This is a genomic window from Actinoplanes auranticolor, from assembly GCF_018332655.1.
Lineage (GTDB): Bacteria > Actinomycetota > Actinomycetes > Mycobacteriales > Micromonosporaceae > Actinoplanes > Actinoplanes auranticolor.
Map to the genome: position 1 here is coordinate 56,647 of NZ_BOQL01000018.1, position 226,056 is coordinate 282,702.

Sequence of the window (226,056 nt, forward strand, 5' to 3'; positions counted from 1 at the left end):
GCCGCCGCAATCGCCGCCTGCTACGACACGACAGCCGGGAGCTGACCGCGCCGGTCACCACCCATCCGAGCAGCCGCCGCCTGAATGACAGTCCGGGCACCGCCGGATAATCTCCGGGCACGGGTCAGTTCCTGGCACTCTTCCACGGCGCGGCCGACGAGGGCGGCAAGTCCGGACTCACCGAGCAGCAGCAGACGGAGTTCATCCGGGCCTGGGCGGCATGGGCGCAGGCCAACGAGAAGGCTCTCGTCGACCCCGACGCTCCGCTGAACGCGAAGAAGCGGGCCACGGCGCAGAAACTCGATCGCTGTCCTGGAGTGTCCGCTCCCGCCCGAAGGTGGTTGAGACAGCGCCGGCCGTTCAGCCCACCGGAACCCGCGGCGGCGCCGAGGTGGTCGTTCCCGGGCGCCACCAGTTCCAGCGGCCGAGCAGGGACATCGTCGCCGGTAGCAGCAGGCCGCGCACCACCGTGACGTCCAGCAGGACCGCTACCGCCATCCCGACGCCGATCTCCTTCACCGCGACCAGGCCGCCGAGCACGAATCCTCCGAAGACGAGGCCGATCGCCAGGGCGGCCGTGGTGACCACCGGACCGGTGGCGGTGATCCCGGCCAGGACGGCGCGGTCGTTGGCCGCGCGGTCGGTGGCCCTCCGCCGGTCCCATTCCTCTTTGATCCGCGCCAGCAGGAACACCTCGTAGTCCATCGAGAGGCCGAAGGCGAAGACGAACAGCAGCAGCGGGGTGGTCAGGTCGAGCGCACCCCACGGGGTGAAGCCGAGAACGCCGGACCCCCAGCCCCATTGGAAGACCGCGACCAGCACCCCCATGGTCGCCAGCAGCGTCAGCAGGTTCATCACGATGGCTTTGACCGGTACGACCACCGAGCGCGTGAGGGCGAACAGGAGCGCGCCGGTGGCCACGACGATGATCGCCAGCGCGAGGGGCAGACGCCCCGCCACCGACCGCTTCGCGTCGACCAGCTCCGCGGCGGGGCCGGCCACCAGTACGGGAGCGGGCGCGTCGAGTGCCCGCAGGCCCGCGACCAGGCTCTGGGCCTGACGGCCGTCCGCGGCCCCGGCCGGCACCACGTCGGCGATGCTCACCCCGGGCGGCAGCTCCGACCGGACGTACAGGTCGGACACCCCCGGCAGGCCCCGCATCGTGTCGAACAGTTCCTTCATGCCGGGCTGCGCCGGATCCGCCTCGACCACCACGGTCAGCGGTTGCTTCGGCGGGTCGGCGAACTTCTCCTGCACCGCCTCGTACGTCTGTCGTGCCTCACTGCTCTGCGGCAGCGCGCGGACGTCGGAGTTGGCGAACTCCACGAAGAGCAGCGGAGCGCTCAGCACCAGCAGGCCGGCCGTCGCGGCCAGAGCCACCGGGCCCGGCCGGCGCTGCGCGAACGCGGCCAGACGGGCCAGCAGGCCGGGGCCTCGCGGTCGCCCGGAGCCCCGCCCCGGCCGGCGCCACCCGGTCGCCGGGATACGACGGTGGGCGACCGCGATCAACGCCGGTACGAGCGTCAGCCCGGTCGCCGTCGCCAGCACGACGACCAGCGCACCGCCCATGGCCATCGCGGCCAGCAGCGGCTCGCCGAAGGCGAACAGCCCGACCAGCGCCGCGGTGACGGCCGAGCCGGACACCAGGACCGCCCGGCCCGCGGTGGCCACCGTACGGGCCAGCAACTCGGCCAGCGGCGCGCGCGGATCGGCCGCCCGTTCCTGCTTGAACCGGGCGATCATCAGCAGGCTGTAGTCGACGGCCAGCCCGATGCCGAGCAGGGTGACCACGTTGACCGCGTACTCGCTGACCGGCAGCAGGCGGGCCAGTCCGGTCAGCGCCAGCAGCGTGGCGGTGACCGCGCCCAGCGCGGCCGCCAACGGCAACAGGCCGGCGACCAGGCCGCCCAGCACCAGGATCAGCAGGAGCCCCACGCAGACCAGGGCGACGGACTCGCCGACGGCCGCGTCCCGGACGGCCTGGTCGCCGAACTCCCGCTCGGCCAGCAACTCGCCACCGACGAGGATCTCCGGGGCGTCGATACGCAGCAGCGCGGCCTTGACCCCGTCGGCCGCCCGCAACGCCTCGTCGTCACTCAACCCGGGCTTCAGCTCGACCGTGACCAGGGAGCTGCGGTTGTCCCGCGAGATCGTCCGCGTCCCCGTGGTGTAGGAATCCTCGACCTCGGCCACCCCGGGGATGGCCCGGATCTCGAACGCGATCCGGGTGACGCTGTCGATCAGCGCGATGGCGCCGACATCACGCCCGGAGATCACAGCGACCAGTCGCTCACCCTCGGGCGACAGCGCGTCGAGACGATCCTGCGCGACAGTGGCCGGAGCCCCGGCGGGCAGGGTGTCGATCGACTGCGTGCGATCGTAGACGGAGCCACCGAACACGGCACCGGCCAGCGCGACCACCGTCCACACCGCGATGACCGCGAGGCGCCGCAGGTAGACCGTACGACCTAGCGCAGCGAGCATGACGACCTCCTGACCGGCGTCAGGGGGACAGCCGCGGCCCATGCAATCACCGAAAAGCCGCACCGCGCAACCGCCGGCCGGTCCGGCTCGGTCCGGGCCGGTCTCCGGCTGACCTATGTCCGACCCGCCGGAGCGTTGCGCCGGTGCTCGCCCGGGAGGAAAGTCGGTGACTCCAGGCTGCGGGAGGTCACCATGCACGCAGGACGATCCATGGCATCGGCCCTGACAGCCGTGACAGTGTTGCTGGTCGCCGGCGCGCCCGCTGCGGCCGGACCGCCGGGCCGGCTCAGCTTGGTCTCCGTCGCGCGGGACGGTGGTCCGGCGGACGGTTCCTCGACGCCGGGCACCGGCGTCTCGGCGCACGGCCGCTACGTCGTCTTCGCCTCGGCCGCGACGAATCTGGTCGCCGGGGACACCAACGACCAGGTCGACGTGTTCGTCCGGGACACCGTCGCCCGGCGTACGGTGCTCGTCTCCCAGGGCAACGGCGGCGTGGCCGGCGACGGCGAGAGCCGGCCCGGCAACATCTCCGCGGACGGTCGCTACGTCGTGTTCGAGTCGGCGGCGACCACGTTCGCCCCCGGCGACGACAACGGCACCTACGACGTCTTCGTCCGTGACCTCGTACGCAAGACCACCACCCTGGTCTCCGCCGGGCCGGACGGGCCCGCCGAGCTCGGAGCGCTGCGACCCGACATCTCGGCCGACGGCCGCTACGTCGCCTTCGACTCGGCCTCACCGGATCTGATCGCCGGCGACACGAACGACACCTCCGACGTCTTCGTCCGCGACCTGGTGGCGGCTCGCACCGAGCGGGTGTCGGTGACCCCGGACGGAGGGCAGAGCCCGTACGTCAGCTCCGACCCGTCGATCTCCGCTCACGGCACGGTGATCGCCTTCACCTCCGGCGATGCCCTGGTGCCCGGCCCGCCGCCGGCCTTGTCGACCGACAGGCTCGTCTATGCCCGCGACCGGCAGCGCCGCACGACCGTCGTGCTGTCGCGCGACGTACCCGTCGACCCCCGGTCCTTCGTCGCCACCAGCGGTGAGCCGGCGATCTCCGACAACGGGCGCTACGTCGTCTTCAACCACGACGGTTGGCTGGGCGTAGGGGTGGACCCCGTCCCCAACGTGTGGCTGCGCGACCTGCGGACCGGCCGGCTCGAGCTGATCTCGGCCGACCACCGCGGCGAGCCGTCCACCGCGCTGAACCATCCGAGCAGCGGCGACGTGTCGGCCGACGGGCGCATGGTCGCGTTCACCACGCGGGCCCCGGTGTTCCGTTCGGACACCGAAGGCCTCAGCGACGCCTTCGTCCGGGACCGGCGGACCGGAATCGTCACCTGGATCACCCGCAGCCGGCACCGTCCGGATCCGGACTCCGGCAACGGCGCCTACGGCCCCGCGATCTCGGCCGACGGCCGCCACGTGTCGTTCGCCTCAGACCTCGACCTCCTGCGCGAGGGCCCGCTCCCCGGGGGCGGTGCGGACCGCGTCTACACCTGGGACAGGGACGCCCGCCGCACGTCCTAGATCCCCCAGCTCGCCTGCTCGGCCGCGTCCAGCAGGGGCAGGGCCAGCCGGAAACAGGCGCCCGCGCCGGACGACGTCTCCAGCTCGACCTCGCCGCCGTGGGCCCGGGCGAGCGAGCGGGCGATCGCCAGTCCCAGCCCGGCGTTCGCGCCGCCCAGCCGGTTGCGGGAGCGGTCGGTGCGGTAGAAGCGGTCGAAGACCCGGCCGGCCTGGTCAGCCGTCATCCCCGGGCCCCGGTCGGCGATCTCCAGCACGGCGCGGCCGTCGAGCGTGCCCACGCCGATGCGGACGCCGGTGCCCGGCGGGGTGTGCGCGACCGCGTTGCCCACCAGGTTGGTGATGACCTGCCGCAGGCGCGCCTCGTCGGCGTCGACCGGGGCCGGGCCGGGCGGGCCGGTCCCGCCGGGGCCGGTGAGCTCGACCGGCCGGGTCGCGTCCAGGGCGTGCAGGTCGTGCCGGGCATCGGTGGCCAGGGTCCGCAGGTCCATCGGGGCGCGGTCGAGCTGGGCCTCGGGCGCGTCGTCCAGTTCGGCCAGCAGCAGCAGGTCCTCGGTGAGCCGGGTGAGCCGGGTCGCCTCGCTGTCGATGCGCCGCATGGCCGCGTCGACGTCGGCCGGGCCGGCCAGCGCACCCATCCGGTGCAGGTCGGTCGAGCCCTTGATGACGAACAGCGGGGTCCGCAGCTCGTGGCTGACGTCCGAGACGAAGGTGCGCATCCGGGCCTCCGAGGCGGCCCGGTCGGCGAAGGCCCGTTCCAGCTGGCCGAGCATCAGGTTGAGGGACGCCGCGAGGTGACCGATCTCGGTGCCCGGGGCGGCCAGGGCGGGCACCCGCCGGCTCAGGTCACCGGCGGCGATCGCGGCTGCCGTTTGTTCGATGCGGCGCAGCGGGCGCAGTCCCCGGCCCAGCGCGAACCAGCCCACCGCGGTCAACGCCACCAGCAGCACGAGGCCGCTGACCAGGCTGGTCGTGCGCAGCTGGGCCACGGTGGCGTCGGCCGCGGTCATCGGCGCGGCGGCGATCACCGTGCCGTTCCAGCCGGTGGTCCGGCGGGCGACGGCCCGCCAGCGGCCCGAGTCGTCGGCGGCGGGCAGGAAGACCGCCGAACCGTCGGTGGGGATGGTCCGCAGCTGCGCCTCCGGCGGCAGGCTGGCGGTGCTCAGCCGCGAGGTGAGCAGGCCGTCGGCGATCTCGCCGTTCGCGTCCAGGTAGACCAGGTAAGGAGCGCCGACCAGGTTGAGGGCGGAGTCGAGCAGATCGGTACGGGCCCCCGCGGCACCCGGATCGCGCGGCCCGCTGACCGGCAGGCGGGAGATCAGGGCGGTGAGCGAGCCGAGCTGACTGTCCAGCCGGTCGACCTGGTAGTGCTCCAGGCGATCGGAGACGACCGTGCCCACCAGGGCCAGCCCGGTCAGCAGCAGGCCCGCGGTGAGCAGCAGCAGCCGTACGCGCAGGCTCACTTGCGTGGCTCCCTCAGCACGTAACCCACGCCGTGGACGGTGTGGATCAGCTTCGGTTCCTCGCTGTCGACCTTGCGCCGCAGGTACGAGATGTACGTGTCCACGATGCTGGCGTCGCCGCCGAAGTCGTAGTGCCACACCCGGTCGAGGATCTGCGCCTTGGACACCACCCGCCCGGCGTTCTCCATGAGGTGGCGCAGCAGCCGGAACTCGGTGGCGGACACCCGCACCGGCCGGCCGTCCCGGGTCACCTGGTGTCCCTCCACGTCCAGGGCCAGCGGGCCGACGGTCACGACCCCGTCGTGGTGCCCGGCGGTGCGGCGCAGGATGGCCCGGATGCGGGCGATCAGCTCCTCCAGGTCGAACGGCTTGGTCACGTAGTCGTCGGCGCCCAGCGACAGCCCGGTGATCTTGTCGGCCTGCCGGTCGCGGGCGGTGAGGAACAGCACCGGCGTGCGGTGCTCGCGCAGTTGCCGGACCACCTCGAAGCCGTCCATGTCGGGCAGCATGACGTCGAGCAGCACCAGGTCGGGCGGGTTCTCGGTAGCCGAGGCGATCGCCTCGCCGGCCGTGGCGGCCGAGGTCACCCGGAAGCCGGCGAACCGCAGGGTCGCGGCGAGCAGTTCCCGGACGGTGGCCTCGTCGTCCACCACCAGCAGTCGCTCAGCCTCTTCCCGGACGCTCATGTCCGCCAGCCTACGGAGGTCGGGCGCCGGACGGCGTCAACCAGCAGGCTCCCGGTGAAGCCGGCGACGGCACCGGCGCCGAGCCCGGCCCCCAGTGCCACCCACGGGTTCGCGGCCAGCCGCACGTCGAGGACCGGGACGGCGACGATGAACGCCTGAACGCCCAGTTCCACCGAGACCCGCGACAGCAGCGCCAGGACGGTGAGCCCGGCAGCCATCACCGGAGCGAGCCACGCGGCCAGAACGGCCGCCCGGCGCAGCGGGCCACCGGCCCGGTCCCGGCCGGTACGCGCGGCGACGGCGACGCCGCACGCGAGCACCACGGCACCGGACAGGACCACGAGCGCACCGCGTCCGGGCGAGGACCAACCGCCGTCCACGACGCAGGAGAGCACGCCGTCCGCACTGAAGGACCAGGGCACGCCCAGCCCGAGCAGCAGCACACCGCCGACCACGAGCGGCAGCGTGAGCAGCACACCCCCGGCCGCGGCGGGACCGCCGAGCGCCCACGCCCCGAGCACGCACACGGCGGCCGTACCGGCGACCGGCCACCGCGCGGCGCGCAGCGCGCCCCCGACGGCCGGGAACCGGACGGCCAGCCAGCACAGCCCGACGACGGCCAGCGCCCCCACCGCCGCGCCGGCCACCGTGCGCCCGGTGGCCACGGCGAAGCCGGCCTCGAGCTTGTCGAGGGAGGCACCGGCGAAGGGCGTACGGGTGCCCGAAGCGCACGCCCCCGCCCCGCCGCCCGCCGCCCCGGCGCCCCCGGCCGGCAGCGTCAGCGTTCCGCGGGCCGCCGCTGCCACCGCGCCGAGCCCGGCCGTGCCGGCGACGGCCGCTGTCATGCCGCGCACCAGCAGCCCGGGACGGCCGCGGCGCAGCAGCAGTGTCCCGAGGACGACCGCGCCCACCAGCGACACGCCCAGGGGGATCACCTGGATCCGGCCCTGCACGGTGATCGGCAGGCGACCGGCCGGGTCGATGCCCACGTCGGCCGGGCCGCCGGCCGCCATCGCGACGACCGCCGCGGTCAGCCGACCGATCGGGCCGCCCCCGGCTCCGCCGGCTGATAGTCCAGGCTCGGGTAGCGGCACGACGTCCAGCAGGAGCAGACCGGCCGCCGCGGCGGCGGCCATGGCGAGCAGTGCGCCACCCGCCGCGACCAGCCCCCGGCCGATGTCCCGGGCCACCATCACACGTCACGGCGCCGCAGGAGCACGAACGCGACGGCGAGCACCCCGGCGACCCCGAGGCCCAGGCCGGCCAGGTTCCACCACGGGTGGGGGAAGTCGGGGTTCGGGACCGTCGCGAGCGCCGCCGCCCCGCCGATCGTCGGCCAGAAGTCGAGCATGCCCTTCATCCAGGACGGGAAGAGGCCGGCCAGGGCGGGCACCAGGAAGATGATGCCGACCAGGGTGACCAGGGCGCCCGCGGTGGCCCGCATGATGGTGCCGAGCCCGACGGCCAGCAGCGCGATGAGGGCGAGGTAGAGACCACCGGCGAGCACCGCGCGGAGCACGCCGGGATCGCCGAGTCCCGCGTTCGGCACCCCCTGCCGGTCGATCAGCGGCTGTCCGATCAGGAACGCGGCGACCATCAGCACCTGGCCGGCCACCACCGCGACGGCTGCGGCGATCGCCACCTTGGCCGCCAGCACGCGGTGCCGCCGGGGCGTGACGGTCAGCGTCGTCCGCATCAGGCCGGTGGCGAACTCCGACGTCACGACCAGGGTGCCGAGCACCCCGATGATCAGCTGGGCGACGATGTACGCGGTCAGGCTGTGCGCCGTCGGGTCCCAGCCGGCCCCGGCGTCGGCGTACGCCTCCCGGGCCGAGTTCGAGGCCAGGGTGGTGATCCCCAGACCGACGACGAACAGGCAGGCCAGCGTGTACCAGGTGGAGCGCAGGCTGCGCAGTTTGATCCATTCGGCGACGATCGCGCGACTCATGCTGCCACCCCCTGGAATTCGACGCTGTCCTTGGTCAGGGCCATGAAGGCGTCCTCCAGCGACGCCCGCTGCGGGGCGAGCTCACTGAGCACCAGGCCGTGGTACGCGGCCAGCTTGCCGACGTCCCCGGCGGTCATGCCGGAGACCACGAGAACCGACTCCAGCCCCTCCCGTACGGTCGCTCCGGCGGCCGAGAGCCGCAGGGCCAGCGTTCCCGGATCGTTCACCCGGACGTGTACCGTGCCGCCGCCCGCGGCGTTCATGAGCTCACTCACCGACGTGTCGGCGATGAGCCGCCCCCGGCCGACCACGACCAGATGATCCGCGGTCTGGGCCATCTCGCTCATCAGGTGGCTGGAGACCAGCACGGCGCGGCCCTCCGCGGCCAGCGAGCGCATGAGCTCCCGGACCCAACGGATGCCCTCGGGGTCGAGCCCGTTCACCGGCTCGTCGAAGATCAGCACTCGGGGGTCGCCCAGCAGTGCCGCCGCGATGCCGAGCCGTTGCCGCATACCGAGCGAGAACTCGCCGGCCCGCTTGCCCGCGGCCGCCGACATCCCGGTCCGGGCGAGCACCTCACCGACCCGGCTGCGGGGCAGGCCGTTGCTCGCCGCCAGCGCGAGGAGGTGGTCGTACGCCTTGCGCCCGCCGTGCACCGCGCCGGCGTCGAGCAGCGCGCCCACCTCGGTCAGCGGCACCGGGAAGTCGGCGTAGCGGCGGCCGTGGATCTTGACGGAACCCCCGTCCGGCGTGGCCAGGCCGACGATCATGCGCATGGTGGTGGTCTTGCCGGCGCCGTTCGGGCCGAGGAAGCCGGTGACCTGCCCGGCCTCGACGGTGAACGACAGGTCGTCGACCACGGTGTCGGGCCCGTACCGCTTGGTCAGGCCGCTTACCTCAATCATCGTCATGGCGGCGATGCTGGCCGACCCGGCTGGCCGCTTTCGCAGAGCTTCTGGGAGAACTCTGAGAGATCCGCCGGTCGCACCGGCCCGGCGCCCGTTGTTCACAGAGAACTTCCGGACCGCGGTGGCTGGTCGTGGGCGCCCGCACGGAGCGGACTACCCTCGCCGGTATGTCCGGATCCCGCCTGCTGCGCATCGGTACCCGCAACTCACCCATGGCCCTCGCCCAGGCCGAACGGGTCCGCGCGATGATCACCGACCGCCATCGTGATGTCACCGTGGAGGTGGTGTCGATGTCGACCAGCGGGGACCGGTGGCTCGGCGACCTGGCCGCGCTGGGCGGCAAGGGGGCGTTCACCAAGGAGGTCGACGCCGCCCTGCTGGCCGGGGACGTGGACCTGGCGGTGCACTGCGTCAAGGACGTCCCCGGGGACCGGCCCGCTCCGGCCGGCACGGTGATGGCCGCCTACCTGGCCCGGGACGATGTCCGCGACTGTCTCGTGCATCCGGGTGGGCTGCGGATCGAGCAGCTGCCGGCCGGCACCCGGATCGGCACCTCCGCGGTACGGCGGGTCGCGCAACTGGCCCTGCACTGGCCGCACCTCGTGCCGGTGGCCATCCGGGGCAACGCGAACAGCCGGCTCGCCAAGCTCGACGCCGGTGACAAGTACGACGCGCTGCTGCTCGCGGTCTCCGGGCTGACCCGGATCGGGCAGGCGGCCCGGATCACCCACCCCGTCGACCCCGACCTGATGGTCCCGGCCGTCGGCTCCGGCACCCTGGTCCTGCAGTGCCGGGAGGACGACACCGGCACCCGTGACCTGGCGGTCAGCCTCGGCGACCCCCGGGCCCGGGAGGAGACCGTCGCCGAACGGACGATGCTGCACATCCTGCAGGGCAACTGCCACTCCCCCATCGCCGCGCTCGCCCGCACCGAGCCCGACGGGCGCCTCGGCCTGCGAGCCCGGGTGCTCAGCCTGGACGGCAAGACCGTGCTCGACGTGCACGAATGGGCGGCGGATCCGATCACCCTGGGGACCTCGGTCGCCGCGGCTCTGCTCCGGCAGGGCGCCCGCGACCTGCTCGGCCTGCCGGCCCACGGTCCGGCCTGACCGGCCCCGACGTACGGCGGCCGCGCCCGCAGATCCCGGCCGGCCTCTTCTTGTATTGACATCGATCGGCCTCTATCCTCCTCAGGAAAGCGCTTACCTAACGATTCCTCCCCCACGAAGGTGAGACACCTGATGAGAAGACCAGTCGCTCTGCGATGGATAGCCGGCGGAGCCACGGTCGTCGCGAGCGCGGCGATCATGCTCGCGCTCCCGATGTCCCCGGCTTCGGCCGCCGACAACCTGAGCCTCAACGCCGGGGCTGACGGCTCCAGCAAGGCCAGTGGCAGCAGCTACGGCAACGTCAAGGACGGCAACACCGGCACCTACTGGGCGCCGGGCAGCACCACCGGCTACGTCTCGGTCAAGTGGGGCAGCGCCACGGCGGTCTCCTCGGCCGTCATCAAGCCGGCCTCAGGCGGCGGCTCGATCAGCGCTTGGCGCCTGCTCAACGCCGACAACGGCGCCGTCCTGGCCAGCGGCAGCGGCAGCCCGAGCACCATCTCCTTCTCGTCGACGTCGCTGAAGAAGCTCACCTTCGACATCACCAGCGCGTCGGGCGCACCGCGGATCGCCGAGTTCGAGACCTATTCCAGCGGCGGCTCCACCCCGACCACCAGCCCCACGACACCACCCACGACCAGTCCGACACCGGGCCCGACCGGCAACCCGGGCGCCCCGACCGGCTCGTGGCCGGCCTCGGCCGGCTCGGAGCGGATCTCCGGCACGGTCACCGTCTCGGGGACCTTCGACGGCGGCATGAAGACGTACTGCTGCATCGGGGACGGCTCGCAGAGCGAGTCCCAGGACCCGATGTTCAAGATCGCCAACGGCGGCACCCTGCAGAACGTCATCCTCGGCTCCCCCGCCGGTGACGGCGTGCACTGCGAGGGCACCTGCACCATCCGCAACGTGTGGTGGAACGACATCGGCGAGGACGCCGCGACCTTCAAGGGCACCGGCGGCGGCACCAGCTACGTCATCGGCGGCGGCGCGCGGTCCGGCAGCGACAAGACGTTCCAGCACAACGGCAACGGCACCGTCAGTATCTCGGGCTTCTACCTCAGCGGCTCCGGCAAGCTGTACCGCGGCTGCGGTAACTGCACCAACTCGTACCAGCGGCACGTCAAGATCGACAACGTGCTGCTGAACGACATCGACATGATCGCCGGCATCAACAGCAACTGGGGTGACACCGCCACCATCACCCGGGTGACGGTCAGCAACAGCTCCAGCGTCGTGGCCTGCGGCAAGTACAAGGGCGTGGCCAAGGGCAGCGAGCCGACCTACCTCGGCGCGGGCTGGAACGACGCCAACTGCAAGGTCAGCCAGAGCGACATCACCTACCGGTAGACACCAGGCAGAGAAGGACTCTCCGGACCGGAGAGTCCCTCTCCGTCCCGGCCTACTTGATCTTCTTCGGTACGACACCGGCCGCGGCGGCCATCCGGTCGATGGCGTCCTGGTGGACGTGCAGACCGGCACCGACCGCGAGGACCTGCTCGCGGCTCAGCGGGACGTCGACCTGGATGGTCGCGTACACCTCGGGCGAGACCGCGACGACCAGCTGCTGCGTCCCCACCCCGATGGGATGCAGGACCGCCGGCTTACCGGCCACGGTGAGCTTGTCCCCGGCGAGCTCGCCGCGGTACTCCTTCAGCTCCAGGTAGATGCCGATCTTGCCGGTGAGGATCTGCGGGTCGTACAGCTCCCCGGCCCGCGTCGACGGCAGGATGCCGGCCGGGCGGTGCCGGGCCGCCTCCGGGGCGATGGTGAGGCCGCCGTAGTAGTCGTGCTGGATGAAGAAGCCCTCGGGGACCGTGTCGATCGTGAACCAGCGGGACTGGGTGCCGCGGTAGTCGACCAGCTTCAAGCCGCCGGCGGCCACGCTCGAGGCCACAGCCGGTGCGGGCGCCGCGCCGGGGTCCGCCGCCGGACCGGTGCCGGTCGCGGCGAAGGAGAAGGCGGCCACGATCGCGGCCACGCCGAAGGCCGACCCGGCGGTCGCCTGGACGGTCCGGCGACGCCGCACCGCGCGGCGGCCCCGGGCGAGGTCGGCCAGGATGGCGTCCTCCGAGGCCACCTCGATCGGGCCGCCGAGCTGTTCGATCCGGGTACGCAGTTCATTCATCGGCCTGCTCCTTGCTGCTGGAGTGCGGGAAAGATCGGGGTGACGGGCCGCTGCAGTGAAGCCCGCAGCTTGTCGAGGGCCCGTGCGGTCTGGCTCTTGACCGTGCCGGCCGAGCAGCCGAGCGCCTCCGCCGTCTGGGCGACGTCGAGCTCGTACACGAACCGGAAGATCACGGCGGCGCGCATCCTCGGCGGCAGGGCCAGCAACGCCCTCGACAGCTCGGGGTCGCCGTCGTCGGTTGGGCGGTAGGGCGCGGACGGCTCCGGGACCTCAGCCACCGGGCGGCCGAACCGCCAGAACCGCCGGCGCTCGTCGGTCAAGGCGTTGACCAGCGTCCGGCGCACGTACCCCTCGGGGTTGTCCGCCCGCCGGTACGCCGCCCACGACACGTACAGCTTGGTCAGCGCCGTCTGCACGAGGTCCTCGGCCAGATGGGCGTCACCGGCGGTCAGCAACCGCGCGGTGTAGAGCATGGCGCCCCGCCTCGCAGCCACGAAGGCGTGGAACTCTGCGTCGCGCTCGGGTCCTCCCGAGCTGTCTCGTTGTCTCACGTTCACCATGACCGGCGGAGGAAGGGCGGGGGTTGCACCAAGCTACGCCCAAGTTGCCGCCGGTCCGGACTTCTTACCGAGTGCTTACGTGGCCGTCGCCGACCCGTCCGCCGCTTCGTACCCGCCGTATCTGCGGGTGCGACTCCGCACCGGAGCCGCACCGGCACCAAGAGGCTACGAGGAGTGAAGCGTGCGAACCACACCACGCCCGGCAGGGCGAATGCACACCCGGACGGCACGGGTCGCCATGGCCGTGGCCGCCGTCGTCGCGTCCGGGGCTCTGACCGCCACGTTCGTCTCCAGCGGCGGCAAGGGCAGCGCGGACGCGGCCACGGAACTGAACCAGTACGTCCCCATCGAGCAGGTGCGGCCCACGGTGAAGGACCCCGCGCCGGGCGCCCGGGCGTCGAAGGGCTCCTTCACCGTGGACTGCGGCACCAACGGCAACGGCAAGTTCAGCCCGGACAACCCCGTCGCACAGCCGGGCATCAGGAACGGCGCAGAGCACGTCCACGACTTCGTCGGCAACCTCGCCATCACCGCGAACTCATCCAACGCCGATCTCGACGCCTCCGGCACCACCTGCCGCAACGGCGACAAGTCCTCGTACTTCTGGCCCGTGGTGCGCATCGACAAGTCCGTCCGGTCGGGGGCGGAGGCCCAGCGCGCCCTGGCCGCCACAACCCCGAGGGTGACCTGCCCCAGCGTGCGGGACCGGCTGCCCGCCGTACCCGCGAAGGCCAAGCGCGCCGTCGACCTCCGGCTGGCCGAGCTGGACCGCGGGTACGCCGCGGCCAACGAACGGATGGCGGCCGGCAAGGGCCGCATCGACGCCCGCCTCAACACCGCCGTCCTGGCCGACCTGCGCCAGCAGCGCGCCCGCCTGATCAAGGGCATCAGCGGCAGCATCGCCGCGGCCGGTGGCGGCCGCACGTCGGGCATGGTCTCGCTCGTGGAGTGCGACACCGACTACGACGGCATGCACGCCGCCATGCGCCACACCGCGGCGAGCGTGAAAGCCGGCCTGGCCGCCAACCCCCAGGTCCGGTGCCCGGCGGTCCGCGACAAGCTGCCCGGCGTGCCCGCCCAGGCCCTCGACGAGGTCAACCGCAACCTCGCCGAGCTGGACCGGCAGGTCTCCGAGGCCAACGAACGCCTGATCACCACGCGCGGACAGGGCGGGAAGAACTTCGTCGACAACGCCATCCTCGGGCCGCTGAAGGCCAAGCGGACCGCGGTCCTGGACCGCATCGCCATCGCCATCTCCCGTAACGCCGCCCGCCCGCAGGGCCTCGAAGTGCTCGCCGGCTGCACCGTGACCGGCCAGGCCCCGCCCCAGAGCGGCGCCACCCCGGCCCCCAGCGCTCCCGCCGCCCTGCCGGACCCCCAGGGCCCGAATCTCGAACTGCCGAACAACACCGGCGGCATCGTGCGGCCCGCGTCGGTCCTGATCGAGTACCGCGGCAACGCCACCAGCAAGGTCGTCGCCATGCCCAAGTTCCTGCGTGCGCTCACCGGTGACGCCAAGCCGACCAGCCGCGGCCCGGCCAACGCCCGCGCCACCTGGTCCTGCTCCGGGTTCGCCGACCGTCTGGCCGACAAGTACCCGATCTGCCCGCCCGGCAGCCAGGTGCAGCGCGTCCAGGACTTCCCCGGCTGCTGGGACGGCAGGAACATCGACAGCACCAACCACCGCGACCACCTGGCCTTCGCCGACCCCGGCACCGGCGCCTGCAAGCAGGGCTTCGTGGCCATTCCCCAGCTGCGCATCACCGTCTCGTACGACCTCTCCCGCGACGTGCAGACCAGGGGCCAGTACGCGCTGGACTCCTTCCCCGAGGAGGACCACAACCCGTTCTCCGACCACAACGACTTCGTCAACGTCAACTCCGACCGCCAGATGCAGAAGATCGCCGCCTGCATCAACAAGGGAAAGAGCTGCCGCTGACGGATCGCCGGATGCGGCGGGGTCAGCGCACCTGTTCGGCCTTGAACTGCATGCGTGGTGTCGCGTAGAACTCCTGCGCCGCCACCAGCTGCAGCTCGCGCTGGCCGGACCGGTACGTGGTCTCGATCAGGTCGAAGATGCTGGAGGCCGTACGCTCCAGCGACACCGCCGCATCCTTGGTCGTGACGTAGTGAGCCGTGAACAGCGCGGCCGTGACGTCGCCGGATCCGTTGGCCTTGAACGGCAGGTGCGGGGTGCTCACCAGCCAGGCACCGGCGGCGTCCACGACCAGCATCTCGATCGTGCCCTCGGCCCGGTCGGGGCGTTCCACGCTGGTGACCAGCACGGTCGAGGGGCCCATCTCCCTGGCGAGGTCGACGGCGGCGAGGGTCGACTCGATGCTCGCCGGCTCGGTGCCGGTCAGGAAGCCCAGCTCGAACTGGTTCGGGGTGATGATGTCGGCCACCGGCACGACCCGGTCGCGCAGCAGGACGGGAATCTCCGGGGCGACGAAGCATCCGGACTTGGCGTTGCCCATGACCGGGTCGCACGCGTACAGCGCCGCCGGGTTCGCGGCCTTCACCCGGCGGACGGCGTCGACGATGACATCGCCGATGCCCACGCCGCCCTGATAGCCGGACAGCACCGCGTCGATCTGCGGGAAGACCCCGCGCTCCTCCACGCCCAGAAGGATCTCCGCCACGTCCGACGGCGGGATGAGCGGCCCCCGCCAGGCTCCGTAGCCCGTGTGGTTGGAGAAGTTCACCGTGGGGACCGGGACGACCTCGACCCCGAGACGCTGCAACGGGAACACGGCCGCGGAGTTGCCGACGTGGCCGTAGGCGACCGCCGACTGGATGGACAGAACCTTCATGCCCCCAGCCTAGAGACCCCCGGCGGCAGCCTCGCGCTGGATCCGCTCGAACTGCTCGGCCATCGCGGCGGCCAGGGCCTGGGCGGCGGACAGCGGGCGCACCATGACCGTGAACTCGTCGATCAGGCCGTTCTCGTTCAGATGCAGGAAGTCGCAGCCCTCGACGGCGACGTCGCCGATCCGCGCCTCGAACACCAGCGCGTGGTCACGGCCGCCGTCGCCGCCCAGCTCACGGACGTACCGGAAGTCCTCGAAGACCCGCAGCACGCCGCGCAGGATCGCCGCGGTGAGGGCCTTGCCCGGGTAGGGCCTGAACGCCACCGGGCTCCGGAACACCACGTCGTCGGCCAGGGTGGCCGCGATGGCGTCGGGGTCCCGGGCTTCCACCGCACTGCGAAAGTCGATCATCGCGCCAGCGTACGGGGGTCTCGTCCCGGCGCGGCAGACCCTATGTAGAAAAACTGGTGAGGGTCCGCTACGGTGCCGGCATGACATCTCCTCTCCGGGTCACCGCGGCCGTGTCCAAGGTGCTGGCCGCGTTCCTGGAAGATCCGGCGGTCGACCGTTACGGCCTGGACCTCATGCGGGCCAGCGGTCATCCGAGCGGCACGCTCTATCCGATCCTGCTGCGCCTGCAGAACGCCGGCTGGGTGGAGGCGTACTGGGAGGACATCGACCCGGTCCAGGCCGGTCGCCCGGCCCGCCGCTACTACCGGCTCACCCCGGACGGTCAGGCCTCGGCGTACGCGGAGATCGCGGCCCTGCAGGCCCAGCTGAGCCGGGGCCTCGGCGCGGCGAAGCCGGCCACGAAGCCAGCGACGGCATGAGGCCGGTGGACCGCTTCGCCCGCTGGTGCCTGGCCCGGGCCGCCCGGCGCTGGCCGGCCGCGCTGCGCGCGGAGATGCACGCGGAGTGGCTGGCCGAGCTGGCCGCCCTGGAGGCCGGCCGGGCCACGGCCCGGGAGCGACTGAGGTACGCGTTCAGCCTGGTCGCCGCGCCGCCGATCCGGGACGCGAGCGGAGCACCGCGCGGCTGGGGCGAGTCGCTGGCCCCCGGCGCACCCGCCCTCGCCCTGCTGATCGCCGCGCTCATCACCCTGTCCGTGTCCGAATACTCGGGCAGCCTCGCCTTCCGGCTGCTCGAACAGGCCGGCGTGGAGCCGGTCTCCGCCGCCTCCGAGTGGCTGACCTCCGTGGTCGCGGCGGTCATCACGCTGGCCTGGTGCCTGCCCGCCGGACGGTGGCTGGGCCGGCGCCGGCCGTACTCGCGCTCCGGCCGGTTCGGTGACGCCGGCCCGGCCGTGCTCGCGCCGGTCACCTTCGCACCGGTGATCCTGCTCGGCGCGGTCCCGGACGGCGACCTGCCGTACGCGTCCGGTGTGCTGGCCGGCCTGCTGATCTGGGCGACCGGCATCGGGGCGATCGGGGCCGCCGCGGTACGGGCCGCCGGCCGGATCAGGGCCGCAGCGCTGATGCTGATCGGCGTGCCGCTGGTCTGCGCGCTCGCCGCGGTGGCGTCGGCCGTTCCGTTCGCGCTGGGCAGCCGCGACTGGCCGGCCACGATGCTGGCCTCGGTGACCATGGGCGGGGCGCCCCCGGAGTTCCAGGAGCTCGTCGACGGGGTCACCGGCCGCACGTTCTACTACCAGGGCCCCTGGGCGCTGCCGCTGGCCTGTTTCGCGGCCTTCACCCTGGCATACGGCTTCGGCGCGCTCCGGCCCCGTCGCGACGGGATCGCGGCCCCGGCGCGGGAGCCGGTCGCGCCTGCGGTTTCGAAGCCGATGCCGGTGGCCGTGGTGGTCGCCGGGGCGGGCGCGCTCGCCGTGGCGGTGATCGGCTGGGCGTACACCTTGACCATCCTCACGCCCGGGATGCAGGACGTGTCCCGGTCCGCGCCGATGCCCGGCGGCGACGGTGAGCTGGCCATGTGGACCGCGGAGCTGCGGGTCACCGCGATCCTGCTGGCCGTGCTGGCCACGCTGGTCGCCACCGCCGACCGCCGCTTCGGCCTGACCGCGACGCTGCTGGTCGGGGCCGGGTTGACGCTGGCCAACGCGGTGCTGCACCGGATGGACGTCACCGGAGTGGGCGGTCTGCGGCTCGCGTTGCTGGCCGGTGTGGTGCCGGTGGTCGCCGGCTGGCTGGTCTGCGGCCGCACGGTGCCCGGCACCGCGCGGCGCCGCGTCACCGTCGGGGTGCTGCTGGCCGCGGGCGTGCTGCCCCTGATCATGCTGCAGGGCACGCCGGGGGTGAACCACCCGTACCTGCCGATCGGGCTGAAGGTCACGACGATCGGGCTGGCGGTGACCGGGATACTGCTCGCGGTCGTCCCGGCGCTGGCTCTCAGCCGCCGTCCGGTGCCCACCTGGGCCGCGTTGCTGCTGCTCGGATCCCCGGTCGCGGTGACCGTCGGCGCCGGGCTGATCCCGCCGCCGATGTCCGATGACGACACCGGAGCGGCCCTGTACGCCGCCTTCGCCGCGCTGCCCCTCGCCGTCGTGTGCCTGGCGCTGCTACGCCGGCACCGGACGCGCAACCGCGGCCGGACCGCCGCCGTGTGGACCGCGCTGGCCGTGGCCGCGGTGCCCGGCACGGTCCCCGCTGTCGTGGTCGGCGGGTTGCTCCTGGCCTTCGTGCCGAATCTCGTCTTCGACATCGACGGCAGCGGCTACTCCTTCGACGGGCTGTCGTACGTGCCCGGCACGGCGACGCTGTTGCTGCCGCTGGCCGCGCTGGCCGCGATCCGCATCGACGGCGCGCCCGGCCCGGCTCAGCCGCGCGATCCCGCACCCGGCCCGGTGCCCCGCGCGGAATCAGCGAGGACGCCTGTCGCCGGCCGGCACTAGATCGGGAACCGGCCCTGCCGCCAGCGCCAATGACGCCCGGCCTTCAGGTGGTCGACGATCGCGCGCTGTAGCGTGGTGCGGCGCGGCAACTTCTCGAGCGGCGTGCTGAGGGTACGGAACACGAACCGCAGCGCCTCCACGTCGGCGTCCAGCCCCTCCGGCTCCGCGTAGGGCTCCAGCTCGAACCGGCGCTGGAACCGGACGATGTTGGAGTCCTCGGGCAGATACTCCCGCAGCTGCGGGTCGAGCAGCCACGAGCCGCAGGAGAACGCCGTGTAACGCTCCTCGGGAAAGTGTCGGGGGAAGAACGCACGGGCATCGTCGAGCGACGCCGTGACCGCCTCCGGGGTCAGCGGGCCGGCCTCGGGAATGTGCAGGCCGATGGCGGTGTCACCGCGCTGGTACTGCAGCCGGCCCAGCTCGTAGAGGCTGCCGCGCGCGTGCAACGTCAGCCAGCTCTGCATGACCGGCCAGCCCTCGCCGTGCATCCGCCGGTCGATGGCGAGGTTGCGGCCCAGATCAGCGAGGGTGACCCGGGACACGGCTTCCGGGATCCCGTGCTCACGGTGGCAAGCCGTCACCACGTCCACCAGGGCCAGGTACGCGTACACGTAGAGATGCCGCCAGGCGGGGCCACGCTCGCGCGGCAGCACCGGGCCGGGCGCCAGCCAGCCGTGGCCCCCGAGGTCGGCGCGGACCAGCGCGATCGAGCGGTCGAGCAGCCACCGCAGCTCCGGCGTCCAGTGCGGAGAATCCGCGTCGGGCCAGCCCGCCATGATCTCGGCGGCGTCGTCGGGCCGTACCGCCAGCCGGTCGAGGATCGCGGGCGCGTCCGCCTTGGCGGGCAGCGGAGCCGACGGCCGGTCTCCGGCGAGCCGGAGCACACGATCGACGTCCTCGACCGGCACGGCGAGCCGGGAAGCGGTGTCGTCCAGATCCACGCGCCCGACCCTACCGCCGCCGGATAGGTACGCCTTGCCGACGCGAGCGGCGCCGCGGCGGACCACCGCGAAGAAGAGCGCGATGACGAAGGCGGACCGTTCCGCGAGCCGGCTGCGCTGCGGCAACAGAGCGATCAGCCAGGCCAGGGCCAGCGCGTAGAGCCCGATGGAGACGGTGGACTTGAACGGCTTCAGCCAGATCGCGGCGCCGGTGACCACCCGGTCGACGGCGAGCAGACCGACCGCTGTGACGACGGTGAGCACTGCCATGGCTGCCGCCGGCACCATCATGGGCCGGCTCCGGGAGCCCACGCTCGCCCGTACCGCCGTGCCGCCCGGTCGTCCGCGCGTCGCCGGATCCGCTGTGTCGTTCCCAGGAAGTGCCATGGCCCGAGCCTGACCGGCGGCCCGAGGCGAAGCGTCCGTAGGAGTTGCCTATTTCGTCGCGCGGGCCGGGCCAGGGGGTACAAACTGGCCCCGGCAACCGGCTGCGACCGTCACTACCGTTGCCGGACATGGATTTCCCTGTGGTCGCACGACTCATCGACGCCATCAACGCGCACGACCTGGACGCGCTCACCGCGACCTTCGCGGACGACTTCACCAGCACGTGGCCCGCTCATCCGGCCCGCGCGTTCAGCGGCCCCCAGCAGGTGCGCCGGAACTGGGAAGGCGTCTTCCGGCAGTTCCCGGACATCCACGTCTCGGTGACCGGAACGGCCGGAACGGCCGACGAGTTCTGGGGTGAGTTCCACTACGTGCGCCCGGGCGCCGCGGACATGCGCGGCGTGATCGTCATCAAGGTACGTGCGGACGAGATCGTCCAGTCGCGGTTCTACATGGAAGAAGTCGAGGAGACCGCCGTCGCACACCCCATGCCGGGCGTCACGGCCGGAAACTGACCCCGCTGGCACAATGACCGGGTGCCCTGGGACAGCTTCGCGACCGCTCTGCGCGGAATGCGTGAACGCGTCTCCCCCGAGTCCGCCGGCATCGCGCCCTCCCTGCCCCGCCCCCGCCGGGTCCCGGGCCTGCGCCGGGACGAGCTGGCCGGCCGGGCCGGGATCTCCGAGGAACACATTCGGCGCATGGAACAGGGCCGCCGCCGGCCGTCGCCGACCGTCGTCGACGCGCTGGCGGCGGCCCTGCGGCTGAGCGCCGACGAGCACCACCACCTGCGTACGCTCGCCGGATTCGCCCCGCCGGCGGGGCGCGCCGGCCTGGTGCCGCGGGAGATCACCCCCGCGGCGCGCCGGATGCTCGACCGGCTGACCGAGGTGCCGGCCTGCGTCTGCGACGCCACCTGGTCGGTGCTGGCCGGCAATGAGCGCTGGGACGCGTACGCGTGCCCGGCCGGCGCGGCCCAGGGCCGCGACCGCAACATGGCCTGGCGGGTCTTCACCGAGGCGTCCTCCGACGTCTTCCGTACGCCCGAGCACGTCGCCGCCGTCCGCACGTCGATGGTCGCGGGCCTGCGCACCGCCGCGCAGCGCTATCCGGCCGACCCGGAGCTGCGGTCCCTGATCAGCGACCTGTACGCCCGCGGCGGCGCGTTCACCCGGCTCTGGGACGGCCCGCCCGACCAGCCGGACGGCCTCGACCGGCTGGACGTCCCCGACGGGCACGGCGGACGGACGTCGTTCGACAAGGACGTGCTGACCCTGGCACCGGGTGACCTTCGACTCGTCGTCTTCACCCGGCCCTGAGCGACGCATGCTGGGTACGCTGTTGACCCATGAGCACCCTGGCCGGCCGCACGATCGCGGCCCTGCGCAACGAGCACGACACCCTCGCGGGCACCGTTGCCGCTCTCTCCGCCGAGCAGCTCACCGGCCCGTCCGGCGCCGCCGAATGGACCATCGCCGACGTCCTGTCCCACCTGGGCAGCGGCGCGGAGATCACGCTCGCTGCTCTCCGCGCGGCGCTGGGCGACGCGGAGGCGCCCGGCCCCGACTTCAACCAGAGCGTCTGGGACCGGTGGAACGCCATGAGCCCGCAGGACCAGGCCGCCGGCTGGGCCGGGTCCGACGCCGCGCTGCTCACGGCCCTCGAGGCCGTACCGCAGGATCGGCACGAGGACATCAGGGTGCCGATGGGCTTCCTGCCCGAGCCACTTCCGCTGGCGTCGTTCACTGCGATGCGGCTGAGTGAGGTGACCGCGCACGTGTGGGATGTCCGCGCCGGTGCCGACCCGGCGGCAACGCTGCCCGAGAGCTCCGCCGAGCTGCTGGCCGAGCACCTCAGCGGGGGGCTGAGCTTCCTGCTGGGCTTCATCGGCAAGCCCGCGGCGGCCCGCGAGCCCGCCGTCGTCGAGGTCGGCGGGACCCCGTACCGCATCGTCCTGGACGACAAGGTCCAGCTCACCACCGAGGCCCTGGCCCCGACCGCGACGTTCATCGGGCCGCTGGAGGCGGCGGTGCGACTGCTCTACGGGCGGTTGACCCCGGCGTTCACACCGGCCGGTATCGAGGTGAAGGGCAACACCACGCTCGACGAGCTGCGAGCCGCCTTCCCCGGCTTCTGAGCGTCGACCTGCTCACCGCGGTCGCCGACGACGAGCAACACACCCAATGGCCGGTCCGGGCGAGTGGCAGGGCGGTCAGTGGCGGCGGCTCGTGGTCAGCGCCGCCCACAATGCATCGACGACGATGACGATCGTCCAGATCCGGCCGGCGCCGTAGAGCCAGGACGGGCCGGCGCCGCTGTCGCCGTCGCGGTGGCCGGTCATCAGGTCGACGCCGCCGGTGGCCAGGTCGAGCAGCCAGGACTGATCGAGCAGCAGCAGTCCGACCTGGACCACCGCGTAGAGCGCCGCGTGCTCACCCAAGCGCCGCCAGGAAGATCTGGCGGGCTCCGGAGATCCGGCCGGCTCCGGAGGAAGGTCGGGCTCCGCCCTGGAGCCGAGCGCGGGCGCCGCGTCGTCCGAAGCGGCGGCGGGAAACGCCGGCGCGGGCCGCGCGGGTGGATGGCCGGGCCCCGCAGACGGCGCAGGCTCGTGGCCGGAATCAGCAGCCGCAGACGGCGCGTCGCCCGGCCCGGCAGCCGACGCGGGCGCAGCGCCCGGCCCGGGCGGCAGCGCGGAAGCGGGATCCGGGACCGGAGCCGGCGGGCGGTCGGCTACGCCCACTGCGCGCACCGACCACGGCACCAGCACCGCCCCGGACAGGATCACCCCGGCCGCCAGCAGGCAGGCCAGCGCCCACGGGCCCACGTCGAACAGCACGCCCGCCGCGAGCGCCCCCACCAGACCGCCGAGCAGCACCGCCGCCTCGTACGCCCCCATCCCGCGACCGACCCGCGCCCCGGACGCCTCGGCGATCACCGCCTGCTGGATCGGGATCACCGCGGCCCAGGCCGTCCCGCTCAGCACCCACAGGCCCGCGATCACCCACGGGTTCGGCGCCCAGGCCAGGCCGGCCGCGAAGGCGGCCGACGACACCGACGCGACGGCCAGCACGCGGGTGCGGCCGAACCGGACGACGAAGCGGTGCAGGTACTCCGGGAGCAGGCCCATCACGACGGCGCCGGGCAGGAAGACGTACGCGATCTGCATGATCCCGAGGTCGAAGTCGCGTTGCAGGTGCAGCAGGAGCAGCAGGGCCACGGCCGACTCGGCGGCCATCGTGAGCGCCACCGCCAGCAGCATCGGCCGGAGCCGGCGCAGCACGCTGCCGGGCAGCGGCGGAGCGGGCGGCACCGCACGGGCGGGTGCGGCCAGCAGCACCGCGGCCGCGATCACGCAGGCCGCGGCGCAGGCCAGGAAGACTGCCCGGAAGCCGGTCGCCGCGAGCACGGACAGGCCGGCGACGAACGCCACCCATGCGCCGGTCTCCTCGGCCGCGGTCAGGCGCGGGTACACCGCGCTGTCCTCGGTGAGGCGCTCGCCGGCCATGGCGCGTACCGCGACCCACAGCAGCGCTCCGCCCACGCCGCCGATCGCCGCGGCCGCGTACGCGATCGCGAGGCCGCCCGCCAGGGCGTAACCGGCGCAGGAGAGCGCGTAGAGCAGGGCGCCGGCGGCCGCGACCCGGCGCCGGTCGTACGCGTCGGCCAGGTGGCCCGCGACCGGCCGGGCCACCACGGAGACCGCCAGTTCGACCGCGACCAGCACACCGACCTGGGTCGCGCTCGCGCCGAGGGCCGCGCCCGCCCACAGCGGCAGCAGGAAGTCGAGCAGTTCGCGCGGGCCGTTGGCGAGCGCGGCGGACAGCATGGTCCGTGATTCGCGTACCCGCGCGGATGTGGTCTGCGGGTTGCCGGAGACGACCATGCGCAGGACGTTACGGACGCGCGGCGGGCTCGTCGTCGGCCAAAGGATGTAGCAGGCCGGATTCGCGGGCGAGGATCGCCGCCTGGACGCGGCTGCGCAGGCCGAGCTTGGTGAGGATCCGGCTCACGTGGGTCTTGGTGGTGGCCGCCGCCATGTTCAGGCGGTCGGCGATCTCGCGGTTCGACCGGCCGCGGCCGATCTCGGCGAGCACCTGGCGTTCCCGGTCCGTGAGGTCGCCGAGCGGCGTGGTGGCGGGCGCCGTCGGCGGGGCGAACGCGGTGATCACCCGGCGGGTCACCTCGGGCGCGATCAGGCCCTCGCCGCGGGCGACGACCCGGACGGCGTTGATCAGCGACTCCGCGTCGGTGTTCTTGAGCAGGAAACCGGCGGCTCCGGCGCGCAGTGCCCCGTACACGTACTCGTCGAGGTCGAACGTGGTCAGCACGAGCACGTCGGCCACGCCGGCCAGCGCGCGGGTCGCGGCGATTCCGTCCATCCTGGGCATCCGTACGTCCATCAGGACCACGTCGGGGCGCAGGTCGCGGACCATGCCGACGGCTTCCCGGCCGTCGGCCGCCTGGCCGACCACCTCCAGGTCGGGCGCGGATTCCAGGATCAGGACGAGACCGCCGCGCACCGCCTCGTTGTCGTCCACCACCAGCACCGTCGTCACGGGACCTCCCTCGCCGCGGGCAGGCTCACCCGTACCCGGAAATGCCCGTCGTCGGCGCCGGCGGCGAAGGTCCCGCCGAGCAGCGACGCGCGTTCCCGCATGCCGACCAGGCCGGCGCCCGAGCCTTCGGCCGGGTGGACCTCGGGCGCGCCGACCGGGTTGGTCACGGTGAGCAGCAGATCGTCCGCACCGTACGCGATCTCGAGCGTGACCTCGTCGCCGCCGTGCTTCACCGCGTTGGTCAGGCTCTCCTGCACGATCCGGTACGCGGCCATGTCCACCGCGATCGGCAGGTTCCGCGGCTCGCCGTCGACCACCGTCCGCACGTCCAGGCCGGTCTGCCCGATCCGTTCGGCCAGCGCGGGCACCCCGTCCAGGCCGACGTCGACGCCGGGCCGGGCGGTGTCGTCCATCCGCAGCACCCGGATCGACTCGCGCAGCTCGGCGAGCCCGCGCACGGCGTGCTCGCGGATCACACTGAGCGCCTGTTCGCGCCGCGCGTGGTCGTCCGCCGGGAGGGCGAGCGCCCCGGTGGCGTGGATGGCGACGACGCTGAGATGGTTGGCGACGACGTCGTGCAGCTCGCGGGCCATCCGGGTGCGCTCGGCGGCGACCGCCTGCCGGTCGTCGAGGGCGGCGAGCCGGGCGACCTGCTCGGCATGCCGGCGATCGGCGGCGCTGCGGTCGCGCCACTCGCGGACCGACAGCCCGGTGATCACCGGCACGATCAGGATCAGGGCCACCAGCACGCCGTTGACCGCGGCCGGCGCGGCGCCCCGCTCCAGCAGCAGCAGCACGGTCACCGCGACGGTGGCCATCGCGCCGCACCAGAGCAGGATGCGCGGCAGCCGGCGCGACCCGTACACGCCGGCGTCGTACAGCACCTGGGTGTAGATCAGCACGGTGGCCAGTGACGGCCCGAGCACCTGGTCGGTGAGTGCGGCGGCGGTGCCCAGCAGCACCCCGCCGACCGGCCGGGCCCGGGTGATCCCGGCGGCCACGGACGCGACGACCGCGGCCCCGAAGAGCTGCCACCGCAGCTCGGTGGGCCCGTCGTGCGCGCCCAGCGTGAGCACCGCGGCGCCGGCGATCGACGCCACGATGATCAGCAGATCACGCCTCATGACCACCCATTGCATCATCCGACGGCGACAGCTCACCACCGGCGGCGGGCCCGCCGTCATTGTCAGGATCGCCGGCGTACTGCCACCGGCACGAAGATCATGCCGGCTCCCAGCGCGATCAGAGCCGCGCCCCACCACGGCAGCGCCGGGATCAACAGCAGAGCGAAGAACACGAGGGGTACGAAGACGAGCGAGTCCAGCAGGACGTGGCGGGCTGACCACTGCCGCAGACGGGAGAAGGACAACGCGGCGACGCCGAAGATCAAGCCGTAGACGACGAACGCCAGCAGTCCCAGCCCCAGCCCGCGGCGGTCGGCCATCGTGGCGCCCAGCACCGCGGCGATCACGAGGGCACCGCTGACGCGGGCGACTTTCGCGACAGGGCCGGCCACGCCGACAGCATGTCAGGGCGATCACCCCCCGTCGAGCCGCCGGCTAAGGTGCCGGGTCGGCGACGGCCGCCTCGGAGAATGCCAGCCGTCCTGCCGGAGCCCCTCCCCCACGCCGGTCAGCGACACAGCGGCGACACCGATGACGATGCCGCCGCTGTGCGAAGAGGATCTCTAGCTGACGAAGGTGCGCCGCCGGCGGGCCCACCAGGCCAGGGCCGCACCCGCGACGATCAGCGCGAGGGCGAGCGCGAGCAGCGCGGGCACCGGGACGCTGTCGCCGGTGATCGGCAGGCCGCCGTCGTCGTCGCCACCCTGACCGCCGGCCTGCGGGTCCGCGGAGTCGTCGTCCGCCGGGGGCTTGGCTGCGCCGCTGGAGAAGTCGACGCCGCCCATCGTGTAGATGTAGACCTGCCCGTCGGTCAGCTGGTTCTCGTCCCAGAACTTCTTGCCCGGGTCGGTCCTGGGGTTCGGCCAGCAGCAGGCCTTCGCGGACTGGTCCCGCAAGACCGGACAGACGTGGGACTTCACTGTGGACTCCCTGGACCGCCTGGAGCAGCTGCTGCGGGCCCGGTTCACCGGCTGGGACGACCTGCCCGCGGCCGAGGAGCCCGCGGTCATGGTGCCCGGGTGGTATCTCGGCGAGGTGCTCAACCGCGCGTACGGCACTGCGTGGCACCGCAACCCGGTCGAGCCGGCCCGTCCCGACCGGCCGCGGACCCCGTTCGTCCAGCTCCCGCCGGATCCCGCGGCCGACGACGAGGACCGGGACGAGGACGACGCCCCACCGGTCTGCAACCCGTTCACCGAGATCCGCGGCCTGCTGGTCCGCGGACCGGACGACCACTTGCGGGACGCTGTCACCCGGTACGAACGGTAGGCGGCCCGGCCGCTTTCCTTCGAGTCCGGAGAAAGCCGAGACGACGGTTGCGCTGCGGTAAATCTCCGCTTTACCACATGGCATTGGATTGCGCCGAGGTCCCGGCTTAGCCTCGTCAGCGTGGCGGTTTCAGCCGCGCGACGTGCAGCCAAGGAGCTCATCGTGTTCTTCGAGATTCGTCGTGAAAAGGCGGCACCGGGCCGCGGCCAGGAATTGGCCCGGTGGATGGACGAGCAGGTCATTCCCGTGCACGAGGCCGGCGGAATGACAGTCGTCGGCGCTTTCACCGATACCGCGGACGAAGACGCTTTCGTCTGGATCCGTCAATTCCGCGACGAGGAAGAACGGGAAGAAGTCATCGCCCGGGTGCACCGGGATCCCGTCTTCGGATCCGAGATCAGGCCCCGGCTCGGGGAGATGCTGGCCGGTGCGGCGGAGACCGTCCGGCTGGTGCCGACTGCCCACTCCAAGCTCGCATGAGCCTGTCCATCGACACCGGTGTCGCCGTGCCGATGCGCGACGGCGTCGCCCTGGCGACCGACCTGTGGCGACCCGGCGGTACCGGTCCGTGGCCGGTCCTGCTCGCGCGCACGCCGTACGGCAGGACCTCGACCGCCCACCTCGGCAACCCGAAGCTGCCCGACATCCGGGTCCTCGTCGAGAACGGTTACCTGGTGGTCGTCCAGGATGTGCGGGGCACCGCGGATTCTCCGGGCCTGCTCGAACCGCACCGCTTCGACGGCAGCGACACCGTCGACACCCTAGCCTGGATCGCCGGGCAGCCGTGGTGCGACGGGACCGTGGGAATGTGGGGCGCCTCGTACATGGGCTTCGCGCAGTGGCAGGCGGCAGCGCAGGCGCCGCCGGTGCTGCGCGCGATCGCTCCCCTGATGACCACGGCCGACCCGTACGCGGCCTGGCACTCGGCCCAGGGTGCGGTGGCGCAGAGCACGTTGCTCAACTGGTCGGCCCGCATGGCACTGGCCAATCTGGCGCGCCCGGAGAGCACCGGCCCGTCGGACGCCCAGGACGCAGCGGAGATCCGGGCCGCGCTGGACGACGTCGACAAGCTGATCAGCGGTCACAGCGCCATCGTCCGGGGCCTGCCCTGGCTCGGTGAGATGCTCGCCCATCCCGACTACGACGTGTACTGGAGGCAACTGTCCGCATTGGACCGGAGCGCGGCGATCACCGTCCCGGCGTTCAACCTGACCGGCTGGTACGACGTGTTCGCGCGAGAGGTTGTCCGGTCGTACACCACCATGCGCCGTAGCGGTGGCAGTTCGGCGGCCCGGGAGGGACAGCGACTGGTCATCGGCCCGTGGGGGCACGGCGACGGTGCCGACCTCGGAGTCTTCCCGGACCGTTCGTTCGGGCTCGCCGGATCCGTCAAGGCGGCGGCGGTCACGAGCGCGCATCTGCGGTTCTTCGACCGGTACGTGAAAGGCCACGACGACGTCGACACCGGGGCGCGGGTCCGCATCTTCGTCATGGGCCTCGATCAGTGGCGCGACGAGGACGACTGGCCCCTGCCCGACACCCGGTACGAGGACCACTTCCTGCACAGCGCCGGACGGGCCAACGGTTCGCAGGGCGACGGACGGCTGCACCCGGCCCCGGCAGCCGACGAGTTCAGCGACTCGTTCTCCTACGATCCGCTGCGCCCGGTCCCGACCGTGGGCGGAGCGACCCTCGGCGCCGGCGGACTCGCCGGCCCGGCCGACCAGGCGGACGTCGAACGTCGGGACGACGTGCTCTGCTACACCAGCGAATCGCTCGAGACGCCGCTGGAGGTCACCGGCCACGTCGCCCTCACCGTGCACGTGTCCTCGACCGCGGTCGACACCGACGTCACCGGCAAGCTTGTCGACGTCTTCCCCGACGGCCGCGCGATCATCCTCTGCGAGGGCAGCTGCCGGATGCGGTACCGGAGCTCGTTGAGCCGGCCGCAGCCGCTGGTGCCCGGCGAGATCGCCGAGGCGACAGTCGAGCTGGGCGTGACCTCCAACGTCTTCCTCCCCGGGCACCGCATCCGGCTCGAGGTCTCCAGCAGCGACTTCCCGCGATACGACCGCAACCTCACCACCGGGGTCGAGGTCGCGGTCAACCGGATCTTCCACGGACCGGAGCATCCCAGCCGGCTGACGTTGCCGGTGATCGCGAGGAACCCGTGAGCCCGCAGCGCGTCGAGGCGGACCTGCTGATCCCCGGCCGTGGTGACCCCGTCCACGACGGTGTCGTCGTGATGGACGGCCCGGTCATCACCTACGCGGGTCCGCGCGACGGTGCTCCGGCCGATGCCCCGGGGACCGAGCCGGTCCGGGCCCGTACGGTCATGCCGGGGATGTGGGATTGCCACACCCATCTCAACGGCGGCCGCCCGGGCACCTTCGATTTCGCCCAGCTGGTGCAGGAGCATCCCGCGACCCGCGCGGCCCGGGGTGCACAGAGCCTGCGCCGCGCCCTCGACGCGGGCGTCACGAGCATCCGGGAGCTCGGCGGGATGGGGTTGCATCTGGCCCCGGTGGTCAGCGAGGGGTTCGTGCCGGGCCCGGCGATCTACGCGGCGGGCTCGGTGCTGTCCGCCACCGGCGGCCACGGCGACATCCATACCCTGCCTACGGCATGGGTGCACGACTGCGGCCGCGCGGGCGCCGGCTTCCGGCTGGCGGACGGCGAGGCCGAGTGCGCCAAAGCGGTACGCGAGCAGCTGCGCCACAACGCCCGGATCATCAAGGTGTGCGCGTCCGGCGGCGTGCTCAGCGTCATCGACGACCCGATCCATCAGGAGCTGACGGTCCGGGAGCTGCGCACCGTCGTGGAGGTGGCCGGGCTGGCCGAACGCAGCGTCGCCGCGCACTGCCACGGCAAACCCGGGATCATGGCCGCGCTGGAGGCCGGCGTGCTGACCATCGAGCACGGCAGTTACCTCGACGACGAGGCCTGCGAGGCGATGACGGAGGCCGGGGCGATTCTCGTGCCCACCCTGACGATCGTGCAGGAGTTGCTGGACAGCGAGCAGCTCCCCCCGTACGCGCTCCGCAAGCTGCGGGGAATCGCCCGGCTCCACCGGGACAACATCGCCCGGGCCCACCGGGCCGGGGTACGGATCGCGCTGGGCTCGGACATCCAGAGCACCGGAGACGCTCCCGCCGCCTGGGGACGCCACGGGCGCGAAGCGGCGCTGCTCCACGAGATCGGCATGGAGCCGCTGGAGGTGATCGAGGCCGCCACCGCCAACGGCCCGGCCACCCTGGGCCGGCAGGCACCCCGCTCCGGACAGCTGCGGCCCGGCTACGACGCCGACGTCGTGATCGTCGACGGCAATCCGCTGCGCGACATCTCCCTGCTCGCCGACCCGTCCAGGATCACGGCGGTCTGGCGGGCCGGCATCCTGGTGAAGGGCCGACCGACAAAGTGGATCCCGAACGCATCCTGCTGCTGATCGTCGCCGGCGTGCTCGCGGGCGGGGTGAACGCACTGGCCGGCGGCGGCTCGCTCATCACGTTCCCTGCTCTGCTCATGACCGGCCTGCCCCCGGTCGAGGCGAACGTCACGAACTCCGTCTCGGTCTTTCCCGGCTACCTGTCCAGCGTGCTGGGCAGCCGGGCCGATCTGGCCGGTCAGCGGCACCGGATCCCGTGGGTGCTGCCCGCGTGCGTCGCCGGCTCCGCCGCCGGCTGTGCGCTGCTGCTGCTCACGCCCGCCCGCGCGTTCGAGCTCATCGTGCCGTTCCTGGTGCTGGCCGCGGCCGCGGCGCTGTTCTTCCAGGACCGGCTGCGCGGCATGGTCGGTCATCCGCGCTCGCTCGGCCCGCGCCGCCAGGCGATCACCCTGCAGATCGTCGTCTTCGCCGGCGCGGTCTACGGCGGTTACTTCGGCGCCGCGATGGGCGTCATGTACGTGGCCGCCCTCGCCCTGGTCCTCGACGAGACACTGAACCGCCTCAACGCCGGAAAGAACGTCCTCTCCGCCACCGTGGGCGCGGTCACCCTGCTGACGTTCGCGCTCTTCGGCCCGGTCGACTGGCTGGTCGTCCTGATTCTGGCGCCGTCGACGGTCATCGGCGGCTACGCGGGTGCGCTGCTGGCCCGGCGCCTGCCCACGCGCATTCTGAAGGCACTCATCGTCACTTTCGGCACCGCCATCGGCCTGGTCCTGCTGGCCCGGGCCCTCACCTGATCGATTGCGTCGCGGTAAATCATTGCTTCACCATTTCGCATTGGCTATTGCCCGGCATGTTTCTTAGCGTATTCACACGATGAACATCACGCCGCTGGAGTACCTGCACATTGCCGGAGTCGTCGCCGCTCTGGCCCACGCCCAGGACGACAAGGACTGGGCCCGTTTCCGGGAACTGTTCGCCGACCGGGTGACGCTGGATCAGTCCGGGCAGTCCGGCGCACCGGCCGAGGACCTGACGGCCGGTGAGCTGACCGCGAAGGCCCGCACCGTGCTGGAGGGATTCGCCAGCACGCACCATGCGAGCTCCAACCTGCTCGTGGACGCGACGAGCGCGGGCGTGACCTGCCGGGCGCACATGGTCGCGTATCACCACCTGCCGGTGCCGGGCGTCGACTTCTGCGTCATGCGGGGTTACTGGCGCCTGGAAATGATCCGGACGCCGCAGCAGCGGTGGCTGATCCGGCGCTGGGCCGTGGTGCGCACCGCGCCCTGGGAGGGCAACCCCGATCTGTACCGCATAGCCAGCAAGGGAAAGCACCGCGTCGTACCAGAGAATGCGAAGGGATCGACCACATGAGGGCAATCATCGCCGGCGGCGGAATCGTCGGGCTCACCAGCGCGATCGTGCTGCGGGCGGCGGGAATCGACGCCGTGGTGCACGAGCAGGCACCCGAGATCCGCGCCGCGGGCGCCGGGCTCGGGTTGTGGGCCAACGCGCTGGCCGTCTTCGACGAGCTCGGGCTCGGCGAGCAGCTCGCCGCCATCGGCCGGCCGGCCGAGATGTACTTCCGGGATCCGGCCGGCCGGCTCATCGACCCGCCCGGGTTCTCCGCCGACGACCACCGCTACCTGCTGGTGAACCGCCCGAAGCTCAACGCGTTGCTCGCCGACGCGGTGGGCCACGACAACATCCGTCTGAACTCGCGCCTCGCCGGCTACGACGAGACCGACGCCGGCGTGACGGCCCACTTCGACGACCGGACCTCCGCCGAGGCGGACCTGCTCATCGGGGCCGACGGCGCCTACTCGGTCGTCCGGTCCCTGCTGGTGCCCGGCAGCGACGCGATCGAGCACAAGGGACACCACGCCTGGCGTTCGGTCGTCCCACCGCCGCCCGGGGTCACCATCGACGGCAGCGTCATCGTGCTGGGCGAGCAGCGCACCCGTGGCGGGTACGTGCCCACCGCCGACGGCACCGTGTACTGGCTGGTCAATCAGTTCGACGCGGATCCGCTGGAGGGTACGCCGAAGCAACAGGCCCTGGAGCGGGCCCGGTTCCTCGATACGACGGGCTGGAACCCGGCCATGCTCGCCCTGATCGAGTCGAGCCCGGACGCCAAGATCCTGCACAACCAGATCATGCTCGTGCCACCGTTGTCCCAGTGGGTCTCGCGCCGTGTCGCCCTGGTCGGCGATGCCGCACACGCGCTGTCTCCGCACATCACCGCCGGTGCGTCGCTGGGCGTGGAGGACCCGCTGGTGCTCGCCCGGTTGCTCACCTCGGCCCCGTCGGTGCCGGAGGCGCTCGCCGCGTACCAGCGGGACCGGCTGCCGCATTACGCCCGGGTCAACGAGCTGTCCAGCAAGGTGGAGAACGCGGCGACCCCGGACGAGTTCGCCACCGGCTACGTGGCCTTCACCCACTGGATGCTCAACCGGTAGCGGCCGGCACCCGGCAGATCTCCACCAGGGCGGCCCGGACCTGCTCGCGGAGCCAGGCGTGGGCGGCGTCCGAGTCGTTACGCTGGTGCCAGGTGCAGTTGATCGGGGCCGCCGGCACCGGCAGCGGCAGCGGCCGCGTGATCAGACCGAGGCTGTCGACGATCGGCCGGCTGATGAGCGCGGTGGTGGTGACCAGCATGTCGCTGCAGCCGGCTATCCGCAGGGCCATCGTGAGACTCGCGACGGTGGCGACGACCCGGCGGCGCAGCCCTTCGGCGGCGAGCAGGTCGTCGATCGGGTCGGTCAGCCGGCCCCGCCGGGAGACGAGCACGTGCTGCTCGGCCGCGTACGAGAACAGGTCGAGGCTCTTGCCGCACGGATGATCCGGCCGCATCGCCACAGTCAGGGAGTCGTGGCCGAGCGTCTCGGAGCGGAACTCGGACAGGCTCGGGCGGCCGGTGCCGAGTTCCAGGTCCACGTGGCCCTGCCGCAGACCGCCGGTGTCGACGGTGCTCTCGCCCAGGATCCGCAGCCGTACGTGGGGCGCCTGGGCGTGGATCCCGGCGACCAGCACGGGCGCCAGCGAGGTGGCCAGCGCGTCGTTGCACTGGATGGTGAAGATCCGGTCCAGGGTCGCCGGTTCCACCTCGCGGCGGGGGATCAGCACGTCATGGGCCTGGCGGATCAGCCGGCGCACGTCGTCGCGGATCGCCAGCGCGTACGGCGTGGGCGTCATCGAGCGGCCGGTGCGCACCAGGATGTCGTCGCCGGTGAGCTTGCGGAGCCGGCCGAGCGTCCGGCTGACCGCCGGTGAGGACAGGTGCAGCCGCTCCGCCGCGCCCATCACGCTGCGCTCGGAGAGCAGGGCGTCCAGCGAGGTGAGCAGATTCAGATCTACGGGCATGCCCCGACGCTAAGACAGTCCCGTGATTATCACGAATGCATCTTTGGTATCGAGCCATTCCACCTGTGATAATCCGACGATGGAAATGCTGGACATGAACCTGATGGTGGCGCTCGACGCGCTCCTGACGGAGAACAGCGTCACCGCCGCCGCGGCCCGGCTGCACACCTCACCGCCGGCCATGAGCAGGTCCCTGGCCCGGCTGCGCCGCCTGCTGGGCGACCCCCTGCTGGTCCGCGCCGGGCGCGACATGGTGCCCACCCGCCGCGCGCTCGAACTGCGCGGTGAGGTGCACGACGTGATGCGGCGGGCCAGGATGGTCTTCGAGCCCTCGCCGACGTCCGATCCGGCGCACACGGTGCGCGTCTTCGACCTGCGCATGTCCGACATCTTCTCGATGAGTGTGACCGCGCAGCTCATCACCGACGTCCGGGCGCAGGCACCGGGCATCACCCTGCGGCTGCGTCCGGAGGGCAGCGATGACACCGGGATGCGCGACGGCCTGATCGACCTCGACGTCGGCATCCTCGGCCGGCACGACCCCGAGGTGCACAGCGAGCCGTTGTTCACCGAGACGCTGGTCGGGGTCGTCCGGCCGGAGCATCCGTTGGCCCGCAAGGCGAAGGTGACCGTCAGGCAGTTCGCCGCGGCCGACCACGTCGGCGTCTCCCGCCGGGGCCGGCGTCGCGGACCGATCGACGACCGCCTCGACGAGCTCGGGCTCACCCGCGACGTCGTGGCCGTGGTGCCGACCTACGCGGCGTCGCTGTTCCTGGCCCGGGCCACTGACGTCGTCTGCATCGCGCCCGCGCGCGCCGGGCGCGACACCGTCACCGCGCTCGGGCTGCACACCTTCGAACTGCCGCTGAGCCTGCCGACTCCGACGATCGGGATGGCCTGGCATCCCCGCAACGACAGCGACCGTACCCACCAGTGGCTCCGCGACCGCATCCGCCGGGTCATCGCTCCGGGACGTCCGTGACTGCGTTGCGGCGCATGTGCAGGCGGCGGATCAGCTCGATCGCACCGGACAGGATGAGCGCCAGCCCCAGTCCCACCCCGAAGGCCAGCAGTGCGTTGTCCTGGAAGAGAACGCCGCCGACGTAGCCGGTCAGCACGGTGTAGGCACTCCAGGCGGTGCCCCCGATGATCGTGAACAGGACGTAGTTCCGGTAGTTGTACCGGACCGTTCCCGAGGTGATGGTCACGAGGTAGCGCCCGACCGGGATGAACCTGGTGCTCACGAGGATGAACCCGCCGCGGGTGTGCAGGTGCCGGCTGATCCAGTTGTGCGTGGCCCGCCGTTTGGAGCCCGGCGGCAGGCGCTTCTCCAGCACGAAACTCAACCGCCGGCCGAACGCGTACGGGATCTGGTCGCCCAGAAAGGCGCCGAGGGCGGTGGCGGCGATGACCAGCGCCAGGTTGGTGACTCCCGTGGCGGCGAACACGCCGGCGATGATGATGACCGGTTCGCTGGGGATCAGCGGCAGGAACGAGTCGAGCAGCGACACCGAGATCAGAATCAGATACAGCCAGTGGGACGCTGCCAGCGACTCGGTGAGTCCGACCCAGTCGATCACGGCGTTCTCCCTCATCCGGCGTGGATTTCCACCTCGCCGTCTGAAGGTAGGAAGGAACTGCCGTTATCACCAGTGCATAGATGGTAGGGAGTCATTGCGCCTGCCGGAATCCGAACTGCTCGGGAAAGGTCCAGCCGAAGCGCAGGGCGGCCGGCCGAACAGTCCCATGACGACCGCGAGCCGGCGAGCCCGATCACGATGACGCCGAGCACGTCGATGCGGCGATGCCTCTCCCCCGCCGCGAACAGGGCGCCCTGCAGGCCGCCGAGTCCCGCGGCGAGGAGTTCGATCCACAGCGCCACCGGGAAAGACGTGACGGACACGCGGTCACCCTCCGGGCAGCTCGACAGGCCGGCTCACGAGGCGTTCTGCGCGGCGGTGACGATCACGTCGGCGACGACGCCGGCCCGGGTCACGTACAGGGCGTGGCTGGCCGGGACGTCGGTGATCTGCGCGCCGGCCCGCTTGGCCATGTGCTGCAACATGGCCCGGTCGAACGACTTGTCGTCCGTGGCGATGACCGCCCAGGTCGGCTTGTCGCGCCAGGCGCATACTGGGCACAATATGTTGCATGCCGATTCCCTCGGGTGGCCCCGCCGTCGACCGCTCACTGCTGCGCGACGATGTCTTGTGGCGCCTGCGCGACGCCATCGTCGACGGCACCTTCACCCCCGGCGAGCAGCTCAAAGACGGCGAGCTGGCGGAATGGCTGGGAGTGAGCCGGACGCCGGTGCGCGAAGCGCTGCTGCGCCTCGGGAGCAGCGGTCTGGTGGTGGCCCTGCCGGGCCGATCGACCCGGGTCAGCACCATCGACGCGCCGGCCGTGCGGGATGCCCGCGACGTCATCGCGGCGATGCACGAGCTGGCCGTGCGCCAGACGACGGGCCGGCTCGGCGCGGAAGACATCAACCGCATGCGGGACGCCAACCGCCGCTTCGCCGAGGCGGTGGAGGCCGGTGACATCGGCGCGGCCCTGGACGCCGACGAGGAGATCCACCGGATCCCGGTCACCGCGCTGGGCAATCACGCTGTCGAGACCGTGCTCGACCAGTTCGATCCCCTCGTACGCCGGGCCGAGCGGTTGCGCTTCAGCGGCGACGGGCACGCGTCCGTCGAACTGCACTCGCAGCTGATCGAACTGATCGCGGCCGGAGACGTGCAGGCAGCCGCGTCCGTGGCCTTCGACATGTGGCACACCCTGCCGGCCGAGGACGGTACCGACGCGGATCCCGCCCGCCCCCCGCTATGAGACCGTGGCCGGACCCCGGCGGACGCCGAGGACACCGGGCAGGCCGGCCACCTCTGCTTCCAGGCCGGAGAACACTCCGGGGCTGGAGATGTCCACCTGCCAGAAGTACGGCAACGACACGCCGGCACCGTCGGCCAGGCGACCCCCGGCGCAGTACGCGTCGCCGTACTCCGGAGCAGTGGGGTCGTAGTAGAAGTTGAACGCCGACGTCCCCCACACGCGCGCGATCGCCGCCTGAACGATGTTGCGCTGGTCGGGCGTGGTGTCCTGCCGGATGAAGACGTGAACCGTCATGGCCAGGCGGGTCTGATCGGCCGGCAGCTCCGCCGGCACCCCGGACGGCCGGCACTCCGCCGGGCCGGGCGGCGACGCGGGGCCCCGGTGCGACCAGAGCACCCCGGCGGCGCCGGCCAGCACGACCGCCAGGGTCGCTGCGGTCGTCCGGCCGCTGAGGCGCGGACCGCTCAGCGCCGCGATCGCCAGCGACGGCAACGCGGCGATGCCGGCGTACCCGGCCGGGCCGACCAGGCGGAACAGGGTGACGAACAGGGTTTCGCTCCACGGCCGGTCCGGCTGGATCGACCACATCGCCAGGATCAGCACCACCAGCGGGACCAGCAGAACCACCGGCCACGCCAGCGTCCCGGCGGCGAAGGCCATAGCGCTGCGCGGAGCTGTCCGGCGGCTCGCCCACCCCACCAGGAGCCAGCCGCCGAGGGCACCGAGCAGCCCACCGGCCACGGTGAGCGCCCAGAGCCAGGCCGGCGCGGCGCGCGTCAGGGTGAAGCTGGCCGCGCCGTCGTTGTCCCAGGCCGCACGGTTGCTCCAGACCGTGTTCCGGAAGGCCAGCACGAGGCCGTCGTGGCTGGCCAGGAAGGCCGTGGAGCGCGTCGGCGTGATCGCGTCGGGCTCCGAGTCGGTCGCCGTGACGTCGCCGTGCAGGCGCCAGCCGGCCGCCAGGAGCCGGTCGCGGGCGGCGGCCGTGAACACGTCGAGGTCGCGGGTGGCCGCGGTGTGCTCGACCCAGTAGTCGGCGAAACCGAAGCGGATGTTCTCCCCGTCGGACGAGTCGACGATCAGGGGCGCGTCCCCGCCGCCGTACGCGGTCATCCCGGGAAACACGGTCCTCTTCAGTGCGTCGGCCTGCGCGCCGCCGGGCAGGGCGGGCACCCATTGCCAGCCCACCCGGGCGGCGACGGCCGCACCGGCCAGTCCCCCGATCAGGGCCACCAGGGTGGCGAGCACCACGACCGCCCGGCCACCGGGACGGCCGAGCCGGGCCCGCAGGCCGTGGCGCAGCAGGTTGACCACCTCTCGCGGGGCCGGGCGGGCGCGGCCGGGCGGGGCACACTCCAGCAGCGTGTCGATGAGCTCCTGACGGCGTGGCCCCGGCGGGTAGGCCCCCGCCCAGCGCCGATACCGCCGTTCCAGCGGCGACGTCACGGCAACGCCGGACGGGCAGTGACCGGTCCCGGCGCCGGGGGCACGGGGAGTATCCGGGAGGTGGGTCCGCGCATCCATGCCGCCATGGACAGCAATATAGAGATGATCTGAGTATGGGCGCAAGATGACCGTGGTGGCGGTCGCGGGGTCAGCGCGCCGTTTCCCGCAGGCTCGCGCCGTACCGGTCGGACGCCCGGTGCACGACCTGCGGCCGTTGCTCCTCGTCCGCCCAGACCTGGATGAGGTAGTGCTCCACCGGCATGTCCGCCGTTCCGTCCACCCGGGTGTCCCGGCCCCGGGCGTGCACGCGACACCGGTACCAGGAGCGTGCGCGGCCGGTGAGCGCCGGCAGTCCGGGCGCCTCGTCCTCGAAGGAGCGGACGCTCAGAGCGGCGCGCAGGCCGGGCGTGATCCCCTCAGAGCTGACCGAGATCGACCTCGACGTGGAACGGCACGGCCACCTTCACGACGCCGGTGAAGACTTCGTTGTCCCGGTAGCGGCCAGTCGCCGGGTCGAGAACGTACGTGTAGACGATCGGTGCGCCGGTGGGGGCCTGCTCGACGCGCCAGTAGAACTGAATGCCGGCCTTCGCGTACTGATCGGCTTTGACGATCCGGTCGGTCGTCTCCGACCCGGGTGAGACCACCTCGATCACCAGGAGCACATGCTCAGGTCGAGTCGGCGTGATATCGATGGTTTCCGCCCGGTACACCGTCACGTCGGGACGACGGTTGTTCAGGGGCACGTCCTGGAGCCGCACATCGAAGTCGGTGTCAGCGTTCCAGTCCGGTCCCGCGGCACCATCCAAGGCGTTCGCCAGCAGCCGGGCCAGGCGGTTATGCCGCTTGGACGCACTCGGACTCACCAGGACCATCCCATCCACGATCTCGATGCCCGCACACTGCTCTGCTGTCCATTCCGCGTACTGCTCGGCCGTGACCTGCTCATGCATCCAGGCCGGCGCGACCATCTCGGCAGTCATACACACCTCCTGGAACGGGCTGGGCTACCGGATTCAAGATACCGTGACCCTGGCGACAAGCAGCCCGTCGGAGCCCGCCCGGCGTCGCCGGAGACCCGTACCGCCGACGACGAGGATCGTGATGACCCGTACCGATGACGATGTTGCCCTCGATGCGGCGCTGGACCCGCTGGTTCTCGCGCTGGACATCGGGTCCACCGCCACCCGGGGCGGTGTGCACGACGCGTCGGGCCGGCGGGTTCACGGCCTGCAGCACAAGGTGGAGCACGCCTTCACGGTCGCCCCCGACGGCACCTCGGTCATCGACCCGGACCAGGTGACCGCCGAGGTCGAGCAGGTTCTCGACGCGGTCACCGGCGATCCCCGGCTGGGGACCCGCATCACCGGCGTCGCGATGGACACCTTCGCCGCCTCGCTGATCGCCGTCGACGCGGCCGGACGCGCGCTCACCCCGTGCCTGACCTACGCCGACTCCCGCAGCGCCGACGCGGTCACGGCGCTGCGCGAGGAGCTCGACGAGCACGCGCTGCAGCAGCGCACCGGCACCCGCCTGCACACCAGCTACCACGCCCCGCGCCTGCGCCGGTTCGCGGCCACGGACCCGCGCGTCGCCGCCGGAGCCGCGGCCTGGTGGTCCCTGGGCGAGTACGTCCTGGCCCGGCTGATCGGGCTCCCGCTGGCCGGGACCTCCACGGTGGCGTGGACCGGCCTGCTGGACCGGCGCACCGGCGAGCTCGACCCCGAGTTGCTGCGCGCCGTGGGTGCGAGCCCCGAGCAGTTCTCACCGCCCCGGGACATGACCGAGCCGGTGCCTGCGGCCGCCCCGGTGCGCCGGCCCGCCCTCGCCCGCGCCGTGTGGTTTCCGGTCATCACCGACGGCTTCGCCAGCAACATCGGGTCGGGGGCGACCGACGCGACCGTGCTCACCGCGGCTACCGCCACCAGCGGGGCGCTGCGGGTGCTAGTCGACGGCCCGGCCGATCCTCTGCCGTTCGGGCTGTGGAATTACCGGGTCGACGCGGGACGGACACTGCTCGGCGGGGCGATCAACGACGTCGGGCGCGCCGTCAGCTGGGCGCAGAGCACGTTGCGCCTCAGCCCGGAGCTCGCAGCCGGCCTGACCGCGCCACCGAGCGATGCCACGCCGCTGGTGCTGCCGTACCTCACCGGTGAGCGCGCGCCCGGCTGGGTCGGCGGCGCACGCGCCGTGTTCGGCGGGGTGTCGGCGGCCACGGACGCCGACACCGTCTTCCGCGGGATCGTCGAGGGCGTGGCCATGACGTACGCGCGCGTCGCCGACGAGCTGCACCCGGCCGCGCCGCGGGTCCTGGAGGTGGCGGCGGCCGGCCGGGTCAGCAACGACCAGCCCGCGTGGCTGCAGATCCTCGCCGACGTCCTCGGCCGGCCGGTCACGCACGTGACCCGGCGGCGCGCCACTCAGCGCGGCACGGCGCTGCTCGCCCTCGACGTGCTGGCTCCGGACGTCCCGCGCGCGCCCCGGGCCACCGGCGCGACGTACGAGCCCCGGCCCGCGCACGTCGAGCACTACGCGCAACGCCGCGCGCGGTTCGCCGAGGTGTACGACGCCCTCGTGCGCGGCTGATCCACGACGTGAGTCAGCCGCGGACCGCCCGGGCCAGCTCGGCCGCGCCGGCGCGCAGCTGGGACTCCGCCATCTGCGAATAGCCCAGGATCAGGGTCGGTGGGTAGCGGCCGGCGGACCGGTAGTCGGCCATGGAGGCCAGGGCGATGCCGCGGGCCCGGGCCGCGGCGGTGACCCGGGCCTCGTCGGCGGACGGCGGCAGTTCGACGGTGACGTGCAGGCCCGCGGCGATCCCCCGGATGGTTGCTTCCGGCAGCGCCGAGGCCAGGGCCGCCACCAGGGCGTCGCGGCGCCGGCGGTAGCGCAGCCGCATTCTGCGCAGATGCCGGTCCAGGTGGCCGCGCTCCAGGAAGTGGGCGAAGGCGAGCTGTTCGATACGCGCGGTGCCCTGGTCGTGCAGCAGCCTCTCCTCACGGACGGTGTCCAGCAGGGACGGCGGGAGGACCATCCAGCCCAGGCGCAGCGCGGGCGCCAGGACCTTGCTGGCCGTTCCGGCGTACACCACATGGTTCTGATCGAGGCCCTGCAGCGCTCCCACCGCGGGCCGGTCGTAGCGGTACTCGGCGTCGTAGTCGTCCTCGACGGCGATCGCGCCGCGGGCGCGGAGCCAGGCGACCAGGGCGGTCCGGCGGTCCGGGGCCAGCACGACGCCGGTCGGGTGCTGGTGCGCCGGGGTCAGGACGACCGCGTCGACGTCCGCCGCCGGGAGCAGATCAACCCGGAGCCCCAGACCGTCCACCGGTACGCGCACAGCCTCCAGCCCCGCCCGCGCGGCGATCTGCCCCTCCTCGGCGCTGCTGGGATCCTCCAGGGCGATCCGCCGGGCACCGCGCGCCGCCAGGGCCCGGCAGATCATCCCGAGACCGTGCAGGTAGCCGTTCGTGACGACGATCCGGTCGCCCCCGGCCACCACACCCCGCACCCGCCCCAGGTAGCCGGCCAGGCCGTCGCGCAGCTCGGTCATCCCGAAGGCGTCGCCGTATCCCAGGTCGGCGGCGGTGATGTCGGAGACCGCGTCGCGCAGGCATCGGGCCCACTCCACGCGGGGGAACGACGAGACGTCCGGCCGGGCCGGCATGAAGTCGAACCGCGGTGGCGCCGCCCCGGACACCGCCGGCGGCGCGCAGACCGACGACGGGAAGGGCCCGTCGGCCACCCGCGGCCGGGCGCCCTGCCGCAGCGCCAGGTAACCCTCGGCCGCCAGCTGGGCGTACGCGTCCACGGCGACCTTGCGGGAGACACCGAGCTGGGCGGCCAGTTCGCGGGTGGACGGTACGGGGGTGCCGGCGCGCAGGCTGCCCTCCCGGACGGCGTTCCGGAAGCCGCTCTGGATCTGCGCGCTCAGGGTGCCCGGCCGGTCCCTGGCTACGGTCAGCAGAAAGTCCACTGGTCCCCTTTTCCGCGGCAGCACTGGCTCTGTTGTTTGTACCAGTGCCGGACGACCGTGGACGCATGCTCTTCTCCACGTCGGTGATCGCCCGCCTCCCGCTCGCCGCCTTCAGCATCGGGATGCTCGTGCACGTCGAGCACCTGACCGGGTCGTACGCCTCGGCCGGCGCCGCTGCCGGCGCTCTCGCCGTCGCCCAGGGGGCCGGTGGCCCGCTGCTCGGCCGGCTCGTCGACCGCCGCGGCCAGACGGTGGTGCTGCTCGGCTCGGCCCTGACCTGCGGGGCCGCCCTGGCCGGCGTCGCCGCCGCACCGGCCGGTACGCCGCTGCCGCTGCTGATCGTCCTGGCCGCGGTCGTCGGCTTCGCCACGCCGCCGATCGGCGCCTGCATGCGCACCCTCATACCGTCGCTCCGGGCGGACTCCCGGCGGGCGTACGCGGTGGACGCCGCCGCCACCGAGCTGACCTGGGTCGCCGGGCCACCGCTGGCGCTGGGGACGGGCGCCCTCTTCGGCACCGGTACGGCCCTGCTCGCCGCCGGCGCCGTACTCGCCGGAGCAACCGTTCTCTTCGCCTTCTCCCCCGCCTCCCGCAGGTGGCGCCCGGCCGGCACCCGCCGCTCCACGGGCAGCGCGCTCGCCGCCCCGGCCCTGCGCACGTTGGTGGTCGTGCTCGCCGGAGTGGGCGTCCTGTTCGGGGCTACCGAGGTGGCGGTCGCCGCCTCGGCCGGGCCGGCCGCTGGTCTGCTGCTGGGTCTGTGGGGCGTCGGATCGCTGACCGGTGGGGTCGTCGCGGCCCGGCTCGGCGGCGGCGCGAGCACCGGCCGCGGCCTGGCCCTGCTGATCGCCGCATCAGGTCTGAGCCACCTGGTACTGGTCACGGTGGCGGCACATCCGGCCGGGGCCGCTGTCGCGATCGTCGTGGCGGGCTCGACGATCGCGCCGATCCTGGCCAGCTGCTACGCCATGGTCGACGACGCGGCCCCGGCCGGCACGGTGACCGAGGCGTTCGCCTGGCTGGCCACCGCCACCGCGGTCGGCACCGCGATCGGCGCCGCGACCGGTGGTCTGCTGGCCGACACCGCCGGTCCCGCCTCCGGTTTCATCCTGGCCGGTGCCGCCGCCCTGGCCGCCTCGGCCGTCGCGCTCCTCCTGACCGGAGGCCGTCATGTCCCCCGTGCCGATCTCCAGCAGCCTGACGCCGCGATGGTCAGCTGAGCAGCTCCCATTCGGCCAGCTGGGTCTCGGCCGCGCCGTGGTTGGCCGTGATCTGCAAGCGGTAGCGGGGGTAGGCGGTGGTGTTGGCGATGACGAAGGCCCGGGTCTGCCGCCGGTCGCTGAAGTCCAGGTTGCTGCGGGTGTCCAGCGTGGTCCAGGTGGTGCCGTCCGTGGAACCCTGCAGCGTCCAGCTCTTCGGGTCGCGTTGCGGGCTGTCGTCGGCCGAGGTCAGTGTGTACTGCCGGACCGCCGCTGTGCCGGTGCCGGCGAAGCGGTATTCCAGGGTGGCGGTGTTCTGGAAGGTCAGCCACTTGGTCAGGGAGGTGTCGTCGACCAGGCTGGCCCGGCCCTCGGCGGTGCCGTTCTCGCCGCTGGCGGTGAGCGTGCCGCCGGTGGCCTTGTCGGTCAGCGGCCGCGGCACCGCGCTGCCGGTCGTGATCGAGGCCGGGATGTCGTTCGCCCCGGTGCCCCACGACGACGGGTTCGGCCCCATGGTGAAGCTCAGCGTGCCGCCGGCCGTGAGATCCGCGTGGGTCAGGTAGTTCTTCGGGTAGGCCACTCCGTTGAGGGTGGCGCTCTGGATGTAGCGGTTGGTGTCGCTCACGCCGGGCGCCGTGACGGTGAACGTCTTGCCGCCCTCCAGCGTGACGGTCGCCTTCGGGTGCAGCGGCGCCCCGATGGTGTAGTCGGTGCTGCCCATCCGGGCCGGGTAGAAGCCGAGGGCGCTGAACACGTACCAGGCGGACATCTGGCCGTTGTCCTCGTCGCCGAGGTAGCCGTTGCCCGTGCCGGCGCCCGAGTCGTACAGCTTGGTGAGCACGTCGCGGACGCGGGTCTGGGTCTTCGCCGGGGTGCCGGCGTAGTTGTACATGTAGAGCATGTGGTGGATCGGCTCGTTGGAGTGCGCGTACTGGCCCATGTTGGTGTCGTAGGCCTCGGTCATCTCGTGGATCGTGCCGCCGTAGCAGCCGGGCAGGAAGTCACGGGAGGCCGCGAAGACCGAGTCGATCTTGCTGGAGAGCTGGGCCCGGCCACCGTAGAGGTTGGCCATGCCCTGCGGGTCCTGCGGGGCCGGGGTGGCGTAGTGCCAGGGCGCGCCCTCGGTGAACTCGCAGCCCCACTCGTGCGGCCTGAACGCCGAGTCGGCGGTCCGCCAGGCGCCCGACTTCTGCTTGCCCCGGTAGAAGCCGACCGACGAGGAGTACAGGTTGGCGTAGTCCAGCGCGCGGTTCTGGAAGTAGTCGGCGTCCTCGGTGAAGCCCAGCGCCCGGCCGAGCTGCGCGATGCCGTAGTTGTTGGTGGCGTCCTCCAGGGTCCAGGAGGCCGCCTCCCCGCGGACGTCGGTGGGCACGTACCGCTTGAAGGTCGAGACCTCGATGCCCTTGCGGCCCCGGGAGCCGGAGGCGGAGTAGACGCTGGCGTTCTTCACCATCGAGGCGTACGCGGCCCGGTAGTCGAAGTTGCGCACCCCCTTGGCGTACGCGTCGGCGAAGGCCAGGTCCTGGTTGGTGCCGACCATGATGTCGATGTAGCCGGGCCCGGTCCAGCGCGGCGTCCAGCCCCCGTTCTTGTACGCGTTGACCACCCCGTCGAGCATCTCGCCCGTCCGCGTCGGCGTCAGCAGCGAGTACAGCGGCCAGACCGCGCGGGCGGTGTCCCAGAAGCCGTTGTTGACGTACATCTGCCCGTCGTGCACCGCGTTGTCGTAGGGGCTGTGGTACCGGCGGACACCGCCGACCATCTCGGAGCGGTTGTTCGGATACATGAACGCCCGGTACAGGTTGGAGTAGAAGGTGACCATCCGGTCGTCGGTCGCCCCCTCGATGCGGGCCCGGCTGAGCGCCGTGTCCCAGGTGGCCGCGGCTTCCTCGCGTACGGTGTCGAAGGTCTTGCCGCCGATCTCCTGGCTCAGGTTGCTCGCGGCCTGGGCCACGCTGATGAAGGAGGTCGCCATCCGGAGGTTGACCTTCTCGCCGGCCGTGGTCGCGAAGCGGATCCAGGTGGTCGCGCCCTGCCCGCTGACCGTGCCGGTGGCCGCGATCGCCTTGTCCACGGCGCCGGAGAAGTACATCCGCTGACCCTTGTGGTCGACGTGGCCGGAGACGACGCGGGCGGCGGCGTCGACATTGATCGAGCCGCCGGCGCTGTCGACGGTGTCGAACAGGATCACCGACTCGGCGGCGGCCGGGTAGGTGAACCGCAGCGCGCCGGCATGGTCGGTCGGCGCGATCTCCGCGGTGATCCCGTACGTGTCCAGCTGCGTCTTGTAGTAGTGCGCCTTGGCCACCTCGTTGCTGTGCTTGAAGGTGGACTTGCGCGCGTCCGGAGTGGACTTCACGCCGCCGGTCATGGGCATCACCTGCAGCTGGCCGTAGTCACCGATCCACGGGCTCGGCTCGTGACTGATCCCGAAGCCCTGCACGGTGGTGGACTTGTACTCGTAGAGCCAGCTGTCGCTGTTGCCGTTGGTGATCGGGGTCCAGAAGTTGAAGCCGTTCGGGACGGTGGTGCCGGGGAAGGTGTTGCCGCGCGAGTAGCTGCCGGTGGAGTTCGATCCGCGCCGGGTGTCGACCAGGTCGGACAGGCGGGCCGGGGCACCGCCGGCCTGGATCGAGATGTCGTCGAGGTAGCCGCGGAAGGTACCGGTGTTGAGCGGCTGGTCGTAGGCGATCAGGATGCGGTCGACGGTCCGGCCGGCGACGTTGTCCCCGATCCGCGAGGTGACCAGGTTCCACTGGTTGAAGGCCAGGCCGGAGCCGCTGCCCTGGAAGGCCGGGTGCACCCGGATCCCGCGCTGGTCGACGGCCCCGGAGTCGCGCAGCGTGCTGCCGTCGGTGAAGACGAGGTCGACCGCGACGTCCAGGTGCCCGCCGGACTGTGGATAGACCCAGTAGGACAGGGTGGTGGCCGCGGTGACCGGCAGATCGACATCGAAGATGCGGTTGTACGAGTACGACGAGGTCGTGCTGGTGTCGGTGCCCGAGTACATCAGCGCCGCCGAGCCGGTGTGCGCGGTCTCGGTACGCGGCGCGCTCTCCATACCGGTGAGCCCACAGCAGTAGCCGCCGATCCCGGCGGTGCTCTCCACACTGTTCTGCCAGGTCGGCTGGGGATCGCCGGCCTCGAACCCGGTGACGAAGTCGCCCGGCGCGGCCGAGGCCGGCAGCGCGGTGGCGACGAGCCCACCCGCGATCAGGACCGCAGTGGTCAGCCAGGCGAGGGGTCTCTGCTTCATGCTCATGGCGACCTGCATTCCAGTCAGGCGGGAAGTCCTGCCCCAGATATTGACTCATTTAACTTCGTGTGACAACGATGTCACCATCTTTTTCCGCCGTTGACCCGGAGGCACCCCTCGTGGCATCGCGACTCCCCCGGCTGGCTGCCGCCGCCCTGCTGACCGCCGCCACGCTGGTCGCCGGCGGCACTGCCGCCGAGGCCGCCGTCGAGCCGGTCGATCTGGTGCGGCCGTTCGTCGGCACGCAGAACTTCGGCAACACCTTCCCGGGGGCCAGTGCGCCGTTCGGCATGGTGCAGGTCAGCCCGGACACCGGCGGCCAGGGCGGCTACGACTACCTGCAGAACACCATCTACGGCTTCAGCCAGACCCACCTGTCCGGTGTCGGCTGCGGCGTCGCCGGCGAGCTGCCGATCATGCCGACCACCGGCGCGGTGAGCAGCGTCGACCCGAACGCCTACCGCTCGGCGTACAGCCATGCCGACGAACAGGCCACCCCGGGCTACTACCGGGTCGGCCTGTCGAAGTACGGCGTGAACGCCGAACTCACCGCGACCGCGCGCACCGGCTGGCAGAAGTACACCTTCCCCGCCACCGGCGCCGCCAACGTCCTGTTCAACACCGGCAAGGCCAACCAGACCGTCTTCGACTCCGAGATCCACGTCGTCGGCGACCGGACCGTCGAGGGCCGGGTCCGCGCCGGCAACTTCTGTGCCGGCAAGGACGACCACACCGTCTACTTCACGGCCAGCTTCGACCGGCCCTTCGCCTCCTACGGCACCTGGCGCGACTCCACCCGCAGCCAGGGCAGCCGGGATGCGGCGGGCGCCGGTGGCAACGGCGCCTGGGTCACCTTCGACGCCACCACCGACCGCGACGTCGTGGTGAAGGTGGGCCTGTCCTACACCGGCGTGGAAGGCGCCCGGAAGAACCTCACGGCCGAGACCGGGGGTTCGTACGACTTCGCCGCGACCCGGACCGCTCTGCGCGCGGCCTGGGCGCAACAGCTCGACGCCGTACGGATCACCGGCGGGACGGCCGACCGGCAGAGTGCCTTCTACACCGCGCTGTACCACTCACTGCTGCACCCCAACGTCGCCGGCGATGTGGACGGCCGGTACATGGGCTTCGACGACAGGGTGCACCCGGCGAGCGGCTACACGCCGTACCAGAACTTCTCGCTGTGGGACACCTACCGCCCGCAGAACCAGCTGCTGGAGATGCTGACACCGCAGGTCGCCCGGGACGTGGCGCTGTCGGTGCTGGCGGTCGGGCGCGACGGTGGGTGGCTGCCGCGCTGGGCGCTGGCCAACAGCGAGACCAACATCATGACCGGTGACCCGGTCACCCCGTTCCTGGTCGAGGCCTGGTCCAAGGGCCTGCTGGCCGGGTACGAGCAGGAGGCGTACACCCTGCTGCGGACCAACGCGCTGGGACGGCCGCCGGCCGGCTCGCCGTACAACGGGCGCAGCGGGAACGGGTACTACAGCGACCGCGGCTACGTCCCCTCGGGACTGGCGCTGGGCACCGACTGCGCGCACCAGGGCGGCGACAACGACTGCGTCCATCCCGCCTCGGCCACCCTGGAGTACGCAGCCGCGGACGCCTCGCTGGCGTTGATGGCCACCGCCCTGGGCCGCACCGACGACGCCCGGACGTTCACCACGCGCGGCCAGTGGTACCACAACCTGTGGGACGCCTCGATCAAGCACTTCCGGCCCCGTACCACCTCGGGGGCCTGGGTCACGCCGTACAACCCGGTCGACGCCGGCCACCAGTTCCATGAGGGCGGGGCGTACCAGTACCAGTGGCTGGTGCCGCAGGACCCGGCCGGGCTGGTGTCGCTGATGGGCGGGCGGGCGGCCACCGAGAAGCGGCTGGACGACTTCTTCGCGTACCCGAAACTGCTGAACGACCCGGCCGGCACCGCGCGGACCGACTGGATCACGGCGCCGTACGACTACTACGGCAAGGCGACCTACAACCCCAACAACGAGCCGGATCTGCTGGCCCCGTACATGTATCACTGGGCCGGCGCCCCGGCCAAGACCGCCACCGTGGTCCGCGCCGCGATGACCTTGTTCACCACCGGCCCGGACGGCATGACCGGCAACGACGACCTGGGCACGATGAGCGCCTGGTACGTCTTCTCCTCCCTGGGCCTCTATCCGACCATGAGCGGCGCGAACTTCCTGACCGTGAGCAGCCCGCAGTTCCCGTCCGCCACCGTGCGGATCGGCGGGCACACCAACCAGGGCGGCACGCTGGCCATCACCGCGCCGGACGTCAGCGACGCCCGCCGCTACGTGCAGTCCGTCCAGGTCAACGGCCGGGCGCAGACCGCGAACTGGCTCACCTGGCAGACCGTCGCCCGCGGTGGCACCATCGCGCACACCGTCGGCACCGCACCGTCGGGCTGGGGCACGGCCGCGGGTGACCAACCGCCGTCGGTGAACAGTGCGGCGTGCCTCGTGACGTCCGGCACGCAGTGCGGCATCGACCTCTCCGCGGCCCGCACCACGGACGGCACCGCCACCACCGCGGCGAGCGGGGAAGGCAACTTCGACGGCGGCGGCTGGAGCTACGACGCGGCCCTGCTGCCGCCGGCCGGCACGGTGAGCTGGGCCGGCGTGACCTACAGCGCGCCGCCGCCGGGCGGCACGGCCAGGAACTTCGTCCAGGCCGGACGGCAGACCCTGCCGCTGCCCGCCGTACGGCGCAGCACCCTGCGGCTCGTCACCGCGGCCCACCACGGTCCGGTGTCCGGCACGGTGACCGTCCGCTACACCGACGGCAGCACCGCCGCGACCGCCGTGACCGTCCCGGACTGGTGTGCCACCGGTCCGGCCGTGCTGGCCATGCCGCACCGCATCAAGGCCGGCCAGGGCACCGACGGGCCGGCGGTCAACCTGTTCGGGATCTCGGTGGCCCTGGACCCGGGCAAGGATCTGCGCTCGGTCACCCTGCCCGACGACACCCGGATCCAGCTGTACGCCGCGACCCTGCAGTGACCCCGCGACCCGGTCTCACGGCCGGGGGTCGCCGCGCAGCAGGCTGTAGACGACCATGTCGTGCCAGGTCCCCTTGCGGAACTGGGCGTGCCGGGCGACGCCCTCGCGCTGGAACCCGGCCTTCTCCAGACCACGCTGCGCGGCGACGTTCCCGACATCGGTCTCGGCCTGCAACCGCTCGACCGTCGTGGTGTCGAACAGGTAGGTCGCCAGCAGGGCCAGCGCGGGGACACCGATACCGCGGCTGCGGAAGTCGGGATGCAGCCGCATTCCGACGTTCAGCGCGCGGGAGGGTGGATTCGGTCCGTGGGGCACCGGAAGCCACGAGGCCTTGCCGGCCACCGCGCCGTCGGCATCCTCGATCACCAGGGTCCCGCTGTCGTAGCCGAGCAGCCCGTCGGCGGCGAAGGCCCGCTCCAGCGCGTTCGTGGCGACGAAGCCGAAGGTGTCGATCGGATCGGCCGCGTGGTCGACGGCCAGCAACGGCAGATCCTCGCGCCGGACAGCTCGTAGCTTGACTCCAGACATTCGTCGATCATGCGGACCCGGCCGCGCCGCCCGCCACACCGCGGCCCGAAGGCACCAGGTCTTCTGCCCGATCGTCAGTCGCTGACGTGGGCGGTGTTGTCGAGCCTGGTGCGTCAGCGGCTCAGTTGGGCCGCGAGCCCGTCGAGGATGACGCCGAGCTGCCTTTCGAACCTCGGGTCCCCGTCGTCGCGCTGGTGTCCGGCCGCCTTGACCAGCTCGGCGCCGTCGCCCAGCCAGGCGTCGCGCCCGGCGAGCGAGTAGCGGTCCGGGTCGGCGCCGGCCGCCGGGGCCCGTTCCTGTTCCTCGATGACGAAGCCGACCACGAACGCGGTGACCAGGTCGACGGCGTCGTCCGCCTGGGTGAGCGTGAATCCGGCCGCGGTCACGCGCGCGAGCCAGGGCTCCTTCGCCTTCACCACGTCGGGATCGGCGATGCGCGTGCCGCTGAAGATGCGGGCGCCGTCCCGGTGGAGCAGGTACTCCGAGCGCAGCATGCGGGCGTAGGCGGCCACGTCCTCGCGCCAGCCGGTGCCGGGCGGGATCGCCGAGACGGCGTCGGTGACCCGGCGCATGACGAACGTGGCCATCTCGTCGAGCAGTTCCTGCTTGTTGCGGACGTGCCAGTACAGAGCGGGCGCTCCCACCCCGAGCCGGGACGCGAGCGCCCGGACGGTCAGAGCGTCCATGCCCTGGTCGTTCAGGAGCTCGAGTGCCGCCGCCACGATCCGTTGCCGCGTGATGCCCTTCGCCACGCTTGACACCTTAACAAAGTTCAGGCACGGTGACGTCCACCGTAATTGAACTTAGTTCAGGAGGCTTGAGATGCGTGCTGCGGTTGTCACCGGCCCCGATTCCGCCCCGGTCTGCGCGGAGTTCCCCGACCCCGATCAGCGGCCCGACCGGCCGCCGCTGCGCCTGGTGGGCGCGGGTCTCCACCATGTCGTCCGCGGGCTGGCCTCGGGCCGTCACTACGGCAGCGACCACGCCTATCCCCTCGTGCCGGGCATCGACGCGGTGGCCCGGACCGACGACGGGCGCCTGGTCTACACCGGCCTACCCCGCGCGCCGTGGGGCACGATGGCCGAGCGGATGGTCACGCCGTTCGACGTGGCGGTGCCGGCCGGGGCCGATCCGCTCGCCGTCGCCGCCGGGATGAACCCCGCCATGTCGGGCTGGATGGCGCTGGCCGCCCGGCGCGAGGAGGCCGGTGAGCTCACCACCGTGCTGGTGCTGGGCGCGACCGGCATGTCGGGCAGCCTGGCCGTGCGAGCGGCACTGTCCCTCGGCGCGAAGCAGGTCGTCGCGGCCGGTCGCGACCGGGCGGCCCTGGAACGGCTGAGCGACCTGGGCGCCGTCACCGTGGCGCTCGCCCCCGCCACCCCGGACACCTGGGCAGACGCCCTCAGCGCCACCGTCGCCGACATCCAGCCCGCACTCGTGCTCGACTTCGTATGGGGTCCCGCTGCCGAGGCCGCCTTCACCGCACTGGGCCGGGCCCGCGCCGACGAGGACGGTGCGCCGGTCGACTACGTGCAGATCGGCTCGCTCGGCGGAACCGAGGCGGCGCTGCCCGCGGCGCTGCTGCGCAGCAGGCGGATCCGGATCAGCGGCAGCGGCGTGGGATCAGTGTCGAAAGCGCGGATGATCGCCGAGCTTCCCGCCGTCCTCGCCCGGTTCGCCGACGGCACCTTCGACGCGCCGTACACCGCCTACCCGCTCAGCCGCGTCGGCGAGGCCTGGGCGCACCAGGGCCGCACCCGGGCCGTCGTCGTCCCGGACTGACCGGTCGCGCCGCGCCGGCCGGGATCAGGCCGCGGGTGGCAGCACGACCACCCGGTTGCGGCCGGCGTCCTTGGCGGAGTACAGCATCCGGTCCGCGTCGGCGAGCAGGGTGGACGGTGCGTCATGGCCCTGCGTCGTGGTGGCCCCGATGCTGACCGTCACCGGCAGGTCACCGGTCACCGGTTGCCACGGGTGCCGGTCGACCGCCTCGCGCAGCGTCTCCAGCCGGCCGGCGGCCTGTCCGGCACCGAGGCCGGGCAGGACCACGAGGAACTCCTCACCACCCATCCGGGCGACGAAGCCGGTGTCGGCCACCGTCTGCTGCACCGAGCGCAGCAGCTGGGCCACGGCGACCAGGACCTCGTCGCCCGCCTCGTGCGACAGGGTGTCGTTGATGCGCTTGAAGTGGTCGATGTCCACGACGGCGATCGTCAGCGGTGATCGTGTCTCGGCCGCCAGAGCCACGGCAGCCGGCAGGTGGTCGTCCACGTAGCGCCGGTTGCGCAGGCCGGTGAGGGGATCCCGGAGCGCCTGCTCGCGGTACCGTGCGGCGTCGTTGCGGGCCTGCGCGGTCTCGAACATCGCCTGCCGGGTGTGGGCCCGGGCCTCCTGCTGGGCCGACCGGAGCTGTTCCCGGGCGGCGTCGTACCGCTTGTACTCGAAGAACGCCTGCTCGTACGCGCCGGTCGCCGCGTACAGCTCGGCCTGCTCGGCCATGACCGCCACCCGGATCCCGGTGAGCTCGCGCTCCTCGCCGAGGGTACGGCTGCGATCGAGGCTCTGCTGGGCCCGGTCGAGCGCGCCGAGACAGCGCTGGGCCCGGGCCAGGGTGAGCGTGGCTTCCGCCAGGTCGTGCACCTCGTACCAGAGCGGCGAGTCCAGCACCGAGAGCAGCGTCTGCTCGGCATCCGCGTACTCACCGAGCCCGATCTGGATGCTGGCGACGGTGTCGCGTTCGATGATCAGGAACTCCCGGCCCAGGGCGGCCGCCACCACGCGCATCCGCTCGACCACCGTCGCGGCGGCGGCCAGCTCACCGGCCTGGAACTCGGTGTACGCGCGGTTGTTGAGCACCATCAGCCGCCGGGTCAGGTCGTTGATGGCGATCGCCAGCTGCTCGGCCTGCAGGTAGCGTTCCCGCGCCGCGCCGATGGAGCCGACGTCGCCCAGGGAGTTGGCCAGCCGGTTCAGGTACATCAGCCGCAGTCCCGGGGAGGCGTGCTCCTCGAGCACCTCGACGGCGCTGATCGCGTTCTCCAGACTCGCCGCGTGGTCGCCGAGGTAGTTGTAGATCAGCGCCAGATGGAAGTGGCTGCGGGCCACCAGCTCCGGCGATCCCAGTTCCTGCGCCTGCCGGTGGATCTGGAGGAACACCTGCGCGGCGCCACTGCGGTCACCGTTGCGTTGCGCCATGTCGGCCTGCACCAGCCGGGCCCGCAGTTGCAGGACGGTCTCGCCGCACTCGCGGGCCGCCCGCTCGATCGCCGCCGCGGATGCCAGGTTCGCGGCGATGTCGCGGCCCTGATAGGTCTCCAGATCGTCCAGCAGCCGGGCCAGCTCCGGCGCCGGCGACATGCGTCGCCGATCAGCGCCCGGATCGCTGGTGCCCGTTGTGCTCACGGCAGCCGTATCGACAACCGGCGGGCCGTCGGCAGGGGAACCGGATTGCGCTTCGGGTGCTTTTCCGCCGTACGGCGAAAGCGGACGGTGGGTGCCCGCCGCACGGACACCCACCGTCCCACCAGGGGGCGCGGTACTGCTCAGGACATCCAGCCCTTGTCGCCGGCGGTGAGCCAGCCGGTCGAGGACCAGGTCGCTCCGCTCCAGTTCGGTGCCGTACCGCCGCTGCCGGACCACGCCTTGCCGGACCAGGTCTGCCCCGACCAGGCCAGGTCGGACCAGGCCTTGCCCGACCACGCCTTGCCCGACCACGCCTTGCCGGACCAGTTGCCCTGCCCGTCGGTGGGGCTGGACCAGCCGGTGCCCGTCCACGGGCGGCCCATCCAGGCCCCGCCGCTCCAGGCGGTCCGGGCGGCGCTCGCGGCGGCCCAGGCCGAGGAGCTCAACGGCCCGAAGATGTCCCGCTCCCCGGTCAGCGCGACACCGTCACCCATGGTCACCTGCGACGAGCCGCGGTCCCGCTGGATGCTGCCCGTACCGGTGATGGTGCTCCCGCTCTGGCTGCAACCGGTCAGCGTGGACCTGATCGCCGTCTGCAGGTTGATCTGCGGGGCGTAGGAGCCGGTGACCGGCGTGCCGGTGGCCCGCAGGTAACACATGACCTGCATGGGAGACAGGGCCGGGTACTTCTGCAGCAGGACGGCCGTGGCGCCGCTGACCACCGCCGCGGCCTGGGAGGTGCCGCTGCCCTTGAAGAACCGGTCCCCGACCCGCGCCGACGCGTAGTGCACGTCGGCGTAGCTGCCGGGGTCACGCAGCGAGACGATCGACCGGCCCGGGGCCAGCACGTCGGGCGCGTTGTCCTTGGTGGTGCCCATGCTGCTGAACGCGGCGACCGTGTCGTCGGCGGTGCCGGTGGTGCCCCGGGGGTCGGTCGCACCGACGGTGACGATGTACGGGTTGGAGCCCGGGTTCAGGATGTTGCCGCCGGTGTTCCCGGAGGCGACGATCACGCTGATGCCGGCCAGGTACGCGTTCTCCACGGCCTCGCTGAGCGGGCTGCTGACCCAGCTCTGCGTGCTGTCCGTGCCGTACGACAGGTTCAGCACCTTGATCGGGTTGGCCGGATCGTCGTTGCGGTGCGCCACCACCCAGTCGATCGCGGCCATCACCTGGGTGACGTCGACCGCGCCGTTGGCCGCGCCCACCTTGAGGGAGATCAGCTTGGCGTCGGGGGCCACGCCCTTGAAGGTGCCGCCCACGGCGTCGCGCCCGGCGATGATGCCGGCCAGGTGGGTGCCGTGACCGTACGTGTCCCGGCGGAGCAGGCCCGGCACCTGCGACTCCAGCGACAGGTCGGGCCCGTTGGCCACGTTGCCGCTGGTGAGTCCGGCCACCGGTACGACGCCGGTGTCGATGAGGGCGATCCCGACACCCTTGCCGGTGTAGCCGGCGGCCGCCGCCACGTCGTCCCGGATGATGCGGCGTACGTCGGGCAGCGTCGTGGCCGTGGCGGGGTAGGCGTAGTCGGTGAAGGAGGCCGTCGTGACGGCGGCCTCCGCGGTGCTGGGATACAGCAGGGCGGCCGCTGTGACGACAGCCGCCCCGGCGGCCCTGAGGCGGACTGTCTTCCTCAACTGCTGCTCCTTCGACGTTCCGGCGATGTGATCCGAGTGCTCGGCAGGATCACGCCGGTTGTGAACGAGTTGCGGCAAACATGGCCGATCGGTCGCGGGGATCGGCCGATCGGCCGGGGCCGGAATATGGAGCGGCTGAGGGGGCAATCCGGCGTCGTGACGCTCCTGTACACCGCCCTGGGTGACTCCATGTCCATCGACGTCTACGCCGGTGGGCCCGGCCGGGGCGCGACGAGTCTGCTGCACCGCAACCGCGACGCCGATTTCCCGGACTGGGCCGGGCGGGACCTCGGCACCCGCGGCTACGACCTGCTGGACCTGACCTATGACGGGGCCACGACTTCCGGCGTCCTGGGGCAGCAGCTGCCCCGGCTCGACCGGCGTCCCGACCTGGTCACGATCACCATCGGCGGCAACGACCTCATGGGCGCGTACGGCGACACCGCGGCGGCCGAGGCCGTCATCGCCCTGGTAGCCGAGCGGGCCGAGCGGATCCTGGCCCACCTGGCCGCCGGGCCCGGCGATGCTCCCCGCACGGTCGTGACCACCGTGTACGACCCCAGCGACGGGACGGGCGCCGTACCGGGCGGAGGTCTGCCGCCCTGGCCGGACGGTCCGCGGCTGGTGGTCGCCCTGAACGACGCCCTCAAAGGGCTGGCCGGCCGCCACGGGGCCCGGGTCGCCGACGTGCACGCACACTTCCTGGGCCACGGCGCGCAGGCGGGCGATCCGGGCCGGCCCGACCCGCGGCCGGCGAACCGGGACCTGTGGTACTGCGGCGTCATCGAGCCGAACGCCTGGGGCGCCCACGAGATCCGCCGCACCTGGTGGCACACCCTGCACCGGGCCGGATGGTTACCGTGAGAGCGCGTCAGTGATGCGGGTTTCCGGCGGTCAGCCGGATGGTGAAGCCGTCGCTGTGCCGGTGCAGGGCGACGTGGCTGCAGGACTGGTGGGCGATCCACAGGCCGAGGCCGCCGGCACGTGCCCGGCCGTATTGTCCCGGCTCACGTGCCGGACACCGCGGCAGTGGTCATCGGCCGGCAGTGGCGAGCCGATCCCCCGGCGACGACCGGCCGCCGGGTCAGGAACGCTGGAAGGCCGACACCGGGGTGCCCAGCTCCACGGTGCGGCTGACGGTGCACAGCCGGTCATGGGACTGCCGGATCAGCCGAGGCACCGCCTCCCGCGCCCGGTCGCCGTCCGCGCCTGCCGCGAACTCGACATCGAACTCGACCTCGAGGTTCTCCATCCGGTTGGCCCCGGCCTCGTCCCGGACCTTGTCGCCGCGTACCCGGACCACGAACCGGGTCGGCTCCGCGCGCCGGCCGGCCACGAGATCCACGTCGATCCCGGTGCAGCCGCCCAGCGCGGCGAGCAGCAACTCCACCGGCGTGAACCGGTCGTCGTCCCCCGTACCCAGCGCTATGGTCCCACCCCGTACGTTGCGCACGTCGTACCGGCCGGCGCCGGTCCGCTCGATCTCCACCGACCGCAAGCTCTCATCCGTCATGCTCAGCGACGCTACGCGCCACCGCCTTCCACCGACTGCCCGAGAGGACCGCGATGACGACGAGGAACGCCGGATTCGGGCCGCACGGAGACCTCGTGGCGCGATTCCTCGAAGAGGTACGGACGAAGCAGATCGACTGGGCCGCCCACGCGAGGCGGATCGACAACCCGGGGGTCTCGCCCGCGATGACGGCGATCGTCTCGCTGAGCTGGCCGCGTACGGTGCTGGACGCGGTGGACCGGGCCGGGCTGCAGGCGTTCGCCTCGCTCGGGTTGTCACGCGCGGACTTCGCCGACCCGCTGTCCCTGGGTGAGGTGAAGGTGAGCCTCATGTCCGCGGTGAAGGCGATCGCAGCCGGCGACCAGCTCGCGTTCGAGCATCGGCAGGCGCTGCTCGAACCGTTCGCGACAGCCGGGTTCGAGTCGGCCGCCGCCGCGCTGGCTGCCCCCGGCGCGCTCGTCGCGCAGTTCCTGACGGAGGTACGGGACGCCTCCGTCGAGGACTGGCGCCGGTATCTGCAGGCCGTCTCGGGGCAGCCGCGGGGCTCACGGCGTGCGGTCTTCCGGACTCTGGAGCTCGGGCTCGACCCTGCCGTCGAGACCGCGATCGACCGCGCCGCGGACGACGCCTATCGCAGCTTGCGGTTGTCCGGGGACCAGTTCCCCGGACAGGAGGCACGGTTCGTCGCGCTGCAGACGGATGTGATCGCGGCGGCGCAGGTCATCGCCGCCGGTGATGCGGTGCGTTCCGAGCCGCGGCAGGTGCTGCTGCAGCCGTTCGCCGACGCCGGGTTCGAGGCCGCAGGGGAAGCGCTGAGCACCGGCTGAGACAACCACGTCAGATCATGCCTGTCCGGCGCGCTGGGCTCCGGTCACGGCGGAGGCGCCGAGATCGGGCTGCGGCAGCGCCCGGCCGGCGGCAGCGGCGGCGGACCAGGTCGCGGTGTCGGCGACGGCGGCGAAGTTCGAGTTGAACAAGGTCATCAGTGTGGTGTGGACCGTCTTCGCGTCGGCCGCGCCGGCGTCGTTGGCGATGTTGATCGCACCGGTGGCGTCGGAGAGGACCTCGGCGGTCAGGCCGTGGGTCTCGGCTTCGGCGGCCGAGGCCAGCACGCAGTTGTTGGTCATGTAGCCGACGAGGGTGACGGTGGTGATGTCGCGCTCCTGCAGCCAGGACAGCAGGTCGGTGCCGGCGAACACGGTCCCGTACTGCTTGACGACCGACTTCCAGGCACCGGTACGGCGGCTCTCGACCTCCGGGTGCAGCTGGAAGCCGGGCTGGGTGGGGTTGAACAGGGGCGCGCTGTCGCCCATCGTGTGCTGCACCGCCACCACGGGGATGCCCGCGGCGGTGGCCGCATCGATCGCCCGCGTGATCTGCGGTAGCGAGTCGGCGTGCGGCGGGTACTGGATCTCCAGCGGCCCGCCGAAGTAGTCCTGCTGCACGTCGATGACGACGAGGGCGCGGTGCGGTGCGGTGGTCATGGCGGTGCACTCCTTGCTGTCGGTGCCGCCGATCGGGGGCGGCCCCTCGAGTCTGCGCCCGCCGGACCGCGTGGGCCATTGGCACAGGTGCAGCGTTACGATGAAATCGTGCCAGCCTCCGGGGACCCCCTGCGCATCGCGGTCTACGCCTTCGACGGCGTCACGATGTTCCACCTGTCCGTGCCGCAGCTGGTCTTCGACGAGGTCACCCGGCAGGGCCTGGGCGACTGGACGACGGTCCTCTTCGCCGACCGCGCCGGGTCGATCCGCACCGCCGAGGGCTACCCGATCGGCGAGGTGCGTGGTCTCTCCGCAGCCCGGGAGGCCGACATCGTGGTCGTCCCGTCCTGGTTCGAGGACGGCCGCGCTGCCGGTCCGGCACTGCGGCGGACGCTGACGAGCGCTCACGGCCGCGGCGCGACCATCGCCGGGCTGTGCCTCGGCGCCGTCGCCGTCGCCGACGCCGGGCTGCTGTCGCGGCGTACGGCGGTCACCCACTGGCAGGCCGTCGACATGCTCGCCGCCCGCCACCGCGACGTCGGCATCGACGCCTCCGTGCTCTACATCGACCACGGCGACGTGCTGACCTCCGCCGGCACCGCCTCGGCGATCGACGCGTGCCTGCATCTGGTCCGCAGCAGGCTCGGCGCCGCGGCAGCCAACCGGGTGGCCCGCAGCCTGGTAGTGGCCCCGCACCGCGAGGGCGGGCAGGCGCAGTACATCGAACGGCCGCTCCCGCCGTACCCGGCGAACGATCCGATCGCCGGAGTGCTCGACTGGGCGTTGCGGCACCTCACGGAGTCGCTGACGGTCGAGCGGCTCGCCGACGCCGCCCACCTGAGCCGGCGCACCTTCATCCGGGCGTTCCAGGCGTCCACCGGGGTCACCCCCGCGGTCTGGGTCCGGCGTCAGCGCCTCGACGAGGCCCGCCGGCTGCTGGAGTCGACGGACCTGCCGATCGACCAGGTCGCCGCGGCCTGCGGCTTCGGCAGCACGGTCACCATGCGGCAGTGCTTCGCCGCGGCCTTCGACACCTCACCGTCGGAATACCGCCGGCGCTTCGACGCCCGCACCGCGCAGCTCGCGTCCCGGGCCGGCACTCCACGGAGTGACAAGTAGTCCCCCTTCGGAGTGACAGGGCGACAAATCGCCCCGGCGTCGCGTCATGACCGGCCGGGCCGGCGCTCTCACCAGCATGGCAATGTTTCCGAACTTCCTCCGCAAGGCGGCGATGGTCGGCCTGGCCGTCTCCGCGATCTCAGTACCCGTGCTCGGCGGGTCCGCCTCGGCGGCACCCGTCAGCCCGGCCGCTCCGGCGGCTGTCGTCAAGGCTCCGACCCTGAGCCCGGCGGCCAAGATGCTCATGCGCCGTGACCGCAACACCGTGTGTGTCAACGCGCACGTGCAGAACATCGGCTGGCAGGGCTGGCGGTGCTCCAGCAACCGCCGCGCCGCGCTGGCCGGCACCGTGGGCCGGTCGCTGCGGCTCGAGGCGCTGTCGATCTCGACCCGTCGTACCGGTGGCATCTGCGCCCAGGCGCACGTGCAGAACATCGGCTGGCAGCGCACCCGCTGCACCGGCCGGCACGACACGGTGACCGTCGGCACCGAGGGCCAGTCCCTGCGACTCGAGGCACTGCGCCTGAGCACCCGTACGGGCATCTGCGCCCAGGGTCACGTGCAGAACATCGGCTGGCAGAACTGGCAGTGCACCCGCCGCAGCGGGCAGGTCCAGATCGGCACCGTCGGCCGTTCGCTGAGCCTCGAGGCGCTGCGCGTCCGGGTCTGACCTTCTCCCCCATACGGATACGCCCGCGGAAGCCCTCCGACTTCCGCGGGCGTATCCGCGTGTCCGCCCGTACTGCGGATCAAGGTTGCAGGGACACGCAGTCGCCGTGCTCGCGCAGGTGCAGCAAGGCGGCCAGCCCTGCCTCGTCGAACGCCGTGACGAGGTCCGGCGCGCCTTCCGAGAAGTGCGTCCAGCCGTCGTAGTGCGCCGGGATCACGATCCCCGCGCCGAGGACGGCGGCGGCCGCGGCGGTCCGGCGGCTGTCCATCGTCAGTGGACGGCCGCGGAACTTCGCGGGAACCCGGGCGGCTCCGGCGAAGAGCACGGCCACGTCGATTTCCGGTACGCGCCGCGATATCTCGGCCACCGCACGCCAGCTTCTCGTGGAGCTCCAGCACCCTGCGTTCCCGCAGCCCGTCCGGCATGCCTCGACCTTCGCAACAGCTGTCAGGCACAGGACGCTCGCGCAGCGCCCGGGTCCCGCAGCCTGATCACCCGTTCCGCGGGCGTTCGCGGACGCGTTCGGCGATCGCGTGACCCAGCTCGGCTGTCGTACCGGTGCCGTGCAGGTCGGGGGTCAACGGCGCGTCCCGCGGCCCGTACGCCAGGACGTCCTCGATCGCTCCGAGCAGCTGGGCCGCCGCTTCGGGATGGCCCAGGTGCTCGAGCATCATCGAACCGCACCAGATCTGGCCGATCGGGTTGGCGATGCCCTGCCCGGCGATGTCCGGGGCGGAGCCGTGCACCGGCTCGAACAGGCTCGGGTGGTCGCGCTCGGGGTTGATGTTGGCGCTCGGGGCGATGCCGAGCGTGCCGGTGCAGGCCGGGCCGAGGTCGGACAGGATGTCGCCGAACAGGTTGCTGGCGACCACGACGTCGAACCAGTCGGGGTGCAGCACGAACTGCGCCGCCAGCGCATCGATGTGGAACTTGTCGAGCCGTACGTCCGGGAACAGCTCCCCCATCCCGGCCACCCGCTCGTCCCAGTACGGCATGGAGATGGAGATGCCGTTGCTCTTGGTGGCGGACGTCAGGTGCCGCTTCGGGCGGCGGCGGGCCTGCTCGAAGGCGAAGCGCAGCACCCGGTCGACGCCGATGCGGGTCATCACCGTCTCCTGGAGCACGGTCTCGCGCTCGGTGCCCTCGAAGATGCGCCCGCCCACACTGGAGTATTCACCCTCGGTGTTCTCCCGGACCACGACGAAGTCGATGTCACCGGGTTCCCGGCCGGCCAGGGGGCTGCGGACGCCGGGCATGAGCCGGCACGGGCGCAGGTTCACGTACTGGTCGAAGACCCGGCGGAACTGCAGCAGGCTGCCCCAGAGGGACACGTGGTCGGGGACGACCGACGGCCAGCCGACCGCGCCGAAATAGATGGCGTCGAAGCCGCGCAGCGTCTCCTCCCAGCCGGGCGGCAGCATCGTCCCGTGCCGCTGCCAGTAGCCGGCGCTGGCGAAGTCGAACTGCTCGAAGTCGAGCTGCAGGCCGTGGCGGTCGGCGGTGGCCCGGAGCGCTTCGATCCCGGCCGGGACGACCTCCTGGCCGATCCCGTCGCCGGGGATGACGGCGATGCGGTGCGCGGTCACTGGGCCTGCCTCAGCGCCGCGAGGCCGCCCTGCGAGTCCTCGAGGGCGATGCGCTCCGCGGTGGCGGAGTCACCGGCGCGCAGCGCCCGGACCAGGGCGCGGTGGCTCGTGTACCGCTCCAGGCCGAAGGTCTGGTCCTCGGCCACCCGCCGCAGCAGCAGCTCCCGGCGCTGCGGCCGGGAGAACACCCGGCTCTGCTCGAGCATCCGGATGAGCACGGGGTTGTGGGCGCAGGCGTCCACGGCGTCGTTGAAGTCCTGCATGGTGTCGAGCAGCGCGGTGAGATGCCGTTCCGACGGCTGTCCCGGCGCACCGCGCTCCTTGAGCAGGATCAGCAGGTCGTCGGCGCGGTCGAGGATCGCGTCCAGGGCGTCGAGCTGGGCGGCGGTGGCGTGCCGGGCGGCGAAGCGGGCGACCAGGCCGCGCAGGCCGACCTCCACCTCGGCCAGGTCGTCGATGGCGGCGTCGCGGATCGCGGCGACCAGCACCGTACGCGGGCCGATCCGCTCGATGAGCCCGTCGAGCTCCAGCCGGCGCAGCGCCTCGCGGACCGGGGTGGGGCTGATCGCCAGCCGCTCGGCCATGCCGCGCTCGGTCACCTTGTCTCCCGGAGCGAGGTCACCGGTGGCGATCGCGCTGCGAAGCTGACGGTACGCCTGGTCGGAGAGCGTTGGGGTGGCAGTCATGCCTGCACTTTACCGCCTGCCATGGCAAGTTTCTATGCAACTGTTGACGGCTTTGCCATAGCAAATTAACGTGACGCCGGACACGTGGAGGCGACATGGCCGTAACGATCAGGGACAGCACGGTGTCCCACCGGAAGATCACGTTCTTCATCGCGCTCACGCTCTTCGCGCAGGAGTCGACCTGGAACTTCTACGACAACCAGGTGCCCGTACTGCTGCGGGAGCACGTCACGAGCGCGGCGGTCGTCGGCCTGCTGATGGGCATGGACAACCTGCTGGGCATCTTCATCCAGCCCTGGATCGGCAACCGGTCGGACAACACCCGGACCCGGTGGGGACGGCGGGTGCCGTACCTGGCGGTGGGCATGCCGCTGGCCGCGGTGCTCTTCGCGTTCCTGCCGTGGACCACGTCGCTGGCCACGCTGGTCGCCGTGATGGTCCTGTACGCGCTGGTCGTCAACACCATCCGGCCGCTGGCCGAGTCGATGATCCCGGACTTCCTGCCGCCGGAGCGGCGCAGCCGGGCCAACGCCGCCGTGAAGATAGCGGCCGCGCTGACCATCATCGTGGCCTCGCTGATCAGCCTGTTCGTCATCGACGAGCATCCCCGGGGCGCGTTCGTCATCCCCGCGGTGATCCTGCTGGCCGTCACGGTGGTGCTGATCCTGAAGGTCCGCGACAGCCGGTCGGCCGCGTACCAGGCGGCGCTGGCCGAGGACGCGGACGCCCCGCACGACCAGGCGCGGGTGCCGTTCCACCGGGTCATCACCGAACTCGTCACCGACAGCGACCGCCGCCGGCTCCTGCTGCTGCTGACCGTCCTGCTCTTCGGCGGCGCCTGGTTCGCCTCCCGGTCGCTGGTCACCCCGTACGGCATGGAGGCCCTGGGCCTGACCCGCGGCGAGGCCGGCGGGCTCACCCTGCCCAGCGGCATCGCCTTCCTGCTGGCGGCCTATCCGGCCGCGCTGTGCGCCGAGCGCTTCGGGCGGCTGCGCACCATGGGCGTGGGCATCATCATCTTCTCGGCGTCGATGGCGGCCGGCGCGGCCGTCCAGACCGCCACCGGTACGGTCGTCGCCTTCTGTTTCGCGGCCGTCGGCGCCGCGGCCTTCATGATCAACGCGGCGGTCGCCCTGTGGAACCTGGCCCCGTCCAGCCGGGTGCTCGGTGCCTACACCGGCCTGTACGCGGTCACCTGGTACCTGGGCGGCTTCGGCGGCCCCGCACTCATCGGCGCCGTCGTCGACCTCACCGGCTGGAACTGGATGCTGCTGGACATCGCGATCCTCGCCGCTCTCGCCGTCCTCGTGGTCGTCGGCCTCGGTCGCCTGCACCGGCACCGCACCACACCCATCCTCACCTGACACGGAGTCCGATGCCCACCGTTCTGATCACCACCGACTATCTCGTCCCGGGCGACGAGGTGGACACGTACCTCCTCCAGCAGGGGTGCACGACCCGGCACGACCCGATGCGGGGACCGCGCCGGCCCGAGCAGCTGATCGCGGCGCTGGCCGGCGTCGAGGGCGCGCTGATCGCCAACGAACCGATGTCGGAGCGGGTGCTGCGGGAGGCCCCCGGCCTGCGCGCCGTCGTACGCACCGGCGTCGGCTACGACTCCGTCGACGTCGAAGCCGCCACCCGCCTCGGCATCAGCGTGAGCAACCTGCCCGGCATCAACAGCAACGCGGTGGCCGAGTACACCATCGCGCTGCTGCTCGCCCAGGCGCGGCACCTGGTGCCGATGGCCACCGGGGTCGCCGCCGGCACCTGGCCCCGCCGTGACGGCCACGAGCTGCGCGGCAAGATCCTCGGGCTGATCGGCCGGGGCCCGGTGGCGCGTCGCGTGGTGCCGCTGGCCCGGGCGTTCGGCATGACGGTGCTGGGCACCGGCGAGCTGCCCGCGCCCGCCGGCCTCGTCCCGCTCGACGAGCTGCTCGAACGCTCCGACTTCGTCTCCATCCACACCGCGCTGACGCCGCGCACCCGGCATCTCGTCGACGCTGCCGCGCTGGGCCGGATGAAGCCGGGTGCCCACCTGATCAATACCGCGCGCGGACCGATCGTCGACACCGCGGCGCTGGCCGAGGCGGTCCGCTCCGGGCGCCTCGCGGGCGCGGCCCTCGACGTCGTGGACGTCGAACCGCTGCCGGCCGACAGCGTCCTGCGCGGCGTGGACGGCATCACCGTCTACTCGCACATGGCCGGGCAGACCGCCGAGGCCCGCCTGGCCGCGGGGATGGAGGGCGCCCGGGAACTCTTCGCCGCCCTCGCCGGCCACCCCCGGTCAGCCGTCAACCCCGTGACTCCGAGATGAGGAAGACCATGACCGAAACCCGTGATTCCGTACGCGTGCTCGCGCCCAGCGGCATGCTCGGCGGCGGCTTCCCGCCCGAGACCATCACCCGCGGTCTCGACCTCGGCGCCGACGTCATCACCGTCGACGGCGGCTCCACCGACTCCGGCCCGTACTACCTCGGCTCCGGCACCGCCAAGACCGCCGCCGCGGCCGTCGCCCGCGACCTGCGGCTGCTGCTGCGCGCGGCGGCGACCGCCGGCATCCCGCTGATCGTCGGCTCCTGCGGCACCAGCGGCACCGACTCCGGCGTCGACTGGGTCGCCGGCATCACCCGCGACATCCTGGCCGAGGAGGGACTCGATCTGCGGGTGGCCACCGTCTACAGCGAGCAGCAGGCCGCCGACCTCAAGGAGCACCTCGACGCCGGCCGGGTGCACCCGCTGCCGCCGGCCGGCGACCTGGACCCGGCGACCCTCGAGAGCTGCCGGCACATCGTCGGGATGATGGGTCACGAGCCGATCGTCGAGGCGCTGGCCGCCGGGGCCGACGTCGTCCTGGCCGGGCGGGCCACCGACACCGCGGTCGCCGCCGCCTATCCGCTCATGGTGGGCATGCCGGCCGGTCCCACCTGGCACGCCGCCAAGATCGTCGAATGCGGCGGGCAGTGCACCACCAACCCGCGCTCCGGCGGCGTGCTGGCCACCATCGACGCCACCGGTTTCACCATCGAACCGCTCGACCCGGCGGTCGCCTGCACACCCACCTCGGTGTCGGCGCACATGCTCTACGAGACGGTGAACCCGTACTCCATGCGGGAGCCGGCCGGCACCATCAACGTCGCCGAAGCCACCTACCGGGCCCTGGACGACCGGCGCGTCCGGGTCGAGGGTTCCCGCTTCGAACTCGCCGAGCAGCACACCATCAAGCTGGAGGGCGCACGGGTCACCGGGTACGAGACGATGTCGTTCACCGCCGTCCGGGACCCGCACATCCTCGGCCAGATCACCACCTGGGCCGCGCTGCTGCGCCGGATGATCACCGAGTGGGTCACGCAGACCCTCTCACTCAGCGAGGACGAGTACGCCTTCGACATCCGCCTCTACGGCTACGACGCCGTCCTGGACGCCCTCGACCCGGACACCCGGCCACCCCGCGAGGTCGGCGTGATGCTCCTGGTCCACGCGGCCGACCAGCAGACCGCCACGGCCGTCGCGAAGATCGCCAACCCGCTGCTGCTGCACCTGCCCACCCCGGACATGGACTACCTGCCCAGCCTGGCCTTCGCCACCTCACCGGCCGAGACCGAGCGCGGGGCGGCGTACGAGTTCGTCCTCAACCACGTCGTCGACGTGGACTCCCCCACCAGCCTGTTCCGCATCAACCCGCCGGAGGACCGCGATGTCTGAGCCCGACCGCCCCCGGACGATCGCCGATCTGGCCCGGGAGGTCCGTTCCAAGAACGCCGGACCGTTCTGGGTCACCATGGAGTTGTTCATGCGCGACGCCGCCGGCTACGCCACGGTGGCCGATCCCGCCTACCTGGACGCGCCGGTCATCGCCCGCCTCTACGACGTCGCGGCGGACACCATCCAGATCTTCCGGATCCCCGAGCTGAACGTCGTGAAGATCTCCTTCCCCCGACCGGTGGTACAGGGCAGCCTGCGCGACCGCGACATCCACGCCGGCCAGCACCACGTACCCCTGGCGCTGTTTCCGCTGCCGGTCGCGTGACCGGGAGCCCGCAACGCCGTGTTCGCCGCGCCCTGGAGCTGCCCGAGCGATGAGGCGCGGCCTCGCCGTTTACATCACGTTCTCAGCTGCGCTCCTACCGTCGCGGCATGAAAAGGCGATGGTTATCCACGATTGCGCTCGGCACGATGCTGGCCGTGACGGCGGGCTGCACCGCCGACGACCCCGGGCTGGACCGTCCGACCGGCACGGCGAACCCGCAGTGTGACGGGAAGCTGGACGCGGCCTTCGGCGCGTGGGCGCGGGCCGGGTTCAGCGGCGCCGTCGCCGTGTCGACCGGTGGCCGGTTCGAGTGCCTCGCCGGTTACGGTACGGCCGACGACGCCACCGGCTCCCGGAACACCGCCGACACCGTCTACAGCATCGGATCGGTCAGTAAGGCGTTCACCGCCACCGCGATTCTCCGGCTCGCCGAGGCCGGAAAGTTGTCCCTGGACGACCGGGTCGGAAAACTGGTGCCGGCGGTCGTCGGGCCCGTGGCCAGGGCGACCGTACGCCAGGTGCTCCTGCACACCAGCGGGATCGGCGGTTCGATCGGTGCCGACGACCAGCCGGTCGACCGGGCCGGTGCGATCGCCGCGATCAACAAGCTCAGGCTCGCGTTCCCACCCGGCACCGATGACGCCTACTCCAACGCCGGCTACACGCTGCTGGCACTCATCATCGACACCGTCTCGGGTACGTCGTACCGCGACTACACCCGCACACACGTGCTCGCCCTGCCGGGCGGCGCGGTCACCGGCGGCTTCTGGCACGGACGGCCGGCTGCCACCGGACCCGTCGCCGCCGGGTACCTCGACAAGGGCGAACCCGGGCGGCGGCCGACGGACTTCGCCGGTCCGTACTGGGCGACCGAAGGCAACGGCTCGCTGGCCATGACCACCAGGGAACTGGCCACCTGGGCCCGCGCGCTGTTCCGCGGCACGCTGGCCGGGCCGGAGCCGGCCCGGCTGGCCGGCGATCCGGGCTTCCCGGTCGGCGACGGCCGGTCGCACACGCTGGGCGGCTGGATGGCGTTCGACGCCGAGGTGTACGGCAAGCCGATCGTGGCGATCGCCGGCGGTGGCGGCGACGTCGGCCACAACGTGGCGGTCCTCTGGATCCCCGAGCGCGACCAGGTGATCGTTCTGTCGTCCAACCGATCGGTGCTCACCGCCGAAAAGCTGCTGGCCGCGACGGTTCCGTCGCTGGTGGCCGGGAATCCGTTGCCGACGCCGACCGCGCCGGCCGGCGGTGGGGACCCGGCCGCGATCGCCGGGACGTACCGGCTGGACCCGGAAGGATCGTTCGAGGTGACCGTGGAGGGAAACCGGCCGAGGATCTCCGCCGCCGGTGCCGGCGCGGTGCATGCGCTGTTCCCGCCGCGCGGCCGATACTCCGCCGACGACCTGCGCGAGCACGAGAAGCGCGTCCTCGCCGTGCTGGCCGGCCGGACCGAGGAGGGCCGCGAGGAGCGGCAAGGTATAGAAGCCGAGCACGGGCCGATCTCCGCGGTGACCGCCGGCGGCACCGTGGTCGCCGAAGGCGAGATGCGTACGTACGTCACACTGACCACCCGCGACGGTCCGCGCCTCGGCTGGTACGCGGTCGACGAGCACAGCACCATCGCGGGGGCGGAGCTGCCGACCGGGCCGCCCGCCCTGACACTGGTGCCGGTCGGGACGACCAGGTACCGCCCGGACGACCCGACCGGGACCGGCCCGGACGTGACGCTGGACTTCGCCGGCGGGAAGGTGACCGTCTCCGGGCCGGCCGGGACGACGAACGCGCGGCGATCGGGCTGACATCGCCACGCCGCAGGGGGAAGGAGAGCGGGCCATGCGCGTCCTGCTGGTCGAGGACGATCCGGACCTCGCCGAGATCGTCGCGCTGGGCCTGCGCAACGAGGCGTACGCGGTGGACGTGGCCGGGACCTACGCGGCCGCGGAAGAACTGCTCGGCACCACGACGTACGACGTGGTGTGCCTGGACCTGGGGCTGCCCGACGGGGACGGGCTCGCTCTCATCCGGCGCGCCTCGGACGACCCGGCGCTGCGCCGCCCCCGGCGTCATCTCGTGCTGACCGCCCGCGACGCGGTGGCCGACCGCGTCGCCGGGCTCGACGCGGGCGCCGACGACTACCTGGTCAAGCCGTTCCACTTCGCCGAGCTGCTGGCGCGGCTGCGGGCGCTGGGCCGCCGCGAGGACAGCGCCGGATCGACCTTGCGGGTGGGTGAGCTGACCCTCGACCTCGCCACCCACCGGGCCTGGCGGGCCACGACGCCGCTGGACCTCACCGCGCGGGAGTACTCGTTGCTGCGGTACTTCATGCACCACCCGGGCGAGGTCCTGTCGGCCGAGACGCTGCTGGAACACGTCTGGGACGCCAACGCCAACCCGTTCACCTCCTCGGTACGGGTGATCCTCAGCCGCCTCCGCCGCAAGCTCGGCGAACCGGCGCTGATCGTCACGGTCACCAACACCGGCTACCGGTTGCAGGTGCCGTGATGCGCCCGGTCCTGCGGTCACTGCGCACCCGGTTCGCGGTGCTCGGGTTCCTGGCCGGCTACGTTCCCGTGCTGCTCCTGTTCGGTGTGGTCGTGGTGAGCGACGTCGAGGCCGAGGCGGCCGGCGGCGGCCTGGTCACCAGCACCTCCGCAGACCGGTCGGCCTGGGTGACCTGGGCGGTGCTCGCCCTGGCGCCCGTGGCCGCCGCGCTCGCCTGGTTCCTGGCCGGACGGGCGGTGCGCGACATCGACCGGGTCCGGACCGTCGCCGAGGACATCGGGGCCGCCGATCTGAGCCGGCGGGTCCGGCTCGACCGGGGTCCGAGCGAGGTCGTCCGGCTCGCGGCGAGCATCGACGACATGCTCGCCCGGCTGGAGCAGGCGGCCGAGACCCAGCGCCGGCTGATCGAGGAGACCAGCCACGAGCTGCGGACGCCACTGTCGGTGCTGATGGCCAACGCCGAGGTGCTGCTCGCCCATCCCGACCCGTCGATCGAGGTCTACCGGCGCGGGCTGCGGAACACCGCGGCGGCGGCCGGGCGCCTCCAGGCCACCATCGACGAGCTGCTGGTGGACGCCCGGGGCCGGGCGCGCACGATCGCGCGGCGCCCGGCCGACCTGATGACCGTGGTCCGCGCCGTCGCCGAGGACGTCGGCGTGCTCGCCGCGACGAAGGCGATCGACCTGTCCGTCACCGGCCCGGAGGCGGCGGAGTGCGCCTTCGACGAGCCGACCGTGCGGCGGGCGGTGACGAATCTGGTCGACAACGCCGTCCGGTACGCCCCGGCGGGCAGTACGGTCGAGATCAGCGTGGAGGCGGCGGCGTACGAGGTCGCCGTGGTGGTGACCGACCACGGTGCCGGCATCCCGGCCGCCGAGCAGGAGGGCGTCTTCCAGCGTTTCTGGCGCAGCCGCACGGACGTCGCGGGCACCGGTCTCGGCCTGCCGATCGCCCGTCAGGTGGCGCTGGCGCACGGCGGCGAGCTCACCCTCGTGTCACCCGGTCCGGCCGGCGACGGCTGCGCGTTCCGGCTCACGCTGCGCCGCTGACCGCCCGGGGCCACCGGCTGAGGTGGCCCCGGCGGTGCCGGTCAGGTGCCGGCGGGTGTCCACATCGGATCGCGGCCGAGGTAGCGCAGCAGGGCGGCCGCGGGGCCGTCGCCAGCCTGAGCGGGCAGGGCCGGGGCGTAGGCGAAACCACGCAGCGGCTCGGCCGTCGCCTGCGCGGCCGGCCTCAGCTCCCCGGCCAGGGCGTCGGTCAACGGTGTCGGCTGGCCGGTCGCCACCGCGACATCCCAGGCGTGGACGGCCGCGTCGAGCGCGCAGGCGGCGGCCGCGATGGCCGGCGTCAGCTCCGGTACGGGCGGCAGCGGGGTACGCACCGACGACGATGCCGGGTCGACACCGGCCCAGGCACCGGTGGCCGCCTCGATCGCCTTGGCCATCGTGTCCTGGACGCCGCCGTCGAGCCGGCGGGGCGGATCGAACGGGTTGTAGGACGGCAGGGAGCCGGCTCCGACCACGGACGCCCAGGCGTGCTGGTCCCCGGCGGCGTGGAACAGCACCTGGGCCACTGTCCAGTCCGAGCACGGGGTCGGATCGTCGAGCCGGTCGGTGTCGACGGCCACGGTGGTGACGTGGCCCAGGGCGTCAAGAGCGGTGGTGAGTACGGTGAAAGTCACGGATGGTCCCCCTCGATGGTTGCTTCCCGGCCCCCCGGCCGGACGGTCAGGTGAGTGCCGCGAAGAACTGGCGGATGTCCTCGATGAGCAGGTCCGGTGCGTCGTGCGTGGCCCAGTGCCCGCCGCGGTCGTAGGTGTTCCAGGAGACGATGCTGCGGTGGTCGCGTTCGGCGAATCTGCGCACGGCGCGGAAGTCGAAGGCGAAGGCGGCCAGGCCGATCGGCACGGACGTGGGCCCGGCGGGATCGGCGGCGCGGTGGTTCTCGTAGTAGAAGCGGGCTGCCGAGGCGGCGGTGTTGGTGAACCAGTACAGCGCCACGTTGGTCAGGACGTCCTCGGAACTCAGCGAGGTGCCGAACAGCTGGCCGCTCCAGGCCAGCTGCCCGGCCGGCGAGTCGGCCAGAGCGTGCGCCAGGGTCTGCGGCTGGGCCTGCTGGGACCGGTCGTGGATGGCGTGCTCGGAGAACGCCTGACCGAACCGCAGTGCACCGAAGTCCTCCTCGGTCAGCCCCTCGAACTCGCCTGCGTCGCCGCGCGGGAAGGAGAAGATCTGCGTGACGTGCACACCGATGACGTGCTCGCGGTCCAGCTCACCCAGCAGCGGCGAGACGATCGCGCCGGCGTCGTTGCCGTGCGCGCCGTAGCGGTCGTAGCCCAGCCGCCGCATCAGCTCGGCCCAGGCGGCGGCGGTCCGTCCTGCGCTCCAGCCGTGCTCCTTGGTGGGGCCGGAGAAGGTGAAGCCGGGCAGCGAGGGGATGACCACGTGGAAGGCCGGGGCTTCCGGACGGCCGTGCGCGGCCGGATCGGTCAACGGGCCCACGAGCGGAAGGTACTCCACGAAGCTGTTGGGCCAACCGTGCGTCAGGATGAGCGGGACGGCGTCCGGCTGGGCCGAGCGCACGTGGACGAAGTGGATGCGCTGCCCGTCGATCTCGGTCGTGAACTGCGGGTACTCGTTCAGCTCGGCCTCGCGCGCCCGCCAGTCGAACGAGGTGCGCCAGCGTTCGACCAGGTCCCGGACGTAGGAGCCGGGGACTCCGTACTCCCATCCGGCCGGCACGGGTGCGCCCGCGCCACCGGCGAGGACCTCCTTGGAGGGCAGTTCCTCGGCCCAGCGGGTCCGGGCCAGCCGGTCGGCCAGGTCGTCGAGGCTCGCCTGCGGTATCGCGATGCGGAACGGGGTGATGCTGGGATCGGGCACGGCGACCGCCTCTCTGTGTACGCCGTGGAAAGCGCGAAGCGTACGTGCGCCCCCTTTCGCCGCGCTGACGTCACGCTCACGCGGGCGGGCCGGGCGCCGCGATGAAATAGCGCCGGGGTGACAGACATGTAGGGAGTGCCGGGCAGGATCTGACCGGCATCACCTACCGAGGGAGCCGCCTTGGCCCGCGCATCCGATGCCGCCGACTTCGAACGCCTCTACCGGGCGTGTTATGAGGACCTGCTGCGGTACGCCCTGCGCCGCACCGCTCAGCCGGAGACGGCCGCCGACGTGGTGGCGGACACCTTCCTGGTCGCGTGGCGGCGGTTCGACGACCTGCCACCCGGCAACGGCCGCGCCTGGCTGTTCGGCGTGGCCCGCAACGTCCTGGCCAACCAGTACCGCGCGGAACGCCGCAGTGCCGACCTGGCCGCCCGGCTGCGCCACGAGCTCGGCGGTGCCATCGTCACCGCGCCCGAGGCGCCTCCGGAGATCTCCTCGGCCTTCGCCACCCTCAACGCCGCCGACCAGGAGCTGCTGCGCCTGGTCGCCTGGGAGGGACTGTCCGCCGAGGAACTGGGCGTGGCGCTCGGCTGTTCCGCGAACGCCGCCCGCATCCGCCTGCACCGGGCCCGTACCCGCTTCGCCGAGGCGCTGCGGTCACCGTCGATCACGAAGTAGAGGACCCGCCATGACCGAACCCGATCGCCTGATCCAGCTCCTGTCCCCGGACCTCGACATCCCGCACACCGCGGCCGACCCGACCGGCCCGGCCGCCGACGACCTGCTGCGTCGCGTGATGTCCACGCCGCCCGCGGCGCACCGCCGCCCGTGGGGTCTGCGCCTGGCCATCGGCGGCTCGCTGGTGACGGGCCTGGCCGCCGCTGTGGTGGCCGCCAGCCTGTGGCTGCCCGAGTCGAGCCCGACCGGACCCTCCCCCGCACGGGCCGCCGCCCTCAGGATCACCTCGGCCGACCGGTACCTCGAGATCCGGATCCAGGACCCGGCCGCCGACCCGCAGCGGTACCGGGAGGAACTCGCGGCGCACGGACTCGACATCGAACTCTCGCTGGCCGCCGCCGAGCCGGACCGGGTCGGCCGGGTCGTGTTCCAGGAGGACGACGTCCGCGGGATCGAGCCGGTGGAGGACCCCGGGAACTGCACCGCCAACGGCAACTGCGCCGTCGGCGTCCGGGTCCCGGTCTCCTACCGCGGGCACGCCCGGATCGTCTTCGGCCGCACTCCCCTGCCCGGCGAATCCGTCGAAGGTGACGAGCCCGTGCTCACCCCCACCGAGAAGGCGTCGCTGCACGCACTGGTCGGCCGGCGGGTGTCCGAGGCGCGCCGGCTACTGAGTGCGAGGGGGCAGACCGCCAGTTACCGGGTGGGCCCGAAGTCGCTGGAGGCTCCGGCGTCCGAGGTGCCGGGGACGTGGATCATCTTCGACACGGCACCGCTGCCCGGCAACGTCGTGGTGATCTGGGCGTCGCCGGACGGCAGGGAGCCGGACTACGACGACGACGTCCCGGTCGAGCCGAAGCCGACCCGCTAGACCGGCCGACCCGTGCGCCGGTGCCAGGTCAGCTGTTCCCCGCGCTCCGCCAGCGGGCGGCGAGGTCGGCCTGGCGCGCGGGACGGCCGGGCAGCGGCGCCTCGGCCGGGGCGTGCAGTGCTTGCAGGAGGAGGGCGAGGTAGCGATGACGCAGGGCGGCACCACCGTCGGCGCCGGGGAGCTCGATGACGGCGATCATCTCCAGCAGCAGCGTGACGTCGGCTTCGGAGATGTCGTCGCGGAGCTCGCCGGAACGACGGACCCGGTCGAAGAGGGTCTCGGCCAGACTGCCGGCCCGCATGGCGAGAGCCGTCAGTTCCGGTGTCGGGGTGAACCTTCCCGCCAGCCGCTGGGCCAGGGCCTGACTCTGACCGTCCACGACGCGCTCCAGGCAGGCGACGTAGGTGTCCCAGGGTCCGTCGGTGGACGCCAGCGCTGTCTCGAGATCGGCGATGTAGCGGTTGAGGCCGTCCTCGGCCAGCGCCCGCAGGAGATGATCCTTGCTGGGATAGCGCCGGTACAGCGCGCTGATCCCGACACCGGCGTGCACACCGACCTTCGCGATCGGAGCTTCCGGATCGGCCAGGAAGACCGCACGCGCGGCGTCGAGGATTCGCCCGTTGTTGCGCTGCGCCTCTGCCCGCCGGCCGCTCAAGGAGCTGCGGTTCTCTTCCTCGGCCATCAGCCGAGGCTAGCAGTGGATCAAGTTGCGCCGCCCTGCTAGCCTCCTAAGGGATTAATATGTTCCGTTCCGTTCGGCACCAACGGGGGTTCGAGATGCTGACCGACACCGATCTGGTCCACCTGCGACGTTCGGTCGAGCTCGCGCGCGAGGCACTCGCCGCGGGCGACGAGCCCTTCGGATCCGTGCTGGTCGGACCCGACGGAGGCGTGCTGCGGGAGGAACGCAACCGCACCGGCGGCGGGGACGAGACCAGACACCCGGAGCTGGAGCTGGCCCGGTGGGCGGCCCGCGAGGTGCCCGCCACGACCCGGCCCGGATGCACCGTCTACACCTCGGGTGAGCACTGCCCGATGTGCGCGGCGGCCCACGCGTGGGTCGGGCTCGGCCGCATCGTCTACGCGGTCTCCGCGGCTCAGCTCACCGAGTGGCGGGCCGGCTGGGGACTCGCTCCCGGACCCGTCCGCGTGCTGGCGATCGAGGCGGTCACGGTCGGCGTCCCGGTCTCCGGACCCGCCGACGAACTGGCCGGTGTCATGCGCGATCTGCACCATCAGGCCGCGGTGCGGAGTTCCGCGGCATGACGGTCCGCCAGCTCCGCCTCGTGGTCCACGCGGCCGACTACGACCGGGCGGTGGCGTTCTTCCGCGACGCCCTCGCGATGCCGGTCGCGGAGTCCTACTCCAGCGAAGGGGGCGCCGAGGTGACCGTCCTCGACGCGGGCCGGGCCACCCTCGAGCTGTCCAACACCGCGCAGATCGAACTCATCGACCGCGTCGAGGTCGGGCGACGGGTCGCACCCCGGTTCCGCCTCGCCCTCGAGGTCGAGGACTGCGAGGCGGCCACCCGGACGGCCCTCGCGGCCGGGGCCACGCCGGTCGCGCCGCCCACGCGTACGCCCTGGGAGTCGGTCAATGCCCGGCTGGACGCGCCCGGAACCATCCACCTGACCCTGTTCGAGGAACCGACGGACCCGGGTCCCGCCTGAGGGGGGCCGGTGACGGCTGCCATTCGATTCCGCGTTCTGGGTGACCTGGAGGTACGGCGCGACGGCGCGCTCGTCGTCATCTCCGCCGCGAAGCTCCGGATCATCCTGGCGTCCCTGGTGCTGCGCGCGGGCCGGGTCGTGCCGGTGAGCGTCCTGACCGACCGGTTGTGGGATCACGAGCCGCCGGCCGAGGCGCGCGCGGCCCTGCAGACGTACGTCGCGCGGCTGCGCCGGCTGCTGGGCGCCGACGCTGCCATCCACTCGCGCAACGGCGGGTACGTCATCGAACTGCCGGCCCGCTCCTGCGACCTGCAGGAGCTCGACGAGCTGCTGGAGGGCACCCGCCTCGCCCAGGATCGTGGCGACCGGGCGGCCGCGCTCGAGTCGTTGCGGGCGGCGACCGCACTGTGGCGGGGGCCGATCCTGTTCGATGTGGATTCGGCGGCGTTGCATCGCGACGAGGTGCCCCAGGTGCAGGAGCGGTGCCTCGAGGCGGCCGAGCGCCGGTTCGCCCTGGAGCTGGCGCTGGGTCATCACCAGGCGGTGGTCGAGGAGCTGCGGGCACTCACCACGGCGTACCCGTTCCAGGAGGGGCTGCGGGCGCACCTGATGCGCGCGCTCTACCGGTCGGGACGGCAGACCGAGGCGCTGCAGGTCTACCGCGACGCCGCTGCGGTGCTGCGCACCGACCTGGGCCTGGACCCGGGGCCCGAGCTGCGCGCCGCGCACCAGGCGATCCTGCTCGGTGAGACGGTCGACGACGAGGCCCGCGCCGGCGCGTCACCGAGCGCGCCGGCGCTGTGCCAGCTGCCGCCGGCCATCGGTGACTTCGTCGGCCGGGCGGACCAGGTGGCCACCGTCGCCGGCTCGCTGGTCGCCGGGGGCGAGCCGGCCCGGCTACCCATCGTCGTGGTGAGCGGGGTGGCCGGTGTGGGCAAGTCCGCGCTCGCCGGTCATGTCGCGCACCGCGTCCGGGACCGTTTCCCGGACGGCCAGCTCTACGTCCATCTGGGCGGTGGCGGTCCGGCCCCGCGGGACGTCGGAGAAGTCCTCGGCGAGCTGCTGTACGCGCTGGGTGTGCTCCCGGCCGCGCAGCCGCGCTCGGTGCAGGCGCGGGCGGCGACGTTCCGCGCGCGGGTGGCCGACCGCCGGGTCCTGATCGTGCTCGACGATGCCGCCGACGCCGGACAGGTGACACCGCTGCTGCCCGGTACGGCCGGTTCTGCCGTCCTCATCACCAGCAGGCGGTCACTGGACGAGCTGCCCGCCGCCGATCATCACCGCCTGCAGCCGTTCTCCGTCGCGGAGGGGCTGGCGCTGCTCGGCCGGATCATCGATCCGGCCCGTGTCGCCGGCGAGCGGCCGGCCGCGGAGGAGCTGGTGGAGCTGTGCGGCCGTCTCCCCCTGGCGGTACGCATCATCGGTGCCCGGCTCCAGCCCCGGCCCACCCTGCACCTGCGCACGCTGGCCGATCGCCTGCGCGACGAGCAGCGGCGCCTCGACGAGCTGGCCGTGGGCGACCTGGCGGTCCGCTCGGAGCTGGCGGTCGGCTACGGCGGGCTGGCCGGCCCCGTCCAGCTGGCCCTGCGCCGGATGGGTCTGCTGCCGGCCGAATCCTTCGCCGCCTGGACGCTCGGCGCCGTCACCGGCGGCAGTGACGGCGAACGCGCCGTCGAGCAGCTCATGACCGCCGGGCTGCTGGAGCCGGCCGGTGTCGACCTGACCGGCCAGCTGCGGTACCGGCCGCACGACCTGGTCGCGCTGTTCGCCCGCGAGCTGGCCGGCGGCGAGGACGACGAGGTGACCCGGGCCGCGTACCGGTGCCTGCTGGACACGTTCCTCGTCCTGGCGCACCACGTGCACCTGCGGGTGGACCGCAAGGACGGGCTCCCGCCCGATCCGCTGCCGGACGGCATCGCCGCCGGGCCGGTGGACATCGCGGGCCTGACCGCCGACCCGGGTGCCTGGCTGCAGACCGAGCGGGCCCAGCTGCTGTACGCCATCACGCAGGCGTGCCGGCTGGGCAGCTACGACAAGGCGGCCCTGCTGGCGGACCTGACCATTCCGTCGCTGTCCATCCGCGGTGGCTACGACCAGATCGTGCGGGTCCGCGCGGCCGTCCGGGACGCCGCCCGCGCGGCCGGGGACGAGCGGGTCGCCAGCCGGCAGGCCAGCAGCCGGGCAGATGTCCTGCTCTCCCTCGACCTGGACCGGGCCGCCGCGGAGTTCGAGGAATCGGTCGCCGTGTTCCGCCGTCTCGGGCTCAGCCACGAACTCGTGCACAGCCTCACCGGCCTCGCCTTCGCCCGGATGTTCCAGGGGCGGCCGGCACTCCCGCATGCGCGGGAGGCGACCGAGATCGCGTACGCGACCGGCGATCCGGAGAACATCGTGCTGGCGCTGCGCACCCACGCCGACACGCTGGTCCTGCAGGACCGGCCGGCCGAGGCACTGCCGCTGCTGGATCGGGCGCTGGCCCACACTCAGGCCCTCTGGAACACCGACAGCCACCGCGCCCTGCTGGTCCGCAAGCTGGACTGCGCCATCTCGCTCGGCGAGCTGGACCTGGCCGACAAGACGTACGCGCAGGCCCGCGAGGTGACGGACGCGGTCAACAACGCCCACGGGCTGGGCTGGCTGCTGGTCCATCACAGCCGGTTGCGGCGCGCACGTGGCGACCTGCCGGCCGCGATGGCCGACGCGCGTGAGGCGTTGCGGCGCATGGTCGAGGCGGGCGACCCCCGCGGGGTGTTCATCGCGAATCTGCGCCTGGCCGAAGCGCTGCTGGCGGGCGGCGACTCCCCCGGCGCCGCCGCCCTCCTGCGCGCTCTGATGTCCACCTCGGACGTCGCGTCCGTACCGCTGCTCAAGGACAAAGCCGAGGCCCTGCTCAGCCGAGCCGTCCCCGGATGAGCGAGGCCCGTCACTGCACCTGCGCCTTCTTGTAGAAGCCGCTGTCGATCAGGACCTTCTGGTAGTTGGTCTTGTTGACGATCGCCGTGTCGAGCAACGTCGACGGCACGACCTTGACCCCGTTGTCATAGTCCTTGTTGTTGTTCGTGGTCGGCTTCTGACCCTTGAGGACGGCGTCGGCCATCTGTGCGCTGGTCCGGGCCAGTTCCCGGTAGTCCTTGAAGATGGTCGAGTACTGCTCCCCCGCGATGATCGACTTCACCGAGGCCGCTTCCGCGTCCTGCCCGGTCACGACCGGGTACGGCTGACCGGCCGTGCCGTAGCCGTTGCTCTTGAGCGCGGAGATGATGCCGATCGAGAGCCCGTCGTACGGCGACAGCACACCGTCCACCGTCAGCCCGGAGCGGTACGTCGAGGTCAGCAGGTTCTCCATCCGGTCCTGGGCGACCGCCGGCTTCCACCGCAGGATCGCGATCGTCTTGAACTCGGTCTGCTTGCTGGGCACCTTCAGCGTGCCGTCGTCCAGGTACGGCTTGAGCACCGACATCGCCCCGTTGTAGAAGAACGTCGCGTTGTTGTCGTCGGCCGAGCCGGCGAACAACTCGACGTTGAACGGGCCCTTCGCGGCGCCTTCGGACCCGTCGGCGTTGAGCACCTTGAGACCGGTCAGCAGAGAGGTCGCCTGCTGCACGCCGACCCGGAAGTTGTCGAAGGTCGCGTAGTAGTCCACGTTCGGCGAGTCGCGGACCAGCCGGTCGTAGGCGATCACCGGGATCTTGTTGTCCGCCGCGCTCTGCAACTGGGTGCTGATCGCGGTGCCGTCGATGGACGCGATGATCAACAGCTTGGCGCCCTTGGTGATCTGGTTGTCGAGCTGGTTGACCTGGGTGGGGATGTCGTCCTCGGCGAACTGCAGGTCGACCTTGTAGCCTAGGGCCTCGAGTTCCTTCTTGACGTTCTCGCCGTCGCCGTTCCAGCGCTCCGAGGACCGGGTGGGCATGGTGACGCCGATCAGCGCGCCGGCGTTGCCGGTGCCGGCCGCGGGCTTCTTGTCCGCCGTCTTCTCGCTGGAACCACAGGCGGCCAGGGGAAAGGCCAGGACGACGGCCGATGCCGCCGCGATGACGCGGGTGGATCGCATGCACGAACTCCTCAATGCTGCACGGTCGGTGCGCCGGCGGGACGATCCCGACCGTAGGCAGCGCGGCGTTGTTCGGGTTCGGCCCCGGCGGCTGAACAACCAACGCTGGACACGGGCGAGGACAATGACCGCGACGAATGGAGGGCCGGTGCCCCGACAGGAACGTCCGCTGGAGTCCGAGGAGACTCCCCTGCTGCGGTTCGCCGGGGACCTGCGGCGTCTGCGGCGGCGGGCCGGCCTGCCCTCGTACCGGGAGCTGGGCAAGCGGACGAGCTACTCGGCCGCGGCACTGTCCGAAGCCCTGTCCGGCCGCCGCCTGCCCAGCCTGGCCGTCACCACGGCGATCGTCCGGGCCTGCGGCGGCGACACCGGCGAGTGGACCGGGCGGTGGCGGCAGCTGGCGGCCGCGCAGCCCGGCGCGGACAGCGGCGTGCCCCCGCCGTACGTGGGCCTGGCCCCCTACCAGGTCGACGACGCCGACCGGTTCTTCGGCCGCGAGGCGCTGACCGACACCCTGCTGACGCCGGTCGCCGAACGGCCGTTCGTCGGGATCTTCGGCTCCTCCGGCGCGGGCAAGTCGTCGTTGCTGCGGGCCGGCCTGGTCGCCCGCAGTGCGCGCACCGCGATCGTGGTACGCCGGGAGCCGATCCGATCACCGAGCTGGCGGTGCCCGTGGCGAACCTCGCCGACGAGCCCGCCGACCGGGTCCGCGCCGACCTCGCCGCCGACCCGCAGGCCCTGCGCGGCTGGCTGGCCAAAGCCGCCGACGATCTGCTGCTGGTGGTGGATCAGTTCGAAGAGGTTTTCACGCTCTGCGACGAAGCCGCCCGGCTCTGGCTGATCCGGGCGTTGACCACCGCCGCGGGACCGCACAGCCGGGTGGTCATCAGCGTGCGCGCCGACTTCTACGGTCGCTGCGCGCGCCACCCGGAGCTGGTGACCGCGTTGCACAGAGCGCAGGTCCTGGTCGGCCCCATGTCCACCGAGGAGCTGCGGTCGGCGATCACCGGACCGGCCGCCCACGCGGGCGCCACGATCGAGACGGCGCTGCTGGCCCGGCTCGTCGCGGACGTCAGCGGGCAGCCCGCCGTGCTGCCGCTGGTGTCGCACACGCTCGCCGAGACCTGGCAGCGGCGGCGCGGCGTGGTTCTCACCCTGGCCGGCTACGAGGACGCCGGCGGCATCGAACACGCTCTCGCGCGTACCGCCGAGCACACCTTCGACCACCTCACCGAGGACGATCGTGGCAGGGCCCGGCTGCTGTTCCTGCGCCTGGTGGTTCCCGGCGACGGCACCGAGGACAGCCGGCGGCGGGTCCGGCGGGCCGACCTGGACGTCCCCGATGCCCTGCTCGACCGGCTCGCCGCGGCCCGGCTGATCACCATCGACCGCGACAGCGTCACCCTGACCCACGAGGCGTTGCTGCGAGCGTGGCCGCGGCTGGCCGGCTGGATCGCCGACGACCGCGACGACCTGCGGGCCCAGCACCGGCTCACCGAGGCCACCGCCGTCTGGGCAGCCCACGGGCACGACCCCGACACCCTCTACCGCGGCGCCCGCCTCGACCGGGCGGCTCGGCTACGGGACCGGCTCAACCCCGGCGAGCGGGCCTTTCTCGACGCCGGCCTCGCCGCCGAACACGCCCGGAGGCGCGCCGGCCAGCGCACCACCCGCCGGTTGCGCCGGTTCGCCGCCGGGCTGGCGGTGCTGGCCGTCCTCCTGGCCGGCACCGCGATCGTGGCTGCGACCGCCCAGCACAAGGCCGCCCGGCAGCGCAACGAGGCACTGTCCCTGCGCGCTGCCGATGCCGCCCGGGACCTGATCGCCTCCCGGCCCACCGACGCCGCCGCCCTGGCCCTGGCCGCATACCGGCTCGCACCCACGGCCGAGGCCCGCGACGTGCTGCTCCTGGCGCACGCCGCCGCGGGTGCCACCACCCTCGGTCGCGGCTACCTCAGCCCACCCGGCCGGTTCGCGGCCACCTACGACACCCGCACGTCCGGGGAACAGCTCTGGCGGCGGGACGGTACGACGTGGCGGCCGGCGGGCCGTCTGGCCACCGCCGACAGCTACCTGCACGCGAGCAGCCTCGACGAGCGCCGGGCCATCTACTGGACCGCGAACACCCGTTCCCACCTCTGGGACCTGACCGACCTGGACCGTCCGCGCCGCATCAATGTGCCGGCCGGGCTGGGAATGATGCAGAGTCTGGACCGGACCGGTTCGCTGCTGAGTGCTCTGGGCACGGACAGCACGGCCCGGGTGTGGCGCGTCGGCGACCGGTCGGTCCGCACCTTGCCCGCCGGTGACGTCGTCGGGACCGCGGTGCTCGCCGACGGCACCGGCGTCGTGCTCAGCCGGCGCACCGGTGACCAGGACGCCATCGAACGCTGGACCCTCGACGGTCGCCGGACCGGCACCCTGCTGCACGTGCCGCACCCCGCGGTCGTCCAGGCCGGACCGGCCGGGCTGATCGCCGTCACGTCCTACCTGGGCGACTCGACCACGACCGTCCTGGACACCGCCGGCCCCCGTGCCCCGCGCATCGTCGCTCGCGTCAGCGGCCTCGACGAGACAGCCAACCCGGCCTTCGACCCCGCCGGCCGGACCGTGGCGGTCATCGACGGTGCCGGCGCCCGGATCTGGGACGCGGCGACCGGCCGGAGCCTGCTCCGCCTGCACACTCAGGGCCTGCGCCTGAACTCCCCCCGTCTCAGTGGCACCGACCTGGCGGTGCTGGACGGGAAGTCGGCGATGTGGCGCATCAACGCCGATCTCACCGCCGTGATCCAGCAGACGTGCGCGCGGCCGGTCACCGTGGACTGGCACCGGTATTTCCCCGGCACCACCCGTGAGCGGCTGTGCCCGTCCCGGTGAACCCGCTCAGTACTTGAACTGGCTGACCAGGGTGTGCAGCGTCGCGCTCATCGTGGCCAGCTCGTTCACCGCCGTCTGCGAGCCGGCGATCGCGGTGGACGTCTCCGTCGCCGCGCTGGCTACCGCCGTCAGGCTGCCGGAGATGTCGCGGCTGCTGCCGGAGGCGTCGGAGATGTTGCGGGCCATCTCCGAGGTGGTCGCCGTCTGCTCCTCGACCGCCGAGGCGATGGTGGTCTGGTAGTCGTTGACCTGCAGGATGATCTGGCTCATCCGGTCGATGGCGGCCGTGGTGGCCGTGGCGCTCGTCTGGATGTCGGTCACCCGGCGGCCGATGTCGCCGGTCGCCCGCGCGGTCTCCTGAGCGAGGTCCTTGACCTCGGAGGCCACCACGGCGAAGCCCTTGCCCATCTCGCCGGCCCGGGCCGCCTCGATGGTGGCGTTGAGCGCGAGCAGGTTGGTCTGCTCGGCGATCGCCGTGATCAGCTTGATGACGTCGTCGATCTCCGCGGACGAGGTGCCGAGCTCCTTGACGGTCCGGGTGGCCTCGCCGGCCACGTCGACGGCCTCGGCGCCGGCCCGGCTGGCGTCCGCGGCGTTCGACGCGATCTCGCGGATCGAGGCCCCCATCTCCTCGGCGCCCGCGGCGACCGTGCTCAGCGCCCCGCTCATCGACTCGGTCGCGTCCGCGACCCCACCGACCTGGCGGGACGTGTCGGCGGCCGAACCGGAGATCTGCTGGGAGTTGGCCGAGAGCTGCTCGGAGGCGGCGGCCAGCGAGGTGGCCTGGTCGCCGATCTGCCGGATGGTACCGGCGATCTTGGCGACGAACCGGTTGAACGCGGCGGCCAGCGGACCGAACTCGTCCTTGCGGTTCTCGTCGACCCGGCGGGTGAGGTCACCCTCGCCGTCCGCGATCTCGGACAGCCGCTCGGTCAACGCGGTCAATGGACGCAGGATGCTGCGGGAGAGCAGGAACGCCAGGACCAGCACCAGCAGCGCGGCGGCGACGATGCCGATCAGGACGGCGACCCGGGCCCGGTCGGCGGTCTCGGTCGTCTCCGTCGCCCGGGTGGCCAGCAGGCTCGTCTCGGCGTCGGTCAGTTCTGCGATGACGGTGCGGATCTGGTCCATGACCGCCTTGCCCTTGTCGGTGAGCACGACGGCCTGCGCGGCGGCGAAGCCGTCGGTGCGGCGCAGCTCGATGGTGTCGGCGAGTTCGGCGAACTTGCTGTCCACCAGCGGGCGCAGACGGGCGATCCGCGCCTGCTGTTCGGCATTGTCGCTGGTCAGATCGGCCACGGCGGTGATGGCTCCGTCGATCGACTGCTTGGCGCTGTCATAGGGCGCGAGATACCGGTCCTCACCGGTGATCAGATAACCGCGCTGCCCGGTCTCGGCGTCCTTGAGCGTCGAGGTGACCGCGGCCAGCGCCTCGATCACCTGATAGGTGTGTGACACCTTGCCGCTGTTGTCCTCCAGGGTGGTGGTGCTGTGGTAGGCCACCGCACCGACGACGCACAGCACCAGCAGGGGAACCGCGAAGGCTGCGATCAAGCGGTATTTGATGCGGTGCAACCAACCCATGATGACCTGTCCCCTTTGAACGGCGGCCGTGACTCGGCATGGGCCCTGCCCGGTGCAGAGTCCTACTCCCAAGATCGTCAGCTGCTCCGCATAACTGAGGTCAGAGCCGCCTCCACCGAGACATCTGATTTTTACCCCGATGAAGCTGACCAGAGATCACCCGTAGACACACAAGGTCGTGGACGCCTATAAATACATCAGATGTCTGCGGCCCGTTGCGGCCAGGATCTGGGCGCGGGCCACCACAGAGCAGGAGCCTTGGTGACTGAGCGCATCTCGTCCGTCGACACCTTCGACATCCGCTTCCCGACCTCGCGGCACCGCGACGGATCCGACGCCATGAACCCGTTCCCGGACTACTCCGCCGCGTACCTCGTGCTGCGCAGCACCGCGGGCGCCGAGGGCCACGGGTTCGTCTTCACCGTCGGCCGCGGCACGGAGATCGAGGTCGCCGCCATCCGGTCGCTGGCCCCGATGGTCGTCGGACAGCCGGTCGACGCACTCGTGGCCGACCCCGGGGCGCTCGCCCGGCAGCTCATCGGCGACAGCCAGATCCGCTGGCTGGGACCGGAGAAGGGGGTGGTCCACATGGCCGCGGGCGCCCTGGTCAACGCGGTCTGGGACCTGGCCGCCCGGCGCGCGGGCCGGCCGCTGTGGAGCCTGCTGGCCGCGCTGACCCCCGAGCAGATCGTCGCCCAGATCGACTGGCGCTACCTGCGCGACGCACTGACCGAGGACGAGGCGCTGACCATCCTGCGTGACGCCGCGCCGGGCAAGGCCGAGCGCGAGCGGACCCTGCTGGACGAGGGGTATCCGGCGTACACGACCACGCCGGGCTGGCTCGGCTACGACGACGAGAAGCTGGCCCGGCTGTGCCGGCAGGCCGTCTCCGACGGCTACCGGCTGATCAAGCTGAAGGTCGGAGCGGACCTCGGGGACGACGTCCGGCGGCTGGCGATCGCCCGGCGCGCGGTGGGCCCGGACGTGGGCATCGCCGTCGACGCCAACCAGGTCTGGGGCGTGCCCGACGCGATCGGCTGGATGCGGGAGCTGGCGCCGTTCGACCCGTACTGGATCGAGGAACCGACCTCTCCGGACGACGTCCTCGGGCACGCCGCGATCCGATCGGCGCTGGCGCCGATCCGGATCGCCACCGGCGAGCACATGCACAACGCCGTCATGTTCAAACAGTTGCTGCAGGCCGGCGCGGCCGACGTGGTCCAGATCGACGCCTGCCGGGTCGGCGGCGTCAACGAGAACCTCGCGATCCTGCTGCTCGCGGCGAAGTTCGGCGTCCCCGTCTGCCCGCACGCGGGCGGCGTGGGCCTCTGCGAGCTCGTGCAGCACCTGGCCATGTTCGACTTCGTCGCGGTCAGCGGTACGGCCGAGAGCCGGGCCATCGAGTACGTCGACCACCTGCACGAGCATTTCACCGCCCCGGTACGCATCGCGAACGGCCGCTACGTGGCCCCCCGGACCGCCGGGATGAGCGCGCAGATGCTGCCGGCGACCCTGGCGGCGTACCGGTATCCCGACGGCCCCCGGTGGGCCGGCGCCGATCCATCAGATGGAGGACAGCGATGAACCGAAGAATGGTGCTCGGTCTGGCGGTCGTCACGACGGTCGGCGTCACGTCGTCCATGGCGGGCTGCAACCGCGACTCGCCGTCGGCCGGCGGCAGCGGTGCCACAGCCCCGATCGTCGGCGTCGACTACCCGAGGTCGGACACCGACTTCTGGAACTCCTACATCCGGTACGTGCCCGAGTCCGCGAAGGCGCTCGGCGTCGAGCTCAAGACGACGAACTCGCAGAACGACGTGGCCACCCTGATCTCGAACGTGCAGACGTTCGTCAGCCAGGGCGTCAAGGGCGTGGTGATGGCCCCGCAGGACACCGCCGCCATCGCGCCCACCCTCGAGCAGCTCGCGGCCAGGAAGATCCCGGTCGTCACCATCGACACCCGGCCCGACACCGGATCGGTGGCCATGGTGGTGCGGGCCGACAACCGCGCCTACGGCACCAAGGCGTGCCGGTTCCTGGGCACCAAGCTCGGCGGCAAGGGCAAGGTCGTGATGCTGCAGGGTGATCTCGCCTCGATCAACGGCCGCGACCGCACCGAGGCCTTCCACGACTGCATGAAGAAGGACTTCCCCGGCATCAAGGTCTTCGGCGAGATCACCGACTGGAAGGGCGACGTCGCGGCGTCCAAGCTGCAGACCCGGCTGGCGTCCGACCCCGACGTCAAGGGCGTCTACATGCAGTCGTCGTTCGCGCTCTCCGGCACCAAGCAGGTGCTCAAGCAGAAGGGCCTGCTCGTGCCCCCGAGCGACCCGGAGCACGTCTTCATCGTCTCCAACGACGGGATCCCCGAGGAGCTCAAGGACATCAAGGCCGGCCTCATCGACGCGACGGTCAGCCAGCCCGCCGACCTGTACGCGAAGTACGGGCTCTTCTACGCCAAGGCCGCCATCGACGGCAGGACGTTCCAGCCCGGTCCGACCGATCACGACAGCACCATCATCAAGGTGCGCGACGGTCTGCTCGAGGATCAGCTCTCTGCGCCGCTGGTCACCGCGGACGGCGCGACGATCGGCGGTGAGAAGACGGCGAAGTACGACGACACGTCGCTGTGGGGCAACTCATGACCGGTCAGGAGCCGGTCGTCGAGGCCGTCGACATCGGCAAACGCTACGGGTCCACGGTCGCGCTCGACCGGGCCGCCATCACGGTACGGCCCGGCGAGACGCACGCCCTGGTCGGCCGCAACGGCGCCGGGAAGTCGACGATGGTCGCCATGCTGACCGGGCTCCAGGCGCCGGACACCGGCCGGATCACCTTCGGCGGGCGGCCCGCCCCGCCGCTCGGCGACCGGGACGCGTGGCGCCGGCAGGTGGCCTGCGTCTACCAGAAGTCGACGATCATCCCGGCCCTCACCGTCGCGGAGAACCTGTTCCTCAACCGGCACGACCGCGGCCCCGGCGGCCTCATCCGCTGGGGTGCGCTGCGCCGCTCGGCGCGCGAGCTGCTGGCCACCTGGTCGGTCGACGTGGACGTGGACCAGCCGGCGTCGGCCCTCACCGTCGAGCAGCGGCAGTTCGTGGAGATCGCCCGCGCGTTGTCGTTCGGGGCCCGGTTCATCATCCTGGACGAGCCGACCGCCCAGCTCGACGGCGCCGGCATCACCCGGCTCTTCGCCCGCATCGCCGCCCTGCGCGCCCAGGGCGTCACCTTCCTGTTCATCAGCCACCACCTGCAGGAGATCTACGAGATCTGCGACGTGGTGACCATCTTCCGCGACGCCCGGCACATCCGCACCACCGCGGTGGCCGGGCTCGACCGCGCGGACCTGGTGGCGGCGATGACCGGCGAGGACGTCAGCCTGGCCGGCGACCCGCACCGGCGGCCACCCGCCGCCGACGCCGAGGTCCGTGTCGTCGTCCGTGACCTGGTGACGGCCTCGGGCGCCGAGGCGTCGTTCGAGGCCCGGGCGGGCGAGGTGATCGGGCTGGCCGGCGGGGGCGGCAGCGGCAAGTTCGAGGTGGCCGAGGCCCTGGTGGGACTGGCGCGGCCGGTCGGGGGCACGGTCGCCGTCGACGGCCGTACGCTGCGGCGGGGCAGCGTGCCGGACGCGCTCGCGGCCGGTGTCGGCCTCGTCCCGCAGGACCGGCACCGGCAGGGTCTGGTGCCGCTGCTGTCGGTCGCCGAGAACGTCACCATGACCGTGCCCGAGCGGGTCACCCGGCGCGGTCTCATCTCCCCGGCCCGGCGCGACGCCTTCGCCCGCAGGTTCATCACCGATCTGGCCATCAAGGCGTCCGGTCCGCACGTATCCGTCTCCGACCTCTCCGGAGGCAACCAGCAGAAGGTGGTCATGGGCCGCGCCCTGGCCGGCGACCCCAAGCTGCTGGTCCTGATCACCCCGACCGCCGGCGTGGACGTGCGCTCCAAACAGACCCTGCTCGGCGTGGTCGAGCAGGTGCGCCGGCGCGGCACCGTCGTGCTGGTCGTCTCCGACGAGCTCGACGATCTGCGCGTCTGCGACCGGGTCCTGGTGCTGCTCCGGGGCCGGATCGTGCGGGACCTGCCGGCCGGGTGGCGGGACAACGACCTGGTAGCCGCCATGGAAGGGGTCGATCTCGGCCATGTCTGACACGCTGCCGAGCACCACTGCTGCCCCGGCCGCTCCGCCGCCCCCGGCCGCGCGCCGGACCGTCGCGCTGGCCCGGCTGCGTGACCTCGCGCTGGTGCCGGCCATCATCGCCGTCGCCATCGTCGGTTTCATCGTCAGCCCGGTGTTCCTGCAACCGGACAACATCATCAACGTGCTGCAGAGCATGTCCGAGATCGCCATCGTCGTGCTCGCCCAGACCCTGGTGCTGATCGCCGGGAAGATGGACCTGTCGCTGGAGTCGACCTTCGGCCTGGCCCCGGGCGTCGCGGCCTGGCTGATCGTCGACCCGGCGGTGACGCACGGCCTCGGCTTGCACGCCCTTCCCGGCGCCCTCGCCGTCCCGCTGGTGCTCCTGACCGGCGCGCTGATCGGCGCCTTCAACGGCCTGCTGATCGTGCGCTTCGGGCTCAACGGCTTCATCGTGACGCTCGGCATGCTCATCGTCCTGCGCGGCCTGCTGACCGGCATCTCCGGCGGGAAGACCTTCTTCGCTCTGCCGGAGTCCATGACCTACCTCGGCTCCACGTCGTGGCTGGGTGTGCCCGCGTCGATCTGGATCACCCTGGCCCTGTTCGCCGTGGCCATGGTGGTCCTCGGCTACACCCGGGCCGGGCGTTCGCTGTACGCGATCGGCGGCAACGTCGACGCCGCCCGGGCGGCCGGCATCCGGACGGACCGGGTCGTGTGGCTGACCCTGATCGTCGCCGGCATGCTGGCCGCCCTGGCCGGCCTGCTCATCAGCGGCCGGCTCGCCTCAGTCACAGCGGCCCAGGGCGACGGGGCGATCTTCCAGGTCTTCGCCGCGGCCGTCATCGGCGGCGTCAGCCTCAACGGCGGCAAGGGAACCGTCTTCGGAGCCTTCACCGGCGTGCTGCTGCTCTTCATGATCATCAACGTGCTGACGCTGGCCGGTGTGCCCGCGCAGTGGACCAACTTCCTCAACGGCGCGGTCATCCTCGTCGCGCTGGTCGTCTCCCGGATCACCGGCGGCAAGGCCCAGACCTGACGGGGCGCTATCTGTGCTGCCGCGGTGCGGCGGCCAATACCGTACGCAGCCACGACTCCGACGTGTTCACGTGGATCAGCGCGCTCGCCTGGGCCAGCAGCTGGTCCCGGGCACGCAGGGCCAGGTAGATCGCCTCGTGCTCGTTGAGCGTGACGTGCGCCGAGCCACCTTCGATCAGCCCGCGCCACACCCGCGCCCGCAGGGTCTGCCCCGAGAGCCCGTCGAGCAGGGAGGTCAGGGTCTCGTTGCCGGTCACCGCGATGACCGTGCGGTGGAACGCGGCGTCGTACCGGATGAGCTGCTCGGCGTCGTCCGCCGCCCCGCGCATGTCCTCGAGGATCCCGCCCAGCCGATCGACGTCGGCGTCGGTGATCCGCAGGGCGGCGACGCCGGTGGCCACCGGCTCCAGCATCCGGCGCACCTCCATCACCTCCAGCAGGGTGTCGTCGCGCAGCAGCTCGACGGCGACACCCAGCCCCTCCAGCAGCAGCCGGGGCGCCAGGCTCGTCACGTAGGTGCCGTCGCCGCGGCGCACGTCGAGCACGCGGGCCGCTTCGAGCACCTTCACGGCCTCGCGGACGCCGCTGCGGGACAGGCCCAGCTGGTGCGACAACTGCTGCTCGGTGGGCAACCGGGCGCCCGGCGGCAGCTCCCCCGACTGGATCAGCCCACGGATCCTCGTGATGGCCTCGTCGGTCAGCGCCACCGGATCCCCCTGCCAGCCATGAGGCCCATCATCGCATCGTCGTCCGGTCTGAGCGTCAAGGCGCGTACGCGGTCACCGTCGATCCGGTCCTGCCGTACAGCCGGCCGTTCGCCACCATCGGCGCGCCCTGCAGTCCCGAGATCCTGGCGTCGAGCTTGATCGGCTTTCCGGTGCGCGTCTCGAAGGCCGCCAGCGGCTGACCTTTGCTCCGCCAGCCGTAGACCACGCCGCCGCCGACCGTGGCCATGATGGGAGCGTTCTCGCTGAAGGTGGCCTTCCAGACCCTGCGGCCGTCGTTCGCGTTGACGGCGATCAGTTCGCCGGAGTAGGTGTGCAGGTAGATCCGCTCACCGTCAGTGGCGAATCCGAACGTCCCGCCGTGGCTCGGGAAGGTCCGCAGCACCGCTCCGGTGGCCGCGCTGACGCTGCGGATCCGCTCGTCCGGCCCGCATCGCAGGTAGAACGCCGCGCCGTCGGGGGACGCGCCGATCGGGGTGAAGCAACCCGCGCCGGCCGGCCACACCGCCTTGCCCGTCGTGACGTCGACCGCGGTCGTCGAGTCGTCGCCGACCACCAGGATCCGGCCGCCGGCGGCCACCGTCTCCCCGGCGATCGACCCCTGCCGCGCCCATACCCGCGAGCCGTCGCTGATGCGGTACGCCCGGATGCCGTACTTGCTGATCGGCGCGTCCCACACACTGCCGACCACGATGCCCTTGTCGACGAGTACGCCGTACATGGTCTCCGGGATCTGCTTGCGGTAGAGGACCTTGCCGGTGGTCACGTCGTGGGCACTCAGGAACGTCTTGCCGGACCGGCAGTCCCGGAACTGGGCGACGAGCCTGGTGCCCTCGATCGCCGCCAGGCTGATGCTGGTCTTCCTGGTGGTGGCGGGCGTCCGCCAGGCCAGTGCGCCCGTGGTCGCGTCGTAACCGCTGATCCGGTACGACGCGGCGGTGACCAGCCGGTTCCCGCCGACCAGGGGCACGGCCGGGACAGCGCACTTCGCGGTGGCCAGCGGGACCTTCCAGCGCGGTTCGAGCCTGGCGGCGGCAGCGGGGGTCAGGCGGGTCTCTCCCGGGTTGTAGTGGTCGCCGGTCGCGTGGGCCGCGGCCTGCCCCCAGGCGTCGGGGTTCGTCGCCGCGGCCGGAGCCGCGACGGGGACCTGGGCGGCGGTCGCGCTGATCGCGGCGATCACGGCGACCGCCAGGCAACGACGTTTCACGGCATCTCCTTGCAAACGGTGACGGGAAGATCACCGTATGGAGGAAAGTCCGGCTCGGATCCACGGCGGGCCGAGCGCTCACCCGGTCGAGCTACCTTCCGCGAATTCCGGAAGTTTCGGTACCTCAAGATCGCTCATCGCGCACTGCGATTGACAGCTGCCGATATTTGACTGAGGCTTACCGGGTCGAAACAAGGAGGAAACCTCATGAGAAGCTTACTGGGAAATGCCGGAAGGCGCCCGAAACTTGCGGCGATGGGCGCGGCGGTTCTGCTGGCCGGCGGCGTCGTGACCGTGCAGTCCACCGGCACCGCTGAAGCAGCCGCCACCACCCTGCGGGCCGCCGCCGCCCAGGCCGGCCTGTTCTTCGGCGCCGCCGCGGGTCCCGGCCGGGTGAACGCCTTCTTCTCCAGCGAGTTCGGCCAGCTCACTCCCGAGAACGACATGAAGCCGGACGCGATCGCCAACGCGAACGGCACGCTGCGCAACACCGGCAACGCGGACACGCTGGTCAACTTCGCGCAGTCCAACAACATGCTGGTACGCGGCCACACCATGGTCTGGTACTCGCAGGCGGGGCAGTTGCAGGGCGCCAACCAGTCGACGCTGAACACCTACATCGGCAACGCGCTGCTGCGCTGGGGCAACAAGGTCGCCTACTGGGACGTCGTGAACGAGGCCCTGGCCGACAACAACGCCGGAACGCGCCGCAGCCAGTGGCCGCACACCCTGGACCGCGACGCCAACGGCGACGGCGACTACTTCGACGCGACCGACACCGACTACATCCGGGACTCCTTCACCCGGGCCAAGCAGGTCGTCCAGCAGAACGGGCTAAGCACGAAGCTCTGCATCAACGACTACGACGTCGAGGGCCTGACGGTGCAGGGCGGCGGCCGGAACAGGAAGGCCGACGCGCTGTACGACATCGTCAGGGCGTACGGCCAGGGGTCGAACAGGCTGATCGACTGCGTCGGGTTCCAGAGCCACTTCAACGACAACCCGAACAGCATCATCACCGACGACCTGCAGGCCAACATCCAGCGCTTCGCCGACCTCGGCGTCGAGGTGCAGCTCACCGAGCTGGACATCGACGACGACCTCAGCAACAACGACATCGGCCAGGGCCAGGCGGAGAACTACCGCAAGGTCGTCCGGGCCTGCCTGAACGTCACGCGGTGCACCGGCATCACGGTCTGGGGCATCGCCGACAGTGAGTCGTGGCGCGCCTCCGAGCGTGGCCTGCTGTTCACCGGAAGCAACGGCAACTACCAGAAGAAGGCCGCCTACACGGCCGTCCTCGAAGAGCTCAACAAGGGCCGCGGGACCACCACCCCGCCGACGTCGCCGCCGGTCTCCTCACCGCCGGTCTCCCCGTCGGTGCCCCCGGTCTCACCGTCGGCCTCGGCCAGCTCGCCCCCGGTCCCGGCCGGCTGCGCGGCCTCGGTGTCGCTCAACGCGTGGAACGGCGGATTCGTCGCCACCGTCCGCGTCACCGCCGGGTCCGCACCGGTCAACGGCTGGACCGTCGGCCTGACCCTGCCCAGCGGCGCCACCGTGACCAGCCGCTGGAACGCCAACGGCTCCGGCACCACCGGCGCCGTGCAGTTCTCCAACGTCAGCTACAACGGGCAGATCGCCGCCGGACAATCGGTGGAGTTCGGCTTCCAGGGCACCGGCAGCGCCACCGGCGTCTCGCCCACCTGCACCGCCACCTGAGCTGACCCGAACGCCCGGGCCGCCTCAGGGCCGGCCCGGGCGTCGGCACGTCTAGCGCAGGACGCGCAGCACGCGGCCCACGACGTCGGACAGCGGCACGAAGCCCCACGATCGAGAGTCGACACTGTCCGTGTTGTCACCCAGCACGACGCACTGTCCCACCGGCACAACCTCAACACCCACCGTTGCGCGCACGCTCGCCGGCACCGGATCGCCGGGCCGCGCGGCCAGCCGCTTGATCAGGTAGGCACTCGCCCCCGGCGACTCGGAGAGCCTCCGGTGGCGCAGGACGATCACCTGGCCGCGCGCCGGGGCGGCGGAGCGCACCGCGAGCAGGCGTGAGCCGCCCGCGTAGGTGGGTTCCATGCTGGCGCCGTGGACGTCGACGACGATCAGCGACCGCCGTACCGCGACGGCTCCGAGGGCGGCCAGACCCACTACGGCAAACAACGCGCGACACGAGGGCTCCATATTGAGAACGGTAACAATGAAGTCTTGACAGGCCTTTCGGCCGACGGTCTACTGTGGCGGTATCGCAACGTAGCGGGTGAGTAACCCTACGCAACGTGTGCCGCGGGGGCTCCCCTCACTTCAAGCCGACCATGGACCGGGGGCAGGGCCGTGCTCGTTCTTTCCGTCGCCGTGCTCACGATCGCCGGGGTCCTGGCCGTCTCGCTGGTGTCGAAAGTGCGCTCGGCCACCGCCTTCCGCCGGTTCCGCGACGGCGTCGGTGACCTGGGCATCCCGGCCCGGCTCGGCACCACCGCGGCGGTGGCGGCGGTACTGGGCGAATCCGTGACACTCGGGCTGGTCGTCGTCCCGGCGACCGCCGCGATCGGGCTGTTCGCCGCCGGCTCGCTCTTCGCGATCCTCGCGCTCGTGCTGTGGCGTGCCGTCGCGCGGGGCACGGCGGCGAGCTGCCACTGCTTCGGGTCCACAAAGGACACCGTGGCGGCCCGTCACGTCGCCCGGACCGGCGCGCTGGCCGTGCTCGCGTACGCCGCCGGCGTGCTCGACGCGGCCGCGTACCCCTCGTATCTGTCATCCGATCCCCCGGCGGCGATCGTCGCCGTCGCCGTTTCCGGAGTGGCCGTGGCGGCGGTCGTCTACCTGGACGAACTGATGTGGCTCTTCGGCGGCTCCCCGCGTTGACCGCCCCTTCCGGAAGGACGACTCGATGGTTCTCACCACGGCGGTCATCGTGCTGGCCGTCCTTGTCCTGCTCGACCTGCTGCTGAGCGTCGCGATCGTCCGGCGGCTGCGCGACCACGAGGCCCAGCTCGCCGACGTGCTGCCGGCCACCGAGCCGGGCCTGCGCACCGGTACGCCGATGCCCGACTTCACCAGCGCGGACGGCTCCTTCACCCGCGCCGGCGTGCTCGGCACCCCCGTACTGCTCGGATTCTTCTCCACCGGGTGCCGTTTCTGCCCCGCCCAGGCCGAGCAGCTCGCCCATCGCGCCACCGGGATCGCCGCCCGGAGCATCCGGGTGGTCAGCGTGCTGACCGTCACCGACGAGGCCGTCCCCGACGACCTCACGCCGGTGCTGGAGAAATCCGGAACGGTGGTCACCGAGCACGGACCGGGTGGTCTCATGGCGACGTTCTCGATCAGTGGCACGCCCAGCTTCCTGTTGTTCGACGGCGAGGGCACGCTCATCGGCAAGGGGCACACCGTCGACGAGCCGCTCGAACGGTGGATCCCGTGAAAGTGCTCGGCCAGGCGATCGTGCTCTGCGCGCGGGCCGCTCCGCTGGCCAGCGCGATCTCGCTCGGCGTGATGCTCGTCAACGGGGTGACCCCGGTTGCGCTCGCCTGGTCGACCAAGCTGCTGGTGGACGGCCTGTCCGAGCACGACGCGGGGCAGCTGCGGCTCGGCGTCGCCGGTCTGGTCGTGACGGGCCTGCTGACGCCGCTGGTCTCGCAGGTACGGCGTTACTACGACCAGGAGATGTCGCGGCGCATCACGCTGCGCACCCAGGTCGACCTCTTCACCGCGGTGTCGCAGCACGACGGGCTCGCCGAGATCGAGAACAGCGGGTTCCACGACCGGCTGCGGATCGCCCGCGAGGCCAGCTGTTTCGCGCCGATGCAGATCACGTCGTCGCTGCTGACGATGACGTCGTCGGTGATCACCCTGGCCGGCTTCGGGTACACGCTGCTGCGCTGGAACGGGTGGCTGGCCGTGCTCGTCCTGCTCTCCGCGCTGCCGACGCTCTATGCCCAGGTGTGGCTGGCCCGGCGGCGCGGCGAGATGATCGTCCGCACCAGCCCGTACTGGCGGCGGCAGGCGTTCTATGCCGCGCTGCTGCTCGACCAGCGCGCCGCGAAGGAGATCCGGCTGTTCGGGCTGGCGCCCTTCTTCCGGACGCGGATGACCCGGGAGCTGCGGGCGGGACAGCGCGAGGAGCGGACACAGGACCGGTACGCGTTCGTCGTCGACCTGGCGCTGTCCGCGATGACCGGGATCGTGGCCGGTGCGGCCCTCGCGTACTTCGCGACCCGTATCTTCGCCGGGCACGGCACCGCCGGCGACCTGATGGTGCTCATCGCCGCGCTCGCGTCCGTGCAGATGGCGCTCACCACCGTGGTCATGGACGTCGCGACGATGGGCCAGCTGCTGATGACCTTCGGGCACTACATCGACATAACCGGCATCATCCGTACGCGGCCGCGCCGTTACCCGGTGACGGCACTGCCCCCGCTGGCCTCGGGCATCGAGTTCCGCGACGTGTGGTTCCGCTACGCGCCCGACCACGACTGGACGCTGCGCGGGCTCAACCTGGCGATCCCCCGGGGCACCTCGATGGCGCTGGTCGGGGCCAACGGCGCCGGCAAGTCGACCATCGTCAAGCTGATCTGCGGCTTCTACCCGGTGACCAGGGGCGCCATCACCTGGGACGGCGTCGACATCGGCGACATCGCCCCGGCCGAGCTGCGCCGGCGGATCCGGGCCACGTTCCAGGACTTCATGACCTACGAGCTCGCGGCGGCCGACAACATCGCGGCCGGCGACATCACGGCCCAGGCCGACCGGCCGGCCCTGGAGGCTGCCGCGACCTGGGCGGGCATCGACCGGACGCTGACGGCCCTGCCGAACGGGTACGACACGATGCTGAGCCGCACGTTCAGCGACGGCGCGGACCGGGCGGATCCGGCCGGAGTGCTGCTGTCCGGCGGGCAGTGGCAGCGGCTGGCGCTGGCCCGTGCGGTGCTGCGCCGCTCCGCCGACCTGCTCATCCTGGACGAGCCGTCGTCGGGCCTCGACGCGCACGCCGAGCACGAGGTGCACCACCGGCTGGCCGAGCTGCGCCGGGGCCGTACGTCGCTGCTCATCTCGCACCGCCTCAACACCGTGCGCGACGCCGACGTCATCGTGGTCCTGGCGGCCGGCGCGGTCGTCGAGCAGGGCGACCACGACAGCCTGATGGCCGCCGGCGGACCGTACGCGGAGATGTTCCGGCTCCAGGCGGCCGGCTTCGCCGAGGTCGTGCCGTGAGCGTCGAGGTGTCGCTGCTCGGACCGCTGCAGATGACGGCGGGCGGCGGCGAGGTCCGGCTCGGCGGTCAGGGCCGGCGCACCGTGGTGGCCATGCTCGCGCTGCACGCCGGCCTGGTGGTCAGCACCGACTCGCTGATCGACGCCCTGTGGGGCGACCAGCCGCCGGTGACGGCCATGACCAAGCTGCAAGGGCACATCTGCGGCCTGCGGCGCGAACTGAACCGGCTGGGGTGCGACGCCGCCACGGTCCTGCGCACGGCGGCTCCCGGCTACCTGCTCTGCGACCACCAGGTCCACACCGACCTGGCGGAGTTCGAGCGGTTGACCCGCGCCGCCGCGCTGGCGCCGGACGCGCCCGCCATCGTCGCCCTGCTCGAGCCGGCGCTGCTGCTCTGGCGGGGCACCACCTGCTCGGATGTGCGCAGCGCGCGGATCGCGGCGGCCGCGGCCACCGTCGACGACCGGCGGGCCCGCGCCCGGGAGAGCCTCGCCGAGGCCCGGCTCGCGCTGGGCCAGGTGAACGTGGCCCTGGACGACATGAACCGGCTCGTCCTCGACCAGCCCTTCCGCGAACGGGCCTGGGAGATGGTGATCCGCTGCCACATCGCCCGGCGCGACACGGCGGCGGCGCTGGCGACGTACCACCGGGTGTCGCGGTTGCTGTCCGCCGAGCTCGGCGTGCAGCCCGGCCGGCAGTTGCGCACGATCGCGGCCCGGCTGGCCGAACCGTTAGCGACGCGTTAGCGGGCTCCGGCACCGTGAACCTCACTGACAATGAGGGAGGCACGTGTGACAACCCTGCTCATGACGGTCGGCGACCGCCTGCTCGCCAAGGTGGCCCCGAAGCGCCGCGCTGCGGCCTGCTCGTACCCGTCGTACTGCGCCTACCAGTTCACCGGCTGCGGCGGCGGCCAGTGCTTCTACTACTACCAGTGGGGCCAGTACTGCTACGTCGGTCAGGTCCCGCTGACCGGATGCACGAATTACTTCCGCAGGTACCAAGGCTGCTGCTGAGCGCGTCGACAGCCCTGCTCCTCAGGCGGCCGGCAGGCGTCGCGCTCGGCCCATGCCGCCTCCTCAGGAGCGGGGACGGCTCCTCAGTTCCTCGAAGATCCGGGCGGTGTCGAGATTTCCGTGACCGGCGGCGATCTGACGGCGGACGAGATCGTGCACCGGCTGCAGCACCTCGGTCGATACGCCCTGACCGGTGCTCGCCCGCAACAGAGCGGCCAGAGCCGCATCGGTGAACCGCAGACTCTGGCCCTCCCCGGCGTAGTCTCCCGCGTCGACCACCGCCGCGTACCCGGCCAAGCTGCCGGTCATGGCAGCCAGGAACGGCGCCTGCCACCGCGCGAACTCCGCCGCCGGGACACCCTCGGCGGCGAGCATCGCCGCACCGTGCAGGAAACCGGCGATCATCGTGTACATCCCGGTCAGCATCGCCATGTCGTAGACCGGGGCGAGACCGGCGTCGGCACCGAAGAACGTGCTCTCGCCCCACCGGTCCAGCACAGCACGGTGCCCGGCGAAGACCGCCGCCGAGCCACTGTAGAAGATCACCGATCCCGGACCGCCGATCATGTCGGGCACGGCCAGGATCGCGCCGTCGAGGTAGGCGATGCCGTGACCGGCGGCCCAGCCGGCCAGCTCCCGCGACTCGGCGGGCGTCGTCGTGGTCAGATTGATCACGGTACGGCCGGCCAGCGCGCCGACGACCGGATCCAGCACGTCGTGGACCGAGCGGTGATCGAACAGGCACACGATGACCGGCCCGTCACCGGCGACGGCCTTCTCGACAGTGTCGGCGACCAGCGCGCCGCGACCGGCCAAGCGCTGCGCCCGCCGCGGATCACGGTTCCACACGACCGCGGGAAGGCCCGCGTCCAGCAGCGTCGCGGCCAGAGCCGTACCCATCGCCCCCGTACCCAGAAATGTCGTCATGGGTCACCATGCTTGCCCCGGTACAGTGGGTGCAGCAAGTACCCACTATCTAGTTCGGTACTTACCTTCAGGTAAGGGTGGAGGCGTGATGGCAGCCGGCGCGAGGCGAGGCCCGTACATCTGCGGCATCGACGCCGGGATGGACGTGGTGACCGGCAAGTGGAAATCGCTGATCCTCTGGGAGCTCACCAACTACGGCACCCGGCGCTTCGGTGAGCTGCGGCGGGGCCTGCCCGGCGTGAGCGAGAAGATGCTCGTCCAGCACCTGCGCGAGATGGAGGAGGACGGGCTCGTCCACCGGGAGATCTACCGCGAGGTGCCACCCCGGGTGGAGTACTCGCTGACCCCGGACGGCGCCTCCCTCAACGAAGCCCTCAGCGCACTCGGCACCTGGGGTCAGCAGCGGGTCAAACGCCTCGCCGCCGAGGGCGCCCTGGTCGAAGCTCCGCCCCCCGGCCTGAGGACGGGAGGGGCCGGCGGTGCCGCATGATGCTCCGGTGAGCAATCTGACCATCCAGCCCCTGACCATCCGAGCCCGGCGGTCCGAGGATCTCGACCAGTGCGTGGACGTGCTGCGTGAGGTACGCCTGGCCAACGGCTATCCGATGAAGTGGCCGTCGGATCCCCGGGCCTGGCTGGACCACCCGCAGCTCGACCGGGCCTGGGTCGCCCAGAGTTCACCCGGCGTCATCGACGGGCACGTCGCCGTGCAGAACGGCCGGGAGATCACCCGCCTGTTCGTGGCGCCCGCGGCCCGGCGCCTGAGGGTCGGCACTGCGCTGCTGGACCACGTGAGCGTGTGGGCCGGCGGCCGGCTGATCCTCAACGTCGTCGACAAGCCGAATTCCGCGGCGGTCGCCTTCTACGAGGCCACGGGGTGGCGGTACACGCATACGACGACCGCTGACTGGAGCGGTCCGCGCGGAGAAGTGGTGCGGCTGCGGCACTACGTCCGGTAGGGCGTCAGGTGCTGAATGCCAGGAGACGATCCTCAGCCGGGCTCTTCGACCACGATGTCGCAGGGCGTGCCGGCTGACAGGAACGTGCTGAGCCGCTCGGCCTCGGTCCGGAGGGACTCGCGCTCGGCGTACGGGACGGGGGTGAAGGGTTTGATCCGGAGGACCCGGCGGTCGAACCGCCAGATTCCCTGCCACCGGCCGTCGATGAGGATCGTGCCGGTGGTGGCGCCGTTGCCGGGCGGCAGCGGCACCGGGCGGGTGTGCGGGATGACCCGGGTGCGGTCCCGGTGCGAGAGCAGCAGATTGTCGTACTCGGGCAGGAAGCGCACGGGGGCCGGCACGTCCCCGCCGGGGCGCGGTGCGTCCGGCAGGTCGTAGAGCGTCGTGCCGGACTCGGCGCGGAAGGTCCGGAGCGGAAGGCGTTCGACGACCTCGCGCAGGCGGGTCAGGCCGGACCAGGTCTGGAGGTCGAGGACACTCGCCGGGCCGAACGCGCCCAGGTACCGCACCACCAGGCCGTCCACCGGTACGGAGCGCAGCGGCGCGCCCAGCCACGTCTCCACCTGCGCCCACGCGGCCGGACCGGTGCGGCCCCACACGCCGCGTGGCGGCACTTGGCACAGGGCGAGGGAGTTCGTGGCCGCATAGGCCAGGGAGGCCGGGTCGGCGTCCGGCCAGTCCGGGGCGAGGAGGCGGCCGAGCTCGGCGCGGGTACGCGGTCGTTCCTCCATCAGGGTCGCCGCCCGGCGGGCCAGGGCCGCCCGGTCGAAGTCGCCGCGGAACACCTTGTCCAGCGGCGGATCGAACAGCAGCCGCCAGTCCAGCGCGTCGCGCGCGCTGACCAGGTGCACGGTGGTGCGCATCAGGTGGATCCGCACCACTTTCCGCTGCTCGGTCAGGGTGGACAGCGAGTCCGGAGCGAAGTCGCGCAGCCGGGTCCAGAGGCCGACGTACGGGGCGAGCGGAGCCTGGGCCTGCAGGCCGGCCAGGTGCTCGATCAGGGCGAGCGCCCCGGCCGGCGAGCGTTCCAGCAGGTGCTGGCGGGCCAGGGTGGCCCGGTTGAGCTCGCGCCGGCTCAGGACCTCCCTCACGTGAGGGGACCGAAGAACGCCCGCAGATCCGCGGCCAGCTCGGCCGGGGCCTCCATGGCCGGGAAGTGCCGGCCGCGCTCGTGCTCGACCCAGTGCGCCGTGGCCGGCGCCGGGATCAGCTTGCGCACCGTCTCGTCCGAGCCGAAGACCGCAAATCCCTGAGGTACGCCGGGCGGCGTGCCCCACTCCGACGAGTGCGCCTGGTCGTAGAGGGTGTGCGCGGCGCTGATCCCGGAGCCGGTGAACCAGTACAGGCTGACCGTGGTGAGCATCTGGTCCCGGTCGACCGGCAGGTCCGTCCACTCCCCGAACTTCTCGGCGATCCAGGCCAGCTGCAGCAACGGCGAGTCGGTCAGGCCGTACCCGATGGTCTGCGGGCGGCTGTTCATGAGCGAAAGGTAGCCGGACCCGTCCGTCCGGAACGCGTCCATCCGGTCCTTGATGAGCTTGTCGACCGGGTCGTCTGCGTCGAGCCGGTCGGCCGAACCCGGGATGAACGTCGCGGTCGCCGCCGCCGTCCACGGGTCGGTCACGACGTGCAGGCCGATCACGTGCTCGCCGTCGAGGCCGGCCAGCAGGCCCGAGATGCCGGCTCCCACGTCACCTCCGTGCACGCCGTACCGCGCGTACCCGAGCCGGCGCATCAGCTCGGCCCAGGTCCGGGCGGTACGGGCCATGGTCCAGCCGGGGCCGGCCAGCGGGGTGGAGAACGCGTAGCCCGGCAGCGACGGGATCACCAGGTGGAAGTCCCCGGCGAGCGGCCCGATCAGCTCGAGGAACTCGGCGACGCTGCTCGGGTAGCCGTGCGTGATCAGCAGCGGGGTGGCGTCCGCCCGCTCCGACCGGACGTGCAGGAAGTGGATGCGCTGCCCGTCGATGTCCGTCGTGAACTGCGGGAACGCGTTGAGCCGGGTCTCCTGGGCCCGCCAGTCGAACCCGGTGCGCCAGTGGTCGGCCAGTTCGCGGAGGTGGTCGAGAGGGATGCCGCGGGTCCACCCGGTGCCCGGGAGTTCGGTGGGCCAGCGCGCGTCGGTCAGCCGGCGGTGCAGGTCGGCGAGGTCGGCGTCGGGGATCGCGATGCGGAAGGGCTCGATGTCCATGCCGGCCACGTTAGGATCAAACGCGGAAAGGTCCGTTCCTAGATTGCCGTCAGGATCGAAGAATGCTGGAAACCTCGGCGCGGCTGCTGCGCCTGCTGTCGTTGCTCCAGACCCGTCCCGACTGGACCAGCACCGAGCTGGCCGACCGGCTCGGCGTGACCACCCGCACGGTGCGCAACGACGTGGAGCGGCTGCGGGCCCTGGGGTATCCGGTGAACGCCCGGCCCGGCGTGGCCGGCGGTTACCGGCTGGGTTCGGGCGGTGCGCTGCCCCCGCTGCTGCTGGACGACGACGAGGTGGTCGCGGTCGCGGTGGGACTGCGTACGGCCGCGAGCGTCACCGGGATCGGCGAGACGTCGGTGCGCGCGCTCGCCAAGCTGCAGCAGATCCTGCCGTCACGGCTCCGGCACCGGATCAGCGCTTTCCAGGCAGCGACGGTCGCGATGCCGTCATCGGGTCCCGTGGTGGACCCGGATGTGCTGACCACCATCGCCGGTGCGTGCCGGGACCATCATCGGCTCGCGTTCGACTACCGGACGCATGCGGGGTCCGCGGCCCGGCGCTCGGTGGAGCCCTATCGGCTGGTCCACCACCGGGGACGGTGGTACCTGGTCGCCTGGGACCCGGACCGCGACGACTGGCGGACGTTCCGGGTGGACCGGATGGACCCGCGTACGCCCACCGGGCCACGTTTCACACCGCGGTCGCTGCCGCCGGACGAGGAGCTCACGGCGCAGATCACCCGCGGCGTGAGCGAGGCGACGTGGCGGTACCGGGCGCGCGTGGTCGTGGAGGCCTCGGCGGATCACGTCCGGAGCCGCCTTCCGATCCCGGTCGACGTGGCGGAGCTCGGCGAGCAGCGGTGCGCCTTCTCGCCGGGCTCGGACCACCCCGAGATGCTCGCGCTGTATCTCGGCATGCTGGACGCCGACTTCACCGTGGCCGACGCACCCGAGCTGGTGGCCGTCCTGGGCAAACTGGCCGAGCGCTACCAGCGCGCCTCGGTGTCCAGCCGCGTTCCCCCCGCGACCCCGTAGACCTCGTTACTCCAGTCCTCCGCCAGCTTCAGTCCCGGGGCTGGGGCAGATCGACGGGTCCGGACCTTGGTCTCCTGCACCGCGTCCTCGGCGTCCGCTCGCGAGCCGAGCATCCGGTGCGCCACGGCCACCGACCGCGGGCGCTGCTCCTCGAACGCGCGGGCCAGGGGCTCGCCGGGACCCGTACCGGTCATGGTCGTCGCCTTCCTCTCTCGGTTCGCGTCATGTCCATGACGCGAACCGGGAGCGAGAAGTAACCGGCCCGCGGAGCGCCGGGTCACGCCTGCAGCGCTGCGAGCCAGTCCTCGAAGGTGGTGGGAGTGATCTCAGCGTCGGGTCCGGGCAGCATGACGTCGCCCGCCATCGACTGGTCGAACACACCGTTGTGCCAGGTCGGCACGAGCCGGACGGCCCGGCCCTGCGCCGCGTGCGTACGCCGGGCCATGTCGACCAGGTCCTGGGTGTCCGGGCCGGCGACGTCGCGGTACCGGCCCTGCGGCTCCCCGACGGCGATCCGGGCCAGCACGTCGGCCACGTCCGCCGGTGCGATCGGCTGGATCAGCAGCGGCGGGATCGGGGCGGCACCGTCCTGCTCCAACCAGGACGCGACCATGGCGGCGAAGTCGTGGAACTGGGTCGCGGGCACGATCGTGTACGGGACCGGCCCCGCCTCCACGGCGGCTTCCTGCGCCCGCTTGCCCGCGTAGTGCGCGTTCCCCTCGATCTTGTGGACGCCCACGATGCTGAGCGTCACGTGGTGCCGTACGCCGGCCCGCTCCTCGGCCGCCAGCAGGTTCCCGGTGGTCGTCGTGAAGAAATCGACGGTCTCGGCCCGGTCCGGGGAGGTACTGCTCAGGGTGTCGATCACCGCGTCCACGCCGGTCAGGGCCGGGTCCAGTCCGCTTCCGGTCCTGACGTCCACCCCCTCGCCGCGGCTGATCCGCCGCACTTCGTGCCCCTCGCGTTCGAGGGCGGCCACCGTCAGCGAACCGATCCGGCCGTTTGCTCCGACCACTGCTACGCGCATCGTTCCTCCTCGTGTCGTAACCAGAGGTCGATTCCGGTCGACGAAACGTGACAGCTGGTGACCGGCGACACACCCTGGCCGTCCGGTGACGATCCTTCCGGGCGCCGCGTCAACGGGTCATGGCGAACATCGTGGTCACCGGAGCCACCGGCGTCACGCGATCGGCCCGCGGCCGGTCGCAGCTCGAGGGTCTCGGGCGCCTGGCCGCTCAGCGTCCGCGCGTGGTGATGGTGGGCAGCGGCGGCGGTTCCACAAGGTCGCGGCCACCGACATGAACCGGCACACCGGCCGGCTCACCGTCACCGAGGGCACCGGCTCGATCCTCCGGCTCGCGATGGCCGGCGCCGAAGGGCCGAGCGGGATCTTCATCGACCGCCTCGGCCCCGTCGCCCGGTGAGCTGCCATCCGCCGTACGGGAAAGGAACGCCAAGCTCAACCGGTCCGTGCCCACAAGCCGTACGGGCTCTCACCGGGTCGGAAGCCGTGCGCCTCGGCCATCTGCACCGCCTCGGCGAAGCCGTGCCCGACCAGGGCCGGCAAATGAGCGTCACTGCCGAACGTGATGGCGTCGCCACCCTCCTCATGCCACCAGGTGAGCACCGCCGCGTGCAACGGCAGCCGGGTATTGACCTCCAGCGCCCGGCCGGACTGCGCGGTCAGCCGCAGCGCATGACGGAACTCGTCCTCGAAGACGGCGGGGTCGAAGGGGCCGGCGTTCCCGGCCGGCCAGAAGCGGACCGGATAGTCGATGTGGGCCAGCACGGAGAACGTGTCGCTGGTGGACACCATCGCGGCGACCTCGGCGAGATAGTCACGCACCACCTCGTGGGGGTCCCGGTCCGGGTAGATGAGCCAGGGCTCGGCGAAGGTCTCCCGATCGGGCAGCGTGTGCAGCGAGCCGAGCAACCGGTCGAACCGCCCCACAGCCAGTACCCGCGCGATCTGATCGGCGTGACGATGCGGCTCGCCCAGCTCCAGTCCACTGAGGATGCGCAGCTGAGGGAACCTCTCCCGGCAACGCTCGATCGCGGCCAGGTATCCGGCGGCGTCGAAGGCGGGCGGCGTCAACAGCCCGTCAGCGTCGGCGAGCGCACTGAGGTTGTCCATGACGTACGGGCCTTCCAGCGCGATCCGCCACACGGTGTGGTCCAGGTGTTCGGTGAAGGAGATCGCCGGCAGACCGAGCTCGACGGCCCGCACGCACGACTGCTCCATGTCGCCCGCCGACGTGTCCCACGACCACTCACTGTGCACGTGATTGTCAGGAGGTAAAGGCACCGGATGACCCCCGCTGTGAGAATCTGCATCGTACGACGTGCGCTCAGTCGCCGGTCCCCGCGTCCCTCGCGTGGGGGGAGGCGTCAGTGAGCGGTGGGCCGGTAGACGAGCTCGAGGATGTGGCCGTCGAGGGTCCGGCTCTCGAGCAGCTCCAGGTCGAAGTCGCCCGCGCCGGCGAGGATCGGGCTGATCCCGGTCCGTCCGGAGATCACCGGGAAGATCGTCACCTGGAGGCGGTCGACCAGACCGGCGGCCATCAGCGCCCGGTTCAGCGACAGGCTGGCCGGCGAGCGCAGCGGCACGTCCGACTCCTGCTTGAGCCGGGTGACGATGTCCACGGCGTCGCCGCTGACGATGGCCGCTTCCGGCCAGCCCAGGGTGTCGCGCAACGTGGAGGAGATCACCGTGGCCGGCATGCGCATCGTCCGGACGTTCCACTCGTCGAGGGTGTGGGGATCGATGCCCGCGGACATGATCGCGGCGGTCTCCCGGAAGGTGGTGGCCCCGAAGACCATCCGCTGCCCGGTGGCGAACAAGGCCGCCCGGTGTTCGAGCAGCTCCGGGCCCTGCTTGCTCCAGTAGCCGCCCCAGTCGGCCCCCTCCGCGTAGGAGCCGTAACCGTCGAGCGTGGAGAACACGTCCCAGGTGTAGAGCGCAGTCATGTCAGTTCCTTCCTCGATGTGCAGTCTCACCCTCTCCACGAACGGGCCGCTCCGGATCCGACAGGACACGCGGCGATATCGCACTCGACGGTGGTTGCCGGACCGTGGTTCTCTGGACACGGAACGTCGTCACGGGAGGAGGCGGCCCATGCCGGTACGGGAACGCGGGACACCGGTCGTCGTGGGGCTGCTCCTGCTGACGGTGCTCCTGCTGTCCATGACGGTCACGCCGTTCGTGTTGGTGGTCGCGGGGATCTGGGCGCTGGTGTGGCGGTGCCGCCGGCACGTACGCCGCTCCGCCGAACCCGGCGGTGTCCGCACCGGCCTCGAGTACCACCTGCACGCCGTCGGGATCCTCTACCTGGTGCCGATCGGCATCGCCGCGACGTTCTACTGCCTGCTCGCCACGTACCTGCGGCTGTTCGGTGACACCATCGGCGCGGGCCGGCTGGGCGCACTGCAGCGCACGTTCGAGGCGACGTCCACTTTCTTCACCGACCGGCTCAAGCTCAGCGAGCTGGCCGTCCTGACCGGCGTGTACCTGCTCACCTGCGCGCTGCTCGACCGGGAGCCCGACGATCCGGGCCCGGGCCGCGGATGGCGCCGGCGGGTCGCCGCCACGGCGCAGCGGAGCACCGCGTTCTACACCCGGTTCAGCGGGCCGGCGGCGGCCGGACTCGCCACCCTGGCCGCGTTCACGCTGTTCGGCATGCAGCTCGGGGTCCCCTCCGACGATCTGCGCCTGCGGCTCAAGGTCGCCCAGCGCGGCTACGCGGAGGTGACGCGACAGATCGAGGCCGACCTCAACCGGCGGGTCGCCGACCAGCTCTGGGACAAGGTGCACGAGTCGCTCCCCCCGTCCTACCGCGCCGCACTGCGCCGGGAGTCCACGATCAGCGACCTGCTCGATGAGGTCCGGGTAGCCGCCGAGCGGGCCCGCAGCACCCACGGCGTCAGCGTCGCCGCCATCGACAAGATGATCGCCGACGAGACCGCCCGGCGTAACCGGATGGCCGTTCTCCCGGCCGAGTTGCGAGTGCCGGCGCAGGGTCGCACGGAGCTGCCGCCCGGCGTCACCCCGGAACGGGTCGCAGCGGCGCGCGCAGCCGTCGGCGAATCCCCGCAGCCCGGCATCGACCTCGTCGCCGACGGCCGCCGGACCGTCACCCTGCAGCTCGAGAAGGTGGTCAGCGAACGGATCGTCGCGCTCCTCAAGCCGTTCATCGCATCGGTGCCGATGATCGAACCGCTGGTCCAGGCGTTCGCCGAGGTCGCCGACACCACCCTGCAGGAACGGATGGGTACGGCGTACGACCGGCTGGTCAAGTCCGCCCTCTCCGGGCGCGGTCAGAGCCGGCCCGGCGGCTCGGACGTGGTCGCCGAGGCGCGGGCCATCGTCGAGCAGACCGACGTGTCGCGCGCGGTCGAGAGGGCCGCACCGGACGCCGAACGGGCCGCCACGACCCGCCGCCTGCTGATGACGTCGCTGGCGGCCGGCAGCACCACGATCGACCGTACGGTGGCCGAGACCCTGGCCCGCCGCACGCCGCCGCCTCCCCGCTCCGGCAAGCCCGGCGGCCCGAAGGTGCCGCTGAAGCCGTTGCCGCCGCTCAACCTGCCCAGGCTGATCGTGCCTCCGCCGCTGCCGCGGATCTACGACTACGGCGGGCCGGGATACCGTCCGGGACCCCAGTACCGCCCACCGCCGCGCTACGCACCGCCGCGCCCGGTACGCCCGCCGGTCCGGATCATTCCGTTCATCTGACAGCGGTACGGGCGCCGAGTCGCGCGAGCCACCCGCCGCAGGGCATAGTGGCGCCCGGCGTCATCGACCGGTGCCGCTCGCCCTGACGAAGGTGGATCGACGTGACGACGCGCTCACGGGCCTGGCTGGTCGGAGTCGCCGCGGCGCTGGCGCTGTCGCTGACCGGGGCGACGCTCGCGGTGTCCGCGACACCCGCCGCGGCGGCCCCACCGGCCATCCGCATCCTGAGTGTCTCGTCGGACAGCGTGAAGTCCGGCGGCTCGGTGACCGTACTGTTCGAGGCCACCAACAACAGCCGGCGGACGGAGAAGGTCTTCGTGGCCGTCTCCGGCGGCCTGCGCTGCACCGCCGGGTGCTCCGCGGCCCCGGACCTCGGGCCCGGCCGGAGCCGCACCTTCGACGCCAGGCTCCTCGCCCCCAAGGTAGGCCCCGGCGAGGAGACCGGCCTCAACCTCGCGGTCAGCGTCCGGGTCGGCACGCAGACCGCGTTCGACCACCAGATGATCATCGTGCGCGGCGGGAACCAGCCCGCCCCGACCGTGCGCCGGGTCTCCGGCCGGGTCCGCGACGCCGACGGCAGGGCGGTCACCGGCGCGGCCCTGACCGTGCGGGACAGCGCGGGACACGACTACCGGACGGCCAGCGACGGCAAGGGCCGGTTCTCCGTCAAGGCGAGTGACAGCCGGCCGATCGCCGCCGGCCCGATCACGGTCGTCGCGCGCAAGGCGGGCTATCGCACCGCTCGCGCGACCGTGCAGGGCACCGATGGCGGCACGACCGTGCGGCTGACTCTGGCCGCCGTGGCCACCCCGTCCCGGACCAAGCCGTCACCGACCGCCGTCGCGAGCACTGCCGCGGCGGCCGAGGAGCCCGTGACGCGGGAAAGCCTCGTCGAGGCGGCGCCGGTCACCGCCAGGACCGCGCAGAACGAGGGCAGTGGTTCGCTGCTGTTCACCCTCCTGGGCGGGCTCCTGGTCGCCGCCGGTCTGGGCACGCTCGCGCTGATGCTGATCCGCCGGCGGACCAGCCGCGGCGTGGCCGACGCCCCGACCGCGGTGCTACCCATCGTCGAATAGGGTCGGGCGGGTGCGTCGGATCTGGTACGTCGTAGCCCTGCTGCTGTTCGTGGCCGGCCTCTACGGTCTGCACTTCGTCTCGCCCATCACACCCCGGCCCGCACGGGAGGCGCTCGAGCTGCGGTTCCCCGGCTCCTCCGCGGCGCAGGGCACTGTTGTCGTCCCGCGTACCGGCGAGCACGCGATCTGGGCCAGCGGCGGCCCCACGCGAGACGCGGGCCGCTGTGAGGTCACCGCGCCGTCGGGTACGGCTGCACCGGTCACCGCGGCTCCGCTGCCAGTGGAGTGGGTGGTCCCGGAGGAGGACGGCGCGGCGTACACCTGGATCGCGACTTTCGAGGCGGACCGGCCGGGGACCTACGGGATCCGGTGCGACCCGGACCCGGAGGCGCCCGGCGCGGCCTACACCGTGACCCGGCGCCCGGCCGTCGGCCCGGCTGTCGGGTTCGGGGTGGCCGGCGGTATCGCTGTGCTCGCCGCCGTGGCGCTCGCGGTCACCACCGTCGCGCGCCGCCGTCGCCGCGCCGGGCCCGGGCAGGCTGAGGTCAGCGGGCTACCAGGTCGGTGACCGGCGCGCCGAGCCGGACCACCGTCAGGTAACCACCGCCGGTCAGCGGCGTCGGCACCGTGACGGTACGGCTGACCGCGCGGGTACGGGTGTCGACCGCGGTGATGCGCCCCTCGCCGCCGCTGGTGACGAAAGCCCTGGCACCGTCCGGGGTGATCGCGGTGAAGCGGGTTTCGGCGTCGTCGGGCACCCGGTCCGCGACGGGGCCCCGGGCCAGCGGGGCGAGGGCGACGGTGCCCACCACCCGCCGGTAGGTGGCCGAACGCGGGTCGGCGTCGATCAGCGTGGTGACATCGCCCTGGGGCGACAGCGTGGTGACGGCCGCGTACCGGGTCGACAGGGCCAACCGGCCGGGCAGTCCGTCCGGCAGCTTCGTCAGGCTCGAGCGAGCCGCCGAGGTGTCGAGCACGTGCACATGGTTGCGCTGCTCGGCCCACTGCGCGGGAGCAAGTCCGGTGTCCTCGTTCATCGAACCCCAGACGGTGCGGTCGTCGCTGCTCCAGCGCGGCCGCCAGACCTGCACGACGTTGCGGGTGGCGGAGTAGGCGACGCTCGCGTGGCCGACCAGTTTCGCCCCGGGCAGGGCGACGCCGTCGATCCCGTCCGCGGTGGTGCTGAAGTGGCGGTCGCCCCGGCGGGACACGGCCGGGCCGTGGTTGTCGGCGCCCAGCGGCGCGCTGCTCGTCGCCGCGGGTACCCGGCCGGCCAGGACGTCGGCGAGCGGGTAGGTCCGGAACTTCCCGCCGGCCGCGGTGACGATCTGCGCCGGCCGTCCGCCGAAGGTCACCTGCAGCTCGGTGTAGCCGTCACCGACCTTGTCGACGGTCACCGGAAGCTGGCGGACGGCGAAGGTCTGCAGGTCGACGACCGTGACGCTCTGGTCCGGAGAATCCTCGTACGCGGAGCTGACGCCGTAGTGGCGCAGCGACGGGTCGATCGCGGCCCAGGCGGCGCCGGCCCAGTCCCGCCCACCGGTCGGGATCGCGGCCGACCGCTCGATGACCGGCCGGCCGGCCCGCTCGATCCGCACGGCGTGGACGGTGCCGTGCTCGTCGGCGAGGATCACCCGCCCATCCGGAAGGACCACAGTGCCGGCGTGCACGTCGACGTCGAGGCCGGCGAGGGAGCCGGTGCGGCGCAGGTCCGAGGCGCGCAGCACGTGCACCGCGCCGGCCGCCGCATCGGCAGCCACCACGAACGTGTTCCGGTCCGCCGCAGCGGACGCGGTCGTAGCGCCGGCCGGCCCGCTCGAACCGAAAGTCAGGCCGAGGACCACCGCCGAGCTGATCGCCGCGAGGGCGTGCCGTCGCCGGACGGTTGATGGAGACGCAGAAGTCGAGGTCATGCGGTCATCGTCCGCACCATCGCCGCCTACCTGCTGGCGGCCACCGTGGTGCCGGCCGGCGCACGCACGGTCATGGTCGATGACACCCCGAGCCCGGCGACCTGCTCGAGGTCACCGACCGGACCGCCGGACGGACGTAGCCCGGGGAAACAGCCTGACCACCGTCTCCCGCCTGCTCCGCGTCAAGCGCCCGCCCGGCATCGCCATCGTCATCACCCCCTGAGAGAAATTGTCGGTGCCCTTTACTAGGGTCGGCGCGTGCAGACCGATTCCCCGATTGACGTCGATCTCGTTGCCGCCGTCCACGACGCGTTCGCCCGGTTCGGCGGGCCCGGGCCCGGGATCGGGGTGAGCAGCGAGGCACCGATCCGATGGATCAGCGCGCTGCTCGACGGCGGGCACGAGGATAGCGCCGTCGCAGAGCTACGCGGGCTGCTGCGCCGGGACGAGCCACCGGCCGGGATCGACGAGGTGGCGGCTCGGATCCGGACCGGCGAGCGACGTCGTACGCTCGCCCTCGCCATGCTGGACAGTCCGTGCGTGTCCGGGCCGTACGGATCGCCCTGGTCGCGTCCGTACCGGGGCGTCGCGGCCACGGTCGTCCGGCTGGCCGACGGCGATCAGCAGCTGGAGGACGCCGCGCTGCGGAAGGTGCTGGAGCGCGCGCCGGGTGCGGCCTGGGAAACTCCGCACCGGGTCGGCGTCGTCGTCGCGGCTCTCGCCGAGGCGCACCGCGACGAACCGGCGTACCTCGACCATCTGACCGGCCTGCTCGTCGGCAGCGACCGGCGGTATCTCGCCTTCGCCGCCGCGCTCCTCGGCCCGCTCGGCCGCGGCGCGACCCGCCGGCTCTGCGGCACGGTCCCCGACGAAGCCGGCGAGGCCCTGACCGCCGCGTTCGCCGACGCCGGCCGGTTCGACGAGGCCCTCGCCTTCGCCGGCACGCTCGGCGCCGAGGCTCGGCAACACGCCCTCCTGCGCCTCGCCACCCCGGGCCTGCCGGCTGCGCAGGCCCAGGCGCTCGTCGCCGGCTACCGCAAGTGCCCCGGGACCAGCCGCAAGCGCGACGACCGGGTCCTGCTCCGGATTCGCCTGATCCAGCTGCTCCTGGCGCTCGACCGGGTCGACGACGCGCTCACGGAGCTGGCCGAGCTGCCCGACTGCCGCTACGCCGGGCACGGCCCGGCGCCGCTGACCGTGGAGGTGCTGCGCCGGTTCGCGGACCGCCCGGCGGAGGCGACCCCGGCGCGGTTGCGAGCCCTGCTCGACGTGCTCGCCGGGGACCACGTCATCGCCCAGGAGCTGGACGGGGTCATCATCGACGCGGTGCGGCTGGTCCACCGCCTCGGCGACGCCACGGTGCGCACGCAGCTCGCCGCGACCGACGTGCCACGGCTGCGGGACCGCCTGCGGATCGGAGGAGAGCTTGCCGACGTCGCCCTCGCCTGGGCACGGGTGGACGACGGCGACCACGCGGCCGCCGATCCGCTGTTCACGTGGGCGGCCGACCACGGGACCCACACCATGATGATGAGGATCCTGCTCACGCTGGCGCCCGAGGCCCGCCTGGCGAGCCGGAACCCGGACCTGTTCACCCGTCTGCTCACCGCGGCGTTCCGCGACGTGGTGCGGTTCCCGCTCGGGGGGTTCGGCGCGGACGAGGTGCGACTCGCCTCCGACGCTCTGCCCGGGGCGCCGCACGGCTATCCCCGGTGGGCGGGCGTCCAGGTCGCGGGCTTCGCCGCGGACACCGGCAACCGGCAGCTGCTCGCGCTTGCGGTGGCGGTCGCACCGGACCCCGAGGCGGTGCAGGAGGTCGGGCGGGACGTCGCCATGGTCCTAGCCCGCGCGGGTGAGCGGGCCGCTGCGGTCGAGATCGCGGAGCTCTGCGGGCTCAGCAGCGCCGAGGGGTGAGCCCGACCCCGCTCATCGGCCCGGCGGCCGCGTGACGGCCCGGCGCCGGGACCGGCTCGCGGGGTGAGCACGGTACGGGTGGCTTGCGGTTGTCGAGCCGGGCACCCGTACGGAAAAGTCTGCCGGGTTGGACATTGTTGAGGGTCAATGTATTGTGGGAGCGCTCCCAGGTTGCGTCCGCCACTCTGCTCGAGGAGCCCCACCCATGTCACGACGGCGTTTCCGCCCGGCCACCATGCTGGCCGGCCTGCTCGTTCTGGCCCTGTCCGCCCTCCTGCTGACCTCGGTTTCCCTGGCCGGCACGGCCGCGGCCGGCACCTCCCACACCCGCGCGGCACCACTGGCCGAGCTCACCGTGGTGTCCGAACAAGTGGCTTCCGGCCTGCGCCGCCCGATCGCGATCGCCGGGCTGCCGGACGGCCGGATGCTGATCGCGGAGAAGGGCGGCACCGTCCGTTCCTACCACCCCGACACCGGCCTGGCCGCCGACCCGGTGCTCGACCTGAGCGCCCGGATCGACCCGTCGGACAACGAGCGTGGCCTGCTCGGCATCACGCCCGCGCCGAACTTCGCGCGGACCGGGATCCTCTACGTGGCCTACACGAGCCTGCCGGCCGGCGCGCTGACCCTGGCCCGGGTGCCCCTCAACGCCCCGGACCGGCTGCAGGTGCTGCTCACCCAGGAGCACGCCGAGTACGGCAACCACAACGGCGGGCAGGTCGCGTTCGGCCGCGACGGCTACCTCTACTGGTCGCTCGGGGACGGCGGCCACGCCAACGACCCGTTCAAGGCCGGCCAGGACCTCGGCACCCTGCTCGGCAAGATCGTGCGGATCGACGTCAACCGCGCCTGCGGGGCCAAGCCCTACTGCGTGCCCTTCGACAACCCGTTCGTCCGCACGGCGGGCGCGCGGCCGGAGATCTGGGTCTACGGACTGCGCAACCCGTGGCGGTTCTCCATCGACCCGGCCGACAACTCGCTGTGGATCGGTGACGTCGGCCAGGGCCTGGTCGAGGAGGTCAACCACATCCGCCCGTCGCAGCGCGGCGCCAACCTCGGCTGGTCCTGCCGCGAGGGCACTCCGGTCTTCGACCCGCAGCAGTGCCGCCCGGGCGGGCGGTACACCGACCCGGTCTTCGAGTACGAGCACTACCTCACCGAGAACTGCTCCGTCACCGGTGGCGTGGTGTACCGAGGCTCCCGGACCCCGGAGGCACGCGGCACCTACATCGCGAGCGACTACTGCTCGACCCTCGCGTTCGCCGTGCGGCCCAAGCCCGGGGGCGGCTACGAGTCCGCCACGATCGGCAAGTTCCCCACCCAGCCGACCGCGTTCGGCACGGACGTGCACGGCGAGCTGTACGTGCTCAGCGACCTGCCGGGATGGCTGAACAAGGTGCGGATCGAGCGGGTCCCGCCGGCCTCCCCCAGCGCGGTGGCCAACCGCTGACCTGGAGGATCTCCTCCGCATCGGCAAGATTGACCGGGGACGGCCGCTCGAAGCGGCCGTCCCCGGCTCGTTCCCGATGTCCCGCGCACTCCGCCCACTCCGTCCAGCCGGGACGGCCGGTTCCGGCCACTGGTACGAACAGCTCCGCCCCCGGCCGGGATGGGATGCTGGGCGCGTGATCGCCGAGCCCGCTGCCGGACCGGGCACCCGGACGCCGTGGCGCCGGCCCGGGCCGAGCTGATCAGCTGCTGGCCGATGACGGCGACCGACAGCGTTTTCCGGGTGCGCGAGTTCCGCTACGTGTGGGCCGCCGAGGTCCTCTCCATCGCCGGCGACCAGCTGGCCCGGGTGGCCCTGGCGGTGCTGGTGTACGGGCGCACCGGCTCGGCCGCCTGGGCCGCGGTGGTCTACGCGCTGACCTTCCTGCCGGCCCTCTTCGGCGGCGTACTCCTGGCCGGGCTGGCCGACCGCTACCGCCGCCGGGAGGTGATGGTGGCGGCCGACCTGCTGCGCGCGGTGCTGGTCGCCGTGATGGCGCTACCCGGGCTGCCGCTGCCCTGGCTGGCGGTGCTGCTCTTCCTGGTGGTGCTGGCCGGCACACCGTTCACCGCGGCGCAGGGCGCGCTGCTGCCGGAGATCCTGCCCGGCGCCCGCTACGAGCGGGGGCTCGCGGTACGCCAGATCACCGGCCAGTCGGCACAGCTGCTGGGCTTCGCCACCGGCGGCATCCTGGTCGCCGCGATCGAGCCGGGCCCGGCACTGCTCGGCAACGCCACGACGTTCCTGGTGTCGGCGGTGCTGATCCGGGCCGGGCTGGCCGACCGCCCCCGGCCGGTGCCGGAGTCCCGCGACGACCTGCGGACGAGCGTGGCGGTACGCGGCCTCCGCGCCGACCCCCGGCGGCGCGCACTGCTCGCGCTGGCCTGGATGGTCGGCTGGTACGTGGTGCCGGAGGCGCTCGCCGCCCCGTACGCGGACCAGATCGGCGCCGGACCGGCCGCCGTCGGCCTGCTGATGGCGGCCGACCCGCTGGGCAGCATCGCGGGGGCCTGGCTCTTCGTCCGGCTCGTGCCGGAGCGGATCCGCGACCGGCTGATCGGGGTGCTCGCGGTGGGAGCCGGCCTGCCCCTGCTGCTGACCGCGGCGCAGCCCGGCGTGGCGATGTCGATGGCACTGTGGGGCCTGTCGGGGATGTTCAGCACCGCTTACCTGATCCAGGCGCAGGCCGGTTTCGTCCGGTCCACCCCGGAGGGCGAACGCGGCCGGGCGATCGGCGTGGCCGCTTCCGGCCTGCTGGCGGCGCAAGGGGTGGCCGTGCTGGCCGGCGGCTGGGCGGCCGACCACTGGGACGCTGCGACGGCGATCACGGGGGCGGCGCTGGCCGGCATCGTCCTGTGCGCCGCGGCCGCGGTGGCTCTGCGCTCGGCGGACCACCGCGCCGCGGGCTGACTCACCAGTTCTTGTTGCGCATGGCGTCCTCCTCCGGTCGTCGAACGGTCCAGGCTGGTCACCAGCTCTTGTTCTTGCGCACCGCATCCTCCTCGACCGCGAGAACGTCCACGGTATACCCGGCAGCGGCGGTACCGGCCGGTGATCATGGTCGATGGCCGGAACCGGAAACCGTCGCCACCGAGAACCGACGGACGGCAGTTCCGCGGTACGCAGGCTGACACAATGCGCCCATGCGTGTCCTGGTCGCCGACGATGACGCCGGCCTCCGCGCGGCCATCAGCGCAGCCCTTCGTGCCGCGGGGATCGATGCGAGGACCGCGGCTGACCTCGCGGACGTCGACTTCACGCTCGCCTCGGCCGCGTACGACGGCCTCGTGCTCAGCCGGTCTCTGTCCGGCGCCGACGCTCTCGACTACGTGGCCCGGCGGCGGCAGGCGGGGTGGTCGGTTCCGGTGCTGTTCCTGACGGACCGCCAGTCGGCCGACGACCGGGTCGCGGCACTGGACTGGGGAGACGACTTGCTGGCCAAGCCGCTCGATATGGCCGAATTGACGGTAAGGGTGCGCAGTCTGGCTCGCCGGAGTGCGGTCACCGCAGAGCCGGTGCTGCGCATGGGAGAGCTCACCATGGATCTCCAGCGCCGCGAGGCGCGCTGGGGCGACGTGCCGCTCGCCTTGACGGCGGAGGAGTTCGCCGTGCTGGAGGTGCTGACGACCCGGCAAGGGCTGGCCGTGGCACGCACCGACCTGCTGGCCCACGCCTGGGATCAACCGTCCGATCTCACCACGAACGTCCTGGATGTAGTGATCGCCCGGCTCAGCCGCAAGCTCGCCGGGCGTGCGCTGATAGAGACAGTGCGGGGAGCCGGCTACCGGCTGACGACCGAAGCCCGGGAACGGTCGAAGGTGGAACGTCGCCTTCCCGTGCCCGCCCGGAGGCTCGGAGCTGGCCGGGCCTTCCTGGACGGCTTGGCCGGCGTGGTCTCGTTCGGCCTGCCGTTGCACGAGGCGTCCTCCACCGGGTTGACGGACAAGGCGGTGGCCAACATCGCCGACGCCGCGCGACGCGTGGGCCGGGCAGGTACCGGTGACTGACCCGACGGCATCGGACGTGACGGGAGAGGCCGAGCCGGCGACCGGCCCGGGACTCGAGCTCTACGGCCGGGCGGACAGGCCGACGCGGGCGGCAATCGAGCGGGAGCTCGAACGACTGCACTGGCAGCGGCGTCAGGACATGTACCTGCGCTGGGCCGGGCTCGTCTCCGGCCTGGTCATCGCCCTGTCGTTCCTGAGCGCGGGCACCTGGCTCATCGTGTCCGGCCACGGTGTCGAGGGCAGCCTCATCGCGAGCGTGGACATCGTCGCGCTGGTCACCGTCTTCGTGGTCCAGGTCCGGAGCCGCCGCGACGCCTGATCGGCATCGTCGACCGGCCGCGCCGGTTCAGCGATCAGATCGCCGCCGGGCGCACGTCGAGACCCAGCGCGTGCGCCGTCCGTTCGTAGACGGCGGCTGCCAGGCCGGCATCGCGAACGATCTTCGGTGGTGTCGCGGCCGCGCCTTTCGTGAAGTAGCCGCCGTTCGGCGTCGGCGGGATCCCGGCCGTGGCGAGCATGACCGGGGTGCGGGCCGCCTTGTCCGGCGTCTGGGCCATGATGCCGCTGACCGAGGAAACCACCTTCAGCAGGCCACCGGCCTTGGTGTGGAACCCGGTTCTGATGACGCCCGGGTTGGCGCTGTAGGCGTTCATGCCGGGCGGAAGGCGGTCGGCGAGCGCGGTGGTGGCCAGCAGGTTGGCGAGTTTGGCGGTGCCGTACACGGTGAGCTGGGAGAAACGGTCCCGCCAGGAGGTGCCGGTGACGTCCGGCGCGCTCGCGTCGAGCCGGCCCCGGGTCACCAGGTCACTCGAGATGGTGATGATGCGCGCGTCCGCGGTGAACAGGCCGTCGGCGAGCAGCAGATGGGTGAGATGGAACGGCGCCAGGTGGTTGAGGGCATGGGTCCGCTCGATCCCGTCGGCGGTCTCGGCGTAGCCGGCGAAGGCGGCTCCGGCGTTGTTGACCAGCACGTCGACGTGCCCCACGGTGGCGCGCAGCTGCGTCGCGAGGGCCCGGACGGCGTCGCGATCGACCAGGTCGGCATGCAGGACGTGCACCGCACGGCCCGGCGCGACCGCGGCGAGCGCCTGCCGGGTCGACTCGGCGCTGGGCGCGTCGCGGGTCACCGCGACGATGTCGAAACCGTCGGCCAGGAGCCGCCGGGCGGTGGCCTGGCCGAGGCCGCCGGCCGCGCCGGTGATGACTGCAGTTCGGGTGATCACGGGCATTCTCCTGGTCAATGGCGGAGCTGAAGGGTGACGTCGGCCCGGTGGCCGTCGGCGGCCGGCCGGATGACCGGCCAGCTGCCCGGGGATCCCTTGGCCATGCGGATCTCGATGTCGTGGGCGTTGACGTACGGGCTCCGCCCGCGATCGGCGTACGGCGGCATCGCCTGGATGCGCGCGGCGAAGTCGTCGGGGAAGTACAGTTCCGTACCGAGCAGGGCCTTTCCGCCGACGCTGACCCGGACGTGGATGTGCACGGTGCGCGGGGTGTACCAGCCCGGCACGATGGTCTGGAATTCGACGTACCCGTCGGGGTCGGTGGTCTGCTGTCCACGCAGGAACGTCGCGGTGTCCGTGGGCCGGAACCGCCGCAGGCTCAACGACACCAGGGCCGGGAACTTGTCCGCGCCGTAGCGCTGGTAGCCGGAGTAGACGCCTGCGGCGTCGCAGTGCCAGATCTCGACGGCTGCCCCCGACAGCGGAGCCAGCGTGCCGACCTCGACGGCGCGGATGCGGAGCACCAGAGGGGCGCCGCTCCGGCCTTCGCGGATGTCCCGCCGTTGCGGTGACCCGGGCACGTAGTAGGGCCCGTTCCCCTGCCCGGCCGTGGCCTGGTCCGCGTCGAGGGTGGCTGCCCGGCGAATGGTCCCCCGATTGTCGAACCGCCCCAGCACCGCCGTCAGTACCCGCCTGCGCACGCGGTCGCGCATCGCCCCTCCTTCCAATTGCTTGGAGTCTCCAAGCATCATCAGTGTGGGACATATACTTGGAGTCGTCAAGCATCGGAATCTCCAAGTAAGCTGGCGCGATGGACGGTGAGTCGTTGACCTATCAGCTCCTGCGGCTGGTGCACGCCATGGACGACGCGACCGACGCCGCCATCCAGGACGTGCTCACCGAGCTCAACCTGACGCATCCGCTGGCCGACGCGCTGTGGCAGCTGGATCCCGCCGCCCCGGCCCCGTCGATGCGCCAGATGGCCGTCCGGCTGCGGTGCGACCCGTCGACCGTGACGTTCCTGGCCGACCGGCTGCACCAGCTGTCGTACGTGACGCGCACCGCGGCTACCGGCGACCGGCGCACCAAGGTGCTCGAGCTCACCGACCAGGGCCGGGAGGCGCGCCGGCGGCTGGTGGAAGCAGCGACCACCCGTACGCCCCTCGCGCGCCTCACCGCCGCCGAGCAGCGCCGCCTGCACACCCTGATGACCAGAGCAATGGCGCCTTCCGCCACGGAGGAGGAAAAGCGTTACGGATAGCCGATGTCCGTCTCGTCAGGTGGTGGTGATCGCCGGCTGGACGTGGACGATGTGGACCGGCTCGGTGTCCGGGCCGAGACGCACGAAGGCGTGTTCCGTCCAGTTCCAGTGCTGGCCGGTGATCAGGTCGTGGGCCACGAAGTCGTCGTGCCAGTCGAGCAGGGCGACCTCCAGGCCGAGGCGGCGGGCCTCGGCGACGAAAGCGTCGAAGTCGTCGAAGGTGCCCAGGTCCGGGTGGATCGCGTCGCGGCCCGCAGCGTGTTGTTGGCGCCTTTGCGATTGATCCGGCCGATGGGATGGATCGGCGTCAGATACACGACGTCGAAGCCCATGGCGGCGATGGCGGTCAGCCGCCGCGCCGCGGTGCGGAACGTCCCGCTGGTCCAGCGGCCGGTGCTCTCGTCGAAGGTGGCGCCCTCCGAGCGCGGGAAGATCTCGTACCACGCGCCGTACAGGGCCCGGTCCCGTTCGACCAGCTCCACCGTCCACCACCGGCGCCACGTCGACGACCGGTATGCGCAGGTGCCGAGGGGCCGTGGCGGATGTGGTCCCCGCCGGCTCGGGACTCGCCATATCGGATCACGCTAGCGGACCGGGCCCGTTCCGGCAGCCGAGGCCGTTCGACGTGCCGGACGATCACGGCCGGCGGAAGGCGACCGGCTGGGTGCGGGCAGCTGAATTGTCGGTGACGGTAGGCGACAACCATTGCCGGACCGTCGATTGTTCGGTACCGAAGGGGTCATGAAGCGACTTCTCATGGCGGCCCTGCTCGGCACGGCCCTGCTCGGCGGGTCACCGGCCCAGGCTGCGCGCAGGGACGACAGCGTGCGCTTCGCGACGTACAACCTGTCGCTCAACCGGCCCACCGAGGGTCTGCTGCGCGAACAGCTCGCGAATCCGGACGTGGACGACGTCTACCGGCGCCAGGCCCGCAACGTCGCCGAGGTGATCCAGCGCAGCCGGCCGGACGTCGTGCTGATCAACGAGTTCGACTACGACCCGGTGGCGGCGCGCCTGTTCGCCGACAACTTCCTCGCCGTCTCGCAGAACGGGGCACCGGCGCAGCGCTACCCGTACCGGTACGTCGCGCCGTCGAACACCGGCGTCGCCTCCGGCTTCGACCTCAACGACAACGGCATCGTGGACACCACGCCCGGCGATCAGGCGTACGGCGACGACTCGTACGGCTTCGGGCTGTTTCCCGGTCAGTACGGCATGGTCGTCTACTCGAAGTACCCGATCGACATCCGCGGTGTGCGGACGTTCCAGCAGTTCAAGTGGCGCGACATGCCCGGCAACGCGATGCCGGTGGACTTCCACTCGCCGCAGGAGCAGGCCGCGCTGCGGCTGTCGTCCAAGAGCCACTGGGACGTGCCGATCAAGGCCCGCGGCCGGACGGTGCACTTCCTGGTGTCCCACCCGACGCCGCCGACCTTCGACGGGCCGGAGGACCGCAACGGGCGGCGCAACCATGACGAGATCCGGTTCTGGGTCGACTACGTCACGCCGCGGGCGTCGTCCTACATCTACGACGACAAGGGCCGCCGGGGCGGCCTCAGGGCGGGACAGAACTTCGTCATCGCCGGTGATCAGAACGCTGATCCGTACGACGGCGACTCCTACCGGAACGCGATCCGGCAGCTGACGGAGCACCCGCTGATCAACGCCCGGACGTTCCCGTCCAGTGCCGGCGCGGTGGAGGCTTCGGCCCGGCAGGCCGGGGCGAACCTGACCCACCGGGGTGATCCCCGATTCGACACGGCGGACTTCGCCGACACCGCGCCGGGCAACCTGCACGCCGACTACGTGCTGCCCCGGGCCGGCAACCGGATCGTCCGGTCAGGTGTGTTCTGGCCGGTCCAGGCCGACCCGCTGTCCCGGCTGACCGGCGTCTTCGACCCGCAGTGGTCGCCGGTCAACGGCTTCCCGACCTCCGACCACCGGCTCGTCTGGACGGACCTGGTCCTGCCCCGGCACCCGCGGCACTAGGACGTCATCGACGCGACGGGTGGGCAGCGCCCAATCTTCGCTGCGATGTCGCCGGTTCAACACATGAACGGCGCGTCAGTGTCGGGCCGCCGGGGTTGTCTGAGTGCGTCCCACCCGTGTGGAAGAGGAGCCCCATCTCGTGTCAGCCTCTCGTCGTACCTTTCTGACGGGCAGCGCCGCTGCCGGCGTCGGTCTCGCCGTTGCCGGATCCGTCCCGTCTCTGGCGCAGGCCCACCCGGGCCGGCCGCACCGGCCCGCCGGTCACGGCCGCGTGCCCTTCCCGCCGCTCGTCGACGACCCGGCCGGCGTCCTGGCTCTGCCGAAGGGGTTCAGCTACGCCGTCGTCACCCGGGCCGGGGTCACCCGGCTCGACCGCGGCCAGGGCGTCACCCCGGCCGACCACGACGGCATGGCCGCCTTCGACGCCGGCCGGGGCCGCTACACCCTGATCCAGAATCACGAGATCGACCCCGGCGCCCAGCTCGGCGTGCCGCACATCAGAGGCACCGTGTACGACCCCGGCGCGGTCGACGCCGGTGGCTGCACGGTGATCACGACCGACCGCGCCGGACGCAACCTGGGCGAGTTCGTCGCCATCTCCGGCACTGTCTCCAACTGCGCCGGCGGTCCGACCCCCTGGGGCACCTGGCTCACCTGCGAGGAGACCGACGACCGCGCCGGGGACACGTGGACCGAAGGCGACCGCAGCGGCGTCTTCCAGCGCGACCACGGCTACGTCTTCGAGGTCTGGGCCGACGGCACCGCCGACCCCAGGCCGATCAAATGCCTGGGCCGCTACGCCCACGAGGCCCTGGCGATCGACAAGGACCGCACCCACATCTACCTGTCCGAGGACGCCGACGGGCCCAATGGCCTGTTCTACCGGTGGACCACGCCCCACGGCCTCAAGGTCGGTCCGCGCGTGCTCACCCGCCTGGCCCCGGACGCCGGTGTCCTCGCTGCGATGCAGATCATCATGGACGACGGTTCGGTGCTGCCCGACGTGGCCTACCTGACCTCCGCCCAGTTGGGCCGCCCGTTCCCCGTACGGTGGATCGAAGTCCCCGACCGGGACGCGAAGACCACCCCGGTACGCGAGCAGTTCACCGACGGCCAGGTCACCCGCGGACGCAAGTTCGAGGGCGTGTGGGGCACCGACGAGGGCGTGTACGTCGTCAACTCGTACGCATGGGAGGACGGCGACCTCCCGGCGGACGCGGTCCCGCACGACGGCATGGTCTGGTTCTACCACTACCGGAACCAGACCATTCAGCTGGTCACGTACTTCCCGCACCAGGCCACGTCCGAGGAAGGCACGCCGGCGAAGTACACCGATCTCACCTTCGACGGCCCGGACAACGTGACAGTGACCCCGTGGGGCAGCCTGGTGAAGGCCGAGGACGGCGCCGGCGCGTCGCACGTCCTGAGCGCGTTCCCGGGTGGGCCGGCCTACGCCATCGCCCGCAACCAGCTCAACGACTCGGAATTCTGCGGGCCGACCTTCACCGGCGACGGCAAGGTCCTCTTCGTCAACATGCAGGACCCGGGCCTCACTCTGGCGATCACCGGCCCCTGGCAGAAATACCTCGGCTGAGGTACCTGGCCGGCGGACCCACTGTGGCCATATAAATCTCGGGGAAGGCTTCAGCCAGTCGGCTACTCCGGGTAATCACCGGTGGTGGTGCGAGCCCTCCCGAATCACCTCATCGAGGTCGGGCGAGGAGAAAGTCCTCCGGGCACGCACCGCCACACCGCGCCCGGTCGAGCGCCGACGACGGATCGTCCAGCTGTTCGGCCGGGCAGGCGGCTGCGTCGCCGTGCTCCTCCACCGGCTGCAACGGCGCCAGAACCCGGTGATCCCGGCGAACGCGTAGATGCCGTGCATCAGCCCGCCCCGCGAACGCGGATCCCCACGCCACCTCGGCCACAACGCGAAGATCCCGCACCACAGTCCGCCCAACGAACTGTCTGCTCGTCTGCGGCTCCGACATCGGGGTCGACCGCGACGGAACCCGTCCACGTGCGGCAAGACGTTGTACACACAGCCGTCCAGATCGGTCACCCGCGGATACATCTGTCGCTCCGGCGGACCGTCCTACGGCTGCGGCCGGATGCGGATCTCCGGACCGGCCGTCGAGGCCCTGGTTGCCGCCCGCGCGCTCACCCGTTTGTCGTCCCCGACAGTGCTGGACCGGCTCCGACGCTCGGCCGGCCCCGCCGGTACCCATTTCGAGGCGCTTCTGACGGACCTCGACGATCGACTGCGGGAGGCCGGCGGGGAGCACGCCCGCGGAGAACTGAGCTCACCGGCTCTGCAGTGGATCAGGACCAGAGAGAAGCACGAGCGGGACGCTGTGCGGGAACGCGCCAAGCAGGCCGAGCGACTGGCGAAACTGCCGGATGCCGCAACGCTGGCCACCTGGTGGACCGGCGCCGAAGTACGGGAGAAACGCGAGCTGATCTCTCTGGTGCTGCATCACGTGGTCGTCAACCGGGCCCCGCGGCGAGGGAACGTCCCGTTCGATCCGCAGCGGCTGGAGTTCGTCTGGAAGTAGGCACGGAGAACCGCTCGGGAGCTGACCGTCAGGACGCGACGTCGACCAGGACCTTGCCGACCATCCCCCGCTCCACGGCCCGGTGCGCGTCGGCGGTGCGTTCGAGCGGGAAACGGGCCAGCGGCAGGCCGTGCTCCTCCCCGACCGGCAGGGCGCCGTCGCCCACCGCGGCGGCGATGTCCTCGGCCGCCGCTGCCAGCACGTCCGGGTCGAGGGTGTAGAGGATGAGGAACTGCAAGCGCGTGTTGAGGGTCATGTTCTGCCGGACGTCCAGCTCGACCGGCTTGCCGCCGTCGTTGGCGTACGTCGCGATCGTGCCCCGGGTGCGCAGCACGGCCAGGTCCAGGGCGAGGTTCGCGCCGAGCGCCACTTCGGCGACGATGTCGACGCCGTCCGGGGCGATCTTCCGGATGCTCGCGGCCGGATCACCCTCGCGATAGTTGATCACGTGGTGGGCGCCGGCGGCGGTGGCCAGCCGGGCCTTCTCCGGACCGCTGATCGTGCTGACGACCGTGGCGCCGGCCCAGCGCGCGAGCTGGATGACCGCATGCCCGACCGCGCCGGCCCCGCCGGCCGCGAGCACCACCTTGCCGTCGAGAGCCCCGGGCCGCAGGCGGCGCGGGCCGTCCTCGGCGACGGTCAGCGCCCGGTGGGCGGTGAGAGCCGGTACGCCGAGCGAGGCACCGAGCTCGAACCCGGCCGCGTCGGGCAGTGGCACGGCCCGGCCGGCGGGGACGACGGTGAACTCGGCGGCGGTTCCGGTCGGCCGCCCGGCCGTGGCCATGTACAGCCAGACCCGCTGCCCGACTCGGCTCTGATCGACGCCCTCCCCGACCGCGTCGATCACTCCGGCACCGTCCAGGTGCGGCGTGACCTCGGGGAACTGCAACGAGTTGGTGGCGCCCGAGCGGGTCTTCCAGTCGGTGGGATTGACGCCGGACACGGCGATCCGGACGCGTACCTCGCCGGGGGCCGGGGTGGGCAGGTCCCGCTCGGCGAGCTGCAGCACGTCGGGATCGCCGATGGTGCGGTAGACGATGGCCTTCATACCGTGATTCTTGCAGGCCCGGCGGTCCGGATGCCGGTGAGAACGACGTCCAGGTAGCGGCGGGTCAGTGGGGCGCGCTCGTCCGGGGTGGCGTGCACCGTGGCGGCGAAGACGACGCCGCACATCAGGCGGACGACGTCCTGGTGGGTGATCTCGGGCGGACAACGCCGGCGGCTCGGGCGCGGTCGAGCAAGTGGCCGGTCGCCGCGGTCAGGCGGGCGGCCAGGTCGGCCGTTTCCGGCAGGGCGTGCGTCGTGGCGGCGAAGACCGGCTGTATAGAGGCGTCCCTCAGCTGGGCGTCGATGCCGGCGAGGAGAAAACCGGCGAACGCCTGCCAGACGTCGTCGTCGGCGGCGGCGCGGTGACGCCGGTGACCTTCCGTCCGAAGTGGAGTGTGCCGGGAGGCAGTGCGGCGGCGAAGCGCTCCAGCAGGGCGGCCCGCGGCACGGTGGCGACGCCGAATCCGGTGCGGTCGCGGTGCTCCCGCAGGTCGGCGCGGGCCAACCGGTCCCCGTCCGGCGCGCGGAAGGTCAGGCTGTCGATCGGGGGACCCCAGACCGTCCAGGGGTACGCCGAGACCGGACGCGGCCGCGGCGCCGTTGCTGAACACCGTCACCGCGGCACCACCGGCGCGCAGCCGTGGCGCCCGTTCGAGGACGCGTACCCGATGACCGTCGGCCGCGAGGCCGTTCGCCACGTCAGTCCCCCGATGCCCGCGCCTACCACCAGGACGTCCATGCCGGCCTCCGGTCCACTACGATCGTTGTACTACGCCGACATGGACGACATCGCCCGGACGGAAGACCCGGCATCATCGGGTACGCACGAACACGCGTCGCAGCTGATCGCCCAGTCCCTGCTGCGCGCCGCCGGTGAGCACCGGGAGCGCTACCTGGCCGTCTTCGAGCTGCGCCTGGAGGGGCTGCGCCGCCCCGCCGTCGCCGCCGCGCTGGACGAGCTGTTCCGGCGCTCGCAGGCGTTCACCGCGGGGCACCACGCCGCGCTGCACCTGGAGATTCCGCCGGAGTCGGTGCCCGTCCTGCTCACTCTCTACGGCGGCGCGCTGTTCACGCTGGTCACCGGTCCCGCCGCGGCGGTCGGCCCGGAGCTGACCCGTGAGCTGGCCGCCGGGATCGTGCGGGCCGCCGTCCCGGCCGCAAATGAGTGGACATGAACCCCGCTCCAGGTTCTACCGTCGGGCCATGACCGCGATCACGGGCCACCGCCGCACGTTCTTCCACCTCCTGGTGAGCACGCTGCTGGTGTCGGTGGTCAACTACACCGTGTGGTTCGCGGTGACCTTCTGGGTGTACCTGCAGACCCGCTCGGTCTTCGCCACGGGCCTGGTGGCGGCCGTGTTCCTCGTGCTCACCGCGCTGACCGGCATCTGGTTCGGCAGCCTGGTCGACCACCACGCGAAGAAGACGATGATGCAGGTCTCCGCCGCCGTCTCGTTCCTGCTCTACGCGGCCGCGTTCGCTGTGTACCTGGTGACTCCCGCGGCCTCGTTCACCGATGCGGGCAGCGTCGTACTGTGGGCGTTCGTCCTGCTGCTCATGGTGGGCGTCATCGCGGGCAGCATCCGGACGATCGCGCTGCCGACGCTGGTGACCGTGCTGATCGACGAGGACGCCCGGGACCGGGCCAACGGGCTCGTCGGCACGACCTCCGGCACCTCGTTCCTGGTGACGTCGGTGATCAGCGGCATCCTGGTCGGGATCGACGGCATGTTCTGGGTGCTCCTGCCGGCCCTGGTGGTGCTGGCCCTGGCCCTCGCCCATCTCGCGTTCGTGCCGGTGCCCGCCCCGGCGGTGGCCGTGCCCGACGGCGAGGAGCGCCGCGTCGACCTGCGCGGGACGATCCGGGTCGTCGCGGAGGTGCCCGGGCTGCCCGCGCTGATCGCGTTCTCCGCGTTCAACAACCTGCTCGGCGGCGTCTTCATGGCACTGCTGGACGCGTACGGGCTGTCCCTCGTCTCGGTGCAGGCGTGGGGACTGCTGTGGGGTGTGCTGAGCACCGGGTTCATCGTGGGCGGGCTGATCGTGGCCCGGACCGGGCTGAGCCGGAACCCGGTCCGGTTGCTGCTGCTGGTCAACGTCGCACTGTGGATCGTGACGCTGGTGTTCCCGCTGCGCTCGTCGGTCTGGCTCATGGCGGCCGGCCTGTACGTCTACATGCTGGCCGTGCCGTTCGCCGAGGCGGCCGAGCAGACCATCCTCCAGAAGGTGGTGCCCTACGAGCGGCAGGGCCGGGTCTTCGGCTTCGCGCAGAGCGTGGAACAGGCCGCCTCCCCGCTGACCGCGTTCCTCATCGCGCCGGTGGCCCAGTTCGTGGTCATCCCGTTCATGACCGACGGCGCCGGGGCCCGCACGATCGGCAGTTGGTTCGGCACGGGCGCGGATCGCGGGCTCGCGCTGGTGTTCGTGCTGACCGGGGTGATCGGTCTGATCGCCACCCTGGCGGCGCTGGGCAGCCGGCCGTACCGGCGGCTCAGCACCCGGTACACCCAGAACCCGGTGCCCGCCGAGCCGGCGACGGCCGTGACGGGGTGATCCCGTCCTCGACTTCTTCCACGCCACCGGAGCGGTCCTGGACGTCGACGAGTACGACATGACCCCGGACGGCGGGCCCGCTCTCGCGGAGCAATCACCAGACGGGTCGGCGTGACCGTCCAGGAACCGCCCCACGAGAGCGTATGACGTATGATGTCTTGGCTGACGTTAATGAGAAGTTTCGTCCACGTCAAGTGATGACTGTCGATCCAGCTGCCGGTTTACCGATCGCAGATAGGCCAGGCCGTCCAGGGCCAGCCGGTCCTGTGAGGGGGCCAGCGGGCGCCAGATCGAAGCCGCGGTGGCGATCGTCTCGTTCAGCGCGGTGAACGACTCGATGCACACCGCGCCGCCGTACCCGGTCGCGCGCAGGGCGGTGAGGAAGCGCGGCCAGTCGAAGTGGTCCCGGCCGGGTGCTCCCCGATCCGTGCCGCTGACCTGGACGTGCTTGATGTGGGGTCCGGCGAGGCCGAGGATCGCGTACGGATCGGACTCCTCGATGTTCATGTGATATGTGTCGATCATGAGACCGACGTTCGCGGGCAGGCCGTCGATCAGTTCCAGAGCCTGCGTCAGCGTGTTGACGACGCTGGTCTCGTACCGGTTGAGCGCCTCCACGCCGATGCTCACGCCCCGCTCGCCGGCATAGTCGGCGACCGGCGCCAGGGCCTCGCGGAAGTCCGCGTAGCAGGCCGTGCGCACCGCCGGTGACATGCGCCAGGTCCGCCCCACCGAGGCGTAGACCGGGCCACCGACACAGGGCGCCCCGAGGACGGCGGCGTTGTCCACGCAGGTCTTCAAATAGGCCACGGTCGCCGCGACCACGGCGGCCGGCGCCGCTACGAGCTCGCGCCCGGGCGGGGTCACCGCACAGACACCGGCCGCGGTCAGGTGATGCGCCGCCAGCAGGTCCCGGGTCCGGACCGGGTCCCAGTGACCCGGTTGCTCCAGCGGTAGCTCGACCGCGTCGAAACCGAACGCGGCGATTCGGGGTACGAGCTCGGACAGGGCCTCGTCGTCGACCGGCGAGGCCCACACCCACGGGTTGACACCGATGGCGGACAACCGGCTACTTCCAGCGCTGCGGGTAGCCGGGCAGGTCGGTGCAGCCGCACACGGCGTAGTGCAGCGGGGGCATGTCCGCATCGAGGTACTCGGCCAGGTTGTCCTGGGTGATGGTCGGTTGCGGCAGCTTCCACGGGCTGGACACCGGTTCGCCGTTGAGGACGCGCAGGGCGGCGATGATCGGCGTACGCCACTGGTAGGTGGGATAGGTCGGCGCGATGGCGGTGAGGTTCTTGTCCTTCCACATCTTGAGGAAGTCGAGCTGGTCCTCGCCGTTGATCGGCGGCACCGGCCGGCCCGCGTCGACGAACGCTTCGACCGCGGCCACCGCGACCGCCCCCGCGTCCATCCAGACACCGTCGATCGTGCCGTACCGCTGGATGTAGTCGTTGACGATCTTCTTGGTCTTGGCCGGATCGCCGTCGGTGAACTCGACGCCGATCACGTCGACGCCGGCCTTGTCGAAGGCGACCTTGGCGGCGGACCAGCGCGTCTCCAGCACGTCGACGCCGGGCAGGATGCGCAGCGCGAGCACCTTGCCGCCCGGCTTCATCCGCTTACTGATGAAGTCCGCCGCGACGTGGCCGAAGCCGTAGCCGCCGATCGGGTTGATGAAGGTCACCGGGCAGGTCGAGTCCACACCGCGGTCGAAGACGATGACCGGCAGGCCCTTGGCGCAGGCGGCCTCGACGGCCGGGGTGAGTGTGGCGGTGGTGTTCGGCGACACGATGAGCGCGTCGCAGCCCTTGCCCAGCAGATCGTTGATGTCGGCGATCTGCTTCTGGTCCTTGCCCTCGGCGTCGACGTGGACGAACTGCTTGATCTGACGCCCGTGTGTCTCCACCTCGGCCTGCATCGTCTTGAAGCCGACCTGGCGCCACGGGTTGTTCAGGCCCGCGTTCGAGAAGCAGATCTTGTGCGGTCCCGGCTTCTTGAACTTGGCCGTCTGCACCATGTTCGGCTCGAGCACCTGCTCCCACGGCTTGCCGGCGGTCCCGGTCGGGGTGGCGCCGAGCAGGGCGAGCTCCTTGTCGTAGTCGGCCTGCACGAAGAACTTCGACTGGGCCCCGGTGCCCGACCCGGCTGCCTGCGACGCGGTGCCCGAGGCGACGGCGGTGGGCTCGTCGGTGGCGCAACCGGCGAGCGCGAGCACGGCACCGATCGCCACCGCGGCTGTGGAACGTCTCACTGGATCCCCTTAGCTGGAACGGAACGCATGGCCGAGACGGCCACGGCGAGCAGGATGATCGCGCCCTGGACCGTCGATCTGAGGGCGCCGGAGACGCCGTAGAAATTCATCAGCGTGAAGAGCGTCTCCAGGGTCAGCGCACCGAGCATCGCGCCGACGACCGAACCGCGGCCTCCACCCAGGGCGACACCGCCGAGGACCACCGCGGTGATGGCGCCGAACTCCAGACCGGCGCCGGCCTGGAAGGAGACACCGCTGTACCCGCCGATGAGGATCGCGGCGACCGCGGCGGCCAGCCCGCTCAGCACGAACGCCAGGGTCTTGGCGTGCCGGACCCGGACCCCGCTGAGCTCGGCGGTGCGCGGGTTGCCGCCGGCGGCGACCAGGGTCCGGCCGAAGTCGGATCGGGTCAGCAGCACGGCCAGGGCGGCCACGGCCAGCAGGATCAGCAACGCGTACGGGATGCGGCCCACCAGGAACACGTCCTCGAACGCCCGCCGGCCGAACCGGCGGAACTCCTCGGAGAGACCGCCCTTCGGAGCGCCGTCGGACCACAGATAGACGGCCCCGACGAGGATCAGGTACATGCCCAGGGTGGTGATGAAGGAGGACACCCGCAGCCGGGTGGTGATGAGGCCGTTGACGAGCCCGACAGCTGCGCCGAACGCGAGCAGGAGCAGGATGACGGGCCAGGTACGCGACGGATCGCTGTCGATGAGCCGGGCGGCCACGACGACCTGCGCGGTGACCAGAGAGCCGACGGACAGGTCGAACTCCCCCGCCACGATCACGAAGTACTGACCCGCGGCGAGCAGGATGAGCGGCGCCGATCGGCCGAGGAACGACATCAGCGACGGCGGGGAGAGGAAGTCGGGTTGCCGGGTGCCGAGCAGCACCAGCAACACCACGAAGATCACCAGGATCGGTGCGAGGCCGCCGGGGCGGAACCGCACCCGCAGCCGGTTACGTTCGGCGAGCTGCATGGCTACGACCCCGCCTTCCGCAGGGCCCGCCGGGCGTAGACCGCGACGGCCGCGATGATGATCACGCCGCGGATCACCTGCTTGACGAAGGCGTCGACCTCGAGCTGGTTGAGGATGGCGTCGATGCTGGCGAGCAGCAGCACACCACCGACGGTGCCGGCCACGCCGCCGCTCCCCCCGGCCAGGGCGGTGCCGCCGAGGACCACCGCGGCGATCGACTCCAGGTCGTACAGACCCTCCGTGCCCACCCGCGGCGCACCCGAGCCGAGCCGGCTGGCGAGATAGATGCCGGCCAGGCCGGCGCAGAGCGAGCACAACACGTGGGCGGCGATCAGCACCCGGTCGTTGCGGACGCCGGAGAGCCGGGCGACCTGCGGGTCACCGCCGACGGCGATCAGATGGTGACCGAAGCGCGTACGGGTGAGGACAACCCAGATCGCGGCGGCGACGGCCAGCAGGAGCAGGAACGACACGGGCACCGGTCCGATGCGCTGGTATCCGAGACTCTGCACCAGAACCGGCGCGGTCCGGCCCGCCGGGCCGTCGTAGCCGTTGTCGAGGTAGCCCTTCAGCAGCAGCCCGACGCCCACGGTCGCGATGAACGCGTTGATCCTCGCCTTGGTGACGAGCATGCCGTTGAGGAACCCGATCGCGGCGCTGACCCCGAGCGCCAGCCCGACACCCGGCAGCAGCCCAGCGTTGCTGCCGGCCATGGCCTCCGCCGCGACCAGAGTGCTGAGGCTGACCACGTAGGCCACGGACAGGTCGAGCGAGCCGCCGATGATGACCACGGTCTGGCCGACGGCGACGAGCCCGAGACCGGCGGCGACGTGCAGCAGGCTCACCGTCGTCGGCTGGCTGAACAGCTGGCCGCCGTCGATCGTGACGACCAGCCAGCCGACCGCCAGGGTCAGGGCCAGGGCGATGAACACGCCGGGTGCGGCGCGCCGGGCGGGCAGGGTCAGTGCGGTGCTCATCAGGCCGCCGCCGGCACGGTGCCGAGGGCCAGGGTGAGGACGTCCTCCTCGGTCGCGCCCGCGGGCAGCTCGCCGGCGATCCGGCCGTCGCGCAGCACGATGATCCGGTCGCTCATCCCCAGCAGCTCGGGCAGATCGGACGAGATCATGAGTACGGCCGCACCGTCGCGGGCCAGGCGGCGGACGAGGTCGTGGATCGCCGACTTGGCGCCCACATCGATGCCCCGGGTCGGCTCGTCGAACAGCAGGATCCCGGGCCCGAGGGCCAGCCACCGGGCCAGCACGACCTTCTGCTGGTTGCCGCCCGACAGGAAGCGGATCTCCTGGTCCTCCGTGGCCGCCCGCACGTCGACCGCGGCGAGCAGCTCGCGGACCCGGGCGGTACGGGCGGCGCGGCCCCGCCAGGTGGGCAGCACAGCCCGCCCGGCCAGCAGGGCGTTGTCGAGCACCGACGCCCCGGCGACGATGCCCTCGCCCTTGCGGTCCTCGGTGACGTAGGCGATGCCGGCGCGCATCGCCGCGCGGGGCGAGCGCAGCCGGACCGGGGCGCCGTCGAGCGTGACCTCGCCCGTGGTGAACGGCGCGGCACCGAACAGAGCGCGAGCCAGCGCCGAGCGCCCCGAGCCCTGCAGGCCACCGATGCCGAGCACCTCACCGGCCCGCACCCGCAGATCGATGTCGCGCAGCTTCCTGTTTCCTCCGTTGTGGACAGTGAGCCGGACCGGGCCGGGGTCGTCCGGCGCGGCCCGGTCGGGGTAGTAGCTGCTCAGGTCGCGGCCGACCATGTGCCGTACCAGCCGGTCGGGGTCGGTGTCCGCGGCGGGCACGGTGGTCACCAGGCGGCCGTCCTTGAGCACGGTGATCCGGTCGGCCAGGTCGAAGACCTCTTTGAGGCGGTGCGAGACGTACAGCACGCCGATCCCCCGTTGCTGCAGCCGCCGGACGAGCACGTAGAGCCGCTCCACCTCGTTGTCGGCCAGGGCCGCGGTGGGCTCGTCCATGATGAGCAGCCGCGCGTCGAGGGCGAGCGCCTTGACGATCTCGACGATCTGCTGCCGGGCCACGCCGAGTCGGCCCACCCGGGACCCGGGTGGCAGCGAGCTCTCCTGGATGGAGGCCAGCAGCTCGGCGGTGCGCTCGCGCATGGCCCGGCGGTCGACGAGCCCGCGGCGCACGGGTTCGTGGCCCAGATACACGTTCTCCGCGACTGTGCGCTCCGGCAGCAGGTTGAACTCCTGGTGCACGATGCCGATCCCGGCCCGCTGGGCGTCGCGCGGGCCACTGAACCGTCGCGGCGCGCCGGCGAACTCGATCGTGCCCGCGTCGGGCGCGTACCCGCCGGACACGATCTTCATGAGCGTGGACTTGCCGGCGCCGTTCTCACCGACGACGGCATGCACCTCGCCCGGTACGACATCGAGGTCCACCCCGTCGAGGACGCGCACGCCGAGGAACGATTTACCGATGCCCTTCAGTGCGAGCAGCGGCGACGGCAGAGCGTCAGACATCAGCGGCCCCTACGGTGCGTGGTCGGCAGAATGGATCAATAGTGGAATTGGTCGACAGCGTAGATGTTCCTTTCGACAAAATCAGCCCAGAAAAATGTGTAATGGAATTGGTCCCGCCGTAGTCGTATTGACTTTCGGCAATAGCTGAACGCATGCTGGCCGAGACCGTCGCGGCGGACGGCATGACGATCTGACCGGCACACGCACGCCTTCGTACGCCCGGCAACGCCCGGACCGTCCGAGGGGCGGCGCCGCGTGCCCGTGATCCTCAGCCCTTTCCCCCGCCAGTACAGGAGACGGCATGCGTCGCAGCACATTGATCATCGGGGCGATAGCGGGTCTGCTGCTGTCGTTCGCGGTCGCCGTTCCACCGGCGTCAGCGGCCCCAGCGTTCCGCGCTCTGCTGTTCACCAAGACCTCCGGCTACCGCCACGACTCGATCCCCGCCGGCGTCGCCATGTTCAACGAACAGGCCGCTGCCAACAACTTCGAAGTGGTGCACACCGAGGACTCCACCGCCTTCACCCCGGCCAACCTGGCCACCTTCGACGTGCTCGTCATGTTCCAGACCTCCGGCATGGTGTGGACCACGGCGGCCCAGCGCCAGGCGGTGGAGGGCTTCCTGGCCGCCGGCAAAGGCATCGTCGCTGTCCACAACGCCACGGACATGGGCATCGAGGCCGAGTACCCGTGGTGGGACCAGACGATCAACGCCGGCGCGCACATGCCGGAGCACTCCCCCGGCGTGCTGCCCGGCACCGCTGTCGTCGCCGACAAGAACCACCCGTCGACCGTCGGACTGCCGGACCGCTGGAACCGCAGCGAGGAGTGGTACAACTTCGACCGCAACCCGCGCGGTGACGTCCACGTGCTGGTCACCGCGGACGAGCGGACGTACAACCCGGGCTCGCGGGCGATGGGACCCGATCACCCGATCTCCTGGTGCCGCAACACCGGCGGCGGCCGGGTCTGGGCCACCGGCATGGGTCACGCGATCGCGTCGTACAGCGAGACCGCCTTCCGCAACCACGTCCTGGGTGGCGTCAAGTGGGCGGCCGGCAGCGAGCCCGGTGACTGCGGCGGCACCGTCTGGAGCAACTTCGAGAAGCGCACGCTCGACGACAACACCGCCGACCCGATGGCGATGGCGGTCGCTCCCGACGGGCGGGTGCTCTACGTCCAGCGCGCCGGGCAGGTGAAGATCTTCCGGCCGGCCACCAACAGCACCGTCACCGCCGGCACGCTGAGTGTCTACACCGGCGGCGAGGACGGCCTCACCGGACTGGCCCTGGACCCGAACTTCGCCAGCAACGGCTATGTGTACCTGTACCACTCGCCGGCCGGCAGCACGACCGACGTCAACCGGGTCTCCCGCTTCACGCTCACCGGCGACACCCTGAACGTGTCCAGCCAGGTGACGATCATCGACATCCCGGCGTACCGTGACCGCACCTTCCCGGAGCCGGGGCACACCGGTGGCTACATCGAGTTCGGGCCGGACGGGAACCTCTACATCGGTACCGGTGACGACACGCCGCCCAACCTCGACCCGAACTGGCAGGGCTGGGCGCCGCTGGACTGGCGCTCGGGCAAGGCCAATCTCGACGCCGCGCGTACCGCGGGTAACACCAACGACCTGCGGGGCAAGCTGCTGCGGATCCGGCCCTCGGCCGGCGGCGGGTACACCGTCCCGACCGGCAACCTCTATCCGCAGGGCACGGCACAGACCAAGCCCGAGATCTACGCGATGGGCTTCCGCAACCCGTTCCGCTTCTCGATCGACCCGGCCAACGGCCACGTCTACCTGGCCGACTACGGCCCCGACCGCAGCGGTGCCACCACCAACCGCGGCCCCGAAGGGCTCGTTGAGCTGAACGTCATCAAGGCGCCGGGCAACTACGGCTGGCCGTTCTGCCACGGCAACAACCAGCCGTACGCGCCGTTCAACCCGGACACCGGCGTCGTCGGCGCGAAGTTCAACTGCGCCGCACCGGTCAACAACTCGCCCAACAACACCGGCCTGAGCAGTCTCAAGCCGGTCGTCGCCCCGAACATGTGGTACGGCTACGGCACCTCACCGACGTTCCCGGAGCTCGGCTCGGGCGGTTCGGGCCCGATGGGTGGACCGGTCTACCGCTACAACGCGGCCAACCCGTCGGCGACGAAGTTCCCGCCGTACTACGACGGTGTCCACTTCTTCTACGAGTGGACCCGCAACTACATCAAGGAGGTGCACTTCGACTCGGCCTCGGCGGTCACCCGGACCAACCCGTTCCTGCCCGCGGGCAACTTCATCAAGCCGATGGACCTGGAGTTCGGCCCGGACGGCTCGCTGTACGTGCTGGAGTGGGGCTCCAACTTCGGTGGTGGCAACAACGACTCCGGCCTGTACCGCATCGACTACATCCAGGGCGGGCGGTCCCCGATCGCCAAGGCCACCGGCACGCCGACCAGTGGAAACGCGCCGCTGACGGTCCAGTTCAGCAGCGCCGGCACGACTGATCCCGATCCCGGCAACACCCTCAGCTACCTGTGGACCTTCGGCGACGGCACCACCTCCACGGCGGCCAACCCGTCCCACGTCTACACCGCCAACGGCAACTACGCCGCTCAGCTGAGGGTCACCGACAACACCGGCAAGGCGTCCTTCGCCAACGTGCAGATCACCGTCGGGAACACCGCACCGGTGGTCACCATCACCGTGCCGGCCAACGGCGGGATGCTGAACTTCGGCGACCGGGTGCCGTACACGGTCACCGTCTCCGATCCCGGTGGCGCTCCCATCGACTGCACCAAGGTCCTGGTCAACCCGGCCCTGGGCCACGACGACCACCAGCACGAGACGACCGACTACCCGGGCTGCTCGGGCACCATCGCCACGGATCTGCTGGGCGGGCACCCCGACGGCGCCAACCTGTACTACGTCCTGCGGGCCCGCTACACCGACAACGGCGGTACCGGCGGCGCGGCTCCGCTCACCGGCTACGCCCAGGCGGTGCTGCAGCCCAAACACAAGCAGGCGGAGTACTACACCAGTCAGTCCGGCGTACGGGTCGTCGAGCAGGCCGCCGCGGAGAGCGGCAAGCGGATCGGCGACGTCTCCAACAACGACTGGGTGGCGTTCAGCCCGATGAGCCTGTCCGGCATCACCAGCGTCAGCTACCGGGTGTCGTCGCCGAACAGCGGCGGGTCGATCGAGCTGCGCGCCGGCTCACCGACCGGCACGCTGCTGGCCACCACGCCGGTGCCCAACACGGGCGGCTGGGACAACTACCAGTCCACGCCGGCGGTCAGCACCACCGCTCTGGCCGGGTCCCACACGCTGTACATGGTCTTCAAGGGCTCCTCCACCAGCGTGTTCGACCTCGACTCGTTCACCTTCGGTGGCAGCGGCGTGGGGACCGGCGCACCTGATCCGGGCGGGGTGGCCGGCCGCACCTGGACGGTCGCGGCCCAGCACAGCGGCAAGCTCATCGACGTCAGCGCCGCTTCCACCGCCGACGGGGCGCAGATCGTCCAGTGGGCGGCCACCGGCGGCAACAACCAGAAGTGGCAGGCGGTCGACGCCGGCGGCGGCGCGGTCTACCTGAAGGCGGCGCACAGCAACAAGTGCCTCGACGTGACCGGCGGCTCCACCGCCCAGGGTGCGTTCCTGCAACAGCTCACGTGCAACAACAGCAACCAGCAGAAGTTCCTCGTCACACCGGCCGCCACCACCGGGGTGTACACCGTCAAGAGTGTCCCGAGCGGACTCTGCATCGACGTCAACGGTGGCGCGACCACCGACGGCGCACGGCTGCTGCAGTGGGGATGTCACACCGGGACAAACCAGCAGTGGCGGTTCACCGCCGCGTAGCCCGTCTCATCGAGAGGCTCCGGTGCACCTACGCGCCGGAGCCTCTCACCGACAGGTCAGCGTCGCCACACCACGAGGAAAGGAAACCTGCCATGCGACAGGGCACCAATCGACACCGATGGCGTACGCCGCTAGCCATCGCCGCGACGTTGATTCTCACCGGAGCCGGTGTAGCGGGAGTCAGGCTGGCGGCCGCGGCCGCCGATACCGTCGCCCTCGCGGCTACGGCCGGATGCGGCAAGGCCCCCGGGTTGAACAGCGGTACGCACACGATCCAGAGCGGCGGCCAGAATCGCAGCTTCATCCTGCGGGTCCCCGCCAACTACAACAGCAACAACCAGTACCGCCTGATCTTCGCCTTCCACTGGCGGGGCGGCACCATGAACGACGTCGCCTCGGGCGGGACCAGCGGCAGCGCCTGGTCCTACTACGGTATGCAGGAGCAGTCGAACAACAGCGCGATCCTGGTCGCGCCGCAGGGCAACGGCAACGGCTGGGCCAACCCCGGCGGACAGGACGTCACCTTCGTCGACGACATGATCCGGCGCATCGACGACGCGCTCTGTGTCGACACCACGCAGCGCTTCGCGCTCGGTTTCAGCTACGGCGGCGGCATGAGCTATGCCCTCGCATGCGCCCGGGCCACCGTCTTCCGCGCGGTCGCGGTCTATTCCGGCGCGCAGCTGAGCGGCTGCAGCGGCGGCACCCAGCCGATCGCGTACTTCGGCCTGCACGGCATCTCGGACAACGTCCTCAACATCTCCCAGGGACGGGCGCTACGGGACACGTTCGTCCGGAACAACGGCTGTGCCGCGCAGAGCCCGCGGGAACCCGCACAGGGCAGCGGGCAGCACGTCACCACGCTGTACTCGTGCCGGGCGGGATACCCGGTGCAGTGGGCCGCCTACGACAGCGGCCACGGGCCGGGTCCGGTAGACGGCTGCTCCGGCTGCGAGGACGGCGTCCGGACCTGGACCAAGGCAGAGGTGTGGCGGTTCTTCGCCCAGTTCCAGGGCACCGGTCCCTCGCCGGATCCGAGCACTCCCCCGCCGAACCCGGCCGGCAACCGGCTGCGTAACGAGGGGTCCGGCCGGTGCCTGGACGTCAGCGGCGCCAGCTCGGCCAACGGTGCCCAGACCCAGATCTGGGACTGCCACACCAACCCCAACCAGCAGTTCGCCCAGAACGGACAGACCCTGCGGGTGACGGGCAAGGGCCTGGACGTGCCCGCCAACGCCGCGGCCGGCACCCGGGTGCAGATCTGGGACTGCAACGGCCAGGCGAACCAGCAGTGGAACCTGAGCAACGGCACGGTCACCAGTGCCCAGACCGGACTGTGTCTGGACGTCAACGGCGGCGGCACCGCCAACGGCTCTGCGGTCATCGTGTGGAACTGCCACGGCGGCGCCAACCAACGGTGGGCCCGAGCGTAGCGGCAGCCCGAGAGCGGCGGCCCCGGCGATGCCGGGGCCGCCTTCATGCGGTCTGCGCGTTCGTCGAGGCCGACGCGCCGCGGGTGTTCTGCCCGCGGCACGTGGTCGACCACGACACCGGGCGGCTGGATCCGGCGGTCCGTCCTCGAACACTGCCCTCAAGCGATCCGCTGCGCCGACTCGTTCGACGTGGTCGCCCGGGCCACGGACGCCCTCGACGAGCAACGCCGCGCCGCCTGGAACACCGCACGGCGCGGTCAAGGGCACCAGCCGCACGAACAACCGCAACCACCGCCCGGACGGCGCCACGAAACCCTCACCGAACGTCGACGTGAGCAAACCGCCTGGATCGCCAGGACCCGGCCCACCCCGCACCGCGCCTGGGCACCCGCAGAAAGCAGCCCCGGCGATGCCGGGGCTGCCTCGGGGTGAGCGCTACGCTCGGGCCCAGCGTTGATTCGCGCTGGTGTGGCAGGTCCAGACGACCACGGCGGTGCCGTTGGCGGTGCCGGCGCCGGTGACGTCCAGGCACAAGCCGCTCTGGGCGTTGCTGATCGTGCCGTTGCCGTTGAGGTTCCACTGCTGGTTGGCGCCGCCGTTGCAGTCCCAGATCTGCACCCGGGTGCCGGCCGCGGCGTTGGCGGGCACGTCCAGGCACTTGCCCGTCACCCGCAGGGTCTGTCCGTTCTGGGCGAACTGCTGGTTGGGGTTGGTGTGGCAGTCCCAGATCTGGGTCTGGGCACCGTTGGCCGAGCTGGCGCCGCTGACGTCCAGGCACCGGCCGGCGGACTCGCTGCGCAGCCGGAAGCCGGTCGGGTTCGGGCCGGGGCCGGGGTTCTCGCCCGTGAAGAACTTCCACACCTCTTCCTTGACCCAGCTGCGGGCGCCGCTCTCACAGCCGGCACACCCGTCCACCGGGCCTTGCTGATGCCCGCCGTCGAAGGCGGCCCAGACAACCGGATATCCCTGCTGGCATCCTGAGTAGGTGGTGGTGATGTGGGTCCGGCTGCCCGCAGCGGGCTCCGGTGGGTTCTGGGGGGTGCAGCCGTTGTTCCGGACGAACCTGTCCCGCAGCGCTCGTCCGGCGCCGATGTTGTCGCCGATGCCGTGCACGCCCATGTACGCGAACGGCTGCGTGCCGCCGCTGCAGCCGCTGATCGGTCCGGGGGCGGCGATGGCCGCGACCGCCCGGAAGACAGCCGGCCGGGCACACGCCAGCGCGTAACTCATGGCGCCGCCGTAGCTGAAACCCAGGGAGAAACGCTGCGTCGTGTCGATGCACAGGTCGTTGTCGAGCCGTCTGATCATGTCGTCGACGAAGGTCACGTCCTCGCCGCCGGTATTGGCCCAGCCGTTGCCGATGCCCTGGGGCGCGACGAAGATCGCGCTGTTGTCGGCCAGCCGCCGGAGCCCGTAGTGGGCATAGACGTCGCCGTCGCTTCCGCCGGAGGCGACAGCCTCGGCGGTGCCACCCCACCAGTGGAAGCCGAAGATCAGCCGATACTGCCGGTTGTTGTCGTAGTTGGCCGGGACGCTCAGGATGAAGGAACGGCTCTTGCCACTGCTCTGGATGGTGTGCGTGCCGCTCGTCAGCGCCGGGGCCTTGCCGCATCCGGGGGTCGCCGCGGCGGCGCCGGCAGCGCTACCTTGCGCCACAGCGCCCAGGGCCAGGCCGAGCACCGCCGCGACCAGAACCGGTCCCAGCGATCGGTGGATCGACATCATGCAACCTCGCTACGTCGGGGTCCTGCTGGATTTGGACAGATCTAGAGCCGTTGGAGCTGGAATCGCTGGTTGGCGCCGGTGGAGGGCGTCCACTGCGAGATGCGCGCGCCGTCGGCGGTCGACGCCTGCCACACGTCCATGGCCAGGCCGCTCTGCCGGTTGACCAGCCTGACCACCCCGCCGCCCTGGTCCTCCACCCGCCACTGCTGGTTGGTGGCGTTGGTGTCGGGCTGCTGGGTGATGTCGGTGCCGGTGCTGCTGCCGGCCGCCTGGAGGACCAGACCGCTGTGCCGCGCCCGGATCCGGTGGTAGCCGCCGTCCGAGGACAGGAAATCGAACTGCTGATTGAGGCCGCCGGCCGGCTGCCACTGGACCAGTTGTGCACCGGCGGCCGTGGACGCACCGTTGATGTCGGCGGCCTTGCCGCTGTGCTGGGCCACCAGCCGGTAGTGGACGCCGGTCTCCACCAGCCCGGCCCGGACCACGGACGCCCGGTAGGTGTGCCCGGCCTGGGCGGTGAACTCGATGAGCCCGGCCTCGGGCCGCGCCGGCTGGACCGCGGTGCCGCTGGTCTCGTCGCGCAGCTCGGCGGTGCCGGTGAGGAGCGGGCTGCGCAGCCGGACGGCCCCCGTACGGTCGGGGGTGACGACCAGTTCGACGCGGCTGCTGCTCCAGGTGGCACCCACGGTGTATCCGCCGCGGGCGCGCAGCCCGCTGACGCTGCCGGCCGGCCAGGCCGGCGGGAGCGCGGGCAGCAGGTGCAGTTCGCCGGTGTGGCTCTGCAGCAGCATCTCGGCGATGCCCGAGGTGGCCCCGAAGTTGCCGTCGATCTGGAACGGCGGGTGCAGGTCGAACATGTTGGGCGCCAGCCGGTCGGTGCGGATCAGGTCGCGGAGGAGCTTGTGGGCGCGGGTGCCGTCCTCCAGCCGGGCCCAGTAATTGATCTTCCAGGCGAGGGACCAGCCGGTGCCGTCGTCACCACGCAGCTCCAGCGTCCGGCGGGCGGCCGCGTGCAACGCCGGTGTGCCCCGCCGCGTGATCTGGTTGCTCGGGTGCAGCCCGTACAGGTGGGAGACGTGCCGGTGGTTGCGTTCGGTCTCGACCCAGTCGGCCAGCCATTCCTGGATGTTGCCGCGCGAACCGACCCGGGTCGGCGCCAGCCGGTCGCGGGCCGCGAGCACCTGGGTACGGAAGGCGGCGTCCACGCCGAGCGTCTCGCTGGCCCGGGCGCACCCGGTGAACAGGTCCCGCAGGATCTGGTTGTCCATGGTGGGTCCGGCACACACCGACGCGTCCGGGTGATGGGCGAGCTCCGGGGAGTTGGACGGGTTGGTGACCAGGTAACCGAGCGTCGGGTGGGTGACCAGCGCGTCGAGGAAGAACTGGGCCGCGCCCTTCATCGCCGGGAAGTTGGCGCGCAGGAACTCGAGGTCGCCGGTGAACAGGTAGTGGTCCCAGATGAGGGTGGCAAGCCAGGCGCCGCCGGTCTGCCACATGCCCCAGAAGGCGCCGTCGACGACCGACGAGCCCCGCCACGCGTCGGTGTTGTGGTGGGTGACCCAGCCGCCCGCGCCGTACTGGGCCTGGGCCGTGCGGGCGCCGGTCACGGTCAGGTCCTTGATCATGGCGAACACCGGCTGGAAGCACTCGGCCAGGTTGGTCGTGTCGGCCGGCCAGTAGTTCATCGGCAGGTTCGCGTTGATGGTGTATTTGGAATCCCACGACGGCGCCATCTCCTCGTTCCAGATGCCCTGGAGATTGGCCGGCTGGGTGCCGGGCCGCGAGGACGAGATGAGCAGATAACGGCCGTACTGGAACAGCAGCGCGGACAGCTGCGGGTCGTTGACGCTGCCGTGCTGGGCGATCCGCACGTCGGTGGTCTGGTCGGCCGCGGCGGTGCGGCCCAGATCGATCGTCACCCGGTTGAACAGCGCCTGGTAGTCGGCCAGGTGCCGGGCTCGCAGCTGGTCGTAGCCGACTGTGCCGGCAGCGCCCAGCCGGGTCCGCGCGATGTTCTGGTAGTCGCCGTTGACGGTACGGAAGTCGACGTAGCTCGTGCCGATCGAGACGAGCAGGGTGACGGAGGTGGCGCCGGAGACTCTGAGCACGCCGGCGGAGCTGCTGACCGTACCGCCGGTGACGGTGGCCTTGGCCAGGGCGAGGAACCGCACCGAGCCGTTCTTGCCCTCCATGGTGCCGGAGATGCCGTCGAGGCCGATCGTCGCGCCGTCGGGGCTGGACACGGTGGTCCGTTGCGGGCTGTCGAAGGTGGCGGTGAAGGTCAGCGCGTTGGCCCGGTCGGCGGTCAGCCGGACCACGATCACCTGGTCGGGGGCGCTGGCGAACACCTCGCGCTGGTACCGCACCCCGTTGAGCGCGTACGTCGTGGTGACGGTCGCGGTGGTCAGGTCGAGGATCCGGTGGTACTGCGACGCCCCGCCGGCGCTGCCGAACGACAGCCGCAGGTTGCCGACCGGTTGGTAGGCCAGTTGCCCGGCGGGGCTGCCGAGCATCGTCTGGTTGATCAGATCCTGGGCCTGGGTCCACTGGTCGGCGAAGACCCGCCGCCGGATCTCACCCAGGTTGGCGGCCCCGCGGGGATTGGCGGAGTCGTACGGGCCACCGGCCCACACGGTGTCCTCGTTGAGCTGGAGCCGGTCGGTGTCCAGGTTGCCGAACACCATCGCACCGAGCCGCCCGTTGCCGACCGGCAGCGCCCGCAGCCAGTCGGTGCCGGCCGCTTCGTCGTACCAGAGCGCGAGGTCACCGGCGGCCAGCACCCGGGGCGGGGCGGCGGCCCCGGCCCGGGCGACGGCCGTCCACCCCGTCGGCAGCAGCGCCGCTCCGGCCCCGGCCGCCCCGGCTGCGAGCAGTTTCCTTCGGGTCACTTCCGACATGGTGGGTCTCCAACCGGTAGCTACGGGAGGGTCCAGCGCTGGTTGGTGCCGCCGTGGCAGCTCCAGACGATGAGCTGGGTGCCGTCGGCTGAGCTGCCACCGTTGGCGTCCAGGCATCGGCCCGACTGCGAACTGACCAGCGCGCCGTTCGCCCCGGCCGTCCAGTTCTGCCCGCCGCCGCCGGTGCAAGTCGACAGCTGCACCGGGCTGCCGTTCGCGGTGCCGGCGACGGTCAGGCACTTGCCCAGGGCGCGCAGTGTGCTGCCGGTGACCGTCCACTGCTGGTTGGCGCCGCCGTGGCAGGTCCACAGCTGGACCTTCGTGCCGTCGGCCGAGCCGGAGCCGCTGACATCGGCACACTTGCCGGCGACACCGGTGACTGGGCCGACCCGGGGCGTCGTCGTGCCGCCCAGTTCCTTGATCCGGATGTTGCGGAACGACACGTCGTCGCCGGTGCCGTGGTTCTGGATGCCGATGTGTCCAGAAGTCAGCGACCGCTGCGGGTCGGCGTTGACGAAGTCGTTGATCTTGACGCCGTTCAGGAGGACCTGCAGCCGTTCGCCCTCCACCAGCAGTTCGTAGGTGTTCCATTCGCCGGGTGGGTTGAGCGCGCCGTCCCGGGCGGCGAGATCGGCCGACTTGACGCCGTACACCGATCCGGTGGTCCGGTCCGCGGCGTCGGTGGCGTCGATCTGCACCTCGTAGCCGTTGGCCATGGCCGCGTTCGGGTCGCTGCCCGCCGGGAAGCCGATCAGCACCCCGGAGTTGTCGTCGCCGGGCACCATCCAGTCCAGCTTCAGCGAGTAGGAGCGGAACTCCTTGGTGCTGTACCAGAGCATGCCCAGCCCGCCGGCGGAGGTCAGCGTGCCGTCGTTGTTGCTGAAGCTGCCGGGGCCGGCCTGCGACCAGCCCGTGGTGGCGCCGTTGTAGAGGGTGGTGTAGCCGGTCTCCGGGCGGCAGTCAGCCTTGGTGCGGTTGGCCGCGTACCGGATGCCGCCCAGCACCAGCGACCGGAAGCCCGCCTCGGCATAGCTTGCCTGGGTGTGGCCGGCTCCGGTGTAGAAGGAGCGGCCGCCCTGCAGGGTCTTGCACCAGGTGTGCGGGTGGTCGGCGCCCATCGTGCCACCGGAGTAGCTCGACTCGTCCAGCGTCGACAGCACCCGCGCCGAGGAGCGGACGTTGGTGCGGTAGTTGTACCACTCGTCGGTGCGCGTCTGGGCCGGGCTCAGCCCCGACGTCGCCGCGTGCGCCCGGTTCTCCGTCCGGACGGTGGCCGGCTGGATCGCCGGGTGCGAGGCGAAGTACGCCCCGACCAGCTCGCCGTAGAACGACCAGTCGTACTCGGTGTCCGCGGCGGAGTGCACGCCGACGTACCCGCCGCCGCCGCGGATGTAGTTCTCGAAGGCGGTCTGCTGGCCGGCGTTGAGCACGTCACCGGTGGTGTTGAGGAAGACCACCGCCTCGTACCGGGCCAGCTCGGTGGCGTTGAACTGGGCCGAGTCCTCGGTCGCGGTGACCGTGAAGCTGTTGGCCGCGCCCAGCTCCCGGATCAGCTGGATGCCGGCCGGGATGGCGTCGTGCCGGAAGCCGGCGGTCTTGGAGAACACCAGCACGTCGTACGGCGCGTCCGCGGCGCTCGCCGGCGTGCTGCCGGTGCCCGCCAGGATCATCAACGTCGCCGCGGCGACGCCGAGCAGGTTGCGGATGGATTGGCGCATGGCTGTTCCTCTCAAGGCAGGGTCCAGCGTTGGTTGGTGCCGCCGTGGCAACTCCAGATGATCAGTTGGGTGCCGTCCGCGGAGCTGCCGCCGTTGGCGTCCAGGCACTTGCCGGACCCGGCGTTGACCAGCGAGCCGTTGGCTCCCGCGGTCCAGTTCTGCCCGCCGGTGCCGGTGCAGGTCGACAGCTGCACCAGGCTGCCGTCGGCGGTGGCACCACCGGCGACGCCCATGCACTTGCCGAGCGCCCGCAGGGTGGAGCCGGTGCGGGTCCACCGCTGGTTGGTGCCGCTGTTGCAGGTCCACAGCTGGATCTTCGTGCCGTCGGCGGAGCCGGCCCCGTTGACGTCGACGCACTTGCCGGCCGCGGCGGTGATCGGGCCGGTGCCGCCGGTGGGCGGGGCCGCGCCGAAGCCGAACGCGTCCACGTCGAACAGGGTGCCGCTCCCGCCGTGGAAGGTCAGGTACAGCGTGGTGGTGCCGGCCGGAACCCCGGACAGCGCGGTGGACACCTCGGTGAAGGTCTCCCAGCCCCCGGTGACCGGGACGGTGACCGTGCCGAGCACGGTGCCGGTCGGTGAGCCGGAGCGCACCGAGAGCGTGCCGCCCGAGCCGGCGGAGGACACCCGCGCCGTGAACCTGTTCTCACCGGCCAGGGCATAACGCTGGAACGCGATCCAGTCGCCGTTGTTGATGTCGCCGACCGTCTGCCCGCCCTCGGCGGCCGCCTTGCTGTACACCGTGGTGCCGGACTGGCTGTTGCGGTGCTCGGCCTGCCGGTGGCGGGGTTGCAGCACGTTCTGGGAGTGGGTGGTCAACGCGCCGTTGTCGGTGTATTCGGCGTCGAAGACCGCGAACAGGTTGGCGGCCGTGTCGTGCTCGCCGTCCACCGGGATCGGCAGCGTTCCCGAGCACCCGTTCCGCGAGCTGATCGCGTGGCCGTGGTCGTCGTGGCCGAGCAGGTAGGTCAGTTTCACCCGGGTGCAGTCGACCGTGCCGTCCTCCGGATCCGACACCGTGATCGTGTACGGCACGTTGTCGCCGAAGGCGAACAGGGTCCCGTCGATCGGCGTGCTCAGGGTGACCGTGGGAGCGGTGTTGCCGACGGTGATGGTCACCGTCGCGCTGCCCGTACGGCCGGCCGGATCGGTCACGGTGAGCGTGACCGCCCGCTGGCCGCTGCCGGTGAAGGTGTGGCTCGGATTGGCCTGCGTGGAGGTGCTGCCGTCGCCGAAGTTCCACGAGTAGGTCAGCGCCCCGCCCTCCGGGTCCGAGGATCCGGCGGCGGAGAAGTTCACGGTGAGCGGCGAGGCCCCGGAGGTACGGTCGGCGCCGGCCCGGGCGACCGGTGCCTGGTTGCCGGCGGGGTTGTACTCGATGCGGTACAGCGCGGAGCTGGCGTCGCCGCTCCCCCACCCGGTGCCGTAGTCGAGGACGTACAGGGCGCCGTCCGGGCCGAAGGCACTGTCCATGACCTGCGTGCCGCGCCACGGGAAGTCGCTGATCTGCCCGGCCGACCCGTCGGCGTTGACGTCGATGGTCTTGATCCAGCGCCGGCCGAACTCGGTGGCGAAGTAGTGCCCGTCAAGGGCCGGGGGGAACTTCACCGTGGACGGGTTGGCCGCGTCGTAGCGGTACACCGCGCCGCCCATCGGTGATTCGGAGCCGCAGCCGAACGCGGCCAGCGAGCAGTTGTCGTACTTGATCCACGCGGGGCGCGCGGCCGGCAGGTTGGTCAGCCCGGTGTTGCGCGGCGAGTTGTTGACCGGCGCGGCGCAGTTGAACCGGTTGCCCGACGGCCCGGACGGGAACACGTAGTCGACGTACGTCTCCGAGGTGGTGTTCGAGCCGGTGCAGTACGGCCAGCCGTAGTTGCCGGCCGACGTGATCCGGTTGAACTCGACCTGGCCCGCCGGGCCGCGGCTCGAGTTGGTGGTGCCGGCGTCCGGTCCGTAGTCGGCGACGTACAGCGCGCCGGTCGGCTTGTCGACGCTGAGCCGGAACGGGTTGCGCAGGCCCATCGCGTAGATCTCCGGCCGGGTGCCGGCGGTGCCGGGCGGGAACAGGTTGCCGGCCGGGATCGAGTACGTCCCGTTGGCGTTGACCTTGATCCGCAGCACCTTGCCGCGCAGGTCGTTGGTGTTGCCGGCGGTGCGCTGCGCGTCGTAGACCGGGTTGCGGTTGCTGCGCTCGTCGATCGGGGTGTAGCCGCCCGAGTCGAACGGGTTGGAGTCGTCGCCGGTGGACAGGTACAGGTTGCCGGCCGCGTCGAAGTCGATGTCGCCGCCGACGTGGCAGCACATGCCGCGGTTGGTGGCGTTCTCCAGGACGGTCACCTGGCTGGACATGTTGAGCGTGAAGTCGGCGTTGAGCGTGAACCGGGCCAGGCGGTTCACGCCGTTCCAGGCCGAGAAGTCCGTCCCGGTGGCCGGCGCGTCCCCGCCGGGAGTGGACAGCGGCGGCGCGTAGTAGAGGTAGATGAACCTGTTGCCGGCGAACCCCGGATCCACCCCCACGCCCTGCAGGCCCTCCTCGTCGTGCGTGTAGACCGGCAGGGTCCCGATCACGCTGGTGACTCCGGCGGCGGTGGTCCGGCGCAGCACCCCGTTGCGGGCCGTGTGCAGGACCGAGCGGTCCGGCAGCACCGCCATCGACATCGGCTCGCCCAGTTCGGCGACGCCGCGGGCCAGCTCCACCTGCTGGAAGTCGGCCGAGTTGACCGGATGGGCGGCGGCCGGCGATGCGGGGGCGGCGATGGTCACCGCCGTACCGGCGGCCAGGAGGAATGCGACCGCCGTGGCGGTCAACGCGCGCATTGTCATAGGGCGTCGCCTTCTGGGTGGCAGCGTCCGGCGGGGCGGGCATGAGCGCCGCACTCCTCGCCGTAACATCGACGTAAGACGTCATACGTTATAGCTGTCGATTGGCGCCGGTCAATGGAGTGTTACGGCGAGGCTGCGCCGCGGTTACGCCGAAGGACCGATCGAAGATCGTTGTACGCGCCAGCCGAGAAATGTTCGAAAAAAGTGTTACGACGGGCCGGCCCGGCCGGACGGATACGGCGCTTGTGAGACCGCTAACAGTCTGCCTATATTGCCGACTGTCAATGCCCTTGAAGGAGTAGCCATGATCCGACGACGTACGGCACACCGGCTCGCGGCGCTGGCCGTCGCGGCGCTCACGGCGATCCCGCTGGCCCTGGCGACAACCGCACCGAGCGCCTCGGCGGCCACGAACCAGTTCCAGGGCGTCAACTGGGCCCGTGCCGGCGACAACTTCACCTCAGGACCACTGGTCCTGTACGGGTTGAGCAGCAACGACAGCTACACCACCGTCCGGGCCAAAGCGGACGCCGTCTTCGCCGGCTTCGAGCGCAATCTGGGCGCGAACACCGTCCGGCTGCCGATCAACACGTACTCCGTCGGTACGGCCTGGTGGAACTCCTACACCGGCGTCATCGACTCGGCGACCGCCCGGGGAATGAAGGTCATCCTCTCGTACTGGGACGACGGCCGGGCGTCCACCGGTGGCCGCCTCACCGACGCCGGCGCGTTCGATGCCATGTGGAACACCGTGGTGACCAAGTACGGCGCCAACGCACTCGTCCATTTCGAACCGATGAACGAGCCGCACGGCTACAGCGCCGCCGAATGGAAGAACGTGGCCGCCGCATGGCTCACCGCGCGGCCGTCGATCCCCCGCAACCGCATCTTCATCAGCGGCTCCGGATTCAACCAGGACATCAGGACCGTGTGCGCCGACAGCCGCTTCGACGGGACGTATCTGTCCCTGCACCACTATACGTTCTTCAGCGGTGCGAAGACGTACGACGCCTGGGTGAGCTACCTGAGGGACGCCATCGGCAGCTGCGCCGATCGCACCGTCATCGACGAGTTCGGCGCGCCCATGGACACCGGCCTCAACTACGACGACGCCGCCAGCACCGACAACTTCGTCCGCTACTTCCGCGCCACCACCCAGGTGCTCCGCGAGCTCGGCATGGGCTCGGTGTACTGGCCCGGCATCGGCGGCAAGCTCACCGCCGGCCAGAACGACGACTGGTACGCCATGCAGAAGCTGCAGGGCAGCGGCACCAACCTGACCCTGACCACTCCCAACGCCACCGGCGCCGGACGGCTGCGGTACGCCTGGGGCCTCACCGGCCCGGACCCGGACCCGGCGCCCGGCAACCGGCTGCGCAACACCGGCTCGGGCCGGTGCCTCGACGTGCCCGCCGTCAGCACCGTCAACAACACCCAGGTCGCCATCTACGACTGCGGCACCGGCACGAACCAGCAGTGGGCCGGGACATCAGCCCGGGAGTTGCGGGTCTACGGCAACAAGTGCCTGGACGCCCGGGGCAGAGGCACCGTCAACGGCACGGCCGTCGTCATCTACGACTGCAACGGCGGCACCAACCAGCAGTGGACGATCAACGGCAACGGCACCATCACCGGGGTGGCCTCCGGACGCTGCCTCGACGTGGCGCAGAGCGGAACCGCGAACGGTGCCCGCGTGCAGCTGTGGGATTGCACGGGCGGATCCAACCAGGCGTGGTCCCGCACGTAATCTCCGCGCCGGAAAGAGCGGAACGAGAGTGCGGATCGATATCGTCGGCACAGCAGTTCCCGGTCCGGAATTGACGTCCGGCGAAGTCCGTCGCCAACAACCTGCCGATCTTCGAGCGGAACAACATCACCTCGAACCGCGTGGACACCCTCCAGCCTCGTGGATTTCTGATTTCCGCAGTCCGGTAATCGAACGGTTCGACCACGGGGGAACATCGGTGGAATATCTCTATGCGCTGGTCGCGGTGCTCACCGCGATCAGCGCCCTCAATCTGCTGCCTGAGGAGCAACCGGCCCGCCCGGGCCGGCGCGGACCGTACGGCGATCTCCGTATGCGAAGCCTGCACCTGCACGACGACGCGACCGTGGCTCGGCCGAGAGGCTTTGAGCAACGTTCGACAAGGAAGTGGAGTGTCGTCACATGGCAGGCATGCTCAGTCGTCTTGGTCGCTTTTCCTATCGCCGGCGGTGGCTGGTCGTCGCGCTGTGGCTGCTCGCGCTCGGCGGGGCGGTACTGCTCGCCGTCAAGTCCGAGGGCCCGGTCAACACCAGGGCGACGATGCCCGGAATCGAGTCGCAGCAGGCGTTCGACCTGATCGCGGACCGCTTCCCCGGCGCCGCCGCGGACGGGGCGTCGGCGACCATCGTGTTCGTTGCTCCGCCGGGTCAGGCATTGACGTCCGCCGAGAATGCGAAGGCCGTCGACGCCGCACTGGCCTCGATCTCCGGCGGTCCTCAGGTGGCGCGGGTCGTCCCGCCCTCGGCCGGTGGGAGCATCAGCGCCGACGGTTCGACCGGGTTCGCGTCGGTGTCGTACCGGGTGCCGTCGTCCGAGGTGACCGAGGAGTCGCGTACCACGCTGGCTGACGCGGTGGAGCAGGCGCGCGGTGCCGGGTTGACCACGGAGATGTCCGGCTCGGCGCTCAAGACCGGCACCAAGATGAGTCCCATGGAGCTCGCCGGAGTGGCGATCGCCGCGGTCGTGCTGCTGATGACCTTCGGTTCGATGGTGGCGGCGGGTCTGCCACTGCTCACGGCGATCATCGGGGTGGCCATCTCGTTCCTCGGCGTCTGGGCGGTGGCCGGCCCGCTGGAGATGGCGATCACCAGCGGCATGCTCGCCCTGATGCTGGGGCTGGCGGTCGGCATCGACTACGCGATGTTCGTCGTCTCCCGCTTCCGGGAGGAACGCCACGGCTGGGATGACGCCGAGCAGGCGGCCGGTCGCGCGGTGGGAACGGCCGGCTCGGCGGTGGCCTTCGCCGGCACGACCGTGGTGATCGCGCTCGCCGGGTTGTCGGTGGTGGGGATCCCGTCGCTGGCCAAGATGGGCCTGGCCGCCGCGGGTGCCGTGGTGGTGGCGGTGCTGGTGGCGCTGACCCTGGTCCCGGCGTTGCTGGGTTTCGCCCCGAACCGCGTCCTGGCCCGATCGCACCGCCGTGGCGGTGTCCCTGCCTCTCCCCGCTTCCCGGTTGCCCGCCCGTGGATGCGGCTGGTGCTGCGCCGTCCGCTCGTGCTCACGCTGGCCGGTGCCGCGCTGCTGGCCGCGATCGCCGTACCGGCCTTGTCTCTCCAGCTCGGCACGCCCGGGGACGCGTCGCTGCCGGTCACCGAGACCCAGCGGCGCGCGTACGATCTGCGGGCTTCGGCGTTCGGTCCCGGGTTCAACGGCCCGCTGACGGTGGTGGTCGACGCGCGTGGTGCCGCGGATCCGGCGGCCGCGGTGGCGACCGTGGCGGACAGCATCAGGACGAGCAGCGGCGTGGTGTCGGTGTCCAAGGCGACCTTCAACCAGGCGGGCGACACGGCGATCCTCACCGCCGTGCCGTCGACCGGCCCGACCGACGAACGCACCGAGGATCTGGTGCAGACGTTGCGGGCCGCCCGACCGGGCGTGGAGGCGGCCGGACAGGTGAGCTACGAGATCACCGGCACCACCGCGCTGGACATCGACATGGCCCGCAAGACGCAGTCGGCGCTGGTGCCGTACGTGTCGATCGTGATCGGTCTTGCCGTGCTGCTCCTGCTGGTGGTGTTCCGGTCGGTATGGGTGCCGGTCAAGGCGGCGCTCGGGTTCCTGCTGTCGCTGTTCGCCGCGCTCGGCGTCATCGTGGCGGTGTTCCAGTGGGGCTGGGCGGCCGACGTGCTCGGCGTCGAGCAGACCGGTCCGGTCATGAGCCTGATGCCGATCCTGCTGGTGGGCATCGTGTTCGGGCTGGCCATGGACTACGAGGTCTTCCTGGTGTCGCGGATGCGCGAGGCCCACGCGCACGGCACGCCGGCCCACGAAGCGATCGTCACCGGCTTCACGCAGAGCTCGAAGGTGGTGGTCGCGGCCGCGGTGATCATGATCGCGGTGTTCGGCGGGTTCGCGGCGGCCCACGAACCGCTGATCAAGATGGTGGGCCTCGGCCTCGCGGTCGCGGTCTTCTTCGACGCCTTCGTGGTACGGCTGACGCTGGTACCCGCCGTCCTGCAGCTGCTCGGCGAGCGGGCCTGGTGGCTGCCACGATGGCTCGACCGGGTGCTGCCGCACGTCGACGTCGAAGGCGAGTCGCTGAGCGAAGAGCAGCCGGAGCCGGTCCATGTGCTGAGCGCGCGTTGATCAACCGGGTAGTGTCGGACCGATGAACGTGCTGGCCGCGCTGGTCGCGTTCATCTTCGCTGCCCTCGGTGCGAGCCTCAGCACCGAGGGCATCTTCCGGCCGGCCGAACTGCTTCCCGGTGCGATGCTGAGCCTGGTCGCGAGCGTGGCCCTGTTCGCGTCCGCCCGGTTCCCGCGCGCCGCGACCGTCGTCGCGATCTGCTGCGAGGCCGCCGCCTGCGCGGCCGGCTACCTGCCGACGCCGTTGCTGCTGGCCCCGCTGATCGGCTGCCTGTACCGGCTGACGGTTCTCGGCGGCCCCCGGGCGGCCGCCTGGTGGACCGGGATCGCGGTGACCGCGGTGATCCTGGGCGGAGCGACGACCGACCCGACCCCGACGGGAGGGTCCCTGCTCCTGCGGACCGTCGGCGTCGCCCTGTGGCTGCTACCGGCCGTGTTCGCCGGACGGATGACCCATGCCCAGCAGGCGTACCTGCGGATGGTCCAGGACCGCGCCGAGGACGCCGAACGCAGCCGGGAGGACGACATGCGCCGCCGGCTGAGCGAGGAACGCCTGCGCATCGCCCGGGACCTGCACGACGTCGTCGCCCATCACCTGGCCGTCGCGAACGCGCAGGCCGGGACCGCGGCCCACCTGCTGACCAAGCATCCCGATCAGGCCCGGGAGCTGCTCGCCGGACTGGGCGGCTCCACCTCGGCCGCCCTGCGGGAGCTCAAAGCCACCGTGGGACTGCTCCGCGGCCCCGGCGACGACTCCCCGGCGGCCACCACGCCGGCGCCCGGCCTCGATCAGCTCCCGGAGCTGATCGAATCCTGCCGGGCGGCCGGGATCGACGTCCGGGTGGTCAGCGCCGGGGCACCGCGGCCGCTACCGCCGCTGGTCGAGCTCACCGCGTTCCGGATCGTCCAGGAAGCCCTGACCAACGTGACCAGACACGCGGTCCGCCCGGTCGTCACGATCTCCCTGGCGTACGACGCGGACACCTTCTCCGTCCACGTGACGAACACCTCGGCCCGCCCCGCTCCGGCCGGAACCGGAGGTTACGGGCTGATCGGCATGCGCGAGCGCGCGCTCGCGGTCGGCGGATCGGTCCAGGCGGGTCCGGCCGGCCCGGACCGGTACGCGGTCTCCCTCACCATCCCTCTGGCCCCATGGCAGGAAGACCAGGTATCCCGATGATCAAGATCCTGCTCGCCGACGACCAGGCGCTGCTGCGCTCGACGTTCCGCATGCTGATCGACTCCTGCGACGACATGACGGTCGTCGCCGAGGCCGCCGACGGCGAGGCAGCGGCCGGCCTGGCCCGGCAGCACCGGCCGGACCTGGTGCTGATGGACATCCGGATGCCCGTCCTCGACGGGCTGGCCGCGACGCGGCGCATCTGCTCCACGCCGGAACTGGCCGGCACCCGCGTGCTGATCCTCACCACGTTCGAGACCGACGAGTACGTGGCCCGCGCGCTCGAGGCCGGGGCCAGCGGGTTCCTCGGCAAGGACGTCACGTCGGAGGGCCTGCTCGCCGGGATCCGGACCGTGGTCGGCGGGGAGGCGCTGCTCTCGCCGGCAGCCACCCGTACGCTGATCGACCGTTTCCTGTCCGGGCCGGGCAGCCACGACGAGCTGCCCGGAGGCTCGCTGGCGACGCTGACCGACCGGGAGCGTGAGATCACCGCCCTGGCCGCCCACGGCCTGTCGAACCAGGAGATCGCCGAGCGGCTGGTCGTGAGCCCGCTGACGGTCCGGACACACATCCACCGGGCGATGATGAAGGTGGGGGCCCGCGACCGCGCCCAGCTGGTCGTCGCCGCCTACCAGCAGGGGCTGGTCCGGGTGCGGTGAGCGGCCCCCGCGTTGTCACGGCGGGTCATCCGGGCAGGTATCTTGACGCCATGCCCCGGTGGGAACACGGCAGTGCGGAGCGGCTGAAACAGGCCGCCATGGAACTGTTCGAAGAGCAAGGGTACGAGGACACCAGCGCCGTCCAGATCGCTCAACGGGCGCGGGTGACCGCCCGGACCTTCTTCCGCTACTTCCCGGACAAGGAAGAAGTGCTGTTCGCCGACGCGGACGCGCTCAACGAAACGCTCGTGCAGGAGCTTCGGCAGACGGCCGACGTCTCCGAGCCGCTCCGGGCGGTGACCCGGACTCTGGCCGCTTTCGACTGGGAGAAACTCGGCTCGCGGGCTGTCCAGCGGCGGCGCGGCGCGATGATCGCGTCCAGCCCCGATCTGCTGGAGCGGGAACTGATCAAACAGCAGCGGCTGGCCGAGGGACTCGGCGACGCCCTCCGCCGGCACGGAATCGACCCCGACCTCGCCGAACTCGCGGCGAACGCGGGGAGCCAGGTCTTCCGTACGGCATACCGGAAGTGGCTGGAAGCCGACGACGACACCGACCTGGCCACCATGACCGAGACCGTGATGTCGCTTCTTGGCACGATAGTGCCCGTGGCTGGGAGGAGTGAAACGAAACCCTCCTCGCGAGGGCGGCGCCGGACCGCGGCCACGCGGCTCCCTTGATCTCTCGGCCGAACGGGCCAGCCGGTTACGCGACCTCACCAGGGAGGGAAGCCTCTCCCCAGTGTCGGATCCAGGACACCACGGTGTGCAACGACCTCCTAACCTTGAGCCATCTCTTCACATCGTGACCTCCCAGGTCCAGCGGACGGGTGAACCAGTTGAGGCAGAAGTGGTATCGCCGGCGATTCCTGCGAGTCCTGTTTTTTCTAGCGCTGGGCGCAGTGGCCGGCGTCGTCGTCCACCAGAGCACCCTGCTGTCCGGGCGGGCGCTGTTCGCCGTGTGCGGGGGTGCCGTCGGCCTCGCGGCCGGGCTGGCGCTCTACGGACACAGCCGGTCCGTCCGGCTGACCGAGGTGACGATGTCCGTACCGCAGTTCAGCCAGTTACGCTTCGCGGTGACCCGGGAGAGCCAGCATGTCGCATGGAAGCTGTTCGTCGAGCTCATCACCCGCATCTCCACCCAGCCCTTCTCGGATGGCGGCGGTCGGCTGCGCTCGGCACTGACTTCGTTGCACGGACTGCTGGCGTTCACCCGTACCGTCCTCAAGGAGAACCCGCCGTCGCGGCAGACGGGCAGTGAGCCCACCGTCGAGCAACTGGCCATCACCATGCTGAACAGCGAGCTGCGTCCGTTCCTCACGTATTGGCACCGCGCCCTGAGCGACTGGCACGATCTCCATCCGGGACAGCCGGAGACCGAGTGGCCCCTGCACGAACAGTGCCGGACGGAACTGGGCACCATGCAAGCGAGACTGCGTGAATACGTGCTGAGCTTCGGCGAACTCGCGGGGGTGCCGAACACTACCGACATCGTCTCCGGCACATTGGAAGGTCCCTGGGCAATCCCCCGCAGGGCTACTGATTTGATCACTATCGATCGTTAGCATCGCGCTCATGGCGGAGCGCGCGGTCCTTTTCGGCCACCAGCTGCGGCAGCGGAGGGAGGCGGCCGGACTGTCGCTGTCGGCGCTGGCGCGGCGGGTGCACTACAGCAAGAGCCATCTGAGCAAGGTGGAGACCTCGGTGAAGGCGCCCAGCCTGCAACTCGCCCGCCGCTGCGACGCCGAGCTCGAGGCCGGTGGGGCGCTGGTCGCACTCCTGGACCGGGTGTCCGTCGCCGCGACGGCCGACGAGACCGCCGGCGGAGGCGAGTACTGGCGGATGAGCATGGCGCCCGACGGGCACGGCGAGCTGGTCGTGGTTCCGGCCCGTGAATCCTGGGCATCCGGATCGACCCTGACCACCGCATGGTCGGTGCCCCCGCGGACGGATCAGTTCCCGCACGGGGAGGACCTGGTGAGCGCGTTCGGCGCCATGTTCCGGGCCTTCCGCGTGCTGGGCCAGAACGTCGCGCCGGGCGCCCTGCTGCCGTCGCTCATCGCTCAGGCGCACACGTTGCGCATGGCTGCTTCGGTGGCATCAACCACCGAGCGTCCGCCGATCCTGCTGCTCGCGGCACGGTTCGCCGAGTACACCGGGTGGATGAGCCAGGAATCCGGTGACGGCCGTGCCGCCGGCTGGTGGACCGATCGGGCCGCTGACCTCGCGCACGAGGCAGGCGACCGGGACCTCGGGCCGTACGCCCTGGTCCGCCATGCCCTGATCGCACTCTACCGGGGCGATTCGATCACCACGGTGACGGCGGCACAGCGGGCTCAGCGGGCCGACTGTTCCGCACGGGTACGCGGCCTGGCGGCACAACGCGAGGCGCAGGGCCGCGCCCTCGGCGGCGATCACGCCGGTGCCATGCGCTGCCTGGACCGTGCCGCCGACCTGCTCGGCGACACCGGAGCGAACGAGATGATCGGGTCGTGGACCGTACGGGATCCGATCGCCCTGGCCCGCGGCTGGTGCCTCAACGACCTCGGCCGGCCGGCCGAGGCGGCGGAGATCCTCCATCACGAGATGACGTCGATCCCCCGGTCAGCAGTGCGGGCGCGAGCCCGCTACGGAGCTCGGCTGGCGCTGGCCCACGCCGAGGCCGGCCAGCTGGACCAGGCGTGCGAGGCGGCGGGCGAAGTGGTTCGTCTGCTGCCCACGGTGGACTCCGCGACGATTCGAAGTGACGTGCTTGATCTCCGCCGGGTCTTGAGCCGCAGGCAGCGGCACCCGGCCAGCCGCAAGCTCATCGCCGAGCTGGCATTGGTGCTGGCCCTTGCCCGGCCGGCGGGTACTCGATAGGGGTCGCCCGTCCGGTGATGAAAAGACTCCGTTGTCCGCTGGGTTGAAGACGGACAACGGCTTGTCGGTGAGTGGATGCCGCAGCAAGCTGATCGGGCTTGCACGGCATACAGGGAGATCACCGCGCCGATGGCTATCATCTTCATCAATTACCGGACGGGTGACGAAAGCTTCGCCGCGGTGACCTTGGACGATGCCTTGTCCGCCCGTTTCGGCGCCGCGAACGTGTTCCGGGACAGCCGCTCCATCCCGCCCGGCACCGATTTCGAGCCGGTGCTCTGGCGGAACCTGGCGCGCAGTTCGGTGCTGGTGGTCGTCATCGGCCCGCGCTGGCTCACCGGGACGGGCAACAGCAACCGGTTGCTGGAGCCCGGCGACTTCGTCCGGCAGGAGATCGCCTTCGCGCTGCGGATCGGCCTGGATATCGTGCCCGTCCTGGTTGGCGGCACCGCGATGCCTGCCGCCGCGGACCTGCCCACGGAGATTCAGCCACTGGTCACCCGCCAGTACCGGCGCGTGCACGCCCGCACCGCCGAGGCTGATGTCCGCACCCTGGTCGACGACCTGGCTCGCACCTACGGTGGAGAACCACCCATGAGCGAGTCACAGCCGCCCGCTGGCACCGTTGTGCTGATCGACCCGGACGGCCGAGCGGGACCGCCTGCCGCGCTGGTCGAACGATTGTTGGCGCAAGCCTCGATATCCACTGGTGTGGTGCACCACGACGGCGCACGGTTGCGAGTGACCTGTCCGGGCGAAAGAGACGCGATAGCCCTGATCACCGGACTGGTTCCCGCGCTGGACCGGGAACTGTCCTCAGTGCCGGACGCCGGGCCGCTGCGAATCTCGATGGCCCACGGTGACCCGGCGACGGCGATGGCGGATGCGCGGCGGCTCATCGGTGATTCCGTGCTGGACAGCGTGCTTGCGGCGACAGCGGCGGCCCGGCTGGTGCTGATCGTCACCGACGAGCTGCACCACCTGGTGATCCGCCCCGGCCATCGCCTGATCGACAAGTCGGCGTACGCACGGGTGGACCTTCCCGGCGCAGCGGCCGCCTGGGTCCACGTGCCGGGCTTCGCGCATCCGCGCGGCCTGCCGCCGCAACGCCCGGCTCCGGCACCGCACAACTCGGTCGGGCGGGTGACCGGCGACGTCGCCCAGGTCGGCGACGTCGCTGGTGACTTCGTGATGGGTGACAAAGTCGCCGGAAGCAAGATCAATTATGGCGGCGGTGGCGCCGCGTGACTTCACCGTCGCCCACCACTACGACCACCACGCCGGTGGCACCGACCATCGGCACCGCCGCGGTGCCCGGCACGCCGGCGCCGGCACAGCCCGCTTCCACGCAGCCGGGCGAGGCGGCGGCTGCGCCGGACGCAGGGCTACCGACGGCTCCGGTCGAGGGCGCCGATACGGGTTCCTGGTCGGAACCCGGCGAGGCGACGTCACGCTCGGGCGAGGGCACCTCCCGCAACGAGCACTGGCGCGCGGCGCGCACCGTCCACGGTGACCGGATCGGCGGGGACAAGATCGCCGGCCACAAGATCGAACTTCGCTTCGCCGACAAGACGATGCCGCTCCAGGAACTCTCCCCCGACCTCACCGAACCGGTGCGCTACGCCTTCGTCAACCCGGACAACTGGGGAGACCTCAGCGAGCGGTTCCGGGCGCACCGCAGCACGATCGTGCGCGGACGGGCCGGACAGGGCAAGGACGCTTGTGCGATCCGGCTTCTGTCCGGCGAGGTCGAGACGATCTACGGTCTCGACCCGGAGGTCGACGTCAGCCGGCTGGCGGACTCGATCGCCGAGCAGGCGGGAACCCTCGGCGGCGCGGAGGGCGGCATCGGCTTCCTGCTCTGCCAGCCGGTGCACGCCGCCAAACTGCGGGGCTTCACCCTGCAGAACCTCGAGAAGGCGCTGACCGACGCGAACGCGCGGCTGGTGATCACGCTGCACTCCGAAGTACACCCGGCGGACGATGAGTTGCACCGGTACGTCCTCGATCTCCCCGCCCAGCCGATCGATCACAAGCGGATCATCACCAGCCACCTGGGCTGGCGTTGCAACGACGTAGTGGCCGCCAAGCTGCTCGACAACCCGACGGTCGGCGAACTCATCGCCGAGCTCGGCGCCAGCGAAGCGAGCTGCCGGTCCGCGGCCGATCTCGCCGCGATCATCAGTCTGGAACGCGACGATGACGGCGCGGTCAACGGCTTTCAAGTCCGGGCGCGCCATCGACAGCACCGCGAACAAGCCTTCGATCTCTGGTTCGACGGTCTGCGCGGTGCCGAGGAACGCAGCTTCGCCGTGGCACTGGCGGTGCTCGACGGACTGCCTTATGAGGAGGTGGCCGCGGCGGCGCGGCGGCTGCGGCGCAAGCTGGAACACGCCCAGCAGTTGGTGCTGTCCACCGCCCAGGCCAGTGGCCCCGAATTGCGCATCGCCCGGCAGGATCGGCTCCAGACGCCGACGGCCCGGCTGCTGCAAACCCTGCGGGCGGCGGACACCGACGAGCAGATCCGGTACGCGTACGGCACCGTCCCGGTGCGCACTGTGCATTACCAGGATCCGGACTACCCGACGCAGGTCATCGAACGGGCGTGGCGGGGCTACCAGATCCAGCCGACCTTGCTGGAATGGTTGGGCGAACTGATCGTCGCCGCCTCGGAGCCGGTACGCATCTATGCGGCGAGCACTCTGGGAATACTGGCCCGCTACTCCTTCGACTATCTCTGCACCACCGTGTTTCACCGCTGGGCCAACAGCAAGGACCGGCGGATCCGTGAGGCGGTCGCCTACGCCCTGCGGGAGGCTGCCGTCGATCCTCAACTGGCGGCGAGTGCCGCGGCAGTCGTCACGTCCTGGTACGCCAACCGGCAGCAGCCGCGCATGCAGGCCACCGCCGCCCGCGCGTACGGTGCCGGGGTCGGCTCGCTCGATCCCGCAGCGACCATCGATCGGCTGGGGCGGCTCGCCACCATCGACGAGTTCACGGTCGCGCTCGCCGTGGGCGACGCACTGGCAGACCTGATTCTGCAGGACCCGGCCGGGACGGCGCCGATGGCCTGCACGGCCCTGCTCGCATGGTTCACCGACGGACGCAGGACCAGACCCGCGCAGCTCGCCTTCCTGATCCTTGCGGACAGCATGGTCACCTGGGCGCCGGCTGAGGACGGTGGGCCGGGCACCCGCTGGCCGACTCTTCTTCACCTGGCGCAAAGCGTCGAGGCCCTCCGCGGTCCCCTGTTCGCACTGTGGCAGCGGGCGGTCGCGGAAAGCATTCTGCACGAGCAGGCCCACGCCGTTCTGTCCGGATGGGCCGGCCTGGCGGAGCACGACGGAGAACAGCTCGACGTCCTGCTACGGCTGCTTCGCGCGACGGTCGGGCTGCCCGTCCCGGACGACCGGATCCGTCAGATCCTGATCCGCCTCGCTGCCCGCTGGGTGGAACCCGAGACCTTGATCCCGTTGCCGCGGGCTCATCAAGCTGTGATGGCGCAGCTCGCGCCGGGAGGAAACTGAGATGCCCGACTCCATCCCGCTGATTCTGACGACCGAGCCGGTCAAGATGGTCGGTATCAAGCCTGCCCGCGGCCGGACCCCGTCCATCGCGGTGGTCTACGCGACCCGGGACGGCGACCTGGAGGTCCTCGACGGCGGCAAGCCGATGCGTTGGTCGGATCAGGTCCTCACCAAGTACCGGACCCGCTACGAGGTGGATATCAGTCACCACCATCTCAGCCTCGACTTCATCAAGGACCCCCTGCCGACGCAGAACGACACCTACCACTTCAACGCTGCCATCAGTGTCTCCTTCCGCGTCACCGACCCGGCGGAGGTGATCGAGCAGAAGGTGCAGGACGCGGTACCTCTGATCCGTGGCCATCTGCTGGCCGCCTGCCGGCCGATCACTCGTCAGTACGCGATCGAGGAAGCTGAAGAGGCCGAGCAGGCCATCCACGCCCGGTTCCACCGGGACACCCTACTGACCGGCGGGATCACGATCCTCGCCGTCCAGGCCCGGCTGTCGCTCGACGACCTCGGCCGCACCTATCTGCAGGATCTCGAGGCGGCCCGGCGGGAGGAGAACGTCAAGACCGCGCAGCACCCCGGCCAGCTCAACGACGTCGCGCGGCAGACCGAGATCGAACTGCTTCGCCAGGCCGCCGACCACCGGCGCCAGGAACGCGAACGGCTGGTCATCGGTAATCGCGCGCTGGACCCCGCGGCCATGGTGCAACTCCATCTGGAGCGCAACCCCGGCGACACCGCCGGGGCGATGAAGATGCTCGCCGACCTCGAGGAGTCACGGCAGGCACAGGCGGAGAAGCGCGACGACCGCTGGCAATCGATGCTCGGTGGCATGGCCGAGAACGGCCTGATCCAGCAGCCCGACATCGCTCCCCTGGTCACCGCGGCCGTACGGCACCTGGAGGGATCAGCCGGAGTCATCCGGACAACTGCTTCAGTGCAGGAGCCACAGCCACCGGCGGCCCCGGCGGCGATCGGCTGGGACGATCCGCTGCCACAACGAAGTGCACCGGCGCCCTCGATCCAGCCGGTGTCACCGCCGCCGAATCTGGTTCCCGTCTACCTGATCGTGGACGAGTCGCCGGTGGGCGCACCGTGGATCGACGATCTCCAGGACGCCGTGCAACAGACGCTGTCAGCGGTGGCCGGCCTTCCGAGGATCGCGGCGGCCGTGCGGCTGAGCGTTCTCGGGTACGCCGACGGTGTTTCGGAGCGGGTGCCACTCAGCCGGATCAGCGATGAAACCCGTACCCCGCCCTTGGTGGCGCGGGGCAGCGCCGACCACGGGGCGCTTTTCCGCTGGTTGCTGGAGCACGTACCCGCGCAGCTCGCGGACCTTCAGGTGCAGCACCCGTCAGTGCGCCCGCCGTCGATCGTCCTCGTCAGCGCAGCCGCACCTCGCGACGACGACTGGGCCGCGCCGCACCAGCGGCTCCTCAACCAGCGCCGCCGTCCCGAGATCGTCAGTATCGGCCTGCCCGGCGCAGCGGCGAAGGAAATCGGGGCGCTGGCGTCCTTCCCGGAGCTGGCGTTCGTGTCCGACAACCGCGACGCCACCATCACAGGACTGACGGAATTCCTGCGGCGCTACGTGATCGGCTGCGGTCAGGCCGCGCTCGATGGGACCGAGAGCCCCATACCGCCGGCGCCGTCCGGCTTCAGGATTCCCGAGCAGGGCTGACCCGCTCAGCCGCCTAGCCGGCGCTGCAGCAGCGCCACAGCGCCGCGTACGACACCGGCTCCAAGCACCGACAGCCCGAGGAGCGGCACCACCCAGCCCGCGGACAGCATGGTGCCGGTGAGCATCACCAGCACCACGGCCAGGACCGCCGTGATCGCCATGCCCTGCCCGGGGGTAGGCGCCGAGGCGCAGCCGAGCATGGCCGCGGCCGCTGCCAGCACCATCGTCATCGTGAGCAGCACGCCGGCGGAGAGCCACCCGGCCAAGCCCGGCACCGCGGGAAGCGCGATGCCGCTCAGCCCCACGATGCCCCCCATGACGCCGGCCAACGCAGCACACAGTCCGCCCTGGACGACGAGTTTCGCCGCGACGAGGGCGCCGGGTGTGACCCCGTCCTGGTACGCACGGGCCAGCTCGGCACGTTCGGTCACCAGGTCGAAGCGATTGACCATCAGACCAGCGGCCACCGCGACGCCCGTCAGCGGTAGGGGGTCCTCGGCGAGGAGTGCCACAACGGCCGTGCCGAGCAGTGGCAGCAGCAGGAGCGCCGCCGAACCGTTGCCTCGGCGCCGAACCAGCAGCAACTCCTGACGCAGCATCGTCCCGATACCGGCGAAGGCGCCTTCCGGCTCGATGACCGGCTCCCACGCGGGCAGGTGCGCGGGCGGCAGTGCCCGGCCACGCTCGGTGTCACCGGTCGGCTCCTCCAGCCCGGCGATCCACTCCGCGCGCGTGGTCCCCGGCTGGTTGTCCGGCGGCCGGCCCGGCGGTCCCGCGAAGCGCAGTCGTCCCGCGCGGTCGAGGACGACCACGGTGTCAGCTAGGTCAAGGTTACCCAGGGAGCGGGTGGCCACCATGATCGTGCAGTGGGTGTCCCGGCCCACGGTTCGCAGCCGCGACATCAGGTCCCGGTCCCGGCCGACCTCATACGTCGCGCCGGCCTGCATGATCACGAGCAGGCCGGGCCGCGCGACCAGTTCGAGCCCGATTGACAGCCGCCGCCGCTCGGCGTCGGAAAGGGTGCGGTTCCACGCGCTCTCGCGGTGGTCCAGGCCCATCCAGGACATCGTCTCGCTGATCAGGGCCGCGGTGCCGGCTCCCTCCCGACCCGTCGGTCCGTGCCGGGCCGCGGCGAAGGTCAGCGCCTCGCGCACCGTGATGGTGCCGTGGAGGTCGTCCGTGGCGGGCACCCGGCGCAGCCGGGGATCACTCCGGCGGCTCGATCCGGCAATGCGGACCCGGCCGCCGTCGGGACGGTAGCCGCCCGCGACGAGCCCGAGCAGGAGCTGGGCCCCGGCGTCATCCGGACTGACGACGGCGACGAAGTCACCGGCGGGCACCGTCAGCGACACGTTGTCGAGCAGACGTCGTCCGCCGGCCCGCACGTGCACGGCCTCCAGTTCGACGGACAGTGCCCGGCGCGTACGGCGAGGGCTCGGCACGGTGATCACCCGGCGCCCCACCGTGAACCGGGAACCGGGCTCGCGGCGTGCCGAGGTCACCAGCTCACCGTCGATGCTGACGTCGCCGCTGCTTGCGATGACCCACCAATCGCCTCGTGCGTCAACCTCCACTCGCGCGTGGTCCGGCCGGACGGACGGGTCGTCGATCACGATGTCCGCGCCCGTACCGGCCGGACCGATGACCAACTGCCGGACCACGCCTGCTTCGCCGGCTTCGGATGACTCCCTTGCGCTGAGGGGAGTGGTGAACGACGTACCCGTCGGCCGGGAGTCGTTGTCACTGTAGGGCTCGGCGCTGAGCCGCACCTCGGCGCGCCCGGACTCCAGTGTCGTGTCCGGTTGCGTGACACTGCGGCCATTGATACGCAGCTCTCTTGGACAGTCGGAAGGTCCGGTATGGAACCACCAGGTGCCGAGTTCCGACACGAAGTAGCCGACACACGCCGCCCGGTCGGGTGGGTTGGAGGAGACCCGCAGTTCACCGGCGTCCAGCCAGAGATAGTGCGGGTCCTGCTCGGGCAGCCGGCGCTCGCCGTCGTCGGAGATCAGGAGCAGCGAGCTCACGGCTGGACTCCCTGCAGAAGAAGGGAGAACCCGGCGAGGCCGCACAGCACGAGCACGGCGGTTCCGGCGATCAGGAGCCACTGCAACGAACTCGGACGGGCGGGCGGAGGCACCGGCGGTGGACTCGCCGGCACCACCACGACCGGGGGCGGCGCGATCCAGCGCTGCCGGTAGGCCAACGGCACCCAGCCGGACGACGAACCGGCCGGCGGCTCGTGCTGAGGCATCGGCTTGGTCGCGGCCAGCGGTGTCACGGTCGGATGGGCTGTCTGCCGTGGCACCGAGGCCTGGCCGATCCACGGACTCGTCCAGTCGACCGCCAACCGGCGCCATTCGTCGGTGGGTACAGGCCGGCCTTCGGCGGCCCGCGCCAGCAGCGTCGCATCGCGGGTCGGGATCACCCCGGACAGCCGGGCCCGGGGAACCTCGATCAGCGCGAACTCATCGAGCAGCAGCCACACCGCGAGCCACGCGAAACGGGTCAGATCGGTGCCGGTGGTGGGCTGAGATGCCTGCGGTGCGACCTCGGCAATGGTGGGCGGGGCGGCCGCGGAACTCATCCTCCCCCAGGGCCCCATCATGGTGTCACAATCCACGTAGTACACCGCCGTACCGTCGCGCGTGGACAGGATATTGGTCTCGCGAACGTCGTTAACGACCACCCGCCGCTCGTGCAGCCAGAGCAACACCTCGACGGCGTGACCGAGCGCCCGTCGTTTCATGTGCACCGGGATGCCCGGCCGGGGGTGTCCTTCGGCGCGATACCGGATGAGCCGATCGAAGCGGCGGGGTGAGTAGTCGTTGTCGGCGTCGGTCTGCTCGAAGAACTCACGCCCGGCGTACGGCAGCAGCACGCCGAGCAGCAGCCCGTTGTCCCGTACCCGGTATCGGGGCCAGGCGGTCACCTTGTCCAGGTACTCGCGTTGACCATCGGGCAGGTGGTGCCGCCAGACGATCTGCCGGCCCAGAGCGTTGGGGTCGGCGGTGGCGCGAAAGCCCGGCGTGTACGCCTTGAAGACGTAGTCCTGTCCCCGCCAGGTGCAGTGCGTCAGCCGCGAGTTGCCGTTGTGCTTCCAGCGCAGCGGCTGTCGGCCCCGCAACTCCGCTTCCTCGACCCAGTAGTCCGCGCGGGGCTCCGCGTCGATCAGCGGATCCACACCGCCACCGCCGTCCGATCGTCGGTGAAGAACTCATCCTCGAAATTCACCTGCGCCAGGAACTCGACGGGTGGCGGCGGTTGCCGCCAGCGGGCCGCCAGTTCACGCCCCAGGGGCGACCCGTCCATGCCGAGCGCACCGGCGAAGCCGTCGCTGGCGAGCACCACCACGGAGCCGTGCGGTACCCGGATCCGCCGGGCACGCCCCTGTGCTTGTGACGGCAGGTGCCGCGTCACGTTCTCGCCGTCCGAGCGACGTTCATGGTGCAGCACGGTCCACGCACCGTCGTGCAGGAACCATGCCTCTGAATCGCCGACTCCGGAGACGGTGACTTCGGCTCCCTCAGCAGTCGGCCGGATCTCCGACAGAACGAGCGTGGTAGCTCCGCTGACCTGATTCTTCTCGACGAAGCGGCGCACCTGGCCGGCGGCGGGCTCGAGGACGGCCGCGAAGTCCTTCCCAGCGGCGAGCCGCTGGCCCTCCCTGAGCACCCCGGCCACCGCCTGGTGGGCCACGTCGCCCGAGTCGGGCTTCGAGCCGAGGCCGTCCGCCACCGCCGCGATCAAGGACTGGCGTTGCTGATTCCAGGTTATCCCGCAAGCGTCCTGGCCGGGCGTACCGTCGAAGGCGTGCGCCACTCCGCGGACCGTCGCAGCCCGGATCACGACCCGCGCGGCACCGGAACCACCGTAGCCGTGGTACACGGTATGGAACCAGGGTCCGTGGATCAGGACGGCGGAGGTGAGCGCCGGTTCGGTCGGTCGTCGCCGGCTGGGACCGAACGCAAGCCCACGCACCGGGTTACCAAGCTTTGCCGAGGACAGCCGGAAACGCTGCTGCGACGGCGGGGACCGCCGACCGGCGCTCGCCTGCTTCGACGACCGGCTGGTGCCACCTGCGCGCAGCACGACCCCGGTCCCGGTCTGCACGCTCCGGGTGACCACGCGCTCCCGGCGTCGCCGGAGCCACAGCACGAGGGCGAAGACCGAGACCAGAAACAGCAGCGCAGCGACCAGCGGAACCAGATCGTAGCCGGCCCTCGCGGGCTCGGCGAGCACCTCAGTCCCGCGCACGGCGGGGCCTGTCGATCCGGCGCATTCCCACGGGCGATTCGATGGTCAGCATCCCGGCGCTGGTGGACATGCCGATGCTCTGCTGGATTGCGTCAACGACACTGCCCGACAGCTCCCGCGGCGTCGTCCGCCGGTCCGAGATGAACGCGTTCCGCGAGCCGTTGTCGTCGCCGGTCGCCAGCTCCCAGAGTGTGTCGCGGTCCGCTCCGGGCAATCCGATCGCGGCGATGCGTGCCCCGATCGGCAGGTTGACCAGACGATCGCGGTGCACCATCCACTCGGCGGTCTCCTGGTTCGCCGATCGCGCGTACGGGCGCCCGTCGGTGATGAAGAAGACCCAGGGGCGGGCCACGTCGACGGTGAGACCCTCGCGGGCCCGGCCCAGGTTCACCGCCCGTACGTCCTTGGGATGCTGCTCCACCATGAACTTCAGCACCGAGGCATAGTCCGTCCCGTAGCCGAGGCGAGGTTTGCCGATGGCTACCGCCTGGACCAGCGAGGTCATCGGACGCAGTACCTCCGGGCGGTCGTTGAAGGCCAGAACGCTCACCGAGGCGATGCTGTTGATGACCGGGCTGTCGGCCAGGTCCCGCAGCATCCGCGGAATCAGGTTGACGAAATGCTGGAGTGGGGCGTCCTGCGGCGCGGCACCGCGTGCCGGTGTCCGCATCGACTCTGACGTGTCCAGAACGATGTAGATCAGGTAGGTCCGGATCCGGGCGGAGCGGGCGCCCTCGAAAGGAGCGGTCGGCTGTTGAGTGGTCACCACTGTGCTCCCGGCTGTTCCGGCACGATCAGTTCCTGGGTGGGTCCGTCGTCCTGGCTCTCGCCCTCCATCACCCGGCCGTTGCCCGGTGACCAGCCCTGGTTCGCCGGCCCGATAGCGGTCCGCATCAGGTGCTGCTCGAACGCGTCGATGAGCTGCCCGCGGCGCTCGTCCAGATTGGCGCGCTGGACGCGGCTACCCTCGTCGATGAGGTCGCGTTGGTTGCGATACACCGTGTCGGTGCGATATCGCATCAGATCACCGTTCTGAGCGTGACGGTGCAAGTTCTCCACGGTACGGATGTGCGCCGCCTGCTCCTGTTCACCGAGCCGCTCGTCCACCAACCGGTCATAGGCGGTGCGTCCGCTGAGCGCCTTGAGGATGATCGGCAGGGCATCAACCAGGATGAAGAAGATCCGGATCGACCACATGGTGACCGCGACATAGGCGTTCGCGGCCACAAGTTCGTCCAGCGCCCGGAAACGCTCCAGCAGTCCCACGCGCCCCTGCCGCCCTCGGACCGCGTCCAGTTCCTTGTCGATCGCCGTATCGACAGACTTCCCGAAGGTCACCCGGGCGGTGCCGAGGCGACTGCCGACGTCCTTGATCTCCTGGTTGAGCGCTGAGAGCCTCTTGCCGTTCTCATCGATCTGGTGATCGGAGCGGTATTTGGTCGCCTCCGCGCGCAGCCGGTCACAGTTCGGCCCTTCGCCGAATTCTCCGGTCAACCCGACGCCCGAGGTGCCATTGCACTCCTTACGGGCCTCGGCCTCGAGTTCCGCGTACGCCTTGCCGTCGTTGTCCATCGTCGTCTGCAGTGTCTTGGCCTGCCTTGTCGCCGTGTCGAGTTGCTTCTGCAACGCCTCCGGCGAGTCACCGGCCAGCGACAGCCGGAGTTGCGCACAGCGCGCTTCAGCGGCCGCCGGTGATGCCGCCTCTGGCGTACCCGGAATCGGATTGCAAGTACGCAGGTCGCTTTCCCTGGTCTGGATCTCCTGCTGCCGATCCTTGGCGATCTTCTCGTCGATGGCGGTGCCGTAGACACCGAGCAACAGCGGCTCGGCCAGGACCACTCCGAGGGCGATCGACAGGAACAGGCGGGCGAGCAACTTGCCGGCCGCCCGCGCGCCCTGCCCCATCGTGGTGGAGGTCATCAGCCAGCGGTCGAGGCTGAGGATGAACAACCCCCATACCGGAACCGCCAAGACGATGAAGAACCGGAATCCGCCGAAGACCCAGTACAGGGCGGCGGTCATAGACAACATGGCCATGATCGCCGTGCCTGCGACCACGCCGCCCATCGAGGTGTATCGGGCCCGCTCGCTCGGCACCTGATCGAGGATCTCCTCGCGTACACCGGTGGCCAGGCGGAGTACCCTGCTGAGCCCCCACCGGGCCGGTTCGGCGTCGTTCACGTCGTGTTCGGGCTCGGGTCGATGCATGTCAGTAGTCACCGTCCGGCGAGTAGGTTCCGTAGGCGTCGCGCGGCGCTTCCTCATCGCCGAATCGGTCCTGATATCGGGGTGCTGCATCCGCTTCGTCGAACGACTTGTGGGAGCCGCCCATCGACGCTGCGTCCTCCTGCACGCCGAGGGTCAGATCCACGAGCCGGACGCGCATGCCCGGAATGACTGGTGGATCCAGTTCATTGCGGGCGAATGTGCGGGCCAGGATGCGCTGCGAGACCTCCGGGTTCTCTGTCACATCCTCACGAGCGCCCAGCATCCGCACCCGGGTGTCACTGAGCAGATATTCGAGCAGTTCGGTGCGCACGTCCCAGCAGCCGACCTCGAGAACCCGAACCGGGTCGACGACGGTGCAGTTGTAGCTGGCCCGCAGCACGAGGCGGCGGCCCGGGCTGACGGACGGCAGGGCCGCGACGGCCGGCACCACCTGGGATCGAGTTAGGACGACAGCGACCATGGTCGCCTTGACCACCACTTCGGACAACAACATGCGTGGTCCGGTGGGCGCCACGGAGAACCGGTCATTGCACTGGAATACCAGCACCGACCCCTCAGCCTGTTGCGGCAGTTCGCCGAAGCGCCGCCGCGAAGACCGCAGAAACCGGGCGGGCAGCGGGTTGAGCGGCACCGACTCCACCACGGGATATCGAGCATCCGGCCGCATGATGTCGAAACCAGAGGGATACTCCAGGGACGACAATGGAATCTCACCCCCACGCGGTCGATTGATAAGCACACTGGTGCCGGGAAATGCGAACAACGAACCCGCGGGCGGCAGCCATCGATGACCCCCGAGCGGAAACAGCTTTCCACCGAAGTCGAGGACGAACCAGCGGTTGTCCGTATGGTCACCACCTGGACAACGGACACTGCTGACCGGCAACCGAGTCAATCCCCACCGCACGATCGTCCCCGCCCGATGACCGATCAGCCGTCACCCGGGAGAAGGAACTTGTTCAGCGACAAGCGGCGCGCACGGTGGACAGCACTCCGATGGGGCAATATCCCGTCGCCGGGCCGTATCCTCGGGACCGGTGCATCGTTCTTGAATGCCGGTCCGCGGAGACGCATCAATCTCGATCATTGCCCCGCCGTTCCGGCCGGGAGCAGCTACGCCACGATCACCGACGCGGCTGCCGAGATCAGCCCCAGTCTCGCCTGCTTCAACCTGCGCCGGCACGTCACACCCGGCCCAGGACCGGCCGGCGGCTCAGTCGAGCAGCCCGACCCGGTGGGCGAACAGCGCCGCCTGCACTCTGTTGTCGCAGGCGAGCTTCAACAGGATGCGACTGACATGGCTCTTGACGGTGCTCTCGGAAATGACGAGTCGCTCGCTGATGCCGGTGTTGGACAATCCCTGAGCCAGCAGCCTCAGCACCTCCCGTTCGCGGTCGCTGAGCTCATCCAAACGGGCCGAAGCCTCCTCCCCCGGCGGTGACGGGCGCAGTCGCCGCAGCTGGGTGACCGCCCGGCGGGTCACCGGTGGAGACAGGAACATCTCGCCGGCCGCAGCGGCCCGCAGGGCCGGGGCCAGCTCGTCCGCGGCCGAGCTCTTGAGGATGAAGCCGGCCGCGCCGCACGCGAGCGCCTCATCGATGTAGTCCTCCTCGCCGAACGTCGTCAGCATGAGGACCGCGGCCGACGAGCTGCGCGAGATCTCCCGCAGCGCCGCCAGGCCGTCCAGCGCGGGCATCTTGATGTCCAGCAGCACGACGTCCGGGCGGTGACGGATCGTCAGGTCGCGGGCCTGTACGCCGTCGGTGGCCTCAGCGACGACCTCGACGCCGGGAATGCCGCCGAGGATGAGGCGGATGCCGCCGCGGGTCAGCTCGTCGTCGTCGGCGATCACGACGCGCAGCGGTGGCAGGTCAATCGACATCGTCGAGCGTCTCCTTCGAGATGAGGGCGCCCGCCCGGAAACAGAAACGATATCCCTCGCTGTCCTGGCGTTGCAGCGCGGGAGCGGCGCGATACACCGCGCACTCGGCGCCGGGCGGCGCCGGCATGACGGAGGCGCCGGGGCCGAGCTCGGCGGTCCGGTCCGGCAGCTTCTTCCGTACGGCCGGTGCGGCATCACCGACCCGCAGCTCGTCGTACGTCGCCCGGCTGACGGTCTGTTGCCGGAGAGCGAGCCACAGGCCTCCGGCACACAACGCGAGCACCAGCAGCACGGTGAGGACGGCGGCGGCTGTCCAGACCCGGCGGCGCTGGTCGGCGCGGCGCAGCTCCTCGCCGAATTCCTCGGCCGGGTTCGCCTTCGCGCCGCGGGGTTCGACGACCACCGGGCCGGTGCCGGCCAGCGGCAGGGTGGCGGCGATCCGGAACCCGCCGCCCGGTTCGGCCCCGTGGTACAGCACTCCCCCGGCGATCCGCACGCGCTCGGCCAGGCCGTAGAGGCCCTGGCCGCTGGTGACGCCCTGGTGCGGGCGGCCCGCGCCGTTGACGACCTCCAGGATCAGCGCGTCGTCCTCGTACCGGACGGCCGCCCGGATGGTGCTGCCGTGAGCGTGCCGCAGGGCGTTGGTGATGCCCTCCTGCAACGTGCGGTACGCCGCCTGATCGATCATGGCCGGGACGGCGACGGCCTCACCCGAGCGCTCGAACTCGATGTGCGCGCCGGCCGATCGGGCGTCGGCGACCAGTTTCCCGGCGTCGGCGAGCGTGGCGCGCTGCCGCGGCTCGTCCTCGGCCGACTCCTCGCGCAGCACCGCGAGGATGTCCCGCAGCTCGTCCATCGCGGAGGTGGACGTGGCGTGCAGCAACCGCACCGTCTCCGGGGACGGGTCCGGTGCGGAGCGCAGAGCGCCGGTGTACATGGAGATCAGCGTCAGCCGGTGCCCCAGGGAGTCGTGCATCTCCCGGGCGATCCGGGTCGCTTCGCGGACGCGGGCCCGCTCGGCGACGATCTGCTGCTGTTCGCTGAGGTGCACTGTGCGTTCGTGCATGAGCGTGAGGATCCGCCGGCGCTGCGCGGAGAGCCGGGCCAGGGTCGCCGGGAACACGATGACGACGATGAACAGGCCGGCCGTGAACAGCACCTGGGGCAGGCTGAACGCGCGGAGCGGAACCCAGCTGCCGACGATCTGGCCGGCGAGCACCGCCATGAGGGTGACCGTCAGCCGCCACGCCCCGCGGATCCGGTATCCGGCGGAGTACCCGAGTCCGACCAGCAACACCATGTCCGACCGGCCGGCCATGCTGCCGGCAACCGCCGCGACGACCAGCACGCCGCTGGGGAACCGGTGTCGCCCGGCCACCAGCGCGACGTCGAGCAGGGCGAAACCGGCGAGCTCGGCGGCAGAGACGTCGCGGAGCAGCGACAGACCGGCCGTCACGCCCGACAGCGCGACGGCCAGCCCGATCTCGTACACGACCCGGCCGGGCCCGGCCGCCCGTACCACTGCCCACCACGACGCCATCGCCGCTGCCGGATGCCTCATGCGCCGTCGATCCTGATCTGTTTCTTCTCGGTGAGCTTGCCGCCGGCGAAACAGAACCGGAAGAGCGGACGGTTCTTGCTCTCGGTCAGCGGCTTGAGCGGGTAGTAGGCGCAGGTGGCGCCGGCGGGCTTGCCCTGCCGGGTGGGATCGTCGCCGTAGATGTTCTCCTCGTCGTCGTCCAGCGGTGTCGGCAGCGCATCCCGGACAGTGGTCTCGGCCGTCCCGACCTGCTGGGCGTCGAACTCCTGCTGGGTGATGGACGACCTGCTGATCTCCCGCCCCGCGTTCAGGGCCTGATAGCCGAACCAGCCGCCGACACCGCACACCAGCACGACCACGCCGGCGATGATCAGCAGAACCTTGCGCATGTCTGTCTCCTCGTTCTTCTCGGATGCTGCCAGCATTCCGAGAAGACGACCATGGTTCGACGGCCCATCGAGGGATCTTCGATCGCCGTCGATGGTACGAAAGTGCCACTACGGCCGGGGTCTCACCCGTCGAGATGCACCGTCTCGGCGGTCCGGCCGGGGCCGATGGCGAACGGAGTCCCGGACACCGTGTAGTCGCCGAAGAAACCTTGCACCACGACCGTGCCGTCGGGACCGGTGCGCATCTCGGTCGGCGGCAGCCACCACTCCCCTTTGATGAGGCCCTCCAGCGCGTCGTACGACGGCTTGCGGCTGCCGTCCGCGCGGACCAGCCCGACCGGGGCCCCGAGCCAGGCGCCGTCGTCGGTCAGTCCCCAGTAGTTGATCGACGCGACGGCGGGATGCGTCATCAGCGACCGGTAGTGCCGCACCATCTCGTCGGCCTGGCGGGCCTCCCCCTCGGGAGTCGTCGGCCAGTCCGGGATCTGGTAGTCGTTGAGGTCGACGATGTCGGGCGGCATGAGATGCCCGGACACCAGGGTGGTCTCGGTCAGGTGCAACGGCAGGCCGTAGCGGGCGAACCGGTCGAGCATGCCCCGCATGTACTCCTCGCCGCGGTACCCCTGGTGCATGTGGGTCTGCAGCCCGATCGCGTCGATCCGGATGCCGGCTTCGAGCACCCCTTCGATCAGGCACTCGTACGCCGAGCTGAGGTCGAAGTCGTTGAGCACCAGGGTGACCGCCGGATGGGCCGCCCGGGCCTCCTCGAAGGCCATCCGCACCATGGCGATCCGGCCCCGGGCCAGGGCGAGCCGGGTGATGGCGTTGTCACCGTTCGCGAAGACCGGCATGATCACGGCCTCGTTGATGGCGTCCCAGCGATCGATCACCCCGGCGAAGCCGCCGACGAGCTCGCGGATCCGGTGGCGCTGCAACCGTTCGACCTCGTCCAGGTCGAGGTCGAGCAGCCACGGTGGCTGCACCGTGTGCCAGACCAGCGGGTGACCCTTGACGGTGACGCCACGCTCGGCGAGCCAGTGTGCGGTTCTGGTCAGGCGTTCGACGTCGGTCGTCCCCCGCTGCGGCTCGTAGGACCCCCAGTAGAACGGCAGGGTCGCGGTGTTGAACAGGTTGAGCCACAAGTCGCCCAGCCGGTCCAGGTCCAGGGCGGTCGCGCCACCGAAGACCGGGCCGGCCGCGCCGGGTGGCGGGCCACCGACGAGTCCCACGAAGTCGAAGCCGATGTTGCCGAACGGGAACGCGTGCCGCTGCTGGGCCACGGTGACGGTCCGGTCGGCGAGCGGCCGCCGGTCCGCCCCGAGCACGGTGAGGGTGACCTCGCCCATCCGGTGTCGCATGCTCTCGTCAGGCATCGTCGCGTTCCTCCGTAACAGTGGGTTCGCAATACCGGTCAGCCGGATTCTGACCTGCTCGTCGACGAACGACGCGGAGGCTCATGACGGCGCAGGCACCCTCCCGAGCGTATGACCGTGGCCGCTCGAGAGTCACGATCTCAATGATGCCTGTCTATCGACGGGCTCCGCCGGACGGTCGTCGGTGTCGGGGCGCAGGTGCCGCAACATGACCGCGGCCAGCACGGCGATCACCGCCATGAGCACGGTGCCCGCGGCCGCGGCCAGGCGCATTCCCTCGGTGAACGCTTCCTGCGCGGCCTGCAGAAGCGGGCCGCTCAGCTGTTCCGGCAGGTGCTTCGCCACGTCGACGGCGCCGCCGAGGGTGTCCCTGGTGGCTTCGGCGGCGTCGGCGGGCAGGTCCGCAGGCACCGCCGAGTCCATCCGGGAGTGGTAGACGGCCGCACCGATGCTGCCGAGCACCGCGACGCCCATGGCCCCACCGAACTCCGACCCGGTCTCCGACAACGCCGACGCCGCCCCCGCCGACTCGGGCGGGGCCGCTGCGACGATCATGTCGACGGCCAGCGCGCCGACCGCGCCGGAGCCACCCACCAGCAGGATGAAGCCCACGCCGACGGCCGGCAGGGAGTCGTGCACGTAGACCTGGGTCAGGGTGGCGAAACCCGCGGCCATCACTCCGATCGCGCCGGCGACCACGTAGCCGGGGCGCACCCGGCGGACCAGCATCGTGCCCGCCGTCACGGACAGCACCATCGCCGGGGCGATCAGCAACGTCCACAGCCCGGCGGTCAGCGGGCGCATGCCGAGGACCAGCTGCAGATACTGGGTGCCGAAGAAACCGAAGCCCACCAGGGCGAAGATGCTGAACACATTGGCCAGAACGGCCGTGCTGAACGCGCGCCCGGCGAACAGCCGCACATCGATCAGCGGATCCGGCAAGCGGCGCTGGCGGCGCACGAAGATCGCAGCCATCGCGAGACCGAACAGCGCCGCGAGGACCGGCAGCACAGCCGGACCGTCCTCGGCCACCAGCTTCAGCCCGAAGACGACCGGCAGCACGGCCGCGAGCGACAGCGCCGCGCTGACCAGGTCGAACCGGCCCGGGTCGGACGCCTTGAACTCCGGCAGCAGCAGGGGCGCGAGCACCACCAGCAGCACCATCACCGGCACGTTGATCAGGAAGACCGAACCCCACCAGAAGTGCTCCAGCAGCACACCCCCGAGCAACGGGCCCAGGCCCGCCCCGCCGGAGAATCCGGCGGTCCAGACGGCGATCGCCGTACGGCGCTGCCGGTCGTCGAGGAACATGCTGCGGATCAGCGACAACGTGGACGGCGCCAGCGTGGCGCCGGCGAGACCGAGTGCGGCGCGGCTCGCGATCAGCATCTCCGCGCTGGTCGAGTACGCCGCGAGCACCGACGCGACGCCGAACGCGACACCGCCGATGACCAGCATCCTGCGCCGGCCGATCCGGTCGCCCAGGGTGCCCAGCGTGATCATCGACCCGGCCAGCAGAAAGGCGTAGATGTCCATGATCCACAACAGCTGCGCGCTGCTCGGTTCGAGCTCCGCACTCAGGGTGGGCAGCGCGAAGAACAGCGCCGTCATGTCCATGGAGATCAGCAGCGTGGGCAGCACCAGCACGGCGAGGCCGCACCACTCACGCTTGCCTGCCATCGAGTTCGCATATTGGCGCATGCCGTTCACCTTAGTGGTGAATGTTCTTCGCCACTATAGGCTGGCCGGGCGAACACGACAGCAAGGAGACGGCTGAGATGGGCGAACAACACCGGGCACGCACACCGACGGGCATCGAGCTGGCCTGGCGCGCCGCCGGCGACGCGACCCATCCCCCCGAGCCCGGCAACGGGCGCAAGCCCGGCCCGCGCCCCGGTCTCACCCTGAGCCGGATCGTCACCGCGGCCATCGACATCGCCGACCGCGAAGGGCTCAACGCCGTATCGCTGGCCCGGGTCGCCGCCGCCCTCGGCACCGTGACGACGTCGTTGTACCGGCACGTCCGCTCCAAGGACGACCTGGTGGTGGTGATGCGCGACGCCGCCGCCGCACCACCGGCCGACATGCCGCCACCCGACCCCCGGCGGTGGCGCGAGTCGCTGGCCGCCATCACCCGGCAGATCTACGACCTCTACCGGTGGCACCCGTGGGTCCTGCAGCTGCCCACCTCCGGGCCACCGAGCACCCCGAACGAACTCCTGTGGGGCGAACACATGCTCAGGGCCCTGTCGCAGACCACCCTGAGCGCCCACGACCAGCTCCGCGCCGTCACCCTGATCTCCGGCTACGTCCGCGAGCAGGCCCGCCTCACCCTGGACCCGATCATCGCGGACGGCGGCGATGAAGTGACCGGCGACTACTTCGGCTTCCTGGGCAAGGTCCTGACGCCGAACCGGTATCCGATGTTCTGCCGCCTTTTCGCCGACCAGGCCAACACCGGCAGCATCGGCCACACCGACGAGGACTTCCGGTTCGGCCTGGACCGCATCCTGGCCGGCCTGGCTGAACTCGACCGGGACGGCCAGGCCCGATAGCCCGACTCGTCCGCCGGCGAAGTCGTCACCTGTGCACCACCGCACCCCGCGTACGGCATCCTAGGATCCTGCCCTGCAGCCTCACCGAGTCGAGCGTGGTCAGATACCGGCCGCGGCTTCGTACCGGCGGCGCACGTCGGCCATCTCCGATTCGGCCAGCGCTTCCTTCATCGCCAGGTCCGCGTACTTCTTCGGGAACATCTGCTGGAGCCGGTCGATGAACTTGACCTCGGCGGTCGCCTCGACCGCCTGGATGCCCACCGGCTCGGTGGACATGTCGACGATCACCGGACCGGCCAGCTTCACCGCCACGTCCCACGGGCGCTTCTGCTCCGCGACCCCGCAGAGGTGGAAGCCGTAGACCTTCTGGACATCGGCGAGAACGGTGGCCGTAGCGGGCTCGTGGCCGTAGACGCGGACCCCGCAGATCACCGGCGGCTTCGCCTGCCCCTCGGCGGTCGCCTGCTGGCCCTGATGCCCGGCGTGGTTGTGCTGCTCGGGGTCCGACTGTTCGAGCGCGGTACGCATCCGGGCCACCAGCTGCCCCTGCAGATCACGTGGCGCCGCCGCCTGACCAGCCGCGTTGACCGAGGACGGCTCCGAAGCGGCCGACCGGGCCAGGACAACGGCACCGGCCGAGATCAGCAGGACCACCGCCACCCAGACGAAGCGGTTGCGGTACCACCCCGCGGGTCCTTCCTGGGACATGATCACTTCTCCCCTGTCGCTGGTGGTCCGAATCGGCTTCCGCGGCGCGGGAGCGCCGCATTGGGAGCGCTCCCAGACAGGATTGCACCAATTCCGTCGGCTATCAACCGACGTCTATGGATTCCGCGACAACAACCGAGCCTCCGACCCCGGCGGACCGGCCAGCCGCGCCGCTCGTCGGCGACCTCGCCGGTATACGCCGGCCAGGACGAGATCGCGTCCTTCTTCGAGCAGGTCATGGCCGAGGACTCCGCGCGAGCCCACAAGTGCCACGAATTCCTGGCCCGCCTGCGCGGCACGGACAACACCAGCCCGCAGAACGGTTGATCATCCGAGGGGGTGTCATCCCGTTGGGGGCATGGCTTCCTCGCCCGCGCGTAGGTGCGCGCGGACCGGGTATCCGTGGGCAACGGCCGCTGAGCACGGGATGGAGTCATGTCGACGTCGCCGCACCCGGAACGGGTATCGCCCGGGCGTCACGGCCCGCTGGCCGAAGCCATCGTCACCCTGGCCGAGACACCGGACCACGCCTCGGACATCGAGCAGCGCCTCGCCGCGATCGCTGCCCTGGCCGCCGACCGGGTCGCCGCGGCCGACTATGCGTCGATCACGACGCTGCGCGGGCGCGAATACACCACCGTCGCGGCCAGCAGTGACATCGCCCTGGCCGTCGACGAGGCCCAGCTCGCCGACGGTGCCGGCCCCTGTCTCCAGGCGCTGACGACCGGCGAACCGGTCGGGGTGCCCGACATCGCGGCCACGATGGACTGGCCCGGCTTCCACCAGGTGGCGCCCACTCTCGGCCTGCGGGCCTCGATCTCGATCCCGCTGTACAACGGGCGGGGCACGACGATCGCCGCGCTGAACCTCTACGGCCGCGACGACGCCGCCATGAGACCGTTGATCGCCGGAGTGGCGGAACTGTACGCCACCAGCCGTGGAATCGACCTGGATGCCGGCAGCCCACCGGAATCCGACCCCGGAGCCGAGGAGCTGCTCGCCGGATACGCCGGCGCGCTGGCCGTCCGGGCCACCATCCAGTTCGCCCTCGACATCCTGGCCGGCAGCCACGCCGACCGCACCGAAGACGCCTACACCGAACTGTGCGCACGAGCCGCCGAGAACGGAACGTCGCTGAGCGTCGCGGCGGCCGGCGTCCTGAAGCGGTTCCTGTGACCGGACGCGCCGCAGTTCCCGCCGGCATCCTCAGGCCTTGAGCACCTCGTAGAGGGCGGTCCAGCCGTCGGCGCCGTGACCCGCGGCGATCGCCCGGTCGTACTGCGACTTGACGGCCGCCGGCAGCGCGCGGTCGACGCCGGCCTTCTCGCTGGTCCGCAGAATGTGCTCGGCAGTGGCACCCATCATCAGGACGGTGCTGAGGTCACCCGGATGCTTCCCGGCCGAGAGCTCGGCGGCCAGCTCGGTGCCGCTGCCGATCATCGCCGGGATGTCGGTGAGCGTCCCCATCGCGTCCGGCAGGAAGTCGGCCGCCGGAATACCGGCCGCGGTCACCATGGCGGCGGATTGCAGCAGGGCGGACAGCGCCGTGAGGAAGACGTTCAGATGGGCCTGGTAGAACAGCTGGGCCAGTCCGGGATCCGCGCCGAGATACCGCGGATCGCCGATCAACCGCAGTGCCGGTTCGTGCGCGGCGAAAACCTCGCCGGGGCCGCTGTAGTAGACGTACGCCCCGGGCCCACCGACCGCCGGGGGCGGGACCATGACCCCACCAGTGACGAAGCGCGCCCTGTGGTCGGCCGCCCACGTCGCGGCCTCGCGGGAGGCGTCCGGCGTGTCGGAGCTGAGGTTGACGAGATCACGGCCGGTCAGGAAGTCCGGGTCCTCGCCCAGGATCTGGTACATCGCCGCGTAGTCGGTGAGGCTGAGGACGGTGAGCGGGCTCGCGGTCACCGCCTCCGCCGGGGTGGCCGCCCGGATGGCACCGGCTTCGACCAGGGCGTCGGCCCGTCCGGGCGTACGGTTCCACACGGTGACCGGGTGGCCGCCCCGCAGGAGGGCGCCGGCCATGGCCCGGCCCATCGGGCCGAGGCCGATCACGGTGACAGGTTCGTGGCTCATCGGGTACTCCCCCAGTTCGTCGGAGATCAAGCGGCGCACCGTCACCATGTTTTCTGCGGCACAGTCGAGCCGACAAGTACCCACTATGAAGTTCGGTACTTACCTCCAGGTAAGTGCTGGCAGCCGGCACGAGCGGGTGAACTCGCCTCCGTCGCGTGCTCGTCACCCGGATCGGGGACCGCACGAACGAGCCTCCCTACGTACGATGTGGACAGCGATCACAAGGCGAGCGGGGTGCCACAGTGCGCTTTACGGACTGGATCCAAGCGCTGTCGCTGCTGGTGGTCAGCATCGCCCTGGTGTTGAGCTCCTTGCAGGTACGCCACATGGCCCGGCAGTCCCGGACCGCATCATCGTCGCTGCGGCGCAGTTCGTACCACGCCCTGATGGCCGGTCAGGGTGAGCTGGCCGCCCTGTTCCTGCGGGATGATCCCGTACTGGCGCAGTGGCACATCAGATCCCGCGGCTTCAAGGTCCGGGACGCTGCGGAGGCCAAACGGGTTGCTTTTGTCCTGCTCCGGCTCAACATGCACGAAGGAACGCTGCTGGGCCACCGTGACGGCGTGGTCAGCCTCGAACACTGGACGGCCTGGGAGAACGTCATCAAGCTCGACCTGGCGGATCAGGTCTATCGTGACTGCTGGCCGGTGGCACGCACGCTCTACACCCGGACCTTCGTCGAGTACGTGGACAGGGTGATCGCCCGCCTGCCGGCGCCGGTGCCGGTGCCGGTGGGGAAAAATCCCGGAATCTCCGCTCCTCACTGAACCGTTTCAGGCCGCCTCATCGCTTCGCCAGCCGCGCTTGGGTGACCAATGCCCGCCGGGATGCCCGACGAACAGAGAGCAATCCAGATCCTCGCGGCTCTGCACCGCGGGATCCTGGCGGGCCGGGCACCAGGTGTACGGGTTGATCTCCGACGCGCTCAGCGTCCACTGAACCCACCACATCGTCTCTTCGACCTGCTGACCAAGGGCGGCGTGCGAGCCCCCGTGGCCTCGTTCGAGCTCACAGCCCAGCTCGGACTGCACGCTGGGCGCCGGCGCCGGGAGCTCACCGAAGAAGGCAAGCTGTGCCGCGTCGAGGGTGATGCGGGCGGGGCAGGTCACCAGATCTTCGCCGTCCATAGACATGCATCCATTCTTCCCCTTGCCGGGCTTTTCCACACCCGATACCTGAACCGGTTTGGTGATTCAGTTCAGGTCGTCGCTAGGGCCTGCTGGGCCACGGCCTTGACCTGGCGGTACGGCTCCAGCGAGGCCGCAGCCGCGTGGAGCTGCCGCAGCACTTCATCGTGCCCAGTCACACCACATTGTCCCCTCTGACATGATCGATGCGATGACGGGAAGCCTGTTCGCGGTCAGTGATCTGCACGTCTCGTACCCGAGGAACAGGAAGATCGCTGGCCGGCTGCGGCCGGAGTCGGCCGACGACTGGCTGATCGTGGCCGGTGACGTCGGCGAGGTCTTCGCCGATGTCGAGCAGACCCTGGCCGGGCTGCGCGAGCGGTTCGCCGCGGTGATCTGGGCGCCGGGCAACCACGAGCTGTGGACCCACCCGAACGATCCGGTGCAGCTGCGGGGCGTGGAACGCTACGACGCGCTCGTCCGGATGTGCCGGGACAACGGCGTGCTGACCCCGGAGGACGATTATCCGGTGTGGACCGGCCCGGCCGGCCCGGTCACCGTGGCGCCCCTGTTCGTGCTCTACGACTACTCGTTCCGGGTGCCGGGGGTCTTCGACAAAGAGGAGTCGCTGCGCCGGGCGTACGAGGCCGGCGTCGTCTGCACCGACGAGAAGATGCTGCATCCGGCGCCGTTCGCGGACCGGGAGTCGTGGTGCTGGGACCGGGTGGCGCGGACCCGGGAGCGGCTCGACGCGATCGACCCGGCGATGCCCACAGTGCTGGTCAGCCACTGGCCGCTGGTACGCGAGCCGACCGACGTCCTGCGCTATCCGGACTTCGCCCAGTGGTGCGGCACCGAGCTGACCGCGGACTGGCACCGGCGGTACCGCGCGGCCGTGGCCGTCTACGGCCATCTGCACATTCCCCGGACAACGCACTACGACGGCGTCCGCTTCGAAGAGGTGTCGCTCGGTTACCCACGGGAATGGGTGCCCCGCGGCACTCCCCCGCAACCGATGCGCCGGATCCTCGGCGGCGACGGGTCATAGGCACGCCCAGCTCGCTGCCTTCATCGCCGTCAAATCCACTTTGTACCGGGGTACTCATATGACGGTTTCCAGACCCATTTTGTGCACTTTTTTCGCGGTGATTTGTCTCATCTTGATCCGCCCACGCTGAAAGAGCAGATTGGCACGATCTCAGCACGTCGCGACAGCGGAGGAGACGAGCCATTGATCAGCTCTGACGAAGGGGCCCGGACCCTGCCGGAGATGTTCGCCGCGCGGGCCGAACGCGCCGGCGGCGACCCGGCGGTGGTCGCCGACGACGCCACGGTGTCCTTTCAGGAGCTGGACGAGCGGTCGAACCGGCTGGCGCGCGTCCTGCTCGCCCAGGGTGTCGGTCCCGAGGTCGCGGTCGGGCTGGTGCTGAACCGGTCGATCGAGTTCGTGGTCGCGGCGCTGGCGGTGGTCAAGGCCGGCGGCAGCTACGTCCCCGTGGACGCCGCCTACCCGGCCGCACGGGCGGCGTTCATGATGTCCGACGCCCGGGTGCGGTGCGTGGTGACCACGACCGCCACGCGCGCCGCGGCACCCGCGGGCGTCACGGAGGTGGTGCTGGACGACCCCAAGACCGCCGACGACATCGCCTCGAACGACGCCGGAGCCGTCCGGGACGCTCAGCGGCCCGCCCCGCTGCTGCCGGATCACGCGGCCTACGTGATCTACACGTCGGGCTCGACCGGCCGGCCCAAGGGCGTGGTGGTGACCCACCGCGGTGTGACGAACCTGGCCACGGCGCAGCGGACCGTACTCGGGCTGGGTCCGGGCAAGCGGCGCCTGCAGTTCGCCTCGGTCAGCTTCGACGCCTCGGTGTCCGAGCTGTGGTCGACCCTGCTGTCCGGCGCGACGCTGGTCGTCGCGGACGGCTCGCGGCTGGTGCCCGGCCGTGCGCTGGCCGAGCTGGTGGAGAGCCGTGGCATCACCCACGTGACGTTGCCGCCGTCCCTGCTGTCCGCGGTCGAGACCGGTGGTGGGCTGCCGGACGGCGTGACGCTGGTCGTCGCCGGGGAGGCCTGCCCGCCCGCGACGGTGGCCCGCTGGTCCCGGAACAGGGTGATGCTCAACGCCTACGGGCCGACCGAGACGACGGTCGCCGCCACGGTGAGCGATCCCCTCGGCGCGGAGGGGACGCCGCCGATCGGCCGGCCCATCGACAACGTCCGGGCCTATGTGCTCGACGACCTCCTGCGGGAAGCGGCGACCGGCGAGCTCTACCTGGCCGGCGCCGGCCTGGCCCGCGGCTACGCCGGCCGGTCCGCCCTGACGGCGCAACGGTTCGTGGCGGACCCGTTCGGCCCGCCCGGCGAGCGGATGTACCGGACCGGGGACGTGGTGCGCCGGCTCGCGGACGGTCAGCTGGAGTTCGTCGGCCGCGCCGACGCCCAGGTGAAGATCCGCGGCGTACGGGTCGAGCCCGGCGAGGTGGAGGCCGCGCTGATGGGCCTGGCCGGAGTCGGTCAGGCGGTGGTGCTGGTGCACGGCGCCGACGCGGATCGGCGGCTGACGGCGTACGTGGTCACCGAGGCCGGCCACCGCGACGTGGGCGTGCTGCGGCGACGTCTCGCGGCGGTGGTCCCGGACCACCTCGTGCCCTCGGTGTTCGTGCTGATGGACGCGCTGCCGGTGACCGGCAACGGCAAGGTGGACCGGCAGGCGCTGCCCGATCCCGACATCACCGCGAACGAGCGGGGCTACGCGGCGCCGGTGGGCGCGGTGGAACAGACGCTGGCCCGGCTGTGGGAGGAGATCCTCGGTGTGCCCCGGGTGGGCCGCGACGACGAGTTCTACGCCCTGGGCGGGCACTCGCTGATGGCGACGCAGCTGGTCAACCGCGTACGGTCGGTGCTCAAGGTCGAGCTGCCGGTCCGGGACCTCTTCGAGACCTCGAACCTGGCCGAGCTGGCCCGGCGGGTGTCGGTCCTCAAGGGCGGGACCCGCCCCGTGCTGCGCCGCCGGACCCGCCCGGCGGTGGTGCCCCTGTCCTATCCGCAGCAACGGCTGTGGCTCACCGCGCAGCTGCGCGCGAACGACACGGCGTACCACATCCCGGTCGTCGTCCGGCTGACCGGCGATCTCGACGTCGCCGCGCTGCACGCAGCCGTCACCGACGTGGTCCGGCGGCACGAGCCGCTCCGGACGGTGTTCCCGCTGCTGGACGGCGAGCCCCAGCAGCGGGTCGTGCCGATGGCCGACGTCGGTCCGCTGCTGGTCCGCGGCGAGGTCGAGGCCACCGAGCTGGGCCGGGCCGTGGACGGGCTGGTCCAGCGCCGCTTCGACCTGACCTCCGACCTCCCGTTCCGGGCGCACCTGCTCACCGTGGGACCCGGCGACCATGCCCTCGTGCTCCTGCTGCACCACATCGCGGCCGACGGCTCCTCCATGGAACCGCTGATGCGCGACTTCAGCGAGGCGTACGAGCAGCGCCGCGCGGGCCGGGCGCCGCAGTGGACCGAGCTGCCGGTGCAGTACGCGGACTTCGCCCTGTGGCAGCGCGACGCGGTGAAGGTGGCCCGCGACCAGGTGGCGTACTGGACCGACCTGCTGCGCGGCGTCCCCGACGAGTTGCCGCTGCCCACCGACCGCGTCCGGCCGGCCGTCGGCACGTACCGCGGCGGCTCGGTGCCGCTGAAGGTGCCGCCCGGCGTGCACGAGAGCCTCGTGGCCCTGGCCCGCCGCAACGGCGCGAGCGTCTTCATGGTGGTCCAGTCGGCGGTGGCGGCGTTGCTGTCCCGGCTGGGCGCGGGCGCCGACATCCCGCTCGGCTGGCCGGTCGCGGGACGGGTGGACGAGGCCCTCGACGATCTCGTCGGCTTCTTCGTCAACACCCTGGTCCTGCGGGCCGACCTGACCGGCGATCCGTCGTTCGAGGAGCTGCTGGCCCGGGTGCGGGAGCAGGACCTGGCCGCCTTCAGCAACCAGGACGTGCCGTTCGAGAGCGTGGTCGAGGTGCTCAACCCGGCCCGGGTGCCGGGCCGCCACCCGCTGTTCCAGGTCATGGTGGCGTTGCAGGTCGGCCGGACCGCGGTGCTCGACCTCGGTGGCGTCGACATGAAGCGCGTCGCGGTCGGTTCCGGGTCGGCGAAGTTCGACCTGAGCTTCCAGTTCGTGGAGTTCTCCGACGCCGGTGGACGGCCGGCCGGGATGGGCGGTGAGCTGACCTTCGCCACCGACCTGTTCGACCGGGACACCGCCAAGCGCATGATCGAGATGCTCGGCCGGCTGCTGGCCGCGGCCGTGGCGGACCCCGGCAAGCCGATCGGCCGGCTGCCGCTGCTGAGCGCGGACGAGCGCCAGGTGGCCGCCCAGGCGAGCGCCGGGGACCTCCGGGAGCGGACCGGGCCGTGGCCGCACCAGCTCATCGAGGGGCACGCCCGGGCGACGCCGGCCGCGCCCGCCGTACGGTTCGAGGGGCGGACCCTGCCGTACGAGGAACTCAACCGCCGGGCGAACCAGCTGGCCCACCGCCTGATCCGGCACGGCGCCGGACCCGACGTGCTGGTCGGCGTCAGCATGGAACGCGGTTTCGACCTGGTGGTCGCCGTCCTGGCCGTGTGGAAGACGGGCGGCGCGTTCGTCCCGCTCGACCCCGACCTGCCGGCCGCCCGCCGGGCGCTGATGATCGCGGACCTGGGCACCACCGTGGTGCTCACCCATGGGCCGGTCCGATCCCGGCTCCCGGAGGACCCGGGGCTGCTGCTGTGCCTCGACGAGCAGGCCACCGCCCTGGCGGCGGAACCGGAGCACGACCCCGAGGTCGCGATGACCGCCGAGGATGCCGCGTACGTCCTCTACACCTCCGGCACCACCGGGACGCCGAAGGGCGTGGTGAACGTCCGGGGCGCGATCGGCAACCGGTTCGCCTGGATGACCGAGAAGTTCGCGCCGGCGCCCGGTGACCGCGTGCTGCAGAAGTCCCCGGTCACCTTCGACACCTCGGTCTGGGAGCTGCTCTGGCCGCTGACCTGCGGGGCGACCGTCGTGATGGCCCGGCCCGACGGGCACCGCGACAGCGGCTACCTGGTCGGGGTCATCCGCGACGAGGAGGTCTGCCTGGCCGACTTCGTGCCGTCGATGCTGGAGATGTTCCTGGCCGAGCCCGGCGCCGCGCGGTGCACCAGCCTGCGCCACGTCATCGCCGGCGGGGAGGCGCTGCCGCTGGGCCTGCGCAGCCGCTTCTTCGAGGCGCTGCCCGGCACCCGGCTCCACAACCTGTACGGGCCGACCGAAACGGCGATCGGCGTGACCAGCTGGGACTGCCGGCCGGACGACGACGGCCGCACGGTTCCCATCGGCCGCCCGATCCCCAACGCCCGGGTCTACGTGCTCGGTGCGGACGCCGAGCATCTGCCGGCCGGCGTACCCGGTGAGATCTGCATCGCGGGACGTCCGCTGGCCCGTGGCTACCTCAACCGGCCCGGTCTGACCGCGGAGCGGTTCGTGGCCGACCCGTTCGTGCCCGGTGACCGGATGTACCGCACCGGCGACCGGGGGCTGCGCCGCGCCGACGGCGCGATCGAGTTCCTCGGCCGGCAGGACGACCAGGTCAAGATCCGCGGCGTGCGGGTCGAGCTGGGCGAGGTCGAGGCCGCGGCGGCGGCACTTCCCGGGGTACGCCGGGCAGCGGTCACCGTACGCGGAACCGGCGTGGACTCCCGGCTGATCGCCTACGTGGTGGCCGACCCCGCGACGGACGTGGCGGTGCTGCGCCGGGAGATGGCTGCCGCCGTACCCGACCATCTCGTGCCGTCGGTGTTCGTGGTGCTGGACGCCCTGCCGCTGACCGTGAACGGCAAGGTGGACCGGCTCGCCCTGCCGGACCCGGGTGACGCGGCCGAGCGGGCGTACGTGGAGCCGGTCGGCGCCGTGGAGCAGTCCCTGGCCGGGTTGTGGGCGCAGATCCTCGGCGTGCCCCGCGCGGGCCGGGACGACAACTTCTTCGTCCTGGGCGGGCACTCGCTGCTGGCGATGCAGCTGGTCAACCAGGTCCGGTCGGCGCTGCGCGTGGATCTCCCGTTCCGCGCCGTCTTCGAGAGCGCGACGCTGGCCGACCTGGCCGGCCTGATCGAGGGCCTGCCCACGCTCCCGGCGCCCAGCGGCTCGGCCGAGGCCGAGCGGCGGATGTGCCGGCTGGTCGCCGACGCGCTGGAGGTCGGCCAGGTGGCCGCCGAGGACAACATCTTCGACCTCGGTGGCGGCCGGGAGACCGTCGAGCGGCTGAGCCGGGCCATCGAGGAGGAGTTCGGCGTACCCGTCAATCCGCTGGTGATCGCCGCCGTGCCGACCGCGCGGAACCTGGCCGGCTGGGTCGCGGCCGGGCCGGACGACTCGGCGCTGGACGTGCTGGTGCCGCTGCGGCCGCACACCGGGACCACCTCGCTGTTCTGCGTGCACCCGCTGGGCGGCCTCAGCTGGCTCTACTACCCGCTGGTCAACGCCGTGCCGGAGCAGGTCGGCGTGTACGGCGTCCAGGCGCGCGGCCTGCGCCCCGGCGACGAGATGCCGGCCAGCCTGACCGCGATGGCCGCCGACTACGTCCGGGAGATCCGGGCCGTCCAGCCGGAGGGCCCCTACCACCTGCTGGGCCTGTGCGCCGGCGGGGAGATCGTCCACGAGATGGCCGTCCAGCTGCAACGGGACGGGCAGCGGGTCCAGCTGCTGGCGATGCTCGACTCCCGGCCCACCCCGCACCGCCGGGCGACCCAGGTGGCCCGGCTGAACGCGGTCGCGCGGCACTTCGATCTGGACGTGCCCGCCGACCAGCGGCACCTGCTGACCGGCGACGCCCTCTACGACCAGCTGCGGCAGCGCCAGGGCCCGTACTCGTTCCTGATGCGGCAGAAGGGACGGGCGATCGTCGACTTCTACGAAAACATGATCAAGCTCGTGGACAACCACGAGTTCGGCCTGTTCGACGGTGACGTCCTGTTCGTCGAGGCGGCCGCGGCCCGTACCCCTGAGCAGTACTTCTCCCCGATGTGGCAGCGGTACGTCACCGGCCACATCGACGTCCTCGTCCTGAAATACCTGCACCGGCAGCTGGCCCGGGCGGAGGTGCTGGAAATGATCGGCGCCCGGGTGGCCGAGCACATCGACCGCTCCCCCAGCGCGCCGACGACCACCGGAAGGCCGGCCGAATGAGCAACCCGTTCGAACGTGACGACACCCCGTACCTGGTGCTGGTCAACCACGAGAACCAGCATTCGCTGTGGCCGGAGCCGATCGACGTGCCGCAGGGCTGGCGGACCGTGTCCGGCCCGGACACCCGCGACGCCTGCCTGAGCTACATCGAACGTGTGTGGACCGACATCCGTCCCGCCGGCCTGGCCGGGACGGTGTGATGCCGGCCGCCCGCTCCGGCCTCCTCTTCCTCTGGGGAACGCCGCGGTCCCGATCGACCGCGTTCCTGCGGATGATGCTCGAACGCGGGGACCACGAGGTCTACCACGAACCGTTCTCCAGCATCGTCGTGCAGGGCCACGCGACGGTCGGCGACGCCACCGCCACCAGCCACGCCGAACTCCTGAAGCTGCTCGACGAACGGGCCCGTGACCGGCGGGTCTTCGTCAAGGAGACGACCGAGTACGACTACCTCGGCAACGGCGGCGAGGACATCCCGGCGACCGGAGTGCACACCTTCATCATCCGGGACCCGCGCTCGGTGATCCCCTCGCACTACGCGATGAACCCGGACATGGTGTGCGCCGAGGTGGGCTACGGCCACCAGGCCGACCTGGCCCGGCGGGTCCGGGAGGCGTCCGGGGCCACACCGTACGTCGTCGAGGCCGAGACGCTGATCGCGGCGCCGGCCGAGGTCATCCGGGGCTACTGCGAGCACGCCGGGATACCGTTCCTGGCCTCGGCGCTGTCCTGGCAGCCGGGCGACCACCGGGTGTGGAGCCGGACCCGGCCGTGGCACCGCGACGTCGCGAACAGCTCCGGCTTCACCGAACCGCAGCGGACGTACGCGGACACGGTGGAGAACAATCCGAAGCTGGCCGAGTGCTACCGGTGTCACGTGCCGCACTACGAATTCCTGCGCGCGTGGGCGGCCCGTTAACCTCGGCTCATCCCGTACGGAAGGTTGTGCTCTTTGCAAGACGTCTCGCTGCGCCGCATCGCCCGGCTGTTCAAGGCGCACCGCCTGCGTCTCGCCGTGGTGACCGGGCTCATCATGGCGTCCTCCGTGCTGGGCATGGCCTCCCCCTTCCTGCTGCGCGAGGTCATCGACCGCGCGCTGCCGCGGCAGGACGTCACGCTGCTCGCCTGGCTGGTCACCGGCATGGTGGCGGTCGCCGCGGTGACCGCCGCACTCGGCGTGGTCCAGACGTGGATGTCGGCCACCGTCGGCCAGCGGGTCGTGCACCAGCTGCGGATCGACGTCTTCACCCACCTGCAGCGGCAGTCCGTCGCGTTCTTCACCCGCACCCGCACCGGCGAGATCCAGTCGCGCATCACCAACGACGTCGGCGGCGTGCAGTCGGTGGTCACCTCGACCGCCGCGTCGATCACCTCGAACCTGACCACCGCCGTGGCCAGCGCGATCGCCATGGTCGCGCTGTCCTGGCAGCTCTCCCTGGTCTCGCTGATCGTGCTGCCACCGGCGCTGCACCTGAGCCGCCGGGTCGCCAAGATGCGCAAGGAGATCACCGCCCTGCGCCAGACCGAGCTGGCCGACCTCAACGTGACCATCGAGGAGGGCCTGTCGATCAGCGGAGCGCAACTGAGCAAGACCATGGGCGCGGGCGCCGCGCTCGTCGAGCGGTTCCGCCTGTCCTCGACCCGCCTCATCGACCTGCAGATGCGCTCGCAGCTGGCCGGCCGCTGGCGGATGGCGACGATGAGCGTCATCTTCGCCGCCATCCCGGCGATCATCTACCTCAGCGCCGGACTGCCGCCGACCGCCGGCACGCTGAGCATCGGCACCCTGGTCGCCTTCACCACGCTGCAGGCCGGGCTGTTCCGGCCGCTGATGGGCCTGCTGAACGTCGGGGTCTCGCTGAGCACCTCGAAGGTGCTGTTCGGGCGCATCTTCGAATACCTGGACCTGCCGGTCGAGGTCGACGACCCGGCCCAGCCGGTCGAGCTGCCCGATCCGGTCCGCGGGCACCTGCGGTTCGAGAACGTGACCTTCCGGTACCCCGGCAGCAGGACGGCTGCGATCGACAACATCTGCCTGGACGTGCCGGCCGGTACCTCCCTGGCGCTGGTCGGCGAGACCGGCTCGGGCAAGACCACCATCGGGGCGTTGATCGTGCGGTTCCACGACCCGGCCGCCGGCCGGATCACCATCGACGGGATCGACCTGCGGGACCTGCGCCTGGCCGATCTGGCCGGCGTCGTGGGGATGGTCAGCCAGGAGACGTATCTGCTGCACACCACCGTGCGGGAGAATCTGCGGTACGCCCGGCCGGACGCCACCGACGCCCAGATCGAACAGGCTGCCCGGGCTGCGCAGATCCACGACGTGATCGCCGGGCTGCCTGATGGTTATGACACTGTCGTCGGCTCGCGCGGGCACCGGTTCTCCGGGGGTGAGAAACAGCGCATCGCCATCGCGCGGACGCTGCTACGCGATCCCCGGATCCTGGTCCTGGACGAGGCCACCAGCGCCCTGGACACCTCCACCGAGCGGGCCGTGCAGCGAGCCTTCGACGAGCTGGCCCGTGGACGGACCACGGTGACGATCGCACACCGGCTGTCGACCGTGCGCGACGCCGACCAGATCGTGGTGGTCGACCGCGGCCGCATTCTCGAGCAGGGCACGCACGACACTCTGATCTCCGTCGGCGGCCGGTACGCAGCGCTCACCGCGTGAGGTAGCTGCCGCCTTGCCGGGCGTCTGTAGCGTGTCGGCGTGAACAGCGCCCGCGTCTGGTGGCCGATCGCCCTCGCCCTGGCAGCGGCCGTCGCATTGCTGTACGGAGTCGTGCTGCCGGGCGGCTACCTGACCTGGTTGCGGGTGGCCATGGTGCTGTGGGCGGTGGCCGCTGTTGGCTGGTCGGTGTCGCTGACCGGCCGGTCCTGGCCGGTCCGCCTGGTCCTGCCGGTGGTGTCCGTGGTGACGATGGTGGCGGCATGCTCGGGCGTGACCGGCCGGGTGCTGTTCCCCCTGCACCGTTCGGGATTGGAGCAGCTCGCGACCTCGCCGCTCGGCGCGAGCCATGGCCTGTACCGCTTCTCGGCCGTCTGGAGCCACGATGGTTGCACCACGTACGTGACCGATGACAGCGGCATGTCGTACTTCTCCGGTCTGGTCCGGTGCACGTCCGGCGGGCAGCCGTCGCCCCGCATGGGAGACACCGCGGGCGACGCCGTGTTCGAGCCGCTCGGCAACGACTGGTACGCCTTCATCGTCCCGCGTTCCGGCTCCCAACCCTGGGGTTTCAACCCTTTCACGGTCAGAGCCACCGCCCAGGTCTGACGGCCATCAGTGCTCCGGGGGTCAGCCGAGAGCGTTGAAGGTTGCCTCCGGACGGTTCTGCCGGGCCGACAGGTCCCAGGCGGTGCCGGCGATCGTGTCGGGGTCCAGGGTGGGCAGGCTCGCGGCTGCCGCCGGGCCGACCGCGGCAACGGCATGCCGGTGGATGTCGCCGCGTTCGACGAGCCCGCCGATGACCAGGGCCCCGGCGTAGACGCCGGTGTCGGCCAGGGCGGCGTTCACCGTCAGGGCGTACGTGCGCAGCGCAGCGCCGGGTCCGAAGTACGTGGCGCCGATCGGGCCGAGCTCATCGATCGTGGTGGTCACGGCCGCGTGTAGCTGGTCGGGCTGGGTGATGTCGGCGGCGACGGCGATGGCGGTGATGCCGTCGTTGCGCAGCGAGGCCAGATAGATGTCGTGCCGGTCCGTGCGGCGCGACAGCAGGGCGATCGGATACCCCTCCCGGCCGAAACGGCGGGCGACGGCGAGACCGAGCCCCGGTCCCACTCCGCACGAAAGAAGGCACTTGTATGTCTGGTACGAACACCGGTGTTCCTTCCCTGGTCGATGCGCCCCTGGCCGAGCGGGTGCCGGTCTCGGAATACGCGGCGTGCCCGGTCACCGGGCTCCTGCACCGGCTCGGCGACAAATGGTCGCTGGTGACCCTGGTGCTGCTCGGCGGGCGACCGCACCGGTTCAACGAGCTGCATCAGCGCATCGAGGGCGTCAGCCAGCGGATGCTGACCCGAACGCTGCGGGCCCTGGAATCCGACGGGCTCGTGCGCCGCACGGTCCACCCGACCGTGCCGCCCTCCGTCGAGTACGCCCTGACCTCACCCGGACAGGCGCTGCTCGGCCCGCTCTCCCAGGTCGCGGACTGGGCCGTCGAGCATCGAACCGACGCGAGGCCGACGCTCTGACACGCTCACCATCAGCTGGTCCCGAGCGACTCGACGGCGTTCGGCCAGCGGGGCTGTACCACCACCAGCCCCATGAGCACGTGCATGGGAAGCACTGCCAGTGAGGCGGCCAGGTTGCCGGCGGACAGCAAGAGCGACAGCAGCAACGCCGGCATTACGAACACTGCAAGGGCGGCCAACCGGAACCAGTACCACCGCAGACCCGCGCAGGACCGCAGAAGTGCCAGTGCGCCTGCGGCCAACAGGAGCGCAGCGCCATGCAACGGCGCTGCCCAGCACACAGCGATGAACGCATGAACACCGGCGACGAGGACCTTCGACGCGAGGTCGAGGTCAGGGCTGACCTCAGGTGCGTTGAGAGCCGCAAGCGTGGCGAGGTCGAGCACGAAGTAGAGCGACAGGTGCACAAGGAGCCAGACGCGGGACGAGTCCGCGATCGTGCGCAGTGGCGAGCACCGGGAAACCCCGACCAGGGATGCCATGCTCCCAACCTACGGGCCCGGCGCCATACCTCGGTGCCCGTGAAAGCGTTCCGTCAGCGACGCGAAAGCGTCGGCCGATACCGTCGCTTCGGCGTATGGGGAGATTGCGAGGGGACTGTCACCGCACTCGCCGTGGCGAGCTTCGCTTTGGTGGGGCCGGCCGCTCCGGCATCGGCAGCCGCTGCGACGTTCGGTGGGACTCGGCGGTTCGACCGGGCGAGTCCGGATGTCAGGACGGCTCTGGCTCGGCGCCGGTATCGTCGCGGAAAGCCAGCCCGGCTTCGTCCAGCGCCGTTCGCAGCCGGCCCAGGGCGTACGGCCCGACTCCGTGCCATGCCCGCACCTCGCCCTCACTGAGCCCCGCGACCTGCTCGAGCCGAACCACGCCGTGCGCGGTCAGCGCACGTGTCGCGGCAGCGCCGATGTGGGGCAGCGGAAGGCCCGGCTCCGGTACCGACCGGCTCCGCGCCTGCCGGGGATGACCCTCGTGGTCCAGGACAGCGGCACCGCGCGCCGAGAGCCGGTAACCGATGTCGAGCGATTCGGTCAGGCCGCGCTCCTTGAGCTTGCGCACGTTCTGTTTGAAGGAAGGGGTGTCCCACCCCATCCGTTGTGCGAGGTCGGGCGCCCGGGTGGCCGGCAGTTCGTCGATCAGCAGCAGCGTCGCCCGGGTCCACGGTCCGGTCGGCGAGGCCCGGTCGAGCCGGTCGAGCCACGCGATGATCGCGTCGATCTCCGCAGCGTCGGGTACCGCCTCCCGCAGCGCGTGCCGCGGGTCGACGCCCGCGTACCGCAGCCCGATCCGATACACCGGCCGGTCTTGATGGAGGCGGTCCAACCCCTGACGGAGCGCGGCCAGCGACGCCGCGCCGGCTCGGCGGGCGTCCGCGGCGGTCAGCGACTTCACCGGTACGCGGTCGACGGAGGTGATCTCGACCAGTCCGACCGCGGTACGCATCCGGGTGCCGACCCTGAGGCGGGGCCGTTCCCACCGGCGGAACGCCAGGTCGACATCGCCGGCCCGGATGGCCGCCAGTTCCGCGGGACGCATCAGCACGCACCCAGTTCAACACACTCCACGAGCCATCCGACAGTCCTGGGCATTCCCCGTGTGCAGACCGCGTTTGTTCAGGAGGGATCGGTAGGCTGCCATCGTGGTCACCTCAGTGCCGGCTGTCCTGGAGTTCGGCCGGCAGCTCGAAGCACTGGGATGGGTCAAAGACCTGCTTGTCGCGGGATCACTGGCCACCGGCGACTACATCCCCGGGGTCAGCGACCTCGATCTGGTCGCTTTTGTCGACGGCCCAGTCGATGGGCGCCGCCAAGCGACGCTCGTGGCTCTGCATCGTCACCTCGACGCCGGTGCGGCCGCAGGTGCGGACCTCGGCTGTGTCTATGTCGACGCTGCACAGGCCATCAACGTCAGCATCCGGCATCCGACCTGGACCCACGGATTGCTCGTGCAACGCATCCTGTCCGGAATCACCAGGGCAGAGTTGGTGCGCCATGGGTATCCCGTCTACGGACGTTCGCCATACGAGGTCCTACCCGCGATGACCGACGATGACGTCCGCGAGGCCGCCCGTGCGGAGCTGACCGGCTACTGGGCTTGGGCAGCACGACGTCCGTGGATGTGGCTGAACCCGGTCATCGCCGATCTGGGCCTCACCTCGATGGCGCGTGGCCGTTACGCCCTCCGCACCGGTGAGCTCCTCACCAAGAGCCAGGCGGTCGAGCAGGTGCACGCCCCGGCGTGGCTGATCGACCAACTCCGAGCACGGCGGCACGGAGACCATGTCCTTTCGCCCCGTCTACGGACAGCTCTCATCGCCTGGCGTGACGCCCGCCGTACGACCAGCCGAGTCGGCACTCCGGACCTGTAGTGCTCAGTGCTCAGCGCTTGCCGAAGACGGGCACACTGCCGTCGGCAGCGTTCCGTTCATGAAGCGACGCGAAGTTCCCCGATCCCGCCCTCGCCGTCGTGGATCTGCGCTCGGTGGTGTGCTGTGCCCTGTGCGCCGTCACTTGTGCCGTGTGCTGGGCATGCGATGTGTGTCGGGGAATCGAACCCCCGCGCCTGCCCCCGGCGCGCCAGGCGTGAACCGGATCACCCGCCGGCTCTCGGGTTTGCGCACGCCTCCACGTCGGTTACCTGCTCCGCGTCGGTCAGTCGAGCAGATCGACCTCCCAGTTGACCCGCTGAATCAGCGTGTCCACCTCTCGAACCTGCCGGGCCAGATCGTCGGCCCGGCGGCGCAGCTCAGCGACCGGTAGCGCCGGGATCATCTTCAGCTCCGACCGCAGCTGCCGGTATCCGCGCTGGCCCTCACCGGCCGCGGCGTCAGCGGCGGACGTGACCATACTGTGGCGCAGGCGCAGGACGTCTCGCCGGGCGAGCGCGTCGGTCAGTGTGCCGCCCTCGATCGGTGTCGCGGCGTTGGTTCGGTTGATCCGCCTGATCAGCGACTCAAGCTCAGTGAGCACCTCGCCCGCCTCGGCGAGCAGGGACACGGCGTCCTCAGCCGGAGCCTCGCCTTCCTGGAAGCGCGCACTGCTGGTGATACGAGAACGGAGCTGTTCGGCACGGCGCGACGCATCTGCGCGCAGCGCGAGAGCTTCGGCAAGTTTCATAGGAGCAGTATGGCCATCCAAGATCGGCGTCGCCTCCGATTTCCATCGGCAGGAGCCTACGAGGCAGAGCCGATCGCCGCAGCAGACCGCACGGTGCGCGGCGTCCAGTGGCGGTTCGCCGCCATGTGAACTCAGAACCAGGTCCAGGGGCGAATCGTGCGCCACAACCGTCGTCGCCATCGCGTACGCCGAGGGTGGAGGAAGATCTCGATGTCCTCCAACGCGTCGGTCACCGTACCGGCCATATGGGGAATCGATCGAACGCGGTGAAGTGCTCCTCCTACGCGGGCTTCGTCCAGCTGCCGGTGAACTCGCGCCAGATGTCCCAGACACGTCGCCGCCAAGGAGCTGACCTGGGGGTCGTTGTGCTCGAGGAGTTGCAGATGCAGCTCCTGCAGCTCTTTCCAGTCGCCGCGGTCGTAGAGGGCGGTGCCGACCATGGCATTGAGAGCAGTCGGCAGGTCACCGCGATCCAGCGCGGCTCGAACCTCGGCCGGCGTGGCCGGTGGCGGATTCTGGAAGACGCGATGTTCATGAGACACCCACGCATCGTGCCATCCGCGAGTCGGCACGCTGTCGACGTCATGACGCGCGACTTGCGGCTACTTATCTACTAGTGGTACGACCGCAGCCCGGCCAGGCTTGGTCGAGGTGACCGGCGGAACGCTCTGTCTGCGGCTGTCCACCGCGGTTTGGTGTGACTCTCATCTGGCGTGCGGTTCGCCGGTCACCGCGGCGCGGAGAGGCTCAAGAGGGGACTGCCCAGCTCAAAGTAGCGTTGCCCTCCCGCCGACGTATCCGTCGGAACCGGGGAGGAACGACATGGCCCGAGTCGTCATCGGCGTGGACCCGCACAAGCGGTCCGCAACCATCGAGATCATCAACCACCGCGAGAAGCCCGTCGGCAAAGGCCGGTTCGGCACCGACCGCGACGGCTACCGGGCGATGCTCGCCGCCGGCCGCCAGCACACCGACCGCATCTGGGCGGTCGAAGGCTGCAGCGGCATCGGCCGACACGTCGCCCAGCGCCTGGTCACCGACGGCGAGACCGTCCTGGACGTGCCCGCCAAGCTGTCCGCCCGCGCCCGCGTGTTCGCCACCGGCCAAGGCCGCAAGACCGACCCGGTCGACGCCCACAGCGTCGCCGTCGCAGCGTTGCGAACCGAGGGCCTGCGCGAGGTCACCGTGGACGACACCACGGTGGCACTGCGGCTGCTCGTCGACCGACGCGAACTGCTCGGCCGAACCCGCACCGAAACCGTCAGCCGCCTGCATCATCTACTGCTCGAGCTGGTGCCCGGCGGGGCGAAGAAGTTCTTGAGCACGCAGCAGGCCCGCGCGCTTCTCAACACCGTCAGGCCGCGTGACGTGGTCGGCAAGACCCGCCGCTGGCTGGCCTCCGAGCTGATCCACGAACTCGCCGTCATCGACAAGAAAATCAAGATCGCTGATGCCGAGCTCACCGAACTGGTCAAGACGACCGGCAGCACCCTGCAGGAACTCACCGGCATCGGCCCGTCCGGATCCGCACGCCTGCTCGGCGACATCGGTGACATCAGCCGCTTCACCAGCCGCGGGCACTTCGCGTCCTGGAACGGCACCGCCCCCATCGACGCGTCCTCCGGCGACCAGAACCGCCACCGCTTGTCGAGGGCCGGGAACCGGCGCATCAACCGCGTCCTGCACATCATGGCCGTCGTCCAACTCCGCCGCGACACCGAAGGCCGCCGCTACTACCGGCGCAAACTCGCCGAAGGCAAGACCACGATGGAGGCCATGCGGGCTCTGAAGCGGCGTCTCTCCGACGTGGTCTACCGGCAGATGGCCGCTGACGCCAAGCGGCTCAGGACGGGCCCGGGAGGACACGTGGGGGCGACTCTGCAATCCAGCGCGGCCGACCCGAACCCCATGATCGGCACTTCGGAGAAGTCACTTCCCGGACCCGCCGAACCCACCCTAGAACACCGCTTCTCAGCGTCTCTTGACACAGAGGGGTGCCAGATGAGTACATCGTCAGCTCAGAGCTTGCGGCGGATAGCGAAGAACGCAGGGCGGGACTCGTCATAGGCGAAGCCGGCCAGGCACGTCAGGAAGACGTAAGCGGAACCAGCGAAGGCACCAAGAGCAGCAAGTCGTCAGGGAGCGTCGCCGCCCACTGTGCGAGATCGCCGGTGATGCGCCGAAGCTCCATGCGATCAACTAGCGCCCCGAGCCCCATGATTAGCAGCTGGGCCGGGTCGCCCGGGTCGCCGATCGTCTCGTAGCGGATATCGACACTGCCGACTCGAACATCAGGCACGGAACGAGAGTTTAGTTCTGGCTTATATAAGCACCGCCTGATAGCGTACGCGCATGCACGCCTTTGATGTGCTCGGCGACCCGGTGCGCCGACGGATCCTGGAGCTGCTCGCCGACGGCGAGCAGAGTTCGGGCGCGATCACCGGCATCATCCGGGCCGAATTCGGCATCTCCCAGCCCGCCGTGTCCCAGCACCTGAAAGTCCTGCGGGACAACGGGTTCGCGACCGTGCGCCCGGACGGCGCACGCCGCCTCTATGCCGTGGACGACACCGCGCTGCGCGAGGCGGACGCCTGGCTGAGCCGGTTCCGGCGGTTCTGGACACCACATCTCGCCGCCCTCGCCACCGAGGTGGCGCGCGGAAAAAGACAGCGACGACTAGCGAACGAGGAAGACAACCGATGATCGACAACGACAAGCACGTCAGCTCCGTACGCCGCGAGCTCGGCAACCGACCGGTCGAGGACGGCGAGGCGATCGTGGGCACGATCAGCCAGCTCTACCCCACCGACGTCGCCGACCTGTGGGACGCGGTGACCAACCCGGAGCGCATCGTCCGGTGGTTCGCCCCGGTCGCCGGCGAGTTCAAGGAGGGCGGCAGCTACCAGATCACCGGCAACGCCAGCGGCACGATCAGCAACTGCGACAAGCCCCGCGGCTACGACCTGACCTGGGAGTTCGGCGGCCAGACCAGCTGGGTCGAGGTGCGGCTCATCCCCGAAGGCGACGGCACCCGGTTCCAGCTCGAGCACATCGCGCAGGTGCCCGGCGAGTTCTGGGAGCAGTTCGGCCCGGGCGCCACCGGCGTCGGCTGGGACCTGGCGCTGCTCGGCCTGGCCCGGCACCTCGCCGACCCGGCCGCCGTGCCGGACCCGGACGTGATCGCCACCTGGCACGAGACCGCCGAAGGCCAGGCGTTCCTGCGAGCCAGTGCCGACGGGTGGGGCGCGGCCGCGGCCGGCCACGGCGTCGAGCCGGAGCTGGCCAAGGCACAGGCCGAGCGGACCTACAAGTTCTACACCGGACAGGAGTGACCGCACCCGGCCGGGCGGGGTGACGACCCGCCCGGCCGGTGTGTCAATTGCCGACGCCCAGGCCCGCCAGGAAGGCGGCCGGATAGCGGTCGCCACGCGCCGACCGGCCGGCACCGCCTTCTCGATCTCGGCGAGGTCGCCGGCGGTGAGGTGCAGCTCCACCGCGGGCGGCACCTCGGCCAGCCGGGTGCGGGTGCGGGCGCCGACCAGCGGCACGATGTCCGCCCCTGCGCGGCCACCCCAGGCGATCGCCAGCTGGGCGACCGTGCAGCCCTCCGCCTCGGCGACCCGGCGCAGCGCGTCGACGAACGTGAGGTTGTGCTCGGCGTTGCCGCCGGCGAAGCGCGGGCGAAGCCCCGCATGCCCGGCGCAGCACCGGCGCCGGCGTTCCAGCGCCCCGAGGTCAGGCCCCGGCTCGGCACGCCGTACGCGGTCAGCCCGATGCCCAGCTCCCGCACATGGGCAGCACGTCCGCCTACACCCGCACGCGACAATCAGCGAATTGGTGCGCGCTCTATCTGCGGCAGAAGAGGACGTACGACGGAACCATGACCGCGAGAGACGAGATTTCTTGCTGCGCTACCGACTATCGAGGCTCTGAGCGCGGACGGCTCGTTCAGTCCCCAAGATGTGGTAGACGAACTGCGCCGGCGCGGAAGCACTCACGCGGAGTCAACAATACGAACCCATGTGGTGAGCCGGATGTGCGGCAACGCCCCCGACAACCATGCCCGTACCTACGACGACCTACGCCGTGTGTCGGACGGCCGCTATCGGCGCACGTAGTTGGCCGTGCGGTTGCAGATCGCGCGTTCTCCGCGGCATGAGCGGGCGATTCAGTCCCGTCCAGGATTGATCGGGTGGCGACGAGCCCACTCCTCGATCCCCTGCCAGTACGCGGCAGCAGAATCTCGGCCTGGGCGCGGAACGGCGAGCGCACGAGCCACCTCGCTGCCGGGAGCGAGGTCCCAGCCCACAAGTGTTGCGAGTGCGTTGACGATCGCCTCGCGCGCGGAGTCATCGGACTCCACGACAAGCGCATCGACGAGAGCGCGCGTGATCCGATCCGCTTGCGGCGCTGTATAGGAGTGCCGCCCCCAATCGGAGACTCCATCGGTGGCATCGTCGGCGGCCAAGGCGCGGGCTGCGCTGTCAGCCGAGCGAAGTCGTGCAGCGTAGGCCTCGACGTCAGCGTCGTTGTACATGGAAGGACTCTAGATCTGACGGACTGACTCCGGCACTCAGTGCACGCCTATCGGCAGGTACGGCCGTCAGGCAAAACAGCACCCGTTCACTGGCTGTTACGACGCTCGCGGGCCAGCGCGCTCTGTCGGCGGCAGATGAGTTAGCCGCACTGCCAGAGAAATCTGCCTTCGGCGCCGTCTGGCGAAACGAAGATGTAGCCGATTCCGGCGTCGCCGAAGTTATGGAAACGGTCGGTAAGCTGTCCGATTAGCTGCCAGCCCGGCCCAGGCGTCTCGTCACCCTGCAGCCACACCGGCTCGCCGCCCAGGAACTCCAACGCTTCCTCGTCGCCGTGGACCTGCTGATTCACAGGTAGGTGATCCTCCACGGGCCAGGACGGACCCTCGCTAATGTCAGTCACAGCGAAGAAGGCTGGAACCGATCCCTCAGGCTGAACGATCACGGCGTTCTCGCCACCCTCAGGCTCCCAGGTGCCATCGACGTACTCGTCGCCGGCAGTCATGAACAGGTAGGCCATGCGGAGCTCGCCATCAGTATCGAGGCGGAACTGGCCGATGAACGTCATCGGCTCGCCGAGCGAACGCGACACCGGCCACTGCGGAGCTTGCAGCCACACCGGCTGTCCGCCCATCTTGGTGACCGGCACGCCGGTCACCTCGCTGCTCCGCTCGAATCGAACTGGACGACGCATGCTCGGAACTCCTCGTACAGCGGCGGTAGGTCAGGTCTGCTGGAGCTTATGGGACCTCTACGACAGACATGAACCGGTACAAGCCCGTAGACGCTGCTAGCGCGCCCGGTCGGCGGCAGATGAGGACGTCACGCGACGGTATTCTTCCGCCGTGCCGAATCGCTTCTACCGCCGTCGTTGGGACCAGTCCCGAGGCGATGAGTTCGACGGCTGGGGTCAGTCGGTCTGGTTCTTCGAGGCCGGCGATTACGGCTGGCCCGTTCGCCAGGTCGAGGTCTATGACGCTGGCCGCATTCTGCGATATGGCCCCAGCCACCAAGAGGACCGCTACGGCGGTCTCAGCGAAGCGAGCCTCTACGACTCCGGTGATGAGTGGAGCGGCTTCGAGATCACGAAAGCCGAGTTCGAGCGCGTGTGGAACTCGGGCACAGAGTGATGGCCGCGCCGTGCACCGGTGCCCGGGCCGCGGATGCTATAGATGCGTGCACGCGCATCCTCGGGACGATCGGCCAGGAGCGCTGGGTCAGCCCCGCTATCCTACGCACCGCGTTCAAATCGACACTATCGTCAGCACGACTTGAGGATCGAGTCCGGCAACGGGGGGCCTCCGAGTCTGCCGCGAGCGAGCCAGGGAGGAGGCTTACGACGTGACCGCCATCCCGTTGCAACTGACCGCCCGACAATGGGCCACCATCGACGCCGCCATGGACAACGCCGCCCATAACGCCCGTGACTCCTTTGAGGATCCCGAGCCCGCCCACGCCATCCGCGAAGCGGGCTGGCAGCAGGTGCCGTGGGTCGGCCAAGACCGCCAATGGCCGCCAATGGACCAGGTCCTCACCATCAGCCTTCGCCGTGACCAATGGCAGCTCGCCCTAGACGTGCTCGCCGCCGACGACCCGATCTACAAAGATCTCGGCGACCTCGAAAGCCTCCACCTCGGCCGCGACGCCCGTGAAGCGGTCGGCCGACAACTTCTGCCGTAACAGCAGAGCAGCGCCTCGCGGGGATGGCTGCTCGGGCGCCTCGTCGCCCGCCACTGCGGCGGCCGGCGACGAGGGCGGGGGTCGGCGGAGGGAGGGTCCGCGCGGAGGGAGGGTCCGCAGGGTAATGACGGTGTCGGTCATGCCGCGTTGCCTTGCCTCGCCTCGCCCGGCAAACAACGCCGATCACCTGCGGCCTTCAGGCTCTTCGCATAGCACGTTCCGAGTGACTGCCTCTACCGGCTGAAGTGTCCTGCTGCAGCAGACAGCGCCGGTCGAACTGAGGGAGTCGATCCGCCCGCTATCAGCGGTAGATCCGCGTGCCTGCCCCGGTCACGCAACTCGAACGTGGGTCAACAAAGCCGGAACCAAGACCACGTCGGCCGGCTCACCTGCACGCAACGTCGGTCCGGCGATGTTCAGATTTGGGATGATCCAGACGTGAAGGGCATGCGGAACCAAGTCAAGTACGCCGTCACGATGAAGATCGACGACTGGACGTACGTCGAGGGAACCATGGACAACGACGTCCAGTCGGCCCGGGACAGGGGGTGGCGCCAACACGGTAGGGGGCAGCGCCAGGAACCCTACTGGCGCGAACGCGCCAAGGTCGGCGAAACCGTCCAGAAGGCCGGTTGGCGTCAACTGCCCCGACCAGCAGAGTACGAGGAACTACAACGCTGGGGCGCATCCGGCCGGACGGTCTCCATAAAGCTCACCGGCCAGCAATGGTCCGTGGTCGTCTCGGCGTTGGAGCGCTGGGCGAACGTCGACGACGAGCTGGAGGACGCCGAGGGCGCCGGGCGCTCCCGTTCCATTGCCGCGATGGTCGAGAACCAGCTCGCACAGCAAGGCACACAGCTCGAACGACCACCTGATCGGCAGTCGTAGGAGCGCGTACCAACGGGAGCAGACTTTTGAAGCGGGGCACCTCTTGTGGTCTCCGTCAACTGGCTAGTTCCGTGCATCGCCTAGTACCGGGTGACGGCCACTGCCCCCGACGAATGCCGCCGTCGGGCCCGTCCGGACGGCGGCAGATCAGTGCGTTTGGCGGCCCGCCTTATCTCCTTCGGCTTGGAGGGCTCCAAGGAGATCCCACCGGTTACCGGCGATGTCGAGAAAGACTGCGACACGGCCGTACGGTTCGGTGCGCGGCTCACGAACGAACGTGACGCCGGCCATGGTCATCCTTTGATATGCGGCGTCGAAGTCATCGACGCGAAGGAAGAACCCGACTCGACCGGCTGCCTGGTCACCAACCGCTGCGGTTTGGCGTTCTCCGTCTGCACGAGCAAGGAGGATGCCTGTCTGTGCGCCGGGAGGGCGGATGACCACCCAGCGCTTGGGGCGCCCGTCATTGGTGAGCGCCGGAGAGTCCTCAACAAGATCGAACCCGAGTATGCCGGTGAAGAACTCGATGGCCGGGTCGTACTCATCGACGATCACTGCAACCAGGTCGATCTGCATCCCGGCAGCGTACGCATGGGGAGCACCGTCCTCGTCGCCGCGCGCGATCTCGGCGGCAGATCAGTGAGCGGCTGAGTAGCGACTGCCGCCGCTTCCGTCACGGATACGGGCATCCGGTAGACAGTCTCGGTGACCGTTGCACGCTTGAACATGAGCTGGACCATCACGAGTTCCGCCTGGGCTCGGTTTACCTGGAGGGCAGACGACTTCGAACTGGGGATCAGTACGTCTTATCTCGACAAGAGCCTGGACCAGCTTCTGCGCGCAGCGCTGGACCTGCAACTCGGATCGAGCTCTGCGATCGCTGGCATCTACGGCATGCCCGACGGCCACATGTTCCTGTTCGGTGGAGCGGCCGAGGATGTCTTCCTGCAAATTCTCTACCTGCCTGACCTCCAGCAGGACGACCCGTGGACTGGTGTGACTCGCGTCTGGGGCGAGCGGATACCCGTGGCGGCGTTCGTACAGGCCACTCTCCGCATTGCCCAGGAAGTCCTCGAGGAACATCCTGGAGCGGGCTACGGCGGCTTGTGGGAAGGACGTCCCTTCCCGCTGAAGGAACTATCACTATTGAGGCAGAGCTTTCAATAGGTGGATCACACCAAATGTCGGACCGGCGTCGAGGGTTCCATTCTTAGGCCTCATCCCCTCCGCGAGTCGCTACAAAATGTCCAGCAGCGTTTCGATCCGTGTGGCCAGAACCAGATCCATGGTGCCTTCGACGCGGACGCTGACCACTGCACTCCCCGGTGGCTGCGCCAACAGGATCAGCAGCGGGGGCGTGCCTGCCAGCGGGTAGTCGAACCAGCCGTCGGCTGCCTCGTCATTTGTGCCTTCGAGCGCCCCGGTGAGTGCCGCCTCGTCCAGATCGTCATAGGCGTAGCCGATGTAGGTGCTGATCTGCCGCAGCAACCGCACGAGGTGTTCCTCGCCCACCCAGCCACCGACCTGCGCCAAGCCGTCGAGAACTCTCCTGTCCTGCGGCCGCGCCCAAGCCGACAGCAGTTGTTCCACCTGCGGGTCGTAGGAGTCGAGTCCGAACGCGCCGGCCAGTGCAGGGAGCACACTGGTGTCTGCCCAGCCATAGGGCAGAGTCACCCCGACGAATCGATCGGCGAGGTCGGCGCGGCCCCATGGCTGCCGCGAACCCAGATCGTGATGCCACGGAGCGATCCTGTCGGCAAGGCCAGGCCAGCGGCGCAGCAGTTCGGCGCGGAAGGACAGCACTCTCTGATCCGGCAGGAGGTCACCGCCCTTTTCATCCGCGAGCCGTTCAGCCAGCCGACGAGGATTGCTGGCCGCCCCGGACGGCCAGAAGTACAGGTCGTAACTCACACGTGGCAGCGTAGCGACCCACCTGCCGGCACCCGGTTCTGACAGTCCAAGACGCTGGCCCGCCGATCGCCACCCCGGGTGCGACGGTACGTCGCCCGCCGGTGCACACGCTCGGCGGCATGACAGTGCGTTTCAGGTGCGCAGGTACTTGTCTTCGATGACCACCTCGGGGGTCACCTGAATGCGAACACGTCCCACGGCATCGGACGTGCCGTACTCCATGACCACCGCCGTGATGGTTCCGTTCCTTTCGACCCGCAAGAGGATTGCCTGCTCGCGATACAGGTCGACAATCACACTACCGGCCCTCCGGTGACGGACACGCACGCTGTCATCCGTGACGTCCCACGTCATGTGAAGCTCCTCAGCCTCGCCCGTCGGGATTCGGAGCTCCCTCACGTACTCGTCGCCCGAGACCTCCTCTGTCTGGGGCACCACACCGAAGGCGTCGAGCCATGCCGCGTCGTCGGCGACTTCGAGTCCAGGCACCTTCGCACCATAGAGGCACACGCCGACAGAACGCTCGTTCATTGACACCTCGGCAGCCGCCAACAGCGCGACACCGCGCGGCGGAGCGACCGGATTGCGGCATGAGAGGGCCCCTGCCTGAGCGCCGCCGACCACGGCTCAGATTGGCCTCGGACCCCTACTCATGTCCAAGATACCCACGAGGTTTCCGAACGGATCCTCAAGCACCGAGCACCTGCCAATTGCTACGTCGAACGGCGGCTCCCGGATGACGCACCCGGCCGACCGGGCCACCGCCACGGCGTTGGACACGTCGTCCACCAGATAGTGCACACTCGGATCGCCGGGCAGGTCCATCGTGTGTAGCACGATCTCCGCGTCGGTCTCCGGCATGCCCATACCGACTGAAACTCCATCGCGCCATAGCGGCCGGAGTCCGAACACGCGCGTATAAAACTCCACGGCAGGCGTCAAACCTGGAACGCGTACCATGACGCAATCGATCTTCCGAAACATGCCAACATTATGCACGGATGACGTATTCGCCCGGTGCACTGTCATCGGCATGACAATGCGCCGGAACCGCGGCGCCCGAGCAGTGGGCCCGCACCGAAGTCGTAGCGATGCCGATCGCGACAGCCGACGCGGTCGCTGGTGGTCCGGTCGCGTGATGGCTGCTAACGTCCCGGTGAAGCAGTGCGGGCGGAGATAGCGACGCACGCAACCGGCATCGGCCCGTCGCTGGACGGCGACGGTCGCATCGTCAGGATCTGGATGCCGGCGTCGGCCAGCTCGATCCCGGCCTCCAGCTCGATCAACCGATGACCGGCCCGGGCCAGGACTGGGCGTACGTCCTCGATCGTCAACGGAAGGCTCGGCATCAGGTCGATCCCGTCCAGCAGCACGCCGTCCCGCATGGTGACGAAGATGCGTTCGGTCAGGAGGTCGGGTCCGTACCGGACCACCAGGCGGTCTTCGGAGAACGTGTCCTCCACCGGCTCTCGGGAGCCGGGCGCGTGCTCCCAGCACAGACCACCGTTCAACCGGCGCCGGACATCGTCGCGGTGCTGTCCCAGCGTGATCGGGCCGATGCCGGTTCCCGGGGTGACGACGTAGGACGAGGGCGCCGGCTTCGCGTCCGTGCCGGCCGGGAAGAAGACGATCTCGCCGTGCATCTCGTGGCCCGGTCCGACCGCCGTGACTGCTTCGATCTCGGCGTCCGGTTCCGGAGACGGCGTGTACAGGGCGATCGCGCCGTCGGCCAGAATCCAGCCGGAGTCGTCTGGAGTGACCTCGATGCCCGCGGCGCGCAGGTCGTTCAGCACCGTCGTGACCTCGCCGCTGAGCTGGACGCCGCGGAAGTGCACGCCTTCCGGGTCCGGGATCTCGATCAGGTGGAGGCCCTCGTCGTCGGAACAGGTCAGCATGAGCATGCCGGCTTCGTACTGATCCGCGAGCTCCGATGTGGGGCTGCGCCGGAACGCCCGGTGCGGTCCGAGCAGCGCCTGCAGCTCCGTACGCGGGGTTCCGAACCGCAGCGGGCCGACTCCGGAACCGGGCTCGACTTCCCATGATCGCTCTGACACGCCCTGGATCGTACGCAGTCGCCGGTCCCCTGCCCTCGCTAGCATGGGCCGTTGTCCGGGGCACGGAGGGAGCACGGCGGTGAGCATCGATATCGCAGTGTGGGTGCCGGACGACGACGCGTACGCCGGTCGGAATGTTGTCGAAGACCCACCGGGCACCAGTACCGGAGCGGGCGGTGAACGCTCGCGCTACGAGCTGTGGGGTTCCGCCGCCGCCCGGCACCTCGGCGCCTGGTTCCTGCCGCAACTCGCGGACATCACCGAAGAGAACCGCGGCAACCTTCAGATCGCGCCCGGCCAGATCGACGCCTTCGCACAGGAATGCGCCCTCCTGGCCGAGAACGTCGAGCAGCTGTCCACCGCAACCGGATACCGCCCGGAGCGCGTCCTGAACTACCTGACCACCATGCGGCAGGCCGCGGAACGCGCGAAGGCAATCAACGGCGGCGTCATCATCTGGTAACGGCATCACCGGGTAGGAACTGTCTCCGGTTCCGGTGTCACCTCGCGGCGGTTGGCCCCGCATGCTCGTGGCGGTAACCGTGATCGGAACGCCCAGGATGAAGGCCAGCGAAGCGGCGTGGGCACGTCCGGTACTTGCGGCCAGACCGTGTGGGCCCAGTGCAGAATCAGCTTCACGCCGATGAACGCCAGGATGATGGCCAGGCCGTGGTTGAGGTGCCGGAGCCGGCTCAGCGCGTTGTGCAGCACGAAGTAGAGCGCCCGCAGGCCGAGCAGGGCGAAGGCGTTGGTGGCGAAGACGATGTACGGGTCGTCGGTGACGCCGTCAACGGCGGGGACGGAATCGGCCGCGAAGACGATGTCGGTCATGCCCACCGCGACCACCACGAGCGCCATCGGGGTCGGTGCCCGGCGGCCCGCCTGCCGGACGATGTCGACTGCCTGCTCGTGGCCCGAGATCGCGTCGCGCATCACCTTGCCCGCGGTGAGCAGCAGGACTGCGCCGAACAGCAGGAACGCCCAGCTACCTGCGCTGATCACGGCCGCGCCCACGGCGATGAAGACCGCCCGCAGGACGAGGGCGCCGACGATTCCGAACAGCAGGACCCGTTGCGTCAGGGCCGTCGGCACCGCGAACGCGGCCAGCAGCAGCATGAGGACGAACGGCAGGGCCAGGTAGAACACGGTCCAGGCGACCGCCTCGCGCATCGGCACGTCGTGTGGCCGGCGAGTGATGACGAAGTCGACAGCAAAACAGCGCCAGCAGCACGGCGATGGTGACGCTCCACAGCACGGCGGAGCCGATGGATTCGAGTTCTGAACCGGGCGGACCGTGAAGAAGTCAGGAGGTGCCGTCATGTTCCGGGATTTCTTGCTCCTCGTCCTGCTGTTGATCTCGATCGTGATCCGTGCGTTGGGCCCTCACATCCGGCAACGGTCATCCGCACCCGCGCCGGCGCACATACTGAGCGTTTCATCCTGCGTAACGGTTCGCTTCGAACGTGACGACCGCCGAACCCGGCTGCGTCCTACCATGGGCGCGTGTGGGAGCAGCGCGCGTCGACCGTCCCGGAGATCCGCACGGTGTGGCGCGCGTTCGTCGACGAGGCGGCCGACTATGTCGATGAGGCGAGCGAGCACTGGGGCCTGTCCTTCATCCGGCGCCCGGACGGCTCGCTGGCGGCGGAGCTGGCCGGGCCGCGGGTCAGGGGCCTGCCGATCCGCTCGCGGACCGGCGAGTCCTACTGGGGTGTCGAGCTCGCGGCGCACGTGGTGATCCCGGGGATCGACAAGGCGCTGCTGCGCGGTGCGATCGCCGAGCTGCCGGTCGTCGACGGGCGGGTGGCCATTCAGGGGCGCTGGTATCCGGTCCCGACGTGGGAGGAGCTGGAGTCGTTCGTCCTGCGGCTTGTTGCCGACGGCGTCATGGTTGTCGACGCCGACATCCGGCGGGCGCTCAGCGGCGACGATCGTGGGCTGTCCCGCCGGAGCTGGCAGCGCCGGTTCCGGTCGGTCACGGGCCTGCGCCGCAAGGAGATCGAGCGACTCGACCGGTCCCGGCGCGCCTACCGGCTTCTCAGCGAAGGGGTACCGCCGTCCGAGGTCGCCGTCGCGGCGGGCTACGCGGATCAGGCGCACCTGACGCGGGAGCTGCGGTGCATCCGGGGCGAGACGCCGGCGCGCATCCTCGCGGCGGCGGCCGGGTAGGTCGGCGTTTTTCTTCAAGACCTCCGGGTCGGTGGCCGGTCAGGGTGGAGGCACCGGACGGATCAGCCGCCGGCAGAAAGGGCGACCCATGACCACCACTGCGACCCCGGCCGGGTTCTCCACCGCGAATCCGTTCTTCATGACCCGCGATGCGGACGGGCTGATCGTCTTCCTCCGGGAGACCTTCGGCGGTACGGAGCACCTCGACGCCCGTACCGTCGACGTCGACGGCCTGCTGCTCCACGCCGAGCTCGAGATCGGCGGAACGACGCTGATGTTCGCCGAGCGCAAGCCGGACTGGCCGTTCCTGCCGCAGCTGACCCAGATCTACGTCGACGACGTCGAGGAGGTTCTCGCGCGGGCCGTGCAGCGCGGGGCGCGGGTGGTCACCCGGCCGACCGACTTCTTCGGCACCACCCTCTCCCGGATGATCGATCCGTGGGGGAACCTGTGGTGGGTGTACCGGCACGGTGAGGCGCCGGAGCTGGACTGGGAGTCCGCCGACGGGGCGACCGACGCCGGCCCCGCCGAGTGGACCGATCCCGATCTCGCGTATATCCACCGGACGATTCTCGAGGCGATGCCCACGCTCGGCACGGAATCCTAGAGCTCCCGTATTCGCTGGCGGGCGGCCCGCAGGATGCGGTAAGCACGTCGCATGACGACATCGGAGCCGCCGCCGTCGACCGTGGTGCAGCCGGGCGGCGGGCGCGTGGGCGACCTCGGCGACATCGGCGTGCACTTCAAGCTGTGGGGCGAGGACACCGGCGGCGCGCTGGCGATCGTCGAGCACCCCTTCCCGGTCGGCGCGCTGGTGGCGCCGCACCTGCACACCCGGGAGGACGAGTACTCGATCGTCACCGAGGGTGAGATCGGCTTCCGCTCGGGCGACCGGGAGGCGGTGCTCGGGCCCGGCGGCTACATCGCCAAGCCGCGCGGCGAGCTGCACGCGATGTGGAACGCGGGCGCGGTCCCGGCCCGGATGATCGAGATCATCAGCCCGGCCGGCTTCGAGCACTTCTTCCGCGAGGTGGCGGAGATCATCGCGGCCGGGCCGGCGGCGGCCGGGCAGGGCGGCGACCTCGCGGAGCGGTACGGCCTGCAGTTCGGCGAGCCGGACTGGCTGCCGGAGATCGTCGAACGATTCGGGCTCACCACCTAGGGCAACTGCACCGCCGGCCCGGTGACGCCCATACCATGAGGGCATGGGGTGGAGGCGGTGGGACGTAGCCGTCGTGGCGGGGGTGATCGTCCTCAACGTCGTCACCGTGCTGACCACGACCACCGGTGATGACCGCCCGCTGATGCCGCTGGGTTGGGCGCTGCTGATCGCCTCCTCTGCCGCGCTGCTGGCACGACATCGGTTCCCGGTCGCTGTTCTGATCGTCACGGCCGCGACCACGCTGACCTACTATCCGCTCGGCTTCCCGGACGCTCCGATCGTTCTGAACCTGGTCATTGCCCTCTACACGGTGGCCCGTGTCCGGGGGGTGCTGCTGTCGGTCGTCACTGCGGGCCTGCTCGCGGTGGCCGCGTCCGCGGCAGCCGAGGAACCGTTCCAGGTCGCGATCGGCGTCGTACCGGTCCTGCTGCTGCCGGTCGTGCTGGGTGAGCTCGCCCGGATCCGGGCCCGGCAGACCGCCCAGGCCGAGGAGCGGGCGAGGCTCGCGGAGGTGAATCTGGAGAGCGAGGCGCTGCGGCGGGCCGCGGAGGAGCGCCTGCGGATCGCCCGGGAGCTGCACGACGTCCTGGCCCATCAGGTCTCGCTGATCAACGTGCAGGCCGGCGCCGCCCTGCACACCCGTGAGCCGGATTCGGCGTTCGAGGCGCTGCGGACGATCCGGACGGCCAGCGGGGACGCTCTGCGGGAGATCCGGTCCGTCCTGGGGATGCTCCGCGACCCGATGCAGCCGGATCTGGCGGCCTTGCCCGAGCTCTTCACTCACGCCGAGACTGCCGGCCTGACCTTGCGGGTCAAGGTCGACCTGCCGCCGCCGGCCTTACCGCCGGCGGTGCAGCTCACCGCGTACCGGATCGTGCAGGAGGCCCTGACCAACGTGGTGCGTCATTCCTCAGCGGCCGCCGCCGACATCGACCTGCACCGGACCGGAACTTCAGTGGAGGTCTCCGTCGAGGACAGCGGCGGCACAGTGCAAGGGATCCAGGACGGCAACGGGATCCGCGGTATGGCCGAGCGGGTGGCCGCCATCGGCGGCGAGTTCCGCGCCGAGCCGCGGCCCGGCGGCGGCTTCCGCGTGCACGCCCGGCTGCCCGTCGCGCTCGACGGTAACGGCACGCCATGATCTCCCTCGCGCTGGCCGACGACCAGGCCCTGGTACGCGCGGGCTTCCGCTCGATCGTCGCCGGGGAACCGGACATGACCGTCGTCGGTGAGGCGTCCGACGGTGAGCAGGCCGTCCGCCTGGCCCGGCAGTTCCTCCCGCAGGTGATGCTGATGGACATCCGCATGCCCGGCGTGGACGGCCTCGCCGCCACCAGGGAGATCTGCTCGGACGGGACCCTGGCCGGCGTCAAGGTGGTCATCCTGACCACGTTCGAGTCCGACGCCTACGTCTACGGCGCGATCCGGGCCGGTGCCAGCGGGTTCCTGCTCAAGGACATCGAACCGGTCGAGCTCATCCACGCCGTACGGGTGGTTGCCCGGGGTGACGCCCTGCTGGCGCCGTCGGTCACCCGGCGCCTGATCGCCGAGATGGCGGCCCGCCTGAAGGAGCCACCGGCGCCGGCACCGGAATCACTGACTCCGCGGGAGCTGGAGATTCTCGATCTGGTCGCCGCCGGCCGGTCCAACGAGGAGATCGCGACCGTCCTGGCGATCAGCTACGCGACCGTCAAGACCCACGTCAGCCGGATCCTCGCCAAACTCGCCGTGCGGGACCGCGCGCAACTGGTGGTCTGGGCCTACGAATCCGGGCGCGCCGTGCCCGGCTGGCTCCCCTGATACATCCCGGGATGTACGCCGGCCGGGCGGGATACCTCCCGGGACGCATTTCCCGATGGGGGAAACAACCGATTACGGACCACCCGGAAACGTGTCACGGTGGTATTCGTGAAACGCAGGAATCTTCTTTCTCTGGCCGCCCTGTCCGCCGCCGGCACGTTTCTCGGCGGCTGTTCCCGGGGCGGAGGCAACACCGGTCTCGCCTTCACCAACCGGCTGCGAATTCCTCCGCTCGCGACATCGCAGACCGGCGCCGACGGAGCAAAACGGTTTGCGTTGACCTTGCTGCCCGGCGGCCGTTCGGAATTCCTCCCCGGCCGCATCACCATGAACACGTGGGGCATCAACGGCCCCTATCTCGGGCCCACCGTCCGCGCCGCCCGCGGCGACAAGGTACGGATGACCGTCACCAATCGGCTGCCCGAAACCAGCACGCTGCACTGGCACGGCATGCGCCTGCCCGCCCGCATGGACGGCGGCCCGCACCAGATGATCGAGCCCGGGGCCACCTGGACCCCCGAGTGGACCATCGACCAGCCGGCCACGACGGCATGGTTCCACCCGCATCTGCACGAGCGGACGGCCCTGCACGTCTACCGCGGCCTGGCCGGCCTGTTCCTCATCGACGACCCCGCCGGCCCACGCCTGCCCAGCAGGTACGGCGTCGACGACATCCCGCTGATCGTCCAGGACAAGAACCTCGACGACGACGGCAGCCTGCCCACCGGCGGGGTGGACGAGGGCACTTTCGGCCTGCTGGGCAACACCATCCTCGTCAACGGCACCTATGACCCGTTCCTCGAGGTGACCACGGAACTCGTCCGCTTCCGGCTGCTCAACGCCTCGAACGCGCGCGTCTACCGGGTGGGATTCGCCGACAACCGCACCTTCGACGTGGTGGCCGGCGACGCGGGCCCGCTGCCGGGCCCGGCCCCGGTCGATCGCGTCAAGATCAGCCCGGGCGAGCGGATCGAGTTCGTCGCGCGCTTCACCGCCGGCGAAACCGTCGTCCTGAACAGCCGCGGCGAACCCGAGAAAGCCGCCAACGACATCGAAGAAGACGATTTCGACCTGCTGAAAGTCGTCGCCGCGGGCCGGCTCGCACCCTCGGACCCGCTCCCGGCCACGCTCGGCGGCACCGCGACCGTGGCCGCGCCGGCCGGCGCCCGGACCCGGCGGTTCGCGCTCTCCGGATCCGAGATCAACGACAAAGACATGGACATGACCCGGATCGACGAGGTCGTCCCGGCCGGCGCGCTGGAGATCTGGGAGATCGACAACACCACGTACGCCCACAATTTCCACATCCACGAAGTCGCATTCCGGATCCTCGACATCAACGGCGCACCACCGCCGGCCTATCAGGCAGGCCCGAAGGACACGGTTTTCCTGGCCAAGAAGGCCAAGGCCCGCCTCCTCGTACAGTTCGGCGAGTTCGTGGATCCAGCGGCGCCGTACATGTATCACTGCCACCTGCTCCGGCACGAGGACAAAGGAATGATGGGCCAGTTCGTGATCGTCGAGCCGGGCTCGGAGGATCGCATCCCGCGCACCATTCCCGGCGGCCACGCCCACAACTGAAACGGCAATCGCGGCTTGGGCCAGGATGCTCTGCGGCACGCCGGCCTGCACATCTCACACGCGCCCCGCACCGAATCGATGCTGGCTATTCTTCGTCGGATTGCGTGACCGGCGAGGACGGGGGGTGAGCATGCGGGAAGAATCTCTGCAGGTCGGGAAAGTCCGATGGCTTCTCGCCGACGATCGCTTGAAACAGCGGCGATCTCGCCATTTCTTCGGCGAGCAACGACCAATCTCCGCGCTCATCGTCAGGGAAGCGATCGCCCACTCGCAATGCATGGTCAACAGCCCCGGCCATCTGGTCGGCTACTATGAGCGCGCGATCAAGATCCTCACCCGCGAGGTCCAGCGGCTTCCGCCGAAGGACGTAAGGCCGGAGGTCCGGCCGCTGGAAGAGCATGGCGAGGCCGGCATCGTAGCGTTCATTTGCATGATGAAATGCTTCGTACCTGCTGTACAAATTCGCTATGTGCACCTGCTTCTGCAACCTTCTCGTCTGCAGAGATGCAAAGTAGAGTGCGAAAACGACGCCGACCAGACTGAGCGTTTGGAGGATGGTCCCGATCATCGTCATCCAACCTGTCGCGACTCGGATCGACTATAATATCGGCCGCTGTCAACAGACGAATCGTCACCGCGCAGCAATTGCTACTACGGTTCAGTGGACACACCTCCCGGCGGATCCGCGTCTGTGGCCACGGCGTCAGATCATGCGGATCCGGTGCCGGGCGGCTCGGACCTCAACGCTCGGCGGCCTCACCGCGATCCAGCGCCGCGAGGGCCCGTCTTACCACGGCACCCGTGCCAGTCCGGCAACGGCGATGGCCCGTGGGACCACGCCCATGACTGAAACGGTCGTTCGACTCAACTGTCGGCGACAGCTTCATAGCTGTAGCCGCTGGTGGGCGCAAGGGTGAGGAGTCGATCGAGGACTGGTTCAGTGTTGGTGCCCCACATCTTCGACACCACCCAGGTTCTGGTCCCGTCGTGCAGGGGCGTCTCGAGGAACCATCGTCCGAGCCGTTTACGGGAACCGGGATAGGCGGTCATGAAGGCGGCTGCGAGCGCGTCTCCGGTGAGTGTTCCGTCAACGGGCAGGAACCGGGACCGAGGAATGACGGTCGCCAGCTCCGTGGCCGGGACGCCCGCCTGGTGAAGGGCAGTGACCAGGGCAAGGACAGCCCGTCGCTTACGCAATGGTTCGGTCCGGCCGGCCGGGGTGGTGATCTCGTAAGGGGTCCAATCCCTCGTGTCAGAACTGACCGCGCGCGCCTGGGTCTGCCGGCGCCGCAGCTGCACGGTGAGCTCACGGGCTTCGGGCAGGGGGATGACCTGCTGGACATCGAGGAGCAGACGGTTGTCGACCCTGTACGGCGTGAGCCGCACACACCGCACGTCCAGGCCGTATACGTCGTTGAGCCACAAGACCGTCGTGGTGATCTCACGGTCGAAACCACCCGCGACCAGCATGACGCGCACCTCGCGGCTGAGCACCGTCTCTTCGCCGCCGGCATCCTCCAGGAATTCGGCGAGCCGCGCGCGAGCTTCCTCGACACCGTCGGGCTCGACCTTCGCCAGGTAGAGCTCGTAGTGCTCAACGAGGTCCTCGAAGGTCATGACCGAAACCATCGCCGCGTACCGCAGCGCCTGTAGTTCGAGGTGCCCACCATCGGTGGTGCGCTTCAGCTCGATGACCACGAGATGCCCGGTACGGTCGACGCCGAGCAGATCGATCCGGCGGCGTGCGTCGGCGAACGCCCCGAACTCCTCCGAGACCACCATGACGTCCTCAACGATCATGTCCAGCCGTGCTCGCAGAAGCCGCTGGAGATCAGCACGCTCGAGCACCTGCTCGGCGGCGAACGTCGTCGACGGAACCGGAACCAACTCATCAGTGGTCATCTCGAACAGCGGCATCCGTACATCCTGGCGACCTCCCGCTTCCATGGGAAGCACAGAGCGACCCGTTCAGCACCCACTACGACGGAGCCGCGCGAAAACAGTGCTCACACCGCGGCAGAAGAGTGCGCTTGGGGCAGCAGGCTGTCGGCGCCTCTTCGCTTCAGGAAAGAGATGCCGAATCGCCGGACTGAATGGTGAACGTCGGGTCCGATTGCCGCCAGACGGGTGCGCGCGGGACGACGACAGTGGGGACATGACAAGCGATCTTGACGGCAGAGTGGCATTGGTGATCGGCGGGAGCCGGGGTATCGGCGCCGGCGTGGCGGCGCGGTTGGCCCAGGACGGCGCTGATGTGGTGCTGACCTTTCAGAACCGCGACGATCAGGCCGCGGTCGTGGTGAAGCAGATCGAGGGTTTCGGCCGTCGCGGTCTGGCGCTGCGGGTGGACAGTGCAGACCCGGAGGCGGTGACCACCGCGGTCGACCGTGCGGTGGACCGGTTCGGACGGCTGGACATCCTGGTCAACAACGCGGCGGTGTTCTTCGTCGGGCCGGTGGAGGAGCTCGGGCGGGAGGAGTTCGATCGCATGATCGCGGTCAACGTGCGGGCGCCGTTCCTCGCGTCGAAGGCCGCGGCCGGGCACATGGGGGACGGCGGTCGGATCATCACCATCGGCAGCAACATGGTGGAACGTACGGTGTTCCCGGGCTTCTCGCTGTACTCGATGAGCAAGACCGCTCTGGTCGGACTGACCAAGGGTCTCAGCCGGGACCTCGGCCCGCGCGGTATCACCGTCAATCTGGTCAACCCCGGCCCGATCGACACCGACATGAACCCGGCTGACGGCCCGGCCGCCGCCACGATCAGCGGCTTCACCGCGTTGGGCCGTTATGGAACGCCGGCCGAGATCGCCACCGCAGTCGCCTACCTCGCCGGTGACGGTGCCCGGTACGTCACCGGCGCGGTGATCAACGTCGACGGAGGGTTCTCTGTCTGACGGTCAGGCTTGGAGCGGACGGTCGCGGCCACTCCGGCCGTGACCGTCCCGCCACGCCCGCCTCAGCGCACCAGTTGCGGGAACGCCGAGCGCAGATCGGCGAAGAACTGCCGGTACCCGTCCTCGCCGTGCGCACTCCCGGCCGCCCACAACGCGTTCATCGCAGCCGACGGCCCGCCGGGCGGCCTCGCGCAGCGGTCGTCGGGCAGCCGATCGCCCCACCGCAGCCGGTCCTCCGCACGCCGGGATTCCGTTCTCCTGAGCGCCTTCGCCTCGGCCTTGCGACGCTTGCGCTCGGCCCGATCAGCGCCGGTGCCGGGTTGGCCCGGTGCCAGTAGGCGGCGATCTCGCACCCGGTAGTCGCCGGGCGGCAGCTCGACCGGGTACGCGTCACTCATCAGGCCGCCCAGCCACAGCTGCTTCGCCCGGTGCCGGAACGAGACCTCCCCGGCCTCCTCCGTTGAGCTGCAGGATTGCCGCCGACATTCGGACCTCCGTGGAGCAGTGTGGAGCCCGACTATCCGCCTACGGGGCGACGCTGCCGGTCAGGGCACGGCCGTAGCCTTCGACGGCCAGGTACGGGTTGAGCTGCGGGTGGCGGCTCGCGACCGACACGTCCAGCCAGAACCGGCGCAGCGCGTTGCTCGTCCGGAAACCGCTCGCGCCGTGCAGGTCGAGCATGCGTTCGAGTGCGGCCCGGCAGTCGGCGCCCGCGTCGGCGCGGTCCTGTTGCATGCGGCTGCTCTGCTCGTCGGTGATCGTGTTGTCCGCGTCGACGGCGGCGGCCAGCGCCAGCATGGTCCGTTCCGCTCTCCGGGTCAGCATGGCCGCCTCGGCCAGCCAGTGCCGCGCCCCGGGCGAGTCGCCCATCCGGGCGTACGAGGTGAAGAACGGCTTGCGGTCCGAGGCGAACATCGCCCGGACCACGTCGAGGGCACCGAAGGTCGCGCCCACGACCGGCGCGAGCACGCCGAGGCCCCAGAGCTGCAACGTCCTGGCGTCGGGCGGGTAGTGCAGCCGCGGGCCCGACATCACCCGCCGCGAGGGGATCAGCACGTTGTCGGCGACAACCGTGTGGCTTCCGGTCCCCCGCATGCCCGCCACATCCCAGGTGCGGTCGATGGTCAGGTCGGCCATGGGGACCACAGTGATGGCGAACGCGCCGTCGACCATGGCACCGAGGCTGGCCCAGCTGGCGTCCTCGCACCCGGACATGTACTCCCACCGACCGGTCAGCCGGACCCCGTCCGGGCCGGTCGTGCCTCGTCCGGCCGGCACGCCGGCTCCGCAGAAGAGCGCGTCCGGGTCGGCGAACACCTCCGCGAGAGTGTCGTCGGCGAAGTCACCGAAAGCCAGCATCTGCTTGCTGGTCATGCAGGTGCTGGCGACCCAGCCGGTGGACGTACAGCCTCGGGCGATGTCGGAGAGCAGGCGCACGATGGTGGTGGCGTCCTTGCCGGAGCCGCCGTAGGCGAGTGGTGTGCCCAGTCGGAACGCGCCCGCGGTCCGGACGGTTGCCAAGCCGGCCGCGGTGGGCCGCTTGCGCTGCTCGGTCGCTGCCGCGTTCTCCCGGAGAATGTCGATCACTCTGAAACCGTGCCAGCGACCAGTGGTGACGACCATAATCGTGTGGCCCTGCTTCATAACGCTGTGGCCCATTCGCCCGGATACGATCGCCCCGTGGACTCCATCAGCGAGGTGATCGGTGCCATCCATGCCGGGCGGCCGAGCGCGTCGCGGGTGCACATGTACGGCGCGTGGGGCATGCGCCTCCCCCGCATCCAGGGCATCGGCTTCCACGTGGTGCTGCACGGGGCCGGCTGGCTCGTGCCCGAGTCGGGCCGCCCGGTCCCCCTCCGGGCCGGCGACGTGGCGCTGGTGCCGTACGGGAAATCGCACGGCCTCAGCCACACCGACGAGGATGGGATCCACCGGCTCGCCCCGCTGGAACTGCCGACAGCGCGCCACGGGACCATGCCGGCGGATTTCGAGGTCATCCTGGGCTGCTACCGGCTGGACCACGGTCAGCTGCATCGCTTCCTGCGGGACCTGCCGCCGGTCATCGTCGCGCCGCTGGACCCGGAGCGGCATGTGCAGCGGCGAGCGCTGATCGACCTGCTCACGGCGGAGGTCTCGCAGGAGCTCCCCGGCACCGGGGTGACCAGGCCGGCGCTGGTTGATCTGGTCCTGGTCGACGCGCTCCGGCACGTCGCGGACCGGAGCGGGCCGGACGGGGGCGACACGGTCGCAGACCGAGGCATCGCCGCCGCGCTCAGGGAGATACACGCCGTACCCCAGCAGCAGTGGACCGTCCAGCGGCTGGGCGAGATCGCCGGCATGTCACGCAGCGTCTTCAAGCGGAGGTTCACCGCTCAGGTCGGCCGGCCCCCGATGACCTACCTGATCGACTGGCGGCTCAACCGCGGTGCGCGCCTGCTGCGCGAGACGAAGGCTCCGCTGGCGACGATCGCCCGCCAGGTGGGTTACTCCAGCGAGTACGCCTTCGCCAACGCCTTCCGCCGCAAGTTCGGCGTCGCACCAGGCCGGTTCCGCGCCCAGGTGACTGCGTAGGGATCACGCCGGCTCCACCGGCTCATCTGCTTGCCGGAGAAGGTTGTAGACGTGCATCGGAACGCGGAATTGCGTGTTCTCGTACGGTGCACGACTCCCGACCGCGGTGCCGGGGACGGCGGTGAGCGCGGCAAGGTGGTCGAGCTGGGCGGCGAGCGCCTCCGTGATCGGGTCGCCGGGCCCCCGGCATGGCGCCGCAGAGATCCCAGGGCAGGACGCGGCTCGGGGAGGGGTCGCGGATCGGCGGACAGGATGCGGTCGAGAATCTGGTACGTCGCGCCGGCTAGCTCACGAGGTCGGGGAACGTTCCGAAGGGTCCTACCGGGCCGCTGGACATCGTCAGCGGGATGACCCCGGACGGGATGCTCGGGAACGGCGGCCGGGATGGTGGCGCCGCGGTCATGCCCAGGGTGATGTGCGGGCGGTAGTTCCGGTCCACCTGGCCCAGCGGCGTGTGCCCGAGACCCAGGAACTTCTGGTGCAGCGCATCCAGTTCCGGACTCCGGACCATCTCCAGCCCGAAGTAGTAGCCGCCGGTCGGGACGTAGTAGTCGCCGGGCGGGACCACCGCGTACAGCAGGCCGATGATGAGCGCCTCGAAGGTGCGGCCCCGGTGGGGTGCCGTTGCCGCGACGATGCCCGCTGTCCGGTCCTCGGCACAGTCCATGTGCAGGACCGATACGTGCGGGGGTGCTTTCTCGCCGAGCAGCATGAGCGGCTCGTGACCGTCCCCGATCGCATGGGACAGCTCGATCAGCGACCGGGACGTCATCGCGTCCGGCCGTAGCACCACTCCGTAGGCCACGAGGGTCACTTCCTTTTCCGGGTGGGCTATCCAAGCGGGGGGCCCGGACGAAATGATGCCACGATGTCCATCGTCGAGGTTCAGGGTCTGCGCAAGACCTACGGTGCCGTGACCGCGGTCGACGACGTCAGCTTCACCGTGGCCGAGGGTGAGGTCTTCGGCATCCTCGGGCCGAACGGGGCCGGGAAGACCACCGCGGTGGAGTGCGTGGAAGGTCTGCGGACCGCTGACGCCGGCACGATCCGGGTGGCCGGGCTCGACCCGGTCCGCCAGCACGACGAGGTGACCCGGATCCTCGGGGTGCAGCTGCAGGAGAGCGAGCTGCAGGCCAAGCTGACCGTACGGGAGACGCTGGAGATGTACAGCGCCTTCTACGCCCGGCCGGCCGACTGGCGGCCGCTCGTCGCCCGGCTGGGCCTGGCGGAGCAGCTGGGCCGGCGGTTCGGCAAGCTTTCCGGCGGCCAGAAGCAGCGGCTGTTCATCGCGCTCAGCCTGCTGGGCAACCCCCGGATCGCCGTGTTCGACGAGCTGACCGCCGCGCTCGACCCCCGCGCGCGCCGCGAGACCTGGCAGCTGGTCCGCGACATCAACTCCTCGGGGGTGACCATTCTGCTGGTCACGCACTTCATGGAGGAGGCCCAGTACCTGTGCGACCGGGTCGCGGTCTTCGACCGGGGCCGGGTCGTGGCCCTCGGCACCCCGGACGCGCTGATCAGCGGCTCGGACAGCTCAGTGGTGATCTCCTTCCGGCCGTCGGAGCCGCTGCCGGCCGCCGCGCTGGAGTCGCTGCCGGGTGCGGTGTCGGTCGCCTACGAGGGGGCGAAGGTCATCGTCAGGGGCAACGACGAGACGGTCGACGCCGTGCTGGCCATGATCGGCCGGGAGCGCGTCACGGCGCGGGGGCTGCGCATCGTGGACGCCACCCTGGACGACGCGTTCCTGAGCATCACCGCCAAGACCGAGGCCGCGCAGGAGGGATCCTGACATGTCCGCGTCCACCGCTGTGCTGAAGGCCGAGAGCAGGCTGTTCGCCCGGGAGCCGGGCTCGCTGTTCTGGGTGCTCGCCTTCCCCTCGCTGCTGCTGCTCGCGATCGGCCTGATCCCGGCGTACCGGCAGGCCGATCCGAGCCTGGGCGGTAACCGGGTCATCGACGTCTACGTGCCGAGCGTCGTGCTCGTCGCCCTCATCACGGCGAGCGTGCTGTCCATGCCGGGCGCCCTGACCACCTACCGGGAGCGGGGCATCCTGCGCCGGATGCGGACGACCCCGGCCCGGCCGGCCCACCTGCTGATCGCCCAGCTGGTCCTGCACGCGGTGGCCGCGATGCTGGGCGCGGTGCTCGCCATCGTCGCCGGGCGCGTCGTCTGGGCCGTCGCGCTGCCGGAGCAGCTCCTCGCGTACGGGATCACCCTGCTGCTCGCCACGCTGGCCGGGCTGGCGACGGGCGCGGTGATCACGGCGCTGGCCCGGACCGCGAAGGCCGCCCAGGCGATCGGCCTGGCGGTGTTCTTCCCCTCGATGTTCGCGGCCGGCATCTACGTGCCGATCCAGGTGCTGCCGGACACGGTACGGCGGATCATCGAACTGCTCCCCTTCGGCGCGGCTGCCCAGGCTCTCAACCAGGCCGCGAGCGGCAGCTGGCCGGCGTGGACCCACCTGGCCGTGCTCGCCCTGTGGACAGTCGTCCTGATGGGCGTCGCGGCCCGCTGGTTCCGCTGGGAGTGACCGAGCGGGTGCGTTATCCGGTGGGAGCGGGTGACGCCGCCTTGTCCGGCTCGGCGGCGTCTGGTTCCGCGGTCACCTGGTCCGCCGAGCGTGGGATCAGGCCGGCCAGCACCACCATGACCACGGACACCAGCAGCATGGCGAGGAAGATGCGGTGGACGGCTTCGGTGAGCCGGGCCGGGTCGACCGCACCGGTGCCGACCACCGCGTTGGCCATCGCGCCGAAGACCGCGACGCCCAGGGCGCTGCCCAGCGAGCGGAGGAAGATGTTGTTCGCGGTCACCACACCGCGTTCGGTCCAGCCGACGCTGGACTGCGCGGCGATCAGCGTGGGCGCCGCGGTCAGGCCCATGCCCAGGCCGATGACCAGGCAGTAGGCGCCGACCTCGTAGACCGAGGACCGCTGGTCCAGCCGCAGCAACAACGCGACCCCGCCCACCACCAGCGCCGAGCCGATCAGGGCGCAGCCGCGGAAGCCGACGCGCAGGTACACCCGGCCGGCCTGGCTGGCGGAGATCGGCCAGCCGATGGTGAGCGCACCCAGGGCCAGACCGGCCACCAACGGGCCGGTGCCGAGCGCTTCCTGGGCGTACACGGGAATGTAGGAACTGAGGCCGAGCAGGATCGCCCCGACGCCGACCGCCAGGAAGCCGCTGCTGAGCAGGAGCCGGCGGCGGAAGATCCACAGCGGCAGCACCGGGTCGGGCGCGGAGCGCTCGACGAAGCCGAACGCGACCAGCAGGATCACACCGATGCCGAGGACGGCGATGCCTGTCGGTGAGGTCCACGCCCAGGCCTGCCCGCCCTCCAGCACACCCAGGATCACCAGGGTGAGACCAGCCGCGAGCAGGGCTGCGCCGCGATAGTCGACGGCCGGGCGCTGCCGCTCGACGCGCTCGTGGAAACGGCGCAGGATCATGACGCCGGCCAGCAGGCAGATGGGGATGTTGACGAAGAAGATCCAGCGCCACGAGGCCCACTCGGAGAACACCCCGCCGAGCGTGGGCCCGACCACCGATGCGACGCCCCAGACGCTGGCCACGTACCCCTGGACCTTGGCCCGCTCGCGCACCGAGTAGAGGTCACCGATGATGGTGATGGTGGTCGGCATGATCGCCCCGGCGCCGAGACCCTGCAGCACCCGGAAGATGATCAGCGGCGCGATGCTCCAGGCCACTCCGCACAGGATCGAGCTGATCAGGAACAGCCCGATCCCCCACAGGATCACCGGCTTGCGCCCGAACAGGTCGTTGAGCTTGCCGTAGATCGGCACCGACACGGCCTGGGCCAGCAGATAGACGGAGAAGAGCCAGGGGAACTCGGTGAAGCCGCCGATGTCGCCGACGATCGAGGGCACCGCGGTGGCGATGATCGTCGAGTCGATGGCGATGAGGCCGGTGGAGAGCATCATGGCGAGCAGGACCGGGCCGCGTTCGGAACGCAGCCCCACATTGTTCTCCGTCACCAGGAACACCTACCCCACGCGGGCCGGTTCAGGCCTGTTCCCGGCTGCACCACCAGCTCGTACGCCCGCCGACCGCGCCCTTGACCATGGGCGCACCGTCGCGGGGACAGCGGCCTCCCGGAATCCGGAACGGGATGATGCCCAGCGTGTGCACCCCGCCGTCCCTGATCGCGGAGCGCACCGCCCGTCGCGTGGCCCGCAGCAGGCGATCGACGTCGTCGGTGGTGAGCCGGTCGACCCGGCGCCCTGGGTTGACGCGCGCCGACCACAGGATCTGATCGGCCAGCAGGTTCCCGATCCCGGCGATCGCCTCCTGGTCGAGCAGGCGCGCCTTGACCGGCGCCGTGCCGGACGCCAGCGCCGCCCGGAACTCGGCGGGGGTCATCGTGGCCGCGTCCGGGCCCAGCGAGGCGATCGGTGGATCCAGGCGTACGCGGCCGAGCCGGCGGGGGTCGACCAGCACCAGGCGGCCGCCGTCGGCGAACGTCAGCGAGAAGCGGGACCACCGGTGGTCGCCGGGCCGGCGGCGGCCTTCCCAGTAGTCGCCGCCGTCGATCTCGGTGCCGTCCGGGTCGGCGATCACGATCTTGCCGGACATGCCCAGGTGGATGCCCAGCGCATGACCTCTCCCCGATCGGCGGACGCGGAAGCCGCCCGGGCTCAATCGCCCGGGCGGCTCCCTTTGTACGGCAACTACCCTCAGGCCGCCGCGACCATGCCGGCGGACACGGGCTCCAGCGCCGAATCGAGGATCTCCCGGACATCGGAGACGATGTGTACGGTCAGCGCCTTCAGCACGTCGGCGGGCACCTCGTCGAGGTCGGGCTCGTTGCGCTGGGGCAGGTACACCTCGGTCAGGCCGGCCCGCTGGGCGGCGAGCAGCTTCTGCTTCACGCCGCCGATGGGCAGGACCCGGCCGGTCAGCGACACCTCGCCGGTCATGCCGACCTCGGCGCGCACGTTGCGGCCGAGCAGCAGCGAGACCAGCGCGGTGGTCATGGTGACACCGGCCGACGGCCCGTCCTTGGGCACCGCGCCCGCGGGGACGTGCAGGTGGATCGGGTGGTCGAGCTGCTCCGGGGAGATACCGAACTCCTCAGCGTGGGCCCGCACGTAGGACAGGGCGATCTGCGCCGACTCCTTCATCACGTCGCCGAGCTGGCCGGTGACCGACAGCCCGCCCTTGTCGCCGGGCAGCAGCGAGGCCTCGATGTAGAGCACGTCGCCCCCCATTCCGGTCACGGCCAGGCCGGTGGCCACGCCGGGGACGGCGGTCCGCTCGGACGACTCCGGCAGGAACCGTGGCCGCCCGATCAGGTTCTTCAGGTCGGCCGGCCCGATGGTGACGGGCAGCTCTTTGAGGGCAGCCTTGCGGAAGGTCTTGGCCAGCAGACGCTCGAACGACCGTACGCCCGCCTCCCGGGTGTAGTTCGCGGCGATCTCGCGCAGGGCGTCCTCGGTGACCGTCACCTCGCCCGGCGACAGCGCGGCCCGCTCCAGCTGCCGGGGCACCAGGAAGTCGCGGGCGATGGCGACCTTGTCGCTCTCGGTGTAGCCGTCGATCGAGATGAGCTCCATCCGGTCGAACAGCGCCTGCGGGATCGTCTCCAGCACGTTCGCGGTCGCGATGAACAGCACGTCGGACAGGTCCAGGTCGAGGTCCAGGTAGTGGTCGCGGAAGGTGTGGTTCTGCGCCGGGTCCAGCACCTCCAGCAGTGCCGCGGCGGGGTCACCGCGGTAGTCGCTGCCGACCTTGTCGACCTCGTCGAGCAGCACGACCGGGTTCATCGAGCCGGCTTCCCGGACGGCCCGCACGATGCGCCCGGGCAGCGCCCCGACGTACGTGCGGCGGTGGCCGCGGATCTCCGCCTCGTCGCGGACGCCGCCGAGGGCGACCCGGACGAACTTGCGGCCGAGCGTCCGCGCGACCGACTCGCCCAGCGAGGTCTTGCCGACCCCGGGCGGCCCGGCCAGCAGGATCACCGCGCCGGACCCGCGGCCGCCGACGACCGCCAGGCCCCGGGACTCGCGGCGGGCGCGGACGCCGAGGTACTCCACGATGCGTTCCTTGACCTCGTCCAGCCCGTGGTGATCGGCGTCGAGGACCGCCCGGGCCGCGTCGAGGTCCACGGCGTCCTCGGTCCGCACGTTCCAGGGCAGCTCCAGGACCGTGTCGAGCCAGGTCCGGATCCACCCCGCCTCCGGGTTCTGCTCGCCGCCGCGCTCCAGCTTGCCGACCTCGCGCAGCGCCGCCTCGCGGACGTTCTCGGGCAGCTCGGCCGACTCGACCCGGGCGCGGTAGTCGTCGCTGCCGTCGGCCTCGCCCTCGCCGAGCTCCTTGCGGATGGCCTTGAGCTGCTCGCGCAGCAGGTACTCCCGGTTACGCTTCTCGACCGACTCCCGGACGTCGCTGTCGATCTTGTCGCTGACCTCCGACTCGGCCAGGAAGTCACGGGTCCACTCGATCAGCAGCCGCAGCCGGGCCTCCACGTCGGGAGTCTCCAGCAGCTGGCGCTTGCGGTCGTTGGACAGGTACGGCGCCCAGCCGGCGGTGTCCGCCAGGTCGCCGGGGTCGTCGATGGCACTGACGGAATCGATGACCTGCCACGCCTCGCGGCGCTGCAACACCGAGACCACCAGCTGCTTGTACTCGGTGGCGAGCTCGCGGGCGTGGTCGGTGGCCGCGCCGGCCGGGACCGGGTCGACCTCGACCCACAGGGCGGCACCGGGCCCGGTCACCCCGCCGCCGATGCTGGCGCGGGCGCCCGTCCGCAGCACGGCGGCCGGCGACCCGCCGCGGGACTTGCCGACCTGCTGAAGGGTCGCGATCACGCCGTGGGTCGCGTAGCGGTCCTCGAGCCGCGGTGCGATGAGCAGTTCGGAGCCGGCCGAGGTGCGGGCCGCGTCGACGGCGGCCTGGGCTGCCTCATCCAGCTCGATCGGCACAACCATGCCGGGGAGCAGGACGATGTCGTCGAGGAAGAGGACGGGGAGTCGCTTGCTGGTCACTCGGTACCTCCGAGAAGTTGAGTATGTTGCGCTCAACCTCGGAGCCGTTCCCGATCTTCCGGTGTTCACTGCGAGCGAAAATGACCCGCACTAGATTCATCCCATAATCCCATGTTTCACTGTGCCCGTGTCCACGACCACACTCGCCCCGGCCCGGCTGGCCCGCGGCATCCTGCTCGCCGTCGCCCTGACCGCCCTCAACCTGCGCACGGCGGTGACCGGCTTCAGCGTGCTGACCGGGGACGCCGCCGAGGACCTGCACTTCGGGCCGCTGGTCGCCGGGGCCATCGGCACGATCGTGACCGCCTGTTTCGCGATCGCCGCGTTCGCCGCCCCGCCACTGGCCCGCCGGCTCGGCCTGGAACGCACTGCCGCGCTCGCGGTGACCGCCACCACCGCGGGCATCCTGCTGCGCGCCGTCGCGTGGTCTCCGACCGTCATGATCGTCGCCACCGTCGTCGCGTTCGCCGGCGTCGGCGCGTCCAACGTCATCCTGATCCCGATCGTGAAGCAGCACTTCCCGCAGCGGCTGCACGCGGTCAGCACCATGTACATGGTCCTGCTCCAGGTCGGTCAGCTGGCGGCGCCGCTGCTCGCGCTGCCGCTGGCCCACGCCTACGGCTGGCGTACGGCCGCAGGAGCATGGGCCGTGGTCACCGCCGCGGCGGCGGTGCTGTGGTTCGTCGCGGTTCCCCGATCGGGCTCCCGGTCCGCCGAGCCGGCCCCGGCCCCGGTGGCGTCGCGGGTCTCCTGGCGTACCCCGCTCGTCCTGGGCCTGATCGGCCTGATGGCGATGACCACTCTGCACGTCTACACGCTGGTGACCTGGTTCCCGGCCATGCTCGAGGACGCCGGGCTCAGCTCGACCGCGAGCGCGCTGCTGCTGTCCTGGTTCGCCGGGCTCGGGCTGATCGCCGCCTTCGTGGTGCCGCCACTGACCAAACGCCTGCGCAACAGCTACCCGATCGTCGTGGTGTGCGTCGCGCTGATGGGTCTCGGCTACGGGGGCATGCTGGTGGCCCCGGCGGCCGGCGCCTTCGTCTGGGCGACCGCCTTCGGCCTGGGCGTGAGCACGTTCCCGCTCTGCCTGACTCTGATCGGCGCCCGCGCGGCCGATCCGCAGAGCGCCTCCCGGCTGTCCGGCCTGGTCCAGGGCGTCGGCTACGGCATCGGCTGCGTCGGCCCGCTCACCCTCGGCGCGATCAACCAGCTCACCGACGGCTGGAACGCGACGTACGTGCTGCTGGCCGCCACCCTGCTGATCACCCTCGGCGCCGGCTGGGCCGCATGCCGGCCGGTCCCCGCGCCCGCCGATTAGGCTGCACTCCGTGCCCCGCCCCCACTTTGATCGCTCCGCCCTCAGCACCCGCGTGACCGACCTGTTCCGGTCCCAGGTCACCGACGGCACCTGGCCGCTGGGCAGCAAGATCCCCACGGAATCCGAACTGGTCGCATGGAGCGGCGCCGGGCGCAACACCGTCCGCGAGGCGATCGGCTCGCTGGTGCAGGCCGGCATCCTGCGGCGGGAGCAGGGCCGCGGGACGTTCGTGGTGTCGACGTCCGACCTGCGCTCGTCGGTGTCCCGCCGGGTCGCGGCCACCTCCCGCCGGGACAGCCTGGAGCTGCGGCTGGCGCTCGACGCGGCGGCCGCCCGGATCGCCGCGGTCCGCCGCACCGAAGCCGACACCGAGCGCCTGGCCGCGCTCCTGCACGAGCGCGAACACGCCTGGGCCGGCGGGGATGCACACGAGCGGGTGCGCGCCGACTCGGCGCTGCACCGGGCGGTGGTCGGCGCCACTCACAACCTGCTGATGCAGGACGTCTACGACGGACTGCTGGGTGTGTTCGAGGAGGTGCAGCTGCACGACGTAGCCGGCGAGACGGACGCCTTGGCGCAGCTGCACGCCGATCTGGTCGAAGCGATCGTCGACGGTGACCCCGACCGCGCCGCGGCCACCATGTCGACATTGCTCCAGCCGATGATCAACGGCGCCGAACCGGCCACACCGTCCTGACGGCGAGCGGGCACAATGGCCGGGTGACCCGACGGGCGTGGCGGCTGCTGACCTGGATCGCGGTGCCGGTGGTGGCGCTGAGCCTGACCGCCGTGGCGGCCGCGGCCTGGTGGCGGTGGGACACGGCCCGGCAGCCCGATGTGAGCGACGCCGTACCGGCCATGCGGCGAGCGGTGGCTGACGCTGTCGTCGCCGCCGGTGCCGAGGCGGCCGTTGCGGTCAGCGGGGTGGTCCGGTCGTCGCGCTGCCGTATCAACGCCGCCCGGGCCGGTGCCGTGTTCACCGCGCGGGCCGACCTCTACACCGACCCCGGCGGCGAGGAAGCCCTGATCACCGGCATCGCCGGGCAGCTGTCGGGCACCTATGCGGTGAGCCGCGGCGCGGCGCGCTCCGGCGCCCGGCCCATCGAGGCCACCACCGACCGGGGCGTACGGCTGACTGTCCGCAGAATCAGCCCGGGCTGGGTGACCGTGTCGGCCCGCACCGGGTGCAGCCTCGGTACGGCCCCCGGCCGGCCGAGCCCACCACCGGGCAGTTCCGGCGCCGCTGCCATCACCGCGGCGTTCGCGGCCGTGGGCACCCGGCCGGCGTCGTTCGTGTCGCACCAGCTCGACTGCCCCGGCGGAGCCCTGACCACGACCGCCGCCGTCAGCGAACCGGCCGACAGCGCCCGGCTGGCCGAGCGGCTCAGCGCCACCGTGCCGGCCGGGGCACGCGTCTTCGCCTCCGGGACGTCGAACCTGGTCGCCTACCGCCAGGGTGCCGTATCGATGATCGTGGCGGCTTCCGACGACGGCACCACCATCACCGGCCAGCACACCACAGCATGCCGATGATCTAGTCGGGAGGGTCCGGGATGCGCTCGATCAGGTCGTTGACCACGACCAGGTCCAGGAAGGCCTGCACCCGGACCGCCCGCCGGCCGCGCATGGTGAAGACCCAGTTGTAGGTGTTCAGGTACGGGCGGCCGTCCAGCGCCGTCGCGGTGCCGT

At 71.1% G+C, this 226,056-nt stretch carries 215 protein-coding genes and 3 pseudogenes (2 of these 218 cut by a window edge); 114 read left to right on the forward strand and 104 right to left on the reverse strand.

The window, feature by feature from the left end; all coding sequences use genetic code 11:
* On the forward strand, window positions 1-45 hold the 3' end of the coding sequence (locus Aau02nite_RS09560; protein WP_212987976.1) for a helix-turn-helix transcriptional regulator. It extends 936 nt beyond the left edge of the window; only the last 45 of its 981 coding nucleotides appear in the window; the start codon falls outside the window, past its left edge; its stop codon occupies window positions 43-45.
* 315 nt (window positions 46-360) lie between these two features.
* Here the strand turns inward: Aau02nite_RS09560 and Aau02nite_RS09565 are convergent, their stop codons facing one another.
* Entirely contained in the window at window positions 361-2,484 is a 2,124-nt protein-coding gene (locus Aau02nite_RS09565) for an MMPL family transporter (RefSeq protein WP_212987977.1), read from the reverse strand.
* A gap of 210 nt (window positions 2,485-2,694) precedes the next feature.
* On the opposite strand from Aau02nite_RS09565, the gene Aau02nite_RS09570 reads away from it, so the two are divergent.
* On the forward strand, window positions 2,695-4,017 hold the full coding sequence (locus Aau02nite_RS09570; protein ID WP_212987978.1) for a TolB family protein: 1,323 nt from the start codon (window positions 2,695-2,697) through the stop codon (window positions 4,015-4,017).
* On the opposite strand, the gene Aau02nite_RS09575 is transcribed toward Aau02nite_RS09570, so the two are convergent.
* The 5 genes from Aau02nite_RS09575 to Aau02nite_RS09595 are packed head-to-tail and all read right to left on the reverse strand — an operon-like array spanning window position 4,014 to window position 9,016.
* Window positions 4,014-5,477 carry a sensor histidine kinase gene (locus tag Aau02nite_RS09575; protein WP_212987979.1) on the reverse strand — a complete coding sequence of 488 codons (1,464 nt, stop codon included), beginning with the start codon at window positions 5,475-5,477 and terminating at the stop codon, window positions 4,014-4,016. The two genes, Aau02nite_RS09570 and Aau02nite_RS09575, sit on opposite strands and share 4 nt — an antisense overlap.
* Window positions 5,474-6,163, reverse strand: a complete 690-nt coding sequence (locus Aau02nite_RS09580) for a response regulator transcription factor (RefSeq protein WP_212987980.1) — start codon at window positions 6,161-6,163, stop codon at window positions 5,474-5,476. The genes Aau02nite_RS09575 and Aau02nite_RS09580 overlap by 4 nt, the downstream gene beginning before the upstream one ends.
* Window positions 6,160-7,353 carry a hypothetical protein gene (locus Aau02nite_RS09585; RefSeq protein WP_212987981.1) on the reverse strand — a complete coding sequence of 398 codons (1,194 nt, stop codon included), beginning with the start codon at window positions 7,351-7,353 and terminating at the stop codon, window positions 6,160-6,162. The genes Aau02nite_RS09580 and Aau02nite_RS09585 overlap by 4 nt, the downstream gene beginning before the upstream one ends.
* A 2-nt stretch (window positions 7,354-7,355) precedes the next feature.
* Complete coding sequence (locus Aau02nite_RS09590; RefSeq protein ID WP_212987982.1) at window positions 7,356-8,111, reverse strand: ABC transporter permease; 756 nt, start codon at window positions 8,109-8,111, stop codon at window positions 7,356-7,358.
* Window positions 8,108-9,016 (reverse strand): ABC transporter ATP-binding protein, encoded by a 909-nt coding sequence (locus Aau02nite_RS09595; RefSeq protein WP_212988310.1) that lies wholly within the window; start codon window positions 9,014-9,016, stop codon window positions 8,108-8,110. The genes Aau02nite_RS09590 and Aau02nite_RS09595 overlap by 4 nt, the downstream gene beginning before the upstream one ends.
* Before the next feature lie 170 nt (window positions 9,017-9,186).
* On the opposite strand from Aau02nite_RS09595, the gene hemC reads away from it, so the two are divergent.
* Both hemC and Aau02nite_RS09605 read left to right on the forward strand, forming a co-directional pair.
* Entirely contained in the window at window positions 9,187-10,128 is a 942-nt protein-coding gene (gene hemC, locus Aau02nite_RS09600; protein ID WP_212987983.1) for a hydroxymethylbilane synthase, read from the forward strand.
* Between the two features lie 132 nt (window positions 10,129-10,260).
* Window positions 10,261-11,478, forward strand: coding sequence for a pectate lyase (locus Aau02nite_RS09605; RefSeq protein ID WP_212987984.1), 1,218 nt, complete (start codon window positions 10,261-10,263; stop codon window positions 11,476-11,478).
* Window positions 11,479-11,530: 52 nt separating this feature from the next.
* On the opposite strand, the gene Aau02nite_RS09610 is transcribed toward Aau02nite_RS09605, so the two are convergent.
* Together Aau02nite_RS09610 and Aau02nite_RS09615 are read right to left on the reverse strand one after the other, a co-directional pair.
* Window positions 11,531-12,256, reverse strand: a complete 726-nt coding sequence (locus Aau02nite_RS09610; protein WP_212987985.1) for a hypothetical protein — start codon at window positions 12,254-12,256, stop codon at window positions 11,531-11,533.
* Complete coding sequence (locus tag Aau02nite_RS09615; protein WP_212987986.1) at window positions 12,253-12,816, reverse strand: SigE family RNA polymerase sigma factor; 564 nt, start codon at window positions 12,814-12,816, stop codon at window positions 12,253-12,255. The genes Aau02nite_RS09610 and Aau02nite_RS09615 overlap by 4 nt, the downstream gene beginning before the upstream one ends.
* Before the next feature lie 211 nt (window positions 12,817-13,027).
* Between Aau02nite_RS09615 and Aau02nite_RS09620 the strand changes: the two genes are divergently transcribed.
* Window positions 13,028-14,755: a DUF1996 domain-containing protein gene (locus Aau02nite_RS09620; RefSeq protein ID WP_212987987.1), complete on the forward strand. Its 1,728-nt coding sequence runs from the start codon at window positions 13,028-13,030 to the stop codon at window positions 14,753-14,755.
* Between the two features lie 22 nt (window positions 14,756-14,777).
* Here the strand turns inward: Aau02nite_RS09620 and pdxY are convergent, their stop codons facing one another.
* Together pdxY and Aau02nite_RS09630 are read right to left on the reverse strand one after the other, a co-directional pair.
* Entirely contained in the window at window positions 14,778-15,629 is an 852-nt protein-coding gene (gene pdxY / locus Aau02nite_RS09625; protein ID WP_212987988.1) for a pyridoxal kinase PdxY, read from the reverse strand.
* A gap of 9 nt (window positions 15,630-15,638) precedes the next feature.
* Window positions 15,639-16,037 carry a nuclear transport factor 2 family protein gene (locus Aau02nite_RS09630; RefSeq protein WP_212987989.1) on the reverse strand — a complete coding sequence of 133 codons (399 nt, stop codon included), beginning with the start codon at window positions 16,035-16,037 and terminating at the stop codon, window positions 15,639-15,641.
* Between the two features lie 80 nt (window positions 16,038-16,117).
* Between Aau02nite_RS09630 and Aau02nite_RS09635 the strand changes: the two genes are divergently transcribed.
* The gene (locus Aau02nite_RS09635; protein ID WP_212987990.1) at window positions 16,118-16,456 is read left to right on the forward strand and encodes a PadR family transcriptional regulator; all 339 of its coding nucleotides are present in this window, start codon (window positions 16,118-16,120) and stop codon (window positions 16,454-16,456) included.
* Window positions 16,453-18,474, forward strand: a complete 2,022-nt coding sequence (locus Aau02nite_RS09640; RefSeq protein ID WP_212987991.1) for a hypothetical protein — start codon at window positions 16,453-16,455, stop codon at window positions 18,472-18,474. Before Aau02nite_RS09635 ends, Aau02nite_RS09640 begins: the two co-directional genes overlap by 4 nt.
* On the opposite strand, the gene Aau02nite_RS09645 is transcribed toward Aau02nite_RS09640, so the two are convergent.
* The gene (locus Aau02nite_RS09645) at window positions 18,471-19,685 is read right to left on the reverse strand and encodes an acyltransferase domain-containing protein (RefSeq protein ID WP_246595022.1); all 1,215 of its coding nucleotides are present in this window, start codon (window positions 19,683-19,685) and stop codon (window positions 18,471-18,473) included. The genes Aau02nite_RS09640 and Aau02nite_RS09645 overlap by 4 nt on opposite strands.
* Window positions 19,686-19,930: 245 nt before the next feature.
* On the opposite strand from Aau02nite_RS09645, the gene Aau02nite_RS09650 reads away from it, so the two are divergent.
* From Aau02nite_RS09650 to Aau02nite_RS09660, 3 genes are read left to right on the forward strand one after another with little or no spacing between them, the layout of a single operon-like run.
* Window positions 19,931-20,317: a nuclear transport factor 2 family protein gene (locus Aau02nite_RS09650; protein WP_212987992.1), complete on the forward strand. Its 387-nt coding sequence runs from the start codon at window positions 19,931-19,933 to the stop codon at window positions 20,315-20,317.
* 21 nt (window positions 20,318-20,338) lie between these two features.
* Window positions 20,339-21,121 (forward strand): helix-turn-helix domain-containing protein, encoded by a 783-nt coding sequence (locus Aau02nite_RS09655; protein ID WP_212987993.1) that lies wholly within the window; start codon window positions 20,339-20,341, stop codon window positions 21,119-21,121.
* Between the two features lie 29 nt (window positions 21,122-21,150).
* Window positions 21,151-21,939: a maleylpyruvate isomerase family mycothiol-dependent enzyme gene (locus Aau02nite_RS09660; RefSeq protein WP_212987994.1), complete on the forward strand. Its 789-nt coding sequence runs from the start codon at window positions 21,151-21,153 to the stop codon at window positions 21,937-21,939.
* A 75-nt stretch (window positions 21,940-22,014) separates the two neighbouring features.
* On the opposite strand, the gene Aau02nite_RS09665 is transcribed toward Aau02nite_RS09660, so the two are convergent.
* From Aau02nite_RS09665 to Aau02nite_RS09685, 5 genes are all read right to left on the reverse strand, one after another.
* Window positions 22,015-23,685, reverse strand: coding sequence for an MFS transporter (locus Aau02nite_RS09665; protein WP_212987995.1), 1,671 nt, complete (start codon window positions 23,683-23,685; stop codon window positions 22,015-22,017).
* A gap of 10 nt (window positions 23,686-23,695) precedes the next feature.
* Window positions 23,696-24,358 (reverse strand): response regulator, encoded by a 663-nt coding sequence (locus Aau02nite_RS09670; protein WP_212987996.1) that lies wholly within the window; start codon window positions 24,356-24,358, stop codon window positions 23,696-23,698.
* Entirely contained in the window at window positions 24,355-25,482 is a 1,128-nt protein-coding gene (locus tag Aau02nite_RS09675; RefSeq protein WP_246595023.1) for a sensor histidine kinase, read from the reverse strand. The genes Aau02nite_RS09670 and Aau02nite_RS09675 overlap by 4 nt, the downstream gene beginning before the upstream one ends.
* Window positions 25,483-25,544: 62 nt before the next feature.
* Window positions 25,545-25,874 carry a hypothetical protein gene (locus Aau02nite_RS09680; protein ID WP_212987998.1) on the reverse strand — a complete coding sequence of 110 codons (330 nt, stop codon included), beginning with the start codon at window positions 25,872-25,874 and terminating at the stop codon, window positions 25,545-25,547.
* A 171-nt stretch (window positions 25,875-26,045) separates the two neighbouring features.
* Window positions 26,046-26,402, reverse strand: coding sequence for a hypothetical protein (locus tag Aau02nite_RS09685; RefSeq protein WP_212987999.1), 357 nt, complete (start codon window positions 26,400-26,402; stop codon window positions 26,046-26,048).
* Between the two features lies 1 nt (window position 26,403).
* Here Aau02nite_RS09685 and Aau02nite_RS09690 point away from each other — a divergent pair, with 1 nt between their 5' ends.
* The 7 genes from Aau02nite_RS09690 (at window position 26,404) to Aau02nite_RS09720 (ending at window position 32,598) form a co-directional block, all read left to right on the forward strand.
* The gene (locus Aau02nite_RS09690) at window positions 26,404-26,751 is read left to right on the forward strand and encodes a hypothetical protein (protein ID WP_212988000.1); all 348 of its coding nucleotides are present in this window, start codon (window positions 26,404-26,406) and stop codon (window positions 26,749-26,751) included.
* A 120-nt stretch (window positions 26,752-26,871) separates the two neighbouring features.
* Window positions 26,872-27,231: an NIPSNAP family protein gene (locus tag Aau02nite_RS09695; protein WP_212988001.1), complete on the forward strand. Its 360-nt coding sequence runs from the start codon at window positions 26,872-26,874 to the stop codon at window positions 27,229-27,231.
* Window positions 27,228-28,925 (forward strand): CocE/NonD family hydrolase, encoded by a 1,698-nt coding sequence (locus Aau02nite_RS09700; protein ID WP_212988002.1) that lies wholly within the window; start codon window positions 27,228-27,230, stop codon window positions 28,923-28,925. Before Aau02nite_RS09695 ends, Aau02nite_RS09700 begins: the two co-directional genes overlap by 4 nt.
* Window positions 28,926-28,996: 71 nt before the next feature.
* The gene (locus Aau02nite_RS09705) at window positions 28,997-30,196 is read left to right on the forward strand and encodes a metal-dependent hydrolase family protein (protein ID WP_212988312.1); all 1,200 of its coding nucleotides are present in this window, start codon (window positions 28,997-28,999) and stop codon (window positions 30,194-30,196) included.
* The gene (locus Aau02nite_RS09710; protein ID WP_212988003.1) at window positions 30,169-30,933 is read left to right on the forward strand and encodes a sulfite exporter TauE/SafE family protein; all 765 of its coding nucleotides are present in this window, start codon (window positions 30,169-30,171) and stop codon (window positions 30,931-30,933) included. Before Aau02nite_RS09705 ends, Aau02nite_RS09710 begins: the two co-directional genes overlap by 28 nt.
* A gap of 79 nt (window positions 30,934-31,012) precedes the next feature.
* A complete protein-coding gene (locus Aau02nite_RS09715; RefSeq protein WP_212988004.1) occupies window positions 31,013-31,513 on the forward strand; it encodes a nuclear transport factor 2 family protein in 501 nt (166 codons plus the stop codon).
* Window positions 31,510-32,598, forward strand: coding sequence for an FAD-dependent monooxygenase (locus tag Aau02nite_RS09720; protein WP_212988005.1), 1,089 nt, complete (start codon window positions 31,510-31,512; stop codon window positions 32,596-32,598). The genes Aau02nite_RS09715 and Aau02nite_RS09720 overlap by 4 nt, the downstream gene beginning before the upstream one ends.
* On the opposite strand, the gene Aau02nite_RS09725 is transcribed toward Aau02nite_RS09720, so the two are convergent.
* Window positions 32,588-33,502 carry a LysR family transcriptional regulator gene (locus Aau02nite_RS09725; RefSeq protein WP_212988006.1) on the reverse strand — a complete coding sequence of 305 codons (915 nt, stop codon included), beginning with the start codon at window positions 33,500-33,502 and terminating at the stop codon, window positions 32,588-32,590. The two genes, Aau02nite_RS09720 and Aau02nite_RS09725, sit on opposite strands and share 11 nt — an antisense overlap.
* Before the next feature lie 79 nt (window positions 33,503-33,581).
* Between Aau02nite_RS09725 and Aau02nite_RS09730 the strand changes: the two genes are divergently transcribed.
* Window positions 33,582-34,484 carry a LysR family transcriptional regulator gene (locus Aau02nite_RS09730; protein WP_212988007.1) on the forward strand — a complete coding sequence of 301 codons (903 nt, stop codon included), beginning with the start codon at window positions 33,582-33,584 and terminating at the stop codon, window positions 34,482-34,484.
* Here Aau02nite_RS09730 and Aau02nite_RS09735 read toward each other — a convergent pair.
* Genes Aau02nite_RS09735 through Aau02nite_RS09745 form a run of 3 tightly spaced genes read right to left on the reverse strand, consistent with a single transcriptional unit; the run spans window position 34,462 to window position 35,645 of the window.
* The gene (locus Aau02nite_RS09735; protein ID WP_212988008.1) at window positions 34,462-35,082 is read right to left on the reverse strand and encodes a DedA family protein; all 621 of its coding nucleotides are present in this window, start codon (window positions 35,080-35,082) and stop codon (window positions 34,462-34,464) included. The genes Aau02nite_RS09730 and Aau02nite_RS09735 overlap by 23 nt on opposite strands.
* An 11-nt stretch (window positions 35,083-35,093) precedes the next feature.
* On the reverse strand, window positions 35,094-35,405 hold the full coding sequence (locus Aau02nite_RS09740) for a hypothetical protein (protein ID WP_212988009.1): 312 nt from the start codon (window positions 35,403-35,405) through the stop codon (window positions 35,094-35,096).
* A gap of 33 nt (window positions 35,406-35,438) precedes the next feature.
* Entirely contained in the window at window positions 35,439-35,645 is a 207-nt protein-coding gene (locus Aau02nite_RS09745) for a hypothetical protein (RefSeq protein ID WP_212988010.1), read from the reverse strand.
* Window positions 35,646-35,653: 8 nt separating this feature from the next.
* On the opposite strand from Aau02nite_RS09745, the gene Aau02nite_RS09750 reads away from it, so the two are divergent.
* Window positions 35,654-36,331 carry a GntR family transcriptional regulator gene (locus tag Aau02nite_RS09750; RefSeq protein ID WP_212988011.1) on the forward strand — a complete coding sequence of 226 codons (678 nt, stop codon included), beginning with the start codon at window positions 35,654-35,656 and terminating at the stop codon, window positions 36,329-36,331.
* Here Aau02nite_RS09750 and Aau02nite_RS09755 read toward each other — a convergent pair.
* From Aau02nite_RS09755 to Aau02nite_RS09765, 3 genes are all read right to left on the reverse strand, one after another.
* Window positions 36,326-37,774 carry a hypothetical protein gene (locus Aau02nite_RS09755; protein ID WP_212988012.1) on the reverse strand — a complete coding sequence of 483 codons (1,449 nt, stop codon included), beginning with the start codon at window positions 37,772-37,774 and terminating at the stop codon, window positions 36,326-36,328. The two genes, Aau02nite_RS09750 and Aau02nite_RS09755, sit on opposite strands and share 6 nt — an antisense overlap.
* 148 nt (window positions 37,775-37,922) lie before the next feature.
* Complete coding sequence (locus tag Aau02nite_RS09760) at window positions 37,923-38,081, reverse strand: hypothetical protein (RefSeq protein ID WP_212988013.1); 159 nt, start codon at window positions 38,079-38,081, stop codon at window positions 37,923-37,925.
* Window positions 38,082-38,190: 109 nt separating this feature from the next.
* A complete protein-coding gene (locus Aau02nite_RS09765) occupies window positions 38,191-38,757 on the reverse strand; it encodes a Uma2 family endonuclease (protein ID WP_212988014.1) in 567 nt (188 codons plus the stop codon).
* A gap of 121 nt (window positions 38,758-38,878) precedes the next feature.
* Here Aau02nite_RS09765 and Aau02nite_RS09770 point away from each other — a divergent pair, with 121 nt between their 5' ends.
* The gene (locus Aau02nite_RS09770) at window positions 38,879-40,360 is read left to right on the forward strand and encodes a gluconokinase (RefSeq protein ID WP_212988015.1); all 1,482 of its coding nucleotides are present in this window, start codon (window positions 38,879-38,881) and stop codon (window positions 40,358-40,360) included.
* Window positions 40,361-40,373: 13 nt separating this feature from the next.
* Here Aau02nite_RS09770 and pdxR read toward each other — a convergent pair whose 3' ends face one another.
* Window positions 40,374-41,747 (reverse strand): MocR-like pyridoxine biosynthesis transcription factor PdxR, encoded by a 1,374-nt coding sequence (gene pdxR, locus Aau02nite_RS09775; protein ID WP_212988016.1) that lies wholly within the window; start codon window positions 41,745-41,747, stop codon window positions 40,374-40,376.
* A gap of 65 nt (window positions 41,748-41,812) precedes the next feature.
* On the opposite strand from pdxR, the gene Aau02nite_RS09780 reads away from it, so the two are divergent.
* Window positions 41,813-42,964: an MFS transporter gene (locus Aau02nite_RS09780; protein WP_212988017.1), complete on the forward strand. Its 1,152-nt coding sequence runs from the start codon at window positions 41,813-41,815 to the stop codon at window positions 42,962-42,964.
* Here the strand turns inward: Aau02nite_RS09780 and Aau02nite_RS09785 are convergent.
* Window positions 42,957-46,199, reverse strand: coding sequence for a GH92 family glycosyl hydrolase (locus tag Aau02nite_RS09785; RefSeq protein ID WP_246595024.1), 3,243 nt, complete (start codon window positions 46,197-46,199; stop codon window positions 42,957-42,959). The genes Aau02nite_RS09780 and Aau02nite_RS09785 overlap by 8 nt on opposite strands.
* 119 nt (window positions 46,200-46,318) lie before the next feature.
* Between Aau02nite_RS09785 and Aau02nite_RS09790 the strand changes: the two genes are divergently transcribed.
* A complete protein-coding gene (locus Aau02nite_RS09790) occupies window positions 46,319-49,210 on the forward strand; it encodes a GH92 family glycosyl hydrolase (protein WP_246595025.1) in 2,892 nt (963 codons plus the stop codon).
* A 15-nt stretch (window positions 49,211-49,225) separates the two neighbouring features.
* Here Aau02nite_RS09790 and Aau02nite_RS09795 read toward each other — a convergent pair whose 3' ends face one another.
* Together Aau02nite_RS09795 and Aau02nite_RS09800 are read right to left on the reverse strand one after the other, a co-directional pair.
* Window positions 49,226-49,738 (reverse strand): GNAT family N-acetyltransferase, encoded by a 513-nt coding sequence (locus Aau02nite_RS09795; RefSeq protein ID WP_212988020.1) that lies wholly within the window; start codon window positions 49,736-49,738, stop codon window positions 49,226-49,228.
* A 113-nt stretch (window positions 49,739-49,851) separates the two neighbouring features.
* Window positions 49,852-50,490 carry a TetR/AcrR family transcriptional regulator C-terminal domain-containing protein gene (locus tag Aau02nite_RS09800; protein WP_212988021.1) on the reverse strand — a complete coding sequence of 213 codons (639 nt, stop codon included), beginning with the start codon at window positions 50,488-50,490 and terminating at the stop codon, window positions 49,852-49,854.
* A gap of 70 nt (window positions 50,491-50,560) precedes the next feature.
* Between Aau02nite_RS09800 and Aau02nite_RS09805 the strand changes: the two genes are divergently transcribed.
* Complete coding sequence (locus Aau02nite_RS09805) at window positions 50,561-51,520, forward strand: quinone oxidoreductase family protein (protein ID WP_212988022.1); 960 nt, start codon at window positions 50,561-50,563, stop codon at window positions 51,518-51,520.
* Between the two features lie 24 nt (window positions 51,521-51,544).
* Here the strand turns inward: Aau02nite_RS09805 and Aau02nite_RS09810 are convergent, their stop codons facing one another.
* Both Aau02nite_RS09810 and Aau02nite_RS09815 read right to left on the reverse strand, forming a co-directional pair.
* Window positions 51,545-53,095, reverse strand: coding sequence for a GGDEF domain-containing protein (locus tag Aau02nite_RS09810; protein WP_212988023.1), 1,551 nt, complete (start codon window positions 53,093-53,095; stop codon window positions 51,545-51,547).
* A 185-nt stretch (window positions 53,096-53,280) separates the two neighbouring features.
* A complete protein-coding gene (locus Aau02nite_RS09815; protein WP_212988024.1) occupies window positions 53,281-54,777 on the reverse strand; it encodes a S8 family serine peptidase in 1,497 nt (498 codons plus the stop codon).
* A 156-nt stretch (window positions 54,778-54,933) separates the two neighbouring features.
* Here Aau02nite_RS09815 and Aau02nite_RS09820 point away from each other — a divergent pair, with 156 nt between their 5' ends.
* A complete protein-coding gene (locus Aau02nite_RS09820; RefSeq protein WP_212988025.1) occupies window positions 54,934-55,641 on the forward strand; it encodes a GDSL-type esterase/lipase family protein in 708 nt (235 codons plus the stop codon).
* Between the two features lie 220 nt (window positions 55,642-55,861).
* On the opposite strand, the gene Aau02nite_RS09825 is transcribed toward Aau02nite_RS09820, so the two are convergent.
* The gene (locus tag Aau02nite_RS09825) at window positions 55,862-56,290 is read right to left on the reverse strand and encodes an OsmC family protein (protein ID WP_212988026.1); all 429 of its coding nucleotides are present in this window, start codon (window positions 56,288-56,290) and stop codon (window positions 55,862-55,864) included.
* 95 nt (window positions 56,291-56,385) lie between these two features.
* Between Aau02nite_RS09825 and Aau02nite_RS09830 the strand changes: the two genes are divergently transcribed.
* Window positions 56,386-57,117, forward strand: coding sequence for a hypothetical protein (locus tag Aau02nite_RS09830; RefSeq protein ID WP_212988027.1), 732 nt, complete (start codon window positions 56,386-56,388; stop codon window positions 57,115-57,117).
* Between the two features lie 15 nt (window positions 57,118-57,132).
* Here the strand turns inward: Aau02nite_RS09830 and Aau02nite_RS09835 are convergent, their stop codons facing one another.
* Window positions 57,133-57,774, reverse strand: coding sequence for an isochorismatase family protein (locus tag Aau02nite_RS09835; protein WP_212988028.1), 642 nt, complete (start codon window positions 57,772-57,774; stop codon window positions 57,133-57,135).
* A 108-nt stretch (window positions 57,775-57,882) separates the two neighbouring features.
* On the opposite strand from Aau02nite_RS09835, the gene Aau02nite_RS09840 reads away from it, so the two are divergent.
* A complete protein-coding gene (locus Aau02nite_RS09840) occupies window positions 57,883-58,893 on the forward strand; it encodes a GlxA family transcriptional regulator (protein ID WP_246595026.1) in 1,011 nt (336 codons plus the stop codon).
* Between the two features lie 76 nt (window positions 58,894-58,969).
* Window positions 58,970-59,563: an Ig domain-containing protein gene (locus Aau02nite_RS09845; protein WP_212988029.1), complete on the forward strand. Its 594-nt coding sequence runs from the start codon at window positions 58,970-58,972 to the stop codon at window positions 59,561-59,563.
* A 79-nt stretch (window positions 59,564-59,642) separates the two neighbouring features.
* Here Aau02nite_RS09845 and Aau02nite_RS09850 read toward each other — a convergent pair whose 3' ends face one another.
* From Aau02nite_RS09850 to Aau02nite_RS09860, 3 genes are all read right to left on the reverse strand, one after another.
* Window positions 59,643-59,930, reverse strand: coding sequence for an MBL fold metallo-hydrolase (locus tag Aau02nite_RS09850; protein ID WP_212988030.1), 288 nt, complete (start codon window positions 59,928-59,930; stop codon window positions 59,643-59,645).
* Window positions 59,931-60,054: 124 nt separating this feature from the next.
* Window positions 60,055-61,149 carry a tartrate dehydrogenase gene (locus tag Aau02nite_RS09855; protein ID WP_212988031.1) on the reverse strand — a complete coding sequence of 365 codons (1,095 nt, stop codon included), beginning with the start codon at window positions 61,147-61,149 and terminating at the stop codon, window positions 60,055-60,057.
* On the reverse strand, window positions 61,146-61,835 hold the full coding sequence (locus Aau02nite_RS09860; RefSeq protein ID WP_212988032.1) for a GntR family transcriptional regulator: 690 nt from the start codon (window positions 61,833-61,835) through the stop codon (window positions 61,146-61,148). The genes Aau02nite_RS09855 and Aau02nite_RS09860 overlap by 4 nt, the downstream gene beginning before the upstream one ends.
* 95 nt (window positions 61,836-61,930) lie before the next feature.
* Between Aau02nite_RS09860 and Aau02nite_RS09865 the strand changes: the two genes are divergently transcribed.
* From Aau02nite_RS09865 to Aau02nite_RS09895, 7 genes are all read left to right on the forward strand, one after another.
* Entirely contained in the window at window positions 61,931-63,199 is a 1,269-nt protein-coding gene (locus Aau02nite_RS09865) for an MFS transporter (protein WP_212988033.1), read from the forward strand.
* Window positions 63,200-63,210: 11 nt separating this feature from the next.
* On the forward strand, window positions 63,211-64,152 hold the full coding sequence (locus Aau02nite_RS09870; RefSeq protein ID WP_212988034.1) for a phosphoglycerate dehydrogenase: 942 nt from the start codon (window positions 63,211-63,213) through the stop codon (window positions 64,150-64,152).
* A gap of 8 nt (window positions 64,153-64,160) precedes the next feature.
* The gene (locus Aau02nite_RS09875; protein ID WP_212988035.1) at window positions 64,161-65,540 is read left to right on the forward strand and encodes an acyclic terpene utilization AtuA family protein; all 1,380 of its coding nucleotides are present in this window, start codon (window positions 64,161-64,163) and stop codon (window positions 65,538-65,540) included.
* Complete coding sequence (locus Aau02nite_RS09880) at window positions 65,533-65,865, forward strand: DUF4387 domain-containing protein (protein ID WP_212988036.1); 333 nt, start codon at window positions 65,533-65,535, stop codon at window positions 65,863-65,865. The genes Aau02nite_RS09875 and Aau02nite_RS09880 overlap by 8 nt, the downstream gene beginning before the upstream one ends.
* Window positions 65,866-65,972: 107 nt before the next feature.
* Window positions 65,973-67,667 (forward strand): serine hydrolase domain-containing protein, encoded by a 1,695-nt coding sequence (locus Aau02nite_RS09885; protein WP_212988037.1) that lies wholly within the window; start codon window positions 65,973-65,975, stop codon window positions 67,665-67,667.
* A 34-nt stretch (window positions 67,668-67,701) separates the two neighbouring features.
* Window positions 67,702-68,370, forward strand: a complete 669-nt coding sequence (locus Aau02nite_RS09890) for a response regulator transcription factor (protein WP_212988038.1) — start codon at window positions 67,702-67,704, stop codon at window positions 68,368-68,370.
* The gene (locus Aau02nite_RS09895; RefSeq protein ID WP_212988039.1) at window positions 68,370-69,419 is read left to right on the forward strand and encodes a HAMP domain-containing sensor histidine kinase; all 1,050 of its coding nucleotides are present in this window, start codon (window positions 68,370-68,372) and stop codon (window positions 69,417-69,419) included. The genes Aau02nite_RS09890 and Aau02nite_RS09895 overlap by 1 nt, the downstream gene beginning before the upstream one ends.
* 41 nt (window positions 69,420-69,460) lie before the next feature.
* Here the strand turns inward: Aau02nite_RS09895 and Aau02nite_RS09900 are convergent, their stop codons facing one another.
* Together Aau02nite_RS09900 and Aau02nite_RS09905 are read right to left on the reverse strand one after the other, a co-directional pair.
* Window positions 69,461-70,051 carry a TIGR03086 family metal-binding protein gene (locus Aau02nite_RS09900; protein WP_212988040.1) on the reverse strand — a complete coding sequence of 197 codons (591 nt, stop codon included), beginning with the start codon at window positions 70,049-70,051 and terminating at the stop codon, window positions 69,461-69,463.
* 46 nt (window positions 70,052-70,097) lie between these two features.
* The gene (locus Aau02nite_RS09905) at window positions 70,098-71,252 is read right to left on the reverse strand and encodes an epoxide hydrolase family protein (RefSeq protein WP_246595027.1); all 1,155 of its coding nucleotides are present in this window, start codon (window positions 71,250-71,252) and stop codon (window positions 70,098-70,100) included.
* A gap of 180 nt (window positions 71,253-71,432) precedes the next feature.
* Between Aau02nite_RS09905 and Aau02nite_RS09910 the strand changes: the two genes are divergently transcribed.
* Together Aau02nite_RS09910 and Aau02nite_RS09915 are read left to right on the forward strand one after the other, a co-directional pair.
* Window positions 71,433-71,933, forward strand: coding sequence for an RNA polymerase sigma factor (locus Aau02nite_RS09910; RefSeq protein WP_212988041.1), 501 nt, complete (start codon window positions 71,433-71,435; stop codon window positions 71,931-71,933).
* Window positions 71,934-71,943: 10 nt separating this feature from the next.
* Window positions 71,944-72,804: a hypothetical protein gene (locus Aau02nite_RS09915; RefSeq protein WP_212988042.1), complete on the forward strand. Its 861-nt coding sequence runs from the start codon at window positions 71,944-71,946 to the stop codon at window positions 72,802-72,804.
* A 28-nt stretch (window positions 72,805-72,832) separates the two neighbouring features.
* On the opposite strand, the gene Aau02nite_RS09920 is transcribed toward Aau02nite_RS09915, so the two are convergent.
* Window positions 72,833-73,486: a TetR/AcrR family transcriptional regulator gene (locus Aau02nite_RS09920; RefSeq protein WP_212988043.1), complete on the reverse strand. Its 654-nt coding sequence runs from the start codon at window positions 73,484-73,486 to the stop codon at window positions 72,833-72,835.
* 95 nt (window positions 73,487-73,581) lie between these two features.
* Here Aau02nite_RS09920 and Aau02nite_RS09925 point away from each other — a divergent pair, with 95 nt between their 5' ends.
* Genes Aau02nite_RS09925 through Aau02nite_RS09935 form a run of 3 tightly spaced genes read left to right on the forward strand, consistent with a single transcriptional unit; the run spans window position 73,582 to window position 77,387 of the window.
* The gene (locus Aau02nite_RS09925) at window positions 73,582-74,070 is read left to right on the forward strand and encodes a nucleoside deaminase (protein ID WP_212988044.1); all 489 of its coding nucleotides are present in this window, start codon (window positions 73,582-73,584) and stop codon (window positions 74,068-74,070) included.
* Window positions 74,067-74,474, forward strand: coding sequence for a VOC family protein (locus Aau02nite_RS09930; protein WP_212988045.1), 408 nt, complete (start codon window positions 74,067-74,069; stop codon window positions 74,472-74,474). Before Aau02nite_RS09925 ends, Aau02nite_RS09930 begins: the two co-directional genes overlap by 4 nt.
* A gap of 9 nt (window positions 74,475-74,483) precedes the next feature.
* Window positions 74,484-77,387: an AfsR/SARP family transcriptional regulator gene (locus Aau02nite_RS09935; RefSeq protein ID WP_212988046.1), complete on the forward strand. Its 2,904-nt coding sequence runs from the start codon at window positions 74,484-74,486 to the stop codon at window positions 77,385-77,387.
* A gap of 10 nt (window positions 77,388-77,397) precedes the next feature.
* On the opposite strand, the gene chvE is transcribed toward Aau02nite_RS09935, so the two are convergent.
* Window positions 77,398-78,528: a multiple monosaccharide ABC transporter substrate-binding protein gene (chvE, locus tag Aau02nite_RS09940; protein WP_212988047.1), complete on the reverse strand. Its 1,131-nt coding sequence runs from the start codon at window positions 78,526-78,528 to the stop codon at window positions 77,398-77,400.
* A gap of 124 nt (window positions 78,529-78,652) precedes the next feature.
* Here chvE and Aau02nite_RS47825 point away from each other — a divergent pair.
* A pseudogene (locus tag Aau02nite_RS47825) lies at window positions 78,653-81,405 on the forward strand (nSTAND1 domain-containing NTPase).
* Window positions 81,406-81,411: 6 nt separating this feature from the next.
* On the opposite strand, the gene Aau02nite_RS09950 reads toward Aau02nite_RS47825, so the two are convergent.
* On the reverse strand, window positions 81,412-82,959 hold the full coding sequence (locus Aau02nite_RS09950; protein ID WP_212988049.1) for a methyl-accepting chemotaxis protein: 1,548 nt from the start codon (window positions 82,957-82,959) through the stop codon (window positions 81,412-81,414).
* 291 nt (window positions 82,960-83,250) lie between these two features.
* Between Aau02nite_RS09950 and Aau02nite_RS09955 the strand changes: the two genes are divergently transcribed.
* Genes Aau02nite_RS09955 through Aau02nite_RS09970 form a run of 4 tightly spaced genes read left to right on the forward strand, consistent with a single transcriptional unit; the run spans window position 83,251 to window position 88,166 of the window.
* Window positions 83,251-84,573, forward strand: coding sequence for an enolase C-terminal domain-like protein (locus Aau02nite_RS09955; protein WP_438841117.1), 1,323 nt, complete (start codon window positions 83,251-83,253; stop codon window positions 84,571-84,573).
* Complete coding sequence (locus Aau02nite_RS09960) at window positions 84,570-85,634, forward strand: sugar ABC transporter substrate-binding protein (protein WP_212988051.1); 1,065 nt, start codon at window positions 84,570-84,572, stop codon at window positions 85,632-85,634. The genes Aau02nite_RS09955 and Aau02nite_RS09960 overlap by 4 nt, the downstream gene beginning before the upstream one ends.
* Complete coding sequence (locus Aau02nite_RS09965) at window positions 85,631-87,139, forward strand: sugar ABC transporter ATP-binding protein (RefSeq protein WP_212988052.1); 1,509 nt, start codon at window positions 85,631-85,633, stop codon at window positions 87,137-87,139. The genes Aau02nite_RS09960 and Aau02nite_RS09965 overlap by 4 nt, the downstream gene beginning before the upstream one ends.
* Window positions 87,132-88,166: an ABC transporter permease gene (locus tag Aau02nite_RS09970; protein WP_212988053.1), complete on the forward strand. Its 1,035-nt coding sequence runs from the start codon at window positions 87,132-87,134 to the stop codon at window positions 88,164-88,166. Before Aau02nite_RS09965 ends, Aau02nite_RS09970 begins: the two co-directional genes overlap by 8 nt.
* Window positions 88,167-88,173: 7 nt before the next feature.
* Here the strand turns inward: Aau02nite_RS09970 and Aau02nite_RS09975 are convergent, their stop codons facing one another.
* Both Aau02nite_RS09975 and Aau02nite_RS09980 read right to left on the reverse strand, forming a co-directional pair.
* Window positions 88,174-88,872, reverse strand: coding sequence for a FadR/GntR family transcriptional regulator (locus Aau02nite_RS09975; protein ID WP_212988054.1), 699 nt, complete (start codon window positions 88,870-88,872; stop codon window positions 88,174-88,176).
* A 55-nt stretch (window positions 88,873-88,927) separates the two neighbouring features.
* Window positions 88,928-90,097, reverse strand: a complete 1,170-nt coding sequence (locus Aau02nite_RS09980) for an outer membrane protein assembly factor BamB family protein (RefSeq protein ID WP_212988055.1) — start codon at window positions 90,095-90,097, stop codon at window positions 88,928-88,930.
* Window positions 90,098-90,352: 255 nt separating this feature from the next.
* Here Aau02nite_RS09980 and Aau02nite_RS09985 point away from each other — a divergent pair, with 255 nt between their 5' ends.
* Window positions 90,353-91,816 carry an endo-1,4-beta-xylanase gene (locus Aau02nite_RS09985; RefSeq protein ID WP_246595029.1) on the forward strand — a complete coding sequence of 488 codons (1,464 nt, stop codon included), beginning with the start codon at window positions 90,353-90,355 and terminating at the stop codon, window positions 91,814-91,816.
* Between the two features lie 51 nt (window positions 91,817-91,867).
* Here the strand turns inward: Aau02nite_RS09985 and Aau02nite_RS09990 are convergent, their stop codons facing one another.
* Window positions 91,868-92,266: a S26 family signal peptidase gene (locus Aau02nite_RS09990; protein ID WP_212988056.1), complete on the reverse strand. Its 399-nt coding sequence runs from the start codon at window positions 92,264-92,266 to the stop codon at window positions 91,868-91,870.
* Window positions 92,267-92,437: 171 nt separating this feature from the next.
* On the opposite strand from Aau02nite_RS09990, the gene Aau02nite_RS09995 reads away from it, so the two are divergent.
* Genes Aau02nite_RS09995 through Aau02nite_RS10015 form a run of 5 tightly spaced genes read left to right on the forward strand, consistent with a single transcriptional unit; the run spans window position 92,438 to window position 96,330 of the window.
* Entirely contained in the window at window positions 92,438-92,968 is a 531-nt protein-coding gene (locus Aau02nite_RS09995) for a MauE/DoxX family redox-associated membrane protein (protein ID WP_212988057.1), read from the forward strand.
* Between the two features lie 25 nt (window positions 92,969-92,993).
* Window positions 92,994-93,524, forward strand: coding sequence for a TlpA family protein disulfide reductase (locus Aau02nite_RS10000; protein ID WP_212988058.1), 531 nt, complete (start codon window positions 92,994-92,996; stop codon window positions 93,522-93,524).
* Complete coding sequence (locus Aau02nite_RS10005) at window positions 93,521-95,314, forward strand: ABC transporter ATP-binding protein (RefSeq protein ID WP_246595030.1); 1,794 nt, start codon at window positions 93,521-93,523, stop codon at window positions 95,312-95,314. The genes Aau02nite_RS10000 and Aau02nite_RS10005 overlap by 4 nt, the downstream gene beginning before the upstream one ends.
* On the forward strand, window positions 95,311-96,060 hold the full coding sequence (locus Aau02nite_RS10010) for an AfsR/SARP family transcriptional regulator (RefSeq protein ID WP_212988059.1): 750 nt from the start codon (window positions 95,311-95,313) through the stop codon (window positions 96,058-96,060). The genes Aau02nite_RS10005 and Aau02nite_RS10010 overlap by 4 nt, the downstream gene beginning before the upstream one ends.
* A 45-nt stretch (window positions 96,061-96,105) precedes the next feature.
* A complete protein-coding gene (locus Aau02nite_RS10015) occupies window positions 96,106-96,330 on the forward strand; it encodes a hypothetical protein (protein WP_212988060.1) in 225 nt (74 codons plus the stop codon).
* Window positions 96,331-96,393: 63 nt separating this feature from the next.
* Here Aau02nite_RS10015 and Aau02nite_RS10020 read toward each other — a convergent pair whose 3' ends face one another.
* A complete protein-coding gene (locus Aau02nite_RS10020) occupies window positions 96,394-97,257 on the reverse strand; it encodes an NAD(P)-dependent oxidoreductase (protein ID WP_212988061.1) in 864 nt (287 codons plus the stop codon).
* Window positions 97,258-97,345: 88 nt separating this feature from the next.
* Between Aau02nite_RS10020 and Aau02nite_RS10025 the strand changes: the two genes are divergently transcribed.
* Together Aau02nite_RS10025 and Aau02nite_RS10030 are read left to right on the forward strand one after the other, a co-directional pair.
* Window positions 97,346-97,747, forward strand: a complete 402-nt coding sequence (locus Aau02nite_RS10025) for a winged helix-turn-helix transcriptional regulator (protein ID WP_212988317.1) — start codon at window positions 97,346-97,348, stop codon at window positions 97,745-97,747.
* 7 nt (window positions 97,748-97,754) lie between these two features.
* A complete protein-coding gene (locus tag Aau02nite_RS10030; protein ID WP_246595031.1) occupies window positions 97,755-98,216 on the forward strand; it encodes a GNAT family N-acetyltransferase in 462 nt (153 codons plus the stop codon).
* A gap of 32 nt (window positions 98,217-98,248) precedes the next feature.
* Here Aau02nite_RS10030 and Aau02nite_RS10035 read toward each other — a convergent pair whose 3' ends face one another.
* Window positions 98,249-99,307 carry a winged helix DNA-binding domain-containing protein gene (locus tag Aau02nite_RS10035; RefSeq protein WP_212988063.1) on the reverse strand — a complete coding sequence of 353 codons (1,059 nt, stop codon included), beginning with the start codon at window positions 99,305-99,307 and terminating at the stop codon, window positions 98,249-98,251.
* Window positions 99,304-100,407 carry an epoxide hydrolase family protein gene (locus tag Aau02nite_RS10040; RefSeq protein ID WP_212988064.1) on the reverse strand — a complete coding sequence of 368 codons (1,104 nt, stop codon included), beginning with the start codon at window positions 100,405-100,407 and terminating at the stop codon, window positions 99,304-99,306. Before Aau02nite_RS10040 ends, Aau02nite_RS10035 begins: the two co-directional genes overlap by 4 nt.
* Window positions 100,408-100,469: 62 nt before the next feature.
* Here Aau02nite_RS10040 and Aau02nite_RS10045 point away from each other — a divergent pair, with 62 nt between their 5' ends.
* The gene (locus Aau02nite_RS10045; RefSeq protein ID WP_212988065.1) at window positions 100,470-101,444 is read left to right on the forward strand and encodes a helix-turn-helix transcriptional regulator; all 975 of its coding nucleotides are present in this window, start codon (window positions 100,470-100,472) and stop codon (window positions 101,442-101,444) included.
* Here the strand turns inward: Aau02nite_RS10045 and Aau02nite_RS48040 are convergent.
* On the reverse strand, window positions 101,396-101,638 hold the full coding sequence (locus tag Aau02nite_RS48040) for a sigma factor (RefSeq protein WP_212988066.1): 243 nt from the start codon (window positions 101,636-101,638) through the stop codon (window positions 101,396-101,398). The genes Aau02nite_RS10045 and Aau02nite_RS48040 overlap by 49 nt on opposite strands.
* Before the next feature lie 83 nt (window positions 101,639-101,721).
* Window positions 101,722-102,471, reverse strand: coding sequence for an SDR family oxidoreductase (locus Aau02nite_RS10055; RefSeq protein WP_212988067.1), 750 nt, complete (start codon window positions 102,469-102,471; stop codon window positions 101,722-101,724).
* A 271-nt stretch (window positions 102,472-102,742) separates the two neighbouring features.
* Here Aau02nite_RS10055 and Aau02nite_RS47295 point away from each other — a divergent pair, with 271 nt between their 5' ends.
* A complete protein-coding gene (locus Aau02nite_RS47295; protein ID WP_281420968.1) occupies window positions 102,743-102,868 on the forward strand; it encodes a hypothetical protein in 126 nt (41 codons plus the stop codon).
* Window positions 102,869-102,903: 35 nt separating this feature from the next.
* Here Aau02nite_RS47295 and Aau02nite_RS10060 read toward each other — a convergent pair whose 3' ends face one another.
* A complete protein-coding gene (locus Aau02nite_RS10060; RefSeq protein WP_212988068.1) occupies window positions 102,904-103,749 on the reverse strand; it encodes a PHP domain-containing protein in 846 nt (281 codons plus the stop codon).
* An 83-nt stretch (window positions 103,750-103,832) separates the two neighbouring features.
* On the reverse strand, window positions 103,833-104,411 hold the full coding sequence (locus Aau02nite_RS10065) for a dihydrofolate reductase family protein (protein ID WP_212988069.1): 579 nt from the start codon (window positions 104,409-104,411) through the stop codon (window positions 103,833-103,835).
* Window positions 104,412-104,559: 148 nt separating this feature from the next.
* Between Aau02nite_RS10065 and Aau02nite_RS10070 the strand changes: the two genes are divergently transcribed.
* The 3 genes from Aau02nite_RS10070 to Aau02nite_RS10080 all read left to right on the forward strand — a co-directional run bounded on the left by Aau02nite_RS10070 (window position 104,560) and on the right by Aau02nite_RS10080 (window position 107,820).
* Entirely contained in the window at window positions 104,560-106,176 is a 1,617-nt protein-coding gene (locus Aau02nite_RS10070; protein WP_212988070.1) for a hypothetical protein, read from the forward strand.
* Window positions 106,177-106,277: 101 nt separating this feature from the next.
* On the forward strand, window positions 106,278-107,252 hold the full coding sequence (locus Aau02nite_RS10075; protein ID WP_212988071.1) for a carboxypeptidase-like regulatory domain-containing protein: 975 nt from the start codon (window positions 106,278-106,280) through the stop codon (window positions 107,250-107,252).
* Window positions 107,253-107,262: 10 nt separating this feature from the next.
* On the forward strand, window positions 107,263-107,820 hold the full coding sequence (locus Aau02nite_RS10080) for a hypothetical protein (RefSeq protein ID WP_212988072.1): 558 nt from the start codon (window positions 107,263-107,265) through the stop codon (window positions 107,818-107,820).
* Here the strand turns inward: Aau02nite_RS10080 and Aau02nite_RS10085 are convergent.
* On the reverse strand, window positions 107,798-109,165 hold the full coding sequence (locus Aau02nite_RS10085) for a YncE family protein (protein WP_212988073.1): 1,368 nt from the start codon (window positions 109,163-109,165) through the stop codon (window positions 107,798-107,800). The two genes, Aau02nite_RS10080 and Aau02nite_RS10085, sit on opposite strands and share 23 nt — an antisense overlap.
* Window positions 109,166-109,423: 258 nt before the next feature.
* On the opposite strand from Aau02nite_RS10085, the gene Aau02nite_RS10090 reads away from it, so the two are divergent.
* The 5 genes from Aau02nite_RS10090 to Aau02nite_RS10110 all read left to right on the forward strand — a co-directional run bounded on the left by Aau02nite_RS10090 (window position 109,424) and on the right by Aau02nite_RS10110 (window position 115,394).
* Window positions 109,424-111,079 (forward strand): hypothetical protein, encoded by a 1,656-nt coding sequence (locus Aau02nite_RS10090; protein WP_212988074.1) that lies wholly within the window; start codon window positions 109,424-109,426, stop codon window positions 111,077-111,079.
* Between the two features lie 205 nt (window positions 111,080-111,284).
* The gene (locus Aau02nite_RS10095) at window positions 111,285-112,529 is read left to right on the forward strand and encodes a PQQ-dependent sugar dehydrogenase (RefSeq protein ID WP_212988075.1); all 1,245 of its coding nucleotides are present in this window, start codon (window positions 111,285-111,287) and stop codon (window positions 112,527-112,529) included.
* A gap of 255 nt (window positions 112,530-112,784) precedes the next feature.
* Window positions 112,785-113,978 (forward strand): MFS transporter, encoded by a 1,194-nt coding sequence (locus Aau02nite_RS10100; RefSeq protein ID WP_212988076.1) that lies wholly within the window; start codon window positions 112,785-112,787, stop codon window positions 113,976-113,978.
* Window positions 113,979-114,211: 233 nt separating this feature from the next.
* A complete protein-coding gene (locus Aau02nite_RS10105) occupies window positions 114,212-115,075 on the forward strand; it encodes a winged helix-turn-helix domain-containing protein (protein WP_212988077.1) in 864 nt (287 codons plus the stop codon).
* On the forward strand, window positions 115,068-115,394 hold the full coding sequence (locus tag Aau02nite_RS10110) for a hypothetical protein (protein ID WP_212988078.1): 327 nt from the start codon (window positions 115,068-115,070) through the stop codon (window positions 115,392-115,394). The genes Aau02nite_RS10105 and Aau02nite_RS10110 overlap by 8 nt, the downstream gene beginning before the upstream one ends.
* A gap of 34 nt (window positions 115,395-115,428) precedes the next feature.
* Here the strand turns inward: Aau02nite_RS10110 and Aau02nite_RS10115 are convergent, their stop codons facing one another.
* Window positions 115,429-116,298 (reverse strand): SDR family NAD(P)-dependent oxidoreductase, encoded by an 870-nt coding sequence (locus tag Aau02nite_RS10115; protein WP_212988079.1) that lies wholly within the window; start codon window positions 116,296-116,298, stop codon window positions 115,429-115,431.
* 14 nt (window positions 116,299-116,312) lie between these two features.
* Window positions 116,313-117,011, reverse strand: coding sequence for a dioxygenase family protein (locus Aau02nite_RS10120; RefSeq protein ID WP_212988080.1), 699 nt, complete (start codon window positions 117,009-117,011; stop codon window positions 116,313-116,315).
* A 113-nt stretch (window positions 117,012-117,124) separates the two neighbouring features.
* Between Aau02nite_RS10120 and Aau02nite_RS10125 the strand changes: the two genes are divergently transcribed.
* Window positions 117,125-117,559 carry a MarR family winged helix-turn-helix transcriptional regulator gene (locus Aau02nite_RS10125; RefSeq protein WP_212988081.1) on the forward strand — a complete coding sequence of 145 codons (435 nt, stop codon included), beginning with the start codon at window positions 117,125-117,127 and terminating at the stop codon, window positions 117,557-117,559.
* A 15-nt stretch (window positions 117,560-117,574) separates the two neighbouring features.
* Here Aau02nite_RS10125 and Aau02nite_RS47300 read toward each other — a convergent pair whose 3' ends face one another.
* Both Aau02nite_RS47300 and Aau02nite_RS10130 read right to left on the reverse strand, forming a co-directional pair.
* Window positions 117,575-117,697 carry a hypothetical protein gene (locus Aau02nite_RS47300; protein WP_281420969.1) on the reverse strand — a complete coding sequence of 41 codons (123 nt, stop codon included), beginning with the start codon at window positions 117,695-117,697 and terminating at the stop codon, window positions 117,575-117,577.
* Window positions 117,682-118,041, reverse strand: coding sequence for a hypothetical protein (locus tag Aau02nite_RS10130; protein WP_212988082.1), 360 nt, complete (start codon window positions 118,039-118,041; stop codon window positions 117,682-117,684). Before Aau02nite_RS10130 ends, Aau02nite_RS47300 begins: the two co-directional genes overlap by 16 nt.
* A 259-nt stretch (window positions 118,042-118,300) precedes the next feature.
* Here Aau02nite_RS10130 and Aau02nite_RS10135 point away from each other — a divergent pair, with 259 nt between their 5' ends.
* The 3 genes from Aau02nite_RS10135 to Aau02nite_RS10150 all read left to right on the forward strand — a co-directional run bounded on the left by Aau02nite_RS10135 (window position 118,301) and on the right by Aau02nite_RS10150 (window position 122,103).
* Window positions 118,301-119,548, forward strand: coding sequence for an endonuclease/exonuclease/phosphatase family protein (locus Aau02nite_RS10135; RefSeq protein ID WP_212988083.1), 1,248 nt, complete (start codon window positions 118,301-118,303; stop codon window positions 119,546-119,548).
* A 139-nt stretch (window positions 119,549-119,687) separates the two neighbouring features.
* Window positions 119,688-121,142, forward strand: coding sequence for an alkaline phosphatase PhoX (locus Aau02nite_RS10140; protein WP_212988084.1), 1,455 nt, complete (start codon window positions 119,688-119,690; stop codon window positions 121,140-121,142).
* A gap of 517 nt (window positions 121,143-121,659) precedes the next feature.
* Window positions 121,660-122,103, forward strand: coding sequence for a hypothetical protein (locus tag Aau02nite_RS10150; protein ID WP_212988086.1), 444 nt, complete (start codon window positions 121,660-121,662; stop codon window positions 122,101-122,103).
* Window positions 122,104-122,131: 28 nt separating this feature from the next.
* Here Aau02nite_RS10150 and Aau02nite_RS10155 read toward each other — a convergent pair whose 3' ends face one another.
* From Aau02nite_RS10155 to Aau02nite_RS10160, 3 genes are all read right to left on the reverse strand, one after another.
* Window positions 122,132-123,151, reverse strand: coding sequence for an NADPH:quinone reductase (locus Aau02nite_RS10155; RefSeq protein WP_212988087.1), 1,020 nt, complete (start codon window positions 123,149-123,151; stop codon window positions 122,132-122,134).
* Window positions 123,148-123,276, reverse strand: coding sequence for a hypothetical protein (locus Aau02nite_RS47305; protein WP_281420970.1), 129 nt, complete (start codon window positions 123,274-123,276; stop codon window positions 123,148-123,150). The genes Aau02nite_RS10155 and Aau02nite_RS47305 overlap by 4 nt, the downstream gene beginning before the upstream one ends.
* A 163-nt stretch (window positions 123,277-123,439) precedes the next feature.
* Window positions 123,440-123,655 (reverse strand): hypothetical protein, encoded by a 216-nt coding sequence (locus Aau02nite_RS10160; protein WP_212988088.1) that lies wholly within the window; start codon window positions 123,653-123,655, stop codon window positions 123,440-123,442.
* A gap of 274 nt (window positions 123,656-123,929) precedes the next feature.
* Between Aau02nite_RS10160 and Aau02nite_RS10165 the strand changes: the two genes are divergently transcribed.
* Complete coding sequence (locus Aau02nite_RS10165; protein ID WP_212988089.1) at window positions 123,930-124,325, forward strand: hypothetical protein; 396 nt, start codon at window positions 123,930-123,932, stop codon at window positions 124,323-124,325.
* Between the two features lie 28 nt (window positions 124,326-124,353).
* Complete coding sequence (locus tag Aau02nite_RS10170; protein ID WP_212988090.1) at window positions 124,354-125,703, forward strand: MFS transporter; 1,350 nt, start codon at window positions 124,354-124,356, stop codon at window positions 125,701-125,703.
* A 168-nt stretch (window positions 125,704-125,871) separates the two neighbouring features.
* Here the strand turns inward: Aau02nite_RS10170 and Aau02nite_RS10175 are convergent, their stop codons facing one another.
* Genes Aau02nite_RS10175 through Aau02nite_RS10195 form a run of 5 tightly spaced genes read right to left on the reverse strand, consistent with a single transcriptional unit; the run spans window position 125,872 to window position 131,425 of the window.
* Window positions 125,872-126,768 carry a sugar phosphate isomerase/epimerase family protein gene (locus tag Aau02nite_RS10175; RefSeq protein WP_212988091.1) on the reverse strand — a complete coding sequence of 299 codons (897 nt, stop codon included), beginning with the start codon at window positions 126,766-126,768 and terminating at the stop codon, window positions 125,872-125,874.
* Between the two features lie 4 nt (window positions 126,769-126,772).
* On the reverse strand, window positions 126,773-127,957 hold the full coding sequence (locus Aau02nite_RS10180) for a substrate-binding domain-containing protein (RefSeq protein WP_212988092.1): 1,185 nt from the start codon (window positions 127,955-127,957) through the stop codon (window positions 126,773-126,775).
* Window positions 127,954-128,940 (reverse strand): ABC transporter permease, encoded by a 987-nt coding sequence (locus Aau02nite_RS10185; protein ID WP_212988093.1) that lies wholly within the window; start codon window positions 128,938-128,940, stop codon window positions 127,954-127,956. Before Aau02nite_RS10185 ends, Aau02nite_RS10180 begins: the two co-directional genes overlap by 4 nt.
* A gap of 2 nt (window positions 128,941-128,942) precedes the next feature.
* Window positions 128,943-129,917 carry an ABC transporter permease gene (locus Aau02nite_RS10190; protein ID WP_212988094.1) on the reverse strand — a complete coding sequence of 325 codons (975 nt, stop codon included), beginning with the start codon at window positions 129,915-129,917 and terminating at the stop codon, window positions 128,943-128,945.
* Window positions 129,917-131,425, reverse strand: a complete 1,509-nt coding sequence (locus Aau02nite_RS10195; RefSeq protein ID WP_212988095.1) for a sugar ABC transporter ATP-binding protein — start codon at window positions 131,423-131,425, stop codon at window positions 129,917-129,919. Before Aau02nite_RS10195 ends, Aau02nite_RS10190 begins: the two co-directional genes overlap by 1 nt.
* A gap of 301 nt (window positions 131,426-131,726) precedes the next feature.
* Between Aau02nite_RS10195 and Aau02nite_RS10200 the strand changes: the two genes are divergently transcribed.
* The 3 genes from Aau02nite_RS10200 (at window position 131,727) to Aau02nite_RS47830 (ending at window position 137,146) form a co-directional block, all read left to right on the forward strand.
* On the forward strand, window positions 131,727-135,281 hold the full coding sequence (locus tag Aau02nite_RS10200; protein ID WP_212988096.1) for a ThuA domain-containing protein: 3,555 nt from the start codon (window positions 131,727-131,729) through the stop codon (window positions 135,279-135,281).
* Window positions 135,282-135,373: 92 nt separating this feature from the next.
* Window positions 135,374-136,714 (forward strand): RICIN domain-containing protein, encoded by a 1,341-nt coding sequence (locus tag Aau02nite_RS10205; protein WP_212988097.1) that lies wholly within the window; start codon window positions 135,374-135,376, stop codon window positions 136,712-136,714.
* 45 nt (window positions 136,715-136,759) lie between these two features.
* Window positions 136,760-137,146, forward strand: coding sequence for a transposase (locus Aau02nite_RS47830; protein ID WP_212988098.1), 387 nt, complete (start codon window positions 136,760-136,762; stop codon window positions 137,144-137,146).
* 3 nt (window positions 137,147-137,149) lie between these two features.
* On the opposite strand, the gene Aau02nite_RS10215 is transcribed toward Aau02nite_RS47830, so the two are convergent.
* From Aau02nite_RS10215 to Aau02nite_RS10230, 4 genes are read right to left on the reverse strand one after another with little or no spacing between them, the layout of a single operon-like run.
* Complete coding sequence (locus tag Aau02nite_RS10215; RefSeq protein WP_212988099.1) at window positions 137,150-138,436, reverse strand: RICIN domain-containing protein; 1,287 nt, start codon at window positions 138,434-138,436, stop codon at window positions 137,150-137,152.
* A gap of 44 nt (window positions 138,437-138,480) precedes the next feature.
* Entirely contained in the window at window positions 138,481-141,336 is a 2,856-nt protein-coding gene (locus tag Aau02nite_RS10220) for a glycosyl hydrolase family 95 catalytic domain-containing protein (RefSeq protein WP_212988100.1), read from the reverse strand.
* 20 nt (window positions 141,337-141,356) lie between these two features.
* Window positions 141,357-143,054 carry a ThuA domain-containing protein gene (locus tag Aau02nite_RS10225; RefSeq protein ID WP_212988101.1) on the reverse strand — a complete coding sequence of 566 codons (1,698 nt, stop codon included), beginning with the start codon at window positions 143,052-143,054 and terminating at the stop codon, window positions 141,357-141,359.
* Window positions 143,055-143,065: 11 nt separating this feature from the next.
* Window positions 143,066-145,870, reverse strand: coding sequence for a PQQ-dependent sugar dehydrogenase (locus Aau02nite_RS10230; protein WP_246595032.1), 2,805 nt, complete (start codon window positions 145,868-145,870; stop codon window positions 143,066-143,068).
* Window positions 145,871-146,180: 310 nt separating this feature from the next.
* On the opposite strand from Aau02nite_RS10230, the gene Aau02nite_RS10235 reads away from it, so the two are divergent.
* The 10 genes from Aau02nite_RS10235 (at window position 146,181) to Aau02nite_RS10280 (ending at window position 160,144) form a co-directional block, all read left to right on the forward strand.
* Window positions 146,181-147,623: a ricin-type beta-trefoil lectin domain protein gene (locus Aau02nite_RS10235; RefSeq protein WP_212988103.1), complete on the forward strand. Its 1,443-nt coding sequence runs from the start codon at window positions 146,181-146,183 to the stop codon at window positions 147,621-147,623.
* A 429-nt stretch (window positions 147,624-148,052) separates the two neighbouring features.
* Window positions 148,053-150,227 carry an MMPL family transporter gene (locus Aau02nite_RS10240; RefSeq protein WP_212988104.1) on the forward strand — a complete coding sequence of 725 codons (2,175 nt, stop codon included), beginning with the start codon at window positions 148,053-148,055 and terminating at the stop codon, window positions 150,225-150,227.
* A 22-nt stretch (window positions 150,228-150,249) separates the two neighbouring features.
* A complete protein-coding gene (locus Aau02nite_RS10245) occupies window positions 150,250-151,407 on the forward strand; it encodes a sensor histidine kinase (RefSeq protein WP_212988105.1) in 1,158 nt (385 codons plus the stop codon).
* Window positions 151,404-152,066 carry a response regulator transcription factor gene (locus Aau02nite_RS10250; protein WP_212988106.1) on the forward strand — a complete coding sequence of 221 codons (663 nt, stop codon included), beginning with the start codon at window positions 151,404-151,406 and terminating at the stop codon, window positions 152,064-152,066. Before Aau02nite_RS10245 ends, Aau02nite_RS10250 begins: the two co-directional genes overlap by 4 nt.
* Before the next feature lie 50 nt (window positions 152,067-152,116).
* A complete protein-coding gene (locus Aau02nite_RS10255; RefSeq protein WP_212988107.1) occupies window positions 152,117-152,746 on the forward strand; it encodes a TetR family transcriptional regulator in 630 nt (209 codons plus the stop codon).
* Between the two features lie 158 nt (window positions 152,747-152,904).
* Window positions 152,905-153,630: a hypothetical protein gene (locus Aau02nite_RS10260; RefSeq protein ID WP_212988108.1), complete on the forward strand. Its 726-nt coding sequence runs from the start codon at window positions 152,905-152,907 to the stop codon at window positions 153,628-153,630.
* Between the two features lie 10 nt (window positions 153,631-153,640).
* Window positions 153,641-154,927 carry a helix-turn-helix domain-containing protein gene (locus tag Aau02nite_RS10265; protein ID WP_212988109.1) on the forward strand — a complete coding sequence of 429 codons (1,287 nt, stop codon included), beginning with the start codon at window positions 153,641-153,643 and terminating at the stop codon, window positions 154,925-154,927.
* A gap of 75 nt (window positions 154,928-155,002) precedes the next feature.
* A complete protein-coding gene (locus Aau02nite_RS10270) occupies window positions 155,003-156,175 on the forward strand; it encodes a toll/interleukin-1 receptor domain-containing protein (RefSeq protein WP_212988110.1) in 1,173 nt (390 codons plus the stop codon).
* A 62-nt stretch (window positions 156,176-156,237) separates the two neighbouring features.
* Window positions 156,238-158,454 (forward strand): hypothetical protein, encoded by a 2,217-nt coding sequence (locus Aau02nite_RS10275; protein ID WP_212988111.1) that lies wholly within the window; start codon window positions 156,238-156,240, stop codon window positions 158,452-158,454.
* 1 nt (window position 158,455) lies between these two features.
* The gene (locus tag Aau02nite_RS10280) at window positions 158,456-160,144 is read left to right on the forward strand and encodes a vWA domain-containing protein (RefSeq protein WP_212988112.1); all 1,689 of its coding nucleotides are present in this window, start codon (window positions 158,456-158,458) and stop codon (window positions 160,142-160,144) included.
* A 5-nt stretch (window positions 160,145-160,149) separates the two neighbouring features.
* Here the strand turns inward: Aau02nite_RS10280 and Aau02nite_RS10285 are convergent, their stop codons facing one another.
* The 11 genes from Aau02nite_RS10285 to Aau02nite_RS10335 all read right to left on the reverse strand — a co-directional run bounded on the left by Aau02nite_RS10285 (window position 160,150) and on the right by Aau02nite_RS10335 (window position 173,515).
* On the reverse strand, window positions 160,150-162,171 hold the full coding sequence (locus tag Aau02nite_RS10285) for an ATP-binding cassette domain-containing protein (RefSeq protein WP_212988113.1): 2,022 nt from the start codon (window positions 162,169-162,171) through the stop codon (window positions 160,150-160,152).
* Complete coding sequence (locus Aau02nite_RS10290) at window positions 162,168-163,328, reverse strand: hypothetical protein (RefSeq protein ID WP_212988114.1); 1,161 nt, start codon at window positions 163,326-163,328, stop codon at window positions 162,168-162,170. Before Aau02nite_RS10290 ends, Aau02nite_RS10285 begins: the two co-directional genes overlap by 4 nt.
* Window positions 163,316-163,966: a protein phosphatase 2C domain-containing protein gene (locus Aau02nite_RS10295; RefSeq protein WP_212988115.1), complete on the reverse strand. Its 651-nt coding sequence runs from the start codon at window positions 163,964-163,966 to the stop codon at window positions 163,316-163,318. The genes Aau02nite_RS10290 and Aau02nite_RS10295 overlap by 13 nt, the downstream gene beginning before the upstream one ends.
* Window positions 163,967-164,387: 421 nt before the next feature.
* Complete coding sequence (locus tag Aau02nite_RS10300; RefSeq protein ID WP_212988116.1) at window positions 164,388-165,167, reverse strand: vWA domain-containing protein; 780 nt, start codon at window positions 165,165-165,167, stop codon at window positions 164,388-164,390.
* On the reverse strand, window positions 165,164-166,609 hold the full coding sequence (locus tag Aau02nite_RS10305; RefSeq protein WP_212988117.1) for a DUF4407 domain-containing protein: 1,446 nt from the start codon (window positions 166,607-166,609) through the stop codon (window positions 165,164-165,166). The genes Aau02nite_RS10300 and Aau02nite_RS10305 overlap by 4 nt, the downstream gene beginning before the upstream one ends.
* Window position 166,610: 1 nt before the next feature.
* The gene (locus tag Aau02nite_RS10310) at window positions 166,611-167,333 is read right to left on the reverse strand and encodes a hypothetical protein (protein WP_212988118.1); all 723 of its coding nucleotides are present in this window, start codon (window positions 167,331-167,333) and stop codon (window positions 166,611-166,613) included.
* A 510-nt stretch (window positions 167,334-167,843) separates the two neighbouring features.
* Window positions 167,844-168,512 (reverse strand): response regulator, encoded by a 669-nt coding sequence (locus Aau02nite_RS10315; RefSeq protein WP_212988119.1) that lies wholly within the window; start codon window positions 168,510-168,512, stop codon window positions 167,844-167,846.
* Window positions 168,502-170,073, reverse strand: a complete 1,572-nt coding sequence (locus Aau02nite_RS10320) for a sensor histidine kinase (protein ID WP_212988120.1) — start codon at window positions 170,071-170,073, stop codon at window positions 168,502-168,504. The genes Aau02nite_RS10315 and Aau02nite_RS10320 overlap by 11 nt, the downstream gene beginning before the upstream one ends.
* The gene (locus Aau02nite_RS10325) at window positions 170,070-170,441 is read right to left on the reverse strand and encodes a hypothetical protein (RefSeq protein WP_212988121.1); all 372 of its coding nucleotides are present in this window, start codon (window positions 170,439-170,441) and stop codon (window positions 170,070-170,072) included. The genes Aau02nite_RS10320 and Aau02nite_RS10325 overlap by 4 nt, the downstream gene beginning before the upstream one ends.
* Window positions 170,442-170,563: 122 nt before the next feature.
* On the reverse strand, window positions 170,564-171,814 hold the full coding sequence (locus Aau02nite_RS10330; RefSeq protein WP_212988122.1) for an endo-1,4-beta-xylanase: 1,251 nt from the start codon (window positions 171,812-171,814) through the stop codon (window positions 170,564-170,566).
* A 132-nt stretch (window positions 171,815-171,946) separates the two neighbouring features.
* Window positions 171,947-173,515 carry an MFS transporter gene (locus Aau02nite_RS10335; RefSeq protein WP_246595033.1) on the reverse strand — a complete coding sequence of 523 codons (1,569 nt, stop codon included), beginning with the start codon at window positions 173,513-173,515 and terminating at the stop codon, window positions 171,947-171,949.
* A 77-nt stretch (window positions 173,516-173,592) separates the two neighbouring features.
* On the opposite strand from Aau02nite_RS10335, the gene Aau02nite_RS10340 reads away from it, so the two are divergent.
* A complete protein-coding gene (locus Aau02nite_RS10340; RefSeq protein WP_212988123.1) occupies window positions 173,593-174,369 on the forward strand; it encodes a TetR/AcrR family transcriptional regulator in 777 nt (258 codons plus the stop codon).
* A 99-nt stretch (window positions 174,370-174,468) separates the two neighbouring features.
* Here Aau02nite_RS10340 and Aau02nite_RS10345 read toward each other — a convergent pair whose 3' ends face one another.
* Window positions 174,469-175,077, reverse strand: coding sequence for a hypothetical protein (locus Aau02nite_RS10345; protein WP_438841118.1), 609 nt, complete (start codon window positions 175,075-175,077; stop codon window positions 174,469-174,471).
* Window positions 175,078-175,512: 435 nt separating this feature from the next.
* Here Aau02nite_RS10345 and Aau02nite_RS10350 point away from each other — a divergent pair, with 435 nt between their 5' ends.
* Window positions 175,513-176,253 (forward strand): GAF domain-containing protein, encoded by a 741-nt coding sequence (locus Aau02nite_RS10350; RefSeq protein WP_212988124.1) that lies wholly within the window; start codon window positions 175,513-175,515, stop codon window positions 176,251-176,253.
* A 30-nt stretch (window positions 176,254-176,283) separates the two neighbouring features.
* Here Aau02nite_RS10350 and Aau02nite_RS10355 read toward each other — a convergent pair whose 3' ends face one another.
* Window positions 176,284-177,156 (reverse strand): NAD(P)-dependent oxidoreductase, encoded by an 873-nt coding sequence (locus tag Aau02nite_RS10355; protein ID WP_212988125.1) that lies wholly within the window; start codon window positions 177,154-177,156, stop codon window positions 176,284-176,286.
* Window positions 177,157-177,398: 242 nt separating this feature from the next.
* On the opposite strand from Aau02nite_RS10355, the gene Aau02nite_RS10360 reads away from it, so the two are divergent.
* Complete coding sequence (locus tag Aau02nite_RS10360; protein WP_212988126.1) at window positions 177,399-177,923, forward strand: hypothetical protein; 525 nt, start codon at window positions 177,399-177,401, stop codon at window positions 177,921-177,923.
* Between the two features lie 6 nt (window positions 177,924-177,929).
* Here the strand turns inward: Aau02nite_RS10360 and Aau02nite_RS10365 are convergent, their stop codons facing one another.
* A complete protein-coding gene (locus tag Aau02nite_RS10365) occupies window positions 177,930-178,283 on the reverse strand; it encodes a hypothetical protein (protein ID WP_212988127.1) in 354 nt (117 codons plus the stop codon).
* Between the two features lie 211 nt (window positions 178,284-178,494).
* Between Aau02nite_RS10365 and Aau02nite_RS10370 the strand changes: the two genes are divergently transcribed.
* The 6 genes from Aau02nite_RS10370 to Aau02nite_RS10395 all read left to right on the forward strand — a co-directional run bounded on the left by Aau02nite_RS10370 (window position 178,495) and on the right by Aau02nite_RS10395 (window position 188,764).
* Window positions 178,495-179,331 carry a metallophosphoesterase family protein gene (locus tag Aau02nite_RS10370; RefSeq protein WP_212988128.1) on the forward strand — a complete coding sequence of 279 codons (837 nt, stop codon included), beginning with the start codon at window positions 178,495-178,497 and terminating at the stop codon, window positions 179,329-179,331.
* A 183-nt stretch (window positions 179,332-179,514) separates the two neighbouring features.
* Window positions 179,515-185,481, forward strand: a complete 5,967-nt coding sequence (locus tag Aau02nite_RS10375; protein WP_212988129.1) for a non-ribosomal peptide synthetase — start codon at window positions 179,515-179,517, stop codon at window positions 185,479-185,481.
* Complete coding sequence (locus Aau02nite_RS10380) at window positions 185,478-185,681, forward strand: MbtH family protein (RefSeq protein ID WP_212988130.1); 204 nt, start codon at window positions 185,478-185,480, stop codon at window positions 185,679-185,681. Before Aau02nite_RS10375 ends, Aau02nite_RS10380 begins: the two co-directional genes overlap by 4 nt.
* On the forward strand, window positions 185,681-186,400 hold the full coding sequence (locus Aau02nite_RS10385; RefSeq protein WP_212988131.1) for a sulfotransferase-like domain-containing protein: 720 nt from the start codon (window positions 185,681-185,683) through the stop codon (window positions 186,398-186,400). Before Aau02nite_RS10380 ends, Aau02nite_RS10385 begins: the two co-directional genes overlap by 1 nt.
* Before the next feature lie 33 nt (window positions 186,401-186,433).
* The gene (locus Aau02nite_RS10390; protein ID WP_246595034.1) at window positions 186,434-188,158 is read left to right on the forward strand and encodes an ABC transporter ATP-binding protein; all 1,725 of its coding nucleotides are present in this window, start codon (window positions 186,434-186,436) and stop codon (window positions 188,156-188,158) included.
* Window positions 188,159-188,197: 39 nt separating this feature from the next.
* Window positions 188,198-188,764, forward strand: coding sequence for a hypothetical protein (locus tag Aau02nite_RS10395; RefSeq protein ID WP_212988132.1), 567 nt, complete (start codon window positions 188,198-188,200; stop codon window positions 188,762-188,764).
* Between the two features lie 21 nt (window positions 188,765-188,785).
* On the opposite strand, the gene Aau02nite_RS10400 is transcribed toward Aau02nite_RS10395, so the two are convergent.
* Entirely contained in the window at window positions 188,786-189,268 is a 483-nt protein-coding gene (locus tag Aau02nite_RS10400) for an SDR family NAD(P)-dependent oxidoreductase (RefSeq protein WP_212988133.1), read from the reverse strand.
* 23 nt (window positions 189,269-189,291) lie between these two features.
* Between Aau02nite_RS10400 and Aau02nite_RS10405 the strand changes: the two genes are divergently transcribed.
* The gene (locus Aau02nite_RS10405; protein WP_212988134.1) at window positions 189,292-189,681 is read left to right on the forward strand and encodes a winged helix-turn-helix transcriptional regulator; all 390 of its coding nucleotides are present in this window, start codon (window positions 189,292-189,294) and stop codon (window positions 189,679-189,681) included.
* A gap of 11 nt (window positions 189,682-189,692) precedes the next feature.
* On the opposite strand, the gene Aau02nite_RS10410 is transcribed toward Aau02nite_RS10405, so the two are convergent.
* Entirely contained in the window at window positions 189,693-190,163 is a 471-nt protein-coding gene (locus tag Aau02nite_RS10410; RefSeq protein WP_212988135.1) for a hypothetical protein, read from the reverse strand.
* A 229-nt stretch (window positions 190,164-190,392) separates the two neighbouring features.
* The gene (locus tag Aau02nite_RS10415; RefSeq protein WP_246595056.1) at window positions 190,393-191,214 is read right to left on the reverse strand and encodes a hypothetical protein; all 822 of its coding nucleotides are present in this window, start codon (window positions 191,212-191,214) and stop codon (window positions 190,393-190,395) included.
* A gap of 103 nt (window positions 191,215-191,317) precedes the next feature.
* Here Aau02nite_RS10415 and Aau02nite_RS10420 point away from each other — a divergent pair, with 103 nt between their 5' ends.
* Window positions 191,318-192,046, forward strand: coding sequence for a nucleotidyltransferase domain-containing protein (locus Aau02nite_RS10420; RefSeq protein WP_246595035.1), 729 nt, complete (start codon window positions 191,318-191,320; stop codon window positions 192,044-192,046).
* A 283-nt stretch (window positions 192,047-192,329) separates the two neighbouring features.
* Here Aau02nite_RS10420 and Aau02nite_RS10425 read toward each other — a convergent pair whose 3' ends face one another.
* Both Aau02nite_RS10425 and Aau02nite_RS10430 read right to left on the reverse strand, forming a co-directional pair.
* Entirely contained in the window at window positions 192,330-192,794 is a 465-nt protein-coding gene (locus Aau02nite_RS10425; RefSeq protein ID WP_212988137.1) for a DIP1984 family protein, read from the reverse strand.
* A 131-nt stretch (window positions 192,795-192,925) separates the two neighbouring features.
* Window positions 192,926-193,336, reverse strand: a complete 411-nt coding sequence (locus Aau02nite_RS10430; protein ID WP_212988138.1) for a hypothetical protein — start codon at window positions 193,334-193,336, stop codon at window positions 192,926-192,928.
* Between the two features lie 301 nt (window positions 193,337-193,637).
* Here Aau02nite_RS10430 and Aau02nite_RS10435 point away from each other — a divergent pair, with 301 nt between their 5' ends.
* On the forward strand, window positions 193,638-194,861 hold the full coding sequence (locus Aau02nite_RS10435) for an IS110 family RNA-guided transposase (protein WP_246595036.1): 1,224 nt from the start codon (window positions 193,638-193,640) through the stop codon (window positions 194,859-194,861).
* A 19-nt stretch (window positions 194,862-194,880) separates the two neighbouring features.
* Here Aau02nite_RS10435 and Aau02nite_RS10440 read toward each other — a convergent pair whose 3' ends face one another.
* A complete protein-coding gene (locus Aau02nite_RS10440) occupies window positions 194,881-195,093 on the reverse strand; it encodes a hypothetical protein (protein ID WP_212988139.1) in 213 nt (70 codons plus the stop codon).
* A gap of 53 nt (window positions 195,094-195,146) precedes the next feature.
* Here Aau02nite_RS10440 and Aau02nite_RS10445 point away from each other — a divergent pair, with 53 nt between their 5' ends.
* Window positions 195,147-195,497, forward strand: coding sequence for an ArsR/SmtB family transcription factor (locus Aau02nite_RS10445; RefSeq protein WP_212988140.1), 351 nt, complete (start codon window positions 195,147-195,149; stop codon window positions 195,495-195,497).
* Window positions 195,494-196,126: an SRPBCC family protein gene (locus tag Aau02nite_RS10450; RefSeq protein ID WP_212988141.1), complete on the forward strand. Its 633-nt coding sequence runs from the start codon at window positions 195,494-195,496 to the stop codon at window positions 196,124-196,126. Before Aau02nite_RS10445 ends, Aau02nite_RS10450 begins: the two co-directional genes overlap by 4 nt.
* 174 nt (window positions 196,127-196,300) lie before the next feature.
* On the opposite strand, the pseudogene Aau02nite_RS46305 reads toward Aau02nite_RS10450, so the two are convergent.
* Window positions 196,301-196,624: pseudogene (locus tag Aau02nite_RS46305) on the reverse strand (hypothetical protein); the annotation flags it as partial.
* 99 nt (window positions 196,625-196,723) lie between these two features.
* Between Aau02nite_RS46305 and Aau02nite_RS48045 the strand changes: the two are divergent.
* On the forward strand, window positions 196,724-196,912 hold the full coding sequence (locus tag Aau02nite_RS48045; protein WP_438841122.1) for a DUF7669 domain-containing protein: 189 nt from the start codon (window positions 196,724-196,726) through the stop codon (window positions 196,910-196,912).
* A gap of 50 nt (window positions 196,913-196,962) precedes the next feature.
* Here Aau02nite_RS48045 and Aau02nite_RS10460 read toward each other — a convergent pair whose 3' ends face one another.
* A complete protein-coding gene (locus Aau02nite_RS10460; RefSeq protein ID WP_212988142.1) occupies window positions 196,963-197,331 on the reverse strand; it encodes a hypothetical protein in 369 nt (122 codons plus the stop codon).
* Window positions 197,332-197,471: 140 nt separating this feature from the next.
* Window positions 197,472-197,978 (reverse strand): YwqG family protein, encoded by a 507-nt coding sequence (locus tag Aau02nite_RS10465; protein WP_246595037.1) that lies wholly within the window; start codon window positions 197,976-197,978, stop codon window positions 197,472-197,474.
* A gap of 196 nt (window positions 197,979-198,174) precedes the next feature.
* Here Aau02nite_RS10465 and Aau02nite_RS10470 point away from each other — a divergent pair, with 196 nt between their 5' ends.
* The 3 genes from Aau02nite_RS10470 to Aau02nite_RS10480 all read left to right on the forward strand — a co-directional run bounded on the left by Aau02nite_RS10470 (window position 198,175) and on the right by Aau02nite_RS10480 (window position 199,897).
* On the forward strand, window positions 198,175-198,459 hold the full coding sequence (locus tag Aau02nite_RS10470; RefSeq protein ID WP_212988144.1) for a hypothetical protein: 285 nt from the start codon (window positions 198,175-198,177) through the stop codon (window positions 198,457-198,459).
* Between the two features lie 211 nt (window positions 198,460-198,670).
* The gene (locus Aau02nite_RS10475; RefSeq protein WP_212988145.1) at window positions 198,671-199,009 is read left to right on the forward strand and encodes a hypothetical protein; all 339 of its coding nucleotides are present in this window, start codon (window positions 198,671-198,673) and stop codon (window positions 199,007-199,009) included.
* 438 nt (window positions 199,010-199,447) lie between these two features.
* Window positions 199,448-199,897, forward strand: a complete 450-nt coding sequence (locus Aau02nite_RS10480; RefSeq protein WP_212988146.1) for a hypothetical protein — start codon at window positions 199,448-199,450, stop codon at window positions 199,895-199,897.
* A 147-nt stretch (window positions 199,898-200,044) separates the two neighbouring features.
* Here Aau02nite_RS10480 and Aau02nite_RS10485 read toward each other — a convergent pair whose 3' ends face one another.
* On the reverse strand, window positions 200,045-200,473 hold the full coding sequence (locus tag Aau02nite_RS10485; protein WP_212988147.1) for a VOC family protein: 429 nt from the start codon (window positions 200,471-200,473) through the stop codon (window positions 200,045-200,047).
* Window positions 200,474-200,602: 129 nt separating this feature from the next.
* On the opposite strand from Aau02nite_RS10485, the gene Aau02nite_RS10490 reads away from it, so the two are divergent.
* Window positions 200,603-201,064, forward strand: coding sequence for a hypothetical protein (locus Aau02nite_RS10490; protein ID WP_212988148.1), 462 nt, complete (start codon window positions 200,603-200,605; stop codon window positions 201,062-201,064).
* Between the two features lie 69 nt (window positions 201,065-201,133).
* Here the strand turns inward: Aau02nite_RS10490 and Aau02nite_RS10495 are convergent, their stop codons facing one another.
* The 4 genes from Aau02nite_RS10495 to Aau02nite_RS46315 all read right to left on the reverse strand — a co-directional run bounded on the left by Aau02nite_RS10495 (window position 201,134) and on the right by Aau02nite_RS46315 (window position 203,862).
* On the reverse strand, window positions 201,134-201,808 hold the full coding sequence (locus tag Aau02nite_RS10495) for a hypothetical protein (RefSeq protein WP_212988149.1): 675 nt from the start codon (window positions 201,806-201,808) through the stop codon (window positions 201,134-201,136).
* Between the two features lie 132 nt (window positions 201,809-201,940).
* Window positions 201,941-202,297, reverse strand: a complete 357-nt coding sequence (locus Aau02nite_RS10500) for a hypothetical protein (RefSeq protein WP_212988150.1) — start codon at window positions 202,295-202,297, stop codon at window positions 201,941-201,943.
* 138 nt (window positions 202,298-202,435) lie between these two features.
* Window positions 202,436-202,792, reverse strand: a complete 357-nt coding sequence (locus Aau02nite_RS46310) for a VOC family protein (RefSeq protein ID WP_246595057.1) — start codon at window positions 202,790-202,792, stop codon at window positions 202,436-202,438.
* 161 nt (window positions 202,793-202,953) lie between these two features.
* Window positions 202,954-203,862, reverse strand: coding sequence for a hypothetical protein (locus tag Aau02nite_RS46315; protein ID WP_246595038.1), 909 nt, complete (start codon window positions 203,860-203,862; stop codon window positions 202,954-202,956).
* 103 nt (window positions 203,863-203,965) lie between these two features.
* Between Aau02nite_RS46315 and Aau02nite_RS10510 the strand changes: the two genes are divergently transcribed.
* A complete protein-coding gene (locus tag Aau02nite_RS10510) occupies window positions 203,966-204,325 on the forward strand; it encodes a hypothetical protein (RefSeq protein WP_246595039.1) in 360 nt (119 codons plus the stop codon).
* 60 nt (window positions 204,326-204,385) lie between these two features.
* Here the strand turns inward: Aau02nite_RS10510 and Aau02nite_RS10515 are convergent.
* Window positions 204,386-205,129: pseudogene (locus Aau02nite_RS10515) on the reverse strand (TerC family protein); the annotation flags it as partial.
* A 236-nt stretch (window positions 205,130-205,365) separates the two neighbouring features.
* Here Aau02nite_RS10515 and Aau02nite_RS10520 point away from each other — a divergent pair.
* The 6 genes from Aau02nite_RS10520 (at window position 205,366) to Aau02nite_RS10545 (ending at window position 210,574) form a co-directional block, all read left to right on the forward strand.
* Window positions 205,366-206,031, forward strand: coding sequence for a helix-turn-helix domain-containing protein (locus Aau02nite_RS10520; protein ID WP_212988151.1), 666 nt, complete (start codon window positions 205,366-205,368; stop codon window positions 206,029-206,031).
* 88 nt (window positions 206,032-206,119) lie between these two features.
* Window positions 206,120-206,638 (forward strand): VOC family protein, encoded by a 519-nt coding sequence (locus Aau02nite_RS10525; RefSeq protein ID WP_212988152.1) that lies wholly within the window; start codon window positions 206,120-206,122, stop codon window positions 206,636-206,638.
* A 51-nt stretch (window positions 206,639-206,689) separates the two neighbouring features.
* Window positions 206,690-207,193, forward strand: a complete 504-nt coding sequence (locus tag Aau02nite_RS10530) for a cupin domain-containing protein (RefSeq protein ID WP_212988153.1) — start codon at window positions 206,690-206,692, stop codon at window positions 207,191-207,193.
* 43 nt (window positions 207,194-207,236) lie between these two features.
* A complete protein-coding gene (locus Aau02nite_RS10535) occupies window positions 207,237-208,334 on the forward strand; it encodes a sensor histidine kinase (protein WP_212988154.1) in 1,098 nt (365 codons plus the stop codon).
* Complete coding sequence (locus Aau02nite_RS10540) at window positions 208,331-208,993, forward strand: response regulator (RefSeq protein WP_212988155.1); 663 nt, start codon at window positions 208,331-208,333, stop codon at window positions 208,991-208,993. Before Aau02nite_RS10535 ends, Aau02nite_RS10540 begins: the two co-directional genes overlap by 4 nt.
* Before the next feature lie 276 nt (window positions 208,994-209,269).
* The gene (locus Aau02nite_RS10545; RefSeq protein ID WP_212988156.1) at window positions 209,270-210,574 is read left to right on the forward strand and encodes a multicopper oxidase family protein; all 1,305 of its coding nucleotides are present in this window, start codon (window positions 209,270-209,272) and stop codon (window positions 210,572-210,574) included.
* 85 nt (window positions 210,575-210,659) lie between these two features.
* Here the strand turns inward: Aau02nite_RS10545 and Aau02nite_RS10550 are convergent, their stop codons facing one another.
* Together Aau02nite_RS10550 and Aau02nite_RS10555 are read right to left on the reverse strand one after the other, a co-directional pair.
* Window positions 210,660-211,142, reverse strand: a complete 483-nt coding sequence (locus Aau02nite_RS10550) for a hypothetical protein (protein ID WP_212988157.1) — start codon at window positions 211,140-211,142, stop codon at window positions 210,660-210,662.
* Between the two features lie 296 nt (window positions 211,143-211,438).
* On the reverse strand, window positions 211,439-212,491 hold the full coding sequence (locus Aau02nite_RS10555) for a PDDEXK family nuclease (protein ID WP_212988158.1): 1,053 nt from the start codon (window positions 212,489-212,491) through the stop codon (window positions 211,439-211,441).
* Between the two features lie 238 nt (window positions 212,492-212,729).
* On the opposite strand from Aau02nite_RS10555, the gene Aau02nite_RS10560 reads away from it, so the two are divergent.
* Window positions 212,730-213,473 (forward strand): SDR family NAD(P)-dependent oxidoreductase, encoded by a 744-nt coding sequence (locus tag Aau02nite_RS10560; RefSeq protein ID WP_212988159.1) that lies wholly within the window; start codon window positions 212,730-212,732, stop codon window positions 213,471-213,473.
* A 62-nt stretch (window positions 213,474-213,535) separates the two neighbouring features.
* Here Aau02nite_RS10560 and Aau02nite_RS10565 read toward each other — a convergent pair whose 3' ends face one another.
* Both Aau02nite_RS10565 and Aau02nite_RS10570 read right to left on the reverse strand, forming a co-directional pair.
* On the reverse strand, window positions 213,536-213,871 hold the full coding sequence (locus Aau02nite_RS10565) for a hypothetical protein (RefSeq protein WP_212988160.1): 336 nt from the start codon (window positions 213,869-213,871) through the stop codon (window positions 213,536-213,538).
* Between the two features lie 127 nt (window positions 213,872-213,998).
* A complete protein-coding gene (locus tag Aau02nite_RS10570; protein ID WP_246595040.1) occupies window positions 213,999-215,060 on the reverse strand; it encodes an acyl-CoA dehydrogenase family protein in 1,062 nt (353 codons plus the stop codon).
* 93 nt (window positions 215,061-215,153) lie between these two features.
* Between Aau02nite_RS10570 and Aau02nite_RS10575 the strand changes: the two genes are divergently transcribed.
* Window positions 215,154-216,044, forward strand: coding sequence for an AraC family transcriptional regulator (locus tag Aau02nite_RS10575; RefSeq protein ID WP_212988162.1), 891 nt, complete (start codon window positions 215,154-215,156; stop codon window positions 216,042-216,044).
* A gap of 283 nt (window positions 216,045-216,327) precedes the next feature.
* Here Aau02nite_RS10575 and Aau02nite_RS10580 read toward each other — a convergent pair whose 3' ends face one another.
* Window positions 216,328-216,849, reverse strand: coding sequence for a 2'-5' RNA ligase family protein (locus tag Aau02nite_RS10580; RefSeq protein WP_212988163.1), 522 nt, complete (start codon window positions 216,847-216,849; stop codon window positions 216,328-216,330).
* A 63-nt stretch (window positions 216,850-216,912) separates the two neighbouring features.
* Between Aau02nite_RS10580 and Aau02nite_RS10585 the strand changes: the two genes are divergently transcribed.
* Both Aau02nite_RS10585 and Aau02nite_RS10590 read left to right on the forward strand, forming a co-directional pair.
* On the forward strand, window positions 216,913-217,833 hold the full coding sequence (locus Aau02nite_RS10585; protein WP_212988164.1) for an ABC transporter ATP-binding protein: 921 nt from the start codon (window positions 216,913-216,915) through the stop codon (window positions 217,831-217,833).
* A 1-nt stretch (window position 217,834) separates the two neighbouring features.
* The gene (locus Aau02nite_RS10590; protein WP_212988165.1) at window positions 217,835-218,575 is read left to right on the forward strand and encodes an ABC transporter permease; all 741 of its coding nucleotides are present in this window, start codon (window positions 217,835-217,837) and stop codon (window positions 218,573-218,575) included.
* 13 nt (window positions 218,576-218,588) lie between these two features.
* Here Aau02nite_RS10590 and Aau02nite_RS10595 read toward each other — a convergent pair whose 3' ends face one another.
* From Aau02nite_RS10595 to lon, 3 genes are read right to left on the reverse strand one after another with little or no spacing between them, the layout of a single operon-like run.
* Window positions 218,589-220,040, reverse strand: coding sequence for an MFS transporter (locus Aau02nite_RS10595; protein WP_246595041.1), 1,452 nt, complete (start codon window positions 220,038-220,040; stop codon window positions 218,589-218,591).
* Between the two features lie 28 nt (window positions 220,041-220,068).
* Window positions 220,069-220,704, reverse strand: coding sequence for a DNA-formamidopyrimidine glycosylase family protein (locus Aau02nite_RS10600; protein ID WP_345478130.1), 636 nt, complete (start codon window positions 220,702-220,704; stop codon window positions 220,069-220,071).
* A gap of 35 nt (window positions 220,705-220,739) precedes the next feature.
* The gene (gene lon / locus Aau02nite_RS10605) at window positions 220,740-222,992 is read right to left on the reverse strand and encodes an endopeptidase La (protein ID WP_212988325.1); all 2,253 of its coding nucleotides are present in this window, start codon (window positions 222,990-222,992) and stop codon (window positions 220,740-220,742) included.
* A 184-nt stretch (window positions 222,993-223,176) separates the two neighbouring features.
* Between lon and Aau02nite_RS10610 the strand changes: the two genes are divergently transcribed.
* The 3 genes from Aau02nite_RS10610 to Aau02nite_RS10620 are packed head-to-tail and all read left to right on the forward strand — an operon-like array spanning window position 223,177 to window position 225,900.
* On the forward strand, window positions 223,177-224,367 hold the full coding sequence (locus tag Aau02nite_RS10610; protein ID WP_212988166.1) for an MFS transporter: 1,191 nt from the start codon (window positions 223,177-223,179) through the stop codon (window positions 224,365-224,367).
* 10 nt (window positions 224,368-224,377) lie between these two features.
* Window positions 224,378-225,064, forward strand: coding sequence for a FadR/GntR family transcriptional regulator (locus tag Aau02nite_RS10615; protein ID WP_212988167.1), 687 nt, complete (start codon window positions 224,378-224,380; stop codon window positions 225,062-225,064).
* A 23-nt stretch (window positions 225,065-225,087) separates the two neighbouring features.
* A complete protein-coding gene (locus Aau02nite_RS10620; RefSeq protein ID WP_212988168.1) occupies window positions 225,088-225,900 on the forward strand; it encodes a hypothetical protein in 813 nt (270 codons plus the stop codon).
* A gap of 1 nt (window position 225,901) precedes the next feature.
* Here the strand turns inward: Aau02nite_RS10620 and Aau02nite_RS10625 are convergent, their stop codons facing one another.
* Window positions 225,902-226,056, reverse strand: the final stretch of a protein-coding gene (locus Aau02nite_RS10625; protein WP_212988169.1) for a nuclear transport factor 2 family protein. 388 nt of this gene lie beyond the right edge of the window; 155 of the gene's 543 nt are visible here — the last part of the coding sequence; its start codon lies off the right edge, out of view; the stop codon is at window positions 225,902-225,904.

Excerpts from the sequence above, each read along its gene's own strand:
- Aau02nite_RS09565 (WP_212987977.1), bottom strand. The coding sequence starts at position 2,484 with ATGCTCGCTGCGCTAGGTCGTACGGTCTACCTGCGGCGCCTCGCGGTC.
- Aau02nite_RS09570 (WP_212987978.1), top strand. The coding sequence starts at position 2,695 with ATGGCATCGGCCCTGACAGCCGTGACAGTGTTGCTGGTCGCCGGCGCG.
- Aau02nite_RS09580 (WP_212987980.1), bottom strand. The coding sequence starts at position 6,163 with ATGAGCGTCCGGGAAGAGGCTGAGCGACTGCTGGTGGTGGACGACGAG.
- Aau02nite_RS09590 (WP_212987982.1), bottom strand. The coding sequence starts at position 8,111 with ATGAGTCGCGCGATCGTCGCCGAATGGATCAAACTGCGCAGCCTGCGC.
- Aau02nite_RS09595 (WP_212988310.1), bottom strand. The coding sequence starts at position 9,016 with ATGATTGAGGTAAGCGGCCTGACCAAGCGGTACGGGCCCGACACCGTG.
- hemC (WP_212987983.1), top strand. The coding sequence starts at position 9,187 with ATGTCCGGATCCCGCCTGCTGCGCATCGGTACCCGCAACTCACCCATG.
- Aau02nite_RS09605 (WP_212987984.1), top strand. The coding sequence starts at position 10,261 with ATGAGAAGACCAGTCGCTCTGCGATGGATAGCCGGCGGAGCCACGGTC.
- Aau02nite_RS09610 (WP_212987985.1), bottom strand. The coding sequence starts at position 12,256 with ATGAATGAACTGCGTACCCGGATCGAACAGCTCGGCGGCCCGATCGAG.
- Aau02nite_RS09615 (WP_212987986.1), bottom strand. The coding sequence starts at position 12,816 with ATGGTGAACGTGAGACAACGAGACAGCTCGGGAGGACCCGAGCGCGAC.
- Aau02nite_RS09620 (WP_212987987.1), top strand. The coding sequence starts at position 13,028 with ATGCACACCCGGACGGCACGGGTCGCCATGGCCGTGGCCGCCGTCGTC.
- pdxY (WP_212987988.1), bottom strand. The coding sequence starts at position 15,629 with ATGAAGGTTCTGTCCATCCAGTCGGCGGTCGCCTACGGCCACGTCGGC.
- Aau02nite_RS09630 (WP_212987989.1), bottom strand. The coding sequence starts at position 16,037 with ATGATCGACTTTCGCAGTGCGGTGGAAGCCCGGGACCCCGACGCCATC.
- Aau02nite_RS09635 (WP_212987990.1), top strand. The coding sequence starts at position 16,118 with ATGACATCTCCTCTCCGGGTCACCGCGGCCGTGTCCAAGGTGCTGGCC.
- Aau02nite_RS09640 (WP_212987991.1), top strand. The coding sequence starts at position 16,453 with ATGAGGCCGGTGGACCGCTTCGCCCGCTGGTGCCTGGCCCGGGCCGCC.
- Aau02nite_RS09645 (WP_246595022.1), bottom strand. The coding sequence starts at position 19,685 with ATGGCAGTGCTCACCGTCGTCACAGCGGTCGGTCTGCTCGCCGTCGAC.
- Aau02nite_RS09650 (WP_212987992.1), top strand. The coding sequence starts at position 19,931 with ATGGATTTCCCTGTGGTCGCACGACTCATCGACGCCATCAACGCGCAC.
- Aau02nite_RS09660 (WP_212987994.1), top strand. The coding sequence starts at position 21,151 with ATGAGCACCCTGGCCGGCCGCACGATCGCGGCCCTGCGCAACGAGCAC.
- Aau02nite_RS09665 (WP_212987995.1), bottom strand. The coding sequence starts at position 23,685 with ATGGTCGTCTCCGGCAACCCGCAGACCACATCCGCGCGGGTACGCGAA.
- Aau02nite_RS09675 (WP_246595023.1), bottom strand. The coding sequence starts at position 25,482 with ATGAGGCGTGATCTGCTGATCATCGTGGCGTCGATCGCCGGCGCCGCG.
- Aau02nite_RS09700 (WP_212988002.1), top strand. The coding sequence starts at position 27,228 with ATGAGCCTGTCCATCGACACCGGTGTCGCCGTGCCGATGCGCGACGGC.
- Aau02nite_RS09705 (WP_212988312.1), top strand. The coding sequence starts at position 28,997 with ATGGACGGCCCGGTCATCACCTACGCGGGTCCGCGCGACGGTGCTCCG.
- Aau02nite_RS09715 (WP_212988004.1), top strand. The coding sequence starts at position 31,013 with ATGAACATCACGCCGCTGGAGTACCTGCACATTGCCGGAGTCGTCGCC.
- Aau02nite_RS09720 (WP_212988005.1), top strand. The coding sequence starts at position 31,510 with ATGAGGGCAATCATCGCCGGCGGCGGAATCGTCGGGCTCACCAGCGCG.
- Aau02nite_RS09725 (WP_212988006.1), bottom strand. The coding sequence starts at position 33,502 with ATGCCCGTAGATCTGAATCTGCTCACCTCGCTGGACGCCCTGCTCTCC.
- Aau02nite_RS09730 (WP_212988007.1), top strand. The coding sequence starts at position 33,582 with ATGGAAATGCTGGACATGAACCTGATGGTGGCGCTCGACGCGCTCCTG.
- Aau02nite_RS09750 (WP_212988011.1), top strand. The coding sequence starts at position 35,654 with ATGCCGATTCCCTCGGGTGGCCCCGCCGTCGACCGCTCACTGCTGCGC.
- Aau02nite_RS09765 (WP_212988014.1), bottom strand. The coding sequence starts at position 38,757 with ATGACTGCCGAGATGGTCGCGCCGGCCTGGATGCATGAGCAGGTCACG.
- Aau02nite_RS09770 (WP_212988015.1), top strand. The coding sequence starts at position 38,879 with ATGACCCGTACCGATGACGATGTTGCCCTCGATGCGGCGCTGGACCCG.
- Aau02nite_RS09780 (WP_212988017.1), top strand. The coding sequence starts at position 41,813 with ATGCTCTTCTCCACGTCGGTGATCGCCCGCCTCCCGCTCGCCGCCTTC.
- Aau02nite_RS09785 (WP_246595024.1), bottom strand. The coding sequence starts at position 46,199 with ATGAAGCAGAGACCCCTCGCCTGGCTGACCACTGCGGTCCTGATCGCG.
- Aau02nite_RS09795 (WP_212988020.1), bottom strand. The coding sequence starts at position 49,738 with ATGTCTGGAGTCAAGCTACGAGCTGTCCGGCGCGAGGATCTGCCGTTG.
- Aau02nite_RS09805 (WP_212988022.1), top strand. The coding sequence starts at position 50,561 with ATGCGTGCTGCGGTTGTCACCGGCCCCGATTCCGCCCCGGTCTGCGCG.
- Aau02nite_RS09810 (WP_212988023.1), bottom strand. The coding sequence starts at position 53,095 with ATGTCGCCGGCGCCGGAGCTGGCCCGGCTGCTGGACGATCTGGAGACC.
- Aau02nite_RS09825 (WP_212988026.1), bottom strand. The coding sequence starts at position 56,290 with ATGACGGATGAGAGCTTGCGGTCGGTGGAGATCGAGCGGACCGGCGCC.
- Aau02nite_RS09835 (WP_212988028.1), bottom strand. The coding sequence starts at position 57,774 with ATGACCACCGCACCGCACCGCGCCCTCGTCGTCATCGACGTGCAGCAG.
- Aau02nite_RS09845 (WP_212988029.1), top strand. The coding sequence starts at position 58,970 with ATGGCAATGTTTCCGAACTTCCTCCGCAAGGCGGCGATGGTCGGCCTG.
- Aau02nite_RS09860 (WP_212988032.1), bottom strand. The coding sequence starts at position 61,835 with ATGACTGCCACCCCAACGCTCTCCGACCAGGCGTACCGTCAGCTTCGC.
- Aau02nite_RS09865 (WP_212988033.1), top strand. The coding sequence starts at position 61,931 with ATGGCCGTAACGATCAGGGACAGCACGGTGTCCCACCGGAAGATCACG.
- Aau02nite_RS09870 (WP_212988034.1), top strand. The coding sequence starts at position 63,211 with ATGCCCACCGTTCTGATCACCACCGACTATCTCGTCCCGGGCGACGAG.
- Aau02nite_RS09875 (WP_212988035.1), top strand. The coding sequence starts at position 64,161 with ATGACCGAAACCCGTGATTCCGTACGCGTGCTCGCGCCCAGCGGCATG.
- Aau02nite_RS09880 (WP_212988036.1), top strand. The coding sequence starts at position 65,533 with ATGTCTGAGCCCGACCGCCCCCGGACGATCGCCGATCTGGCCCGGGAG.
- Aau02nite_RS09885 (WP_212988037.1), top strand. The coding sequence starts at position 65,973 with ATGAAAAGGCGATGGTTATCCACGATTGCGCTCGGCACGATGCTGGCC.
- Aau02nite_RS09890 (WP_212988038.1), top strand. The coding sequence starts at position 67,702 with ATGCGCGTCCTGCTGGTCGAGGACGATCCGGACCTCGCCGAGATCGTC.
- Aau02nite_RS09895 (WP_212988039.1), top strand. The coding sequence starts at position 68,370 with ATGCGCCCGGTCCTGCGGTCACTGCGCACCCGGTTCGCGGTGCTCGGG.
- Aau02nite_RS09915 (WP_212988042.1), top strand. The coding sequence starts at position 71,944 with ATGACCGAACCCGATCGCCTGATCCAGCTCCTGTCCCCGGACCTCGAC.
- Aau02nite_RS09920 (WP_212988043.1), bottom strand. The coding sequence starts at position 73,486 with ATGGCCGAGGAAGAGAACCGCAGCTCCTTGAGCGGCCGGCGGGCAGAG.
- Aau02nite_RS09925 (WP_212988044.1), top strand. The coding sequence starts at position 73,582 with ATGCTGACCGACACCGATCTGGTCCACCTGCGACGTTCGGTCGAGCTC.
- Aau02nite_RS09930 (WP_212988045.1), top strand. The coding sequence starts at position 74,067 with ATGACGGTCCGCCAGCTCCGCCTCGTGGTCCACGCGGCCGACTACGAC.
- chvE (WP_212988047.1), bottom strand. The coding sequence starts at position 78,528 with ATGCGATCCACCCGCGTCATCGCGGCGGCATCGGCCGTCGTCCTGGCC.
- Aau02nite_RS09960 (WP_212988051.1), top strand. The coding sequence starts at position 84,570 with ATGAACCGAAGAATGGTGCTCGGTCTGGCGGTCGTCACGACGGTCGGC.
- Aau02nite_RS09965 (WP_212988052.1), top strand. The coding sequence starts at position 85,631 with ATGACCGGTCAGGAGCCGGTCGTCGAGGCCGTCGACATCGGCAAACGC.
- Aau02nite_RS09970 (WP_212988053.1), top strand. The coding sequence starts at position 87,132 with ATGTCTGACACGCTGCCGAGCACCACTGCTGCCCCGGCCGCTCCGCCG.
- Aau02nite_RS09985 (WP_246595029.1), top strand. The coding sequence starts at position 90,353 with ATGGGCGCGGCGGTTCTGCTGGCCGGCGGCGTCGTGACCGTGCAGTCC.
- Aau02nite_RS10000 (WP_212988058.1), top strand. The coding sequence starts at position 92,994 with ATGGTTCTCACCACGGCGGTCATCGTGCTGGCCGTCCTTGTCCTGCTC.
- Aau02nite_RS10020 (WP_212988061.1), bottom strand. The coding sequence starts at position 97,257 with ATGACGACATTTCTGGGTACGGGGGCGATGGGTACGGCTCTGGCCGCG.
- Aau02nite_RS10025 (WP_212988317.1), top strand. The coding sequence starts at position 97,346 with ATGGCAGCCGGCGCGAGGCGAGGCCCGTACATCTGCGGCATCGACGCC.
- Aau02nite_RS10040 (WP_212988064.1), bottom strand. The coding sequence starts at position 100,407 with ATGGACATCGAGCCCTTCCGCATCGCGATCCCCGACGCCGACCTCGCC.
- Aau02nite_RS10045 (WP_212988065.1), top strand. The coding sequence starts at position 100,470 with ATGCTGGAAACCTCGGCGCGGCTGCTGCGCCTGCTGTCGTTGCTCCAG.
- Aau02nite_RS48040 (WP_212988066.1), bottom strand. The coding sequence starts at position 101,638 with ATGACCGGTACGGGTCCCGGCGAGCCCCTGGCCCGCGCGTTCGAGGAG.
- Aau02nite_RS10055 (WP_212988067.1), bottom strand. The coding sequence starts at position 102,471 with ATGCGCGTAGCAGTGGTCGGAGCAAACGGCCGGATCGGTTCGCTGACG.
- Aau02nite_RS47295 (WP_281420968.1), top strand. The coding sequence starts at position 102,743 with ATGAACCGGCACACCGGCCGGCTCACCGTCACCGAGGGCACCGGCTCG.
- Aau02nite_RS10065 (WP_212988069.1), bottom strand. The coding sequence starts at position 104,411 with ATGACTGCGCTCTACACCTGGGACGTGTTCTCCACGCTCGACGGTTAC.
- Aau02nite_RS10070 (WP_212988070.1), top strand. The coding sequence starts at position 104,560 with ATGCCGGTACGGGAACGCGGGACACCGGTCGTCGTGGGGCTGCTCCTG.
- Aau02nite_RS10085 (WP_212988073.1), bottom strand. The coding sequence starts at position 109,165 with ATGACCTCGACTTCTGCGTCTCCATCAACCGTCCGGCGACGGCACGCC.
- Aau02nite_RS10095 (WP_212988075.1), top strand. The coding sequence starts at position 111,285 with ATGTCACGACGGCGTTTCCGCCCGGCCACCATGCTGGCCGGCCTGCTC.
- Aau02nite_RS10100 (WP_212988076.1), top strand. The coding sequence starts at position 112,785 with ATGACGGCGACCGACAGCGTTTTCCGGGTGCGCGAGTTCCGCTACGTG.
- Aau02nite_RS10105 (WP_212988077.1), top strand. The coding sequence starts at position 114,212 with ATGCGTGTCCTGGTCGCCGACGATGACGCCGGCCTCCGCGCGGCCATC.
- Aau02nite_RS10120 (WP_212988080.1), bottom strand. The coding sequence starts at position 117,011 with ATGCGCGACCGCGTGCGCAGGCGGGTACTGACGGCGGTGCTGGGGCGG.
- Aau02nite_RS10135 (WP_212988083.1), top strand. The coding sequence starts at position 118,301 with ATGAAGCGACTTCTCATGGCGGCCCTGCTCGGCACGGCCCTGCTCGGC.
- Aau02nite_RS10150 (WP_212988086.1), top strand. The coding sequence starts at position 121,660 with ATGCGGATCTCCGGACCGGCCGTCGAGGCCCTGGTTGCCGCCCGCGCG.
- Aau02nite_RS10155 (WP_212988087.1), bottom strand. The coding sequence starts at position 123,151 with ATGAAGGCCATCGTCTACCGCACCATCGGCGATCCCGACGTGCTGCAG.
- Aau02nite_RS47305 (WP_281420970.1), bottom strand. The coding sequence starts at position 123,276 with ATGTGCGGCGTCGTCTTCGCCGCCACGGTGCACGCCACCCCGGACGAG.
- Aau02nite_RS10165 (WP_212988089.1), top strand. The coding sequence starts at position 123,930 with ATGGACGACATCGCCCGGACGGAAGACCCGGCATCATCGGGTACGCAC.
- Aau02nite_RS10170 (WP_212988090.1), top strand. The coding sequence starts at position 124,354 with ATGACCGCGATCACGGGCCACCGCCGCACGTTCTTCCACCTCCTGGTG.
- Aau02nite_RS10185 (WP_212988093.1), bottom strand. The coding sequence starts at position 128,940 with ATGCAGCTCGCCGAACGTAACCGGCTGCGGGTGCGGTTCCGCCCCGGC.
- Aau02nite_RS10190 (WP_212988094.1), bottom strand. The coding sequence starts at position 129,917 with ATGAGCACCGCACTGACCCTGCCCGCCCGGCGCGCCGCACCCGGCGTG.
- Aau02nite_RS10195 (WP_212988095.1), bottom strand. The coding sequence starts at position 131,425 with ATGTCTGACGCTCTGCCGTCGCCGCTGCTCGCACTGAAGGGCATCGGT.
- Aau02nite_RS10200 (WP_212988096.1), top strand. The coding sequence starts at position 131,727 with ATGCGTCGCAGCACATTGATCATCGGGGCGATAGCGGGTCTGCTGCTG.
- Aau02nite_RS10205 (WP_212988097.1), top strand. The coding sequence starts at position 135,374 with ATGCGACAGGGCACCAATCGACACCGATGGCGTACGCCGCTAGCCATC.
- Aau02nite_RS47830 (WP_212988098.1), top strand. The coding sequence starts at position 136,760 with ATGCGGTCTGCGCGTTCGTCGAGGCCGACGCGCCGCGGGTGTTCTGCC.
- Aau02nite_RS10215 (WP_212988099.1), bottom strand. The coding sequence starts at position 138,436 with ATGTCGATCCACCGATCGCTGGGACCGGTTCTGGTCGCGGCGGTGCTC.
- Aau02nite_RS10220 (WP_212988100.1), bottom strand. The coding sequence starts at position 141,336 with ATGTCGGAAGTGACCCGAAGGAAACTGCTCGCAGCCGGGGCGGCCGGG.
- Aau02nite_RS10225 (WP_212988101.1), bottom strand. The coding sequence starts at position 143,054 with ATGCGCCAATCCATCCGCAACCTGCTCGGCGTCGCCGCGGCGACGTTG.
- Aau02nite_RS10230 (WP_246595032.1), bottom strand. The coding sequence starts at position 145,870 with ATGCGCGCGTTGACCGCCACGGCGGTCGCATTCCTCCTGGCCGCCGGT.
- Aau02nite_RS10235 (WP_212988103.1), top strand. The coding sequence starts at position 146,181 with ATGATCCGACGACGTACGGCACACCGGCTCGCGGCGCTGGCCGTCGCG.
- Aau02nite_RS10240 (WP_212988104.1), top strand. The coding sequence starts at position 148,053 with ATGCTCAGTCGTCTTGGTCGCTTTTCCTATCGCCGGCGGTGGCTGGTC.
- Aau02nite_RS10245 (WP_212988105.1), top strand. The coding sequence starts at position 150,250 with ATGAACGTGCTGGCCGCGCTGGTCGCGTTCATCTTCGCTGCCCTCGGT.
- Aau02nite_RS10250 (WP_212988106.1), top strand. The coding sequence starts at position 151,404 with ATGATCAAGATCCTGCTCGCCGACGACCAGGCGCTGCTGCGCTCGACG.
- Aau02nite_RS10255 (WP_212988107.1), top strand. The coding sequence starts at position 152,117 with ATGCCCCGGTGGGAACACGGCAGTGCGGAGCGGCTGAAACAGGCCGCC.
- Aau02nite_RS10265 (WP_212988109.1), top strand. The coding sequence starts at position 153,641 with ATGGCGGAGCGCGCGGTCCTTTTCGGCCACCAGCTGCGGCAGCGGAGG.
- Aau02nite_RS10270 (WP_212988110.1), top strand. The coding sequence starts at position 155,003 with ATGCCGCAGCAAGCTGATCGGGCTTGCACGGCATACAGGGAGATCACC.
- Aau02nite_RS10280 (WP_212988112.1), top strand. The coding sequence starts at position 158,456 with ATGCCCGACTCCATCCCGCTGATTCTGACGACCGAGCCGGTCAAGATG.
- Aau02nite_RS10305 (WP_212988117.1), bottom strand. The coding sequence starts at position 166,609 with ATGCATCGACCCGAGCCCGAACACGACGTGAACGACGCCGAACCGGCC.
- Aau02nite_RS10315 (WP_212988119.1), bottom strand. The coding sequence starts at position 168,512 with ATGTCGATTGACCTGCCACCGCTGCGCGTCGTGATCGCCGACGACGAC.
- Aau02nite_RS10320 (WP_212988120.1), bottom strand. The coding sequence starts at position 170,073 with ATGAGGCATCCGGCAGCGGCGATGGCGTCGTGGTGGGCAGTGGTACGG.
- Aau02nite_RS10325 (WP_212988121.1), bottom strand. The coding sequence starts at position 170,441 with ATGCGCAAGGTTCTGCTGATCATCGCCGGCGTGGTCGTGCTGGTGTGC.
- Aau02nite_RS10330 (WP_212988122.1), bottom strand. The coding sequence starts at position 171,814 with ATGCCTGACGAGAGCATGCGACACCGGATGGGCGAGGTCACCCTCACC.
- Aau02nite_RS10335 (WP_246595033.1), bottom strand. The coding sequence starts at position 173,515 with ATGCGCCAATATGCGAACTCGATGGCAGGCAAGCGTGAGTGGTGCGGC.
- Aau02nite_RS10340 (WP_212988123.1), top strand. The coding sequence starts at position 173,593 with ATGGGCGAACAACACCGGGCACGCACACCGACGGGCATCGAGCTGGCC.
- Aau02nite_RS10345 (WP_438841118.1), bottom strand. The coding sequence starts at position 175,077 with ATGTCCCAGGAAGGACCCGCGGGGTGGTACCGCAACCGCTTCGTCTGG.
- Aau02nite_RS10350 (WP_212988124.1), top strand. The coding sequence starts at position 175,513 with ATGTCGACGTCGCCGCACCCGGAACGGGTATCGCCCGGGCGTCACGGC.
- Aau02nite_RS10355 (WP_212988125.1), bottom strand. The coding sequence starts at position 177,156 with ATGAGCCACGAACCTGTCACCGTGATCGGCCTCGGCCCGATGGGCCGG.
- Aau02nite_RS10365 (WP_212988127.1), bottom strand. The coding sequence starts at position 178,283 with ATGGACGGCGAAGATCTGGTGACCTGCCCCGCCCGCATCACCCTCGAC.
- Aau02nite_RS10370 (WP_212988128.1), top strand. The coding sequence starts at position 178,495 with ATGACGGGAAGCCTGTTCGCGGTCAGTGATCTGCACGTCTCGTACCCG.
- Aau02nite_RS10380 (WP_212988130.1), top strand. The coding sequence starts at position 185,478 with ATGAGCAACCCGTTCGAACGTGACGACACCCCGTACCTGGTGCTGGTC.
- Aau02nite_RS10385 (WP_212988131.1), top strand. The coding sequence starts at position 185,681 with ATGCCGGCCGCCCGCTCCGGCCTCCTCTTCCTCTGGGGAACGCCGCGG.
- Aau02nite_RS10405 (WP_212988134.1), top strand. The coding sequence starts at position 189,292 with ATGTCTGGTACGAACACCGGTGTTCCTTCCCTGGTCGATGCGCCCCTG.
- Aau02nite_RS10410 (WP_212988135.1), bottom strand. The coding sequence starts at position 190,163 with ATGGCATCCCTGGTCGGGGTTTCCCGGTGCTCGCCACTGCGCACGATC.
- Aau02nite_RS10415 (WP_246595056.1), bottom strand. The coding sequence starts at position 191,214 with ATGCGTCCCGCGGAACTGGCGGCCATCCGGGCCGGCGATGTCGACCTG.
- Aau02nite_RS10425 (WP_212988137.1), bottom strand. The coding sequence starts at position 192,794 with ATGAAACTTGCCGAAGCTCTCGCGCTGCGCGCAGATGCGTCGCGCCGT.
- Aau02nite_RS10445 (WP_212988140.1), top strand. The coding sequence starts at position 195,147 with ATGCACGCCTTTGATGTGCTCGGCGACCCGGTGCGCCGACGGATCCTG.
- Aau02nite_RS10450 (WP_212988141.1), top strand. The coding sequence starts at position 195,494 with ATGATCGACAACGACAAGCACGTCAGCTCCGTACGCCGCGAGCTCGGC.
- Aau02nite_RS10460 (WP_212988142.1), bottom strand. The coding sequence starts at position 197,331 with ATGTACAACGACGCTGACGTCGAGGCCTACGCTGCACGACTTCGCTCG.
- Aau02nite_RS10485 (WP_212988147.1), bottom strand. The coding sequence starts at position 200,473 with ATGCAGATCGACCTGGTTGCAGTGATCGTCGATGAGTACGACCCGGCC.
- Aau02nite_RS46310 (WP_246595057.1), bottom strand. The coding sequence starts at position 202,792 with ATGTTTCGGAAGATCGATTGCGTCATGGTACGCGTTCCAGGTTTGACG.
- Aau02nite_RS10525 (WP_212988152.1), top strand. The coding sequence starts at position 206,120 with ATGACCACCACTGCGACCCCGGCCGGGTTCTCCACCGCGAATCCGTTC.
- Aau02nite_RS10530 (WP_212988153.1), top strand. The coding sequence starts at position 206,690 with ATGACGACATCGGAGCCGCCGCCGTCGACCGTGGTGCAGCCGGGCGGC.
- Aau02nite_RS10535 (WP_212988154.1), top strand. The coding sequence starts at position 207,237 with ATGGGGTGGAGGCGGTGGGACGTAGCCGTCGTGGCGGGGGTGATCGTC.
- Aau02nite_RS10540 (WP_212988155.1), top strand. The coding sequence starts at position 208,331 with ATGATCTCCCTCGCGCTGGCCGACGACCAGGCCCTGGTACGCGCGGGC.
- Aau02nite_RS10550 (WP_212988157.1), bottom strand. The coding sequence starts at position 211,142 with ATGATCGGGACCATCCTCCAAACGCTCAGTCTGGTCGGCGTCGTTTTC.
- Aau02nite_RS10555 (WP_212988158.1), bottom strand. The coding sequence starts at position 212,491 with ATGCCGCTGTTCGAGATGACCACTGATGAGTTGGTTCCGGTTCCGTCG.
- Aau02nite_RS10560 (WP_212988159.1), top strand. The coding sequence starts at position 212,730 with ATGACAAGCGATCTTGACGGCAGAGTGGCATTGGTGATCGGCGGGAGC.
- Aau02nite_RS10565 (WP_212988160.1), bottom strand. The coding sequence starts at position 213,871 with ATGAGTGACGCGTACCCGGTCGAGCTGCCGCCCGGCGACTACCGGGTG.
- Aau02nite_RS10585 (WP_212988164.1), top strand. The coding sequence starts at position 216,913 with ATGTCCATCGTCGAGGTTCAGGGTCTGCGCAAGACCTACGGTGCCGTG.
- Aau02nite_RS10590 (WP_212988165.1), top strand. The coding sequence starts at position 217,835 with ATGTCCGCGTCCACCGCTGTGCTGAAGGCCGAGAGCAGGCTGTTCGCC.
- lon (WP_212988325.1), bottom strand. The coding sequence starts at position 222,992 with ATGGTTGTGCCGATCGAGCTGGATGAGGCAGCCCAGGCCGCCGTCGAC.